General features: G+C 68.4%; 212 protein-coding genes and 2 pseudogenes (1 of these 214 running past the window's edge). 119 read left to right on the top strand and 95 right to left on the bottom strand.

The features are described from left to right. The 5 genes from HCX50_RS04135 to HCX50_RS04115 form a co-directional block, all read right to left on the bottom strand. Nucleotides 1–159: the start of a type II toxin-antitoxin system HipA family toxin gene (locus tag HCX50_RS04135; protein ID WP_167633120.1), read on the bottom strand. 1,086 nt of this gene lie to the left of the window's left edge; 159 of the gene's 1,245 nt are visible here — the first part of the coding sequence; the start codon lies at nucleotides 157–159; its stop codon lies off the left edge, out of view. Continuing rightward, nucleotides 143–436, bottom strand: coding sequence for a helix-turn-helix domain-containing protein (locus tag HCX50_RS04130; RefSeq protein WP_205828770.1), 294 nt, complete (start codon nucleotides 434–436; stop codon nucleotides 143–145). The genes HCX50_RS04135 and HCX50_RS04130 overlap by 17 nt, the downstream gene beginning before the upstream one ends. Before the next feature lie 117 nt (nucleotides 437–553). Continuing rightward, nucleotides 554–715 (bottom strand): hypothetical protein, encoded by a 162-nt coding sequence (locus HCX50_RS04125; protein ID WP_167633118.1) that lies wholly within the window; start codon nucleotides 713–715, stop codon nucleotides 554–556. Between the two features lie 568 nt (nucleotides 716–1,283). Continuing rightward, nucleotides 1,284–2,786: a restriction endonuclease gene (locus HCX50_RS04120; protein ID WP_167633117.1), complete on the bottom strand. Its 1,503-nt coding sequence runs from the start codon at nucleotides 2,784–2,786 to the stop codon at nucleotides 1,284–1,286. Further along, nucleotides 2,755–3,300, bottom strand: coding sequence for a hypothetical protein (locus tag HCX50_RS04115; protein ID WP_167633116.1), 546 nt, complete (start codon nucleotides 3,298–3,300; stop codon nucleotides 2,755–2,757). Before HCX50_RS04115 ends, HCX50_RS04120 begins: the two co-directional genes overlap by 32 nt. Nucleotides 3,301–3,414: 114 nt before the next feature. On the opposite strand from HCX50_RS04115, the gene HCX50_RS04110 reads away from it, so the two are divergent. Next, nucleotides 3,415–3,768 (top strand): histone-like nucleoid-structuring protein Lsr2, encoded by a 354-nt coding sequence (locus HCX50_RS04110; protein ID WP_167633115.1) that lies wholly within the window; start codon nucleotides 3,415–3,417, stop codon nucleotides 3,766–3,768. A gap of 288 nt (nucleotides 3,769–4,056) precedes the next feature. Here the strand turns inward: HCX50_RS04110 and HCX50_RS04105 are convergent, their stop codons facing one another. The 3 genes from HCX50_RS04105 to HCX50_RS04095 all read right to left on the bottom strand — a co-directional run bounded on the left by HCX50_RS04105 (nucleotide 4,057) and on the right by HCX50_RS04095 (nucleotide 9,343). Next, a complete protein-coding gene (locus HCX50_RS04105; RefSeq protein WP_167633114.1) occupies nucleotides 4,057–7,557 on the bottom strand; it encodes an NACHT domain-containing protein in 3,501 nt (1,166 codons plus the stop codon). Nucleotides 7,558–7,730: 173 nt separating this feature from the next. After that, nucleotides 7,731–8,102: a hypothetical protein gene (locus HCX50_RS04100; protein WP_167633113.1), complete on the bottom strand. Its 372-nt coding sequence runs from the start codon at nucleotides 8,100–8,102 to the stop codon at nucleotides 7,731–7,733. A gap of 1,022 nt (nucleotides 8,103–9,124) precedes the next feature. Next, nucleotides 9,125–9,343, bottom strand: coding sequence for a hypothetical protein (locus HCX50_RS04095; protein ID WP_167633112.1), 219 nt, complete (start codon nucleotides 9,341–9,343; stop codon nucleotides 9,125–9,127). Nucleotides 9,344–9,465: 122 nt separating this feature from the next. On the opposite strand from HCX50_RS04095, the gene HCX50_RS20025 reads away from it, so the two are divergent. The 3 genes from HCX50_RS20025 (at nucleotide 9,466) to HCX50_RS20020 (ending at nucleotide 10,443) form a co-directional block, all read left to right on the top strand. Beyond that, entirely contained in the window at nucleotides 9,466–9,594 is a 129-nt protein-coding gene (locus tag HCX50_RS20025; RefSeq protein ID WP_272953077.1) for a hypothetical protein, read from the top strand. Nucleotides 9,595–9,652: 58 nt separating this feature from the next. Then, nucleotides 9,653–10,159 (top strand): hypothetical protein, encoded by a 507-nt coding sequence (locus tag HCX50_RS04090; protein WP_167633111.1) that lies wholly within the window; start codon nucleotides 9,653–9,655, stop codon nucleotides 10,157–10,159. Nucleotides 10,160–10,314: 155 nt separating this feature from the next. Beyond that, nucleotides 10,315–10,443, top strand: coding sequence for a hypothetical protein (locus HCX50_RS20020; RefSeq protein ID WP_272953076.1), 129 nt, complete (start codon nucleotides 10,315–10,317; stop codon nucleotides 10,441–10,443). Nucleotides 10,444–10,988: 545 nt separating this feature from the next. Here the strand turns inward: HCX50_RS20020 and HCX50_RS19840 are convergent. Together HCX50_RS19840 and HCX50_RS19835 are read right to left on the bottom strand one after the other, a co-directional pair. Next, on the bottom strand, nucleotides 10,989–11,486 hold the full coding sequence (locus HCX50_RS19840; protein WP_237682343.1) for a hypothetical protein: 498 nt from the start codon (nucleotides 11,484–11,486) through the stop codon (nucleotides 10,989–10,991). A 95-nt stretch (nucleotides 11,487–11,581) separates the two neighbouring features. Beyond that, nucleotides 11,582–11,818 (bottom strand): annotated as a pseudogene (locus HCX50_RS19835) (hypothetical protein); the annotation flags it as partial. Between the two features lie 117 nt (nucleotides 11,819–11,935). Between HCX50_RS19835 and HCX50_RS04080 the strand changes: the two are divergent. The 17 genes from HCX50_RS04080 (at nucleotide 11,936) to HCX50_RS20260 (ending at nucleotide 30,309) form a co-directional block, all read left to right on the top strand. Beyond that, on the top strand, nucleotides 11,936–12,556 hold the full coding sequence (locus tag HCX50_RS04080; protein WP_167633110.1) for a hypothetical protein: 621 nt from the start codon (nucleotides 11,936–11,938) through the stop codon (nucleotides 12,554–12,556). Nucleotides 12,557–12,610: 54 nt separating this feature from the next. Then, nucleotides 12,611–14,281, top strand: coding sequence for a restriction endonuclease (locus tag HCX50_RS04075; protein ID WP_167633109.1), 1,671 nt, complete (start codon nucleotides 12,611–12,613; stop codon nucleotides 14,279–14,281). Nucleotides 14,282–14,339: 58 nt separating this feature from the next. Beyond that, nucleotides 14,340–14,687: a hypothetical protein gene (locus HCX50_RS04070; RefSeq protein ID WP_167633108.1), complete on the top strand. Its 348-nt coding sequence runs from the start codon at nucleotides 14,340–14,342 to the stop codon at nucleotides 14,685–14,687. 32 nt (nucleotides 14,688–14,719) lie between these two features. Then, nucleotides 14,720–15,685: a hypothetical protein gene (locus HCX50_RS04065; protein ID WP_167633107.1), complete on the top strand. Its 966-nt coding sequence runs from the start codon at nucleotides 14,720–14,722 to the stop codon at nucleotides 15,683–15,685. 1,516 nt (nucleotides 15,686–17,201) lie between these two features. Next, nucleotides 17,202–17,468, top strand: a complete 267-nt coding sequence (locus HCX50_RS04060) for a hypothetical protein (protein ID WP_205828769.1) — start codon at nucleotides 17,202–17,204, stop codon at nucleotides 17,466–17,468. A 239-nt stretch (nucleotides 17,469–17,707) separates the two neighbouring features. Further along, nucleotides 17,708–18,148, top strand: a complete 441-nt coding sequence (locus tag HCX50_RS04055; protein ID WP_167633106.1) for an SHOCT domain-containing protein — start codon at nucleotides 17,708–17,710, stop codon at nucleotides 18,146–18,148. Nucleotides 18,149–18,412: 264 nt separating this feature from the next. After that, complete coding sequence (locus HCX50_RS04050; RefSeq protein ID WP_167633105.1) at nucleotides 18,413–19,054, top strand: hypothetical protein; 642 nt, start codon at nucleotides 18,413–18,415, stop codon at nucleotides 19,052–19,054. A gap of 99 nt (nucleotides 19,055–19,153) precedes the next feature. Then, the gene (locus HCX50_RS04045) at nucleotides 19,154–19,726 is read left to right on the top strand and encodes a hypothetical protein (protein WP_167633104.1); all 573 of its coding nucleotides are present in this window, start codon (nucleotides 19,154–19,156) and stop codon (nucleotides 19,724–19,726) included. After that, entirely contained in the window at nucleotides 19,723–20,370 is a 648-nt protein-coding gene (locus tag HCX50_RS04040) for a hypothetical protein (RefSeq protein WP_167633103.1), read from the top strand. The genes HCX50_RS04045 and HCX50_RS04040 overlap by 4 nt, the downstream gene beginning before the upstream one ends. Further along, entirely contained in the window at nucleotides 20,367–20,987 is a 621-nt protein-coding gene (locus tag HCX50_RS04035) for a hypothetical protein (protein ID WP_167633102.1), read from the top strand. Before HCX50_RS04040 ends, HCX50_RS04035 begins: the two co-directional genes overlap by 4 nt. Nucleotides 20,988–21,052: 65 nt before the next feature. Beyond that, nucleotides 21,053–22,081 carry a hypothetical protein gene (locus HCX50_RS04030; protein WP_167633101.1) on the top strand — a complete coding sequence of 343 codons (1,029 nt, stop codon included), beginning with the start codon at nucleotides 21,053–21,055 and terminating at the stop codon, nucleotides 22,079–22,081. Then, entirely contained in the window at nucleotides 22,078–22,767 is a 690-nt protein-coding gene (locus HCX50_RS04025) for a hypothetical protein (protein WP_167633100.1), read from the top strand. Before HCX50_RS04030 ends, HCX50_RS04025 begins: the two co-directional genes overlap by 4 nt. 28 nt (nucleotides 22,768–22,795) lie before the next feature. Beyond that, nucleotides 22,796–23,362 carry a signal peptidase I gene (locus HCX50_RS04020; RefSeq protein ID WP_167633099.1) on the top strand — a complete coding sequence of 189 codons (567 nt, stop codon included), beginning with the start codon at nucleotides 22,796–22,798 and terminating at the stop codon, nucleotides 23,360–23,362. A 23-nt stretch (nucleotides 23,363–23,385) separates the two neighbouring features. Further along, nucleotides 23,386–24,708, top strand: coding sequence for a hypothetical protein (locus tag HCX50_RS04015; protein WP_167633098.1), 1,323 nt, complete (start codon nucleotides 23,386–23,388; stop codon nucleotides 24,706–24,708). Between the two features lie 176 nt (nucleotides 24,709–24,884). Further along, nucleotides 24,885–27,452 (top strand): LuxR C-terminal-related transcriptional regulator, encoded by a 2,568-nt coding sequence (locus tag HCX50_RS20150; protein WP_167633097.1) that lies wholly within the window; start codon nucleotides 24,885–24,887, stop codon nucleotides 27,450–27,452. A gap of 1,892 nt (nucleotides 27,453–29,344) precedes the next feature. Then, nucleotides 29,345–29,587, top strand: a complete 243-nt coding sequence (locus HCX50_RS04005; protein WP_167632977.1) for a hypothetical protein — start codon at nucleotides 29,345–29,347, stop codon at nucleotides 29,585–29,587. Further along, complete coding sequence (locus HCX50_RS20260) at nucleotides 29,548–30,309, top strand: ThiF family adenylyltransferase (protein WP_167633096.1); 762 nt, start codon at nucleotides 29,548–29,550, stop codon at nucleotides 30,307–30,309. Before HCX50_RS04005 ends, HCX50_RS20260 begins: the two co-directional genes overlap by 40 nt. A 336-nt stretch (nucleotides 30,310–30,645) precedes the next feature. On the opposite strand, the pseudogene HCX50_RS20255 reads toward HCX50_RS20260, so the two are convergent. Together HCX50_RS20255 and HCX50_RS03990 are read right to left on the bottom strand one after the other, a co-directional pair. Then, a pseudogene (locus HCX50_RS20255) lies at nucleotides 30,646–30,758 on the bottom strand (UBP-type zinc finger domain-containing protein); the annotation flags it as partial. Nucleotides 30,759–30,831: 73 nt separating this feature from the next. Further along, nucleotides 30,832–31,680 carry a ribokinase gene (locus HCX50_RS03990; protein ID WP_167633095.1) on the bottom strand — a complete coding sequence of 283 codons (849 nt, stop codon included), beginning with the start codon at nucleotides 31,678–31,680 and terminating at the stop codon, nucleotides 30,832–30,834. Nucleotides 31,681–31,792: 112 nt separating this feature from the next. Here HCX50_RS03990 and HCX50_RS03985 point away from each other — a divergent pair, with 112 nt between their 5' ends. After that, on the top strand, nucleotides 31,793–32,725 hold the full coding sequence (locus HCX50_RS03985) for a nucleoside hydrolase (protein WP_167633094.1): 933 nt from the start codon (nucleotides 31,793–31,795) through the stop codon (nucleotides 32,723–32,725). Between the two features lie 3 nt (nucleotides 32,726–32,728). Here HCX50_RS03985 and HCX50_RS03980 read toward each other — a convergent pair whose 3' ends face one another. Beyond that, nucleotides 32,729–33,745 (bottom strand): LacI family DNA-binding transcriptional regulator, encoded by a 1,017-nt coding sequence (locus HCX50_RS03980; protein WP_167633093.1) that lies wholly within the window; start codon nucleotides 33,743–33,745, stop codon nucleotides 32,729–32,731. Nucleotides 33,746–33,850: 105 nt separating this feature from the next. Here HCX50_RS03980 and uriT point away from each other — a divergent pair, with 105 nt between their 5' ends. The 4 genes from uriT to HCX50_RS03960 all read left to right on the top strand — a co-directional run bounded on the left by uriT (nucleotide 33,851) and on the right by HCX50_RS03960 (nucleotide 44,976). After that, nucleotides 33,851–35,266, top strand: coding sequence for a uridine transporter UriT (gene uriT, locus HCX50_RS03975; RefSeq protein ID WP_167633092.1), 1,416 nt, complete (start codon nucleotides 33,851–33,853; stop codon nucleotides 35,264–35,266). Nucleotides 35,267–35,435: 169 nt separating this feature from the next. After that, nucleotides 35,436–42,224: a DUF7927 domain-containing protein gene (locus HCX50_RS03970; RefSeq protein WP_167633091.1), complete on the top strand. Its 6,789-nt coding sequence runs from the start codon at nucleotides 35,436–35,438 to the stop codon at nucleotides 42,222–42,224. 175 nt (nucleotides 42,225–42,399) lie between these two features. Continuing rightward, nucleotides 42,400–43,944, top strand: coding sequence for an FGGY family carbohydrate kinase (locus HCX50_RS20015; RefSeq protein WP_167633090.1), 1,545 nt, complete (start codon nucleotides 42,400–42,402; stop codon nucleotides 43,942–43,944). A gap of 21 nt (nucleotides 43,945–43,965) precedes the next feature. Continuing rightward, on the top strand, nucleotides 43,966–44,976 hold the full coding sequence (locus tag HCX50_RS03960) for an NAD(P)-dependent oxidoreductase (protein ID WP_167633089.1): 1,011 nt from the start codon (nucleotides 43,966–43,968) through the stop codon (nucleotides 44,974–44,976). A 93-nt stretch (nucleotides 44,977–45,069) separates the two neighbouring features. Here HCX50_RS03960 and HCX50_RS03955 read toward each other — a convergent pair whose 3' ends face one another. Continuing rightward, complete coding sequence (locus HCX50_RS03955; RefSeq protein ID WP_167381513.1) at nucleotides 45,070–45,981, bottom strand: sugar-binding transcriptional regulator; 912 nt, start codon at nucleotides 45,979–45,981, stop codon at nucleotides 45,070–45,072. 146 nt (nucleotides 45,982–46,127) lie between these two features. Here HCX50_RS03955 and HCX50_RS03950 point away from each other — a divergent pair, with 146 nt between their 5' ends. Genes HCX50_RS03950 through HCX50_RS03940 form a run of 3 tightly spaced genes read left to right on the top strand, consistent with a single transcriptional unit; the run spans nucleotide 46,128 to nucleotide 49,613 of the window. Continuing rightward, on the top strand, nucleotides 46,128–47,423 hold the full coding sequence (locus tag HCX50_RS03950) for an MFS transporter (RefSeq protein WP_091028198.1): 1,296 nt from the start codon (nucleotides 46,128–46,130) through the stop codon (nucleotides 47,421–47,423). 27 nt (nucleotides 47,424–47,450) lie between these two features. After that, nucleotides 47,451–48,077 carry a class II aldolase/adducin family protein gene (locus HCX50_RS03945; RefSeq protein WP_091028200.1) on the top strand — a complete coding sequence of 209 codons (627 nt, stop codon included), beginning with the start codon at nucleotides 47,451–47,453 and terminating at the stop codon, nucleotides 48,075–48,077. Between the two features lie 12 nt (nucleotides 48,078–48,089). Further along, on the top strand, nucleotides 48,090–49,613 hold the full coding sequence (locus HCX50_RS03940) for an aldehyde dehydrogenase family protein (protein ID WP_167633088.1): 1,524 nt from the start codon (nucleotides 48,090–48,092) through the stop codon (nucleotides 49,611–49,613). 9 nt (nucleotides 49,614–49,622) lie between these two features. Here HCX50_RS03940 and HCX50_RS03935 read toward each other — a convergent pair whose 3' ends face one another. Next, entirely contained in the window at nucleotides 49,623–50,822 is a 1,200-nt protein-coding gene (locus HCX50_RS03935; protein WP_205828768.1) for an MFS transporter, read from the bottom strand. Nucleotides 50,823–50,912: 90 nt separating this feature from the next. Here HCX50_RS03935 and HCX50_RS03930 point away from each other — a divergent pair, with 90 nt between their 5' ends. After that, nucleotides 50,913–51,356 (top strand): winged helix-turn-helix transcriptional regulator, encoded by a 444-nt coding sequence (locus HCX50_RS03930; protein WP_167633086.1) that lies wholly within the window; start codon nucleotides 50,913–50,915, stop codon nucleotides 51,354–51,356. A gap of 124 nt (nucleotides 51,357–51,480) precedes the next feature. Continuing rightward, nucleotides 51,481–52,119, top strand: coding sequence for a hypothetical protein (locus HCX50_RS03925; RefSeq protein WP_167633085.1), 639 nt, complete (start codon nucleotides 51,481–51,483; stop codon nucleotides 52,117–52,119). Nucleotides 52,120–52,142: 23 nt separating this feature from the next. Here HCX50_RS03925 and HCX50_RS03920 read toward each other — a convergent pair whose 3' ends face one another. The 5 genes from HCX50_RS03920 to HCX50_RS03900 form a co-directional block, all read right to left on the bottom strand. Continuing rightward, a complete protein-coding gene (locus tag HCX50_RS03920; protein ID WP_167633084.1) occupies nucleotides 52,143–52,445 on the bottom strand; it encodes a hypothetical protein in 303 nt (100 codons plus the stop codon). After that, entirely contained in the window at nucleotides 52,442–52,708 is a 267-nt protein-coding gene (locus HCX50_RS03915) for a hypothetical protein (protein ID WP_167633083.1), read from the bottom strand. Before HCX50_RS03915 ends, HCX50_RS03920 begins: the two co-directional genes overlap by 4 nt. Before the next feature lie 285 nt (nucleotides 52,709–52,993). After that, a complete protein-coding gene (locus tag HCX50_RS03910; protein ID WP_091028228.1) occupies nucleotides 52,994–53,797 on the bottom strand; it encodes an SDR family oxidoreductase in 804 nt (267 codons plus the stop codon). After that, nucleotides 53,794–54,291, bottom strand: coding sequence for a MarR family winged helix-turn-helix transcriptional regulator (locus HCX50_RS03905; protein ID WP_167633082.1), 498 nt, complete (start codon nucleotides 54,289–54,291; stop codon nucleotides 53,794–53,796). The genes HCX50_RS03910 and HCX50_RS03905 overlap by 4 nt, the downstream gene beginning before the upstream one ends. 109 nt (nucleotides 54,292–54,400) lie before the next feature. Then, nucleotides 54,401–55,552, bottom strand: coding sequence for a calcium:proton antiporter (locus HCX50_RS03900; protein WP_167633081.1), 1,152 nt, complete (start codon nucleotides 55,550–55,552; stop codon nucleotides 54,401–54,403). A gap of 195 nt (nucleotides 55,553–55,747) precedes the next feature. Here HCX50_RS03900 and HCX50_RS20010 point away from each other — a divergent pair, with 195 nt between their 5' ends. After that, nucleotides 55,748–55,882 (top strand): hypothetical protein, encoded by a 135-nt coding sequence (locus HCX50_RS20010; protein WP_258131296.1) that lies wholly within the window; start codon nucleotides 55,748–55,750, stop codon nucleotides 55,880–55,882. 63 nt (nucleotides 55,883–55,945) lie between these two features. Here HCX50_RS20010 and HCX50_RS03895 read toward each other — a convergent pair whose 3' ends face one another. From HCX50_RS03895 to HCX50_RS03885, 3 genes are all read right to left on the bottom strand, one after another. Next, on the bottom strand, nucleotides 55,946–56,932 hold the full coding sequence (locus tag HCX50_RS03895) for a Clp protease N-terminal domain-containing protein (RefSeq protein WP_167633080.1): 987 nt from the start codon (nucleotides 56,930–56,932) through the stop codon (nucleotides 55,946–55,948). Next, complete coding sequence (locus HCX50_RS03890) at nucleotides 56,929–57,174, bottom strand: hypothetical protein (protein WP_091028239.1); 246 nt, start codon at nucleotides 57,172–57,174, stop codon at nucleotides 56,929–56,931. The genes HCX50_RS03895 and HCX50_RS03890 overlap by 4 nt, the downstream gene beginning before the upstream one ends. Before the next feature lie 72 nt (nucleotides 57,175–57,246). Next, complete coding sequence (locus tag HCX50_RS03885) at nucleotides 57,247–58,431, bottom strand: alcohol dehydrogenase catalytic domain-containing protein (RefSeq protein ID WP_167633079.1); 1,185 nt, start codon at nucleotides 58,429–58,431, stop codon at nucleotides 57,247–57,249. A gap of 147 nt (nucleotides 58,432–58,578) precedes the next feature. Between HCX50_RS03885 and HCX50_RS03880 the strand changes: the two genes are divergently transcribed. Next, nucleotides 58,579–59,061: an SRPBCC family protein gene (locus HCX50_RS03880; protein ID WP_167633078.1), complete on the top strand. Its 483-nt coding sequence runs from the start codon at nucleotides 58,579–58,581 to the stop codon at nucleotides 59,059–59,061. Here the strand turns inward: HCX50_RS03880 and HCX50_RS03875 are convergent. The 3 genes from HCX50_RS03875 to HCX50_RS03865 are packed head-to-tail and all read right to left on the bottom strand — an operon-like array spanning nucleotide 59,039 to nucleotide 62,749. Beyond that, on the bottom strand, nucleotides 59,039–60,046 hold the full coding sequence (locus HCX50_RS03875; RefSeq protein WP_167633077.1) for a hypothetical protein: 1,008 nt from the start codon (nucleotides 60,044–60,046) through the stop codon (nucleotides 59,039–59,041). The genes HCX50_RS03880 and HCX50_RS03875 overlap by 23 nt on opposite strands. A 7-nt stretch (nucleotides 60,047–60,053) precedes the next feature. Continuing rightward, nucleotides 60,054–61,892, bottom strand: a complete 1,839-nt coding sequence (locus HCX50_RS03870; protein ID WP_091028255.1) for a substrate-binding and vWA domain-containing protein — start codon at nucleotides 61,890–61,892, stop codon at nucleotides 60,054–60,056. Between the two features lie 32 nt (nucleotides 61,893–61,924). Further along, the gene (locus HCX50_RS03865) at nucleotides 61,925–62,749 is read right to left on the bottom strand and encodes a shikimate 5-dehydrogenase (RefSeq protein WP_337748980.1); all 825 of its coding nucleotides are present in this window, start codon (nucleotides 62,747–62,749) and stop codon (nucleotides 61,925–61,927) included. A gap of 569 nt (nucleotides 62,750–63,318) precedes the next feature. Between HCX50_RS03865 and HCX50_RS03860 the strand changes: the two genes are divergently transcribed. Next, complete coding sequence (locus tag HCX50_RS03860) at nucleotides 63,319–63,525, top strand: cold-shock protein (protein ID WP_028501254.1); 207 nt, start codon at nucleotides 63,319–63,321, stop codon at nucleotides 63,523–63,525. 136 nt (nucleotides 63,526–63,661) lie between these two features. Here the strand turns inward: HCX50_RS03860 and HCX50_RS03855 are convergent, their stop codons facing one another. Further along, a complete protein-coding gene (locus tag HCX50_RS03855) occupies nucleotides 63,662–64,327 on the bottom strand; it encodes an HAD hydrolase-like protein (RefSeq protein WP_167633076.1) in 666 nt (221 codons plus the stop codon). Between the two features lie 143 nt (nucleotides 64,328–64,470). On the opposite strand from HCX50_RS03855, the gene HCX50_RS03850 reads away from it, so the two are divergent. Further along, entirely contained in the window at nucleotides 64,471–64,782 is a 312-nt protein-coding gene (locus HCX50_RS03850; protein ID WP_091028261.1) for a response regulator, read from the top strand. A 27-nt stretch (nucleotides 64,783–64,809) separates the two neighbouring features. Here the strand turns inward: HCX50_RS03850 and nucS are convergent, their stop codons facing one another. Further along, on the bottom strand, nucleotides 64,810–65,505 hold the full coding sequence (gene nucS, locus HCX50_RS03845) for an endonuclease NucS (RefSeq protein WP_029264137.1): 696 nt from the start codon (nucleotides 65,503–65,505) through the stop codon (nucleotides 64,810–64,812). A 56-nt stretch (nucleotides 65,506–65,561) separates the two neighbouring features. Beyond that, nucleotides 65,562–66,455, bottom strand: a complete 894-nt coding sequence (locus HCX50_RS03840; RefSeq protein ID WP_167633075.1) for a GAP family protein — start codon at nucleotides 66,453–66,455, stop codon at nucleotides 65,562–65,564. A 116-nt stretch (nucleotides 66,456–66,571) separates the two neighbouring features. Here HCX50_RS03840 and HCX50_RS03835 point away from each other — a divergent pair, with 116 nt between their 5' ends. Both HCX50_RS03835 and HCX50_RS03830 read left to right on the top strand, forming a co-directional pair. Then, nucleotides 66,572–67,768: a sensor histidine kinase gene (locus tag HCX50_RS03835; protein ID WP_091028265.1), complete on the top strand. Its 1,197-nt coding sequence runs from the start codon at nucleotides 66,572–66,574 to the stop codon at nucleotides 67,766–67,768. Next, the gene (locus tag HCX50_RS03830; protein ID WP_091028268.1) at nucleotides 67,765–68,412 is read left to right on the top strand and encodes a response regulator; all 648 of its coding nucleotides are present in this window, start codon (nucleotides 67,765–67,767) and stop codon (nucleotides 68,410–68,412) included. Before HCX50_RS03835 ends, HCX50_RS03830 begins: the two co-directional genes overlap by 4 nt. Nucleotides 68,413–68,416: 4 nt before the next feature. Here the strand turns inward: HCX50_RS03830 and HCX50_RS03825 are convergent, their stop codons facing one another. After that, the gene (locus tag HCX50_RS03825; protein ID WP_167633074.1) at nucleotides 68,417–69,655 is read right to left on the bottom strand and encodes an MFS transporter; all 1,239 of its coding nucleotides are present in this window, start codon (nucleotides 69,653–69,655) and stop codon (nucleotides 68,417–68,419) included. A gap of 60 nt (nucleotides 69,656–69,715) precedes the next feature. Between HCX50_RS03825 and HCX50_RS03820 the strand changes: the two genes are divergently transcribed. Beyond that, on the top strand, nucleotides 69,716–70,774 hold the full coding sequence (locus tag HCX50_RS03820) for a LacI family DNA-binding transcriptional regulator (protein WP_091028274.1): 1,059 nt from the start codon (nucleotides 69,716–69,718) through the stop codon (nucleotides 70,772–70,774). 33 nt (nucleotides 70,775–70,807) lie between these two features. Here HCX50_RS03820 and HCX50_RS03815 read toward each other — a convergent pair whose 3' ends face one another. Then, nucleotides 70,808–72,307 carry a hypothetical protein gene (locus HCX50_RS03815; protein WP_091028278.1) on the bottom strand — a complete coding sequence of 500 codons (1,500 nt, stop codon included), beginning with the start codon at nucleotides 72,305–72,307 and terminating at the stop codon, nucleotides 70,808–70,810. Between the two features lie 121 nt (nucleotides 72,308–72,428). Here HCX50_RS03815 and HCX50_RS03810 point away from each other — a divergent pair, with 121 nt between their 5' ends. The 6 genes from HCX50_RS03810 to mnhG are packed head-to-tail and all read left to right on the top strand — an operon-like array spanning nucleotide 72,429 to nucleotide 78,786. Next, nucleotides 72,429–75,395, top strand: coding sequence for a Na+/H+ antiporter subunit A (locus tag HCX50_RS03810; protein WP_167633073.1), 2,967 nt, complete (start codon nucleotides 72,429–72,431; stop codon nucleotides 75,393–75,395). Continuing rightward, the gene (locus HCX50_RS03805) at nucleotides 75,395–75,994 is read left to right on the top strand and encodes a Na(+)/H(+) antiporter subunit C (protein ID WP_091028284.1); all 600 of its coding nucleotides are present in this window, start codon (nucleotides 75,395–75,397) and stop codon (nucleotides 75,992–75,994) included. The genes HCX50_RS03810 and HCX50_RS03805 overlap by 1 nt, the downstream gene beginning before the upstream one ends. Beyond that, the gene (locus HCX50_RS03800; RefSeq protein ID WP_029264128.1) at nucleotides 75,991–77,544 is read left to right on the top strand and encodes a Na+/H+ antiporter subunit D; all 1,554 of its coding nucleotides are present in this window, start codon (nucleotides 75,991–75,993) and stop codon (nucleotides 77,542–77,544) included. Before HCX50_RS03805 ends, HCX50_RS03800 begins: the two co-directional genes overlap by 4 nt. Then, nucleotides 77,541–78,134, top strand: coding sequence for a Na+/H+ antiporter subunit E (locus HCX50_RS03795; protein WP_167633072.1), 594 nt, complete (start codon nucleotides 77,541–77,543; stop codon nucleotides 78,132–78,134). The genes HCX50_RS03800 and HCX50_RS03795 overlap by 4 nt, the downstream gene beginning before the upstream one ends. After that, entirely contained in the window at nucleotides 78,131–78,400 is a 270-nt protein-coding gene (locus tag HCX50_RS03790; RefSeq protein WP_091028295.1) for a monovalent cation/H+ antiporter complex subunit F, read from the top strand. Before HCX50_RS03795 ends, HCX50_RS03790 begins: the two co-directional genes overlap by 4 nt. Beyond that, nucleotides 78,397–78,786, top strand: a complete 390-nt coding sequence (gene mnhG, locus HCX50_RS03785) for a monovalent cation/H(+) antiporter subunit G (RefSeq protein WP_091028298.1) — start codon at nucleotides 78,397–78,399, stop codon at nucleotides 78,784–78,786. Before HCX50_RS03790 ends, mnhG begins: the two co-directional genes overlap by 4 nt. A 17-nt stretch (nucleotides 78,787–78,803) precedes the next feature. Here mnhG and HCX50_RS03780 read toward each other — a convergent pair whose 3' ends face one another. Together HCX50_RS03780 and HCX50_RS03775 are read right to left on the bottom strand one after the other, a co-directional pair. Further along, nucleotides 78,804–79,565: an alpha/beta fold hydrolase gene (locus HCX50_RS03780; protein ID WP_167633071.1), complete on the bottom strand. Its 762-nt coding sequence runs from the start codon at nucleotides 79,563–79,565 to the stop codon at nucleotides 78,804–78,806. A 58-nt stretch (nucleotides 79,566–79,623) separates the two neighbouring features. Next, entirely contained in the window at nucleotides 79,624–82,290 is a 2,667-nt protein-coding gene (locus HCX50_RS03775; RefSeq protein ID WP_443189879.1) for a penicillin acylase family protein, read from the bottom strand. Nucleotides 82,291–82,581: 291 nt separating this feature from the next. On the opposite strand from HCX50_RS03775, the gene HCX50_RS03770 reads away from it, so the two are divergent. Continuing rightward, the gene (locus HCX50_RS03770; RefSeq protein ID WP_308162094.1) at nucleotides 82,582–83,250 is read left to right on the top strand and encodes a GntR family transcriptional regulator; all 669 of its coding nucleotides are present in this window, start codon (nucleotides 82,582–82,584) and stop codon (nucleotides 83,248–83,250) included. Nucleotides 83,251–83,305: 55 nt separating this feature from the next. Here the strand turns inward: HCX50_RS03770 and argG are convergent, their stop codons facing one another. From argG to HCX50_RS03750, 4 genes are read right to left on the bottom strand one after another with little or no spacing between them, the layout of a single operon-like run. Beyond that, entirely contained in the window at nucleotides 83,306–84,751 is a 1,446-nt protein-coding gene (argG, locus tag HCX50_RS03765; protein ID WP_091028311.1) for an argininosuccinate synthase, read from the bottom strand. Nucleotides 84,752–84,794: 43 nt separating this feature from the next. Then, complete coding sequence (locus tag HCX50_RS03760) at nucleotides 84,795–85,211, bottom strand: PIN domain-containing protein (protein WP_167633069.1); 417 nt, start codon at nucleotides 85,209–85,211, stop codon at nucleotides 84,795–84,797. Beyond that, nucleotides 85,195–85,428, bottom strand: coding sequence for an AbrB/MazE/SpoVT family DNA-binding domain-containing protein (locus tag HCX50_RS03755; RefSeq protein WP_237682326.1), 234 nt, complete (start codon nucleotides 85,426–85,428; stop codon nucleotides 85,195–85,197). The genes HCX50_RS03760 and HCX50_RS03755 overlap by 17 nt, the downstream gene beginning before the upstream one ends. A 47-nt stretch (nucleotides 85,429–85,475) precedes the next feature. Further along, nucleotides 85,476–86,741, bottom strand: a complete 1,266-nt coding sequence (locus HCX50_RS03750) for an MFS transporter (protein ID WP_167633068.1) — start codon at nucleotides 86,739–86,741, stop codon at nucleotides 85,476–85,478. A 117-nt stretch (nucleotides 86,742–86,858) separates the two neighbouring features. Between HCX50_RS03750 and HCX50_RS03745 the strand changes: the two genes are divergently transcribed. After that, on the top strand, nucleotides 86,859–87,563 hold the full coding sequence (locus tag HCX50_RS03745) for a ZIP family metal transporter (RefSeq protein ID WP_167633067.1): 705 nt from the start codon (nucleotides 86,859–86,861) through the stop codon (nucleotides 87,561–87,563). Nucleotides 87,564–87,597: 34 nt separating this feature from the next. Here HCX50_RS03745 and HCX50_RS03740 read toward each other — a convergent pair whose 3' ends face one another. Continuing rightward, nucleotides 87,598–88,005 (bottom strand): pyridoxamine 5'-phosphate oxidase family protein, encoded by a 408-nt coding sequence (locus HCX50_RS03740; RefSeq protein ID WP_091028322.1) that lies wholly within the window; start codon nucleotides 88,003–88,005, stop codon nucleotides 87,598–87,600. A gap of 201 nt (nucleotides 88,006–88,206) precedes the next feature. Here HCX50_RS03740 and HCX50_RS03735 point away from each other — a divergent pair, with 201 nt between their 5' ends. Together HCX50_RS03735 and HCX50_RS03730 are read left to right on the top strand one after the other, a co-directional pair. Then, nucleotides 88,207–89,178 carry an alpha/beta hydrolase gene (locus tag HCX50_RS03735; RefSeq protein WP_167633066.1) on the top strand — a complete coding sequence of 324 codons (972 nt, stop codon included), beginning with the start codon at nucleotides 88,207–88,209 and terminating at the stop codon, nucleotides 89,176–89,178. Between the two features lie 69 nt (nucleotides 89,179–89,247). Further along, nucleotides 89,248–90,243, top strand: a complete 996-nt coding sequence (locus HCX50_RS03730; protein ID WP_237682325.1) for a hypothetical protein — start codon at nucleotides 89,248–89,250, stop codon at nucleotides 90,241–90,243. A 10-nt stretch (nucleotides 90,244–90,253) separates the two neighbouring features. Here the strand turns inward: HCX50_RS03730 and cls are convergent, their stop codons facing one another. The 9 genes from cls to HCX50_RS03685 form a co-directional block, all read right to left on the bottom strand. Continuing rightward, nucleotides 90,254–91,714 carry a cardiolipin synthase gene (cls, locus tag HCX50_RS03725; protein WP_167633064.1) on the bottom strand — a complete coding sequence of 487 codons (1,461 nt, stop codon included), beginning with the start codon at nucleotides 91,712–91,714 and terminating at the stop codon, nucleotides 90,254–90,256. 111 nt (nucleotides 91,715–91,825) lie between these two features. Beyond that, complete coding sequence (locus tag HCX50_RS03720) at nucleotides 91,826–92,935, bottom strand: hypothetical protein (RefSeq protein WP_237682324.1); 1,110 nt, start codon at nucleotides 92,933–92,935, stop codon at nucleotides 91,826–91,828. Further along, nucleotides 92,932–93,720 (bottom strand): hypothetical protein, encoded by a 789-nt coding sequence (locus HCX50_RS03715; protein WP_167633062.1) that lies wholly within the window; start codon nucleotides 93,718–93,720, stop codon nucleotides 92,932–92,934. Before HCX50_RS03715 ends, HCX50_RS03720 begins: the two co-directional genes overlap by 4 nt. Nucleotides 93,721–93,862: 142 nt before the next feature. Continuing rightward, on the bottom strand, nucleotides 93,863–96,400 hold the full coding sequence (locus HCX50_RS03710) for an RICIN domain-containing protein (RefSeq protein WP_237682323.1): 2,538 nt from the start codon (nucleotides 96,398–96,400) through the stop codon (nucleotides 93,863–93,865). 246 nt (nucleotides 96,401–96,646) lie between these two features. Then, on the bottom strand, nucleotides 96,647–97,696 hold the full coding sequence (locus HCX50_RS03705) for a VWA domain-containing protein (RefSeq protein ID WP_167633060.1): 1,050 nt from the start codon (nucleotides 97,694–97,696) through the stop codon (nucleotides 96,647–96,649). Continuing rightward, on the bottom strand, nucleotides 97,693–98,679 hold the full coding sequence (locus HCX50_RS03700; RefSeq protein WP_337748979.1) for a VWA domain-containing protein: 987 nt from the start codon (nucleotides 98,677–98,679) through the stop codon (nucleotides 97,693–97,695). Before HCX50_RS03700 ends, HCX50_RS03705 begins: the two co-directional genes overlap by 4 nt. Beyond that, nucleotides 98,670–99,158, bottom strand: a complete 489-nt coding sequence (locus HCX50_RS03695) for a hypothetical protein (protein ID WP_167633059.1) — start codon at nucleotides 99,156–99,158, stop codon at nucleotides 98,670–98,672. The genes HCX50_RS03700 and HCX50_RS03695 overlap by 10 nt, the downstream gene beginning before the upstream one ends. Next, nucleotides 99,145–100,032 carry a DUF58 domain-containing protein gene (locus HCX50_RS03690; RefSeq protein WP_167633058.1) on the bottom strand — a complete coding sequence of 296 codons (888 nt, stop codon included), beginning with the start codon at nucleotides 100,030–100,032 and terminating at the stop codon, nucleotides 99,145–99,147. Before HCX50_RS03690 ends, HCX50_RS03695 begins: the two co-directional genes overlap by 14 nt. A gap of 8 nt (nucleotides 100,033–100,040) precedes the next feature. After that, a complete protein-coding gene (locus tag HCX50_RS03685) occupies nucleotides 100,041–101,141 on the bottom strand; it encodes an AAA family ATPase (RefSeq protein ID WP_374956818.1) in 1,101 nt (366 codons plus the stop codon). A 295-nt stretch (nucleotides 101,142–101,436) separates the two neighbouring features. Here HCX50_RS03685 and HCX50_RS03680 point away from each other — a divergent pair, with 295 nt between their 5' ends. Continuing rightward, nucleotides 101,437–102,861 carry an NAD(P)/FAD-dependent oxidoreductase gene (locus tag HCX50_RS03680; protein ID WP_337748978.1) on the top strand — a complete coding sequence of 475 codons (1,425 nt, stop codon included), beginning with the start codon at nucleotides 101,437–101,439 and terminating at the stop codon, nucleotides 102,859–102,861. A 128-nt stretch (nucleotides 102,862–102,989) separates the two neighbouring features. On the opposite strand, the gene HCX50_RS03675 is transcribed toward HCX50_RS03680, so the two are convergent. After that, nucleotides 102,990–103,727, bottom strand: a complete 738-nt coding sequence (locus HCX50_RS03675) for a Pr6Pr family membrane protein (protein WP_167633057.1) — start codon at nucleotides 103,725–103,727, stop codon at nucleotides 102,990–102,992. Nucleotides 103,728–103,833: 106 nt separating this feature from the next. Between HCX50_RS03675 and HCX50_RS03670 the strand changes: the two genes are divergently transcribed. Both HCX50_RS03670 and HCX50_RS03665 read left to right on the top strand, forming a co-directional pair. Then, a complete protein-coding gene (locus tag HCX50_RS03670) occupies nucleotides 103,834–105,993 on the top strand; it encodes an adenylate/guanylate cyclase domain-containing protein (RefSeq protein ID WP_167633056.1) in 2,160 nt (719 codons plus the stop codon). A 2-nt stretch (nucleotides 105,994–105,995) separates the two neighbouring features. Next, nucleotides 105,996–107,420 carry a mechanosensitive ion channel domain-containing protein gene (locus HCX50_RS03665; protein ID WP_167633055.1) on the top strand — a complete coding sequence of 475 codons (1,425 nt, stop codon included), beginning with the start codon at nucleotides 105,996–105,998 and terminating at the stop codon, nucleotides 107,418–107,420. Between the two features lie 60 nt (nucleotides 107,421–107,480). Here the strand turns inward: HCX50_RS03665 and HCX50_RS03660 are convergent, their stop codons facing one another. The 3 genes from HCX50_RS03660 to HCX50_RS03650 form a co-directional block, all read right to left on the bottom strand. Further along, entirely contained in the window at nucleotides 107,481–108,467 is a 987-nt protein-coding gene (locus HCX50_RS03660; protein ID WP_167633054.1) for an Abi family protein, read from the bottom strand. A 169-nt stretch (nucleotides 108,468–108,636) separates the two neighbouring features. Next, the gene (locus HCX50_RS03655) at nucleotides 108,637–109,569 is read right to left on the bottom strand and encodes a DMT family transporter (protein WP_167633053.1); all 933 of its coding nucleotides are present in this window, start codon (nucleotides 109,567–109,569) and stop codon (nucleotides 108,637–108,639) included. 98 nt (nucleotides 109,570–109,667) lie between these two features. Then, nucleotides 109,668–111,563, bottom strand: coding sequence for a heavy metal translocating P-type ATPase (locus tag HCX50_RS03650; RefSeq protein ID WP_167633052.1), 1,896 nt, complete (start codon nucleotides 111,561–111,563; stop codon nucleotides 109,668–109,670). A gap of 177 nt (nucleotides 111,564–111,740) precedes the next feature. Here HCX50_RS03650 and HCX50_RS03645 point away from each other — a divergent pair, with 177 nt between their 5' ends. From HCX50_RS03645 to HCX50_RS03595, 11 genes are all read left to right on the top strand, one after another. After that, entirely contained in the window at nucleotides 111,741–113,027 is a 1,287-nt protein-coding gene (locus tag HCX50_RS03645) for an adenylosuccinate synthase (protein ID WP_167633051.1), read from the top strand. Between the two features lie 11 nt (nucleotides 113,028–113,038). After that, on the top strand, nucleotides 113,039–114,148 hold the full coding sequence (locus HCX50_RS03640; RefSeq protein ID WP_167633050.1) for a lactonase family protein: 1,110 nt from the start codon (nucleotides 113,039–113,041) through the stop codon (nucleotides 114,146–114,148). Nucleotides 114,149–114,217: 69 nt separating this feature from the next. Then, complete coding sequence (locus tag HCX50_RS03635) at nucleotides 114,218–115,609, top strand: MFS transporter (RefSeq protein ID WP_167633049.1); 1,392 nt, start codon at nucleotides 114,218–114,220, stop codon at nucleotides 115,607–115,609. Further along, complete coding sequence (locus HCX50_RS03630) at nucleotides 115,606–116,652, top strand: alcohol dehydrogenase catalytic domain-containing protein (protein ID WP_205828766.1); 1,047 nt, start codon at nucleotides 115,606–115,608, stop codon at nucleotides 116,650–116,652. Before HCX50_RS03635 ends, HCX50_RS03630 begins: the two co-directional genes overlap by 4 nt. 73 nt (nucleotides 116,653–116,725) lie before the next feature. After that, nucleotides 116,726–117,307 carry a biotin transporter BioY gene (locus tag HCX50_RS03625; protein ID WP_091033407.1) on the top strand — a complete coding sequence of 194 codons (582 nt, stop codon included), beginning with the start codon at nucleotides 116,726–116,728 and terminating at the stop codon, nucleotides 117,305–117,307. A gap of 334 nt (nucleotides 117,308–117,641) precedes the next feature. Further along, entirely contained in the window at nucleotides 117,642–119,078 is a 1,437-nt protein-coding gene (locus HCX50_RS03620; protein ID WP_167633048.1) for a dihydrolipoyl dehydrogenase family protein, read from the top strand. A 140-nt stretch (nucleotides 119,079–119,218) separates the two neighbouring features. Continuing rightward, complete coding sequence (locus HCX50_RS03615; protein ID WP_091033401.1) at nucleotides 119,219–119,521, top strand: DUF427 domain-containing protein; 303 nt, start codon at nucleotides 119,219–119,221, stop codon at nucleotides 119,519–119,521. Between the two features lie 43 nt (nucleotides 119,522–119,564). Beyond that, complete coding sequence (locus tag HCX50_RS03610) at nucleotides 119,565–120,437, top strand: ABC transporter ATP-binding protein (protein WP_167633047.1); 873 nt, start codon at nucleotides 119,565–119,567, stop codon at nucleotides 120,435–120,437. Next, nucleotides 120,434–121,114, top strand: coding sequence for an ABC transporter permease (locus tag HCX50_RS03605; RefSeq protein ID WP_091033396.1), 681 nt, complete (start codon nucleotides 120,434–120,436; stop codon nucleotides 121,112–121,114). Before HCX50_RS03610 ends, HCX50_RS03605 begins: the two co-directional genes overlap by 4 nt. Next, entirely contained in the window at nucleotides 121,111–121,836 is a 726-nt protein-coding gene (locus tag HCX50_RS03600) for an ABC transporter permease (RefSeq protein WP_091033441.1), read from the top strand. The genes HCX50_RS03605 and HCX50_RS03600 overlap by 4 nt, the downstream gene beginning before the upstream one ends. 48 nt (nucleotides 121,837–121,884) lie before the next feature. After that, nucleotides 121,885–122,799 (top strand): ABC transporter substrate-binding protein, encoded by a 915-nt coding sequence (locus tag HCX50_RS03595; protein WP_091033393.1) that lies wholly within the window; start codon nucleotides 121,885–121,887, stop codon nucleotides 122,797–122,799. A gap of 68 nt (nucleotides 122,800–122,867) precedes the next feature. Here HCX50_RS03595 and HCX50_RS03590 read toward each other — a convergent pair whose 3' ends face one another. Further along, nucleotides 122,868–124,118 carry an AI-2E family transporter gene (locus HCX50_RS03590; protein WP_167633046.1) on the bottom strand — a complete coding sequence of 417 codons (1,251 nt, stop codon included), beginning with the start codon at nucleotides 124,116–124,118 and terminating at the stop codon, nucleotides 122,868–122,870. Between the two features lie 62 nt (nucleotides 124,119–124,180). Here HCX50_RS03590 and HCX50_RS03585 point away from each other — a divergent pair, with 62 nt between their 5' ends. Next, on the top strand, nucleotides 124,181–124,480 hold the full coding sequence (locus HCX50_RS03585; RefSeq protein ID WP_091033387.1) for a chorismate mutase: 300 nt from the start codon (nucleotides 124,181–124,183) through the stop codon (nucleotides 124,478–124,480). A 160-nt stretch (nucleotides 124,481–124,640) separates the two neighbouring features. Further along, complete coding sequence (locus HCX50_RS03580) at nucleotides 124,641–125,840, top strand: ROK family protein (RefSeq protein WP_167633045.1); 1,200 nt, start codon at nucleotides 124,641–124,643, stop codon at nucleotides 125,838–125,840. A gap of 86 nt (nucleotides 125,841–125,926) precedes the next feature. Here HCX50_RS03580 and HCX50_RS03575 read toward each other — a convergent pair whose 3' ends face one another. The 4 genes from HCX50_RS03575 to HCX50_RS03560 form a co-directional block, all read right to left on the bottom strand. Continuing rightward, nucleotides 125,927–126,691 carry a hypothetical protein gene (locus HCX50_RS03575; protein WP_167633044.1) on the bottom strand — a complete coding sequence of 255 codons (765 nt, stop codon included), beginning with the start codon at nucleotides 126,689–126,691 and terminating at the stop codon, nucleotides 125,927–125,929. 66 nt (nucleotides 126,692–126,757) lie between these two features. Further along, nucleotides 126,758–127,678: a carbohydrate ABC transporter permease gene (locus tag HCX50_RS03570; protein ID WP_205828765.1), complete on the bottom strand. Its 921-nt coding sequence runs from the start codon at nucleotides 127,676–127,678 to the stop codon at nucleotides 126,758–126,760. A 2-nt stretch (nucleotides 127,679–127,680) separates the two neighbouring features. Beyond that, nucleotides 127,681–128,655, bottom strand: a complete 975-nt coding sequence (locus tag HCX50_RS03565; protein ID WP_205828764.1) for a carbohydrate ABC transporter permease — start codon at nucleotides 128,653–128,655, stop codon at nucleotides 127,681–127,683. 30 nt (nucleotides 128,656–128,685) lie between these two features. After that, the gene (locus HCX50_RS03560) at nucleotides 128,686–129,930 is read right to left on the bottom strand and encodes an extracellular solute-binding protein (RefSeq protein WP_167633043.1); all 1,245 of its coding nucleotides are present in this window, start codon (nucleotides 129,928–129,930) and stop codon (nucleotides 128,686–128,688) included. A gap of 329 nt (nucleotides 129,931–130,259) precedes the next feature. Here HCX50_RS03560 and HCX50_RS03555 point away from each other — a divergent pair, with 329 nt between their 5' ends. Genes HCX50_RS03555 through HCX50_RS03525 form a run of 7 tightly spaced genes read left to right on the top strand, consistent with a single transcriptional unit; the run spans nucleotide 130,260 to nucleotide 135,426 of the window. After that, complete coding sequence (locus HCX50_RS03555) at nucleotides 130,260–131,156, top strand: SIS domain-containing protein (protein WP_167633042.1); 897 nt, start codon at nucleotides 130,260–130,262, stop codon at nucleotides 131,154–131,156. 24 nt (nucleotides 131,157–131,180) lie between these two features. After that, nucleotides 131,181–132,173 (top strand): ROK family protein, encoded by a 993-nt coding sequence (locus HCX50_RS03550; protein ID WP_237682322.1) that lies wholly within the window; start codon nucleotides 131,181–131,183, stop codon nucleotides 132,171–132,173. Then, nucleotides 132,170–133,114 carry a hexose kinase gene (locus HCX50_RS03545; protein ID WP_167633041.1) on the top strand — a complete coding sequence of 315 codons (945 nt, stop codon included), beginning with the start codon at nucleotides 132,170–132,172 and terminating at the stop codon, nucleotides 133,112–133,114. The genes HCX50_RS03550 and HCX50_RS03545 overlap by 4 nt, the downstream gene beginning before the upstream one ends. Next, complete coding sequence (locus HCX50_RS03540) at nucleotides 133,111–134,034, top strand: class II fructose-bisphosphate aldolase (protein WP_337748977.1); 924 nt, start codon at nucleotides 133,111–133,113, stop codon at nucleotides 134,032–134,034. Before HCX50_RS03545 ends, HCX50_RS03540 begins: the two co-directional genes overlap by 4 nt. Beyond that, nucleotides 134,031–134,807: a DeoR/GlpR family DNA-binding transcription regulator gene (locus HCX50_RS03535; protein WP_091033372.1), complete on the top strand. Its 777-nt coding sequence runs from the start codon at nucleotides 134,031–134,033 to the stop codon at nucleotides 134,805–134,807. Before HCX50_RS03540 ends, HCX50_RS03535 begins: the two co-directional genes overlap by 4 nt. Before the next feature lie 38 nt (nucleotides 134,808–134,845). Next, nucleotides 134,846–135,082, top strand: coding sequence for a hypothetical protein (locus HCX50_RS03530; protein WP_091033369.1), 237 nt, complete (start codon nucleotides 134,846–134,848; stop codon nucleotides 135,080–135,082). Next, nucleotides 135,079–135,426: a type II toxin-antitoxin system PemK/MazF family toxin gene (locus tag HCX50_RS03525; RefSeq protein ID WP_091033366.1), complete on the top strand. Its 348-nt coding sequence runs from the start codon at nucleotides 135,079–135,081 to the stop codon at nucleotides 135,424–135,426. The genes HCX50_RS03530 and HCX50_RS03525 overlap by 4 nt, the downstream gene beginning before the upstream one ends. A gap of 260 nt (nucleotides 135,427–135,686) precedes the next feature. On the opposite strand, the gene HCX50_RS03520 is transcribed toward HCX50_RS03525, so the two are convergent. The 4 genes from HCX50_RS03520 to HCX50_RS03505 form a co-directional block, all read right to left on the bottom strand. Next, nucleotides 135,687–138,137, bottom strand: coding sequence for a CHAT domain-containing protein (locus tag HCX50_RS03520; RefSeq protein ID WP_167633040.1), 2,451 nt, complete (start codon nucleotides 138,135–138,137; stop codon nucleotides 135,687–135,689). A 107-nt stretch (nucleotides 138,138–138,244) separates the two neighbouring features. Then, nucleotides 138,245–139,810 carry a S8 family peptidase gene (locus HCX50_RS03515; protein ID WP_167633039.1) on the bottom strand — a complete coding sequence of 522 codons (1,566 nt, stop codon included), beginning with the start codon at nucleotides 139,808–139,810 and terminating at the stop codon, nucleotides 138,245–138,247. A gap of 56 nt (nucleotides 139,811–139,866) precedes the next feature. Continuing rightward, nucleotides 139,867–140,322 (bottom strand): hypothetical protein, encoded by a 456-nt coding sequence (locus HCX50_RS03510; RefSeq protein ID WP_167633038.1) that lies wholly within the window; start codon nucleotides 140,320–140,322, stop codon nucleotides 139,867–139,869. Continuing rightward, a complete protein-coding gene (locus HCX50_RS03505) occupies nucleotides 140,319–140,999 on the bottom strand; it encodes an RNA polymerase sigma factor (protein WP_237682321.1) in 681 nt (226 codons plus the stop codon). The genes HCX50_RS03510 and HCX50_RS03505 overlap by 4 nt, the downstream gene beginning before the upstream one ends. 69 nt (nucleotides 141,000–141,068) lie before the next feature. Here HCX50_RS03505 and HCX50_RS03500 point away from each other — a divergent pair, with 69 nt between their 5' ends. After that, nucleotides 141,069–141,287, top strand: coding sequence for an SCO4848 family membrane protein (locus HCX50_RS03500; protein ID WP_029263211.1), 219 nt, complete (start codon nucleotides 141,069–141,071; stop codon nucleotides 141,285–141,287). Between the two features lie 24 nt (nucleotides 141,288–141,311). Here the strand turns inward: HCX50_RS03500 and HCX50_RS03495 are convergent, their stop codons facing one another. Beyond that, nucleotides 141,312–142,682 (bottom strand): MFS transporter, encoded by a 1,371-nt coding sequence (locus HCX50_RS03495; protein WP_167633037.1) that lies wholly within the window; start codon nucleotides 142,680–142,682, stop codon nucleotides 141,312–141,314. A gap of 74 nt (nucleotides 142,683–142,756) precedes the next feature. Between HCX50_RS03495 and HCX50_RS03490 the strand changes: the two genes are divergently transcribed. Beyond that, a complete protein-coding gene (locus HCX50_RS03490; RefSeq protein WP_167633036.1) occupies nucleotides 142,757–143,347 on the top strand; it encodes a winged helix-turn-helix domain-containing protein in 591 nt (196 codons plus the stop codon). 12 nt (nucleotides 143,348–143,359) lie between these two features. On the opposite strand, the gene HCX50_RS03485 is transcribed toward HCX50_RS03490, so the two are convergent. The 7 genes from HCX50_RS03485 to HCX50_RS03455 all read right to left on the bottom strand — a co-directional run bounded on the left by HCX50_RS03485 (nucleotide 143,360) and on the right by HCX50_RS03455 (nucleotide 149,926). Then, the gene (locus HCX50_RS03485) at nucleotides 143,360–144,469 is read right to left on the bottom strand and encodes an FUSC family protein (RefSeq protein WP_167633035.1); all 1,110 of its coding nucleotides are present in this window, start codon (nucleotides 144,467–144,469) and stop codon (nucleotides 143,360–143,362) included. 210 nt (nucleotides 144,470–144,679) lie between these two features. Next, nucleotides 144,680–145,366, bottom strand: coding sequence for a hypothetical protein (locus HCX50_RS03480; RefSeq protein ID WP_091027707.1), 687 nt, complete (start codon nucleotides 145,364–145,366; stop codon nucleotides 144,680–144,682). Next, nucleotides 145,366–146,280: an ABC transporter ATP-binding protein gene (locus HCX50_RS03475; protein WP_167633034.1), complete on the bottom strand. Its 915-nt coding sequence runs from the start codon at nucleotides 146,278–146,280 to the stop codon at nucleotides 145,366–145,368. Before HCX50_RS03475 ends, HCX50_RS03480 begins: the two co-directional genes overlap by 1 nt. Beyond that, on the bottom strand, nucleotides 146,277–146,666 hold the full coding sequence (locus tag HCX50_RS03470; protein WP_091027698.1) for a GntR family transcriptional regulator: 390 nt from the start codon (nucleotides 146,664–146,666) through the stop codon (nucleotides 146,277–146,279). Before HCX50_RS03470 ends, HCX50_RS03475 begins: the two co-directional genes overlap by 4 nt. A gap of 98 nt (nucleotides 146,667–146,764) precedes the next feature. Beyond that, complete coding sequence (locus HCX50_RS03465; protein ID WP_237682320.1) at nucleotides 146,765–147,301, bottom strand: GbsR/MarR family transcriptional regulator; 537 nt, start codon at nucleotides 147,299–147,301, stop codon at nucleotides 146,765–146,767. 10 nt (nucleotides 147,302–147,311) lie between these two features. Further along, complete coding sequence (locus HCX50_RS03460; RefSeq protein WP_167633033.1) at nucleotides 147,312–148,934, bottom strand: ABC transporter permease; 1,623 nt, start codon at nucleotides 148,932–148,934, stop codon at nucleotides 147,312–147,314. Further along, nucleotides 148,934–149,926 (bottom strand): ABC transporter ATP-binding protein, encoded by a 993-nt coding sequence (locus HCX50_RS03455; protein WP_167633032.1) that lies wholly within the window; start codon nucleotides 149,924–149,926, stop codon nucleotides 148,934–148,936. The genes HCX50_RS03460 and HCX50_RS03455 overlap by 1 nt, the downstream gene beginning before the upstream one ends. A 90-nt stretch (nucleotides 149,927–150,016) precedes the next feature. Between HCX50_RS03455 and HCX50_RS03450 the strand changes: the two genes are divergently transcribed. The 6 genes from HCX50_RS03450 (at nucleotide 150,017) to HCX50_RS03425 (ending at nucleotide 157,498) form a co-directional block, all read left to right on the top strand. Continuing rightward, complete coding sequence (locus HCX50_RS03450; protein WP_337748976.1) at nucleotides 150,017–151,231, top strand: class I SAM-dependent methyltransferase; 1,215 nt, start codon at nucleotides 150,017–150,019, stop codon at nucleotides 151,229–151,231. 338 nt (nucleotides 151,232–151,569) lie between these two features. Then, complete coding sequence (locus HCX50_RS03445) at nucleotides 151,570–152,871, top strand: betaine/proline/choline family ABC transporter ATP-binding protein (protein WP_167633031.1); 1,302 nt, start codon at nucleotides 151,570–151,572, stop codon at nucleotides 152,869–152,871. Further along, nucleotides 152,871–153,872: an ABC transporter permease gene (locus tag HCX50_RS03440; RefSeq protein WP_167633030.1), complete on the top strand. Its 1,002-nt coding sequence runs from the start codon at nucleotides 152,871–152,873 to the stop codon at nucleotides 153,870–153,872. The genes HCX50_RS03445 and HCX50_RS03440 overlap by 1 nt, the downstream gene beginning before the upstream one ends. Nucleotides 153,873–153,924: 52 nt before the next feature. Continuing rightward, the gene (locus tag HCX50_RS03435; RefSeq protein ID WP_167633029.1) at nucleotides 153,925–154,833 is read left to right on the top strand and encodes a glycine betaine ABC transporter substrate-binding protein; all 909 of its coding nucleotides are present in this window, start codon (nucleotides 153,925–153,927) and stop codon (nucleotides 154,831–154,833) included. Nucleotides 154,834–154,974: 141 nt separating this feature from the next. Beyond that, entirely contained in the window at nucleotides 154,975–155,952 is a 978-nt protein-coding gene (gene bsh, locus HCX50_RS03430; RefSeq protein WP_167633028.1) for a choloylglycine hydrolase, read from the top strand. A gap of 70 nt (nucleotides 155,953–156,022) precedes the next feature. Next, the gene (locus HCX50_RS03425) at nucleotides 156,023–157,498 is read left to right on the top strand and encodes a lipase maturation factor family protein (protein ID WP_167633027.1); all 1,476 of its coding nucleotides are present in this window, start codon (nucleotides 156,023–156,025) and stop codon (nucleotides 157,496–157,498) included. A gap of 177 nt (nucleotides 157,499–157,675) precedes the next feature. Here HCX50_RS03425 and HCX50_RS03420 read toward each other — a convergent pair whose 3' ends face one another. From HCX50_RS03420 to HCX50_RS03410, 3 genes are read right to left on the bottom strand one after another with little or no spacing between them, the layout of a single operon-like run. Then, nucleotides 157,676–158,077, bottom strand: a complete 402-nt coding sequence (locus HCX50_RS03420; protein ID WP_167633026.1) for a rhodanese-like domain-containing protein — start codon at nucleotides 158,075–158,077, stop codon at nucleotides 157,676–157,678. After that, nucleotides 158,074–158,688 (bottom strand): bifunctional 4-hydroxy-2-oxoglutarate aldolase/2-dehydro-3-deoxy-phosphogluconate aldolase, encoded by a 615-nt coding sequence (locus HCX50_RS03415; protein WP_167633025.1) that lies wholly within the window; start codon nucleotides 158,686–158,688, stop codon nucleotides 158,074–158,076. Before HCX50_RS03415 ends, HCX50_RS03420 begins: the two co-directional genes overlap by 4 nt. A 32-nt stretch (nucleotides 158,689–158,720) precedes the next feature. Next, complete coding sequence (locus HCX50_RS03410) at nucleotides 158,721–159,437, bottom strand: helix-turn-helix transcriptional regulator (protein WP_091027679.1); 717 nt, start codon at nucleotides 159,435–159,437, stop codon at nucleotides 158,721–158,723. Nucleotides 159,438–159,594: 157 nt separating this feature from the next. Here HCX50_RS03410 and HCX50_RS03405 point away from each other — a divergent pair, with 157 nt between their 5' ends. The 5 genes from HCX50_RS03405 to HCX50_RS03385 all read left to right on the top strand — a co-directional run bounded on the left by HCX50_RS03405 (nucleotide 159,595) and on the right by HCX50_RS03385 (nucleotide 164,820). After that, nucleotides 159,595–160,953 (top strand): MFS transporter, encoded by a 1,359-nt coding sequence (locus HCX50_RS03405; protein ID WP_167633024.1) that lies wholly within the window; start codon nucleotides 159,595–159,597, stop codon nucleotides 160,951–160,953. Then, nucleotides 160,950–162,209 carry an alanine racemase gene (locus HCX50_RS03400; protein ID WP_237682319.1) on the top strand — a complete coding sequence of 420 codons (1,260 nt, stop codon included), beginning with the start codon at nucleotides 160,950–160,952 and terminating at the stop codon, nucleotides 162,207–162,209. The genes HCX50_RS03405 and HCX50_RS03400 overlap by 4 nt, the downstream gene beginning before the upstream one ends. Nucleotides 162,210–162,220: 11 nt before the next feature. Continuing rightward, nucleotides 162,221–163,807, top strand: a complete 1,587-nt coding sequence (locus HCX50_RS03395; RefSeq protein WP_167633023.1) for an N-acyl-D-amino-acid deacylase family protein — start codon at nucleotides 162,221–162,223, stop codon at nucleotides 163,805–163,807. A 23-nt stretch (nucleotides 163,808–163,830) separates the two neighbouring features. After that, the gene (locus tag HCX50_RS03390; protein WP_091027668.1) at nucleotides 163,831–164,214 is read left to right on the top strand and encodes a RidA family protein; all 384 of its coding nucleotides are present in this window, start codon (nucleotides 163,831–163,833) and stop codon (nucleotides 164,212–164,214) included. Between the two features lie 420 nt (nucleotides 164,215–164,634). After that, nucleotides 164,635–164,820, top strand: coding sequence for a hypothetical protein (locus HCX50_RS03385; RefSeq protein WP_167633022.1), 186 nt, complete (start codon nucleotides 164,635–164,637; stop codon nucleotides 164,818–164,820). Nucleotides 164,821–165,019: 199 nt separating this feature from the next. Here HCX50_RS03385 and HCX50_RS03380 read toward each other — a convergent pair whose 3' ends face one another. The 7 genes from HCX50_RS03380 to HCX50_RS03350 form a co-directional block, all read right to left on the bottom strand. Beyond that, nucleotides 165,020–165,787, bottom strand: a complete 768-nt coding sequence (locus tag HCX50_RS03380; protein WP_167633021.1) for an ABC transporter permease — start codon at nucleotides 165,785–165,787, stop codon at nucleotides 165,020–165,022. Continuing rightward, entirely contained in the window at nucleotides 165,784–166,563 is a 780-nt protein-coding gene (locus HCX50_RS03375) for an ABC transporter ATP-binding protein (RefSeq protein WP_167633020.1), read from the bottom strand. The genes HCX50_RS03380 and HCX50_RS03375 overlap by 4 nt, the downstream gene beginning before the upstream one ends. Continuing rightward, nucleotides 166,560–166,928 (bottom strand): DUF1048 domain-containing protein, encoded by a 369-nt coding sequence (locus HCX50_RS03370; RefSeq protein ID WP_029263196.1) that lies wholly within the window; start codon nucleotides 166,926–166,928, stop codon nucleotides 166,560–166,562. Before HCX50_RS03370 ends, HCX50_RS03375 begins: the two co-directional genes overlap by 4 nt. Nucleotides 166,929–166,930: 2 nt before the next feature. Then, nucleotides 166,931–167,275, bottom strand: a complete 345-nt coding sequence (locus HCX50_RS03365) for a PadR family transcriptional regulator (RefSeq protein WP_167633019.1) — start codon at nucleotides 167,273–167,275, stop codon at nucleotides 166,931–166,933. A 176-nt stretch (nucleotides 167,276–167,451) separates the two neighbouring features. Continuing rightward, the gene (locus HCX50_RS03360) at nucleotides 167,452–168,225 is read right to left on the bottom strand and encodes a LysM peptidoglycan-binding domain-containing protein (RefSeq protein ID WP_167633018.1); all 774 of its coding nucleotides are present in this window, start codon (nucleotides 168,223–168,225) and stop codon (nucleotides 167,452–167,454) included. Between the two features lie 49 nt (nucleotides 168,226–168,274). Continuing rightward, nucleotides 168,275–168,913, bottom strand: coding sequence for a response regulator (locus tag HCX50_RS03355; protein WP_029263193.1), 639 nt, complete (start codon nucleotides 168,911–168,913; stop codon nucleotides 168,275–168,277). After that, the gene (locus HCX50_RS03350; RefSeq protein WP_091027642.1) at nucleotides 168,901–170,118 is read right to left on the bottom strand and encodes a sensor histidine kinase; all 1,218 of its coding nucleotides are present in this window, start codon (nucleotides 170,116–170,118) and stop codon (nucleotides 168,901–168,903) included. Before HCX50_RS03350 ends, HCX50_RS03355 begins: the two co-directional genes overlap by 13 nt. A gap of 123 nt (nucleotides 170,119–170,241) precedes the next feature. Here HCX50_RS03350 and HCX50_RS03345 point away from each other — a divergent pair, with 123 nt between their 5' ends. Both HCX50_RS03345 and HCX50_RS03340 read left to right on the top strand, forming a co-directional pair. After that, the gene (locus HCX50_RS03345; protein WP_167633017.1) at nucleotides 170,242–171,009 is read left to right on the top strand and encodes an ABC transporter ATP-binding protein; all 768 of its coding nucleotides are present in this window, start codon (nucleotides 170,242–170,244) and stop codon (nucleotides 171,007–171,009) included. Then, the gene (locus tag HCX50_RS03340) at nucleotides 171,009–173,546 is read left to right on the top strand and encodes an ABC transporter permease (protein WP_167633016.1); all 2,538 of its coding nucleotides are present in this window, start codon (nucleotides 171,009–171,011) and stop codon (nucleotides 173,544–173,546) included. The genes HCX50_RS03345 and HCX50_RS03340 overlap by 1 nt, the downstream gene beginning before the upstream one ends. Before the next feature lie 66 nt (nucleotides 173,547–173,612). Here the strand turns inward: HCX50_RS03340 and HCX50_RS03335 are convergent, their stop codons facing one another. Together HCX50_RS03335 and HCX50_RS03330 are read right to left on the bottom strand one after the other, a co-directional pair. Further along, a complete protein-coding gene (locus HCX50_RS03335; protein WP_091027633.1) occupies nucleotides 173,613–176,594 on the bottom strand; it encodes a beta-N-acetylglucosaminidase domain-containing protein in 2,982 nt (993 codons plus the stop codon). 99 nt (nucleotides 176,595–176,693) lie between these two features. After that, entirely contained in the window at nucleotides 176,694–177,479 is a 786-nt protein-coding gene (locus HCX50_RS03330; protein WP_167633015.1) for a UTRA domain-containing protein, read from the bottom strand. Nucleotides 177,480–177,666: 187 nt separating this feature from the next. Between HCX50_RS03330 and HCX50_RS03325 the strand changes: the two genes are divergently transcribed. From HCX50_RS03325 to HCX50_RS03300, 6 genes are read left to right on the top strand one after another with little or no spacing between them, the layout of a single operon-like run. Next, entirely contained in the window at nucleotides 177,667–178,944 is a 1,278-nt protein-coding gene (locus HCX50_RS03325) for an ABC transporter substrate-binding protein (protein WP_167633014.1), read from the top strand. Continuing rightward, nucleotides 178,941–179,867, top strand: coding sequence for a carbohydrate ABC transporter permease (locus tag HCX50_RS03320; protein ID WP_237682318.1), 927 nt, complete (start codon nucleotides 178,941–178,943; stop codon nucleotides 179,865–179,867). The genes HCX50_RS03325 and HCX50_RS03320 overlap by 4 nt, the downstream gene beginning before the upstream one ends. After that, nucleotides 179,867–180,772 carry a carbohydrate ABC transporter permease gene (locus tag HCX50_RS03315; protein ID WP_167633013.1) on the top strand — a complete coding sequence of 302 codons (906 nt, stop codon included), beginning with the start codon at nucleotides 179,867–179,869 and terminating at the stop codon, nucleotides 180,770–180,772. Before HCX50_RS03320 ends, HCX50_RS03315 begins: the two co-directional genes overlap by 1 nt. After that, complete coding sequence (locus HCX50_RS03310; RefSeq protein ID WP_167633012.1) at nucleotides 180,769–181,716, top strand: BadF/BadG/BcrA/BcrD ATPase family protein; 948 nt, start codon at nucleotides 180,769–180,771, stop codon at nucleotides 181,714–181,716. Before HCX50_RS03315 ends, HCX50_RS03310 begins: the two co-directional genes overlap by 4 nt. Then, nucleotides 181,710–182,975 (top strand): hypothetical protein, encoded by a 1,266-nt coding sequence (locus HCX50_RS03305; protein ID WP_167633011.1) that lies wholly within the window; start codon nucleotides 181,710–181,712, stop codon nucleotides 182,973–182,975. Before HCX50_RS03310 ends, HCX50_RS03305 begins: the two co-directional genes overlap by 7 nt. A 22-nt stretch (nucleotides 182,976–182,997) precedes the next feature. Next, nucleotides 182,998–183,747, top strand: coding sequence for a sugar isomerase domain-containing protein (locus tag HCX50_RS03300; RefSeq protein ID WP_205828762.1), 750 nt, complete (start codon nucleotides 182,998–183,000; stop codon nucleotides 183,745–183,747). Between the two features lie 16 nt (nucleotides 183,748–183,763). On the opposite strand, the gene HCX50_RS03295 is transcribed toward HCX50_RS03300, so the two are convergent. From HCX50_RS03295 to HCX50_RS03280, 4 genes are all read right to left on the bottom strand, one after another. Beyond that, entirely contained in the window at nucleotides 183,764–185,098 is a 1,335-nt protein-coding gene (locus HCX50_RS03295; RefSeq protein ID WP_167633009.1) for a threonine/serine ThrE exporter family protein, read from the bottom strand. A gap of 1 nt (nucleotide 185,099) precedes the next feature. Then, nucleotides 185,100–186,455 carry an anaerobic C4-dicarboxylate transporter family protein gene (locus HCX50_RS03290; RefSeq protein ID WP_167633008.1) on the bottom strand — a complete coding sequence of 452 codons (1,356 nt, stop codon included), beginning with the start codon at nucleotides 186,453–186,455 and terminating at the stop codon, nucleotides 185,100–185,102. Next, nucleotides 186,452–187,192 carry a peptidase E gene (locus HCX50_RS03285; protein ID WP_167633007.1) on the bottom strand — a complete coding sequence of 247 codons (741 nt, stop codon included), beginning with the start codon at nucleotides 187,190–187,192 and terminating at the stop codon, nucleotides 186,452–186,454. Before HCX50_RS03285 ends, HCX50_RS03290 begins: the two co-directional genes overlap by 4 nt. A 104-nt stretch (nucleotides 187,193–187,296) precedes the next feature. Further along, entirely contained in the window at nucleotides 187,297–188,034 is a 738-nt protein-coding gene (locus HCX50_RS03280; RefSeq protein WP_167633006.1) for a GDSL-type esterase/lipase family protein, read from the bottom strand. Nucleotides 188,035–188,207: 173 nt separating this feature from the next. Between HCX50_RS03280 and wecB the strand changes: the two genes are divergently transcribed. From wecB to HCX50_RS03255, 5 genes are all read left to right on the top strand, one after another. Further along, complete coding sequence (wecB, locus tag HCX50_RS03275; protein WP_167633005.1) at nucleotides 188,208–189,359, top strand: non-hydrolyzing UDP-N-acetylglucosamine 2-epimerase; 1,152 nt, start codon at nucleotides 188,208–188,210, stop codon at nucleotides 189,357–189,359. Between the two features lie 36 nt (nucleotides 189,360–189,395). Next, nucleotides 189,396–190,742 (top strand): glycosyltransferase, encoded by a 1,347-nt coding sequence (locus HCX50_RS03270; RefSeq protein ID WP_091027580.1) that lies wholly within the window; start codon nucleotides 189,396–189,398, stop codon nucleotides 190,740–190,742. Then, complete coding sequence (locus tag HCX50_RS03265) at nucleotides 190,742–191,272, top strand: hypothetical protein (RefSeq protein WP_167633004.1); 531 nt, start codon at nucleotides 190,742–190,744, stop codon at nucleotides 191,270–191,272. The genes HCX50_RS03270 and HCX50_RS03265 overlap by 1 nt, the downstream gene beginning before the upstream one ends. Nucleotides 191,273–191,432: 160 nt before the next feature. Beyond that, nucleotides 191,433–192,563: an MFS transporter gene (locus tag HCX50_RS03260; RefSeq protein ID WP_091027576.1), complete on the top strand. Its 1,131-nt coding sequence runs from the start codon at nucleotides 191,433–191,435 to the stop codon at nucleotides 192,561–192,563. A 37-nt stretch (nucleotides 192,564–192,600) separates the two neighbouring features. Continuing rightward, nucleotides 192,601–193,128: a cytochrome C5 gene (locus HCX50_RS03255; protein ID WP_091027574.1), complete on the top strand. Its 528-nt coding sequence runs from the start codon at nucleotides 192,601–192,603 to the stop codon at nucleotides 193,126–193,128. Between the two features lie 96 nt (nucleotides 193,129–193,224). Here HCX50_RS03255 and HCX50_RS03250 read toward each other — a convergent pair whose 3' ends face one another. Further along, nucleotides 193,225–194,229, bottom strand: coding sequence for a magnesium and cobalt transport protein CorA (locus tag HCX50_RS03250; RefSeq protein ID WP_029263176.1), 1,005 nt, complete (start codon nucleotides 194,227–194,229; stop codon nucleotides 193,225–193,227). Between the two features lie 415 nt (nucleotides 194,230–194,644). Beyond that, nucleotides 194,645–195,439 (bottom strand): SDR family NAD(P)-dependent oxidoreductase, encoded by a 795-nt coding sequence (locus HCX50_RS03245; RefSeq protein WP_167633003.1) that lies wholly within the window; start codon nucleotides 195,437–195,439, stop codon nucleotides 194,645–194,647. A gap of 432 nt (nucleotides 195,440–195,871) precedes the next feature. Here HCX50_RS03245 and HCX50_RS03240 point away from each other — a divergent pair, with 432 nt between their 5' ends. Beyond that, nucleotides 195,872–196,186, top strand: a complete 315-nt coding sequence (locus tag HCX50_RS03240) for a hypothetical protein (protein ID WP_167633002.1) — start codon at nucleotides 195,872–195,874, stop codon at nucleotides 196,184–196,186. A 27-nt stretch (nucleotides 196,187–196,213) separates the two neighbouring features. Here HCX50_RS03240 and HCX50_RS03235 read toward each other — a convergent pair whose 3' ends face one another. From HCX50_RS03235 to HCX50_RS03210, 6 genes are read right to left on the bottom strand one after another with little or no spacing between them, the layout of a single operon-like run. Then, entirely contained in the window at nucleotides 196,214–197,014 is an 801-nt protein-coding gene (locus tag HCX50_RS03235; protein ID WP_167633001.1) for an amidohydrolase family protein, read from the bottom strand. Further along, nucleotides 197,011–197,760: an amidohydrolase family protein gene (locus tag HCX50_RS03230; RefSeq protein ID WP_091027560.1), complete on the bottom strand. Its 750-nt coding sequence runs from the start codon at nucleotides 197,758–197,760 to the stop codon at nucleotides 197,011–197,013. Before HCX50_RS03230 ends, HCX50_RS03235 begins: the two co-directional genes overlap by 4 nt. Next, nucleotides 197,757–198,974 (bottom strand): aminotransferase class III-fold pyridoxal phosphate-dependent enzyme, encoded by a 1,218-nt coding sequence (locus tag HCX50_RS03225; protein WP_167633000.1) that lies wholly within the window; start codon nucleotides 198,972–198,974, stop codon nucleotides 197,757–197,759. Before HCX50_RS03225 ends, HCX50_RS03230 begins: the two co-directional genes overlap by 4 nt. A 38-nt stretch (nucleotides 198,975–199,012) precedes the next feature. Beyond that, entirely contained in the window at nucleotides 199,013–200,038 is a 1,026-nt protein-coding gene (locus tag HCX50_RS03220) for a Gfo/Idh/MocA family protein (RefSeq protein WP_167632999.1), read from the bottom strand. Beyond that, entirely contained in the window at nucleotides 200,035–201,048 is a 1,014-nt protein-coding gene (locus HCX50_RS03215; RefSeq protein ID WP_167632998.1) for a Gfo/Idh/MocA family protein, read from the bottom strand. Before HCX50_RS03215 ends, HCX50_RS03220 begins: the two co-directional genes overlap by 4 nt. Next, nucleotides 201,045–202,232, bottom strand: coding sequence for an ROK family transcriptional regulator (locus HCX50_RS03210; RefSeq protein ID WP_167632997.1), 1,188 nt, complete (start codon nucleotides 202,230–202,232; stop codon nucleotides 201,045–201,047). The genes HCX50_RS03215 and HCX50_RS03210 overlap by 4 nt, the downstream gene beginning before the upstream one ends. Nucleotides 202,233–202,421: 189 nt before the next feature. Here HCX50_RS03210 and HCX50_RS03205 point away from each other — a divergent pair, with 189 nt between their 5' ends. The 15 genes from HCX50_RS03205 (at nucleotide 202,422) to HCX50_RS03135 (ending at nucleotide 217,756) form a co-directional block, all read left to right on the top strand. Further along, a complete protein-coding gene (locus tag HCX50_RS03205) occupies nucleotides 202,422–203,663 on the top strand; it encodes an ABC transporter substrate-binding protein (RefSeq protein ID WP_167632996.1) in 1,242 nt (413 codons plus the stop codon). 75 nt (nucleotides 203,664–203,738) lie between these two features. Continuing rightward, a complete protein-coding gene (locus HCX50_RS03200; protein ID WP_029263160.1) occupies nucleotides 203,739–204,644 on the top strand; it encodes a carbohydrate ABC transporter permease in 906 nt (301 codons plus the stop codon). Further along, nucleotides 204,641–205,558, top strand: a complete 918-nt coding sequence (locus HCX50_RS03195) for a carbohydrate ABC transporter permease (protein ID WP_029263159.1) — start codon at nucleotides 204,641–204,643, stop codon at nucleotides 205,556–205,558. Before HCX50_RS03200 ends, HCX50_RS03195 begins: the two co-directional genes overlap by 4 nt. A 19-nt stretch (nucleotides 205,559–205,577) precedes the next feature. Beyond that, the gene (locus tag HCX50_RS03190) at nucleotides 205,578–206,612 is read left to right on the top strand and encodes an NAD-dependent epimerase/dehydratase family protein (protein WP_167632995.1); all 1,035 of its coding nucleotides are present in this window, start codon (nucleotides 205,578–205,580) and stop codon (nucleotides 206,610–206,612) included. Further along, a complete protein-coding gene (locus HCX50_RS03185; RefSeq protein ID WP_167632994.1) occupies nucleotides 206,612–207,673 on the top strand; it encodes a dihydrodipicolinate synthase family protein in 1,062 nt (353 codons plus the stop codon). Before HCX50_RS03190 ends, HCX50_RS03185 begins: the two co-directional genes overlap by 1 nt. Continuing rightward, complete coding sequence (locus tag HCX50_RS03180) at nucleotides 207,670–208,695, top strand: hydroxyacid dehydrogenase (protein WP_167632993.1); 1,026 nt, start codon at nucleotides 207,670–207,672, stop codon at nucleotides 208,693–208,695. The genes HCX50_RS03185 and HCX50_RS03180 overlap by 4 nt, the downstream gene beginning before the upstream one ends. A gap of 13 nt (nucleotides 208,696–208,708) precedes the next feature. Next, the gene (locus tag HCX50_RS03175; RefSeq protein ID WP_205828761.1) at nucleotides 208,709–209,647 is read left to right on the top strand and encodes a GNAT family N-acetyltransferase; all 939 of its coding nucleotides are present in this window, start codon (nucleotides 208,709–208,711) and stop codon (nucleotides 209,645–209,647) included. Between the two features lie 109 nt (nucleotides 209,648–209,756). Beyond that, entirely contained in the window at nucleotides 209,757–211,910 is a 2,154-nt protein-coding gene (locus tag HCX50_RS03170) for a peptidase C14 (RefSeq protein ID WP_237682317.1), read from the top strand. Nucleotides 211,911–212,155: 245 nt separating this feature from the next. After that, nucleotides 212,156–213,148 (top strand): TIGR03557 family F420-dependent LLM class oxidoreductase, encoded by a 993-nt coding sequence (locus HCX50_RS03165; protein ID WP_167632992.1) that lies wholly within the window; start codon nucleotides 212,156–212,158, stop codon nucleotides 213,146–213,148. After that, the gene (cofE, locus tag HCX50_RS03160) at nucleotides 213,145–213,945 is read left to right on the top strand and encodes a coenzyme F420-0:L-glutamate ligase (RefSeq protein WP_167632991.1); all 801 of its coding nucleotides are present in this window, start codon (nucleotides 213,145–213,147) and stop codon (nucleotides 213,943–213,945) included. Before HCX50_RS03165 ends, cofE begins: the two co-directional genes overlap by 4 nt. Continuing rightward, nucleotides 213,942–214,955, top strand: a complete 1,014-nt coding sequence (fgd, locus tag HCX50_RS03155) for a glucose-6-phosphate dehydrogenase (coenzyme-F420) (RefSeq protein ID WP_167632990.1) — start codon at nucleotides 213,942–213,944, stop codon at nucleotides 214,953–214,955. The genes cofE and fgd overlap by 4 nt, the downstream gene beginning before the upstream one ends. 10 nt (nucleotides 214,956–214,965) lie before the next feature. Continuing rightward, a complete protein-coding gene (cofC, locus tag HCX50_RS03150; RefSeq protein ID WP_167632989.1) occupies nucleotides 214,966–215,637 on the top strand; it encodes a 2-phospho-L-lactate guanylyltransferase in 672 nt (223 codons plus the stop codon). Further along, nucleotides 215,634–216,632, top strand: a complete 999-nt coding sequence (gene cofD / locus HCX50_RS03145; RefSeq protein ID WP_167632988.1) for a 2-phospho-L-lactate transferase — start codon at nucleotides 215,634–215,636, stop codon at nucleotides 216,630–216,632. The genes cofC and cofD overlap by 4 nt, the downstream gene beginning before the upstream one ends. Before the next feature lie 185 nt (nucleotides 216,633–216,817). Then, entirely contained in the window at nucleotides 216,818–217,285 is a 468-nt protein-coding gene (locus HCX50_RS03140) for a hypothetical protein (protein WP_167632987.1), read from the top strand. A 111-nt stretch (nucleotides 217,286–217,396) separates the two neighbouring features. Continuing rightward, the gene (locus HCX50_RS03135; RefSeq protein WP_167632986.1) at nucleotides 217,397–217,756 is read left to right on the top strand and encodes a hypothetical protein; all 360 of its coding nucleotides are present in this window, start codon (nucleotides 217,397–217,399) and stop codon (nucleotides 217,754–217,756) included. A gap of 5 nt (nucleotides 217,757–217,761) precedes the next feature. Here HCX50_RS03135 and HCX50_RS03130 read toward each other — a convergent pair whose 3' ends face one another. The 3 genes from HCX50_RS03130 to HCX50_RS03120 are packed head-to-tail and all read right to left on the bottom strand — an operon-like array spanning nucleotide 217,762 to nucleotide 220,621. Next, nucleotides 217,762–218,577 carry an ABC transporter ATP-binding protein gene (locus HCX50_RS03130; RefSeq protein WP_167632985.1) on the bottom strand — a complete coding sequence of 272 codons (816 nt, stop codon included), beginning with the start codon at nucleotides 218,575–218,577 and terminating at the stop codon, nucleotides 217,762–217,764. Then, entirely contained in the window at nucleotides 218,574–219,644 is a 1,071-nt protein-coding gene (locus HCX50_RS03125) for a putative F420-0 ABC transporter permease subunit (protein ID WP_443189878.1), read from the bottom strand. Before HCX50_RS03125 ends, HCX50_RS03130 begins: the two co-directional genes overlap by 4 nt. Continuing rightward, nucleotides 219,641–220,621, bottom strand: a complete 981-nt coding sequence (locus HCX50_RS03120) for a putative F420-0 ABC transporter substrate-binding protein (protein WP_167632984.1) — start codon at nucleotides 220,619–220,621, stop codon at nucleotides 219,641–219,643. The genes HCX50_RS03125 and HCX50_RS03120 overlap by 4 nt, the downstream gene beginning before the upstream one ends. A 230-nt stretch (nucleotides 220,622–220,851) precedes the next feature. Between HCX50_RS03120 and HCX50_RS03115 the strand changes: the two genes are divergently transcribed. Genes HCX50_RS03115 through HCX50_RS03090 form a run of 6 tightly spaced genes read left to right on the top strand, consistent with a single transcriptional unit; the run spans nucleotide 220,852 to nucleotide 226,739 of the window. Next, entirely contained in the window at nucleotides 220,852–221,832 is a 981-nt protein-coding gene (locus HCX50_RS03115; protein ID WP_167632983.1) for an alpha/beta hydrolase, read from the top strand. After that, complete coding sequence (locus HCX50_RS03110; RefSeq protein WP_167632982.1) at nucleotides 221,829–223,235, top strand: dihydroorotase; 1,407 nt, start codon at nucleotides 221,829–221,831, stop codon at nucleotides 223,233–223,235. Before HCX50_RS03115 ends, HCX50_RS03110 begins: the two co-directional genes overlap by 4 nt. A 1-nt stretch (nucleotide 223,236) precedes the next feature. Continuing rightward, nucleotides 223,237–224,211 (top strand): LLM class flavin-dependent oxidoreductase, encoded by a 975-nt coding sequence (locus tag HCX50_RS03105; protein WP_167632981.1) that lies wholly within the window; start codon nucleotides 223,237–223,239, stop codon nucleotides 224,209–224,211. Between the two features lie 40 nt (nucleotides 224,212–224,251). Continuing rightward, nucleotides 224,252–225,079, top strand: coding sequence for an ABC transporter ATP-binding protein (locus tag HCX50_RS03100; protein WP_167632980.1), 828 nt, complete (start codon nucleotides 224,252–224,254; stop codon nucleotides 225,077–225,079). Continuing rightward, nucleotides 225,076–225,909, top strand: coding sequence for an ABC transporter permease (locus tag HCX50_RS03095; RefSeq protein ID WP_167632979.1), 834 nt, complete (start codon nucleotides 225,076–225,078; stop codon nucleotides 225,907–225,909). The genes HCX50_RS03100 and HCX50_RS03095 overlap by 4 nt, the downstream gene beginning before the upstream one ends. Beyond that, nucleotides 225,906–226,739, top strand: coding sequence for an ABC transporter permease (locus HCX50_RS03090; protein ID WP_167632978.1), 834 nt, complete (start codon nucleotides 225,906–225,908; stop codon nucleotides 226,737–226,739). Before HCX50_RS03095 ends, HCX50_RS03090 begins: the two co-directional genes overlap by 4 nt. Nucleotides 226,740–226,892: the final 153 nt, after the last annotated feature.

The following is a 226,892-nucleotide window of genomic DNA, read 5'->3' as shown; positions in this document are numbered from 1 at the left end:
GGTTGGTGACAGGGAGACGGCGTTGTCCCGCTCTTGGTAAAGCCGCCCGTAGTCGAACGAGAACTGGCCGGGAGTGTTCTCGCGTAGTCGCCCTGCGGGAACAGGCGCGGTCTCGCCTGGGAGCCATGCCCAGATGTAGATGTCAGAAGTCGAGGCCATCGCTGTTGTCTCTCCGAGAGCGGTCGACCCGCGCGGGCAGCAGAGCAAGGCGTTCCTCGCCGCGACGTCGGAGGGCGATGAGCTCGCTGGGGTCGTCGACGCCGAACAGTGGCACACCGACGATGGTCGCGATATTAAACACCGTGCCGATGCTTGTGGTGGCGCTGCCACGCTCAATGGAGTGCAGCGTCATTCGAGAGATGCCCGCCGTGCCCGCGAGTTCATCAGCGGTCATTCCGCGCGCCATACGCGCCAGACGGATCTGCTGGCCGAGCACGGCAAGCGCGTCTTCGGCCGCCCGCGATGGTCCTACTCGAATCCTGCCCATGTCCAATAGTTTAGACCTAAATGGCGTTTATGCATAAAGTATTGGACATCCCGACTTCGGTGGGACTCACTGGGGAGGGTGGCGGAACAGGATGGCCAGCACCTTGCGTGCGTTCTTGCCGCGCTGGCCGGTGCCTAGCGTGCCTACCCACGCGATGGGGATCGTGACGAGGGTGAGTACGAGCAGCGGTCCGGCGACGGAGCTGAACAACGAGGCGATGTCGTGCATCGCGTCTCCCAACTAGTGCGAAGCCCAGGACGAGGCACTGATGGACGACGATACCGCTGACGGAAGTTCGTGCACGGCTTCTGAGAGTGTCCGAGGGCGGATCCCCTGTGCGCCGGCCTGGGGGCGCGCGGTGTCCGTCTCGTTCGTTCTCGCCGTCTCGCGTCCAATGCACCTGGCGCTCTTCGCGGTGCCGACCCGGGAACCCGCCCGTCATCGGCGTCCTGCTGTTCGCAGGCATTGCGCCCGCCTCCACCGCGGCATCTCACCGTTGCGGATCGTTCCCGGCCTCTCGCCGTTCACGTCCTTCGACGCGGACTCTTTCCGCGCTTCATGCGCCCCCGCCTATTGCAGGAGGGGGTTCTCGCCCACCGGGGGCGGAAACTCACGACGTCACTATAGCACGCACCTACCCATGTGGAGCGTTCACACTTGCACGATGATCCGAAATAAGTTCGATTGCGCGTGCTTGTACTGCGCATCAAGGCCGGCACTCGGTCGCGCCCACATCGGCGAACGCCTTTGTCACCACGGGTCGGCGCGAGGGCGGGTCACTCGTGCTTGGCGGCTTTCAAGCCTCTCGCAAGAGCGCAGTCAATGTGCCGGTGTAGAGGCGGCTGCGGCAGGACGCGAGAAGCAGCAGGGCATCTAGTGGCGGCCACTCGCACTCGATGTCCCGTGGCGGTGTTGCAGAGCCGTCGGCGTCGTACATGATGCGAGGCACCGGGCGCACCGTACCACCAGCTCGCCTGAACGTCTCCCGTCGTGTTCCCACGCTGGTCGCGTCCGGCGTGATCCGTAGCGCGCCAGCGTCTGACCGCACGTCGGTGAAAACGTCGGTGAGATCGGCGGCCACGCACAGGTCGAGGAGGACGGTGAGGACGTAACTCGTTTGCGCCCGCGTCAGCGTCGTCGTCTCCAACCACCCGCCGAGGAGTCGCTCCACCACGGTAAGCGGGGTCTCGTCCATCGATCCCAACCCCAACCCTGCACGCTCGGGGTCGCTCCTTTCCATCAGCCACTGCGCGACCGAGCGCAGATACGCTGCAGCTCGCTGCGGGTCTGACCGATGCAGCACCACGGTGATAGGTATAAGGGAGAAGGCGAACTGGTCAGATACGGGACGTGCCGTACCGGGGTGAGATGTTGCGAGAGTAATGACAGCGTCGGTGAGGCGCGCGCGTTCGTCTTCGTCATCGTGAACGAGTGCGGCCAACGCCAGGATCTCGGTGGTCCGCACGGCCGTGACCGCGTACGTGACGAGAGATGCAGGGTGGAGGTCCACCCGCGCGAGGTCCGCGGGGTCTGCAAGGAGGGGTTCCACGGCGTCAAGGAGCAGCATGCTCACTGCGCAGAACAGCCGTCGTGCTGACTCCGCGGTAGATCCTGTGCGCAGCAATACTCCCCGGAACATGTGGATGGCGGTCATGGCCGCGAGGTCGAGTCGTTGGTGTTCACGGAACGCGTTGATGAGGACTGCGGCTTCAATGCCCGCGGTGTCTCCGTCGATCCACCGTCGCGAGAACCGTTCCAGTTGCGGCTCATCCACGGTGTCTGCGCGCACAGTGACAAGCATGCCCTGCAAGGCGTGTTCGTCGTCCAACGACAACAGGGCGAGGTCGGGTCTCGAGGTCAACCACCCGGTGAGGTCGTGCCTGTCCCAGAACTCGATACGCGCGAGTCCGCGTTTCTCGGCGGTCTTCGCGAACTGCTGAGCGTCGCTCGGTGCCGCGCCTTTCAACCTTCCCGTGGTGAGCAGGACGGCGACGCGAGGCATCTGGTCGTCGAAGTTCGGGTGGCCGAGCGTGTTGTACTCGGCCTCCTCGAGCTGCGGGCGCACTGCTCGCCATTCGTGCTGCCCCAGGTCCCCGGCCTTTGACTGGATGGCGTACTGGTGAACGATGCCGGTGTCCGGGTCCGCGCGCTTCGCGATGATATCTTTTCCGAATTCGAACGACCCGTGGATGAAGTGGATGTCGTGGAACCCTCGCGCGGCGAGAAGCGCGATGATGACCGGATCGAACTCTCTTTCCGTGACGGTGTCAAGGAAGTCGCCGATTGCGGCGTCGAGCATCCTGCTCCTCCTTCTTGAGCGCGAAGATCGCGTCGATGCGCTCCTGCTGTTCCGGTGTGGGCGGGTTGTCGCTCAACTGCTGCAGGAACTCCTTGGACGCGATGATCTGCATGTTGTGGTTGCCGTCCTCATCGAATTCGATGTCCACTTTCGCAAGACCCGCGATGTACTGTTCCACCGGGTTGGTGGGGTCGATGGTGACGACGTTGCCGGCGGCGGTCGCGTTGTCGGAGATCATCCGGATCATGTCTTTGCTCTGCTGCCTGCCGAGGTTGTTACCGACCTCGTCGGCAATCGCGAGAATCGTGGTGACATCGAACGCGAGGGTGGCGTCCAGGGACATCTCCAGCTCATGCCGATGCGCGAACTGGCGAAAGTCGAGCGACTCGGCATCGTCCTCATCAAAGTCCGGGAACTCCTCAATCGTCTCCCGCGTGAACGACGTCAGGATCGGGTGCTGGGCCTCGGCGAGAGTGCGCACCGTGCCACTGAACCATTCGGCGCCGGCGCGCACGTACTCAGTCGGCCGAGCGGGGAACGCGGAGGCGGCATCCTCGGGAATTGAGGTCATGACAATGACCGTAGTGGCAAACCAGCAGGGGTGGCGTCGGGTCGATACCCTTTCACAATGGCCAAGAAGACCGTCACCACTTATGTGTACACCGACGACCTCACGGGGGCAGAACTCGAAGAAGGGGATGTCCGCACCGTCGAGTTCTCATACGGGAGCCGGAGTTACAGCATCGACCTCAGCGAAGAAAACGCGACGGCACTCGACACGGCACTTCAGCCCTATATCGCCGCGGGGCGAGCGATCCGAAAGACACCGAGAAAGCGAAGTGCGGTGCCCTCATCCGAGATCCGTGAATGGGGATGGTCCCTGCCCACGGCCGAACGCACACGGCTGTTCCCGTCCGAGCGCGGGGCACTCCGCAAGGACGCCATTGAGGCGTACAACGCGCTACATGGGACGAACTACTGATGGGTGAGCCAGCGCTGGATAACCTCGTCAGCCTGTCTGCCGATTCGCGAGACCGTCTCGCTCGTATCGTCGTTATCGACCATCCCAGCGGCACCGACGTGTACGGAACGGATTCATTCGGCGAGCCTGTGAGCTCTCGATTCTCGTCGCCGGGATCGCTGCCGTGGGATGCGGTATTGAGAGCCGCTCTCCAACCGGCGGGCATCAGCGTGGGTGTCGCTGTGGTCGAAGATGCGGAGCCGGGGACCGGATTCCGCAGGCTACGGTTCACTGCGCGCGCCGTCTGAGTCACTGGTCTCGGCGCACGAGGAGCTCTTCCCGCGCCGCCGCAGCCGGATTAGGGGCGCTCTGGTGGCAGGCAACGCTGGCACAGGTGTCGGCACGCGCATCGTTCGTTCTCGCACAACTCCGACACATCCATCCGGTGGGCTCCTGCGCCGCGACCTCCTCGAGCACCGATGGCAGGTCCTCCGCATCCTCGTCTATGAGCTGACGCAGGGCTGCGAGTCGCACCTTCGCATCGTCGTCGTGCAGGAGTGCAAGGTGAGTGTCGTGGCCGGCGTTCGGCGCCTGCGCTGCGACTTCGCGCAGGATGGGGTTCTTGTCAGCCAGCCACTCCTGTGTGAGCTCTCCGTCGGTGACGATGGTGAGGGCTATCGCGGCGAGCCGTTGGTGTCGGGGAGCGCGCCCCAGCCGCGTGATGGCCAATTGAAGACGGTCCCCGGCGATGTCTTTTGGACCTAGTGAGAGCATGTACGCGGCGAAGTGTGCCTGGTCGAGCGTGCGTCCGAGCGTTCTGTCGAAGATGCTGGCGGCGCGGTCTGGGTCATCGATACCCGCCCAGTCTGGTTCGACGTGTTCGTCGATCTCCTGACGGAGCGCGAGATAGGGATCAAGGGACCCCCACGTGTTCACGCGGTCGATCACGACAGATGCCTGACTGGCGAGTACCCCGCAGTCCATGTGCAGGGACATCGCGGTGTACCGGAACAGGTCGAGGAGGTAATCCTGGTCTGTCCTCAGAAGCGAGGTGTTAGAGAGCACGTCTGAGCGTGTGACGTTCAGCACGGTGCCGAGTTCTGCGGTGTCGATCTGTTGCCGTGTCGTCAGAGAAGTTGGCTCCCAGGCGCGGAAGATGCCGAGGAAGTCCGTGAAGGTGCTCTCGTTGAAATCGAGGTTGAGGCCGCTGAAATCGAGGCGGCTGAGCCGACGGGCGGTCAGCTCGTCGATGCTGCGTGCTTCCGTGGCGTACCCGAGGTCGTTGAGGACGTCCCGTAGGCGGTTCCGGAGGCCTGTCATGATGCCTTCTTCGCGCGCCCGCTCTGCGATTTCTACAGCTGCGGAAGGATCGGCTCTTAGGAGGGCTCGCGCGGCACGGACTTGTGGGTCGATGAGGCCTGAACGCAGCCGGGTCATCCAACTCAGCTTCTGCTTCGCCTCCCCATCAAGCTTCGGTAGCACTTTGGTGCGCAGCAGGTCCCTATAGTCACTGAGACTCGCGGTGAGTGCACCCTCGTAGTGCAGGACCAATCGGGCGTCGGAGCGGATGATGCGCTGATGCTCGATGGGAAGTGCGTCCATGGATCTCAGGAGCGTCTCGATGAGGTCGGTAGGCACGCGCAGCCGCGCGAGGACGTTCCAGTGCCGCCATCCGTCGCTGGTGGCGGTGCAGATGTGGCGGGTCAGTGTCGTGCAGACGAGACGCAGTTGCGAGTCGGTGAGGGGCGCATTGTCCAGTGACGCACGCGCCATCGCTGCGGCGAGGGCGTAGTTGTCGGGGTGGCGTTCGAGTTCGCTCTCGCAAATACCGAGGACGGTTGTGGAGAGTGAGCACGCCAAGGTGAGGGGTTCGAGTTGTGTGGCGTGAGTACGCTGACGCACCCAGTCGGCGAGAGTGTCGGGCTGGTCGATGGCGAACATCGCCGCGCCAACCTCAGCCAGGAGCGAGATGCGGGGAGTGACCCGGTCGGTGTCGTGGTCGAACACGAAGACCCCGGCCTCGTCAAAGGCGCGGATTGCTTCCGCGGCGTTCACGCGGCTGGGCCCTGGTTTATCTCCCCAATGCTCGGCAAGGTCTGCGGCGACGGCGGTGATGAGTTCATCTGTCGAGACAGCGCCTTGACTGTCGAGGATGGTGTCGGCTTCTTTCGTGAATGCTCGTGTCCCGCGTTGTAGTGTTTCCTCTCTGTCGTGGCGGCCACCGCCTCGGGTCGAGAGTTCGTGGCGGAGCACGAAGTCTTTGACCATCGCGACAAGGATCCGGCCGCGGGTGGAAGGCAGGTCGGAGACGGACTCGCGGCGGGCGGCGAGGAGGGCGAGAAATGTCGGAAGGAGCGGAGTCTCCTCGAGAACACGATCCTTATGCAGTGCACGCGCCACCCACGCTTCGCGCTGCATCACCCACGCTTCGGCGGCGTCGGCGTCCACTCCCTGTTCGGTTGCGGCCAGTGTGAGAACGCTGCGGACTGTTTCGGTGATGTTCTTGGGGGGAAGGAGCTCCAGGTCATGCCAGCCGAGGGTGGCTGCCTGGGCGTAGGCCACGTGCCGTGTGGCGAGCAGGATCGCAGTGCCCTCAGGAAGCGCCGCCACCATCTTCCGCAACGCGCCGACCACCGCGTGACGTCTGTCGTACGTCTCGTCGAGGGAATCAAGGAGTAAAGCGATGGGCCGGTCTTTGGTGAGACGCTCATGGATCTCGTCAACGATCTCAGCCTGATGAGGATGAGGAACGTTCTTCGTGGCGGCCCTGACGATCTGCGTCAGTATGCCGTCTGAAGGATGGTCGGGATTGATGCCGCGCAGGGATGCGACGACGGGAAACGGCATCGTGGCGTCGCTCGCGAGCTGGGCGGCGACTTGTCTGATGACGGTGGACTTGCCACCCCCGGGGAGACCGGTGAGGATGACGCGGCGGCGGCGGAGAAAGGCCCACAAGAGGTCGCCAGTGGCGCGGGAATCCTCAGGATCGACACCGACCTGTATTGCCTCTCCCGTGTCAGCCAGCTTGAGTGGGGGAAGGGTGGCGCCGAGGGCGGACAGGTCGACATGGGTGCCGTCGTAAGTGACCTGGCTGAGGTAGACGGTTCGTGCGCGTTGTCTGCGGAGGATGGCGGCGGCGGGCGCTGTGTCATCGGCATGCAGCGGGATGGATGCGGCCCGCAGGACCTCCAACCAACCCGCGAGGTCGTACCCGGTGCGTAATCGTGCGGCGCGTCCGGCGGCATCCAGGAGAACGTCCCACGCCCGAGCAGCGTGCGCCGGTGAATGGTCGGCGACGAGGTGTTGCAGTTGACTGATGGCCCGAGCGGAATCCGAGTGAGTCGGTTCTTCGACGCGCAACTCCCAGATCGCTGCACTGGCCCAGACGCTCTTTCGTTGCTCGTCGGTGAGCTCGGTGAGCTGCGCATCGAGAAGGGCGGCTACGCGCTGCTCGCCGTCAGTGAGGGCGGCGGGCGTGCCTGTCCGTGACTTGTCCAGTAGGCGGGCCAGGACCTTCATCGGGCCGTTGATCTCGGCCGCGACGATCACGAGTCGGTGGATGCTGGGGTCGATTCCTTGTCGCGCGGCAACCACCCACTGTGCGACAGCGCTGCTGAACGCTCGGCCAGCGCGAAGCGTGCGCTTGGCTTGGAGCAAGGCGATCTGGCTGCCGGCAAACTCCACGCGGACATCGTCGACGGGGTCGTCTGTCTCCGTCGCGACGGCGGTCACCATGGTGTGCGCCGCGCTCATGCTTGCCAGGGGCAGCGGTGTCCCGGTCACACAGTGGGCGACGACGTATGCCACCACTCCGCGTTTGTACTCGGTGCCTGCATCATCGGAAGCCCCTCCGATGCTCCCTGCTGACGCTGACATGGATGAAAGCCTAGGGCGTGTATCCGACGGAGAATCGTTTCCGTGACGCTAACGAGTCGGATGACGCGAGAGGTGCTTCCGGGTCACGCTCAGCCGACGGGGCGGTTTCAGATCTGAGTCCAGTCCAGGTCGGTGTGGTGCTGCGTGCGGTTGGTGGTGCACACGAACTGTGCGGCGTTATCTCTCCACTGCAGTGTCATCATCGATTTCCTCGCGGGAGGGCAGTACATGCAGTCCGCGACCGGTCGCGTCCACAGGACCCTGCCGTTCTCATCGCGCACGAGCAACCCAAGTAGCCATCCGCCGACGCGAACCACGGAATGCCCGCTGAAACGTGCAGTGGCGATGTGAACAGCGACAAACCCTGCAATGCCGGCGACGGCAGCGCTGATGAGGGCGGTGACGATCCAGTTCGGGCCGGCGATGTCTGTCGCGGCCGCGAGAACGATGAGGGATCTGTTGGAGATCAGATCCCTCATCGCCTGGAGTGCGTCTTACGGGAGCTGGCGCTTGATGTCGCGGTTCGCCTTCTGGACGGCCGCGTTGACGTCGCGCTCCATCTGGCGCTGCGCGGAACGGATCTGCGATTCGGCCTTGCGGCGAGCGGAGTTCATCTGGGAACGGATGGATGCTGCGGAGGGGACTCGAGGAGTCATAGGAACAGTTCTCTTTCTCGTGATTGATGTTGAGGGTCGTGTGAGAGAGGCCGCTGCTGCGGCCCCTCTCACACAATTGCTAGCCCTTGCCGAGCGTGCGACCGGCGCTTGACTTCGCCGGCTTGCTGGACGACTTCTTGGCGAGTGTCCTGCCAGCCCGACTGAGCGCCGTCTTCGACGGCTTTCCGTGTGCCATGGCTAGTGCTTCGTCGGATCGACGAGGGTGTAGGACATGCCTGCGCGCGGGGTCGGGGGAAGAGGGTTCCCCCGGGTGGAGGTCCTCTCCGTGCCCGTGTGGCCGCCACGCGGACCGATCAGTTCATACTGTCCGGAACGAGGGGTCCGGTCCCCAGAGTGAAGACGTGATGTCATCACACTCTCCTTTGAACGGAGGACTGGGGCGCCGAACGGAACATCTGGATCCGTTCGGCTGTTCTAGCGTTAAGCTGTTCCAAGTCATCCCACCAAGTTTGACTCTTCGAAGCTCGACACCTCGGCCCCGCCCGACGGTTGTCGAGCTTCGTCCATTTCCGGTCTCAAGACTACATATAGGGACGGACATTCGGGGTGACCACAAGGGCTAGTAGTTACATCCGTGTAGTTATCCACAGCCCGAGGCCGCATGGGCACACGTTGTCCACAGTTTCATCCACAGGTCTCTTCGATTAGACGACCAAGCGGCAGTAACGCACATCGTACGTAGGTGCGATTCATCCACAGACGACACACCTTTTGCAGAGAAATACGTCGAGTTCCTGTGGAATCAACGACCGGCGTGTCGCGAGAGGGGCCGCGCGCCTGCTCGACGCGTGAATCGAAGTTCTGGCCGGGATAGTTGACTCAGGTCAGCGCGTGCGCCGAGGCCGTGAAATGCGTGGGCGAGGGATCCGGGAGCGAGTGGTTGGGCGACGCAGCATCTCGAGCGTCTCGTCGTCCAACATCAGGGTGGGTCTGGCGGGGCTGCTGAGGTCTTTCAGGCGGTCGCCGATGACTTCGATGTCTCGTCCGATGCGAATGAGTGGATCGACGGGGAGGCCGAGACGCTTCTCGACGTCGATGTCCATCTCCGAGACGTCGACGTGCTCCAAATGCTCCGACGGACATCCCTGACCTCTGGGGTCGGTATGCCGGAATATGGGATGAATGGAGTGCGACACTGCACGAGCTGGAGCCTGTGGACGTCCCGATGACGCGCGCCGAGCTCGGCGCGGTGCTCCGGAAACTCAACCTCATCGCCGTCGAACTTGCCCGCCAGTCCGGATACGACCGCGGAGTGACCGCAGACGGGCGCCACTTCGCGACATGGACAGTGTGAAGGAGACTGTTGCTTGCGCACCGCGCTCCATGTCCGTCGTAGCGAATATCCTGATGTCGTGAGCAAGAAGACGGAGCAGGCGCCTGGGGCAAACGATGACGCGCAGCGTGCCCGATTCGCGCGTATCAGACTGTTGAACGAAGAACTCGACAAGCTCACCACAGACGCCGCTGACCGCACGGCGAGCGTTACGAACAAGGCCTCCTTCCTTGCAGTGTCGGCGGGCGTCCTTGTCGCCGCGTCCACCGTTCAGCTCTGGACCGAGGGGGCGTGGTTCGGAGTCGTCGCGCTTATCCTCGCTGGCGTCGCACTGGCGAGCGCGTCGGTCGCGGTCCGCCCCGGGAAGCGTGTGGGGATTCAGGCCCGCCGCCTCGTCGACCGCTATGTGGACAGCGCCATGAGTTCACTGCAGGTCGAGGAACGAATCGTCGAAGACAAGGCCTCCGCCATCGACCTGCGAGAGACTGACCTGCGCGCACGCGCCACATGGGTGTGGATCGGATTCGCAGCCCTCGCTCTCGCGTCAGCCTCGCTCACCGTTGTGTTCACTATCGAAGTTCTGTGATGGGAAAAGAAGAATGAGTAGACCTGGGTTTGATGACAGCGTGGCCGGAGCTGACACGCCTGTTTTGTCCGTTGGCGATAGCACCCTGGGCTCGTTGACCGCGTCTGGCGGCAGCGCCCTCAGCACGGTACTCGGAACTCTGCATGAAAGTGGTCATGGGACGCCCTGAGTACGAAGATTCGGCGACCGGTGGCACGACGGACGAGGTGGATCCCGTTCACACGGATGTTAGCGGTCTGCTGCAGCTCGGTGCCGAGCCGTCCGACGACATCATCACGACGTAGCTGCGGGATTCAGACCGTTCTCTTCTGAGGACTGCGTGAGGTTGCAGGCGCGTCTACGACCATGACGAATCGTCCCGGCCGCACGGTGCCCGCCCGTGGAAGGGCGACGGTGTTGCGTTCCGTCGTGACGGTCCTCGCGACAGAGCCATGACTCGGAGATTGCCTTCAACTGCTCCATGCCCACGCGTCGTGTCGGGCCTCGAGCAAGACATCGGCGAGTTCGCCCGCTCGGAGCTGTTCGATAGCGCTCGGTTCCTCACCGCCCTCGCCATTGTCGGGCCGCGTGTTCAGCCACTGCGCCCATGTCCACCGCCCCTTCGTTCCTGTGCTCAGAACGCGAAGGACCGCGCCAAGGCCGTCCACTAGCTTGCCGTCCCACACCTGAAACGCCGGATAGAGGAGAGTGCCCTCCTCAGTCTCGAGCTCGAGCAAATCGAGGGTCGAGGCTGCCGCAGCGACTTGCGCCGACGTCCATCCCAGGGCTCTGGCAAGAGATGCGGGTGTGTAGCACGGGCCGACGATCTGGGCCCACGGGTTCGTCTCCGTCACCGCTCTGCTGCCTCGCGGATGTCGCGGAGGCTGGGTGTCTCCAGCCGGAGGGTTTTCATGTCCAGGAATCCGAGGTTGCCCTGTTGCATGTCCGAGCCGAGGCTCGCCACCCGTCGACCGTCGTCCGTCTGCCCGCCACCTGCGGCATGCATGTGCCCGTGCATGAGCAACTCGGGGTAGATGGTGTTCCAGACCTTCGCGACGCGTCGTCGAGAGAGCAACGAGTCAGCGAGGGCGTCGTCGGGGAAGCCCATCGGATTTGTGCGCAGTACTTCTTGGACCGCTCTCACGGGCGTTTCTGCGGGTCCCTCGTGCGTGAGCATCAGGTCCGCATCTCCTCCAGCAAGAGCCGCCGCGACATGCTCGTCAGTGATGTCCTCGTCGGGCCACCAGGTGACGCCTTCACGCCTCCAGTACTTGTCGACGGATGTCGCGCCCCCGAGGGAGAGGACAGTGCGGCCGCCGATTCGCAGTCGAGCTGGACGCGGGAGCAACCAGTGATCTTGGAGACCTGCACGGCGGCGCCCGGATAAGCCCCCTGGAGTCTCATGATGTCGCCCCACGGTTCGTGATTCCCGAGAGTGACGTAGATCTTCGTGATGCTTGTGTCAACGAACGCTTCATCGGGGGCCACAGGATCCATCCACCAGTCGCCGAGCTGCAGGACGGTCGTGACGTCCGGTGCAAGTGTGGGCAGTGCGCGAGCAAGTGTGCGGACCCACGCCTGATTCCCATGCCAGTCGCCACAGACGGCGACCCGTTCATCAGGCAGTACGATTCGTCGCTCGTACGACAGGGCGGTGAGTGGTGGGCGCGGGATAGGCATAAGGCCCTTTGTACCAGGCCTTATCTGCGTATTCCAGTGGTTGGCGACACTCTCGCCGCGAGACAATGACTCATACCAAGGAAGCAGACGCCTCCAGCGACAACGAAGGGCCGACCGATGACCACTGCGCGGGACACTCATCAGACCCTCGGTCGCCTCGTTCAGGCCGTGGCAGCCGCGGTCGATGATCAGCCGCGCTGTGTGGAGGCGGTGGCGTTGCTGGTCGCACTCGCTAAGCAGTTCGGCATTGAGCTTCAGCCCCGTGCGGTCTCACTAGTCGGCCAGGACCGACGCAGGCCAGATCGCATCGTGGTCACGGGACGCATGGCTCAAGACTTCGTAGCATCGCACGGTGGCTCTAGAGGCGGAGCCGAGGTGGTAGCGGCGTCGCCGGACGGTAGTGAGTTCCAGCGAGCGGGCCACCTCATCGCTGTGTACTCCGACGCCGACCCGGGCTTCCTGCTGGATCCGTCGTTCGGGCAGTTCGTCCGTGCCGGCCTTCCGGACACCGTGGTGGTCGACGCGTTTGAACCTGGGGAGCCGGACTGGCGCGTCGACATCGGCGACAGCGCGACGGTCTTGTACCTCATGGACCCCACCAACAGTGGATGGCAGGACGCTTTCCGCTCGGTCGCAGCACGGTCTGACGTAGCGGCGGCCGAGATTGCGAGTCATCTCCGCGCTGGGGGCCAGCCACACACGCATGGCGTCGTTCTCGCGCCGAGGTCACCGAGGTAGGGAACGGTGCGGGGCGGACGTCTCGGGTAGCGCGACGCCTGCCAGACTTTGTTCATGACGGTGAACTGGGAGCGCGAATCCGGGGAGAAGATCGAAGAGTTTGTTGCGGCATACCTGCTGTTGAAGGCGGGCGCCGGGAATCAGATTCGACCCGCGCAAGGAGACCAGGGAGTCGACGTCGTGATACCGACAGCGACGGGGCTTCAGGTGTTCCAGGTCAAGCGGTTCTCATCGAACCTGGGACCGTCGGAGAAAAGACAGATCCGTGAGTCATGGGAGAGGTTCGTCACCGACTTCGTTCCGCACAACAAGGTCAGTTCCTGGTCGCTGGTGATGCCTCTGGAACCGACTCCACCGAACGTTACCTGGCTGAAGGAGCTCACCGCTGACGCCGGCTTCGACACCCGCTGGATCGGTCGGGCAATACTGGACGGATGGGCCTCTGACGCGCCGCGTCTTACCGATTTTTATTTCGGTGACGGTGGAATGAGGTGGCATGAGCTCATGGCGCAAGCGCTATCCGCCGGCCGTTCCGTCACCAGCGAAGAGGGTGACCCGTTGCTCGGCGCGGTCCAGGAACGCATGCGCGTCCTCAGCGCATCATTAGATGAGGTGGACCCCTTCTATCGGTACGAGATCGAGGTGCGTTCGGGATCACTCGACGATCTTTCGCCGCACGAATCGCTGCGCAGCGGATCGCGTCCAGGTCTTGTGGAGTCGGTGATCGAATCCCTCGATGAGCGTCACTACCTCGTTACCCACGTGTTCGCTCGATCTCCCGTGTCCACTCAACTGCGGCCCGTGCGGGGCACGTTCCGATTCACAGCCAGCACGCCAGAAGACCAACAAGCACTGGAGCGGTTCTTCTTGTACGGCGCTCCACTCCTTGATGCGAACGCGGTCGTCGAGGCGAGTGAGGGGCCTCCGGGCACCGTGCTGGAAGAGGGTGGCGCGGCCTCGGCCTGGACGGTGACGCCGGCAGGCGGCGACGATATCCCGGACCTGGAGGTCCGACTCGTCAAGGACGAGACCGTCGTGATGGCGGTGCCGGTCGTCGCAGCTACACGGTCCGGGAGCCCCGCGGGTCCGGGGGAATGGTTTCGAGCGGAGCTGAGCGGAGCGGCGGCGTTCGAGTTCTTCCTCGGCGCCCCTGGCCGTCCAGATCGAATTCTGCTTTCCACTAACCTCGGTGCGGGCGCGTCTCCGTCAAGCATCATCAGAGGCATTGAATTGGTCGCGGACTTGCCCGGAGCGAGCGTCGAACTGGCGATCCGGGACGGTCTCGCCATCTCTCCCCGGTTCGAGTTCGGCCCCTCCGACATCACGACCGCCGCCCGCGGCTATGCGCCGTTCCTACAGGCACTGCTCGTGGTCCAGCAACACAGCTACGACCAGATCGTCGTTCCCGAGTTTGCACGAATGACGGAGGAAGAGGGGAAAGAACTGGTGCGCGTTCAGGCGCTGCTGCAAGGCTCCACCGTGTCAGGACGCTTCGCTGAGTTCGTTATCGACGATGCTGAGTTCTTCGCGGACTGGGACGATACGGCGCGGGCCCTGATCCAGGAACGGCCTCTTGTCGTGCGCATCGGTGGCTTGGAATGGCGAACGGTGATGGTGGAGCGGACCGAGTTCGAGTCCGTTCGTGTCGTGCGGTCGGATGGCAAGATGCTCGTCCGCCCGGGGGCCTCGGATCGCATGCAGGCTGTTGCCGTGCGAGTGAGCTGAGGTGCATTCCCCGCGCATAGAGGGCGTGACAACTTCCCACCTCAACGTCAGGACCACCGTGACCGAAGCAGCCCCTTCCGCCCAGCCCCAGACGGCCACCCCCGACAGTTTCACCATCGGGGACATCCTCGTCTCCTCCGGTGGATGGGAGCAGACGAGTATTCGGTTCTACCAGGTCGTCGCCGTCATGCCGAAAACCGTCGCCATCCGAGCAATCAGCTCTCGCGTCACTGAGACGGTGGGATGGGCACACCAGATGAACATGCCCATCAAGGACTCATTCATCGGCGGCCCGATGCGGCGCAAGGTGCAGCACACTGGCGTCAAACCGTGTGTGCTTCCGACCTCGTTCGAGGTCGCCGTGCCCTGGGACGGCGAAGCCAAGATGTCTACTCACTACGCCTGACGCAGGGCCCACACACGTGGGAGACTTCGCGCATGACGAGTCTCTCCGTACCCGTAGTTGCATTGGATCTCGAGGAGATCGACCCCGTAGAGGTGGGAGTCGACATCCACACTGGACAAGCGCCCGAGCTCATCAACTTCGGCCGGGCAATCCTGGCGGCGATGGCAGGCGAGCCCGAAGCGGTTCGTCTCGTAATCGCAGGCAACTTCGTCGAGTCCGTGCGGCGTCGGCTGCCCGAGGGCACGTACCGAGACAGCTTCGACGAGATTCGTGGTGCCGGCGAGGTCGCGGTGAAGACCATGGTCGTCGCCGACGAGATCCACGTAGTCGTCCCCGCCTGGCTGTTGCAGGCTTCCCAGGACGAGCGTGCTGATCTACGCGCTCGGAGAACTGTGGTGCATGAAGCGCAGCACGTCGCGATGCAACAGCATGGTGAGGACGATGGAGGCTTCGCCGACGAACCGTGGGCGCGTCGATGCCTTCTGACTGTTGCTCATCAGGTCATCGCCGAGTATCGCGCCGAGCTTGGCGTTCCAGCGCCGCTACGCGAGGGCATTGAGCCGACGCTTAGCGCGGACACACCACTTGCTCTGCGTGAGGACCTCGTGCTCATCGACGACGCGTACCAGCAGAGCCTCGACGTGCAATACCTGGCCCACAACGTCGTCCAACAGTCGCAGCACTTCTGGAAGGCGCTCGCCTACATCGCTGCGGCAAGACGAGTACTTAGCGTGGACGAGCCGCTGAGAGCAGAGTTCGGTCACGGCGATCTATGGGAACAGATGGGTGCCGAGCACTGGGAGCGCTTCGAGGACATCCTTCGAACCGTTCCTTCCGCACACACGCGTGTGCCCTCCCTCGAACTGAGACGGGTGACCGACGAGATGGCGGGGGTACTGACAAGTTGGCTGGAGAGTCTCGGCTTCGTGTTCAAGGACATCAACGGCGGTAACAATAGCGTTTTCCACATCGTCTCCAGGCACCTATTGCGCCAGTAGGAACGGTTCGCTTCGTGCGTGGTCAACATCGACTACCCAGGCCGCGCATGGAGGTCATATGACCGAACCGCAACTGCCCGACGGCTATGAGCATGGCACCACCCGTGCCTAACCCCCGCTGCCGTCCCGCGTGTGACAAGTGCCGGCCGCGAACAGCGCGGCGGCTGCGGCACGCCGAGCCGCGAGGCTAGCCGCCGGCATGCCCGATTCCGTACACGGAACCCCGAGCGGTTATACGTATTGGAACTGTCGCTGCAAGCGTTGCAACAAGGTCGCGAAGGCATTCTCGAAGACCCGCACCCGGAAGCCTCGCCCTAAGCCGGACCCGTCGTTGATGCCGAACGAGGTTCATGGCACGAGTCGCGGATACACGTACTGGGGGTGCCGGTGTGATCCATGCCGAGCGGCGGCGAGGCGTCCCCGGGCGTTTCTCGCAGGCGGAAGCGTGCCCGTTCCGGGCGCGTGCAGGCAAGTTCAGATCCGCGGAAACTCAACGGTTTCCGGGGTGTCGTGGAAAACGGAGGTGCTTAGCGTGGAAAGCGCTGTAAACCCCCTTCTGCGAGCCCTACTCCCGACTGGGATCGCGGATTTCGTGAACCCCCCCCACAGCGGGCCCTGTTCGTTTTTACAGGCCAATCTGTTCGTAAATAGGAAGAGCCGGTCAGAAATATCCTCTGACCGGCTTTTCCTTTGCCAGGCTGCCGTCGCTCAGCCGGATCGCTCGATCAAGACCGCGGCGCTCGCCGTCCTTCATCTCCGCCTAGTCGCACCGCGCCTTCATGCAGGACGGGCATCATCGCTGTCCTCGGCGCTGTCCTGTGCGTTCAGCTGGCCAGCCGTCATGCAAGAGATGTGGCGGGCCAGACGGAGCGCATCGCCCTCGAGTGCTCCAGCAAGCCGTGGATTGCCGCAGCCAATCGAGCTGGAGCGCAATGCGCCCGGGCCGACAAACCCGGGCGCACGCGGTGCAGGATGCACACAGCAGCAAAGTGAAACCGGAGTGGTGGTGTGCTGCTGTTCCGCCTGGCGGAATTACCAGGAGGTCAAAGGCGGCAAGTGATGCCGCATCGAGGCGAAGTCGCGCCGATTCAGAGTCGTCAAGCGCCGAGCACGGCATACGGTTGCGGCGCTGCGGAGCGTACTACCGGGAGAGCAGTGACCCGCTGTCCCTCAGTCTGTGGGGGCGCGCTGAGGTCGAGCGGGCCTCGCGCAGCCGTTTCAGGGGAAAACGAGCGGTTAGTACCACTGGACGAGCAGCGGGTACGTGCGATTTCACTTTCGGTGCGTATTGCTTGGACGACGCCATCATCAGGCTGTGTGGCTATCGGCACTGGGTGGCGCGCCAGTCGTGACTTGTGCGTGGGAGCAGCGCTCGCGTCGCGCAATCGTCGCAAGCTCGCACGTACTGAGGTCCAGGTGACTCGTAGGGCTGCGAACTCCACCCCACCACCGTCTGGTCGACGAGCATACTGATGGCAGCGTCAGGCGCTCGGCGCGCCCCCGATTGGAGTCGATAATGGCGAACGAAACATCTCCTCCGCGCGACCCTGAGAGTGCTGCGACGGCGAGCGGCAAGAAGCGTGCCTCAGCGAAGACCATTCTCGCGCTGGTGCTACTCGCGCTCGCACTGGTCTTCGCGTTCTCGAACCTCGCGCCGGGCCCGGTGAACTTTCTCGCTTGGACGATCACGATGCCGACGTGGATCTGGTTCCTCGTCGTCCTCGTCGTCGGAGTCGTCATCGGTTCGCTGTTCCCCTGGTTCCGACCTCGCCGGCGCCGCTGACTTTGCGGCGCTGTGCCGTTGTGCTCATCCTCTCCATAGTTTTGGGAGGCACCGGGGAGCAGGACGGGCCGTGCGCAACTCGAGGACAGCGCGCGTAGATCGACGCCGTGCGTGCGCAGCCGCGACGGGTCGCCCCGCAGCTGTTGGCGCGCGCCCCGGAGATGCCAGGCCGAGTGCCCTGATGACCGAGATCTCGCCGTTACTTTGAGCTGTCCGCATCACCCGAAGAAAGGCGCGACATGCGAATCCTCGAGTCCATCACCCCCATCGTGTACGAGTATCAGGGATTCTGGGGATCCTTTGGGGACTTTATCTGGTGGTTCCTCAGCCTGTTCATCTTCGTCAGCTACCTGATGGTGCTGTTTGGGATCATCGGCGACCTGTTCCGGGACACCGAGATGCGTGGCGGGATGAAAGCGCTCTGGATCATCTTCCTGATGCTGTTCCCGATTGTCACGGCAATCGTCTATCTGCTTGCTCGGGGACGCGGGATGGGCGAGCGACTCAACGCACAATCCAAGCGCATCCAGGACGCGCAGGCGGAGTACCTTACGTCTCTCGTGGGCCGTGGGGCGGCAGCCAGCACTGCTGACGAGATCAGTAAGGCGAAGGAGCTCCTCGACGCCGGCGCGATCACACTTGCCGAGTTCGAAGAGCTGAAGGTGAAGGCTCTTCACTGACGCCGGCACGAAGTACGAGGGCCCGATCCTGCGGAGGATCGGGCCCTCGCATGCTTATGCACCACTTGGCGCAAGGTCCGAGGCGGCACGTGTGATCGACAGCGACGCAGACGCGTACCCCAACCGGGGCTGCGCGTAGATGGCGAGGAGCGCCACGTACTCCGCACGGCAGCACGTGAGTGGGTGCGGGCCGCGAACGAAAGTGGGTTATGGCACCAGATCCGAAGGTGTCCAAGTAAAGCCTAGAACGAATCGAGTCGCATCGTGTCCACAAACATTGAAGAGATCCCCGCCCAGAAAAAGTCGGGCCGGAAGCGCCTGTACATCACTGGCGGCAGCATCCTCGCCGCAGCCGCACTGCTGACCGCAGCAGCGTTCACCGACGTCGCCAACATCAACCTCGGCGCCGGCAGCGGCGTGGGCGTGGGCGAAATCTCGGCCTTCGCTCTGAAGGTCGCCGACGTTGACGAGGACGGCAACGTCATCACGCCTGTCGGCGACGAGGGCTGGGTGTCCGCCGCCAGCGCTGAAGGCATTTCCTACAACCTCCCCGGCGCGGACATCCTCGGGCCGAACGAGAGCGCCAGCGTCGAAATCCCGGTCCGCAACGAAAGCGAAACCCTCGGTGCGCAGCTCTCCGTCAACATCAAGGAGATCGGTGAGCCCTCGCCGGTCGCCGCTGCTCTGCTGTTCACGGCATCGTTCACCGACGCGAACGGCACCGAGGTGCTGTTCGAGCGGGTCAACATCGACGAGGCCAACGCCGCACTGGCTGAGGTCATCGACGCCGGCGTGGACGGCACGTTCACCGTGACCGTCGGCCTCCCGAACCTCGTTGAGTCGCACCTTCAGGGCCAGTCCACCGACCTGCGGTTCGTCATCGACGCAGTGTCCGTGAACGCGTAACACGCGAGCCGACACCGTCAGCAGGTCCCGCGGATGCCGAGCCACAGATCGTCATCCGCGGGACATCCCGCACCCACACCAGCAGAAGGAGCACAAGCCGTGAGCATCCTCAAGGCCGACCTGCGGCCGGTACTCGCTGCCGCCGGGGCGCTTGCCCTCGCAGTCGCGATGGTCACCGCAGCGCTCCTCACGACCGTTGAGCATCGTGTCGTCCTTGACGGCTCGAACAATCGATTCGATCTGGTCGCCGCTGCCTCGGCCGAACCCGACTGGGTGCCACTGGCCTCGGATTGGCGTGACGCCGCTACCGAACCCATCGTTCTCGACCTGGAAGGTGCGGACACGCTGCAACGCGGGGAGTACATCGACTTCGCTGTCGCGGTGAAGAACGACGGTCCGCTGGACGGCGACCTCACGCTGCGGATCAACGACGCAGACGCGACCACCGATGCAGAGCCGACGTTCTTCCAGCAGCTTCACTTCACGGTGGGGGACCGCCAACAGATCCTCCTCGATGGTCCTATCGACACGTTCTCGCACACATGGTCGGAGTTTGGGCAGGGAGAGGTCCGTATCCTCACCGTCCGCGTCACACTCCCCGCCGACCTCCCAGCCGAGTGGGACTCCCAGAGCACTCGGATCCGGATCCAGTTCGAAGGAACGAACCTGTGACCCCCGCCAAGGACCGCCCCCGCACCGGCCGCCTCCGTGCGATCCTCGCCACAGGCAGCCTGCTGTTGCTGGCCGTGGGAGCAACCGCCGCGTCCTTCACCGACGTCGCATGGGTCAGCGTCTCAGGAGATGACCGACCGGCCGACGATGGCATCGGATACGACAGTGTGCCCGCGATCTGGCTATCCGACGCCGGAAACGACGACGTACTCGGCCCGCAGCCGAGCGGAAGAAATCACTGGACGACCGTAGTCTCCGATGTTCCGATCAGTGCGGACCGAGACAACTCCTTCGTGGGTCGAATCGCCGTCGCGCCGCGCGCCAGCGCTCCCTACGCGTTGGCTATCACCCCGACCATCTCTGCGGTTGCTGCGCCAGGAAGCGCCGATGTAACGCCGTGGCTTCGTTTCACTGTCGTGTTTCCCGATGGCCGGGTCGTCGACAACATGTCGGCGGCGCAGTTCAACGCCTACACGTATCGCAGCTTCAACGTATGTCACGCAGTCGGCTCACACCCGGGGTGTGGTCAAGACTTCACGTTTGCCGTCACCGTCGACCCGCTCACCCCGTACACCTATCAAGACTCGAAGGTCAGCATCACGCTGAACTTCGAAGGCTCGACGACACAGATTGAAGGACGATGAGAGCCACGACCACTCTGGGCGCATCGAGCGTCCGCATCCTCGCAGTCGCGGCCATCGCGCTCGCTCTCGCGGGTGGAGCTAGCTCCGCTGCCGCAGCGGTCTCTGCCCCCACCGATATCTCCATCGCCGTTCCCGCGCCCGGCCACGACGCCGCCTGGGCGATGCCCTTCTCCAACGGCTCGGCCTACAGCACTGAAGTCTGGTTCCAGGTTCGGCAGGAAGCCGAGGAACCGCTCCCGCTCATCGTGGAGATATTCGACGACAGCGGGCGCACCGTGCTCGGCCCGGTCGCTTTGGCTGATCTCGACGACACTCCCCGCACCATCGGCCACGTGCCCGCCAACACCGACGTTGTGTACACAGGCCGCGTGTCGATGCCGCGCGACGTTGGCAACGACGCGCAAGGACGCTCACAGTCCTTGACCGTCGCGCTGACAGTGATGAACCCCGACGACATGGATGACGGTGAGCTCGCAGCAACCGGGCTCAACTTTGCGTGGTTGTTGCTCGCAGCCGCCGTCGGCGCCCTGGCCATCGGAGTCCTCCTCGCCGGACGGCGCAAACGCTCTCAGACCGAAGAACCAGAAGACGAACCATGGAAGGGAGGGGCCCACTGATGACTACGCGTCGTCGTGCGTCAAAACGCGCACTCACCCTCATCGCCGGAGTCACGACTCTACTGATGTCCGCGGTCATTGCCACCTCAACTGCTGCTGCATACCGCGCGATGCCCGCGACTGCCGACCTCGAAAACGATGTGGATGTCTCCTGGCAGATTCCGACATCGCGCGTCGCGGGCAAGACGATTGTCGACGCCGCCTATGACGACACCTCGGGCCGGACCTACATGATCGCCAGCGAAGGTGGCGACTACCAAGCAGGCGGCATCTACGTGGCAGCCTCGCCCGGGGCCACTCCGCAACAGCAGGCACTTCCGGGAATCACTGCCACCTATCGAGTCCACCACCTTGCGATGGAGACCCGTCAGCGGAAGCTTGTTGCGGTCATTCGCGCCGGCAGCCAGTTTGACGTTACATGGCTTCTATCCTTCGTCGTCGGCCCCACCGGCGCTCTAACGCTCAGTGTCGAAGAGCCCTTGATCATGACTGCCGACGCCCGGGTGCTGGCACTCGACGTGATGAACTCGTACATCGCGATTTTGATTCTTCGCGAAAATTCTTCGGTGGGCGTCGAGTGGCGGCACATCTCGTACTCGGGGGTGAAGTCCAAGTACCTGTGCTTCCTCCCCGCTTCGGACATTACCGATATCTCGTTCCTTGGCTACCAAGCAGGCTATGGGCAGCGGCTCATGGTCGGCACCAAGGGTGGGACATACTCCTGCCCGGAGTCGCCAGATTTCTGGGTTGGTCCTGCGGATCAAATCGAAGGGACCGCGACAGAGCACGCTTTTAGGGTCCGGGACCACTACGTCGAGCGGCTCTCCGGCGAAGATCTTCAGGTCAGTGGATACCAATATGTCATCCAGGGACCTGCGCCGGTGATCGCCGTCGACAGGAAGACTGGCGTGGCGTTCAGCTCGTACGTGGGCAGGGCATACGTCAGAGAGCTGAGAGAACCGGCGACGGAAGCCAACACGAACCTCGCAGGCAGGGAGTTCGCTATGCGCGGGAACGTCAGCGATCTGTTGACGTCGTACGGTGCGGCGCTCGTGCTCTTCAAGGACGGATCTGTCGGATGGATGCTGTCGTGACCGCTCCCGGCGGGCGGGCCGCAAACCGCCTGGCAAAGAAGCGACAGAAGCAGCATCTCACGGCGGTCATCGCCGCCTTAGGGGCGTTGACGCTCACCGCTGCTGTCATGGTCACCGCGTCGTTCACGACGGCCGCCCAAACGGACGAAGCGAACGTGAACCTGAGTAGCGTGGCGGTCCCGAACTTCGGTGTTGGGGTGGTCGACCGTGATGGTGTCGTGGCTGCCGCGACCGAGGACAGCCCGCTTCCCCTGCGCTTCGAGCATGGTTCCGAGCTCATCCCCGGGGGAACCGCGACCGCGACACTCACCGTGTTCAACAACTCCGAACGCCTCGCCAACAGCACGGATCTACACATCGCGCCCATCGGAGACGGCTCCGTCACCATCGATGGGCAGACGCGCCCCAACATCACTCAGTTCCTTCGATTCACCATCAAGGACGCTGCAGGCACCGTGCTTCTTCGTGCGGCGCCCATCGCGCAGGCAGGGATCGTGCTTCCGGAGCTCGCCCCGCGCGGCGACGAGGAGCTTGAGCCCGGGGACACCTTCGAAGGCGGAGCCGACGAAAGCGTTACGACTTTGACGATTGAGATCCAATACGCCAACTATCCCGAAACAGCTGACTACGTCACCGGGCGTTCAGCAATCGGAATCTCCCTGCACAGCACCAGCGCTGCCCCCTGATCCGTCCCGCGACCCGAAGCGAGCCACCATGTTGCACACCATCTACAGCCGAACCCGATCCATACTCCTCACTATCGGCGCCATCATCGGCGCTGCCTGCATCGTCGTTGTTCTGGCGGGCGTTCTCTTCAAGGTGAGTCCGCTCATCGTGGTCTCCGGATCGATGGAACCTCAGATCGCTACAGGATCACTACTGCTCACCGTGGAACGCCCCGTGGGCGAGGTCGCTGTGGGCGACATCGTGACCGTGGAGCGCACGGATGGTCACGGTCTCGTCACCCACCGTGTCGAGACCGTGGAAACCATCGACGGCGTCATCACTCTCACGCTCAAGGGCGACGCGAACACGCTCGCTGATCCCGTCGCATACACACCGGCGACGGTCGGTGCATACCTCGCCTCCATCCCCGGTCTGGGTCATGCGGCAGCGTTCCTGCAGACCGGGGCGGGAATGCTCATCGGTGGGGCAATCCTGCTCGCGATCATCGCGCTCGCGATCCTCGACCCCGCCAAGCTCAAAGGCCGCGACGAAGCGATTGACGATGGCGCGTCTTCCGCCGACAGTCGCACTGCGGAGCATGAACCCGTCTCGTGAGCCTTCGACTCGAGGCAGAAGGCATGAGTGAGCTGGACGATTTGCGCGCACGAGTAGACGCGCTTGAACAGACGAACCAGACCGCTCGCCACGCGCGTGGACACACGGGCCGCAGCGTCATCGCCGGCATCCTCATTGTGCTCGCGCTTGTCACGGCCCCTCTCGCCGCTGTCGGAGCATGGGCACGTGTGCAACTCGTCGACACCGACAGCTTCGTGGCGACGTTCGCACCCCTGTCGGAGCATCCGGCAGTGCAGCGGTTCATCACGGAGGAAGTGAGCGCCGCTATCCATGAGCGCGTGGACTTCGCTGCTGTCCTGGCCCCAGCATTCGACAGGCTCCGTTCACTCGAGCCATCGCCGCGCTCGGCTGTAGCGCTCTCTATGCTCGAGCGCTCGGCGGGCGCCGGTCTCGCGTCCCTGGTAGATACAGCCGTCGAAGATCTCGTTGCCTCCGACCAGTTCAGCACCATCTGGGAACACTCGCTCCGCTTCGGTCATACGCGCGGGATCGCCGTACTCGACGATGACACCGAGTCCGTGTTGCAGATAGCCGACGATGGACTCCTCTCGGTCGACCTCGGGCTCATTGCAGATCGCGTGAGAACGAATCTCTTGGAGCGGGGCATAGGCGTCGCGGAACTCATCCCGTCCATCGACAGATCCATACCCGTGGCACACGTCGAGTCGCTGGTTGAGGCGCGAACGATATATCGGGTGGTCTTGGTCGCCGGTTTGTGGTTGCCGTTCGTCGTCATCGGGATGCTCGTAGGTGGCCTTCTCGTCGCCGTGCGAAGGCCCCGCGCGATGCTGGCAGCGGGTACCGCCTTCGCCGCGACGTTCGCACTCCTCTCCGTCGGCATAGCCGTCGCAGGGACCGCCTTCGCCAGTTCTCTGGGCGCCAACCCGACGACCGTGAATGCAGCGCAGGTCGCGTACGCGCAGCTCACAGGGTCCCTGCTCGGGGCCTCAGGCGCACTGATACTGCTCGGAGCTTCGCTCGCCATGACCGCCTGGTTCACCGGGCCGTCACTCTTAGCGGTGCGAGTGCGCAACACCGTTGAGCGCGGATTCACCTCGCTTCGGGAAAGAGGCGACGCCCGCGGAATCTCCACCGGGCGGTTCGGACAGATCGTGGACCGGTATCGCGTCGCAGCCCTCGCCGTAGCGCTGTTCTGCGGCGTCGTCGTGATGTTCACCGCACGGCCACTAACCGCCGGCACCGTCGTCGCCGTCGGCTTCGGCCTGCTGGTGTTCATGGTGATCCTGGGGGTCGTGCGTCGACCAGCCGCTGCGTCCGACAACCGGTACCGCATGGAGCCCGCGGAGAACGCAACGACGACATAGCCAGTCCACGGAGGAATCGTCGATCCACACGGTGGCCCTGGTTACCTCGGCCCCGCGGGTCACGCAGAACGCAGTATCCACGAAGAGGGGGAATATTGTCTCGCACCTTGCGCCCGGCGCTGTCGGCACCGGATCATGAGTCCAACTACTACGCTCTGGGCGGGAAGGTGGCAACGGTGTCGGCACGGCTGAATCAAGTGCAACGCATTGTCCGCCTCGTCACCGAAGGCAGTTCCGTTGAGATCGTCGGGACGCGCTGGTCCGGGCGCACAGAGTTGTTGCGGCGGGCACACCAGGCGCTTTCCAGTATCGGCCTTACCGTGATCACCGTTCGGGGCATCGGCAATGGCCTGCCGCTCGAGGCCATCCGGGTTGCACTACCGGTGGCGCCGGGGCCGCCGCGCGCGGAGACGATGAGCGCCAGCGGTCTCATCAATCGGTTCGTTGCGTTGGCGGGCGAGGGGCCGTCGGTCGTGATTCTGGACGACGGTGACCTTCTCGACGACGCATCATGGGCAGTGCTGGAAACGGTGCACAAGCGGGCAGGTACCCCGATGGTGGCAGTGACGCTGCAACGCGCGGGTGTCGCGCCGGCGGATCATCTCCTGATTAAGATCGCTCACCCCGTGGTGAAGATCGCGCTGCACGAGCTGACGCTTGAAGATGTGCAGCGGCTTCTCGAGGATCGGTTGGCTGGCCCAGTGGCGCCGTCCGCGAGCGGCCGTATCCACACCAAATCTGGCGGTATTCCAGGGTTCGCCCTCGCAATTGCCGATGCGGCTGTGAGCTCGGGACAACTTCGCGTCCATGGTGCCGTCTGGCGGGATGAGCCCGACCTCTGGTCGGAGGACTTGAACGGCGCCTACGAGGCCCTGTTGTTCAGCTACCCGAACGACATTCGCGAGGCACTCGAAGTGCTCGCACTTGTGGGAGCGGTACCCGTGCCTCAGGCAGCTGAGTTGGTCGGGCAACCCATGGTCGAGCTCGTCGAAGGGCATGGTCTCGCCAAACTGTTCGCGGCAGGAGACCGCCACATGATCACGGTGAATCCGCCGGGGATCGGCGACTACTTTCGCAATCTTCCCCTTTCGTCGCATCGCCTCCGTCTGCTCAGCCACATCGAAGACACGCTCGGCCGCAGCGTGCAGACGCCTGTTCCGGCGATTCCGACGCAACGCACCCTTATGTCCACAATCGGGCAACCCGAGCTGCCGCTTGTCGCGCGCATGTTTTCCGAAGCGTACGCAGTGGATCTGGCGCTCGCCTGGCATGACTGGGAGATGAATCCGACGGTCGCAGCTGCTGCTCGCGTGCTCGGCTTGCAACTGACGGGGACCACATTTGACGACCAGCTGTGGCAGGTGGTCGAGCATACCGAGGTTCGCGACGCGAGTCCCGAAGCGGAACTGGAGTTCCGCTTTCTGCACGCGCGATGGTTGACCGTCAACGAACGTCCGTTCTCGGAAGTCGCCGCGGTGATGACACCGCGTCCGGATTTCCCGCACCGCAAGGCGTTGAGCGGCTTACTCACAGCCCTCGAGATGGAGCGGACAGGGATCCCGGACGACTACGCCGCGAAGCTTGAAGACTCCGTCGACGCAGCGGGACTCGATGGCGAAGTTGCGCGAGTGGTCCTTGCCGCGCTGCACGTTTTCGCCGGTCACGGTGACGAGGCCATACCGCTGCTGGAGGGGGTGTCGTCCCCGTTCATCCAGCGGTTCGCGGACATGATGCACGGCTTGGCGCTGTTCTCCTCTGGCAAGCCCGCCGAGGCCGTCGAATGGGCTTCGGCACACGTCGCCGTCGCGGTCAACGACGGAGACCGACCGGCCCTGGCGGCGCATAGCTATGTCGCAGCGCTCTCCCTGTTGTCGCTGGGGCGATTCGATGACGCATCTGAGGCCGGAAACATCGTGACGAGTGCCGGTGTGAGCGCGGCGCGTCTGCTGTTCGCGCCGGATCGAGCGTTGATGCTCACACTCGCCATGGCTGCCACGCGCACGGGGCGGACGCTGGCCGCCGAAGCATTCCTCGAGCGCGGTGAGCGCTATCTCGGACGCAGCGATGCTCTCCCTCTCGGCACTCCCGGAATGATTGAAGCAGCGACCATCGCCGCGGAGGGTGAGCTCGCGTCGGCTGCACGGCACTACTTCGCTATCGCTGACGACCTGGACGGCCGCGGCTTTGTGCTGGCATCCGACGGTGCTCGCCTGCTGGGGATTCTCACCGACTTCGACGCTGCCACGGCAACGGAGTTCCGACCCGCTGCGAACCGGATGGGTGGGGCACTGTTCACTGGTTACCTGGATGCTCGGGAAGCGAGCCAGCAGGAGGATCCCGTTGCTCTACGCGCTGCGGCGCGGTTGCTCCGCGAGCAGAACGCGACCGACGAAGCCCTCAAGCACCTCACATACACGGCGACGTTGTATCGCGACCAGGGAAAGTTGGATGAGGCATCCGACGTCCGTTCGGAGATTCGGGCGCTCATGAGTCTGGAGGGAGCCGTGACTGTGCGGGGGGCGAGCCGTGCGGAGTCCAGTTGGGGCCTCACCGCGCGGGAGAGAGAGATCATCGACGATGTCTCCGCCGGCCGGTCCAACATCGACATCGCTGCCCGTCACGGGATCAGCGTGCGCACTATCGAAACCCACATGCGGAACATTCGCCGTAAGACCGGTGCCGTGAACAGGGACGAGATCGCGTCCTTCGGCGCGGCCGGAGATGTCGAACGCGCACGTCGATAGCATCCCTCACGCACTTAGTTCACTGGGTCGCGGTCATGGGCAAGCGTCACGCGTAGAACGCTCGAACCCGCTGATCGCGTTGTGCCGCGTCCGTAGGCTGACACAGCCAGGAATCGGGAAATTGCTGGCATCGGGGTGGCGTTCAGGTTCGGGGGGACGCCACCCCGTTCCCGCCTGTTCTCGACCTGTGCGCGGCTACCCTCACGGCGACCATCAGAGTCCCTGCCGCACGAGACTCAGGGGTGACGAGGCGTCCCAGCAGGTCGACCGGTCGACGGCACACGTTCGTATCCGGCGTTCTCGATGAGATGAGTGATCGCGGCGTTCCGCGCACGGTGAAGGACCGTGTCCTGGCAGTGATCCTCTGGCGCAAGGGATGCGAAACGCAGGCGAGTGGGCCAGATGCTGCCGACGAACTGGGCTGTCGGGTGCACGGAGCCACCGACCACATGCAGGCGGGAGTCCACAGATAGGTAGACCTCCACGACGGGGTCCTGTGGCCGCCGTGCCGACCGCACATGGACGCCGGTCGGTGTAGACGCTCCGCGCGAGAAAGTTGCCGCATCCCCACCCAGACCTGCCTGCAGAATCACAGTCCGGATCGCAGCCACGCGCGACGACTGCGGCGCTCCGAGCGGGTGAGTGCGGAGGTCTCGCGCCTGCCACTGGTCGTCGCTCGGTTCGACGTATCCGAAGCGATGGTCGTAGTGGTTCAGGCCTGCCGCACGTGAGCTCTGAGGGAGCGACTCGGGGAACGAATACACCCGGCCGCACCCGGTGACCACGAGCTCACGGGCAGTCGACTCGAGGGACCGCTGGCTCGGAGCGTGAAGCAATTGCGGTGGCCTGTTCATGTGGGCCTCTGGGATTAGTCGGCGCGGTGGCACGGGAGATGGAGTCGCAACGACGGGGAGGAGAAGGGGGTGCCAGTCGATCAACTGGCACCCGGTGCGGGTCGCATTGGGGATACGATTCCGCGAGTGGGCCCAACCCAAGCGAGGTGGGGACCTCGCTAAATAAAGGCTACTTTTGGCAGTCGCGCCGCTAGATCAGCGCGGCGAATCTCAGGGGTGCAGTCCGGTGAACTACGTGCCCTTTCGAGTGCACTACGCGGCCCCTCACGTGGCATGGCCTCCATCCGGGTGGAGCACGGGCGTGCGCGGTTCTCATCTTCTGACCCACGCGCTCCCCCGGGTTCGGCGACCGAGCGCCGGAATGAGTGACGGCCGTGACAGTGACGGCAGAGGGGGTGCCGTCCACGCGGATCCGTGTGGGGTTCGACTGCTCACGCTGACGCCGGCGCGTAGGTTGCGCGCACCTGCGCGTAGATCGACGTTCATGACGCAGGTGGGGTGTTCGAGGCGACCTAACTTGAGGGAATGTCAGATTCTCCTCTCGATGACCGCGCGCGCGGGACGAGCCGCGGTAGCAGGCCGGCCAGCGCTGACATATCTGCAGACCGTCAGGCCGGCGCCGTCTCTCACACGCGACGCACCCGTACCCGCTCGATGGCCGAGGAGGCTCGAGAGCACCTGAGGGTGACCGGTGCGGTCGAGTCTGTGGGGGGAACGCATAGCGCCCTGCTCATCCTCATTTCCAACCGCGGCAACCGAGACGTTGTGATTTCGAGAGCGGAGGCACTCTCATTCCCCTACGTGTTCTTAGATCAACAGGGCTTCGATCACGGCGACTGGTCGATCGGCGCTGTCGACCTGGTGAAGGCATTCGCTTCATGCCCCGCTTTCACCCCGAACATGCGCGCGGTACCTGCTGGCACGGACGGGTACAGGGGTCTCGTGGACCTGCGTGCCGGAGCTGTTCCTCAAGTGATGTTCGTTGTAGCTCCTGCGGTCCGCCGGCCGTGCGGGAGCGCCACGGTTGAGGTACGACTCATGGCGCCCGAGGAAGCTTCCGCATTCATGGTGCGGCTGCACCATCCCGACGGTTCATTCGGTGATTTCCGTGTCGCTCCTCCATGGGGACAGGTGAGCCCACCGGTGATCCAGATCGCGATGCGTGACCCGCTAGTCGTCGGTGTCGCCGCTGAAATGCCGGCGGCAGTGATTCCCGCGAGTACGCCGTACGGGCGATTCAGTTGGCCCTTCCAGCGGTCTCTGGGCGTGGTGCAGTTTTGATCTCCGAATCTCACGAGGGCGCTGAAAAGGCCCGTCGCAGCGATGACCGGGACAGGGCGGCTGAGCCCACTGCGCTGTTGCTTCGCAATGCGCATGTGACCATCCTCGGCGTCGGAGGCGTTGGGGGCGTCCTCGCCGCCCGACTTGCCGCTCGCGGAGTACGGAGCCTGCACCTCATCGACGGTGGTCGGGTAACCGCCTCGGACATGGGTGACCGTGACATCTTCGAGGCGAGTGACCTCGGAAAGATGAAGACGCACGTCATGCTCGACCGGCTCCGACCTCTGAACTCGTGGTGCGACATCTCAGTACTCACGGGTGACATCGATTGCGTATTCCAGATATCTGATGTGCTGCGAGCGACCGATCTCTTCGTGACGACGGCTCCGATGGACGATCTCATGCCCTACTGGATCGCCGCGGAATCGTCGTACACCGGGACGCCATGGATTGACTGCACCGTCGATGGCCCTCTCATCACCTGCGTCACCTACGAGCCCGGGCCACACAGCTGCCGTTCGTGCCTGACGGATTCCATTCGCGAGCGAGTCGAATCGCCCCGTAGCCGTGCTGCGCCATCGTGGCCCGCGACTCAGCTCGCGGGAACTCTCGCGTCTTACGAAGTGTCCCAGGCGCTCGGTCGGGCGTCAGTCCACCGAGGCGAGCCGTCGCTTCGGCACCTCACCCTCGACTACGCCGCCGCGGGGGGCCTGCACGCGTAGGCGACGCGCACGTGGTCCGATTCGCCCCGCAGATACACCCTGTCGGTGTCGTGCGAACAGGATCCACCCCGCAGAACCGATGACGTTCGCTTCGCTCGAGGCTCCCGTTCCGTACCTTCATTAGTGACGGAGTGCTTCTCGCGCTCCGGGTGGGCCTCTTCCTGCCATCGGCTCCGGTGCGCGTGTGCCTGGAGCCACCCCTGGGGGTGCCGGTGGGGGTCGGCGCCCCCAGGTGGCGCGACAGATGGCTGACCACGCTCAGACACTCGAGGCGAGCCGAGCCCTCAGCCCCGGCCGCCGCCGAGGATGTCCATCCAGTCAGCGGGGAGCCGTTCGCCCGCATGCAGCGCACCGGCGCAGGTGAACCACCACGAGTCGGTCGCGTTGCACTCGACACACCCGGTGCCGCTGGGCGGCACGGTCACGTTGATCTCGGCAGCTGTCGTTATGTTGCCATCATGGCGGCCATACCGCTGTGGCGACAGGCCTCCGTGGGGCCTCGAACGGTGATCCGCGCGCTCCTCACCGCGCAGTCAGATACCGGCTCAGGTGCTCGAACGGCGGCTGGGACGACAGGTGCGACACCGCCGCGGATCCCACCGCACAAGCGGCGGCCAGTGCATCGGCCGGTGCATGCCCGGCGCGCAGGGCGAGCACGAGGGCCGCGCAGAAGGCGTCACCGGCACCGACGGTGTTGACGGCCTCGGCGGGGACGCCGTCGGCTCGGGCGATCTCCTCGCCACGGCGATACAGCGCAGCGCCGGCCGCGCCGTAGGTGACCGCGACGAGCTCCGCCTCTGCCAGCTCGGGCATGAGCTCGCGCTCGGTCTCGTTCACGATGAACAGGTCGACCCGGCGCAGCAGAGCCTCGGGCAACGGCTGGGCGGGCGCGGCGTTGAGCGCGATGAATCCCTCCGCCGAGGCGACGACCTCTTCGACCACCGCGAGTGAGATCTCCAGCTGCATGAGCACGGCCTCGTCTGAGCCGAAGGTCACGCCGTCCAGCGAGACGTGGTCGTTGGCACCGGGGCAGACCGCGATCTGGTTCTCGGCATCAGCATCGACGACGATGAGCGCGGTGCCGGTGGCGTCATCCACGGTGCGCAGGTCGCTGACATCGACGCCGGCCCGCTTCATCTCCTGCCGGGTCCAGGAGCCGTCGGCATCGTCACCGACGGCGCCGACCATCCGGACGTTTCCGCCCAACTTCGCGGCGGCGACAGCCTGGTTCGCGCCCTTGCCACCCAGGTCGCGGGAGAGCCGCCCGCCCGCCACGGTCTCCCCGGCAGTGGGGAGTCGTTCGACGAACGCGGTGACGTCGACGTTCGCGCTGCCGACGACGACGACGGACGGAAGAGCAGGAGAGGTCATGGCAGCAGCTTTCGGATCGAGCGGAGGCATCGGAACGCGGAGATCGCGGTCGACTTGACGTTCATGATAGAAAGTGTAAACGTTTACGCACGCACATCTGCAAAGGAGCACCATGACAATTCCCGTCCTTCTCGACTGCGATCCCGGCCACGACGACGTCTTCGCCATCTGGCTCGCGGCCGGAAACGACGCCATCGACCTGCGCGGTGTGACGACGGTGGGCGGCAACGGCTACCTCGAGCACACCACCCGGAATGCGCGGATCGCACTCACCGTCGCCGGCGTGACGGACGTGCCGGTCGCCGCCGGTGCCGACAAGCCCCTCGTCCGTGAACTCACCCCCGGCGCGTGGATCCACGGCGAGAACGCGCTCGGCGGACCGGTCCTCCCCGAGCCGACCGTGCCCCTCGACCCGCGCCACGCCGTGCAGTTCCTCGCCGACACCCTCGCCGCCTCGCCGGAGCCGATCACCGTGATCCCCACCGGCCCGCTCACCAACATCGCGCTCCTCCTGCAGCAGCATCCGGAGGTCGTCCCTCAGATCAAGGAGATCATCTGGATGGGCGGCTCGACCGGCCGCGGCAATGTCGGCGCGTATCCGGAGTTCAACGCCTGGGCAGATCCCGAGGCCGCGGCCGTGGTGTTCGCATCCGGCGTTCCGCTCACCATGGTCGGGCTCAACATCTCCCACCAGGCGCTGATCACCGAAGACGTCATCCAGCGCATCGGCGCGGTCGGCAACGAGACCTCGGCATTCGGGGTGGAGCTGCTGCGCTTCTTCTGCAGCACCTACGAGAAGGCCGAGGGGATGCCGGAAGGACCGCTGCACGATCCCATCACCGTCGCCATCGCGATCGATCGGGCCGTCGCCACGATCCAGCGCTGCCACGTCGACATCGAGACGACCGGCGAGTTCACCGCCGGTGCGACCTGCGTCGACCTGCACGACATGCTGGGCAAGGAGCCGAACACCGACGTCGCGATCACCCTCGACGTGCCGAAGTTCTGGGATCTGGTGACGGATGCTGTCGCCGCGCTGGCCTGACGCTCAGCGCGGCGCGACGGGGGTCGTCGACTCGGCCACGCGCAGACTCGGTGCCAGACGGCTGAGGATGTACGGGGCGTCGGGATCCTCCATCCGCCGCACCAGCGCCTCCGTCGCCTCGCGGGCCAGCTCGTCGAACGGCTGCACCACGGTCGTCAGCCGCGGCTCGCAGACATCCGCGAGCATCGTGCCGTCGAACCCGGTGACCTGCACGTCGGACGGGACACTCCGCCCCGCACGTTTCAGCGCCGCGATCGCGCCGGCCGCGACGAGGTCGTCTCCGGCGATGATCGCATCGGGAAGCGGACCGCGGGCCAGCAGCGCTTCCGCGGCGCTCTCGCCGAACGACAGCAGGTATTCGCCGAAGATGTTCTCCTCCTGCGGCAGAGCCCGGGTGCGCACCGTCGCCTCGAAGGCGGCCCGCCTCTCACGACCGACCGAGGTGATGTCGTTGCCCGAGACGAGGACGACCCGCTTCGCGCCGCGGGAGGTCACGTGCTCGACGGCGAGGTCGATCCCGGCGTCGTTGTCGACCCCGACGAAGTCGGCCGGAAGATCGAGCACGCGCCGGTCGAGCTGCACGAGCGGAACTCTCAGCGCGGTGTCGGCGACCGCCTCGAACGAGAGCTCGGCGTCGGACGGCACCACGAAGATGCCCTCCACGCGCCGTTCGACCAGCATGCGCAGACGATCGCGTTCCCGGTCGACGTCTCCGTGCGAATCCGCGATGACGAGGTCGAACCCGCGGCGCTGCAGATGGTCCTCGAGGCGGTGTATGAGCTCACCGTAGAAGGGGTTGCTGATGACGGGGACGATCACGCCGATGGTGGCGCCTGTGCCGGCGCGCAGACCGCGTCCGATGAGGTTGACCCGGTAGCCCAGCTGCTCGGCCACCTGCGCGACATGCTCGGCCGTGCGTCCCGACACGCGGTCCTTGCCGTTGAGGGCCCGCGAGACCGTCGCGATGGACACGCCGGCGGCGGCCGCGACCTCGTGCAGCGTGACGGACGCCTTCTTCATCACGACCCTCATCCCCGGTGCCGACGGCACCACGACTCAAAGATATGGCGTGCGTAAAGGATTACGCACGCGAACACCCGACGACTCGACACGAAGAAGTGAGCAATGAACAACCAGACCGATGCGGTTCGTACCCGCTCCAGCGTGGTTTCGCTGATGATCGCACTCCTCGCGGCATGCCTCGCGTTCCAACTCAACGCCAGCATGCTGAGCCCGGCCCTGGTCACGATGGAGCGTGAGCTCGACGCGACCGCCACCGAGATCGCGTCGACCCAGACCGTCTTCTTCACGGCTGCCGCGCTGTTCACTCTCTTCCTCCCCCGTCTCGGCGACCTGATCGGTCGCCGACGGGTTCTCGTCGGGATGCTCGTCGTGATGGCGGTCGGCTGCGTCGTCGCGGCGCTCGCCACCAACGTCCCGATGCTCTTCATCGGCCGTCTCATTCAGGGAGTCTCGGGCCCGGTCGTTCCGCTGTGCCTGATCATGCTGCGCGCGGCCGTCGCGGATCCGAAGGTCTACGGCACCCTGCTCGGCGTCGTGACCGCGGTCAACGGAGGGATCGCCGGGGGCGACGCGCTGCTCGGCGGGTATCTGGCGACCAACCACGGCTTCGCCTCGATCTTCTGGACCATGGGCGGTGTCGCCGTCGGTGCTGCTCTCGTCGTGCGCTTCCTCGCGCCCGAGACGATGGCCGAAGACCGTCCGCGGATGGACTGGTGGGGGTCGCTGCTGCTGGTCGTCTCCGTCGGTTCGATGCTCGTCGCTCTGAACGAGCTCGGGAAGCTCGCCGATGCGGACCTGATCCTCGTGCTCGTCCTCGCCGTGGTCGCCGTCGTCTCGTTCGTCTCCTTCTGGAAGCTCGAGGCCACGATCGAGCACCCGCTCGTCTCGATCCCTCAGTTGAAGCAGCGCGCCACCTGGGCGTTGAGCGCCACCTCACTCCTCACCCTCTCCGGGATCTTCGCGATCATGAACGGCGTCGTGCCGGCTCTCGCGCAGGACTCCTCGATGAACCTCGGGATGAGTGCCGAGGAGGTGTCGCTGTGGATCCTCATGCCGTATGCCCTCGCCGGCCTGCTGATGGGTCCGCTCAGCGGCAGACTCGCCGCCACCGTCGGCTACCGGACGATGCTGCGGATCGGCCTCGGCGGCACCATCGTGGTGCTCGGGCTCCTGGTCGCCAACGTCGAGACCGCCTCACGCCTCGTTCTGCTGCTGCTCTCCGTCGCCGTCGGCATCACCTACGCCGGGATCGGGAACATCATGCTCAACGGCCTGGGCGTCGTGCTCTCGCCGAAGGAGCGCCCGGGGTCGCTTCCCGGGCTGAACACCGGCGCCATCAACCTCGGCGCCGGGCTGAGCTTCGTCGTCATCTACGCCGCTCAGACGTCGTTCGCCTCGGAGTCGGCGGGAGCGGGAACCGGATACGTCGCCGCATTGGTCACCGGAGCCGTCGTGCTGGTCGGTGCGCTGATCTTCTCGATGTTCATCCCGAAGCCGGTGCATGCCGAACTGAGGTGACGCGTCGGATGCCGCGGCAGCCACTTCAGTCCAGGCGATATTCTCCGGATCAGGTGCGAAAAAAGTGTGGGCGTGGTTGAATATGCGCAGCCTCTCGGGGGAGGGAGCGGGTCCATAGGGGCGCGCCCCGCGAGTCCGCACGGACCTCGCCCGACACGAAGAGGTTCTGATGACCGACAAGTCCCGCAACAGGCGCGCCCGGCAGAACCCGCACTCTCTGAGGAGCCGCTTCACGGCCGCGGCCGTCGCCCTCACCGTCGGTGTGCTCGGGGCGCTGAGTCCCCTGGCCGCTGCGCCAGCGCAGGCCGAGTCGAATGCACCGAACACGGTGCTCATCGGCGAGAACACCTTCTATGTGTACGCCGCCGCCGGCGACGTCGTCACAGCAGAGTTCATCGCCAATGATCTCAATCCGACGCAGGGACAGACCTTCACCCTGACCGACCCCTCGGGCGCCGTGCGCTGGACCTGCGACCTTCCGCCGGCCACTGCCCCGGAAACCGTCTGCACCGTGCCGGCCGGCATGACCGGTCCCGGCGGGGTATGGCTCCTCGAGACGGACGGAATCGGGGCGGAGACGCCGAACTGGCCGGCGGGGTCGGGAAACGACACGCGATGGGACATCACCGTGCTCTCCGGCGGCGCACCGATCGAAGGTCGAGTGTGGTCGAAGCAGTACCGCGCGTACAGCTCATTCACTCCGGGATCGGGCACCGCCTTCCCCAACTCCGACCTCGGTTTCTGGGTCGTGTCGGAGAACGGCTCGCAGTACACCGTGGAGATGCCCGTGTTCAACGGTGGTGGCTGGAGCTTCAGCAGCGATGCCTTCGGGAACGTCGTCGACCCGGCGCTCTGCACCCCGGCCTACCGATCGCTCGCGCAGACGAGTAACTCGCCCGAGCATCAGGGTCCTGGCCCGGAGTGCGGGCCCGGCTACAACCTCTTCTTCGAACCCCCGGCAGCCGACCTTCCCGGGTTCGCTTCGTCGGCCGATGGGAACGAGTTCGTCAATCCCGATTACGTCACTCCGAGCTTCGATGACACCACGTACACGCGTACCAACGCTCTTTCGCACGCCGGAGCGCTCTCGTATGACCTGAGTAATTTCACGGGCAACTACGTCGTGCGGGTCGATGTCGACGGAAACGGCTCGTACACGGATCCTCTGGATGTCGCTCTCCCCCAGTCGGGAACGGACGGCACCGTGAGCGCTCCGTGGAACGGTCGGGACTCCGCCGGCACGCTCGTCGACGTCTGCACGACGGTGAACTTCGAGGTGGCGATCGAGAAGACCGACGAGATCCACTTCGTGCTCGGCGACGTGGAGACTCTGCCCGGCGGCATCCGCATCACGCAGATCGTCGGGTCGAGCGCCGGAAACGACACCATCTATTGGGACGACACCGAGGTTCCGTTGTCGGGTGTGGGCCCTAAATCCACGACGAGCACTCCGGTCGTCAATCTCGCCGGTCTCAGCAGCGCCGGCTTCATCCACGGGTGGGCATCCACCGGCACGAACCAGTGGGGCAACTTCGCGGCCATCGACAACTGGGCCTACGGCGACATCGACGTCAGCGCGCAGGCGTCTTCGCCCGGGAACTGCCTGACGCTGACGAAGACATCCGACGCCACCATCGACACCCGTCCGGGTGACGATGTGGAGTACACCATCACCGCGACCAACACCGGTGAGGAGCCGTACACCGCGGCGAACCCGGCGGTCGTCACCGATGACCTCACCGCCGTCCTCGACGACGCCACCTACAACGGTGACGCCACCGCGACGATGCCGGGCACTATCGCCTACGCGGCTCCCGATCTGACCTGGACCGGCCCGCTCGCGGTGGGCCAGAGCGTGGAGCTCAGCTACACGGCGACGGTCGAGGCGGGGGGAGACGGCATCGCCCGGAACGTGGTGTTCAGCGGCACGCCGGATACCCCGACCCCGGCGTGCAACCCCCCGAACGGCGACGGGGTCGACCCCACCACCGGGATCGCCTGTGCCGAGGCGGAGTTCCTGCTGCCGAAGCTGTCGGTCACCAAGGCTGCCGACACGACCGAGCTCCCTGCGGACGGCGGCGTGGTCGAATACACGATCACGGCCACGAACACCGGACCCGGTGCCTACACGGCCGCCGAGCCCGCCCGCGTGACCGACGACCTCAGCGCCGTTCTCGACGACGCGACCTTCGGAGGGATCACCTCGCCGACCGACGGCTCCGCCGAGCTGGTCGGGGACGAACTCACCTGGGTCGGCCCCCTCGCCTCCGGCGAGAGCGTCACCATCACGTACACGGCGACGTACGACTCCGCCGCGGGCGACAACGTCCTGTACAACATCGTCTGCATCCCGACGGACGAGGCGGCCGCAGGGCAGGACGACTGCGCGAGCGTGCGCATCCCGGCGGCAGAACTCGTGATCGACAAGACGGTGGATCCCGAGTCGGGCACCGCGGTCGACGCGGGTCAGGTCGTGACCTACACCCTCTCGTTCGCGAGTGTGGGCGAGGCAGCGGCGGCAGTGGACAAGGTCGACGACCTGTCCGACGTGCTCGACGACGCGGAGTTGGTCGCGGGCTCGATCACGACCTCGAACCCGGGGCTGACGGCAGAACTCCAGGGCACCGACCTGATCGTCGCGGGCTCCGTCGCGGTCGGCGAGACGTATACCGTGACGTATTCCGTGACCGTGGGTGCGTTCGCAGACCAGGAGAACCATGTTCTGGCGAACGTGGTGCAGAACCCAGACGGGTCGTGTGATGTCGAAGGATGTCCGGAGACGGAGAACCCGATCCGTCATTTCGTCGTCGAGAAGGACGCGGATGTGACGACGGGCGTGCAGACCGATGATGTCGTGACGTACACGGTCACCGTGACGAACGACGGTGAGGGTGCCTATACGGCGACCGAACCGGCCGGTTTCACGGACGACCTGACCGATGTGATCGACGATGCGTCCTACAACGGTGATGCGGCCGCGGTGGCGTCGGACGGATCGACGGTGCCGGCTCCGACGGTGGCCGGTGCGGTTCTCGCCTGGTCCGGACCGCTTGCGGCCGGCGAGTCGGTGTCGATCACCTATTCGGTGACGGTGACGAACGCCGGCGACGCCGATCTGGTGAACACGGCGACGCCCGTGTGCGCACCGGGCGTCATCTGCGATCCGGTCACACCGCCGGTGGACATCGACCTGCCACGGATCACTCCGGAGAAGTCGTCCGATCCCGCCTCGGGGACGGGGGTCGTCGCGGGTGACGTGATCACGTACTCGCTGACGTTCACGAACAGCGGCCAGGCCGCCGGTGACATCGCATCGACCGATGATGTGTCGGAGGTGCTCGACGACGCGGAGGTCACGACCGACCCGACGGCGGATGTCGCGGGCATCACGGCGACGTTCGACGCGGGCGCGGGCGAGATCCGCATCGAGGGGGCGCTCCCCGCCGGTGCGACGGTGACCGTGACCTATCAGGTGACCGTGTTGGCGGACGGTGAGCGCGGCGACAACATCCTCACCAACGTCGTCACCCCGGATGTGCCGCCATACGTATGCGATGACAGCGACCCGGACTGCGACCCGTTCGTGCCGCCGAGCACGGAACACCCGGTCGGGCAGCTCGCGGTGGACAAGACGGTGGACCCGGAGTCGGGCACTTCGGTGGACGCGGGGCAGGTGGTGACCTACACCCTGTCGTTCGAGAGTGTCGGTGCCGCGGCATCGGCGGTGGACAAGGTCGACGACCTGTCCGATGTCCTGGACGACGCGGAGTTGGTGGCGGGGTCGATCACGACGTCGAATGCGGCGCTGACCGCAGAGCTCCAGGGCACGGATCTGGTGGTCACCGGGTCCGTTCCCGCCGGAGCGACGTACACGGTCACCTATTCCGTGACCGTGAGTGCGTTCGCCGACCAGGAGAACCACGTTCTGGCGAACATCGTGCAGAACCCGGATGGATCGTGTGGTGTCGAGGACTGCCCCGAGACGACGAACCCGATCCGTCATTTCGTCGTCGAGAAGGCCGCGGATGCGACCACGGGCGTGCAGACGGGCGATGTGGTGACGTACACCGTCACCGTGACGAACGACGGTGAGGGTGCCTATACGGCGACCGAGCCGGCCGGGTTCACGGACGATCTCACCGACGTGATCGACGATGCGTCCTACAACGATGATGCGGCCGCAGTGGCGTCGGACGGATCGACGGTGCCGGCTCCGACGGTGGCCGGTGCGGTTCTCGCCTGGTCCGGACCGCTTGCGGCCGGCGAGTCGGTGTCGATCACCTATTCGGTGACGGTGACGAACGCCGGCGACGCCGATCTGGTGAACACGGCGACGCCCGTGTGCGCACCGGGCGTCATCTGCGATCCGGTCACACCGCCGGTGGACATCGACCTGCCACGGATCACTCCGGAGAAGTCGTCCGATCCCGCCTCGGGGACGGGGGTCGTCGCGGGTGACGTCATCACTTACACGCTGACGTTCACGAACAGCGGCCAGGCCGCGGGCGCTGTGGACTCGACCGATGACCTCTCCGCGGTGCTCGACGACGCGGAGGTCACGACGGACCCGACCGCGGACGTCGTGGGCATCACGGCCACGTTCGACGCGGGCGCGGGCGAGATCCGCATCGAGGGGTCGCTCCCCGCCGGTGCGACGGTGACCGTGACCTATCAGGTGACCGTGTTGGCGGACGGTGAGCGCGGCGACAACATCCTCACCAACGTCGTCACCCCGGATGTGCCGCCCTACGTGTGTGGTGACAGCGACCCGGACTGCGACCCGTTCGTGCCGCCGAGCACCGAGCACCCCGTCGGCCAGCTCGCGGTGGGCAAGACGGTGGACCCGGCATCCGGCACGGCTGTGGAGGTCGGGCAGGTCGTGACCTACACGCTCACGTTCGAGAGTGTCGGTGCCGCGGCATCGACGGTGGACAAGGTCGACGACCTGTCCGACGTGCTCGATGACGCTGCGCTGGTCGCCGGTTCGATCACGACGTCGAACGTCGCGCTGACCGCGGTACTGCAGGGAACCGATCTGGTGCTCACCGGATCCGTGCCCGCCGGCGCGACGTACACGGTCACGTATTCGGTGACCGTGAGCGCATTCGCCGATCAGGAGAACCATGTTCTGGCGAACGTGGTGCAGAACCCGGACGGATCGTGCGGCATCGAGGACTGTCCGGACACCTCGAACCCGATCCGCCACTTCTCGGTCGAGAAGGCTGCGGATGCGACGGCGGGCGTGCAGACCGGTGATGTGGTGACGTACACGGTCACCGTGACGAATGACGGGGAGAGCGCGTACACGTCGTTCGTACCCGCGGGTTTCACGGATGACCTCACCGATGTGATCGACGACGCCTCCTACAACGGCGACGCTGCAGCGGTGGCGTCGGATGGATCGCTGGTGCCGGCTCCGACTCTGGAGAGTCCCGTTCTCGCGTGGTCGGGTCCGATCGCCGTCGGCGAGTCCGTATCGATCACCTATTCGGTGACGGTGACGAATGCCGGTGACGATGACCTGGTCAACACCGCGACACCGGTGTGCGCGCCGGGTGTCGTCTGCGATCCGGTGACACCGTCGGTGGACATCGAGCTGCCGCGGATCACTCCCGAGAAGTCGTCGGACCCGGTTTCGGGGACGACCGTCGTGGCCGGCCAGATCGTCACCTACACGCTGACGTTCACCAACAGCGGCCAGGGCGCCGGCGATGTGGCGTCGACCGACGATGTGTCGGCGGTGCTCGACGATGCCGAGGTCACGACAGAGCCGACGGCGGATGTCGCCGGCATCACGGCGGCCTTCGATGCGGACGCGTCGGAGATCCGCATCGAGGGTTCCCTCCCCGCGGGCGCCGTCGTCACGGTGACGTATCAGGTGACGGTGCTGCCCGACGGAGACCGCGGCGACAACATCCTCACCAACGTCCTCACCCCGGACGCCCCGCCCTACGTGTGCGACGACAGCGACCCCGACTGCGACCCGTTCGTGCCGCCCCGCACCGAGCACTTCATCGGCGAGCTGCGCGACTGGAAGACGGTCGACCCGGCTTCCGGAGGCACGGTCGTGCCCGGTCAGGTCGTGACCTACACGCTGCACTTCGAGAGCGTTGGCACCGGGTCGATCACGGTCGACCGCGAGGACGATCTCACGGCCGTGATCGATGATGCGACCGTCACGTCGGATCCGGTGAGCTCCGATGAGTTGCTCGCCGTCTCCGGGATCGTCGACGGGCGCTTCGGGATCACCGGAGCGCTCGAACCCGGAGATGCCGTGACCGTCACCTACCAGGCCACGGTCAACGCGGACGGTGAACGTGGCGACGATCGCCTGTCGAACTACCTCCTCGACCCGGACGCAGCCCCGCCGACCGAGTGCGTCATCGCCGAGGGCGAGGAGTACCCGGACTGCACGGTCGATCACGTCAGCAGCGTGGTGGTCGTGAAGTCGGCCGACCCCGCCTCGGGAACCGAGGTGGAGGAAGGGCAGCAGGTGGAGTACACCGTGACGTTCCGCAACGTCTCGACCGACCCGGATGCGGCGGGTGCAGACGTGGACTACACCGATCACCTGGATGACGTCCTCGACGATGCGACACTGACCCGCGGACCCCAGGGGTCGACGGAGGCGCTGGCCACGGCGGTCGAGGGGCAGACCATCCGCATCACGGGCTCGGTCGCATCCGGAGGCACGGCCACCGTGACATACGTGGTCACGGTGCAGCCGTGGGCGGACCAGGGGAATCACAGCCTCGGCAACGTGATCGCGGTGACCGGTGAGGAACCGATCTGCGTCGACGGGAACGGCCTGTGCACCACGCACCCGCTGGGTGAACCGGATCCACTCGCGGTGACCGGTGGCCAGGTCGCCGGCGCCGTCGTCGCGGCCGGTGTCGTTCTGCTCGTCGCCGGCGGGCTCCTGGTGGCGATCCGCCGCCGACGTCAGTCGATCGAGTAGCGTCGCGCTCGTCCTACCCGGGTGCCCGCCTTCCGGCCGGCACCCGGGTTCGCGCGCGTGCTCTGGGCCGAGGCGCCGTGTCCGTGGCCCTGCCGACCCCCGCCGTTGCGCTCTGCGGACACCGAGCTATACTGAACAATAGATCACCAGCCCGCACTATTGTTCGGAGTTCAGTGTGCAGAGCCGCACTCGCATCATCCTCGGCGTCGACGCCGGCACCACATCGGTGAAGACCGTCGCCTTCGACCTCGACGGTCGCATCGCGAGTGTCTCCCGCTCGAGCGTGCGCGTGCAGCGTGCTGAGGACGGGCGCGCCGAAGCCGACATGAACCACATCTGGGATGCCGCGGCCACCACGATCGCGGCGGTGGTCGATGACATCGGCGACGCGGAGATCATGGCGATCGGCGTGACGGGTCAGGGTGACGGCGCCTGGCTGGTCGATGCCGACGGTCGGCCCGTCGGTCCCGCAGCCCTCTGGCTCGACGGGCGCGCTCACGAACGCCTCGATGAGTGGCTGGATGACGGACGCGCGGCGGCCGTGCACCAGGCCACCGGCTCTCCCCTCTTCTCCGGAGCGCTGCCGATCCTCGTCGACGAGCTGATGGCGGCGGATCCGACCCTGCGGGAGCGGGTCACGACGCAGCTGAACTGCAAAGACTGGCTGCGCTTCAAGCTCACCGGCCGCCGTGCGACCGATCCCAGCGAGGCCTCGCGCACCTACCTCGACACCGCGACGGGGGCGTACGCCGAAGAGCTGTTCCCCGTGCTCGGGCAGGAGCACGTGCGCGAATACCTGCCGGAGGTGCTCGATCCGCAGCAGATCGCCGGCCGGCTCGAGCCGAGAGTCGCGGCAGCACTGGGTCTCCCGGAAGGATTGCCCGTCGTCGTCGGAGTCGTCGACACCGCGGCTGCCGGCATCGGACTCGGCGTGCTCGACGACGGCCGCGGCTACGCCATCCTCGGCACGACGAGCCTCGTCGGCATCAATCACGCCTCGCGTGCCGACGTGCGCAGCGAATCGAGCATCGTGCTCGCCACCGGTCGAGGGAGCCAGGTTCTGGAGTCCATGGCCCCGATGACCGGTACCCCCAACCTCGACTGGGTGCGCGCCACGCTCGGCCTCGCGGACGAGGACTGGGTCGTCGTCGAGAAGCAGGCCGTCGCGGTCGCACCAGGCAGCGGGGGCGTGATCTACCTCCCGTACGGCGCCCCGAGCGGCGAACGGGCTCCGTTCTTCGCCCCCGACGCCTCGGCATCCTGGCTCGGGATGAGCGTCACCACGACGGCGGGCCAGCTGCTGCGGAGCGTCTACGAGGGCTTGGCCTTCAGCCTGCGCGAGTCCACCGACGCACTGGGGCTCGACGGCCCGCTGCTCGTCTGCGGAGGAGGCTCCGACTCAGACCTCCTGTGCACGATCCTGGCCGACGTCCTGGCACGCGACATCGTGCGTCAAGACGAACCGGAGGTGGGCGCCCGCGGGGTCGCCACGCTCGCGATGGCAGCGATCGGACTCGCGGACGACCTGCACGACGCGTCGCGCCGACTGACGCCGTCGACGACGACCTTCTCGCCGGACGCCGCCCGCACCGCGCTGTACGACGACGCGTATGCGCTCTTCCTCGCGACGCGCGATGCCCTGCGCCCGCACTGGGGCGGACTCCGCCGCCTGCGCGACAGCGCCGAGCAGCATCCCGCCCCCGAATCCCCGGCTCACTGACCACCACCTGAAAGAAGACACATGACTGAAACGTCCCGCCCGAAGGTGCTCATCACCGCTCCGTTCGATGCCGGCATCGCCGATTCCCTCGCCGACGCGTTCGACGTCACTCTGGTCGACCCGACCATGGACGGCGGATCCCTCGCCGACCGCGGCGTCGACGACGCGCTCGCTGCGGCGGATGTCGTGATCGCCGAGCTCGACGTGGTCGACGAGAGCGCGCTCGCGAAGGCGCCCGACCTCAAGGCCGTCGTCTCTTGCCGCGCCAAACCGGCGAACGTCGACCTCGACGCCTGCACGGTTCGGGGTATCCCGGTGTTCACGACCCCGGGTCGCAACGCCGAGGTCACGGCCGACCTGAGCTTCGCCCTGCTGCTGGCCACCGTGCGCAAGGTGAGCCAATCGGAGCGCTGGCTGCGGGCCGGCAACTGGACCGAGGACGACGTGTTCGAGCCCTACGAGGTCTTCCGCTCGATCGGGCTCGGCGGCCGCACGCTCGGCATCCTCGGCGGCGGGGCGATCGGCCGCCGGATGGTCACCCGTGCCCGCGGATTCGGTATGACCGTCAAGGTGTACGACCCGTTCCTCGCCCCCGATGCGTTCGGAGACGAGGCCAGCGTCGTGCCCCTCGACGAGGTGCTCTCGACCTCCGACATCGTCACCGTGCACGTGCCCCTGATGCCCGAGACCGAGGGACTTCTCGGTGAGCGCGAGCTCGCCCTCCTCCGCCCGGACGCCTATCTGATCAACGCCGGCCGTGCGGCGATCATCGACGAGCAGGCGCTGATGGCCGTCCTGCGCGACGGCCGGATCGCCGGTGCCGGCTTCGACGTCTACTACCAGGAGCCGCTCCCGCAGGACCACGAGCTCTTCACCTTCGACAACGTCACGCTGACGCCGCACATCGCGGGCGCCTCGGATGACGTCATCGTCGAGCACTCGCGCATCGCTGCGGCGGCGCTGCGGGGGTGGCTGAGCGGGCAGCGCGTTCCCGGAACCGCGAACGAGAAGGCGCTCGCCGCGGTCGTCTGAGCGTCTAAGCGTCTGAGCGTCTGAGCGTCTGAGCGTCTGAGCGTCTGGGCGCGGGGAGCGGACCGTGCGTCGCACGGTCCGCTCCTCAGCGCCTCAGTCGAGCAGCGCCGTGACGGTGTTCGAGTCGGTCACGAGCATGTTCACCATGCCGCTCGAGAGGGCGGTGCGCACGGCGTCGAGCTTCGCCGCGCCCGCCGCGATCGCGAGGCGGTGCGGGATGGCGCGCAGCTGATCCAGGTCGAGTCCGACGACGCGGGAGTCGAGCTCGCCGCGGACCGGTGCTCCGTTCGCATCGAAGAAGCGCCCGCCGATGTCGCCGATCGCTCCGGCTTCGAGAAGCGCGGCTCGTTCGCGCTCGCTCAGCGATCCGAAGAGCAGTCCGCGGCTGTCGTGGGTGCTGCCGATTCCCGCGATCAGGGTGCTGGCCTCTGCCGCTCGTGCGAGCACCTCGCGCACCCCGGGGTCGGCGTAGGCACTCTCCGCGGCCTGCGGCGTCGCGGCGACGAGAGGTGCGGGGAGGTGGAAGGCCGATCCGTCGGTGCGGCGTGCCAGCGCGAGGGTGAGCTCGTGCGGGTTGGCACCGTTCGCGAGACCACTGCTCGATCCGGTGAGGGGCACGAAGCGGGCGCCGAGCGGTCGGGCGGGGAAGGCGTCGACCACGGCGGCGACCGCCGTGGAGAGGCCCATGGCGACCGTGGTGTCCTTGTCGATGACACTCGCGAGCGCCTCCGCGCCGACCGTCGCCATCGCGCGGGAGGCCTTCGCCGGATCGTCCACACTCGGGGCGATCCAGGCCTGGCGCAGTCCGTAGCGGCTGAGCAGCGCCTGCTCCTCGGCGGCGAACAGCGACTCCTCCACGTGCACGATGATCTCGACCATGCCGCTGTCGCGGGCCTCGGCGAGCAGTCTCGTCACGCGGACGCGGGACAGGCCGAGTGCGTCGGCGATCTCCTGGTGCGTGAGCCCCAGTTCGTAGTACATGCGCGCCACGCGACCCATCAGCATGCTGAACATCCTCCCACGCCGACTCCTCCGGTCCTGCTTGACAATTCCGCGACACGTGCCCAAGATGTCCATGGGCATTCGTTCACGATGCTGAACAAATGTACACCACATCCCGAAATCTCTACGCGCTCAACGAGGAGACACCCATGGTCACCCCCGCATCACCTCCCGCCGAGGGCCGCTTCGCGCGCCTCCTCAGCTCTCAGGGCATCTCGCGGCCCATCGCCTGGGGCTTCGTCGCCCTGACGATCTTCATGATCGGCGACGGCATCGAGGCCGGCTTCCTCTCGCCGTACCTCGACGAGCGCGGCTTCGACGGCAGCCAGATCGCCCTGCTCTGGTCGGTCTACGGCATCGTCGTCGCCGTGGCCGCCTGGCTGAGCGGCGCGCTGGCCGAAGCCTGGGGGCCCAAGCGCGTCATGATGCTCGGCTTCGGCATCTGGGTCGTCTTCGAGGTGCTCTTCCTCGTGTTCGGCGTCATGGCCGGCAACTTCGAGATCATGCTCCTCGCCTTCGGAATCCGCGGGCTCGGATACCCGATGTTCGCCTACGGGTTCCTGGTCTGGGTCACGATCGACACCGATGAGCACGTGATGGGCCGCGCCGTCGGCTGGTACTGGTTCTTCTCCACGCTCGGACTCGGCGTCCTGAGCTCGTACTTCGCCGGAGCCGTCATCCCGATCATCGGCGAGCTGGCCACGCTGTGGATGGCGCTGGCCTTCGTCGTCGTCGGCGGAGTGATGGTGCTCGTACTGCTGCGCAACCCCGTGACCAAGAAGGTCACCGTGGCCAGCAGCGTCAAGGGCGTCGTCAGCTCCCTCACCATCGTCGCGACCAACCCGAAGGTGGGCGTCGGCGGCGTGGTCCGCATCATCAACACGCTCTCCTTCTATGCGTTCGTCGTGTTCCTCACGACCTACATGGTCCGCGACGTCGGCTTCGACCTCGCCCAGTGGCAGATCATCTGGGGCACGATGCTCGCCGCGAACGTGGCCGCGAACCTGCTCTCCGGCTACCTCGCCGACTGGATCGGGCGCGTCAACGTGGTCGCCTGGGCCGGTGGCATCGGATGCTTCGTCACGGTTCTCGCGCTGTTCTACGTCCCCACCCTCATCGGGCCGAACTTCTGGATCACGATCTCGATCGCCTTCGTCTACGGTCTCGCGCTGGGCATGTTCGTGCCGTTGTCGGCGATCGTCCCGCTGCTCGCCCCGAAGAACAAGGCCGCCGCGGTCGCCATCCTGAACCTCGGCGCCGGCCTCAGCCAGTTCATCGGGCCGGTCATCGCCGGCCTCGCCGCACCCGTCGGCGTCGAGGGCACGGTCTGGATCATCGCCTCGCTCTACCTCGTCGGTTTCGGCCTGACGTTCCTGCTGAAGACGCCCAAGGATGCGGACGACGCGGTCTCGGCGAGCCCCGCCCCGACCGCCGTCACCGCCTGAATCCCCCACCCTGACAAGGAGTCACCCATGACCACGCGTGTGGAATCACTCATCGAAGAACTCTCGGCCGTCGGCGTCGACATCGTCGCCCGCGGGCTTGCCCTCGCCTCCGGAGGCAACATCTCGGCGCGCATCGATGAGGACACCTTCGTGGTCACGGGCTCCGGCACCTGGCTCGACAGGCTCACGCCCGAGGACTTCTCGGTCATGAGCCTGTCGGGCGAGGTCGTCAGCGGCTCGCCGAGCCCGTCGAGCGAGTGGAAGCTGCACCAGCGCAGCTACGAGACACGAGCCGACGTCAACGCCGTGGTGCACGTGCACCCGCAGCACGCCGTGCTCCTCAACGCCCTCGGTCACGATGTGCGTCTGATCACCCTCGACCACGCGTACTACGTGCGCTCGGTCGGGACCACTCCGTACTACCCGAACGGATCGGACGAACTCGCCGACTCCGCCGCCGAGCAGGCCGCGCATCACGACTGCATCATCATGGGCCACCACGGCTGCTCCGCCCTCGGCGACTCCGTGAGCATGGCCTTCCGCCGCGCACTCAACCTCGAGGAGGCGGCCACCGCGACCTACCGCGCGCTGCTCCTCGGCGACACCGAGTCCGCCTTCCCCGCCGAGGCGCTCGCCGCCCTGCACCACGCCTGAACAGGAGCCGCGATGACGACCGTCCCCACGCACATCAGCATCGATCCCGATATCAGCGAGGCGACGAAGCGCTTCCTCGCCCAGCCTCCCCGCCTGCTCATCGACGGGGAGCTCGTCGAGGCGCACTCCGGACGCACCATCGACATCGTCGACCCGGGCACCGGTGCCGTCATCGCTCGCTCGGCCGCCGCCGACGCCGTGGACGCCGACCGTGCGGTGCAGGCTGCGCGTCGCGCCTTCGCCCCGGACGCCCCCTGGCGGAAGATGAGCGCGCTCGATCGCGGACGGATCATCCTGCGTCTCGCCCGGCTGCTCGAGGAGCGGGCCGACGAGTTCGTGGAGCTCGAGGTGCTCGACGGCGGCAAGCTCAAGAGTGCCGCGGCGAGCGTCGACCTGCCGCTCGCGATCAACCACTTCGAGTACTTCGGCGGCTGGCCGTCGAAGATCGAGGGCAACACGATCCCCGTGTCCGTGACGGACGCGATGGTGCGCACCGAGCGGGTCCCGGTCGGGGTCGTTGCCCAGATCGTGCCCTGGAACTACCCGCTGCTCATGGGCGTGTGGAAGATCGCTCCCGCGCTCGCCGCCGGCTGCACCATCGTCATGAAGCCCGCCGAGAACACCCCGCTCTCCCTGCTGCGTCTCGGCCAGCTCGCCCTCGAAGCCGGTATGCCCAAGGGCGTCCTCAACATCCTCACCGGATACGGCGCCGAGGCCGGCGAGGCGCTGGTCGACCACCCCGACGTCGACAAGGTCGCCTTCACCGGATCGACGGCTGTGGGCACGCGCATCGCCCAGCGTGCCGCGCCGATGGTGAAGCGGGTCACGCTGGAGCTCGGCGGCAAGAGCCCCAACATCATCTTCGACGACAGCCCGGTCGAAGAGGCGGCGGCCGCCGCGGCCAGCGCGATCTTCTTCAACGCCGGTCAGGCCTGCGCCGCGGGCTCGCGGCTGTACGTGCAGAAGCGCTCGTACGACGACGTGGTCGGTCGGCTCGCCGACATCGCCTCGTCGATGACGGTCGGCCACGGCTTCGATCCGTCGGCGCAGATCGGACCGGTCATCTCCACCCGCCAGCACGAGCGCGTGCTCGGCTACATCGACGGCGCTCAGGAGCAGGGGGCGACGGTCGCCGCGGGAGGATCCGCCTTCCCCGACGCCGCGATCCCCGGGGGCTACTACATCCGTCCCACCGTGCTGACCGACGTGGATGACACCTTCACCGCCGTGCGTGAAGAGATCTTCGGCCCCGTCGTGGTGGCGCAGCCCTTCGACGACATCGACGAGATCGCGCGCCGGGCGAACGACTCGCCCTACGGCCTCGCGGCGGGCATCTGGACGCGGGACATCGGCAAGGCGAATCGGCTCGCAGCGCTCCTGCAGGCGGGAACCGTCTACATCAACATGTACGGTGCGACCGATGCGGCCGCCCCCTTCGGCGGATTCAAGATGTCGGGCTACGGCAGGGACATGGGCCATGCCAACCTGGAGTCGTACCTGGAGACGCGCACGGTCTGGACCAACCTGGCCCACTGATGTCGCCGGTCACTCCCGGTGCGTGACCGAGCCCGAGTGGCGTGCCGAGTCCGGCTCGCCACTCCGGGGCTTCCCGACGAAGGGAAGTCCGAGTCCCCACGCGACGAGAGCCGCGGCGGCGAACACCGCGCCCAGGATCGAGGATCCGGCCCATCCCCACGCGCTGAAGGAGACGGTCGTCGTGACGGCGCCGACGGCAGACCCCAGCGAGTAGAAGACCATGTACCCGCCGATGGTCGTGGAGACCCGATCCGGATGCTGCGCGGTCAGGATGTGCTGGTTGCTGACGTGCACGGCCTGAACGGCGAAGTCGAGCACGACGATGCCGACGACCAGCAGCGTCAGTGACCACGGGAGCTGTGCGATCAGCACCCAGGAGGCGACGAGTGCGACGAGCGCCAGACCGGTCACGCGATTCGCCTTACCGCCGTCAGCCCAGTGGCCCGCGCGAACGGCGCCCAGAGCACCCGTCAGGCCGGCCAGGCCGAAGAGTCCGATCTGGGTCTCCGTGAGGTGCCAGGGCGCCTCCGACAGGGGCAGCGCCATCCCGCTCCAGAGCGTTCCGAACGAGGCGAAGAGGAAGAAGGCGATCACGCCCCGGCTGAGGAAGGCGGGTTCGGTGAGCAGCCGACCGATGCCGCCGACGAGGACGCTGTGGTGGCGGGATGGCGGGCGCACATCGACGGGCAGCAGTCGAAGTGCTGCGGCCCCCAGCAGGAGGGAGAGCGCCGCGAGCAGGACGTAGATGCTGCGCCACCCCCAGAGATCGGCCATCATGCCGGCGATCAGCCGCGAGCCGAGGATGCCGACCACCACGCCCGACGTCACGAAGCCCAGGTTCCGTCCGCGCTCGCCGGGTTCGGACACTGCTGCGGCGTACGCCACCGTCGTCTGCACGACCACCGCGAACAGGCCGGCGAACGCCAATCCGGCGAACGCCACCCACGCGGCCGGAGAGAGTGCGACCGCGAGCATCCCGATGCCCACCAGGCCGAGATGGAGAGGAATCAGGCGTCGCCTGTCGAAGCGGTCGCCCAGCGGCACGAGCAGGACGAGGCCGATGAGGTAACCCAGCTGCCCCGCCGACACCAGCCAGCCGAGCGCATCGGTCGGCACCTGAAGGCTCTTCCCGATCTCGCCGAGCACGGGCTGCGCGGCATAGACCGTCGCGACCGCGACGGCGCAGATGGCGGCCAGCAGTGTCTTCATCCGGAGATTCACATAGTTCCTTTGGTTGCAAATTGCTACCAAAGTGACGGTAGGGCATAATGGTTGCAGATTGCAACTCTTGGAGATCTCATGAGCGATGCCCCCGATCGTCCGCAGTGGACCGATCCGACTTGTCCCGTCGCGCGCACCGTCGACCTCGTCGGCGACCGCTGGAGCATGCTGATCATCCGCGACGCGATGGACGGCGCCCGCACGTTCACCGACTTCCAGAAGCGCACGGGCATCGCCCGCAACATGCTCGCCGACAGGCTCCGCCGCCTCGCCGCGTACGGGCTCATCGAGCAGGTCGATGCTCCCCCGGCCAAGCGCAAGCACTACGAGCTCACCCCGGCCGGCGAAGAGTTCTTCCCGGTGATCCTCGCCCTGCGGGGCTGGGGAGAGAATCATGCCTTCGCTGCCGGGGAAGCTCATTCGACTCTCGTCGATGCTGCGGGTGAGCGGGTGGTCGCATCCGCGCCCCTCGGCGCCGACGGTGCGCCGCTGACCAGTGGGAACACCCGCGTCGTGAGGTGAGTGCGTCCTGACTTCGCGAGGGAGTCAGCCCGGTGGGCCCTCGGTCCGGGCTTTAGGGCGATACTCTGCGGTTTCTGACAGGGTGGAACGTAGGCCCTGCCCCTGGACGATGAAGCGGTGAACGATGAGTGGACCTGATTCCCCGGTGATCGGGGTCGAAGATGCACCGTCGCGGTGGTCGCCGTGGTGGCTGGCATCCGGAGCGCTGTTCATCGCCTCGGCACTGCTGGCCGCGTTCCGCAGCCTTCCCGGCTCGGGCGACGTGAATGCTCTCGTCGGGGTCTCGACCGCGGCAACACTGGCCTTCAGTCTCGCGCTCGTCGCCGCCGGCATCGGAGCTGTGCGCCACGACCACACCCTCCGCCTGCCGAGGGTCGCGATCATCTCGCTCTTCCTCCTCGCGGTCTGGCTTCCTGTGGCTCTACCGGTGCTGACCGCTTCATTCGGCATCACCTCGGCGGCACCGCTTTATCTGAACGCCCTCGTCAAGTTGGGGTTGAGCGGTGCGATCGTCGCCGGCGTCCTCCGCAGTGTGCTGCCGAGCCCCTGGAGGCTCATCCCTGCGATCGCGCTCGCCGTCGTCGTCCTCGGGTCACTGCTCGAGGTCGCCTTCATGTCCGGCAGTGTGACCGACCAAGGCGCGATGATCCTCGTCTCGAACGTGCTGACCCTGGTGCGCATCCTCGCCACCGGAGCGCTGGGCGCCGTGGCGCTCCGTGCCGCCAGGTCGCGGGCCGGTTCTGTGGTCGTGTTCGGGGGATGACCGGAGTCCCCACGGCCTTCCCCTCAGGCGACGGTGAGGTACCCGCTAGAGGAGTCGTCCTCGACGAGGGCGTAGGACAGTACGCCGTCTGCGTGCGTACGCGCTCGTCGCCATACTCGCTCATGCGCGTCGTCGGCGTAGTCGAGCACGATCCACTCGGGCGTCTCGGGATCACGTCGTCCGACGATGTAGGAGACGCTGCCGAGGCCGGTCGAGCCGAGATGGGCGATGAACTGGTCGGCTCCCGGGTTCTTCGGCGGCGTACGGCACAGGTCCGTCGAGCGGATATGCAGGGTCAGGTCGGCCTGCCCCGGCCGGACCTTCACGCGGCACCCCCGGCACGGGCGCCCAGCTCGGCGAGATCGCGGAGATCGTGTGCGTCGAGGTAGGCGCGGATCACATCGTGCACGAGACGGATCTGCGACTCGTTCCCCATGGCGGCCTGCATGGCGCCCATCGTGGGCGTCGGCTTTCCGTTCACGCGTTCGAGCGCCTCCCAGACGATGTCTTCGCGTGAGCCACGGCCCATCGAGTGCGGCATCGAGCTGAACACCGGGCTCGGTTTCCAGCCGGTTCGGGTCTCTTCCATCAGCGTTTCCTCTCGTCTCGCCGGACGCTGTCGAATGCGGGTGCACTCGGTCTCGTGCGCGGGCACGCCGAATAGCCCTGGGGTGAAGTGCCCCCGATGGACGGCGCGCGGTCCTGCGGCCAGGGGCCTTCCCGAAGACCGTCGGATGTCGACGCAGGAAGGACGATCTGGCCGTCCGGTTCCCTCTGACCGTATCACGTTATTTTGAGTCATTCAAAATAACAGAGACACTGAAATGCGAAAGGCCCGATCCGCTGCGGATCGGGCCCGGTCATCCCCTGCGCGTCAGCCGCGCGGAGTGTCGTTCCAAGACCAGATGTCGTCGCCGCGCAGTACCGCATCGGCGCCGCCGTCGCAGTAGATGGTCTGGCCGGCCATGTGGGTGTTGGCAGGGCTCGTCAACCACACCAGTAGCTCGGCGATAGAGGATGCCGGCTGGTGGTAGTTGAGCGGCATCGGCACCGCGGCGTCGACCTGCGCCAGGCCCTCCGGGTTTCCGAGCAGTCCTGCCGTCATCGGCGTGGTGACCGTGCCGGGAGCAACCGCATTGAGGGGGATGCCGGCGCCGGCCCAGGCCGCGGACACCGACTCGCGCCGGACCCAGCGCGAGAGAGCACGCTTGCTCGACGAGTAGTTCAGGAATCCGGCCTCCGGGGTGGTCGCGAGCTGGTCGCCGATCGACAGTGCCAGCGTCTCGTCGCCGCTCAGCGCGGCGTCGACGAGTTCGGCCGACACCGGCTGCAGGGAGGCCATGGACGAGACCACGGCGGCGCGGGGCTGGTCCGCCAGGCTCAACGTCGGTTGAAGCGCTTCCAGGAACTCGGTCACGCCGAAGTAGTTGATGGCCATCGTCTTCGAGACCGGCGCGGCGATGCCGGCACACGCGATCACCGCGTCGATCATGCCGCCGGCGGCCGTGATGGCCGCATCCGCCGCCGCCCTGCGGCCATCGGGGGTCGACAGGTCGCCTTCGACCTCGGTGCCGGCGAGGTCGACGCCGATCACGGTGTGGCCCTGCTTGCGCAGCAGCTCGGTGGTGGCTGCACCGATGCCGGAGGCGGCGCCGGTGACGATGTACGTGCGTGTCATGTTTCCTCCTGGGGGATGGCGACGTCGGTGGAGACGTCGTGAGACGGCTGCATGCTCGTGCGGGACAGGGCGACGACGAAGCGCGAGAGCTGCGACTGGAACTGCTCGACCTCACGCGGATCCCAGCCGGCCAGTGCGTCGTCGACCATGCGATGCCCGGCGGCGACGAGGCGTGCGTAGGCCTGCGTTCCGGCATCGGTCAGTCGCACCTCGACCGTGCGTCCGGAGCGTACCCGGTCGACGATGCCCTGCAGCTCCAGGCGGGAGACCAGTTTCGACGCGGTCGGGCGCGATATCGATCCATGCTCGGCGAGCTGCCCGAAACCCATCGCCCCGCCGTTGAGGCCGATCAGATAGACGGCGCGGATGCCGGTGGGGTCGAGCGCGACGCCGACGCCTTCCGCCACCGAGGCCTGGAGGCCGCTCTCGGTCCACTCGGAGACGACCCGGACGAGCGCGACATGGATGCCTGCGACACCGTCTGCGACCGTCATGCCGTCAGTCTACGCCTTTAGTTGCCTGAGGCAACTGTTTCTCGCGTCACGGTTCGCCGCCACGGAGCGTGAACATCGCGATCCCCCATGCCCGCAGGCATCCGAACCGTCAGCTGAACAGGACGATCACGTAGACCGCGAACGTCACCAGGTGCGCTGCTCCGTGCATGGCCGTGACCCGCTTCGCCGCGAACGTCGTGACGGAGAGCAGCAGCGTGACCCCGAGCATGAGCAGGTTCGCCGGAGACTCCGCCAGGACGACCGTCTGACCGGTGAGCATCCCGATGATCAGGACTGCAGGAATCGTCAGGCCGACGGTGGAGACCAGCGCTCCGAGGCCGAGGTTGTTCACGCGCTGGGCTTCGCCACCGAGAGCGGCGCGCACCGCGGTGATCGACTCCGGCAGGAACACGATTCCCGCGATGACCACGCCGGCGAGGGCGACCGGAGCGCCGAGGCGGCCCAGTCCGTCGTCGAGCAGCGCCGCCATGTCGTGCGACAGGAGCACGATGGGGATGACGGTGACCACCAGCAGCGCGAGGCGGACGAGGACCTCCGTGCGGTGCTCGGCCAGCACCTGCCGGATCCCGCCGGTGTCCTCCGACTTGTCCTGATGCTGCGCGGTCTGCCGCAGTCGCGGGTCGACCTCGGTGAAGTCGCTCGCCTGTGCGCCCATCTGCCGGTAGAGGAAGAACGCGTAGAGCACGAGGGTGAGCACGATGATGGGGATCTCCTGCCCCGTCGTGTACGAACCGTCCGTCCCGATGAGCGCAGGGAGTCCGAACGCGAGGGCGACCAGCACCACCAGCATCGACAGGTAGGCCGAGGTGCCGGTGCGGTTGTGGGCCATGCCGCGGTGGCGGAGCCCGCCGAGGAGGAGCGCCAGACCGATGACGAGGTTCATGATGATCATCGCGACGGCCATCACCGAGTCGCGGGCGATGGTCGCATGCTCGCCCGGTCCGAGCATGACGGCCGAGATCAGGATGACCTCGATCAGCACGATCGAGAGCGTCAGGACGAGGGAGCCGTAGGGGTCGCCGAGTCGATGTGCGAGGGCCTCGGCCTGCTTCACCACGCCGAATGCGCAGACGAGGATCACCGCGATGATCGCCGCAAGGGCGATCACGAGGACCGGACCGGGCACGGGCGGCGCCAGCACCGGGTGGAGGAGGAGGAGAGCCGCGAAAGCGCCCCATCCGAGTGCGACGCGGACGATGTCCGTCGGTCCGATCAACTGCTTAAGCTCCGTGCGTGACATCGCCGGACTCCTTCGAGGTGGGGCCGTCCCCGACTGATGACCACGACCGGGTCGTCCCGTTCGCAGCGTTGTGTCAACGCATTTCTCGCCGTCATAGCCTAGCAAAAATTTCCCGGTCAGGGGGAAATTTGACTTCCCTGGAAGGCTGGCTATGGTCGGAGGTTACGCCAGCCACCGAAGGGGAAGCGAGTAACCATGTCCGGAAAGTCCATCCAGGGTCGCGACAGCAAGAAGACGCCGCAGCTATCGCTCAAGGAGAAGCGCGCTGCGAAGCGGGAGAAGAACGCACCAGCCGAGTTCATCAAGCCGCGTAAGGGCGCCAAGGGCTGATCGGATTCGACCACGGCGGATGCATCCTCGTGTGGGCGGTGATGCATCCGCCGACTCCGTCCCTCACCGGAAGACGCGGGTGATGCCGCTCTCGATCTGGGTGAGCTGGATGTAGACGAGGAGCCGGAGGATCGGCCCCAGCAGTGCGCGGCGGACGCGACGGAGGGCCCGGCGGCGGCGCGGGACGGTCTCCCATGTGAGCGTCACCCGAAGTTGCATTCCGCCTGCGGCATGTTCGAGCGCGAAGGCCACCACTCGCGGGACCCCGTTGTCGGAGTCCGGATACGTGAAGCGCCAGGTGACGAACGCCCGGTCCTCGGACCGATCGAGGTGGACCAGCTGTCGCCGGACGGGATCCTTGACGGGAATCGGCTTGCCGTCACGAGCGGTGGTCCTCGTCCTCGCCTCCCAGGGGCCCGTGGGTGCTGCGGGCGCGTCGACCTCGTCGACCACATGGTCCCACTCGGGGATACGGGTCGCCGACGACAGCAGTTCCCACACGTCGTCGACTGACGCGGGCACGAAGACCGCACGCGTGCCGGAGAAGGTGTTCTCGGTGAATGTCGGGCGCCGCGAGAGGCCGAATCGCCGCGCGTCGTCGAGGCGGGTCCGCAGCGCATCCGGGTCGAGGTCGAGTCGTCGCAGGATCGCCTCGATGAGACCGCTCGGCTCGTCCACGAGCGCACGCAGCACCGCTGCGGAGTCACCCCGGCGACCTCCACTCGACGCCTCTTTCCACACCGCGATCGCCCGTTCGGTCCATTCGTAGCCCGAGGTCTCGTGGAACACGATGCGACCGGTGCTGTCCGTGTCGGAGGCGATGCCCACGAGGTCGAGCTGAGCCGCGTGCTGGGCAGTCACGGCCGCACGCGCCGCGTTCAGGCCCGCGCCCATGCTTCGCAGGATCTGCCCACCGGTGTCGGGGTCGATCGTCAGGGCGAGCAGGAGGTGATCGATGTCGGCATCACGCACGCCGAAGCGGGAGGCTTCCTCCATCGCGGCCAGTGACAGCGCGTGCATGGTGGCGGCGGCGTCGATCAACCGGCTCATGAGTTCCTCCGGGGGACGACGATGGTCGGATCGATCCGCTTCGAGTGCTTCTTGTGCACAGCCTGCCTGGTCACGCCCAGTGCATCGGCGATGGCCTGCCAGCTCATGCCGGAGCGCAATCCGGCTTCGACCTGGCGCAGTTCGAGGGCGTCGGCGAGGGTGCGCAGGGAGGCGACCGCCCGCAGTCCCGCACGGGGGTCTGTCGTGTCCGCGGCGATCTGTGCGACATCGAGGGATTCCATGTCTGTCAACCTACGTTGCTCGCGGTCGCCGTGTCAACCTGGGTTGCTTCGCCGGGATCGCTGCGGGACCCCTCAGACGGTCGACGGATGCAGCACGACCTTGATGCAGCCGTCCTCCTTCTTCTGGAACGTGCGATAGAGGTCGGGCGCATCGTCGAGCGGTGCGTGATGGGTGGTCAGGTCCATGACGCCCAGCGGATCGGCGGCATCCTCCACGAGGGGCAGCAGGTCGTCGACCCAGTTCTTCACGTTGCACTGCCCCATGCGCAGGGTGATCTGCTTGTCGAAGAGGGTCTTCATGGGCATGATGTCGGCGTCCCCCGCGTACACACCGCTCAGCGACACGGTTCCGCCCCGGCGCACGACATCGATCGAGGCGTAGACGGCGGCGAGCCGGTCGACCCCGGCCTTGTCGAACACCTGGCGCGCGGCCGGGTCGGGAAGCAGCCCGACCGCCTTCTGCAGGAACTCGACTCCCGAGTTGCCGTGCGCCTCGAGTCCCACGGCATCCACCACCGAATCGGCGCCGCGCCCCTCGGTCAGATCCCGCAGCTCCTCGACGACGGTGTCGGTCAGGTCGAACGTCTCGATGCCGTGGCGCTCGGCCATCGCCCGCCGCTCCGGCACCGGATCGACCGCGAGCACTCGATACCCGCGATGCCGTCCGATGCGCGAGACGAACTGCCCGACCGGTCCGAGGCCCATCACGGCGAGCGTCCCGCCCTCCGGAACCTGCGCGTACTCGACGCCCTGCCAGGCCGTGGGGAGGATGTCGCTGAGGAAGAGGTAGCGCTCGTCGGGCAGGTCCGGCGCCACCGGGATGTGGTTGTAGTCGGCGAGTGGCACCCGCAGATACTCGGCCTGTCCGCCCGGAACCTGGCCGTAGAGCTTCGTGTACCCGAACAGCGCCGCCCCGCTGCCGTACTCCCGCACCTGCGTGGTCTCGCACTGGGACTGCAGTCCGCGCCGGCAGAGGAAGCACTCGCCGCACGAGATGTTGAACGGGATCACCACGCGGTCGCCGACCGACAGCTTCGTGACGCCCGCACCGACCTCGACGACGACTCCCATCGGCTCATGGCCCAGGATGTCTCCGCGATCGAGGAACGGCCCGAGCAACTCGTACAGGTGCAGATCCGATCCGCAGATCGCGGAGGAGGTGACACGGATGATGGCGTCCGTGGGTTCTTGGATGACCGGATCGGCGACCTCCTCGACGGTCACGTTGCGCTTGCCCTGCCAGGTGAGTGCCTTCATGGTGTCCTCCGATCATCGGTCCGTGTCGGCCCACGTTCGTCGAGGGATGCGGCACAGCCAACCGGGTTGACAGACGTGCAGCCGCCCGTGTCAAGCGTCTTCTGCGGTCGTCTCCGGGCGTGCAGGATGATCGCGGACGGAGGAATCATGGCGACGAACACTCGTGACCTGACCTGCACCACGGAAGATGTGTTCCGCGTGCTTGCGAACGGCTGGCTGTATCCCGGATGGGTGGTCGGAGCCTCGCGCATGCGCGATGTCGACGCCTCCTGGCCCGAGGTCGGCGCGCAGCTGCATCATTCCTTCGGTGTGTGGCCGGCGCTGCTCGACGACAGGACCGAGGTGCAGGAGTGGGATGCGCCGCACCGGATGGTGCTCACCGCGCGCGGCTGGCCGATGGGCGAGGCCAAGGTCACGCTGCGCGCGCGCACGACGGCGTCGGGCTGTCAGGTGCGCATCGACGAGGAGCCCGTGAAGGGGCCGGCCACCCTCATCCCCCGGTTCCTCACCACGCCGATGCTGCGCTGGCGCAACGCCGAGACGCTGCACCGGCTCGCCTATCTCGCCGAGGGTCGAGCGGGAGGCGACGACAGGAACGCGGGCGGGATCACTCCCCCGAGTTCTTCTTGAACTGCCGCTCCCAGTCGCGCAGCTCGGAGCGCCCGATGAGCGAGTCGAGCGACACCTGGAACAGCAGTCCCTTGCGGGCATTGACCTGCTTGATGTTGTCGACGATCTGCGTCGTCACCGCCGCCAATGCCTCGCGCACCTCGGCGATCCGTTCCTCCGGAGCATCCCACAGGTCAGGCCGGGTGAGCAGGTCGAGCAGATAGTCAGGCTCCAGCGCGGCGACGAGACGGGCGAGTTTGTCGGAGTACTCCGCCTCGGCCAGAGCGACCTGACCGGTCTCCGCCTTGGCGTCGAGTCGCACGAAGAGCTGCTCGACGTGCGAGGCGAGCGCGTCGATGCCCGCGGCCGTCTCCGCGGCCACCGGGCTGTTCGACAGGTTCGCGTAGTCGACCCGCAACTCGCGCAGCCGGTTCACCCGCAGGCGGATGCCGGGAGGAACCGGATCCGCCGCGGTCTTCGGCGTGCGTCGGCGACGGGCGAGCAGTCCGATCGCCGTGCCGCCGGCCGCGAGCAGGACGGCGCCGCTGATCACGACGGGCAGCAACCAGTCCGCTCCTCCACCGGTGCCGCTCGCACCCGGAGAGGAGGGGGTCTCTTCGACGATCTGCTGCACGGTCTCGACGAGCGCGGTCTGGGTGTCGCCCGCCGCTGCCTCGTTCTCGTTGGCGATCCGCAGCGCCTCTGTGCTTTCGATGGCTGTCGACGCGGCTTGGAGGTCGTCCCCGATGGCGAGCACCACGGTCTTCTGCGGGGCCTCCTTGGTGATCCGGTTGAGCAGTTCGAGGTCGAATGCCGCGCCGAGATCGGCATCCGTCGGCAGCACCACGACCGCGATCGAGCCGTCAGCGGGAAGGACATCGGTGAGCGCGGCGGTCAGAGAGTCCCCGCCCTTCACCTCGGGGGCCACGTAGACGTTCCCCGATTGCAGAGCGCCGGCGACAGTGTCGGTGACCCCGCTCAGGTCGGATGCCGCGACGATGATCATGCCCACCTCAGAAGTTGTTGATCACGGAGGCGAAGACGAGGTCGATGCGCTCGGCGTCCGACGCGTCGAACATCTGGCCCCCGGTGGCATCGGCGATCCGCTGCAGCACCGAGGTGTCAGCCGCCGCGCTGTAGGCGATCGGGAAGATCCGCACCGGGGCGTCGGTGCCGCCCTCCTTCGTGCTCTTGCCGATCTTCGCGATCAGCGAGTCGAGTGAAGTCGTCGAGTCCGTGTCCTCACCGTCCGAGAGCACCACGATCGCGTTGATCCGTCCGGGCTCTGCCCGCTCGCTCATGGCCTCGTACGCGGTGAGCACCGCGTCGTACAGCGGTGTGCCGTTGCGCTCGGCGTAACGGAGGTCGTCGAGGGAGGAGTCGAGCTTCTCGCCGTCGGCCCCCAGAGGCGTGACCCCGCGAAGCACCTGGATGCTCTCGCCCTCGTCGGAGGAGACGCCGGTGGTGAACGCCCAGACGCCGACCTCGTCGGTGGAGCGGAAATGGTCGAGCGTCGACTGTGCGCCCTGGATCGCCCCGTCGAGCCGGGAGCGTCCGTCGCCGATCGGCTCGTCCATCGAGCCGGAGATGTCGATGAGCTCGAGCACGGATGAGGGCTTGCGAACCTGCGTCCACTGGTCGATCGCGGTGGAGATCACGTCGACCTCGGGCTTCGGCAGCGTCACGGTGGGCTGTGCGGGATCGACACCGAAGTTCGCGGTGAACAGGTCGCCCAGCGGGACCGATTCGTCGAGCGGACGGAAACCGTACTCGGGAAGGATCGTCTGCGCGGCCTCGGTCTGCAGGAACGCGGCGAAGGCCTCACCCGCCGTGCGCTGCTCCGGCGTCACCCAGTCGGCACCGAGCACGGTGACGGGGTTGTCCGACCACATCGAACCGCCCTCCGGGTACACGGCGACCAGCTTGGTCTTCGGCGGGACCAGGGTCTCTCCCGGCTGCACGGTGTGCGAGTCGGGGTTGCCCTTGTTGTAGTTGAGCAGCGAGGTCTCCTCGAGTGCGACCGCCGACACGTAGGCCGAGCCGTTGGCGCCGTTCTGCGTCTCGTCGTACAGCGTCGACAGCACGTTGCCCGTGGTGTCGCCGTAGTGGATCACGCACTCCTCGAACACGCGGGAGAAGTCGGCTGCGGCATCCACATCCGCCGAGGTCAGCCCCTCCGCCTTGCCCGACGCCTCGTACGACTGCATCAGGATGGTCGACAGCCCGGTGGTCGAGGTGTTCGGGTTCGTCTTCGAGATCTTGAAGGCGCCCCAGATGTCCTTGCCCACGCTCCCCCAGCCGTCGGGGTCCTGGCACAGGCCCTCGAGGTCGGTGATGCTGATCGGCTTGTCCGGCCAGCCGAGCGCCTTGGCCATCGGCTCGGGCATGCCGAACACGACGGGGGTGCGGGTGAAGGATGCGGGTGTGCCGACGAGGTTCTGCGAGGCGGCCGCCGCGACACGGTCGGTCCAGACGGTGGATGCGGGCGACCACAGGGTGGGCCACAGTGCACGGTCGTCGCTCGGCCAGTCCTCGCCGGATGTCAGGTAGCGGGCGGCGTTGCCGGATGAGACGTTCGTCGGACGCACGGTGGCGCAGGTGTCGAGCTTGTCGTGCTCCGGAGAGTCCTTGAACGCGGTCGCCAGCTCGTCGAGCATGTTGACCTTCTCCGACGAGGTCGCCACGGTGATGTGCGTGCAGCCGTCGTCGGGAAAACCCTGGCTGTCGTCGGGGGTGGGCTCTTCTCCCCCACCGGTGCAGGCCGCCAGCACCAGCGCGACGATCGCCGCCGTCGCCAGGGCGGCAGGTGTTCGCCGGATGGTGGTCCTTCGTGCGGTGCGAGGGGCGCTCATGCGCCAAGGGTACCGATGTATCGGGCTCCCGATCACGCGGTTCCGGTGCGCATGAACTCCTCAGCCGCCTGCACCTGCTCCACACTCGGGCGGATGCCGGTGTAGAGCACGAACTGCTCGAGAGCCTGCAGAGTCGCGACCTCGGCCCCGGTGATCAGGGTCTTGCCTGCCGCGCGGCCTGCGATGATCAGGGGTGTCTCCGCGGGCAGCGCGACGACGTCGAAGACGACGGATGCCGCCCCGATCGCCGCCTCCGAGAACGCGAGCGTGTGCTCCTCTGCGCCACCGGCCATCCCGATCGGAGTGACATTGACGAGGATGTCCGCCGTCGCATCGCCGACTTCCGCCGCCCAGGCGAAGTCGTACAGGTCGGCGAGTGCGCGCCCGTTCGACTCGTTCCGCGCGACGATCGTGACGTCGGTGAAGCCGGCGTCGCGGAAGGCGGCTGCGGTGGCCTTGGCCATGCCGCCGGAGCCGCGAAGCAGTACGGAGGCTGCGGGATCCAGCTCGTTGCGCGTGATCAGCTGCGCGATCGCGGAGTAGTCGGTGTTGTACGCCGTGAGCACGCCCGCGTCGTTCACGATCGTGTTGACCGAATCGATCGCCGTCGCCGAGGGGTCCATCCGATCGACCAGCGCGATCACGTCCTCCTTGTACGGCATGGAGATCGCGCAGCCGCGGATGCCGAGTCCGCGCACGCCGGCGATGGCCTGCGCGAGGTTGGTCGGAGCGAAGGCCTTGTAGATCCAGTTGAGTCCGAGCGCCTCGTAGAGGTGGTTGTGGAAGCGCGTCCCGTTGTTGCTCGGCCGCGCCGACAGCGAGATGCAGAGCGTCATGTCCTTGTTGAGCAGCGTCACCGCATCAGGCTACCTCCGCGTCCTTTCGGGCACCGGGAGCAGTGCCCGACGTGGGTCGATCTCACCCGGAGGAGGTCCGTGACGGGACCGTGCGCACTCCCCTATGGTGAAGGTGCGTGCACAAGGGGATTGATCGTCTCCGTCTCTCCCCAGGAGACGGACGGCCCACCCCAGGGGCAAGACGATCCGTGCATGCGATTGGGCCCCCTCGAGTAGTTCAGTCCCCAATGGACTGCTCGAGGGGGTCGCTATCGGGTCCTGCACACCGATTTTCGGATTTGTCCCCCAAAAGGGGGACACGCGCTCCGAAAAGGAGTTAGGCTGTTCTTGACGCACCCTCCGGTCGTCTTCGGCCCTCATCGCTCCCCCCGCGGTGAGGGCCACACCATTTTCTGGGCGTCATCCGCTCGCGCGCCCCCGGGAACCCGCCGCATGACGGCCATGTGCCGCTCGTGCAACATTTGGATTACCTTCTTGCCGCGGCTATTCCCCTCGGGGTCTCCTCCACTAGCGTTAGCGGTGTCGGGGCATCCCTGCGTCGGCTTCTTCATCAGCAGAACAGGCAGTACATGAGCACCCAGGGCACGGTTAAGTGGTTCAACTCGGAGAAGGGCTTCGGCTTCATCTCCCCCGACGACGGAGGCGCTGACGTCTTCGCACATTACTCCGCCATCGAATCGTCCGGCTACCGGTCTCTCGAAGAGAACCAGCGAGTCGAGTTCGACGTGGCACAGGGCCCGAAGGGCCTGCAGGCAGAGAACATCCGCCCCGTCTGAGACGGGCGATACACAGGACTCCCCGACCGGAGCGCCATGACGGCGTCATCCGGCGGGGAGTTCTGTGCTTCTGGCGGTGTGCTCCGGTGCGCCGACACGGCGACCGCCGGATGCGCGCGGGTCGCCGGTGCCGGCGTCAGTCGATCAGGAGAGCGCGCAGTTCGGCCACGCTCGTCACGCGGAACTCCGCGTCGTCGCCCTCGTGCGCGTCGCTGAACCCCCACCCGACGAAGATCACGGGGACGCCGTTGGCCTTGCCGCCCTCGACATCGTGGTGCCGGTCGCCGATGAGTACCGGTCGTGACGTGTCGGCGCCGAGCTCGCGCAGCCGGCGCAGAGCCTCGGCGACGATGTCGGTCTTGGACGCGAGGGTCGCTTCATCGGGTGTCGCGCCGACGGTCGTCTGGAACGAGGTGCGGAGGCCGAAGTGGTCGACGAGTGCGTCGACCTGGTGCTCCGGCTTCGAGCTGGCCGTCGCCTGCGGGATGCCCGCCGCCGCCAGTTCGTGGATGAGGTCGGTGACGCCGGGGTACGTCGCCACATCGGTGGTGTAGCCGTCGGCCTTGCCGAGCGTGCGATAGAAGGTGACCGCCTCGCGGGACTCCTCGGGCGTCATCCCCGCCTGGTCCTGGAACGACTGGAACATGGGCGGCCCGATCCAGTGCACCAGTTCCTCACGCGTCGGCGCCGGATGGCCGAAATGGGTGAGGGCGACGTTCAGCCGGCGGAGGATGCCGACGGACGCATCGATGATCGTGCCGTCGACGTCCCACAGCACGCACGAATAGGGGGAGTGGGGCATGCCTCCAGCCTATGGGCCCGGCGGCGAGGGCCATTCCTCCTGCACAGCTGTGCTCCGAAAAAGCTTGCTCACACCTTATGTGAGGGCGAAATATCCTCATGTAAGGTCGCGACAAGAGCGGAGTTGCAGGTCAGAATGGGGGCATGTACGTGTCGGTAGAAGTCATCACGATGCTGGCGACAGCAGCGGCGACTCTGGTCGCGATCGTCAGCGGGTTCGGCTGGATGATCGCTCGGATGGACGCACGCTTCGAAGCGCAGGATGTGAAGCTCGAACTGCGGTTCGATCGCATCGACCGCCGCTTCGAACGGGTCGATGAACGGTTCAAGCGGATCAATGAACGGTTCGACCGGGTCGATCAGCGGCTCCGTCTCGTCGAGCTCGAGATGACCGAGGTGAAGATCGCGGTCGCGCGACTCGAGGGTCCGGCTCCGCGGCTGATGGCGGCTCGCTGATCCGTGCGGGGATCAGACGGCAGAGGCTCAGAACAGCCGGGGGATGCCCGACTCGATGCCCTTCATGTCGTCGTAGTCGAGCACCAGGCAGCGGATGCCGCGGTCCTCGGCGAGCACACGGGCCTGGGGCTTGATCTCCTGTGCCGCGAATACTCCCTGCACGGGGGAGAGGTGCGGGTCGCGGCCGAGCAGTTCGAGGTAACGGGTCAGCTGCTCGACGCCGTCGATGTCGCCGCGGCGCTTGATCTCCACCGCGATCGCGGCGCCGTCGGCATCCCGCACCAGCAGGTCGACCGGGCCGATGGCCGTCGGGTACTCGCGGCGCACCAGGGTGGCGCCCTCGGAGATGCGCTCCACCTGCTCGGCGAGCAGCCGCTGCAGGTCGGCCTCGACGCCGTCCTTCTGGAGTCCCGGATCGAGGCCCAGCTCGTGGGAGGTGTCGTGGATGATCTCGTAGATCTGCACGCGCAGTGCATCGCCCGTCTTCTTGTGGGTGACGCGCCACACCTCGACGACGCCGGCGCTCGCCTCCTCCTCGCCCGGTTCCTCGCTCGACAGCGAGCAGGGCGGGCTCATCCAGTTCAGCGGCTTGTAACTTCCGCCGTCGGAGTGCACGAGCAGACTCCCGTCTCCCTTGTGCACGAGCAGACGCGTGGCGAGCGGGAGATGGGCATTGAGCCGACCGGTGTAGTCGACCGAGCAGCGGGCGATGACGAGACGCACCCGTCGAGCCTACTTCGTCGGAGTCCTGTTGTTCGCCGCCTCGGGGTGCGTGGCGATCAGTTGCCGAGGAACCCGCCGAGCGCCTCGAAGATTCCGAGCTCGGTGGCCGCGGAGCGGGCGATGAGGAACCCGATGATGCCGATGATCCAGGCGGTGTTCTCCGCGCCCGTGCGCTCCATCCAGGCGGCGAAGCGTTCGAGCGGGCGCTGAACGAGGGGAGCGGCGACGATGCGCAGGACGAGCAGGACGATCGCCGGCAGGATCATCAGGGCGCAGTATCCCGCGAGTGACAGCACACGCAGCGGGGTGTCGACCGCGGCATCCGCAAGCATCGTCATCGCGACGATGTACGGCAGCATCGTGGCGACCTCCACCACCCCGGCGGCGATCGCGACGGCCATGACGGCGGCGCCACGGGTACGCGGATCGAGCAGGCGCTCACGCCAGCGTGTGATGCGGCCGGGGCGAGGAGCCGCCGTCGCTTCGGCCTGGTCTGCGGCAGGGGAGGGCGGAGGTGGTGTCAGCGTCGCCGGAGCAGGGGTGTCGCGCCCGGGCATCCCTGTCCATGGAGAGACCTGGGGCGCAGCCGCGACGGACGGAGTCCCCGCCCCCACGGGAGTTTCCTTCGACTGCTTGTCGCCGGTCGGCATCACGAACGCGGTGATGAGGAGTGCGGCTCCGACGAGGAGTCGGACGACCAGGCCGGTCGGTGAGGCGAGGAAGTCCGAGGCCACGTCGACGAGGTTCACCAGCCCCCACAGGAAGAGGAGGCCGACGACGAGGTAGAACGCCGCGATCGTCACGAGGTAGAGGAGGATGCGTCCGGCACGCACGCGCCCGGGGTGCAGCAGGAGGAAGACCGGGATGAGGAGTGTGCCGACGCTGAGCCCGTCGATCAGCGCCAGCAGCGCGAGGGAGAGGGGGAGCGGGAGCCCGCCGAAGAGTTCCATGGCTCCACTGTCGCCCGAGCGGGCGAGGCGGGGGATCGGGCGAAAGTATCGTTCGCCGCGGGCCCCTCATCCCTTCGACGGATGCGACCGCACCCCCGCCGTGGTTGCATGAGGTCATGCACGAGCAGGTCGACGACGGTATCGGCGCCTGGTATCGCCGGCACCGCGGGTGGGCTGACCCGGCCGGGATGGCGCTCCTCGCCGTCGTGATGGCCGCGCTCGGATTCCGCGGTGTCTGGGGCTCGTTCTCCCTCCTGTCGGGATCGGTGTCGCCGTGGTGGGCGCTCGCCTTCGCTCTTCCGGCGTGTGCGCTCGCGCTCGTCAAGCGACGTCTGCCGATGACCGTGCTCGGACTCGTGACGATCCTCTTCGTCGCCGACCTCCTCACGGTCGGCGGCATCGGGACGCTCTTCGTGCTGCTCGACGTGCTGTGGACGACGGTGTTCCTCTCGGGCCCGCGTCGCCGGCGCGCTCTTCTGGTGCTCCTCAGCGCCGCGACGGTCATCCTCTTCGTCGTCGCCTGGCTCTTCACCGACATGCCCTTCGCGGTCGCCGTCCTCATCGGGGTGCAGTTCGGTGCGATCTTCGGCACGGACTACTGGTGGGCGGTCGCGGTCTCACAGGCGCAGGAGCTGGCCGAGCTGCACCGTCAGCGCGCGGAGGACGCGGCGGCCGTCGCCGAACGGGACCGCGCCGAAGCCGTGCAGCGCGAGCGCGAGGCGATGGCGCGCGAGCTGCACGACGTGGTGGCCGGGCACGTGATGGCGATGGCGATCCGAGCCGAAGCCGCCCTCTCCACGGCACCCGACCAGACGAAGGACCGAGAAGCGCTGCAGGCCGTGCGCGATGCGGGCCTGGACGCCCATGGCGCCCTGCGGTCGATGATCTCGGTGCTCCGTCGCGGCGACGGCGCCCTCGTCCCCACCCCGCGCTGGGCCGATCTCGACGGCATCGTGCGAGAGGCCGAGCGCGCGGGGCTCGTGGTCCGTTTCGACGCCGCGGACGAGCCCGAGCTCGGAGCCGCCGCAGAGCAGGCCGTCGTCCGCATCGTGCGGGAAGCCCTGACGAACTGCATCCGGCACGCGGGCGGCGCCGAGGTCGACATCGAGATCGTGGAGCGGAACGCCGAGGTGCAGGTGAGGGTCCGGTCCCGCGGAGGTGTGGCCAGCGCGGCAGCCGCGCACGGAGGCGAAGGGTGGGGTCTGCAGATGCTGCGGGAGCGCGTGGGAGCGCTCGGCGGATTCTTCTCGGCGGGCCCCGTCCCGGACGGGTGGTCCGTCGAGGGCCGGCTTCCGCTCGAGGTGCGCGTATGAGCGCGCCAACCGTACTGCTCGCCGACGACCACGGCGCCATCAGAGCGGGATTGCGGATCATGCTCGAGGCGCACGGGATCACCGTGGTCGGCGAGGCGGCGGACGGCGACGTCGCCGTGCGCAACGCGGCGGCCCTGCGACCCGACGTGGTGCTCATGGATCTGCGGATGCCCGGCAGGGACGGCGTCTCCGCCACACGGGAGATCGTCGAACGAGGACTCGGCGACGTGCTCGTGCTGACCAGCTTCGATGAGGATGAGCTCGTCCTCGGGGCGATACGCGCGGGTGCCGTCGGCTTCCTCCTCAAGACGGTCGATGCCCCCGCGCTCGTTCAGGCGGTGCGCTCCGTCGCTGCCGGAGAGGGTGCGTTGGACCCTCGGGTGACGCGACGCGCGCTCGCCGCCGTGGCCCAGGGCGTGGCGGCACCGCCACCGGCATCGAGTGCGACGGAGCAGCCCGACCTGACCGTCCGCGAACGGGAGGTCCTCGACGGCATCCTGCAGGGCTGGTCGAATGCGCAGCTCGCGGCGCGCCTGCGCATCTCGGTGCCCACGGTCAAGACGCACGTGTCGAACGTGCTGACCAAGCTCGGTGCGCGCAGCCGCTCGCACGCGGCCGCGATCGTGCGCGGCCGCGAGGACTGAGCGCTCAGCGCTGCTCCGCGCTCGCCGCCGGGGTCTTCTCGTCGTCGCGCAGCGGGCGGGCCGCGCCCGAGAACAGTCCGGACATGACGACCAGGGCCACCAGGATGAACAGGGTGTTCAGCAGGCCGATGTGTTCGCTGATGACGCCGAGCACGGGCGGGCCGCCGAGGAACGAGATGTAGCCGATCGTGGCGGCCGCGCTCACGCGAGCCGCCGCCTTGGCCGGGTCGTCTGCGGCGGCGGACATGCCGAGAGGGAAGCCGAGGGAGGCCCCGATGCCCCAGAGCGCCGCGCCGACGAGCACGAGCGGGAAGGTGGGCGCGAGGATGAACAGCAGGATCCCCGATGCCGCGGCGACCGCGAGGATCCGCAGCACCAGGACGCGTCCGAATCGGTCGACGAGGGGGCCGCCGAACAGGCGCACCGTCGTCATCCCGATGGAGAACACGGCGAGCGACACGGCTCCCGTGCCCTCGGCGAAACCATGACCCTGTTCGGTGCCGAGCGCGATCCAGTCGTTGGCGCCGCCCTCGGCGAACGACATGCCGAGCATGACGACGCCGATCAGGTAGGTGCGGGGTTCGCGCCAGGCCTCGAGCGCGGTGTGCATGCGCGCACGGAACGGCGGCTTGACGTGATCCTCCGGGTCGAGCGCGGCCTCACGCACCGGCACCTGGAAGAAGCAGACCACCGCGATCACGGCGATCAGCACGCCCATGGTCACCGCATGTGTCGCGACGTCGATCGCGAGGTGGGCGGCGAGGGCGCCGATGCCGGCGCCGATGACGGTTCCGAAGCTGAAGAAGGCGTGGAAGACGGGGAGGATCGTGCGGCCCATCTGCTGCTCGATCGCGGTGGCCTCGACGTTCATCATCACGTCGACGCAGCCGTTGCCGAATCCGAACAGCGCCATGCCGATGAGGACGACGGTCACCGAGCCGAACACGGTGGCGCCGAGGCCCACGAGTGCGATGCCCAGCGCGAACATGAGCATCGCCGCCAGCATGCCGCGGCGGGCGCCGGTGCGCGCCATCACCGCGGGACTCGTCGAGATGCCGATGATCGAGGCGACACCCATGCCGAGCAGCAGCATCCCGACCTGCGCGTTGTCGAGCTCGAGCGCCTGCTTGATCCCCGGCACGCGCGACGCCCAGGTCGCGATCGAGAGGCCGCTCGCCAGGAAGATGGCGAAGATCGCGGCGCGCCAGCGGACGAACTGCGAACGGGTCAGGGCTGCTTCCATGCCGGACAGCCTATCGAATCGATTCGACCCGGGGGAACGGAAGCGAGCTATCCTCGAAGCATGAGCAGTCAGGAGACGCCGCGTCGGCCCACGATCGCCGACGTCGCACGCGAGGCGGGTGTGGCGACGTCCACCGCCTCGGTCGTCTTCAGCGGCAAGGCGAAGGTGGCACCCGCGACCCGCGAGCGCGTACTCGCCGCCGCCGCCGAACTCGGCTACGCCGGACCGGACCCCCGCGCCGCCTCCCTGCGACGCGGTCGCAGCGGCATCGTCGCCGTCGTGCTCGAAGGACACCTGCGTGCGGCCTTCCTCGACCCCGTGACGACGGCCATGATGGACGGCCTCACCGACGGACTCGCCGAACTCAGCGCCGGCATACTGCTGATGCGCGACGAGCCGGGGGAGGGCACGGCGATCGCCGATGCACCCGTCGATGCCGTCGTGCTGATCGGATGCTCCGGACGCACCCGGGCATCCCTCGAGGTGGTCGTCGGCCGCGGCCTCCCGGTCGTCGTGATCGAAGGGGACGCCGGAGAGGCCATCCCGCGGGTCACACTCGACAACGCGGCAGCCTCCGCCGACATCGCGAAGCACGTGCGCGACCTCGGCCACCGCGATGTCGCGCTGGTCACCCTGCCGCTCGACAGCGACCGCGAGTGCGCAGCGGTCACCCCGGAGCGCCTCGCCAACGCGACGGTCGACGTCACGGTCCACCGGTTGGCGGGCACCCGTGAGGTGTTCCCCGACGCCCCCGCGATCTCGGCATCCGGCAGCCTCATCGACGAAGGCGTGCGGGTCGGCCGGATGCTGCTCGCGGACCCCGCCACCCGGCCGACCGCAGTGCTCGCACAGAGCGACCTGCTGGCCGTCGGCGTCATCCGGGCGGCCGAAGAGCTGGGACTCCGCGTCCCGGAGGACCTCTCCGTCGCGGGCTTCGACGGCATCGCGCTGGACGGCCTCGGCGACCTCACCCTCACCACGAGCGTGCAGCCGGCCGTCGAGAAGGGCCGTGCCGCGGGAGAGCAGGTCGCGCGCATGCTGCGAGGCGAGCCGGGGATCACGCAGCATCTCACCTGCCGTTTCCGCGCCGGCACCACGACCGGCCCGGCCGCACGCTGAGATCCGTCCCCCGACGCGGCTCCGGGGCCGCGGTCAGCTGCGCTGCGGGCCGAGCGGAAGCGCCGTGTCACCGAGATCGAGGATGCGGTAGCGGCCGCAGTCGATCACCTCGTCGGGGATGGCCGGCGCGGGCAGGTTCCACGGGATCGACTGGGCATCCTCCACGAGGAACGTGACCTCGCCGACTCCGAAATCGTCACGGTTCACCAACCAGGCATAGCCGCGCAGTTCGTGATCGACCTGCACGAGCTGCGCCGGGTCGTCGAGGTGCAGCTTCGGCAGGCGCACGGTCCAGAACTGACCGGCTCCGGTGCGGCCGGAGGCACCGACCCAGTCGGTGACGCAGGTGAGGTCGGGGTCGCTGGCCTCGGCGGCCGCAGCGAGTCGAGGGATGCTCAGGATGCCGCCGACCGCGAGCAGCGCCGCGGCGACCAGCGCGATGAGCGACCGTGCGCGGAGCGGCATCCACCCCGCGCGCGGCAGGGCGACCAGGGCGAGAACGGGCGCGAACGCGACGGGCTGCAGGTAACGGGCCGCGTGGGTGCCGAGGGCGATGGCGCCGATCACGACGAGAACGGGCGTGAGCCAGGAAATGGCGGCGACGAAGCGCGAGCCCTCACTCGCGGCTCGTGTCGTGCGGACCACCGCGAGCACGAGGAGTGCCAGCACGATCAGGCAGCCGAACACCCCGCCGGGGGTCGAGAGGCGGTCTGCCACGAGCCCGCCGTAGTACCCGAGCGACTCGGCCCATCGCGCCGGCTGCACGTAGCCGGCGCCCGTGTTGGCGATCCATGCCCGAAAGGGAATGCGTCCGAGGGTGCCGAGTGCCGTGCCGCCCAGGAGCACACCGAGCAGTAGCGCCAGCCGGAAGCGCTGCCGCGATCGGATGGTCAGAATCGCGAGCAGCACCGCGATCGGAACCGTCGCCCACGCCGCATACAGCGGATTCGACAGCGTCGACACGGCCGCGGTGGCGCCGAGCGCGACCGGAAGACCGAGGCTCATCGATTCGCGGTCGAGCGCGCGTCGCACCAGCCCGACCGAGAGCACGACCGCGACCACGGTGGCCGAGTAGTAGGTCGTCGTGAGCTGCAGGGAGGCGAGCTCGAGGGCATCGCGCGATGCAGAGAGCTCGGTCACGGCGATGGTGCAGAACACCGCGAGCCCGAGGAGCGCCCACGCGACGGGTGCTCCGCCGTCCTTCCGGCGACCCGCGACGAGCCGAAGCGCACCGTAGAAGGCGAGCATGTTGATCACGGCATTCACCGCGAGCAGGCCGTTCACGTCGAGCGGTACGAGCAGGTCGAGCCCCGAGAACACGGCGGATTCGGGAAGGAAGAGCACGCTCGACATCGCCCAATCCAGCGGTTCACCGGAAAGGAGCGACCGCGCGAACATCCCCACGATCAGGGAATCTCCGTCGCGGAACAGCAACTCCGATCGCGCCGATGATGCGACCTGTGCGGCGGTGATGACTGCGAGCGACAGGGCGCCGAACCACCCGGCCAGCTCCCGCACCCAGACCCGCCGCATGCGACCACTCTTGCACGATCGTGCAACCCGCGGACCGGACGGCCTTTTCGCCCGGGTAAACTAATGGCGACACCCCCCCCGCCTGGCCTCAAGGCCGACGACCCCCGAGGGAGCCGCGTATATGCTGACGCTCCTCGCCGTGTTCCTGCTCGGGTCGCTGTTGATGCCCGTTCTGGTGCGATGGCTCGGAGCTCAGGCCTTCGCCATCGCCGCACTCGTCCCCGCAGCGGCCTTCGTGCACGCGCTCGTCCTGACGCCGCAGGTGCTCGACGGCCCCGTTCCGTTCGAGTCGGTCGAGTGGATTCCGCAGCTCGGGCTGAACCTCTCCATGAACATGGACGTGCTCGGCTGGGTGCTCACGCTGATCGTCACGGGTGTCGGCGCCCTCGTGCTCCTCTACTGCCGGTGGTACTTCTACGAGGACTCGGCCGGGGTCGGGCAGTTCGCGGGTGTCCTCCTCGGCTTCGCCGGCGCGATGTACGGCCTCGTGCTGACCGACGACCTCGTCATGCTCGTCATGTTCTGGGAGGTGACGAGCATCCTCTCGTACCTCCTCATCGGCCACTATCGCCGCCGTGCCGCCAGCCGACGTGCGGCACTGCAGGCGCTGCTCGTGACCACTCTCGGTGGACTCGTGATGTTCGTGGGCGTCGTGGTCCTCGTCGTCGACACCGGCACGTCGAGCATCCGGGAGATCCTCGAGATCGCCCCGACGGGCCCCGCGGTGGATGCCGCGATCGTGATGCTCCTGATCGGCGCGATCAGCAAGTCGGCCCTGTTCCCGTTCCACTTCTGGCTTCCCGGAGCGATGGCGGCGCCCACCCCGGTCAGCGCGTACCTGCACGCGGCCGCGATGGTCAAAGCCGGCATCTACTTGATCGCCCGGTTCGCGCCGATCTTCGCTTTCAGCGCGCCCTGGCGCCCGATCGTCATCACCCTCGGCATCCTCACGATGCTGATCGGCGGCATCCAGGCGCTGCGGGAGACCGACCTCAAGCGCATCCTCGCCTTCGGCACGGTCAGCCAGCTCGGATTCTTCGCGATCGTCGTCGGCTACGGCACGCAGGCGGCGGCGCTGGCAGGGCTCGCGCTCGTGATCGGCCACGCCCTGTTCAAGTCGGCCTTGTTCCTGATCGTCGGCGTCATCGACCGCCAGCTGTCGACCCGTGACATCACCGAGCTCTCCGGCGTCGGGCGGCAGGCTCCGGTCATGGCGACGGCGGCATTCATCTCGGTGGCATCGATGGCGGGCATCGCGCCGACCATCGGTTTCGTCGCCAAGGAGTCCACGCTCACGGCTCTGCTCGATGACGCCCTGGGTGGCTCTCCGTGGGGGCTGGTGGCGCTCATCGGCGTCGTCCTCGGTTCTATGCTCACCGCGGCATATGGAGCACGATTCCTCTGGGGAGCTTTCTGGAAGAAGCGCGACGAGCAGGGCCAGCTGCCCGACACCGCCTGGCCCGATCCGCCTGTCGGCTTCCTGTCGGCGCCGATTATCCTCGCCGGCGTCACTCTCGCTGCGGGGATCGGGGCCCCCGCGCTCGACGTGGCGCTGCAGGGCTACGCCGTCACCGCGACACCCGGGCTCGATCACGCGGGCGAAGCCGTCGAAGGTCCAGGGCACCTCGCGCTGTGGCACGGCCTCGAGCCCGCGCTGGGCATCTCGATCGTGTCCATCCTGCTCGGCATCGGCCTCTTCCTGCTCACCCGCAGGACCGGCTGGGACCGCAAGCCCCGCCTCCTGCGCTTCACCGCTGCCGATGTTTACTTCCTGGTGATGCGCGGTATCGACCGGCTCTCCGTGCTCAGCACCACTCTCACGCAGCGCGGCTCGCTGCCGGTCTACGTCGGCACCATCTTCGTGGTCTTCGTCGCCGCCGAGGTCACGGCGCTCATCGCCAGCGACATCGATCGGTACAACCTCTCCGCCTGGCACACGCCCGCGCAGATCGTCGTCGCCCCGATCATGGCGATCGCCGGGGTGTTCGCGGTCCGCGCCCAGAAGCGCTACACCGGCGTCGTCCTGGTCTCGGTCACCGGCCTCGGCATGGTCGTGCTGTTCGCGACGAGCGGCGCTCCCGACCTGGCACTGACGCAGATCCTCGTCGAGACCGTCACCATGGTCACGTTCGCGCTGGTGCTCCGCCGCCTCCCCGCCCGGATGGGGGAGCACAACGCCTCCGTGGGGCGTGTCCCCCGGGCGCTGCTGGCGATCGGCGTCGGCGTCACGATGGCCTTCGTGGCGGTGGTCGCCACCCAATCCCGCATCGCCGATCCGATCTCGGAGGCGTTCCCGCAGCTCGCGTACGAGATCGGTCACGGCAAGAACGTCGTCAACGTGGCCCTGGTCGACCTGCGTGGCTGGGACACGATGGGCGAGCTGTCGGTGCTCGTGCTCGCCGCGACCGGCGTGGCCTCGCTGGTGTTCGTCACGCACCGAGCCGACCTGCTCGCCGCCACCAAGAACCTGCCGAAGGCGACGCGGAGGGCCGCGCGCAGCCGTCCGCTCGTCGAGACGACCGAGGGCATCCGGTTCCAGAACTCCGACAACGAGAGCAGCCCGCGGGCGTGGCTCGTCGGCGGTCAGAAGATGAAACCCGAGAACAGGTCGATCCTGCTCGAGGTGATCGTCCGCATCCTCTTCCACACGATCATCGTGGTGTCGATCTTCCTGCTGTTCGCCGGGCACAACCTGCCGGGCGGCGGCTTCGCCGGCGGGCTCGTCGCCGGCATGGCGCTGGTCATGCGCTACATCGCCGGTGGTCGCTGGGAGCTCGGCGCTGCTGCTCCGACGGATGCCGGCCGGCTGCTCGGCACCGGCCTCATCCTCGCCGTCGGCACGGCCGTCGTCCCGCTCTTCTTCGGGCTCGCGCCTCTGACGAGCACGTTCTGGGAATGGGAGATCCCCGGTATCGGTCACATGGAGTTCGTCACCTCGACCATCTTCGACGTGGGTGTCTACCTCGTCGTGATCGGGCTCGTGCTCGACGTGCTGCGCAGCCTCGGCGCCGAGGTCGACAGGCAGGCGGCGCTGCGCTCGACCCCCGGTCCTGAAGGCTTCCTCTCGCGCGGACGGGGGAGCAGCTGATGGATGTCTCGCTCACCCTCATCGTCATCATGGCCATCCTCTTCGCGTGCGGCGTGTACGCGATGCTGGAGCGCAGCCTCACCCGCGTGCTGATCGGCTTCCTGCTGCTCGGCAACGCCACGAACCTGCTGCTGCTGACCGTGATGGGCGTTCCGGGCAATGCGCCGTTCTTCGGCACCGAGGGCGAGATGAGCGACCCGCTCCCGCAGGCGCTCACCCTGACCGCCATCGTGATCACCTTCGCGGTCTCGGCCTTCCTCCTCGCCCTGATCTATCGTTCCTGGCAGCTGGGCCAGGCCGACACCGTCGAGGACGACGAGGCCGACATCGCGCTCCGCGAGCGCACCGACGCCGACGAAGACCTCATGGACGACGAGTCCGAGACGGACGAGGACGAGGCGACCACCGACTTCGTCGGCGTGCAGACCGCACCGATCACGGTGCTGCACATGCGCGACCACCCCTCCATCCACGACGACGCCCCGTTCGATGCGCCGACCGGGTGGGGAGACGAACCCTCGTCGCGCTCAACCGAGGGCGACGACGCGCGCCCCGATGAACCCGACGACCACGACGAGAACGAGGAGGGCCGGCCATGACCGCTCTCGTCCCGCTCCTCGTCGGGCTCCCGCTCCTCGGCGCCGCCATCACCCTCGTGTTCGGCAGGAACGCGCGGCTCCAGGTCGTCGTGACCGTGGCCACACTCGCCGCGGTCTCGGTGATCGCCGCCGTGCTCCTGGTCGTGGTGGATTCCGGCGACCCGCTCGCCGTCTCGGTCGGCGGCTGGCCTGTGCCCTTCGGCATCGTGCTCTACGTGGACCGGCTCGCCGCACTCCTCGTGCTCATCTCGAGCATCGTGCTCCTCGCCGTCCTCCTCTTCTCCATCGGTCAGGGCGCCGCCGACGGCACCGACGAGACCCCGATCTCGATCTTCAACCCCTCGTACCTGATCCTCGCGGCCGGTATCTTCAACGCCTTCATCGCCGGCGACCTGTTCAACCTCTACGTCGGCTTCGAGATCCTGCTCGTCGCCTCTTACGTGCTGATCACCCTCGGGAGCACCGAGTCCCGCATCCGTACCGGCGCCGTCTACATCGTCGTCTCGCTGGTCTCGTCGATCCTGTTCCTCGCGTCGATCGCCATGATCTACGGCGCACTCGGCACGGTCAACATGGCTCAGATCGCCGAGCGCATGTCGGAGCTTCCACAGGAGACGCAGCTGGTGCTGCACCTGATGCTGGTGGTCGCCTTCGGCATCAAGGCCGCCATCTTCCCGGTGTCCTTCTGGCTGCCCGACTCGTACCCGACCGCTCCCGCCCCCGTCACGGCGGTGTTCGCGGGCCTGCTGACCAAGGTCGGCGTCTACGCCCTGATCCGCACCGAGACCCAGCTCTTCGCCTCGAACAGCATCGACACGGTGCTGCTGATCATCGCGCTCGCGACCATGATCGTCGGTGTGCTCGGTGCCGTGGCGCAGGCGGAACTCAAACGAATCCTGTCGTTCACACTGGTCAGCCACGTCGGTTACATGATCTTCGGGCTCGCGATAGCGACACCCGCCGCGATCGGGGCGACCGTGTACTACATCGTCCACCACATCGTCGTGCAGACGACCCTGTTCCTCGCCGTCGGTCTCGTGGAACGTCGAGCCGGCAGCACGTCGATCCTGCGGGTCAAGGGGCTGCTCAAGGTCGCGCCGGTGATCGCCGTGCTCTACTTCGTGCCCGCGATCAACCTGGGCGGACTCCCCCCGTTCTCCGGGTTCATCGGCAAGTTCGCGCTCTTCGAGGCGGCAGCATCCGTCGGCACACCGATCATGATCGTGCTGATCTTCGGCGGCATCGTCACCTCCCTGCTCACCCTGTACGCACTCATGCGCGCCTGGAACCTCGCGTTCTGGCGCGAGGAGGAGGACTCCACCGAGACCGAGGGTCGCATCTCGTACCTCGGCAACGCCCCGGCCGCCGACGAGCAGCAGGAGCGACGTCGCATCCCGAAGATCATGACGATCGCCACGGCCGGCATGGTCGCCGTCACCGTCTCGCTCACGATCTTCGCCGGACCCCTGTACGCGCTCTGCGACCGCATCGGCGCCGCTCTGCTGCAGCCCGTCAGCCTCGTCCAACTGGAAGAGGAGGTGGGCGGATGAGACGTCAGACCAAGCGCCACCTCTGGCGCGACATCCGGGTCCAGCTGCCGTTCCTCGCCTGGCTCGTCGTGCTGTGGATGCTGCTGTGGGCGCAGTTCACCGTGCTGTCGTTCCTCTCCGGACTCGTCGTCGCGATCTTCGTGACCCGCGTGTTCCGGCTGCCGACCGTCGAGCTCTCCGGCCGGATCAACCTCGGCTATGCCGCCCTGTTCGTGGTGCAGTTCCTGTTCGCAGTGCTCAGCGGAGCCATCTCGGTGACCCTGCAGGTGTTCGACTTCCGCCGCCAGCCGGGCACAGCGATCATCGCGGTGCCGCTGCGTTACGCCGACGATCTGGTCATGACCCACGTCGCCGTCGTGTCGTCGCTGGTCCCCGGCTCGCTGGTGGTCGAGACCGACCGCGACCGGCGCATCCTCTACCTGCACGTGATCGGCGTGAGGAACCGCGCCGACGTCGAGAAGCAGCGCGCCGGAGTGCTCCGCTGGGAGCGACGGGTCGTCCGGGCGCTGGGCGACCCCGCCCAGTACCGCGCGCTCAAGGCCGACCAGCGCGCCGGCCTGACCGGAGCGACGAAGGGCGGTGCCCGATGAACATCCTGCTGATGCTGATCATGGTGGTCTTCGGTATCGCCGCGATCCTCACGCTGATCCGAATCGTCCGAGGTCCGTCGATCCTCGACCGCGCCGTCGCCTCCGATGTGCTCCTGACCGAGGTCATGTGCGTGCTCGGGGCGGAGATGGCCATCAACGGTCACACCCGCAACATCCCCGTGCTCCTCATCATCGCCGCGATCGGGGTGTTCGGCTCGATCTCCGTCGCCCGGTTCGTCGCGAGAAGGGACAACACGACCTCATGAACATCCTCGGTCTCGTGATCCCCGACCCCGTCATCGACGTGGCTGTGCTCGTGCTGATCCTGCTCGGGGCGCTGCTGTGCCTGTCGGCGGCGGTCGGGCTGCTGCGCTTCCGCGACGTGCCGTCCCGGCTGCACGCGGCGACCAAGCCGCAGGTGCTCGGACTGCTGCTGATCTGCATCGCGATCGCCCTGTCGCAGCGGTCGATCGGCGGCATCCTGCTGGGGTTCGTGCTCGTCGCGCCCGTCGTGCTCATGCAGTTCGCGACGGCTCCGCTGTCTGCGCACATGGTCGGGCGACAGGCCTACCGCAACGGCACCATCGAGCAGCGCGGCCTCGTCGTGGACGAGCTCGCCGAGTCGAAGCAGACCCCGCCCGCCGCCGGCTGAGCCCGTGAGACCGAGCCTTAGAGGCGGGCGGCGAACTCGTGGATCAGGCGGGCTGCGGGCTCGGAGTCGCTGATGAGGGTGCCGTGTCCGTGGTCGGGGATGACCTCGAGCGCGGCGCCGGGGATCGCGTCGAGGATCTCCCGGCACCAGCTCATCGGCGCGAGCGGGTCGTCTTCACCGCGCAGCACCAGCACCGGGCACTCGATGCGCACGAAGGCGTCCTCGGGCTCGTGCACGACGGTGGCACGGATCTTGCGGATCAGGTGCGGGCCTCCGCGCAGGTACTCCCGCGCGCCGCGCCAGATCACCAGCGGCCGTTCGCCGACGAGATCGGTCAGGAGGTAGCGGGCCTGCGCCGCGATGTTGCGCGCCGCCTTGTTCACCGTGGGCCCGGCCAGCACGACACCCTCCACGAGGGATGGATGCCGCGCGGCGAGCTCCGCCGCGATCTGGCTGCCCATCGAGTGCCCGATCGCGACCACCGGGCCCGAGTCCACGTGCTGCAGGTAGGCGGCGACGAGGTCGGCGTGACGCTCCATGGTGAGCGTGCGCGTCGGCTCTGGTGCCTCGCCGAAGCCGGGCAGGTCCAGCGCGATCACTCGGCCCTCGAGCCGCTGCACGACGTCGAGGTAGACGCTGCGACCCATGCCGATGCCGTGCAGCAGGAGGTAGGTGTGCGGGCCTTCGCCGAACGTCTCGGCGATGAGCGTGGCGCCGCCGTGCTCGAACTCGAGGAGCGTGACGGTCGTGCCCTTCGGGGCGAGGTAACTGGATGGCACCTACCCACGGTATCGGAGCAACCTGCGCCGTCCCTTCAGGACGGCGCAGCCCCGCGGATCAGCCGGTCGGCGACAGGATCAGTGTGTCGATGGTCGACGCTCCGACGGCCTTCCCCGAGTACGCCCAGGGCTGCTGGAGCCCGACGGCCCAATCGGCCGTCTGGTCGGTGTAGTGCTCATGGAAGGCGTGACCCGAAGCGCCGGTGAGGTGGTTCCAGGTCGAGGCGTCGAAGTCGGAGAGATCGATCACCATGCGCATCGACGGCACCGTGGTGGTGGCGTACGAGACGCCGAGTTCCCACCCGGTCGCGTTCACCACGGAGGCCCCGCCGCTCACCGGGTACGGCCCGCGGTTGAAGAGGGCCTCGACCGGCGCGATCCCCGAGGTGCCGAGGGTGTCGCTGGTGAGGGTGATCGCGTGCAGGTCGCCCCAGTTCCAGCGCGTCGGGACGTCTCCCTGCAGGGTGACGAGCTCGTCGTAGGCCTCTTCGGCGGACAACGCCAGCATGGCCTCCATCCCGTCGACATCGATCTCCGGGTTGTTCCAGAGCGGATCGGAGGGGTCCTCGAGCATGTCGGCGACGACCGTGAACAAGCGTCCCTGCCCGTCGATGGGCAGGGGCTGCTCGCGCTCGCCGAAGATGTTCTGCACGAGGTTCGACCAGAGCACGTTCGCGTAGGCCGCGGCGGGCGAGGAGGCCGCGTTCTGGCCGTCCCACGGGAGCAGGAGGTCAACGGCTGCCTGGACGTCCGCTCGACTCACGTCGACGTCGGCCATGGCGGTCGCCAGCTGCGTGCCGATCCACATCTCGTCGTCCATCTGGATGTCACGCATGTCCTGGGCGGTCAGCGGAGCGGCGGCCGCGCGTCGTTCGATCAGGTGGGCGATGCGCGCCGCGCGATACCCGTAGTCCCAGTCGCGGGAGAGGAAGTACGCGTAGTCGTCGGTGACGATCGCGTTGTTCGCGGTGACGATGTACCCCGAACTCGGGTTGTACGAGACCGGCAGTTCGTCGAACGGGATGTAGCCCGTCCAGTCGTAGCTGCTGTCCCATCCCGGCTGCGGCATCCATCCGTCGTCGGCACCGCGGATCGGGAGGCGCCCCGGGGTCTGGTAGCCGATGTTGCCCTCGGTGTCGGCGTAGATGAGGTTCTGTGCCGGCACATCGAAGAGGGATGCGGCGTAGCGGAAGTCGTCGAAGTTCTGCGCGGTGGAGAGGGCGAAGATCGCGGTCGCGGTCGTGCCGGGGTCGAGCGCGGTCCAGCGCAGGCTCACGGCGTACTCGGCGTCGTCCTGACCGGCGGGCGGGGCAGCGGGCGCCTCCGTGCCTTCGGCCAGCGCCGGCTCCGGGTCATCGGCGATCGCGGTGAAGTCGTCGGTGAGCCCCGAGATGATGGGTCCGTGCACGGTGGAGCGGATCGTCAGCTCGATGTCGTCGCCGCCGGCGACCTTGATCGTCTCGGTGCTCTGCTCGAGCGGGACCAGCGCCCCGTCGCGCCAGTACTCGTCGCCGACGACCCGCTCGACGTAGAGGTCGGTGACGTCGGTGGTGAGGTTGGTGAACCCCCAGGCGACGTGCTGGTTGTGGCCGATCACGATGCCGGGAAGCCCGGAGAACGAGAAGCCGCCCACGTCGAACGGGCAGGCGTCGTTCACGGTCGAGCACTTCAGCTGCACCTGGTACCAGACCGATGGCAGTGAGGCGCCGAGGTGCGGGTCGTTCGCGAGCAGCGGCATCCCCGTCTCGGTGAGGTCGCCGGAGACCACCCAGGAGTTCGATCCGATGCCCTCGCCGACGTCGCCGACGAGCTCGCTCGCCGCCTCGATCACGTTCGAGGTCTCCTCCCACTCGATCGTGGTGGTCGCCTGCTGGATCTCGTCGTCCGATTCGGAGGGCGTGTATGCGGCGGGTTCGGCACCGGTGTCGAGTGCGGGCACCGTCGAGATCTTCGGAACGATCACCGGATTCTCGTCGAACGGGTAGCCGGGGTAGAGCTTCGCGAGCATCTCGCCGGTGTCGACCGACTCGCCCGCGTCGTCGTCCGTACCGGCATCCAGCTCGGCGGCCAGGAGGGAACGCTCGGTCTCATCCTCGATGTTGCCGCGCAGATCCCAGGCCATGGCCTTGAGCCAGGCGACCGAATCCGCGGGCTCCCACGGCTCCGGAGCGTAGTCCGGGTTCTGGATTCCGAGAACGGCATATTCGAGCGAGAGCTCTGCGCCCGACCGGGTGGCGAGGTAGGCGTTGACCCCGTCGGCATAGGCCTCGTAGTAGCCGCGGGTGGTGTCGTCCATCGCCTCGACCTCGGCTTCGGCGACGGTGCGCCAGCCGAGTGTGCGCAGGAACGCATCGGTGGCCGCCTGGGATTCTCCGAACATCTCGGCGACCCGCCCCGCGGTGACGTGTCGGCGGAAGTCCATCTCGAAGAACCGGTCCTGCGCGTGCACGAAGCCTTCGGCGTAGAACAGGTCGTCGGTCGAGTCGGCGGTGATCGTCGGGATCCCGCGCTCGTCGCGCTGCACCGTGACCTCGGCCTTCAAGCCGTCGAGTTCGACGGTGCCCGCGGTCTGCGGGAACGAACGCTGGATCGTCCACGTCACGAAGAACGCGGCGGCCACGGCGATCACGACGATCGCGGCCACCACGAGGAAGGAGATGCGTCCGATCCGGGCACCCAGTGACGGGCGGGTGGATACGGCGGACTCCTGCGAATCGGTCATCATCGTCGAGAACTCTTTCGGGTAGACAGGTGGAACTCAGTCCCACCGAGCCCCAGTGCGCGTTTCAGGGTCGCGCATTCGCATCATATCCGTCCGAGTGCTCATGGATCATCTATTCAGGCGCATGTGTTATGTTACCCGTTGCGCTACGCGCGAATCAGGGGCGATGCGGAGGCTCGGCACGAGAGTGCCGTCGGCCGCCGATGTCGGCCGCATCGAGTGGTGGGGGAGCCACAGTGGTCGAAGGAGGGTGTGATTTTGGTGGGCATGGATGGAGCGCTGGAACGGCGTTCAGTGAGTGAAGACGTCTATCAGCGACTGCGGGACGCGATCGTCAGTGGCGAGCTGCGACCGGGCGAACCGATCCGCGACTACGAGCTGGCGGCGGATCTCGGGACGTCGAAGACGCCCGTGCGGCATGCGCTGGCGCGACTCGCCGAGGGAGGACTCGTCGAGATGCAGCGCAACCGCTACACGCGGGTGGCTCCCCTCGACCTCGACCGCATCCGAGACGCGCTCGCACTCTTCGGCGACATCTGGATCGGCTCGGTGCGCCATGCGATGCCGCTGATCCAGGCTGACGACGTCACGTATCTCGTCGATCTCACCGAGGACATGTCCGCCGCGGTCGTGGAGCAGGATGTCGTCGAGTTCGGTGGAGCGCTGCGTACCATCGCGAACGGGTTCGCCCGCATCGAGGGCAACTCCACGCGGGTGACCGTCATCGAGTTCCTCGGGCCGCAGATCCGCCGCTTCTCGCAGCACGCGCGGGGTTCGTTCGACTGGGTGGCGGTCGAGAAATCCACCGTCGCTGTCCGCGAGGCCATCCGGCAGCGCGACGCGGCCGAGACCCGCGCGGCGATCGTGACGCTCTTCGACGAGGTGCTGCCGAGCATCATCGACCGCGCCGAGGAGCTCGACGGCGCCGATGAACGGCGCAGCGTCCGCGACTCACCCGCCTAGCGGGTGCACCTCTCCGACGTCGGCAGCACAGGCTCCCGACGTCGGCAGAACAGCGTCAGTCGGTGCCGGAGTCGAAGGCCGCGCCCTCGGACGCGGTGTCGACCGCATCCGCCAGGTTCTCGTCGGCTTCGGAGATGGAGCCGTGGACCGACTCGGTGATCTCGGCGGACTCGCCGGCGGTCACCCGGCCGACCAGCTCGCCGGTCGCACCGCCCACGAGGCCCAGGCCCGCGTACTGCTCGAGGCGGGCCCGCGAGTCGGCGATGTCGAGGTTGCGCATCGTGAGCTGACCGATACGGTCGACCGGCCCGAAGGCGGCGTCGCCGACGCGCTCCATCGACAGCTTCTCGGGGCCGTAAGACAGGTTCGGCGAGACCGTGTCGAGGATGGTCCAGTCGTCGCCACGGCGCAGACGGATCGTGACGGTGCCCGAGATCGTGAGGCCGACCCAGCGCTGGATCGACTCGCGCAGCATGAGCGACTGCGGCTCGAGCCAGCGGCCCTCGTACATCAGGCGGCCGAGGCGGCGACCCTGCTCGTGGTAGGTGGCGAGGGTGTCCTCGTTCAGGATGCCGTTGACGAGGCGCTCGTAGGCGATGAACAGCAGCGACATGGCGGGAGCCTCGTAGATGCCGCGCGACTTCGCCTCGATGATGCGGTTCTCGATCTGGTCGCTCATGCCGAGGCCGTGGCGTCCGCCGATCGTGTTCGCCTCCATGACGAGGGCGACCGGGTCGCTGTACTCGACGCCGTTGATCGCGACGGGGCGGCCCGCCTCGAACGTGACTGTGACGTCTTCGGTCTCGATCGCGACCGACGGGTCCCAGAACTTCACGCCCATGATCGGGTCGACGGTCTCGAGCGAGACGTCGAGGTGCTCGAGGGTCTTCGCCTCGTGCGTCGCGCCCCAGATGTTCGCGTCGGTCGAGTAGGCCTTCTCGGCCGAGTCGCGGTACGGGAAGTCGCGGGCGACGAGCCAGTCGCTCATCTCCTTGCGGCCGCCGAGCTCGGTGACGAAGTCGGCGTCGAGCCACGGCTTGTAGATGCGCAGGCGCGGGTTGGCGAGCAGACCGTAGCGGTAGAACCGCTCGATGTCGTTGCCCTTGTAGGTGGAGCCGTCGCCCCAGATGTCGACGCCGTCCTCCTTCATGGCGCGCACCAGCAGCGTTCCGGTGACCGCGCGCCCGAGGGGCGTGGTGTTGAAGTAGGTCTTGCCGCCGGAGCGGATGTGGAAGGCGCCGCAGGAGAGGGCGACCAGGCCCTCTTCGACCAGGGCGGTCTTGCAATCGATCAGCCGCGAGGCCTCGGCGCCGTACTCCAGCGCACGGCCCGGGATCGAGGCGATGTCGTCTTCGTCGTACTGGCCGAGGTCGCCGGTGTACGTGAAGGGCACGGCGCCCTTCTCGCGCATCCACGCGACGGCGACGGAGGTGTCGAGTCCTCCGGAGAAGGCGATGCCGACGCGCTCGCCGACGGGCAGGGACTGGAGGACCTTGGACATGCTTTCCAGTCTATCCGCGTGCGGCGTGTCGCCCCGTGCCGCGTCAGACGACGGCGACAGCCACGCCGAGGGCTGCGTATGTAACCATGGCGCGGCGGTCGCAACTGAGGAGCGTCACGCCGGCTGTGCGAGCGCAGAGCGCGACCAATCCGTCGTACACCGCTCCACCGGAGACCCCGGCATCGGCGAGAACGTCGACGGCGGTCCGCGCAGTCTCTTCTGGGAGGGAGACCGACCGGGGGAACGCAGTCCGGATCGCGCGAGCCGCGGCGGGCGGAGTCAGACGATTCGGGCCGGGGAGGCGCGTGAGAACGGAGTAGGTCTCAGTCGAAGCGTGGCCCGCGAGTCCGAGGACTGCGCCGGCGCAGGCGGTCTGGACAGCGAGGTGCGCGGTGTTGTCTTCGACGAGGAGAGCGACCGCCGCGCTCGTGTCGAGAAGAAGGTCAGCGCTGGTCGGCAAGGCGCAGCTCGCGGATGTCTTCGGGCGTGAGAGTGGTGCCAGACGACGCGATGACGAGGCGCCCATCCTTCTCGATGAGGTTGTCCGGCGCCTCGATCTCGATTCGGATGCCATTGCCGTCGAGGATCAGGTCGACCGGGCCCGGGATCAGCCCCACGCGCTCACGGAGCGGTGCAGGGATCACGATTCTTCCTGCCTTATCCATGGTTGCCTTCATGCCATCAGAATACCATTTGGTCGGCACGAGGGGGTCGGGCCGACCGACTACTCCGGCGGGGCGACATCCTCATGGCGTGCCGTGCGCAGCGGGGAGAACAGAACGATCAGCGCGGCGACCGTGAACACCACCACGGCCACCGCGATCGTCACGCGGTAGCCGAAAGCGGTGGCGAGGCCGCCCGCGAGCAGTGCGCCGACGAGGAAGGTGACGCGGTTGACCGTGCGGATCGACGCGTTCAGCCGCCCTTGCATGTGGTCGGGGGCTGCGGCCTGGCGGTAGCCCATCTCGTTGGGATCCTCCAGACCCATACCCAACCCGAACAGGAGCTGCCCGACTCCGAGGGGGATGGCGATGATGGCGAGAGAGGCGATGTCCGAGAGCGGGAGGACGACGATCGCGGTCCAGGCGACCGCCGACAGGATGCGTCCGGTGAGCACGGCGCCGCCGACGCCGAATCGTCTTCCCGCCGCCGGGGCGAGGAGAGCGCCGGCGAATCCGCCGACGCCGCCCATCGCGAGGACGATGCCGAACATCAGCGGACTCAGTCCGAGTTCTCTCAGCGCATAGGGGGCGAATGCGGTCAGCGCGATGCTGTTGCCGAGGAACCAGACGTTGATCGATGCGGCCATCGGGGCGAGCGTGCGGTGGGAGTACGTCCAGCGCAGGCCCTCCATGATGTCGTGTCCGAGGTGGCGGCCATCGGTCCGGCGCTGCGCCTTCGCCTCCTCGACACGGATCCGACTCAACAGCACCGCGCTCACGACGTACGCGACGGCGTCGATCAGGATCGCGAACGGAGCGCCCAGCCAGCCGACGAGGGCACCGCCGACGGCGGGGCCCGTGGTCTGGGCGACCGTGCCTGCCTGGCCGAGGCGCGCATTCGCGGCCACGAGCTGATGCCGGGGCACGAGGCGGGGGAGCATCGGCTGCGCGGCCGAGTCCGCGATGAGGGTGAGCGCGCCGTAGAGCAGGAACAGGGCGCCGAACGACCAGACGGTCAGAGTCCCCGTGAGCCACAGCACGGGCACGAGCGCCAGCGTCAGCGCACGGCCGATGCTCGCGAAGACCATCGCCGGCTTGCGCCGCCATCTGTCCATCAGTGCGCCGACCACCAGGCCGAAGAGCAGGTAGGGCACGACGTTGGCCGCGTTGAGCAGGCCGATCTCGAACGGAGTGGCGTCCAGCGTCGTCACGATCAGGACCTGGAACGCGATCGCGGTCACCGCCCCGGTGAACGCGCCGAGGGTCGAGGACGACCAGAAGAGGGCGAACGCGGGGACGCGCAGCACCTCTTTGGGTCTGTCGCTCATCCCGCCTCGCTCCGTCGCCGCCCGCTGCTGTCATCCTATTCACCGCCTTCTCCCCTGGTGGGTCGAGCCAGGGAGACGCAGCAGGAGGTGGGAGAGTAGGCCCCACGGAGGTGCGGCATGGGCGAAGCAGTCCTGTGGGGTGTGGTGGCGGCAGCGCCACTGTTCATCGGCGCGGTGCTGGCCCTGCTCCGGAAATGGCCCCCGCGGTGGCTCGGCATCGTCCTCGGATTCGGCGCCGGTGCCCTCATGGCCTCGATCGCTTTCGAGCTCTGGGAAGAAGGGCTCGACCTCGCCGGTCCCGTCCCGCTGGTGGTCGGCGTCGCGGCCGGCGCCATCAGCTACTACATCGCCGATCGCATCCTCGATGCCCGTGCCGCGAAGACCAAGTCGCAGGCGGGTGGAGGCCAGCTCGCGGTCGGTGCCCTGCTCGACGGGATTCCCGAGCAGCTCGTGCTCGGCATCGGCCTGGCATCGGGAGAGCCGGTGAGCATCGCGCTCGTGGTGGCCATCCTCGTGTCGAACCTGCCCGAGTCGATCGGGTCGGCCGCCGACCTGCTCGAGGGGGGCATGGCGAAGTCGCGGGTGCTGCTGCTCTGGGCGGGGGTGGCCGTGATCTGTGCGGCGGCGACCGTCGCGGGGTTCGCGCTGGCCAGCGTGACGGGCGACGCCTTCCGATCCGCATCGAGCGGCTTCGCGGCCGGAGCGCTGCTGGTGATGCTCGTCGACTCGATGGTCCCCGAGGCGCAGTCCAAGGCGAAGGAATCGACGGGGCTCGCGACCGTGCTGGGCTTCGCGCTCGCCGCGGGGCTGGCGTTGGCGTGAGAGCGCGCGCCACGGCAGACCCCGCCGCCGCGTCTCAGATCTTCGGGTGTGCCGGCTCTCGGCGCACGCTGCGACCGGAGATGCTGTCGATGTGCAGGACAAGAGGGAGACTGCGATCCTCACCCGCCCAGGGGTGCACTCGAGCGGTGATGTCGGCCGCCACTTCTTCGGCCGCTCGGGAGAGGCTGCCGTGCAGCAGGACGCTCCACGCCGTGCTCCCGATCGGATCGTGATAGTCCACCTCGAACGAGACGTCGACCGGATCGCGCGTCAGATCGGCCAGCAGGCCGTCGGGTGACGTTCGCAGAACCAACTCGTGCCCGGAGACCGCGAAGTTCACCGGGTGGATCTGCACCCGCCCGTCATGGACGAAGCCGATGCGTCCGATCGTGGTGGTGCTCAACAGGTCGTAGGACTGCTGTTCATCGAGTTCTCGGATCATGCGCATTCCTTCCCTCTGGCGCCAGGCTATCCGGGGCGGCACGACCCTTCAAGGGAGTCCGCCACCGGCGGAACCGCGCCCCCGCCACCCGGCGGACGGGAGGCGTCGGATCCGCCCCGACCGGCGGGTTACCCTCGGATGCGGCGTGCACGAGGCTGGCGGGACGCCGCCGCGATGGCGGCCGAGGACAAAGGAGTTCTGATGACTGACACGACCCTGGCACGCCCGCCCTTCGACCCCGAGCTCGAAGCGGCTCTCGCCCTCGTGGGCGACCAGATGCCGTCCACGCTCACGCCGGAGATGATCCCGTTCCTGCGCCAGTCGCCGGTCGGTGGCGAGGACGAGATCTTCGCCGCGCTCGCCGAGCGCGGCTTCACGTACCGCGACGTGTCGATCCCCGGCCACGAGGGGGACGCGATCGTCGTCTCCGTGATCGAGAAAGAAGGCAGGACCGGCACCGGTCCCGGCTTCTTCCACACCCACGGCGGCGGGATGATCATCGGCAACCGCTGGCTCGGGGTCGTCGGCTTCCTCGACTGGGCCGAGCGGTTCAACGGCGTGATCATCACGGTCGAGTACCGGCTCGCCCCCGAGTTCCCCGATCCGTACCCGGTGGAGGACTGCTACGCCGCGCTGCTGTGGGCGGCCGAGAACGCGGGGGAGCTCGGCATCGACCTGTCACGCCTCATGATCGGCGGCGGGAGCGCGGGCGGCGGTCTGGCTGCCGGCACCGCTCTGCTGGCCCGTGACCGGCAAGGCCCTGAGCTGATCGGGCAGCTGCTCATCTACCCGATGCTCGATGACCGCGACGAGTCGGTCTCGACCCACCAGATCGACGGCATCGGCATCTGGGACCGCGGGTCGAACGTCACGGGATGGACGGCCCTCCTGGGCGACCGCAAGGGCACCGACGACGTCTCGATCTACGCCGCCCCGGCCAGGGCCACCGACCTCAGCGGTCTGCCGCCCGCGTTCATCGACTGCGGGAGCGCCGAGGTGTTCCGCGACGAGGATGTCGCCTACGCCACGAAGCTCTGGGAAGCCGGGGTCCAGGCCGAGCTGCACGTCTGGGCCGGCGGCTTCCACGGCTTCGACATGTTCGCCCCGCACACCGCCGTCGCGCAGGCCATGCTCGCCGCTCGCGACAACTGGGTGAACCGCCTGCTCTCCTGAGTCCGATCCCACCCTGCGGGGCCGCACCGACCCCGTAGGGTGGAATCCCCGTGCGCGATGGAGCCCGACATGCAAGATCTGCTGGGGCGGCTCACCGCCCTCGACCCGGATGCCAGTGAGACGCTCAAGGTCGTCACGTACTTCGACGCCCTCGTCGCCCGATCGGTCGGCGTGGAGAGCATGCTGCGCGGGGCCGCTGTGCTCAGCGGCGCGACAGTCGGCCAGCGCGACGGACGGCAGATCGTGCGGGTGCGGGCCGATGGTGTGCGCATCGACCCGATCGAGCCCTCGCATGCCTGGCCGGTGCGCGAGAGCGGGCCGGGAGCGATCGCGTGGATCGAACGCGAGGGTGCCGCGCACACCAACGACGCCATGATCCTGGAACGTCTCGCCCTCGCCCTCGGCATCATCCGCGCACGCCGCTCGGTCGGTCCGGAGAGCGCGGTCGAACTCGCGATCAGCTCCTACGCGGGGTCGGACGAGCGGGCTGCCGCGCTGCCTCGGCTCCGGCTCGGCGCGAGCACGCTGCGCCTGGTCGCCTCACCGCCCGATCCCGCGCCCCTGCCGCAGCATCCGTCTGCCGTGGTCGCCACCCGTCACGGCCTGACCCGCGCAACGATCCTGGATGCCGAGACGGATGCCGTGAGCGCCTGGCCCGACTGCGAAGGGCTGCGCCTCGGTCTGGGAACCGCGGGACCGGGAGAGCACCTTCCGCGGTCGTGGGCTTCCGCGCTGGTGGCGGTACGGCTGACCAGTCCCGCCGAGCCGATCGTCGATGTCGCCGACCTCGGAGCCCTGCTGCTCGTCGCGGACGCCGCGGAGCAGGGGCCCCTCCATCCGGATGCCGCCGCGCTCGCCGCCCTCGACGACCGCAGTCGCGAGCTGCTCGACGCCGTCGCCGAGGAGCAGAGCGTGCGCGCCGCAGCCCTGCGCCTGGGTCGTCATCACTCCAGCGTGCAGGAGCGGATGACGGCTCTCGTCGAGACCCTGGGCTACGACCCGCGCACCTCCCGCGGGCATGCTCGGTACGTGCTCGCCCGGATGCTGCTGACGCTCGGTTCCTGAGCGGGTCGTCTCAGTTCAGCGCCGACGTCAGCCGGAACACTCCGTCGAGGAACGTCGACTTCGCAGGCTCGCGCAGCCACTCGTCCAGCGTCAGCTCCCGCCCCGCGGTGCGGTACTTCTGCTCGACGTCGCGCATCTGCGCCACGAACGACTCGCCGCGAACCAGCAGCGACATCTCCGAGTTCAGACTGAACGAGCGGATGTCCATGTTGCTCGAGCCGATCACGGCGACGTCGTCGTCGATCGAGAAGTGCTTCGCGTGCAGGATGTACGGCGCCGGATACAGGAAGATGCGCACGCCCGCGCGCAGCAGTGTCTCGTAGTAGGAGCGCTGTGCGTGGTAGACCATGCCCTGGTCGCCGAGTTCGGAGACGAACAGCTGCACGTCGAGCCCGCGCTGGCAGGCCGTGGTGATTGCGTAGATCATGGCCTCGTCGGGCACGAAGTACGGGCTGGTGAGGATGACTTTCTCGGTGGCGCCGTGGATCAGGGAGAGGAACATCCGCAGATTGTTCTCGGTGCCGTACGCCGGACCGCTGGGCACCATCTGGCAGTGGAGGTCGGCGCCCGCGGGCGTCGGCACGGCGGATGCCGGGACTCGTTCGACGGCCGACAGATCCTCTCCGGTCTCGATCAGCCAGTCGGACAGGAACACGGCGTCGACCTGGGCGACGACCGGACCCTCGACCCGCGCGATCAGCTCCTGCCACATCAGCCCGCGCTTGATGTTCTTCTCCGCGTTGTAGTCGCGCGAGATGAGGTTCTGCGAGCCGACGAACCCGACCCTCCCGTCCACGACGACGAGTTTGCGGTGGTTGCGCAGGTCGGGCCGCTGGTACTGGCCCTTGAACGGCCGCACCGGCAGCATCCACGACCAGGTCACACCGATCCGGTCGAGCTCGGCGAACGTCTCCTCGGACTTCGGGATCTTGCGGGAGGCGATGTAGTCCGCCAGCAGGCGCACGGAGACACCGCGGGCGACCGCCCTCTCCATCGCGAGGAAGAACCCCTGGGTCGTGGCGTCTCGTGCGGCGATGTAGAACTCGACGTGCACGTACCGCTCGGCCGTGTCGATCGCGGCGGCCATGGCGTCGATCGATCCCTGGTAGTCGTCGATCAGCTCGGCCGACGAATCGCCGACCACCGGGAGTCCCGTGAGCGCGTGGTTCTGCTGAGCCACGCGTTGGAGCCACCGCGGCGCCTGTGCGTCGGGATGGTCGACGGCCGCCGCGGCGATCATCGCGGTGATGCGCTGCTGCTCGTCGCGACGCTTCTTCGGCAGCCGAAAGTTGCCGATCAGCAGGTACAGGCCCATGCCGACGAAAGGCACGAGGAACACGAGCAGCAGCCACGCCATCGCAGCCGTGGGCTTGCGGTCGCGGGGGATGTAGATCAGTGCGATCACATTGATGGCGAGGGCCGCGAGGGCCAGGATCGTCCAAATCAGGTTCGCGGAGACGAGCGCGTCCATGCGTCCTCCTTCGAGGGGATGCCTGAGTGTGGCACGCGCCGCGGCGCCGTCGGGACGCGGCTCATCCTGCGCGGGTGGGGCATGCGCCGACGTCACGCATGCTCCGGACGGTCACTCGAAGCCGGGGTACTCCTGCAGTTTCGTCTCGAACTCGGCACGGTCGTCTTCGCCGAGCACACCGCTGGCGATCACGACGAGCTGCAGACCCTCGAGCGGTTCTCCGGAGCGGGCGGCCTGCGCTTCGCGCGCGGCGAGGAATCCGCCGTCCTGGTCGTTCGACAGGTCGTAGATGTTGGCGTAGAACCGCATCGGATCGGGGTAGTTCTCGGTGTAGTACTCCCACGTGTGCTGCGTGCGGGGATCGTCGCTGCCGTAGAGCTTCGCGATCATCGACGGGTCGATCCCCGACCCGGTCGGGTCGTTGAAGGAGTAGAGGTTCCACAGCCCGTGCTGCACGACCACGTCGTCGATCGCGGCCATCACCTCTTGCTTGCGCGCGTAGCCCTGCACAGGCTGCTCGGTCGCCCACGCCGCGGAGGTGTACTCGACGAGCATCGATTCGCCGCCGTAGCCGTTGCGTTCGGGGCGCAGATCCTCGTCACCGACGGCAACCCACGTGTATCCGAATTCCTGGGTGAGCCTCGTCCGGATGTCGGCGAAGAGCTCCTCGGACTGTGCGCGCACCTCTTCCAGAGACTGCTGCCCGAGCGTCTCCTGCGGATCGGTGCCCTTGATGCCGGGGTACGCCTCCGCGTGCTTCTGATCTGCGGTCTTGGCGCCCTCGTAGCTGCCGGCGGCCGACGTCTGCAGGGCGCTCATGCCGCCGACGGTCGCGACGTTGAACAGGACCGTCACGATCAGCGCGATCGCCCCCAGCTTGCGTGCCCGCGGCGAGAACAGGGCGGCGACGACCGTGCCGACCACCACGAGCTGCGCGGTGAGCATCGTGACGCCGTAGAGCACGTCCGTGCCGCCGGCGACCAGCGTGCCGAGCAGGGTCAGCGCGAACAGGACGGCGATGGCGAGGGCGATCCATCCGAGGGCGTTCGCGGGTTGCTTCGGCTCCGCGGGCGTCAGGGGCGCGGGCGGGGCGACGGCGGATTCGCGAGTGGGAGCCGAGGCCTGGCGTCGCGCACCGTGATAACCGCCGGGCGGGGGGACGGGAGGTGCCCCTTCGGCCCCGGCGAGGTAGCGGGCCCGCTGCTGCTCGTGATCGCTCACCACGGCTTGTCCGTTCCCGTGCCGCCGGGCTCGTCGCCCTGCTGCTGATCCCGCTCCTGCGTGCCCTGTTCGAGCTTGCCCTCGAGTTCGTCGAGTTTGCCCTCGGAAGGCTGCTCTTCTTCACCGGGCTGCTGCTCGGGTTCCTGTGGCTCCTGCTGTTGCTCCTGCTGCTTCTGCTTGAGCCGATCCTCGGTGCCGTCGAGGGTGTCGGACATGTCGCGCTGCGGGTCGGAGGATTGCTGCTGCGCCTCTTCGCTGTGGCATTCCTCCGGCGTTTCGACCGTGATGGTCAGCGCCTCGCCGTAGAACTCGGCGGCGGCGGCACCGTCGCCGTCGGCACGCGCGGCGTCGCCCATCCGCTCGACGACGAGCGCGAGGTTGATCCGCACCCCGCACACCTCCAGTCCGGTGGCGAGGTCGAGTGCCTCTTCGAGCTCGGCCCTGGCCTCGGGCAGCTGCTCGGCCGCGCCGAGGGCGGTGCCGATGTTGAACGGCGCCTTGTACTGTTCGAACCAGTTGAGGAAGTCCTGTCCGCGCGCCGAGGCTTCGGAGCCTGCGAAGTCGTCGACCACGTAGGCGGTGATCGCCTGGTGAGCGAACGCGTACATGCTCAGCAGCTTGCCCACGAAGAGCAGCGCCGCGAGGGTGAGCGGGATGGTTCCGATCGCGACCCACCGGCGGATGCTGCGCCGGCGACGGTTCGAGCGGAGCAATGCTGCCGCCGCCTCGTTCGCGAGGGGTGTGCGGTGCGCTTCGGTGACGGGGCGTGTCGAAGCGTGCGTCACGCTCCACCTCCTCGCCACTCGCGCCCCGTTCTGCGGCAGACGAGCGGTCCTCGAATCGGCACGGGAAGCGCTGAACATCCTATCCAGGGAACAACAGAGCCGACCTCAGGTATCCCCGAGGTCGGCTCTCTGTCCGTGCGCCCTAGCCTGCGGTGGGCAGGGTGAACTGCGAGAACGTCGACGGTGTGGCGGTGCAGTCGTTCTGGATGTAGTTCGCACCGTCTGCGGTGTTGCCGCCGAGCAACGTGAGGCACTGGCCGGAGTGGCTGGCGACGAGCTGGCTGTAACCGTTGCCCAGGTCCTTCAGGCTCCACAGGAGGTGCGCCTGGTCGGAGCAGTCCCACTGCAGCACCTGCGCGTGTCCCGACAAAACCTTGGCGCTCAACGACACGGCGAGGCACGCTCCTGTCGCCACGTTCTTGAGCTGGACCTTGCCGTACGGCTTCGGCACGATGGTCCACTGCTGGGATGCGGCTTTCGTGACGGGCTGCTGGACTGCGGGGGAGGCGGAGCCGGAGACTCCGAGGGCCTTGCCGCTGTCCTTCGCGACCAGCGCGACGGTGCCGGCGGGGCGCAGGAGGAACTTGAGGTTGTCCGCGCCGGTGGTCGCGCCGCAGTCGGTCTGGACGTAGTTCGCGCCGTCTGCGGTGCCGCCACTGAGCGTGAGGCACTTGCCGGAGTGGCCGGCGACGAGCTGACCGTAGCCGTTGCCGACGTCCTTGAGGCTCCAGAGGAAGTTGGCACTGTCGGCACAGGCCCACTGCAGCACCTGCGCGTTTCCCGACAAGACCTTGCTCAAGGACACCGCGAGGCAGGCCCCGGTGGCCACGTTCTTCAGTTGGAACTTGCCGTCCGGTTTCGGAACGGTGGTCCACTGCTGTGATGCCGCTCCCGTGACGGGCTGCTGCACCGTGGGGGATGCGGTGCCGGAGACTCCGACGGCCTTGCCGCTGAACTTCGAGACCAGCGCGATGGTGCCGGTCGGCGGCGCGACGGTGGCGGCGCCGCTCGTGGCGGTGTTCCCGGAGGCGTCCTTCGCGACGACCGTGTACTGCGGCAGCGGACCGGTCGGGGCCGCCGTGTCGGTGAGCACGACGTCCGGACGCTTCCACCAGGTCGCATCCGCCGTCGTGGTCGCAACGGGCGTCGAGGTGCCCGACCGGTAGAGCTCATAGGTCAGCGTGAGATCGTCACGATCCCAGTTGGCGGGAATGGTGACGGTGACGCGCTTCGCATCGTCGGTGGTTCGTGTTGCGGAGCCGACCCAGTCGTCGCCGGAGAGGCGCGGCTTGTCCTTCGCTCCGCCGGGAGGCGTGGTCGAGAAGCGGACGATGCCCTCGAACTGTCCGTTGTTGACGGAACGGAACTCGCCGCCGATGGAGATCATGTTCCCGGTTCCGGTGATCGACAGGCCCGCCTGACCCAGTCCCGAGGTCACGCCGACGGCCCAGTCCGGCGACCACGCGTAGGCCGAGGGAGCGGGCGTGCCCGCCCAGTCCTTGTACTTGGGAGCCGCAGGCTGGTGTCCGAGTGTTCCGCGCGCGTCGGCCGTGAAGGCTTCGGAGTAGCGGTGCGTGGTCTTCGGCTGCTCCGGGTGCAGGCCGACAGTCCCGCAGGCGTGGGTGTGGCTCGTGGTGTAGACCACCTTGCCCGTGGAGTAGACGCCGTAGTGGTCCCCGAGGCAGTCGGCGACCCAGCGGATCTTGCCGGTGCCGGCCTCGGCGGCGAACGCGCCTTCCAGGTTGACCGTCTCGCCCACCTCGAAAGCCCAGGCGGTGCCGTAGACGCCGGTCGCGTCGGTGGCGAGACCGAAGATCCCGGCTTGCCCCGCGGAAGTCGCGGTCGCTCCGTTCTTGATCGTCTGGGGGGCTTGCCAGTTCGTGTCCACGACGCCGCTGCCCTTCCAGACCGCGCCGAGACCCCGCATCGCGGTGTTGCCGCTGATCTGCGAGAAGCGTCCGCCGATGATGGTGTCTTTCCCGGCCGGGTCCATGACCATGGCGTCGACCTGCTGGTCGGTCGTGGGTGCCCAGGGCAGGAGGGCGCCGTTCGAGGCTTCGAAGGCGGCGAGGTTCTTGCGTGCGGTGCCGTTGCCCTGCGTGAAGAGCCCGCCGGCGTAGACGCTCGATCCGGAAGTCGCCAGTGAATAGACGCCCGATCCGCCGATCGAGGGCACGAAGCCCGGCACCAGCTCGCCGGTCGCGGCGTCGAGCGCGGCGATGTTCCACCGGTCTTTGCCGTTGACGGCGTTGAAGGAGCCGCCGATGTAGATGCGGCTGCCGTCGGGCGATGCCGCGACGGCCTTGATCACGCCGTTGACCGTGGGTGCGAACGGCAGCAGTGCGCCGGTGTCGATGTCGTAGGCGAGCACGTTCGAACGCGCCGTGAGTGCCGCGCCCGGTGCGGCCTTCGGTTCGCGCGCGTTGTCGAACTTGCCGACGGCGTAGACCGTGGACCCGATCGTCGTCTGCGCCCAGACGTAGCCGTTGTCGATCTGGACGGTCGGAATCGGATCTGACGTGACGACGTTGTCGTCACGTTGCAGCAGTGGTGGCGGTGAGGTCTCTGCCGCCATCGCCGCTCCGCCACCGGATGAGACCAGGCCGGCGGCGACCAGGGCCCCGACGGCGGCGCCGATGGCCGCTTTCCGGGCGCGCTTCAGCGCAAGGATGTTCCCCATGTGTTGTTCCCCAGTGATTTGATGTCGACCTTCAGGCCGACATGACATCGCCGCGCGTTCCCACCGAGTCGGCTTCCCCACGAGCCTGCGACACGGTCGATCCGCGACGACGAACCTATGCCCGGACAGGTAGCCCGTGGCAGGTAAAACGATACGGACCGGAGGACGGGAGCGCCACGGATCCCGCACCTTCATACCGGATCGCGCACGGCCCCGGTGGTCGAGTCGAGCGTGAGGCGATCGGTGCTACTGCCCGGAGCCGCCGGGATGCCGCTGCCGCGTCGGGCGCAGCTGCCGGAGCTTCGCGATGAGCATCGTCGCGCGCGTGAGCTCGATGCCCAGGATGAGGAGGATGATCAGCGCCGCGACCCAGTACAGCTCCATCACGTTGCCGACTTCTCCCGACTCGGCGTAGTTGGTCGTGGTGGCCGGCGCCTCCGGCAGCACGGGGTCGGCCTCTGCGGTCCGATGCTCGTACTCCACGCCGAGCTGGTCGGCGATGGCCTCCAGGTTCGTCTCGTCGATCACCGAGAGCGCATCTGCCCCCTCGTACTGGATGTACTCGGCGCCGCCCTCGGCGAGCCCGCCCGTGGTGATGCGCATCGGCCCGCCCTCCGCCGTGCCGTAGCCGAACACGGCCCCTGCGTCGGTGTACTTCTCGCTCGAGCTGAACGACTCGGGCTCGCTGTCGACCGTCTGCTCGCCGTCGCCGAAGTAGAACACCATCCGCGAGCGGTCGGGTGACGACTCCGCGGCCGAGGTGAGGGTCTCGGTCAGCAGTGGCGCCGCGATGCCGATCGAGCTGCCTCGCGACTGACTCGTCACCTCGGGGCGCAGCACCTCCAGCGATCCCATGAGCGCCGTGGTGTCGGTGGTCAGCGGCATCCGCAGTTCGGCCGCTGCATCCGAGGTGATGAGGGCGAAGCGCGCTCCCGGGTACTCCTCGACGAGCGCACGCACGTCGTCACGGATGCCGTCGAGCCGCGGCTCGTCGTCGCCCCAGTCCTCGGCGACGATGCTCGCGGTCGTGTCGACGACGAGCACGATGTCGGTATCGGTCGCGAGCGTCTGCGTCGCGCCTCCCGGGATGCCGGGGCGCAGCAGCAGCGCGGCGCACGCGAGCACCAGCACCAGGCGCATCGCCCACAGTGCGCGGTGTCCGGCGACCGTGCGCGTATCGGCAGGGGCCCCGCCGGCGGACCGGGGAGGTCGCACCAGGACCCAGATCGCGAGTGCGGCGATCGGGGCGATCAGCAGCAGGATCAGCAGCGGGTTCAGCACGGGCTGGAAGATCACAGTCGCACCCTCCACAGCACCACGACGAAGCCGAGGAGACAGACCGAGAGCACCGCGATCCAGAGATTCGGTGCGTCGGTCCAGACCACCTGCGCCTCGCCGCGCAGCTCGGTCGCCTCCTGCTCCTGCACCTGCTCGACGATGTCGGAGACCGTCGTCGTGTCGCGCAGGCCGAACGCGGCCCCGCCGGTGGCCTCAGCCGCGGCGGTGAGCTCCGCGCTGACGTCGGCATCCTTGCCCTGCACCGGGTTCAGGGCGAACACCCGCACCTCCTTCGAGGCCGCATACGCCGCCGCCTCGTCGAGCGTGACGATGGAGGCACCGTTGACCTCATTGTCGGTCGCGAAGATCACCGACCGCGAACGATCGTCGCCCGGACGGTCGAACCCCATCGTGCAGGCGGCGAGGCCGTCTCCGATCAGGGAGGCGCCGTCGCCGTTGAGGGTGCCGACCCAGTGTTCGGGGATCTGGTCGACGTAGTCGAAGCTCCGGGTCATGCTCTCCAGGTGCTCGCGGATGAAGTCGTAGTCGTCGGTCAGCGGGAAGATCTGCACCGGGGAGCTGTTGAAGATCGTCAGCCCGATCCGCTCGCCCTCGAAGTCGTCGAGCAGCTCTTCGAAGACCGTCAGCACCTCGACGTCGACCTCGGACATCGAGCCGGAGACGTCGAGGCACAGCATGATGTCGCGGCTCGTGTTGACCGGCTGGATGGTCTGGGCCGACATCGGTCGAGCGGCCACGACGCCCGCCACGATAGCCGTCACCGCGCCCAGAGCCAGGATGCCCGACAGCGCGAGAGCCCGCCGCGCCAGCGCTCGACGGAACGTCGGCAGTGCGCGCAGGCGCTCGGCGCGAGCGACGCGCGCCGTGTCGCCGCCGCGACCGCCTCCGCTCCGCCGCAGCCCGAGGATCAGGCCGACCGTGACGGCGACCATGACGACGGCGACCGCGGCGACCAGCATCCACACGTTCGCTAGTGCCACGCCCGCACCACCGTTCGTGCGGCCTCGGCGCCCGCGATCGGATCGATGGCCGGCCCCGGACGGAAGATGCTGGGGTAGTAGTGCCTGCCCATGGCGTCGATCAGGGCAGGATGCACGCCCCGCGCCACGAGGTCGTCGAGCGCGAGCACCGGGGCCTCGAGGCCGCTGTACTCGTTCACGAAGGTGCGGACGACGCGGCTCAGCTCGAGGTTCGCTTGCCGGGCACTGAGTCGGCTCTCGCGGTACTCGTTCTCGATCTGCTGGATGCGACCCATGTACTCGGTGCGCAGCTGCGACAGCACGTCGATGATCAGCGGCGGATGCCCGGCGGCCTCATCCACGGGGAGCGTGCGCCGCGGCCGCGTGAGCACGATGAGCAGCCAGGCGCCGAGCACCAGGAGAACGAGGATGCCGATCGCGAGCAGCATCCATCCCCAGCCGTACTGCGCCGGCGGGTAGAGCTCTTCAGAGCCGGGCATTCGACCTCCGGTTCAGCAACTGCAGCAGCTGCGCGACGGCGTCGTCCTGCCCGTCGAGGGAGGAGTGGCTGATCTCGAGGCGGGTGAGGAGCTCGTCTCGGTGCGCCGCGTCGGCGTCGTGCTGCGCGGTCAGCTCCTGCACGATGGCACGGTCGCCCTGCACGAAGTCCGGCACCTGCCAGCGGCTGTCCGCATCGCTGCGGATGCGTCCGGTGGCGTGGTCCAGCACCGGGTCGGCGTCGCGCAGGGTGAGCCAGAGCACGTCGTGCTGCACGCGCAGGCGGCGCAGCATCCGCTCGGTCTCACTCGTCACGGGGGCCTCGTCGGTGATGACGACCACGATCATCCGGCGCGAGATCGTGCGGGTCACGAACGAGAGCAGGGCGTCGCGGTCGCTGGGCGCCGAGCTGTCGTCGATCGCCCGGTCGATCGTGCGCAGGGCGTGTTCGAGCGCGCCCTCACTGCGGCCGGGCGCGAGACGCCGCACCTTCGCCGCGTCGCCGTAGACGGTGCTGAAGTCGTCGCCGTGGCGCAGCGTGAGCACGCCGAGCGCCCCCGTCGCGAGGATCGCCAGCTCCTTCTTCGATCGCTCGTCGGCGGCGAGGGCCGACATCGAGCGGCCCGTGTCGACCACGAACAGCACCGTGTGCATGCGGGTCGCGCGGGAGCGTTTGACGAGCGGGGTGCCCAGCCGCGCGGTCGCCCGCCAGTCGATGTCGCGTACCTGATCGCCGTACTCGTACTTACGCAGGTCTTCGAAGTCGAGGCTGCGCCCGTGCAGGAGCGACGCGTAGGCGCCGTCGAGCGCGTGCAGCGACTTGCGTGTCGAGTGGATGAAGAGCTTGCTCTTCACCTGCGTGATCAGGCTGGCCATCGGAGGGGTCAGGGCGTGGGGACCGACGCGAAGATCTGGTCGATGATCTCTTCGCTGCGGACGCCCTCGGCATCCGCCTCGAAGGTCAGCAGCACGCGGTGGCGGAGCACCAGGTGACGCAGCTCGCGGATGTCTTCGGGCAGCACGTGGGAGCGGCCCTTCAGCAGGGCCAGCGCCCTGGACGCCTGCAGGAAGGCGATGCTCGCACGCGGGCTCGCGCCGTACTTGATGAAGCGGGCGCGCTCCTCGCCGATGTACGGCGCCGGGTTCCGGGTGACGTAGGCGATCGACACGATGTAGTTGCGGATCGCGGGGTCGACGTAGATGCGGCTCGCGACGTCTTGCAGCAGGCGCACGTCGTCGAGGCTCACGGCGCTGGTCACGTGCCGGTCCGGGTCGAGCACGCCCGAGTCGATGCGGCTGAGAACCTCGAGCTCTTCTGCCGGGCTCGGGTATTCGACGATCTCCTTGAGCAGGAAGCGGTCCATCTGCGCCTCGGGCAGTTCATACGTGCCCTCCTGCTCGATGGGGTTCTGCGTCGCGATCACGAGGAACGGCTTCGGCAGGTGGTGGATCTCGCCGCCGATCGTGGTCTGGTGCTCCTGCATCGCCTCGAGCATCGCGCTCTGCGTCTTGGCGCTGGAGCGGTTGATCTCGTCCAGCAGCACGAAGTTCGCGTGCACCGGACCGAGCACGGTGCGGAAAGAGCCCGTCGCCGCGTCGTAGATCTGGTTGCCGGTGATGTCGCTCGGCAGCAGGTCGGGGGTGCACTGGATGCGCTTGAACTGCGCCTTCACGGTGTCGGCGAGGGTGCTGGCAGCCGTGGTCTTGGCGAGCCCGGGCACGCTCTCGAGCAGGATGTGGCCGCCGGCGATGAGCGAGACGAGCAGGCTCGTGCGCAGCCGCTCCTGGCCGACCATCTTGGCCGAGTAGGAGGTGGAGATGATGCGCAGGACCTCGGTGGCCCTGGCCATCTCGGCATCCGTCGGAGCGCCGTTCGCCGGTGCCGCGGCCGGTGCCGACGCGGGTGCCGGGTCGGGTGTGCGCGCGGGTGCGGGCGGGGGCGGAGGCGCGGCCGGATACGGGGATGCGGCGTTCAGGTCATGCATGCTCTCTCCTCCTGAGGAGCGCGGCGCGTCCCCCCGCGGACCAGCGTAATAGCTGCGCCTGTGGGGCGGGATTCTCCCCGTCGCGCGGAGCTCTCATCGCGAACGCTCCGCCCCACGTCGAGATCTCCGCCCCGGGCGTGCCCCCACCCGCCGGCACCCGCGACCGACACTGATACCGTCGAAGGGCAGCCGCTTTCCGGGCAGGTCGAGCTTTTCGCTCCCACCGGGACAGACCTGTTCCTCGCTCGGATGCGGCCGCTGACCGATACATGACTGAAGAGTATGAGGACGATACGTGACGAGCAGAGAACGAGTAGCGATCATCGGCGCCGGCCCCTCGGGTATGGCGCAACTGCGGGCCTTCGAGTCCGCGGGCCGCGCGGGGGCGGACATCCCCGAGCTGGTCTGCTTCGAGAAGCAGGCCGACTGGGGCGGACAGTGGAACTTCACCTGGCGCACGGGACTCGACGAGTTCGGCGAGCCGGTGCACTCCAGCATGTACCGCAACCTGTGGTCGAACGGCCCGAAGGAAGCGCTGGAGTTCGCGGATTACAGCTTCGACGAGCACTTCGGCCGTCCCATCTCCTCCTACCCGCCGCGTCCGGTGCTGTGGAACTACATCGCCGGCCGCCTGGAGAAGAGCGACGTGCGCGACCTGATCCGCTTCCAGACCGTGGTGCGCTGGATCGAGTTCGACAGCGAGCGCGAGATCTTCACGCTCACCAGCGAGAATCTGCCCACCGGCGAGTCGACCGTGGAGGAGTTCGACCGCGTCATCGTCGCCAGCGGGCACTTCTCCTTCCCGAACATGCCGGACTTCGCCGGTATCGAGACCTTCCCCGGCTACATCAGCCACGCCCATGACTTCCGTGGCGCCGAGGCGTTCGCCGACAAGGACGTGCTCGTGATCGGCGCGAGCTACTCGGCGGAGGACATCGGCAGCCAGGCGTTCAAGATGGGCGCGCGCTCGGTGACGGCGAGCTTCCGCTCGGCGCCGATGGGCTACGACTGGCCCGACGGCATCGAGGAGCGCCCGGTCGTCGAGCGGTTCGAGGGCGACGTCGTGTTCTTCGCCGACGGCACCTCGAAGCGTGTGGATGCCGTGATCATGTGCACCGGGTACCTGCACAAGTACCCGTTCCTCCCCGACGACCTGGCTCTGTCGTCGCCGAACAACGTCTACCCCGACGGCCTCTACCGCGGCGTGGTCTGGCAGGGCAATCCGCGCCTCACCTACCTCGGCGCGCAGGACCAGTGGTTCACGTTCAACATGTTCGACGTGCAGGCCTGGTTCGTGCGCGACCTGATCCTCGGCCGCATCGTGCTGCCGGATGAGGCCGAGCGCGCCGCATCCATCGCCGAGTGGCGCGCGCGATTCGGGCAGATCGACTCGGCGGCTGCGGAGATCCGCTTCCAAGCCGACTACATCCGCGACCTGCTGGAGCTCACCGACTACCCGGAGTTCGACATCGACCGGGTCGTCGAGATCTTCCTCGCGTGGAAGCACGACAAGCAGGACGACATCATGGGCTACCGCGACCGCGTCTACGAGTCGGTCATGACCGGCACGCTCGCGGTCGTGCACCACACGCCGTGGCTCGAAGAGCTCGACGACTCCCTCGAGCGGTACCTCGATGTGGATCCGGATGCCGTCGAGCCGGCGCGCCTCATCGCGGGGCAGCCGCGCGACGACGACCGCGAGGCTCTCGCCACCGTCTGACCGTCCGCTCGCCCCTCCCGTGCATGCGGGGTGTGGGGTGGGATTCTCCCCGTAGGGCGGAGGTTTCCGGACGAAACCTCCGCCCTACGGCGAGATCTCCGCCTCACGCGCGGCGTCAGAGCGCGACGTCAGAGCGCGAGGTCGGCGGGCGGCACGGTGGCGTCGGCCGTCGAGTCCGACACGGTCGCGCGACGACGGCCGACCCAGACCACGAGGGCGGCGGCGCCGATGATGATCGCGGCGATCAGGAGCACGTAGAGAGAAACCCCGACGAAGCCGCCGCTCAGTCGGGGGTCGAGGAACGGGTACGGGTACCAGTACGGTGTCCCCGACGCCGGTGCGATCACCAGGTTCGCGCGGATCAGGGTGTAGACCACCCAGACGATCGGGAAGATCGCGGCGATGCCGACGGCGCCCCATCCGAGAGCCCGACGCCGCGGCGCGAAGAGGACGTCGGCCAGCATGATGATCGGGATGACGACGTGCAGCACTTCGTTGGACCATCCGACGGTGGAACCCTGCGGCAGCTCGATGCCGCGCAGCAGCAGGTTGTAGACGACTCCCGTGACGATCATGTAGGTGCTCGCGCACATCAGCAGGACCGCCAGCCAGCGGGGCTCGGCCGTCATCGTGCTCCGCTGCCTCAGGGCCCAGATCCCACCGCACGCGAGCGCGACCGCGGCCAGCACGTTCGACTCGATCGTGAAGAAGCTGAAGAAGTTCGCGATGACGGTGGGCAGGTGCGCGCCCCACTCGGTCGTCGCCGCTCCCGCGATCTCGAGGGAGCGGATGAGCTGCGCCACGATCGCGGCGACAGCCAGAACGGCTGCGGCGATGCGCAGGTAGGGCCACCAGGTCGTCGTCATGTTCGCCTCCGGTCGCAACTGTAGTGGCAGGTTTCCATAGACCGCGGGACCGATATATCGATATCGTCGGACCGATCACGCAGGTGCGCGCATGGCGGAGGGGCAGATGAGCGACAGCGGTAACGGCACGGTCGATGCGGGTGTGGTGAAGAAGGGGCGGTTCCGGCGAGCCGGCCTCAGCATCCAGTCGAAACTCCTCATCATGCTGCTGGCGGTGAGCCTCGTGTCATCCGTGATCGTGGGAGCCATCGGCTTCATCAACGGGCGCCAATCCCTGCACGACTCGGCGGTGGATCAGCTCATCACGATCCGCTCGATGCGGGCGGCCGAGGTCACGACGTTCATGGAGAGCGTTCGTCGCGATGCCTCCCTGCACTCGCGGAACCTCAGCGCGCAGAACATGTCGACGGCGGTCAATGCGGGCTTCGCCGACCTCGCCGACGTGGAGCTCGACGAGAGCCGGCGCGACGCGGTGGAGTCCTATTACCAGGACGTCTTCATCCCCGAGCTCGAGGGGCGGTCGGGCGAAGAGTACGGCGATACGGCATTCATCCCGGAGACCAGTGCCGGGCAGTACGTGCAGTCGGAGTACGTCACGGGTAACCAGGACTTCGACGCCGACTACGACGCGCAGCTCGATCTCACCGACAGCGGCGACGGCACGAGCTACTCGGCTGCGACCGGAAGGTACGGCGACTACTTCACGCGCCTGGTGCAAGAGGCCGGCTACGAGGACGCCCTGCTGCTCAACCTCGACGGCGATGTCACCTACTCCGCCTACAAGGGGGTCGAGCTCGGTACAAACCTGCTGACCGGTCCCTACCGCGAATCCGTCCTGTCGAAGGCATACTCCGAGGCGATCGCGACCAACTCCGTCAACACCGTCGTCCTCACGGACTTCGATCGCTGGATCCCCTCCCTCAACGTCCCCGCGATGTGGGTCGTCTCTCCGGTCGGCAACGACAGTGGCATCACCGGGGCGATGGCGTTCCAGATCTCCATCGACACGATCAACGACGTGATGACGGGCAAGGAGCAGTGGAAGGCGCAGGGCCTCGGCAACACCGGCGAGGTCTACCTCGTCGGACGCGACGACCTGATGCGCAGCACCGCTCGGCGGCTCGTCGAAGACCCCGAGGACTACGTCAAGCGCCTCATCAGCGGAGGGATGGCGCCCACGATCGTCGACCGCATCGGCGCCATCAAGGGCACGGTCCTGCTGCAGCCGGTCGACACCAAGGCCGTGCAGGAGGCACAGGCCGGCCGCAGCGGCACGGTCGTCGGGCGGGACTTCATCGGCGGTGAGAGTGTCACCGCGTACGCTCCGCTCGAGATCGAAGGTCTCGACTGGGTGGTGATCGCGCGGATCGACACCGCGGAGGCCTTCGAACCGGTGAACGTCTTCACCCGCAACGTCCTGTTGTCGCTGCTCGGCATCATGCTCGGCGTCTCGCTGCTCTCGCTGCTGCTCGCGCAGGTGTTCACCCGCCCGATCCACCGGCTCGTCGGCGCCGTGCATCGTGTCGCCGAGGGCGACCTCGACGTGCAGGTGCCGCAGAGCTCGCGCGACGAGTTCGGCGACCTCGGCAACGCCTTCAACGACATGGCCTCGAGTCTGCGCATCAAACAGGAACTGATCGAGGAGCAGCAGAAGGAGAACGAGAAGCTGCTGCACACGTTGATGCCGGCGAGCGTTGCGACCAAGTACAAGCAGGGTGACGAGGCGATCACCGAGGCGCACGAGAACGTGTCTGTCGTGTTCGCCGAGCTGGTCGGGTTCGATGACCTCACGCGCGACATGAGCGCAGAGGAGGAGATCGGCCTCCTCAACACGCTGATGCGCGGGTTCGACGAGGCAGCCGAGAAGGCGGGCGTCGAGAAGGTGCGCACGCTGCGCGGCGGCTACCTCGCGTCGTCGGGGCTGATCGTGCCCCGGGTCGACAACATCCGCCGCACCGTCGACTTCGCCCGCAACCTGCTCGGGGTGATCGAGCGCTTCAACGCGCAGAACGGCACCCAGATCTCGTTGCGTGCCGGTGTCGACACCGGCACCGTGACCAGCGGTCTCGTCGCGCGCACCAGCCTCGCCTACGACCTGTGGGGTGACGCCGTGAACCTCGCCTACCGGGTGCGCTCGGTCAGCGGCGAACCCGGCATCTACGTGAGCCAGACCGTGCGCGACCGCACCCAGGAGCTGGTCACCTACGTCGAAGCGGGGACGGTGGAGACGCAGGGCAGGACCGAGACCGTGTGGAAGGTGGTCTGATCATGGGCGACGTGTTCACGGGCGGGTGGGGCTGGTGGGTACTCACGCTCGCCGTCGGTGTGCCCGTGCTGCTGGTCGTCCTCACCGAGTTGATCGGCGCGCTGACCCGCCGGGGGAACCCGGTCGCGAAGCCGCTGCGGATGCTGCGCAACTGGGTCATCCCGGTCGGTGCGCTGTTCGCCCTGCTGATCTTCGCGATCCAGTCGCCGGCGGATCAGGTGTGGACGCGCGTGGTGGCGACGGTGTTCGGGTTCCTCGTGATCCTGCTCGTGCTGTCGGCGTTCAACGTGGCCCTGTTCGCCAACGCGAAGCCGGGTTCGTGGCGCGAGCGCATCCCGTCGATCTTCGTGGAGATCGGCCGACTCGTCCTGGTCGGCGTCGGACTCGCGCTGCTGTTCTCGTGGGTGTGGGATGCCGACGTGGGCGGGCTGTTCACCGCCCTCGGCGTCGGGTCGATCGTGATCGGTCTCGCCCTGCAGAACGCGGTGGGCGGTGTGATCTCGGGTCTGCTGCTGCTGTTCGAGCAGCCGTTCAAGATCGGCGATTGGCTGGATGCCGCGGGGGTTCGGGGCCGGGTCGTCGAGGTGAACTGGCGCGCGGTGCACATCGACACGGGCTCCGGCATCCAGATCGTGCCGAACTCCTCGCTCTCGGGGGCGTCGTTCACGAACCTGAGCGAGCCGGAGGGGCCGTACTCGGCCGAGGCCGCCGTGACCTTCTCGACCGACGACCCGCCACATGAGGTGATGGCGCTGCTCGTCGAGGTGGCGGACTCGTTGCCGATGCGGCTGCAGCGGCAACGGGCGACGGTCGACTACTCGGGAGCCGGCGCCTACTCCGTGTCGATCCCCGTCGCGGGGCCGGCCGATGCGTCTCGAGCGCTGTCGATGTACCTCTCCTGGCTCTGGTACGCCGCGCGACGCCGCAGTTTCGCGCTCGACGGCGACTCGACCGATCCGCTCGCCGAGCCGCAGCGCCTGGTCGAGGCGATGCAGGAGATCGCGCCGACCCTGCACCTGCGCGACGACGACATCGAGGCGATCCTCTCGGATGCCCGGCTGGAGCGCTACGGCGTCGGCGAGATCGTGCTGCCCAGCGGCATCGTGCCGGACGAGGTGCGCGTGGTGCTGTCGGGCCGTGCGGTGCTCGCCCTCGAGGTCGATGACGGCCGTGTGGATTTCGCCGCCGCGGAGAAGGGCGATCTCATCGGGCAGACCGCCCTCACCCGCGAGCGCACGCAGGCCGTGACGGTGGCGGGAGAGATCCTGACCGTGGTCGTGCTGCCGCTCACCACGATCGATGCGCTGATCCGCACGCGGCCGCGCCTGGCTGCCGAGATCGGGGAGTCGCTCGAGCTCAAGCGGACTCTAGCGGCCTCGCGGCTCGCCGAGCTCGGCATCGCGCGCGGAGTCATCACCGGGCGCTGAGCGCATCACAGCGCATGCAGTCGCGCACATTGCCTGCCCGACGGGATGACCCGCCTGGGCTCACCCTTGCCAGAGCTCGAGGGCGCCCCAGTCGCCAGGTGCACCGAGTGACTCGATCGTGAGCGACTCGGAGGCTGGGAAGTCGCGAAACAGAGCCGCGACTCGCGTGGTCCAGCCGGTATCCGGGTCTATCGCTGGGAGTAGATACGCGATCACTGCCAGTGCGTTGTACGTGCCATAGACCTGTTTGGGGTGCTCGGAATTGCGTAGATGGTCGAGCGCAGGGATCTGGCCAGTCTTTGGCCGCGACGGCGCGTTCTGGAGCTTCCGGTTGAACAACCGTGCGTGGTGAGCCGCAACATTCCGCATGTAGTTGAGGCTGGCGAGCCAACTCGCCATCAGCCTTTTCGTTGGGACGCCAAAAGCGAGAGCGACCTCTTCAGCGTCCACCTGATTCATCCCCCGATAGAGAACCGAGAGGTGGCCGAGTTCGAGGATCTCGGTGAGTGCCCAGACGGGCATTCTGTCGTCGTACTTCTGTCGGAAGTGTTCGACGAACTTCTCGTCCGAGCTAGCTTGCCGAGAACGGACCCGTTGCAGCCACTGCACATGCGTACTCGAGTTCGGGTCGCGGATGTCAGTGCCGTCCGTGATGAAAGCCGCAGTGAACCGGGTCGGATCTTCGTAGGCGAAGGCGGATGCTCTTCCCAAAACGTAGCCGAGGCGCATCCGGACAGCCACCTCGATGCGCTCGATTCCGTCAAGAACGAGGAGCCGGAGTTGTCGGTCGAAGTCGATGAGCTCCTCGGCATGGGATAGCCGCGTGCCCGGACGGTAGCGGCTGAGGACGCGTACGCGTGTGCGATCCTCGTCATCGACATACTCCTCGGACATCCGGAACGGATAGAGGTAGCCGGTGAGGCGGTAATAGCCGATCGCTGCCAAGATCTTCGCAGCGCGATTCCCATCCGGTATCTGGAGGCCGTGCTCGGTGAGACGCTCGACCTGCTGTTCCACGGACAACCAGTTTTTCGCGTACTCGACCATGACTCTCCCCCAGAAAGAAAATCAGCCCGCGCCTTTCGGCAACGGGCTGATCATGATGTCTTCATCATAGTGCAACGACGACCGCCCTGCTAGCAAAGGCGATGCTCACGTCGGGCGTTCTGCACGGGCCAGGCCACCGCGACGTTCCCCATCCCGCTGTTCGCCAGCATCACACCCGCCGGCGCCACCGCAGCCGGGTGATGAGCACGCCGAGCAGGCACAGCGCGCCGCCGAGGAACATCAGCGGCGTGGGCACCTCGCCGAGGATCGCCCACGACATCAGGATGGCGATCGCCGGCACCACATAGGTGGTCGCGGAGGTCTGCCCCGCGGTGCTGCGCTGCAGCACGTAGGCCCAGGTCGTGAAGGCGATCGCGGTCGGGAAGATGCCGAGGTAGACGACCCACAGCGTCGCATCCAGGGGTGCGGTCTGCAGGGCGTCGACGAGCTTCCCGACCCACGGGAGCAGTGCGACGGTGCCGGCGATGGCACCGAGCCAGGTCAGCGTGGTCGGGTCGACGCCCGAGGTGAGCAGGCGCTTCTGCACGAGCGTGCATCCGGCGTACATGACCGCGGCGAGGAGGGCGAGCAGTAGCCCCGTGATGTCTGGTCCCGCGCTGGTGGAGGAGTTCATGCCGATCAGGACGACACCGAGGAACGCGATCGGTGCCCCGATCACGAGCGGCTTCGGGAAGCCCTCCCGCAGGAACAGGCCGCTGAAGACCACGACCATGAGGGGTGCGAGGTTGACGACCATCGCGGCGGTGCCGGCGTCGAGGGTGAGCTCTGCGCTGTTCAGGGCGAGGTTGTAGACGCAGAACCAGCCGACGCCCCACACCGCGATGAGCAGCCAGTAGCGGCGCTCGGGAAGACGGATGCCGTGCCGCAGCGCGATGAGGGTCAGCACGACTGTGCCCACCGCCATCCGCAGCAGGGCCAGTGCGCCCGGGTCGTAGTGCGGCCCTGCTCCGCGGATGCCGATGAAGGCGGAGGCCCAGAGCACCACCGTGACCAGCGCGGCGATGAGCACGAGCGGCCCCTGTGCCTTCGGTGCCCCGGCGTCGGTGCGGATCCCGGGGTCGCCGGATGTGGCTCGTGACATCCTCCGATCCTCGCAGTGGCCTCCGACATCGGTCGACCACCCGAAGTGCCAACTGCCATCGGATTTCAGACGACTCGCCGACGCGCCGGACTGCCGACTCAGGAACTGCGGGTTGCCACCGTCTCATCGGCATCCAACAGCGAGGGAAGTGCGGCCGACGGCCCGCTGAGCGCGCGCAGCGCATAGAGGATCGTCGCGAGGTCGACCAGCTCCTGGACCAGCGCACCGACGACCGCCGGAATGATGCCGGTCATCGCGACGAGCATGAGCCCCACGCTCAGGGCGATCCCGATCCAGATCGCGGTGAGGGCGACACGCAGCGTGTGCCGACCGATGGACACGGCATCGACCACCTTGGCCAACGAGTCGACGAGGATGACGACATCGGCGGCGTCTCCGGCGGCGGTGGCGCCCTTGGCTCCCATCGCGATGCCGACGTCGGAGGCGGCGAGCACCGGGGCGTCGTTGACCCCGTCGCCGACCATCATCACCGGACGCGGCTCGATCTCGGCAGCGAGGCGGACCTTCTCGGGCGGCAGCAGCTCGGCATGAACCTCGTCGATGCCCACCTGTCGAGCGACGGACTCCGCCGTGGGGCGCACGTCGCCCGTCAGCACGGCCAGGCGGGAGACGCCGTGCGTGCGCAACCAGGTGACGACGGCGGCCGCTTCCGGACGGGGGTGATCGGCGAGGACCAGCGCGCCGGCGAAGCGTCGGTCGACCGCGACGTACGCGGCGGCTTCGCTGGTGTCGAGCACGGCCCGGACCGTGTCGGGGGCGAGGGAGGCGACGTACGCGGGCTTCCCCACGACGACCTCCTTCCCGGCGATCCGGGCGACCACCCCGTTCGTCGCCTCCTCGCGCGCCTCCTCGGCGCTGTGGAGGGCGAGACCGCGCTGTAGGGCGGCACGGCGGATGCCATCGGCGAGAACGTGCGAGGAGTACTGTTCGGCGGACGCGGCGAGTTGCAGGATCTCGTCCTGCTCGAAGCCGGGGGCCGGACGGATGTCGATGAGCTCGGGGCGGCCCCGCGTGAGGGTGCCGGTCTTGTCGAAGGCAGCCGAGCGGATACGGGCGATCTGCTCGATCACGGCGCCCCCCTTCATGATCACTCCCGCTTTCGCTGCGCGAGAGAGACCGCCGAGGAAGGCGACGGGTGCGGCGATCAGCAGCGGGCATGGCGTCGCCAGCACGAGCACCTCGGCGAAGCGGGTGGAGTCGCCGGACAGCGCCCACGCGGCGCCGGCCAGCACGAGCGAGACGGCGGTGAACGGGATCGCGAACCGATCGGCCAGGCGCACGACCGGTGCGTGTGAGTCCTCGGCGGCGTGGACGAGCGCGACGATCTGCTGGTACTGGCTGTCGGCTCCTACACGCGCAGCGCGCATCCGCACCGCGCGTGTTCCGTTGATCGAGCCCGACAGCACCTCCGCGCCCGCCTCACGGGTGACCGGCATGCTCTCGCCCGTGAGCGAGGACTCGTCGAAGGTTCCCTCATCCGAGAGCAGCACGCCATCGACCGGCACGATCTCCGACGGGCGTACCAGGATGAGGTCGCCCACCACCACGTCGTCGACGGGGATGTCCCTGGCCTCCTCCGAATCCGCCGACTGCGACGGGTGCAGCACGTGAGCCGCACGCGGGGAGCGGTCCAGCAGGGCGGACAGATCCCGTCTGGCACGACGACCTGCGAAGTCCTCGAGCGCTTCTCCGCCCGAGAGCATCAGCACGATGATGAGCGACGCGATGTACTCTCCGACGGCGAGCGTGGCAGCCATCGCCACGACGGCCAGGATGTCGAGGCCGACCTGACCCCGCAGCACGTCGCGCACCATCCCGATCAGGGTCCAGACGATGACCGCGGCCACGTAGGCCGTGGCGATCCAGCGTCCGATCCCCTGTGCACCGAGGGAGTGCAGGATCAGCACCACGGCGAAGACGACGACGGTGATCGTGATCACCGGGTAGCGCCACAGAAGGCGGACGATTCGCATGCCTCAGCTTCGCGCACTCCGTCGCCTAATGCACCGGTGCGGCCGAACCGTTCGTGCCTGCTTCCGGACGGGCGCCCGGCCGGAAGGGCGTCGGGGAACCCTTCGATAGGATGGGACCGCCCGAAGAGGGCCAGCTCATCAGCCGGTGCGAACCCGGCGAAAGCCAGGGGGATACCCATGCCAGGAATCGTTATCGTCGGCGTGCAGTGGGGCGACGAAGGAAAGGGCAAGGCCACCGATCTTCTCGGTGAGCGCACCGACTGGGTGGTGAAGTTCAACGGCGGCAACAACGCCGGGCACACCGTCGTCGTCGGCGACGAGAAGTACGCCCTGCACCTGCTGCCCTCCGGCATCCTCTCTCCGGGTGTGACGCCCGTGATCGGCAACGGCGTGGTCGTCGACCTCGAGGTGCTGTTCTTCGAGCTCGAGGCGCTCTCCGCGCGTGGCATCGACGTGTCGCGGCTCAAGGTCAGCGCCAACGCGCACATCATCACGCAGTACCACCGCACGCTCGACAAGGTCACCGAGCGCTTCCTCGGCAAGCGCATGATCGGCACGACCGGTCGCGGCATCGGTCCGGCCTACGCCGACAAGATCAACCGCGTCGGCATCCGCGTGCAGGACCTGTTCGACGAGAACATCCTGCGCCAGAAGGTCGAGGGCGCACTCGACCAGAAGAACCACCTGCTGGTGAAGATCTTCAACCGTCGCGCGATCACCGCCGACGAGGTCGTCGAAGACCTGCTCTCCTACGCCGAGCGGCTGCGGCCGATGGTCGCCGACACCGGTTACCTGATCGCCCAGGCGCTCGACCGCGGCGAGGTCGTCGTGTTCGAGGGCGGCCAGGCCACCATGCTCGACATCGACCACGGCACCTACCCGTTCGTCACCTCCTCTTCGGCCACGGCCGGCGGGGCTGCGACCGGCGCAGGAGTCGGCCCCGGTGCGCTCGACCGCATCGTCGGCATCGTCAAGGCGTACACGACCCGCGTCGGCTCGGGCCCGTTCCCGACCGAGCTGTTCGACGAGCAGGGCGAGTGGCTGCGCAAGCAGGGCTTCGAGTTCGGCACCACGACCGGCCGTCCGCGCCGCGTGGGCTGGTACGACGCGCCCATCACCCGCTACGCGACCCGCATCAACGGCATCACCGACCTGGTGCTCACCAAGCTCGACATCCTCACCGGTCTCGAGCAGATCCCGGTGTGCGTGGCCTACGACGTCGACGGTGAGCGGTTCGACGAGGTGCCGGTCAACCAGACCGACTTCCACCACGCGAAGCCGATCCTGGAGTACTTCCCCGGCTGGAGCGAAGACATCTCGGTCGCGCGCACCTTCGACGACCTGCCGAAGAACGCGCAGGACTACGTGCTCGCGCTCGAGAAGATGAGCAACACCCGCATCTCGGTGATCGGGGTCGGCCCCGAGCGCGACCAGGTCGTCGTCCGCCACGGCCTGCTCGACTGACCCGGCGCTCCATGACGCGATTCTGGCTCGGCGGCTACGGCCCCGGCATGGATGGGCAGGCCGAGGGCATCGGCCTGCTCGCGGGGGATGAGGGCCGTGAGGCCAGCACGCTCGCCTACCGCGGTGCCGTCGTGGAGACGCCCTCGCCGTCGTGGCTGGCGCAGCATCCGTCCCTCGACGTCGTCTACGCGTCGCTCGAGGGCGACTCCGCCGTGCAGGCCTTCTCGCGCACCGGCGAATCGGCGCTCACTCCGCTGGGTCCGCCCGCGGTGGTCGGCGACACCGTCTGCCACGTGGCGGTCGCCCCGAACGGCTCGGCGCTGGTCGCCAGCTGCTACGGTGACGGCCGCGTGGTGCGGTTCGACCTCGATCCGGAGGGGCGCATCCTGCCCGCGAAGCCGGATGCCGCCGCAGCTCTCCGCGCGGCCCTGTTCGGTGACGACGTCGACCCGGATGCTCCGGCCGCGACCCCTCCCGGCGACGGCGTCGCGGCGGTCGACCCGTATGCGGTCGGCGGCGACCGCGTCTCGCGCGCCCACGCCGCCGTGTTCCTTCCCGAAGGCCGCATCGCCACGACCGACCTCGGATTCGACCTCGTGCGGTTCTGGCGGCAGAGCGGCACCGGTCTTACCCTCGATCACGAGGTCGTGCTGCCCCTCGGAACCGGACCGCGGCACATGGTCGTGCACCCCAGTGGACACCTGCACGTCGTGACGGAGTACTCGTGCGAGGTGTTCACGCTCGCTCGCGCGGCGAACGGCACCTGGAGTGTCGTGTCGGTGACCATGGCGAGCCCGATCGCCGAGGTGGGCACGGACTTCCCGGCCGAGCTCGCCCGCACTCGTGACGGGCACTTCCTCTACACGGCCCTGCGCGGAAGCAACACCATCGCGGCGTTGCGGGTGCGCGGCGGGGGCGAGGCTCTGGAGTCCGTGGCCCTCGCCGATGCGGGAGTGGACTGGCCGCGGCACCACCTGATCCACGAGGGCAAGATGCTTGTCGCCGGACAGCGCTCCGACACGATCACGCTGCTCGACCTCGACGAGCGCACGGGCGCGCCCCTCGGCATCCGTCATGAGGCACAGGTCCCGACGCCGACGCACTTCCTGCCCGTGCGCTGAAGCCCCGCAGTCGCACTCGCGAAGCCCGCGCTTGACCTCGACCTCACTTGAGGTTCTAGCGTCGTCTCCATGACCACAGAGACCGGGCAGACGCCCGCGCCGGCCGCACCCGCACCGCGCATCCTGAACAGCGAGTACGTCTGGATCACCATCGGTGCGTGCGCGCTCGTGTTCCTCGGGGCGTTCGAGTCGCTCGCCGTGACCACGGTCATGCCGACGGTGAGCGCCGATCTCGGCGGCGAGCGGCTGTATGCGCTCGCATTCGCCGGACCCCTCGCCACCGGGGTCATCGGCATGGTGATCGCGGGGAACTGGGCCGATCGTCGTGGCCCGGTGGCGCCGCTCTACACGGCCGTCGCGATGTTCGTGTTCGGGCTGCTCGTCGCGGGGCTCGCGCCGAGCATGGAGGTCCTCGTGGCGGGCAGGTTCGCGCAGGGGCTCGGCAGCGGAGGGCTCATGGTCGCGCTCTACGTCGTGGTCGCCCGTGTCTACCCGCAGGCGCTGCACCCGGCGATCTTCGCCGGGTTCGCGGCCGCCTGGGTCATCCCCTCGCTCATCGGTCCGACGGTTGCGGGAGCGGTGACCGAGCTCTGGAGCTGGCACTGGGTCTTCCTCGGTGTCGTCATCCTCGTGCTCGTGGCGCTGCTCATGGTCATCCCCGCCCTGCGCGGGCTCGCGAACGACGGCGATGCGTCGACGCCCTGGGCGTTCGGGAGGCTCGGCTGGTCGGTGCTGGCCGCCGTCGCCGTGCTCGCGCTGAACCTGGTCGGCGACATCCCCGGGGTCGGGCCGGTGCTGGCGCTCATGGCCGTGGTGGTTGCCCTCATCGCGGTGCGCCCACTGGTCCCGCGCGGCACCCTTCGCGCCCGGCGAGGGCTGCCCTCGGTCATCCTCGTCCGCGGGGTGGCGGCCGCCGGGTTCTTCGGCGCACAGGTCTACGTGCCCTATCTGCTGACCGATCGCTATGAGCTCTCGCCGACGCTCGCGGGACTCTCTCTCACCGGCGGCGCGCTCGCCTGGTCTCTCGCCGCGACCGTCCAGGGGCGGATGGGTGTGCGGCTCTCGAGCGTCACGGCCGTGCGGCTGGGGACGATCCTCGTACTGGCCGGCATCCTGCTGACGGTTGCGACCGCGGGCTTCCGCTGGGACGCCCTGATGGTCGCGGTCGCCTGGGTCATCGCGGGGATGGGGATGGGGTTGATGAGTCCGCGCACCAGCGCCCTCACGCTCGCGATGTCGACGCCGGAGAATCAGGGCTTCAACAGCGGCGCGATGACCGTCGCCGACTCGTTCGGCAGTGCCATGGCTCTGGCCATCACCGGAACGTTGTTCACCGCGCTCGCTGCCGCGGATCCGTTCCTCGGGGTGTTCGTGCTGGCGGCGGTCGTCGCCTTCGCGGCGGCGGTCCTCGCGCCGCGGATCCGTGTCGGATCCGTCGATGAAGAGGGGGCGGCCGCATGAGCGTGGATGCGGGGATCACCGAAGAGCAGGAGAGGGAGACCATGCGAGCGATCGTGCAGCGTGAGTTCGGAGCATCCGAGGTGCTGAGGATCGAGGAGGTGCCGCTGCCTGTGCCCGCAGAGGGAGAGGTGCGCGTGCGCGTCGCCGCGGCAGGTGTGCACGCCGTCGACCTCGACATCCGGCGTGATGCGGTGCCGCCGTCGATGCCGCGGCCGACGCTGCCCATGACGCCCGGGCGCGAGATCGCGGGCGTCATCGATGCCGTCGGGGCGGGTGTCGATGCGGGTCTCGGGGGAGAGCGCGTCGTCGCCCACGTCGGCTTCCGCAGCGGCGGGTACGCCGAGTTCGCCCTCGCAGCGGCTTCGGCGCTCCATCCGATCCCCGAGGGTGTGACGTTCTCGGAGGCGGTCGCGACCATCGGCACGGGCCGGACGGCCCAGCTCGTCTGGGACGCCGCGCCGATTCGCTCCACCGACATCGTCGTCATCCCCGGAGCATCGGGCGGTCTCGGCAGTCAACTCGTCCAACTCGCGTTGTCCGAAGGCGCCACGGTCGTCGCGCTCCACGGAGGCCCGGCCAAGCGCGACGTGGTCGAGCGCCTCGGTCTCGGGGGGAAGCGCGCGCGGGGCAGGCTCGTGCCGCTCGATGCGAACGACGGCTCGTGGCCGGAGCGGATGATCGAGATCCTCGACGGAGAGCGGCCGTCGGTGCTGCTCGACGGGGTCGGCGGAGCAGTGGGCCGAGCGGGCCTCGAGAGTCTCGGACGCGGTGCACGCGTCGTGATCATCGGATGGTCGAGCGGAGAGGTCCTCCGCCTCGATTCGGACGACATCGTCCGGGGGTCTCTCACCGTCACCGTTCCTCTCGGGCGTGCGCTCTCCGATCTGCGCGCGCTCGAGGCGCGAGCGCTCGCCGCCCTGGCCGCGGGGCGCACCTCTCCGCCCGTCGACGAGTATCGCCTCGAGGATGCAGCGGCCGCACATGACGCCATCGGGCATCGTCGCCAGCAGGGGAAGGTCGTGCTGGTTCCCGCCGCCGGGTGATTTGCGCGGAGCGGGGCGCGTCCGTACTCTGATGAACGGTGTTCAGGTGAACACCGTTCAGGAAGGATGAACGATGACCGAATCCCCTCGTGACACCAGTGCGACCCTCGGCCGGGTGGCCGTGTTCGCCGCCCTCATCATCGTGCTCGGCACGGTCGTCGTGCCGCTGCCGGGCGGGGTGCCGATCACGGGGCAGACGCTCGGTGTCATGCTCGCCGGTCTCGTGCTCGGCCCGCGCGTCGCTCCCTGGTCGATCGCGGTCGTGCTGGCGCTCGCCGCGGTGGGGCTCCCGGTACTGGCCGGAGGCCGCGGTGGCCTCGGTGTCTTCGTCGGACCGACCGTGGGTTACATGATCGGCTGGATCGTCGGCGTCGTCGTGATCGGTCTCCTCCTGCGGACCGGGCGCTTCACCTGGTGGCGGAGCGCACTGTCCGCCCTCGTCGGGGGCGTTCTCGTCGTCTACGCGTTCGGCATCCCGGTGCAGGCGCTCGTGACCGGCGTTCCCCTCGACCTCACCGCGCTGTCGAGCCTGGCCTTCCTCCCCGGAGACCTGATCAAGGTGACCGCGGCCACCCTCGTCGTCGTCGCCCTGCGTCGCGCCTACCCGCGTGCCTTCGCCGACACCCGTCCGGGCCGGGAGCCCGTCCCCGCCTGACTCGCACGCCGCAGCAGCATCCGCACTCGTCCGGCATCCGCTCCCGCCCGGCATCCGCTCCCGCCCGGCATCCGCTCCCGCCCGGCATCCGCTCCCGCGCCGGTCCATCCGTCGGACCGATGCACGGATGTCGGACGACACGCCGGGTATCCGTCCGACATCCGTGAATCGGTCCGACAAGTGAACCCGGCGGCGCCCGTCGGGTCCGGCAGCCCGGTCCTCGGACTCGCACGCCACGCCGTCGGGAACAAGTCACCCGTGACTCGGCGTTGCTCTTCAGCGAGACTGGGCGACGGAACCGGACGACGGAACCGGACGACGAGAGGTGCGACGCATGACTGCTGCGGAGAAGACCGACGAATACGACCTGATCGTCCTGGGCGGAGGTCCTGTCGGCGAGAACGTCGCCGACCGCGCCGTGCAGGGTGGGCTCACCGCGATCATCGTGGAGAGCGAGCTCGTCGGAGGTGAGTGCTCGTACTGGGCGTGCATGCCGTCGAAGGCGCTGCTGCGTTCGGCGCAGGCCCTCCGCGCGGCGCAGCACGTGGCCGGCGCCTCTCAGGCCGTGACCGGCAAGCTCGACGTGCGGGCCGTCTTCGACCGCCGCGACTCGTTCACCAGCAACTGGTCGGATGATGGGCAGGTGAAGTGGCTCGATTCGGCCGGCATCGACCTGGCCCGCGGCCACGGCAGGCTCACGGGCGAGCGCGAGGTGACGGTGACGGATGCCGATGGCACCGAGCGCGTGCTGCGGGCCCGGCACGCGGTCGCGATCAGCACCGGATCGGATGCCGTCATCCCGCCCATCGACGGGCTCCGCGAGGCCTCCCCGTGGACGAGCCGCGAGGCGACCAGCGCCGAGGAGCTGCCGGAGAGCCTGGCCGTGATCGGCGGAGGCGTGGTGGCCGTCGAGATGGCGACCGCGTACGCCGCGCTCGGCTCGACCGTGACCGTGATCGCCCGCAGCGGACTGCTCGGCGGGATGGAGCCATTCGCGGGCGAGCGGGTGGCCGCGGGGCTGAAGGAACTCGGCGTCGACGTGCGCACCGGAACCGGCACCACGTCGGTCCGCCGTGGTGACACGGGCGTCACCATCACCCTCGACGGGGGCGAGGAGATCACCGCCACCGAGGTGCTCGCCGCGACCGGTCGCTCAGCGCGAAGCGGAGACATCGGGCTCGACGTCGTCGGCCTCGAGCCCGGTGGCTGGATCGCGACGGACGACACCCTGCGGGTCCCCGGCTCCGACTGGCTGTACGCGGTCGGCGACGTGAACGGTCGCGTGCTGCTCACGCATCAGGGCAAGTATCAGGCGCGCGCCGCCGGCGACGTGATCGTCGCGCGCGCGAAGGGTGACGACGTCGACGATGCACCGTGGGGCCGCCATGTCGCCACCGCGGATCAGGCCGCCGTCCCGCAGGTCACGTTCTCGATCCCCGAGGTCGCCTCGGTCGGACTCACCGAGGCCGCTGCGCGCGAGGCGGGGAAAGAGGTGAAAGTCGTCGACTACGACCTGGGCTGGGTCGCCGGCGCGAGCCTCTACGAAGACGGCTTCGAGGGCCAGGCGCGCCTCGTGATCGACACCGAGCGCGACGTCGTGCTGGGCGCGACGTTCGTCGGTCCCGAGGTGGCGGAGCTCGTGCACGCCGCGACCGTGGCCATCGTGGGCGAGGTGCCGATCGCCCGCCTCTGGCACGCGGTGCCGTCATACCCGACCGTGAGCGAGATCTGGCTGCGCCTGCTGGAGGAGTACGGCCGCGATTCCGCCTGATCCGCACGGCGGCAATCCGTTCGAGGAAGCACACCGAACAGCATCCGGATTGTTTCTCACATTGACGGCCCGTGCGCAACCGCCGGGCCGATGTCGCCACCGTCTTATACGCTCGAACCCACATCCGAGGAGGCAGGACCATGAAGGCTGTACTCGCAGGAACCGTCATCGCCGAGGCCGACGAGAGCGAACTCGTCCGCATCGAGGGGAACTGGTACTTCCCACCCGCATCCGTCGCTTCCGGCGCGCTCGTCGAGAGCCCCACGGCGTACACCTGTCCGTGGAAGGGCGCCGCGCAGTACTTCTCGGTGCAGACCGAGGGTGAGCTCCACACCGACTACGCCTGGTCGTATCCGAACCCCTACCCCTCGGCGTTCGACCGCGTGGGCAAGGACTTCTCGGGATACGTGGCCTTCGACCCCCGCGTCGAGGTCGGCCCGTAGCCCCGCCCGCCCTCGCATCGATCGACCTACTGGAGACCAGCCCATGATCGAGTTCCGCAACGTCACGAAGCGGTTCCCCGACGGCACCCTCGCCGTCGACGACTTCAGCCTGGTGCTGCCCTCGCGCAAGACCACCGTGTTCGTCGGCTCGTCCGGCTGCGGCAAGACCACGCTGCTGCGCATGATCAACCGCATGGTCGAGCCCACCTCCGGCGATGTCGAGATCGACGGCGAGAGCGTGCTCGGCGGCGACCCGGTGGCCCTGCGCCGACGCATCGGCTACGTCATGCAGAACTCCGGGCTCATGCCGCACTTCACGGTCATCGACAACGTGGCCACCGTCCTGCGGCTCACCGGGGTGAAGAGGGCCGCTGCCCACCAGCGGGCGCGCGAGCTGCTCGACACGGTCGGGCTCGACCAGGCGCTGGCCGAGCGCTACCCGAGCCAGCTCTCGGGCGGTCAGCAGCAGCGCGTCGGCGTGGCCCGCGGGCTCGCCGCCGACCCGAACATCCTGCTCATGGACGAGCCCTTCGGTGCGGTCGACCCCATCGTGCGGGCCGACCTGCAGCAGGAGACCCTGCGGCTGCAGCGCGAACTCGACAAGACGGTCGTGTTCGTCACGCACGACATCGACGAGGCCTTCCTGCTCGGCGACCAGGTCGTCATCCTCGACAAGGGCGCGCGCATCGTGCAGGTGGGCAGCCCGAGCGAGATCATCGAGAACCCGGTAGACGACTTCGTGGCGGCCTTCATCGGCGCCGACCGCGGCAAGCGGGCGCTGCACCTCAAGCAGACGCCCCGCGGCACCGTGGTGGTCGACGCCGACGGCCGCACGCAGGGCTCGATCATCGACGTTCCGGATGCCGTGACCGACGCGCTGCTGAGCGAGGAGAGCGTGACGAAGGGCGCCCCGTGAACTGGGTCGTCGACAATCTCGGCCTCATCCTCGAGCTCGCCGTGATCCACCTGCAGCAGAGCGTGATCGCGATCGTGCTCGGATTCGTCCTGTCGCTGCCGTTGGGCTGGCTCGCCTGGCGCTACCAGCTGGTGAAGGGACCGGTGATCGTCCTGACCGGGCTGCTGTACACGATCCCGTCGCTCGCGCTGCTGATCCTCCTTCCGTCCGTCGCGGGGTACTCCGCCAGGAGTCCGGTGAACCTGGTGATCGGACTCACGATCTACGCCATCGCGATCCTGGTGCGCGCCGTCTCGGACGGCCTGGACTCGGTCGACCCCGCGATTCGGCAGTCGGCCACCGCGATGGGCTACGGCGGATTCCGTCGGTTCTGGACGGTCGACTTCCCGCTGGCGGGTCCCGTCGTGCTCGCCGGTCTGCGAGTGGCGGCGGTCAGCACCATCTCCCTCGCCACGGTCGGCATCCTGGTCGGGGTGCAGAACCTCGGCTACCTGTTCACCGACGGTCTGCAGCGCCGTATCCTCCCCGAGGTGTTCTCCGGCGTCGTGGCGGTCGTGGTGATCGCGCTCGTCATCGACCTGCTGCTCCTGTTGCTCGGCCGCGCGCTGATGCCGTGGACGCGCGCGGCGAAGACACCGTCCTCCCGGCAGCCGCTCACCCTGAGGACCGCCGCATGAACGTCTTCGCGGATGCGTTCGCCTGGCTCTTCTCCCCCGACCGGTGGGAGGGCCCGTATGCGCTGCCGATCCTGTTCGGTCAGCACATGTACTTCACGCTGATCTCGGTGCTGATCGCCGCCGTCATCGCGCTGCCGCTCGGCTGGCTCATCGGACACACGGGCCGGGGCCGCGAGGTCGCCGTCGCCGTCTCGGGCGCCGCCCGCGCGATTCCCTCGTTCGGTCTCATGGTGCTGTTGGTGCTGCTGCTCGGTGTGCTCCGCGTTCCCGAAGCCGCCATCATCACCTTCGTGCTCCTCGCCATCCCCTCCCTCCTCGCGGGCGCGTATACGGGCCTCGAGGCCATCGACCGTCGGGTGCTCGACTCCGCGAGGGCGATGGGCATGACCGAATGGCAGGTGTTCTGGAAGGTCGAGGTTCCGCTCGGCCTGCCCCTGCTGGTCGGCGGCATTCGAGCGGCGCTCCTCCAGGTGATCGCCACGGTCACGATCGCCGCCTACATCAACCTCGGCGGCCTCGGCCAACCGATCATCCAGGGCATCCCGCTGCGCAAGTTCGACCAGGTGCTCGCCGGAGCGATCCTCGTGGCCGTGCTCGCCCTGGTCATCGACCTGCTCCTCGCCATCGTCCAGCGCGCCGCGGTCCCGGCCGGCGTGCGCGCCACGCCGGGGAAGCGTCGATCGCGCGCAGCCCTGAAGGCCGCGGCCCCGGCCGCCGCCTGACACCGACCCACAGCATCCATCCGTTTGTCCCAGAGAAGAGGAAGTCCCATGTTCACAGCACGCAAGTCACGACTCGCCCTCGCCGGTGGCGTATCGCTCGTCGCGGCGCTCGTCCTCGCCGGCTGCACCAGCAGCAACCCGCTCGACGCGCCCACCGACGACGCGGGCTCGGGTGACAAGACCATCGTCATCGGCTCGCAGGCGTACTACTCCAACGAGATCATCGCCGAGATCTACTCGCAGGCGCTCGAGGCCGCAGGCTTCGACGTCGACGAGCAGTTCAGCATCGGCCAGCGCGATGCGTACATGCCCGATGTCGAGTCCGGGGCGATCGACGTCTTCCCGGAGTACACCGGCAGCCTGCTGGAGTACATCTCGGACGACGAGGTCGACGTCACCGCGCCGGACGAGGTCTACGAGGCGCTGAAGGAGGCCCTGCCCGAAGGCCTGACCGCCCTCGACTTCGCCGAGGCCTCCGATCAGGACACCTACACGGTGCTGAAGAGCTTCGCGGAGGAGAACGGTGTCACCTCCATCGGTGACCTCGCCAAGGTCACGTCGGAGGTGACGATCGGCGCGGCTCCCGAGTTCGAGGAGCGTCCGTACGGCCCCGCAGCGGCGAAGGAGACCTACGGAGTCGACCTGAAGTTCTCGGCGACCGGCCCGACCACTCTCGAGTCGCTGCTCGCCGGCAAGATCCAGGTCGCCGACATCTACACCGCCGACCCGGCATTCCAGACCGAAGACATCGTCGCCCTGGAAGACCCGGAGAACCTGATCATCTCGTCGAACGTGGTGCCGATCGTCTCGAGCGACGTCGCCGACGAGGTCTCCGACGTGCTCAACGCGATCAGTGCCAAGCTGACTGCCGAAGAGCTCGTCGCCCTGAACGTGCAGAGCACGGTCGACCAGAAGTCGGCATCCGACATCGCCAAGCAGTGGCTGGCGGACAACGACCTCTGAGTCGTCACCTCGACAGAAGCGCCCGGCCCCTCAGGGGGCCGGGCGCTTCGTCGTCTCGGGAGTGTGGGTCAGACCCGGGCGTCCTGCTTCGGCACCAGGACCTGTTTGATGATGATGAGGATGGATGCCGTGACCGGCACGGCCACGAGCGCGCCGAGCAGTCCCAGCAGGGTGCCGCCCGCGAGGGCGCCGATCACGACGAGCGAGCCCGGGACGGAGACGGCCCGGTTCATCACGCGCGGGGTGATCACGTAGGCCTCGATCTGCATGTAGACGAGATAGATCGCGGCGAAGACGAGTGCGGCGATCGGGTTACTGAAGAGGGCCAGGCAGGTGCCGAGGATCCAGAACAGCACCGAGCCCACCAGCGGGATGAGGGTGACGCAGAATGCGATCGCCGCCATCAACGGGGGGAACGGCAGCCCGAGGAAGAAGTAGAGCAGGAACGCCAGCGTCGCGTTGCAGAACGCGAGCACCACCATGCCCATCACGTATCCGCCCACCGAGTCGGTGATCTGGTCGGTGATGTCTCCGGCGCGAGCACGATCGCGGGCCGGGGCGAGACGCAGCAGCCCCTGCTTCATCGCGGGGAGCGACGCGAGGAAGTACAGCGTCAGCACCAGGACGATGATGGCGCCGGAGATGCCGGTGGCGATCGAGGCGCCGACCGCGAGTGCCCCGCCGCCGATCGTCGCCAGGTTGCCGAAGTCGGAGAGGAAGGCCTGCACCTCGGCGACGAGGTCCTGGAACTGATCGCCGAACTGGGCTTCGAGAGTCGCGTAGAGGTCGCTGCGGGTGAACTCCCGGATCATGTCGGGCACGGAGCGGACGAAGCTCGAGATCTGATCGATCACGACCGGGAGGATCATCCACAGCACGAGGGCCACCACGACGATGAGGCTGAGGATCACGACGACGACCGACAGCACCCGCGAGACACCCCGACGCTCCAGGAATCGCACGGCGGGGTCGAGGCCGAGCGCGCCGAACAGCGCCAGGGCGACGTAGATGAGCACGGTCGACAGGCTGGTGAGAGCGAGGCCGATCACGATGGCGCCGAGGCCGCCGAGGGTCACCAGGAAGCCGAAGACGAAGGGGCGATCGATCCGCGTCCAGAAGGAGCGGCTCGGGGTCATCGGCTCGATCACGACCGCACGGGTAGGGGCGGCCTCGGCGGAGGGGACTTCGGATGCCGGTGCGGGGCGGCGGCGGCCGGGCGCGGAAGCCGTGGTGTCGTCCTTGACCGCGTCATCGTCGACAGCGGCACTCGGCACGGCACCGTCGAGGGGCGCGGAGGCAGGCGACTCTTCGTTGCTCATGTGCTCACGATAGCGGTGCGGCAGGTCGAAATCCGGGTGTTCCGCGGCTCTAGAGTAGGGGCATGACCGCCGCCGAGGACCCGAAGGCCGAACTGCTCCGACTTCGCGCCACCATCGACAACATCGACGCCGCACTGATCTTCATGCTGGCCGAGCGCTTCCGCGCGACCCAGCAGGTCGGGCATCTGAAGGCCGATCACGAGATGCCGGCGTCCGACCCGAATCGGGAGGAGCAGCAGGTCGCACGCCTGCGAGCTCTGGCCGAGGAGGCCCATCTCGATCCGGAGTTCGCGCAGAAGTGGTTCAACTTCGTGGTGGCCGAGGTGATCCGCCACCACACCGAAGCGGCCGAGAGCCGCTGAAGGAGGTGCCGGACGGGCGACGGTGTGTGCAGCACTCGCCCGTCCGGAGTTTTGAAGTTCATTGACCAACTAAGTTCAATGAATAAACTTAGGGAGAGACTACGGATCGCGCCACGATCTGTCAACAGCTCGCGACCGACGAGCTCGGAAACGGGAACACATGCTCAACGCGGATGACAGCCTCGACACCCAGGCGTCGGTGCGGCGTGCGAACCTGCGCCGGGCGCTGCAGCTCGTCTTCCGGAATCCGGGCACCCAGACGCGGGCAGGCATCGCGAGGTCGACCGGGCTGACCGCGGCCACCGCGTCGTCCCTGGTCGCCGAGCTCATCGAGGATCGGCTGATCGTCGAGGGGGAGCAGGCCGCGAGCACCGGCGGCAAACGCGCGACCACCCTCAGCGTCGATGCGAGCCACCACCTGATCCTTGTCCTGGTGATCCAGCCGCTCCACGCGCACATCGCCCTCGTCGCGCTCGACGGCACCGAGCTCGAGACACGGCGGGTGACGTACAGCGTGGAGGAGCGCGATCGGTCGCTCGACGAGGCGCTGACCGCTGTCGCCGGGGAGTTCGGAGCGAGACTCCTCGCCGCGGGAGTGCAGTTGCCGGGCACGACCGACGGCCGCTCGGTGCTGGAGAGCGTGCAGTTGAAGTGGGAGGGAGTGCCCCTCGCCGAGCGGTTCGAGCGCATCCTCGACGCACCCGTGCTGCTCATCAACGACGTCGACGCCGAGGCGATCGCCGAAGCGGGGATGGAGGAGTCACCCTCCGGGTACCGGCTCTTCATCCACCTCGGCGGCGGCGTGGGTGCGGCGGTGACGCTGGACGGCGAGCTCGCGCCCGGCCCGCGGGACCGCGCGGGAGAGATCGGCCACGTGCAGGTGGTGTTCGGCGAGGCGGCCCGCCTCTGCCGCTGCGGTCAACGCGGCTGCCTGGAGTCCGCGGCTGCTCTGGGCGCGATGCTCGGGGACGACTTCTCCGATGCCATGGATGCCCCCGAGATCCGGGCGCTCGCGGTGAAGGCCGACGAGGAGCACCTCGACGAGGGCGCCCGTGCGCTCGCCAGGGCGGTCAAACTCATCGGCGCGCTTCTCGACCCGACCGAGGTCGTGATCGGCGGGCCGGCGACCGAGCTCGGACCGCGCTTCCTCGATCGGGTGCGCCGCGAGACCGAGTATCCCGCCCGCGGGACGACGCAGGTGCCGGTCCGCTACGCCGACCCCCGGGTATCGCTCGCCGCCGGTGCCGCGCAGGCCGCCCTGACCTCGGCCCTCGGTGTGCGCTGGAATCCGCTGCAGCTGCGCGCAGCATCCACCTCTGCAGCATCCACTCCCCGCCCTGACCGTCAGCACACAGCCTGAAGGGGTTCTCCCGTTCTGAAGGACCGATTCGAGCATCCGGTCCTTCATTCCACGAGATCTCCTTCAAAACAGGTGGCAGACAAGACTCAGCCGCCGAACTCGCCGATCAGGATCAGCGGGCTGTGATTGGTGTTGCAGGTGTCGCTGATCGGATCGATCAGGCTCGTGTCCTTCAGCAGTGAGCCGGGAGTGCGGCCGTCGCCGCGCACCCAGGAGAGCAGGGCGCTGAACGGGTCGGACATGGTCGTCTCCGAGGCGCCCGTGAGCGTCTCGAGGTCGACGGTCGCCGCGTCGACCCGCCGCGTCCACTCCGCCTCGTCGAACGCCTGGTACTCGGTGAGGCCGATGTCGGCGTTCGAGAACGCGCTGTAGATGTCGGAGAAGGCATCGCACTCGGAGGTGATCGCCTCGTCCCGGACGAACTCCGCGGTGGAGAAGTGCGGAGTCGCGGTCCAGGCGACGTCGTTGGTGACCCACACGTTGAGGGTCGGTCCCGTCTCTTCGGTGATCGGCCACACCAGCTCGGTCGTGCCGTCGCAGGTGCCGTTGAGTGTCGCCTGTCCGAGCGTCATCGGGTCACCCAACTCGACGCGGAACGGGCCGCCGCCGTCGCACGTGAAGTCGATCGTCACCGAGCGCATGCCCTCACGAAGCGGGAAGTCGACGCCGGGGAACGGCTCGGTCGGCCCAGTCCCGGAGATCTCGGGGCCGTCCACGCTCACGGAGACCATCGTCTCGCCCGTCGCCGTCGGCGTGGGGTCGGCCTCGGGCTGGGCTGCGGTGCAGCCACTCAGCACCAGCACGAGGATGGCGAACACGGATGCGCCGAGCGCAGGGCGTGGATGGGGCATGGGACTCCTTCGTCGCGTCTCAGAGATTTCTATCACTGAACGCGCGTGCCCTTCGTCGACCGCGGCCTACTTGACGCTGCCCGCGGTCAGACCGCCGACCAGGCGCTTCTCGATGAGCATGAACAGGATGACCACCGGCAGGATCGCGACGATCGAGACGCCGAACACGTACTGCCAGCTGGTCTCGTACTGCCCGACGAACTTGGTGAGTGCGACCGACAGCGGCTGGTTCTTGTCGGTCGACAGGATCACGAGGGAGGCCGCGAACTCGTTCCAGCAGGCGACGAACGTGAACACGATCGCGGTGACGATCCCCGGCCACACGAGCGGCAGGTTGATCTTGAACAACACGGTGAATCGCCCGGCGCCGTCGATCTGCGCGGCCTCGTCGACCTCCTTGGGGATGCCGGCGAAGAAGGAGTGCATGATCCACACGGCGAACGACAGGTTGAACGCCGCGTTGATGAAGATCATCGCCGTCCAGGTGTCGCCGAGCCCGAGCACGGTGAACTGGCGGAACAGGCCCGAGGTGAGCACCGCCGGCTGCAGCATCTGCGTGATGATCACGAGGAACAGGAATACCATGCGGCCGGGGAACTTGAACCGGGCCGTGTAGTACGCCGCGGGCAGTGACACCAGCAGGACGAGCAGCGTCGCGAACACGGCGATCACGATCGTCGAGATCAGGTTGTAGGGCAGTGGCGTCTCGGGGGTCGACCACATCGTGATGTAGTTCTCCCAGTGCCACTCCGTCGGCAGGTACGTGGGATCCACCGACCGGATCTGCGGCTTCGTCTTCACGGAGCCGAAGAACATGATCAGGTACGGCAGCACGAAGATCGCGAGCACCAGGAATCCGGCGGCCATGCGCAGGATCACGCGGGGCAGCGTCACCTGGTCCTCGGTGTAGCGGCGCTTGCGCCCCGGGATGCGCGGGGCGGCGCCGTCGCCGGCGGTGGTCACGAGGGCGGTCTCGGTCACGGTCATGATCAGACCTCCTTCATGGGCTTGACGATCTTCACGTAGGCCGCGACGATCACGATGACGATGAGGAATGCGACCACCGAGAGGGCGCTCGCGACATCGACCTTCTTCTGCAGCTCGATGTACTTGAAGATGAGGGTCATGATCGTGTCGGCGTCGTAGCCCGGTATCGATCCGGTCATCACCTTCAGGATCGGCAGCGAGTTGAAGACGTTGATGATGTTGATGAGCACCGCGACGGCCAGGGCGCTGCGCAGCTGCGGCAGGACGATCGACCAGTAGGTGCGGGCCGGGCTCGCGCCGTCCATCTTGGCTGCCTCGATCGCGTCGGCCGGCACAGCTTGGAGTCCGGCGAGGATCGTATACGTGGTGAACGGGAGCGACACGAAGATCGCGATCACGATCGACCAGGTGAAGGCCGTCGCGGGGTTCTTGGTCCAGCCGTATCCGACCGCGTCATCCGAGAGCCCGATGTCGTAGAGGAACTTGTTGAAGATGCCGAAGTACGGCTCGAGGCTGTAGTAGAACACCATCGTCGTCATGACGACGGATGCCGCCCACGGCACGATGACGGCCATGCGCACGAGCTGGCGTCCCGGGAACGCCTTGTTGAGGATCTGCGCGAGGCCGAGCGAGATGACGACGGTGAACAGCACGACCGACACGACCCACACGATCGTGCGGAAGAAGATCGGCCAGAACTCGGTGAACGTGAAGACCGTGACGAAGTTGTCGAAGCCCACCGATCCCTTGTCGAGGCCCGACAGCGAGATGTCCCGTGTCGAGTTGAAGAACATCACCCCGGCGGGGAAGAACACCACGCCGATGATGAGGAGGAGTGCGGGTGCGATCCAGGGCAGAGCCTGGAGCAGGTCCTTTCCGCCCGGCCTGCCGCGCACGGCATCCGGGGTCTTCCGGGGGCGGGGGCGGCCGGTGGTGGCCGCCCCCGCGAGGTTCGAGGACTCTGTCTTCTGGCTCATTCGGGTACCCGAACCTCTCCGTCAGCGGGCTCAGCCCGCGTCGACCTGCGCCTGGATCTCGGTCAGCACATCCTGTGCCGGCTTCGACTGCAGCTGGCCGAACAGCGACTTGAACGCACCGTCGGCGGCGGACCACTTCGGGTTCGTCGACGGGTAGAACTGGGCGTCGGGCAGCACGTCGAGGAACGGCTTGAGGGCCTCTTCGCCTGCGAGCTGCTCGGCACCGGACTTGGTGACGGGCAGGAAGCCTTCGGCCTGCACCCACGGCACGTATACGTCGGCCGAGTAGTAGTAGTCGAAGAACTTGGTGATCGCCTCCTGCTTGTCGCCGTCGTTCTCGAAGGCCATCAGCTGGTCCATGACGCCGAGCGTGAACGGCGAGCCGTCCTTGGTCGGGATCGGGACGATGGAGTAGTCCAGGTCGGGGTTGCCGTCGGCGATCTGGCCGACCGTCGGCGGGAGGCCGACCTGCATGCCGATCTTGCCCTGGATGAAGATGTCCATCAGGGGCGAGCGCTGCGTCGAACCGGGGTCGGCCTGGGTCGCACCGGCGTCGATCATCTTCTTGATCTGCTCGGCACCGACGAGGTTCTCCGGGGTGTCGATCGTGATCTCGGACTCATCGCCGAACGATCCGCCGCCGCCCCACAGCCACACGGCCGCCTCGGCCTGAGCCTCTTCGGATCCGAGCGGCATGCCGTAGCCGGCGACGCCGCCGCCGAGAGCCGAGACCTTGGTCGCGGCATCCAGGAGCGAGTCCCAGTCGGTCGGCGCCTCGACGCCGGCCTGGTCGAGCAGCGCGTTGTTGACGAACAGGGCGCGGGCCGACGCGATCATCGGCAGCGCGTACGCGGTGCCGTCGATCTCGGCGTTCTTCAGGAACGACTCCTGGAAATCGGAGAAGGTCTCCTTGGAGACGACGTCTTCCGTCGGGTAGAGCAGTTCGTCGCCGACGAAGCCCGCGAAGGGTCCGCCGTTGTAGATGTCGGGAGCCTCGCCCGCCTGGATCTTGGTGGAGACGACCTTCTCGAGGTTGTCCCACGACTGCACCTCGAGCTTGACCTTGATGTCGGGGTTGGCCTTCTCGAACCCGTCGATCACGGTCTCCCAGTTCGCCTTGGTGGCGTCGGAGTAGCTGGGGACGAGGAGGTCGAGGGTCGCTGAGCCCTCTTCGCCTCCGCCGTCTCCGGACGATCCGCCGAACCCGCACGAAGCGAGCGAGAGCGTGGCGACGGCCGCAATGGCGGCGGCGCCGAACCGCAGTGACTTCTTCATGTGTATTGCATTCCTCACTGTGAGTGTCCGTCCCTCGGCGGCAGGCCGCTTCGGGAAGGGGGTGTGGTGCACAGTCGCAAGCACATCTCACGCGACAGTGCGTGGTGATCGCTTCGCCGGGTGGCATCCGCGATCGTTCAAGCCGGGGCTCGGGGGTTCTCGGCGACGATCGGAATCGACGACGAGGCGGTGGAACTTGTCCGATTATTTGTCAGGGGAACAAACAAATCAAGGGTATGCGGGGGTTGCTCTTCTTTGACGCCATACTATGATTGATTTCGGCTTCAAACGATCACAAGTACGCAACATCTCGCCAGAAAGGCACCCCGATGACTGAGTCGCTTCCCGGCGCGCACATGCGCGAAGAACTCCATTCCCAGCCGCAGATGTGGGCACGAGCTGCCGACCTCACGGCCGAGCAGGGCATGCTCCCCGCCACGGGTGCGCGGGTCGCGGTCGTCGGCTGTGGCACATCGTGGTTCATGGCGCAGTCGTATGCCGCGCTCCGCGAGACCGCAGGCCACGGCGAGACCGACGCGTTCGCGGCCTCCGAGGCCTTCATCGACCGCGGATACGACGCCGTCGTCGCGTTGACCCGGTCCGGCACGACCAGCGAGGTGCTCGAGCTCGTCGAGCGCGTCAAGGGGCGCATCCACACCATCGGGGTCATCGGCGACCCGACCTCGCCGCTCGCGTCGCTCGTCGACGAGGCGGTACTGCTGCCGTTCGCCGACGAGCAGTCCGTGGTGCAGACCCGTTTCGCGACGACAGCCCTCGCCCTGTTCCGTGCCTCGCTCGGCGAAGACCTGACCGCGGCCATCGCCGATGCCGAGGCCGTGCTGGCGGAGCCCGGCGATGACGAGCTGCGCGACGCCGAGCAGTACACGTTCCTCGGACGCGGTTGGACGATCGGTCTCGCCCACGAAGCCGCCCTCAAACTGCGGGAGTCTTCGCAGTCGTGGACCGAGGCCTATCCGTCGATGGACTACCGCCACGGCCCGATCGCCATCGCGGCTCCCGGAAGGGTCACGTGGCAGTTCGGCGAAGCGCCGGAGGGACTCGCCGGCGAGGTGGCGGCGACCGGTGCCCGTTTCGAGCAGCGGGCGATCGACCCGCTCGCCGACCTCGTCCGGCTGCATCGCACGGCCCTCGACCGCGCGGTGAAGCGCGGACTGGACCCGGATCAGCCGCGCAACCTCACGCGATCCGTCATCCTGGATGCATGACCCCACTCACGGCCGGAGCCGATGATGATCGACCCTGACGCGGCGGCGGCCGTTCCCGACGTCGAGCGTGACGCGGCGGGAGAGAAGCTCTCCGACGTGCGCGCGCTCGGCGTCGGCGCGCCGGTGCTGGCGTTCGACGTGGGCGGAACCGACATCAAGTCGGCGCTGTTCGACGCCGATGGGACCGCGCTCGGGCTCCGTCGCACGCCCACGCCGATCGCCGACGGCGACCGCACGCAGGTGCTGCTCGAGCGTCTCGAAGTACTGGCGGCCGAGCTCCGCGCGGCGCATCCCGACGTCGTGCCGCAGGCGGCCGGACTCGTGGTGCCGGGGATCGTGGATGCCGACGCCGGGGTCGGCGTCTTCGCGAGCAATCTCGGTTGGCACGACTCACCGCTGCGCGACCTCGCCTCCGACCGGCTGGGCCTGCCCGTGGCGTTCGATCACGATGTCCGCGCGGCGAGCTGGGCGGAGCGCCGCCTCGGTGGCGCCCGCGACTACGCCGATGCCGTCGTGCTGGTGATCGGCACGGGCATCGCGGGCGCCCTGCTCGTGGGCGGTGTGCCGTACACCGCGGGCGGCTACGCGGGCGAGATCGGGCACTCGCCCATCGCCGACGGGCCGATCTGCCCCTGCGGCGCACGCGGCTGCCTGGAGGCCGTGGCCTCGGCGGGGGCCATCGCGCGGCGCTACCGGGAGGCGACCGGCGTCGCACCCGACGGGGCCAAAGACGTGATCGCCCGCGCGGCCGCCGGTGACGAGGTCGCCGCAGAGATCTGGAACTCGGCGCTCGACGCCCTCACGATGTCGCTCGCGCAGCTCACCGCGGTCGTCGCGCCGCAGGCCGTGGTCATCGGCGGCGGTCTGTCCCGTGCCGGCGGTGCGCTCTTCGACGAACTGCGAAGGCGCCTCGCGGACCGGCTCAGCTTCCACCGCATCCCCGCGCTCGTCCCCGCCGAACTCTCCGGCAACGCCGGTCTGCTCGGCGCCGCCCTGCGTGCAAGGGAGCTCACGTGATCCTCACCGTCACCCCCAACCCCGCACTCGACCTCACCTGGCACATCGATCGGCTCGTCGAGAGCGGCACGCACCGGGCGGATGCCGGAGTCGCGCGCGCCGGCGGCAAGGGGCTCAACGTCGCCCGCGTGGCATACGCCGAAGGCGCGGAGGTGCTCGCGGTCACCACGGCAGGCGGTCGCGTCGGCGAGGAGTTCGCCGCCGAACTCGGCGCCAGCGCAGTGCCGCATGCCCTCGTGCCGGTGGCCGCCGAGACCCGTCGCAGCATCGCCGTGGTCGACGAGTCCGCCGGCGACACCACGATCATCAACGAGCGCGGAGCCAACCCGGCCGACAGCGAGTGGGCCGACCTCCTCGCCGAGGTCGTCGAACGGCTGCCGACCGCGAGCGTTCTCGTCGTCTCCGGCAGTGTGCCGCCGGGCGCCCCGGACTCGCTGATTCCGATGTTCATCGCGGTGGGGAAGGACGCGGGGATCCCGGTCATCGCCGACACCTCGGGCCCCGCTCTCCTGCGCGCGGCGGATGCCGGAGCCGACGTGCTGAAGCCCAATGCGGCCGAACTCATCGAAGCCACCGGCATCACCGATCCGGTCGAGGCTGCCCGTTCGCTGATCGCGCGCGGCGCCGAGCTCGTGCTGCTCTCGCTGGGCGCCGACGGCATGCTCGCCGTCACCGCCTCCGACCTGGTGCACGCGCGCCTCGATGAGCCGCTTGCGGGCAACCCCACCGGTGCCGGAGATGCCGGTGTGGCCGCGTGCGCCGTGCTGTACGCGGAGGGCGAGCGCGATCCCGAGCAGATCCTCCGACGGGCCACGGCCTGGTCCGCCGCCGCGGTGCTGGCCCCGCTCGCCGGCGACATCTCCCCGCGCTGGCGGGCACTCGAACAGCAGTTGCGCGTCTCGCGTCCCGACCCTGAATCGTTCCGGAAGGACCCTTCGTGACCCTCGTCTCCGCCCGCGACCTCGTCTCCGCCGCATCCGCTGCCGGCACGGGGATCGGCGCGTTCAACGTGATCCACCTCGAGACCGCCGAAGGACTCGTGCGTGCCGCCGCTCTCGCCGAGCTGCCCGTGATCCTGCAGATCTCGCAGAACTGCGCCGACTATCACGGCGGGCTCGAGCCGATCGCACTGGCCACACTCGCGGTCGCGCGACGCGCGCAGACGCCGGTCGCCGTGCACCTCGATCACGCCGAACGACCCGAGCTGGTCGACGAGGCCATCGCACTGGGCTTCGGGTCGGTCATGTTCGACGGCGGCGCGCTGCCCTATGACGACAACGTGGCGCTCACGGCATCCGTCGCCGCTCGGGCGCACGCGGCCGGGGTCTACGTCGAGGGCGAGCTGGGTGAGGTGGGGGGCAAGGACGGCGCTCACGCGCCGGGTGTGCGCACCGACCCCGATGAGGCGCGGGCCTTCGTCGCGGCGACCGGAGTCGATGCGCTCGCGGTGGCGGTGGGTTCCTCCCACGCGATGACCGACCGCACGGCGTCGCTCGACCTCGACCTGATCGCCAGGCTCCATGCGGCGCTGCCGGTTCCGCTCGTGCTGCACGGATCCTCGGGAGTGGCGGATGCGGTGATCGCGGATGCCGTGCGCGCCGGGATGACCAAGATCAACGTCTCCACGCACCTCAACGGCTTCTTCACCCGTGCGGTGCGGGAGAAGCTCGACGCGGATGAGCGGCTGGTCGACTCGCGCAAGTACCTCGCACCTGCGCGCGACGCGCTCGCCGTCGAGGCTGCCCGCATGCTCCGCCTGTTCGCGTCGCCGTCGCAGATTCGCGCTCAGGTCGCAGAGAATCCGGGGAACTCTGCGACCTCGACGGGAATCGACGACACCGTGCAGGGCGCTCGGCGATGAAGCGGGCAGCGCGGCTGAACGCGATCCTCGACCTGCTGGCCGCGAGCGGCGAGGTCACCGTCGAGGATCTCGTGGAGCAGTTCGGAGCCTCGTCGGCCACGACCCGCCGCGACCTCGACACGCTCGCCGAGCAGCGGCTGCTCACCCGTACGCACGGTGGTGCGGTGGCACAGGCCGTCGCCTACGAGCTGCCGATCCGCTACAAGAGCCACCTGCGCACGCAGGAGAAGGACAGCATCGCGCAGACCGCGGCGGGCCTCGTCGCCCCCGGCATGGTGGTCGGGCTGTCCGGCGGCACCACGACCACGGCGATCGCGGCTGCACTCGCCGCCCGAGACGACCTGTCCGGCAACGGCGGCATCACCGTCGTCACGAATGCCGTGAACATCGCTGCACAGCTCGCCACGCGGCCCGACATCAAGGTCGTCGTCACCGGGGGCGTCATCCACTCGCGCAGCTACGAGCTCGTCGGTCCGTTCGTCGAACAGCTGCTGCGCGGGGTGCGCCTCGACATCGCCTTCATCGGCGTGAACGGGATGGATGCCGCCGCGGGTGCCACCACGCAGGACGAACGCGAGGCCGCCGTCAACCGCATGATGGCAGAACGCGCCCGGCGCGCGGTCGTGGTCACCGACGGCAGCAAACTCGGCGTCGAGGCCTTCTCGACGGTCGGCGGTGTCGAGCTCTTCCCGACCGTGATCACGGATGCGGGAGCGGATGCCGAGGCGCTCGCCGCGCTGCGCGCCGCCGGCTATGCGGTGCTCGTCGCCTGAACCGGGACGTCCCGCGGAGAGCGCGGTATACTCAAAGTATGACCACCACCATCAAGGTGAACGACGATCTCCGCGATCGCCTGAAAGAGCAGGCTGCACGCGATGGACTCACGCTGGGTGCGCATCTCGCTCACCTCGCCGACGCCGAAGACCGTCGTTGGAGGCTGCAGTCGCTGAAGCGCGCGATCGAACGGACTGCTCCGTCCGAGAAGGCATCGCATGCCGCAGAAGCCGCCGAATGGGAGCGGGCTGACCTGAGCGACGCGACCGCGTGAGCTCCTCCTCGGAGCTCGCGCCGGGACGAGTCGCATGGGCGGCGCTCGAGCCCGTGCGCGGCAGGGAGCAGGGTGGGCACCGACCTGTTCTGATCGTGGCCTCGGCCGGGTACCTGGATGCGGTGACGACGCTGGCCATCGTGCTGCCGATCACGACGACCGACCGGGGGTGGCCGAATCATGTCATGGTGGACGGGCCGAGCGGACTCGATCGGCCATCGTGGATCATGACCGAGCAACCTCGCACACTCTCGCGCGACCGCCTTACGGGAACGGCAGGCGAGGTCACGGAAGAGTGCCTCGAATCGGTACGCGCGTGGCTCGGCGACTTCCTCGATCTGTAGGAACATCCCCTGACCCCGGACACCCCAAGGGCCCCGACGTCCCCAGATCGTCGAGGCCCTATGAGGGCGCCGCGGCCGCATGCCGCGACACCCCCGAGCAGATGGTGTCCGTGTCGTACTCACGCTCCCCAGCGCGCTTGATATCCCCAGATCCGACTGCGCCTCCCTCGCGCCTCAACCCTTCGAGGCCCTTCGCATGGCACCTTCCGAAGAACAGGAGCGTGCGGCACCGGTTCTGATACACCGAATGGAGAAAAAGATCAGAATCCGTCTCCGTGGCACTGGAACGGGGCGCTGAGACCGGTGTCGACGGTGGCTCGGGCGAGGGCGGCTGAGGGCGTCGCGCCCTCGGACAGGCCCACGTGCACGGCGCTCAGCAGCTCGGCCGCCACCTCGTCGGGGACGGCGACCGGGGCGGCGATCACGCAGTCCGCGCCCGCGTGCAGCCACACCCGCGTCATCCCGAGTGCCTCCTCGCCCCAGCGCACCGAGGAACGCCCGAGTTCGCAGGCAGAGAGGATCACGGTCGCGGGGACGCGCGGAATCAGGTCGACGTCGTAGCCGAAGAGGATGCCGTCGGCGAGCTCGAAACCCGAGAACAGGGGGTTGTCCACCGCATGTCTGCCGTGCGCGGCGATGTGCAGCACGTCGCTGTCCGCCGCGAGTTCGGTGGCTGCCGCCACCGTGGCCTCGCCGCTCTCGAGGATCCGTGTCGCCACACCCCCGCCGTTCCAGGTGGCCGCCGCCCGCCGCACCTCCTCGCCGGCACGGGGGACGCGCGGTCCCGCGGCGAATCCGATCGTCGACGGGCGTCCGCCGACGGAGGCCGTGCCGCCCAGCAGCCGCGACACCGACGTCGCGAGCGTGAACGGGATGCCGGTCATGCCGGGCAGCATCGCCCACGGCACTCCGCCGAGAGCTCCCGGCACGGTGATCGCCAGACGGTGCGCCGACGGTGCCGCCACGAGCAGCGGCGCGACCAGTTCGGCATCCAGCAGCGACAACCGCGACGAGAGTGCGCGCGCGGTCACGGCGCCCATCAGACCGCCGCGGGTCATCGCGGCCATGTCGAGGTCGGCGCGCAGACCGTCGAGCGCGGATCGCACACGGGACCACGACAGGTCGACGATCGTGGCCCCCGAACGCGTCACCACGATCCCGTGCAGCGCGGAGCCGGTGAAGACGTACGACAGGACGGCGGTGTCGGGATCGAGCAACGCCGTTGCCTCGGCGAGCCCGAGCCGCTCACGGGTGCCGCCCGACCCCGTCGCGGCCCACTGCCGCTCGCGCACCCGGTCGCGCAGCACGCGCACGCGAGCGTCCGTCGTCCAGTCGGCGCCCGCGAGCTCGGCGCGCAGCATCCGCAGTTCCGCCAGATCGACGGCCAGCGAATCGTCGCGCGGAGGCCGCACCGGAGCAACCTGCTGGCTGAGGTGGCGGGCGCGCTCCGACCACTCGAACATCGTCGCGGGATCGTGCAGGCGCGCGGCGGCGGCGAGGCCGGCGTACATCAGGTCGGCGCCGTGCATGGCGACCGAGGCCTGCAGGTCGAGGGCGCCGAACGACTGCTGCCAGGCGGTGAGCAGTTCGAGGCCGTCGGCGGCGGCGCGCAGCGCATCGCGGTCGCGACCTCGTGCGGCAGCGCGCGCGACCCTGACCTCGTGGGCGCGGAGCCGGAGCGGCGTCGGGGCGCTGTCGTCGAGCCGCGGCAGGCGACCGGCGCCATCGCGTCGTGCGCTCAGACGGAGCCCGGTCGCCTCGGTCCGGAATCCCGCGTGGTCGAGGGCTCTGGCGGTTCGGGCGAAGGCGGCTGCATCGATGGGGCGCTCCGGCTTCGCCCGCTGCCGTGCTTCGAGCCGCACCGCTTCGGCTCGCGCCGCCCATCCGTGGTTCGTGAGCGCGGTGAAGCGCCGTGCCGCCGTGCGGGCGGTGCGCTCGGCGGCATCCGGATCATGGCGCAGCAGCGAGCGCGCGAGGTGGAATTCGGCTTCACCCCTGGCCTGCGGCATCCGCTGCGCGCCGAACTCCGCGGCGACCCGACCCAGCAGGGTCTCGGCCTCGGTGGTGAGGCCGGCGTCGCGAAGAACCTCGGCGCGGTCGAGGTCGCTGATCGCGGCGGCCAGATCGCTGATCGCGGCGAGCGTCGGACGGGAGCGGGTCATCAGGGTGAGCGCGCTGACGAGGTCGCCGCCCAGCAGCGCCGCGTACCCGAGGTTGTGCCGCGCCTCGGCGAGCGGCTCCTGGTCGTCGTTCGCCTCGTACACGGCCACCGCGCGCCGCAGGTCTTCCATGCACGTGTCGAGCTCGCGTTGCTGCATGCGCACGACCGAGCGGTTCATCAGGCAGTTCGCGAGCTCGGTGGTCTCGTCGCCGATCGCGGTGAACGTGTCGATGGCGCGGCTGAGCTCGACCTCGGCCGCCGCCAGCGTGCCGGCGTGCATGAGCAGCACGCCGAGCTGGCCGCTGAGCACGGCGACCGTCTCGGCGCGCAGTCCGGAGCGGCGGAGGGCGTCGCGGCACAGCTGCTCGGCCGCCGTCGGCTGCCCGGTCTGAGCGAGGACGTAGGCGGTCGTGCCGTCGATGCGGGCGCGCAGATCGGGATCGTCGGTGCGGGCGGATGCCGTGTCGAGCGCGCGCCGCGCCTGCGTGAACCGCCTCGCGTTCGCCGCCTCGACTCCGCGCCGATGCAGCTCGTTGGCGGACAGGGGCATCCGTCCAGAATGCCCTGCCCCGCGGCTGTGCGGAAGAGCGGGGGTGCAGGCCGAACACCCAAGACGGACCGCCCGTATCGGTGCGGGCGGTCCGGCTCGGGGGTGGGTCAGGTCGGGTCGACCGGTGTCGGCAGGGACTTCAGCACAGCGGCGACGGCCTTCCTGGCGGCAGCCGGGGCCGCACCGCCGACCGGCACGGTGCCGAGCTGCGCAGCGATGCGTCCGGCGACATACGGTGCCGCGAACGACGTGCCGCTCCAGATCGCGAACCCGCCTCGATAGTCGTCGGGGTCGATCGTCTCGCGGCGGAGGCCGTCGACGTCTGCGCGTGTGGCCGCCTGCGAGCCGCCGACGAAGGCGGGCGAGGTGCTCACCACGGCAGCGCCCGGGGCGTAGGTCTGCACCCAGGGACCGACGTTCGAGAAGAGGGCGACGGACTGCGCCGAGGGGTTGAGCGCCCCGACCGACACGAGAGGCGCACCCTTGTCGACGGGGATGCCGTTGTGCGAGTCGGGCCACGGCCACAGCGATGCCGGGAACGAGGGCCGATCGATCGCGTCGTTGCCCGCCGAGCACACGACTACACAGCCGAGCTCCCGCGCCTTCGCCAGCAGCTGGTGCAGCGTGAGGCTGAACATCTTGTCGACCGGCGTCTCGTGGTAGTAGCTGAGCGACAGGTTCAGCACGTCGATCGGGAAGCCCGTCGTCGGGTCCTCGCGGTGGCGGATCAGCAGCGTGACGACCTGTGCGACCGTGTCGAGCAAGGTGCTCTCGTCGACCACGCCCAGTGCGCCCGCCACGCGGATCGAGAGGATGTCGGCATCCGGTGCCGCCTGCCGGACGAGCCCCGCGATGAAGGTGCCGTGGCCGGCGACCGCGTCGATCGCGCCGTCGAGCTGTCCGTACAGGTCGGGGTAGCGTTCCGGGTCGGCGTCGTCTGTCAGCCCCACAGGGACCCCGTCGAGGTCGACATGCCGGGTGGCGATGTCGTCGGGAAGCCAGGCGTGCTCGCCGCATCCCGTGTCGAGCACCGCGACGACGGGGCGCCGCCCGCGTTTCGGCGCCGGCCCGCGCACGGGAGCAGGGCCGAGCCAGGTCACCGGCTGCCGCGCGCCCCGCCCGGGCTCGAGGTAGTCGTCGCTGCCCGCGGCGCCCTCGCCGCGCACCGGGTTGGTCCGCGTGAACGGGTTGGTGCGGGTGAACGGGTTCGTGCGCGTGAACGGGTTGAGCCCGACCGGGTCGATGGACAGCACGTGGTCGAGGCTCGTCCGCGGCATCGGCGAGTGTGACATGCGGCGCGCGCGCTGGAGCACCCGCCACGCGTCGGGCGAGAACGGGGCCTCGCCGCCCACCGGGTCGTCGGGGGTCGTCAACAGCAGGCGCTGGAATCCGGCGACGCCGGGGACCAGCTCGCCGTCGCCGATCTCGCGCGCTCCGCGTTCCTCCTCGAGCTGCCATCCGAAGATGTCCGCCGCATCGCGCAGCGTCCGCACCTCCTGGTCATAGGCTTCCTCGTCGCCGAGGGCTCGCGTGACCAGCAGTCGCTCCGGCAGGTACGCCGTCGGAAAGGCGCGGATGCCGTCCACGGGCTCTGTGCTCGGGTCGAGCGCCGTTCCCCGGCGGATCGATCCTTCCGCGCGGTCCTGCCAGGTCCATCCCTTGGGCTGCTCCATCGTCATCCTCTCGGTGCGGGTCGCCCCGCGGCTTCATCGACGGGCGGTGCCCGCGATCACAGCTCGAACTGCGGGGTCGCCAGCGTGCGCGTCTCGTCCCCGATCGCGGTCGTCAGGCGCACGCGCGTGAGACCGGGCGGCACCTCGTCGAACGCGAAGCGTCCTGTCTCCTCCGGCGCGGCCGAGATCGTCTTCTCGCCCTGTGTCAGGAAGACCTCTGCGGCACCGGTGTCGACCCAGCCGTCGACGCGGCGGCGGCCGGATGCGGTGCGCGTCACGTGCAGCAGGATGCTGGTGCTGCCGTCGCTGAACTGCAGGGTGAGTGCATCCGCCTCACCCCGCACGGCGCCGAGCTGCCCCTCGACGAGGGTGAGCAGCGCGTACTCGCGGTTCAGCCCGTCGGCGGCGACGGCGGCGACCATGCGATCGATCAGTCCTGCGGGCACGGGGTCGACGTCGCTCCAGAGCGTGCGGAGCCGGGCGAACATCTCGGCATCCTCCTGAGCGCTCATGCGAGACCCCCTGCCTGGGCGGTCGGTGGTGCGTCCAGCAGTGCGCGCAACTTGGCCAGACACCTATTGCGCGTCGGCCCGATGCTCCCGATGGGCATCGCGAGGTCGGTCGCGATGCGCGCGTAGTCGGGCCGGTCCTCGAAGGCGATCACGCGCAGCAGCTTCTGGCAGCGCTCGTTGAGGCGGCGTACGGCCGTCCACAGTCGACGGTTCTCGTCGCCGATCGTCGCGTGCTCTTCGGCCGAGGCCTGCTCGGGAAGGAGCGTATCGAGGTCGTCGGTGTCGGTCGTGTCGACCTTGCCGTGGGCCTTGGCGACCTTCCAGGCCTCGCGACGGGCGGTCGTGGTGAGCCAGGCCGACACGGCGCGGGGGTCGCTGATCGAGCCGTGCCCGCGCACGAGCTGCAGCCAGGTGGTCTGCACCACATCTTCCGCGAGCGTGCGTTCGAGCCCGTACGCGCGCACCACATGCCAGAGCACGGGGGTCATCAGTCGTACGAGCTCGTCCATCGCGCGGCCATCGCCCTCGCGCCATGCGCCGAACAGATCCGCGGCGCGCTCCCAGCGTGCGCGCCCGTCATCCGAAGCAGGATCGAGAGCGGCGCCGGGTGCGCCGTCGATCATGAAGCCCATTGTGATCACATCTACCAGGAGCACGGCAAGAGGATTCTGATACATGACTTCATCCAAGAATTCCGCGCGTGCTGCGCGGTCGGATGCCGCGGTGGATCTCGATAGCGTTGAGGGGTGATCGCCCTCTCCGTCGTGCTCTTCCTCAACGCCGCCTTCAACGCCGTCGTCTGGCCCCAGTTCTACAAGCGCGTCGCCCACGATCCGCGTGCGCGCGACGAGAACGGCAAGGCCACCGCGTTCCTCAAGGTGCACGCCGTCCTCATCGCGATCGCCCTGGTGCTCGCACTGGTCTCGGTGCTCGCCGGCGTCGCGGCGCTGACCGGCGCGCTCTAGCACCGCACCTCTTCCGGAGGCAGGTCAGGCCGACTCGAACTCCTTCGCGTGCGCGGCCCACCGCGACTCGACCGGGAGTGCGCGCAGCGCCCGGTTGGTGACGGCCAGAGCCACGGATGCCAGGCACAGCGCGGCGCAGAGCAGCAGCGTCCATTCCCGCCCGACCCACGCGAGACCGAATCCGGCGATCAGCGGCGCGAGGGGCATCGCCCCCATGCCGAGCACACCGGCGGCGCTGTTGGCGCGGCCGAGCAGGTGCGTCGGTGTCGCGACCATGAAGTAGCCCATCATCCCGGCGTTGAGCGCGGGCACCAGGAGCACGGAGGCGCCGAGGACGACGGCGATCGCCCAGGGCGTCGTGACCATCGTGAGCGCGATGACCCCGACGGCCGCGACCGAGAGCCCGGCGATCGTCAGGATCCCGGCCTTGATGCGGGGGACGAGCAGAGGGGCGCACACGGCGCCGACGAGCATCACCGCACCGATCCCTGCGCTCAGCGTGCCGATGAGGAGTTCGGAGTGCCCGTCCTGCTGGAGCGAGTAGATGACGGTGGTGATCGCGGCGTTGAACCCCAGGTTCACGACCGTGGTGATGAGCAGGACTCCGCCGAGGTCGGGGCGGGAGAGCAGCCAGCCGAATGCCTCCCGCAGCTCGGCCCAGGCGTTCGGCTTCGCGGGTGCGGGTGAGGTGCCGAAACCCAGATCATCCGTCGCGGCGACGGCGCGTTCAGCCACGACACGCCGCGGGTCGTCCGGGTCGTCTCCGTTTTCGCCGGCCGCTCCGGTGTCGACCACCCCGGCGCGCCGCGCCTGGCGCCCCAGCATCCACGCGGTCAGTGCGGCGATCGCGTGGCAGAGGGTCATGACGACGCCGACCGCCCAGCCGCCGATGCCCAGCAGCAGGCCCCCGAGCGGGCCGCCCGCGAGCTGGAGCGCGGCATCCCGGCCCTGGTTCGCGGCCTGCGCGCGACCCATCGCGTCGTCGGGGACGATCTCCTTGATCGCGCTCTCGCCGGCGACGTCGAAGAGTCCGCTGCGGGCGGCGAGGAGGATGTCGATCACCAGCAGCGAACCGAAGGTCATCGCGTCGCCGAGGGCGAGCAGGGTGAAGGCCCCCGCCAGCACGATGCCGATGAGCGATCCGAGCAGCATCAGGGCGATGCGGCGGTGGCGGTCGGCGAGGACTCCGCCGGCGAGGGTCATGAGCAGGCGGGCGATCATTCCGGCCGCGCCGATGATGCCGGCCTGGGCCGGGTCGTTCGTCACGATGAGCGCGAGCAGCGGGATCGCGAAACCGAAGAGCGCGGCCGCGAGGCCCTTGCTCGTGTCGCTCAGCAACCAGGTGAGGTAGCGGGGGTTGCGCCACAGGCGATGCGGGTCGGTGAGGGTGGTCATGCGTCGAGAGTAATTGCGCAAGAACAATTGCGCAAGTTTTATTGCGCAACTTTGGGTGCGGGTAGGATCGGGACATGGCAGCCGACACCAGCGAGAGCAACGGCGACGATCCCGTCTGGATGACCTCGGCCATGCTCAAGGCCTACTCCCACCCGCTGCGTCGGCAGATGATCCGCCTGTTCTCACGCCGCGACTTCCTGCGAGCCGCCGACATCGCCGCCGAGCTCGGAGTGCCGGCCAACAGTGCGAGCTTCCACCTGCGCGCGCTCGCCGATGCCGGTCTCATCGAAGAGGCGCCCGAGCAGGCCCGCGACCGGCGCGACCGTGTCTGGACCGGGCACAAGGGTCCCCTCAACGTGGGCGGCCCCGACAGCCCCGTCGCCGACGAGGAGCTCGGGACCGCGGTGATCGCCGCGCTGGTGGAAGATCATCAGGATCTGATGCGCCGAGTGACCGCCTGGACCCCCGAGTATGTCGCCGGACGCACGACCGAGGTGCACGCCGCGTTCACCCAGCGCACGATCCGGTTGACCGAGTCCGAGTTCGACGACGCGATGGTGAAGATCAACGATGTGCTGAGTGCCGCCGACGATGCGCACGACAGCGCCGACCCCGACGGCCGCTACTGGCAGGTCGACGTGATCGCCGCCGACGACACCATCTGACGCGGTCCGGAATCAGTCTTCGGTCGACGAGCCCGTTCCGCTGAGGATCAGGATGCGGCGCAGGTGCATCGCGGTGAGCACCCCGGGCCCCATCGAACGGCGCACGTCGACGGTGCGGCTGTCGACCGTCTCGAGGAGCAGTCGCGTGGCCCGTGCGGCCTCGCCGCGGATGCGATGGTCTTCCGGCGTCGAGGCGTCGCCGCGCGCGATCACCTCGGCCACGGCGTGACACGCGGCCGACAGCGGCTCGGGAAGTGCGGGGTCGAGCGCGATGCCGGCCGGTCGGTCCCAGATGGTGTCGGCGATCGCGTCGGAGATGTCGCGGATGAGGTGCGCGATCCGGTCGAGAGTGGCGAGCTCCTCCTGGCTCTGCTCCACGCGCGGTCGGTGCCCCTTCGCTCGCGGATTTCCGCGTCGGCTCTCGTCGGCCTCCACGAGTGCCAACCGCAGCTCGCCTGTCGTGTCGGCGAGCGAGGCCGCGTCGTCGGCCCACTGCTCGTGCTCCGGCGGCCACGACTCGGAGACCGCTGACCCGATGTCGTCGAGATGTCGGGCCAGCTGTTCCCGGAACGCCTCTAGCCGCGCCGCCGCCACCCCGGTGAGGGGTGCCGGGGCGATCAGGACGTTGACCACGAGCCCGATGACGACCCCGACCGCCGTCTGCGTGAGGTAGCCGAGCGAGTAGTCGTCGGCGTTCTGTCCGCCGATGATCAGCACGAACAGCGCGGCCATCGGGACGTACTCGCGCCCGACGCCGAACCACCCCGTTCCGGACACCAGCACCCCCACGCCCACGACGAGCGGGATGGTCCACCACGTCGGCCCCACCGTGAGCACCACCACGGTGGCGAGGCCGATGCCGGTGGCGAGCCCGAGCAGTGTCTGGAAGCTCGACTTCGCCGAACCCATCAGCGTGGGGTACATGCTCACCAGCGCTCCGAGCGGGGCGTAGTAGGGGTACTCATCGGTGACGCCCGGCATGTGCGGGGCGATCATCCAGGCGAGTCCGACCGCGAGCATCGTCTTCGCGACGAGCAGCAGGCGGGCGGGGAGGACGGCCTCGTGGAGCGCGCGGGCGATGCCTGCGCGGCGTGCGCGGAATCGGGGCTGGCTCTGCGTCACGGCATCCTCTCTCTCGGCTGGTGCGGCGGGTGCGGCTGGTGGGGCGGGTGCGGCTGGTGCGGTGCCCGATTCCGCGAGCGTATGCGCCCGGTGCGCGGCCGACGAGCGGGTTGCTTCCTCGGCCGGGTACCGGTAGCGCGCAGACGCGACGACGCCGGCCACCCCAGGGAGGGTGACCGGCGTCGAGAGGTGCGGCGGGCGGAGGTGCGCTTACGGGATGGTCCTCCGGAAGGCGAGGAACGAGACGCCCGTGAGCACCGCGGTGACGAGGAGGCCCCAGAGCGCGAGACCGAGCGCGCCGAGGTCCATGATCCCCGCGCCGACGTGCGGCCAGAGGTCGAGCCGCGTCACCAGGAACACCAGGCCCAGCAGCACCAGGGAGAGCGCGATGCCGACGATGATGAGCACCAGCTGTCCCCAGCTCTTGTAGATCGTCGCGCCGGTGAAGCCGAGCACGAAGAAGAAGAGCGCGAGGGTGAAGTAGACGACGAAGGCGCCGCCCGGACCCGCATCCCACAGCCACGGCAGGTAGAACACGTAGCCGTTGACGCCGTAGCCGTTGGTGGCCACCTCGATGCCGCCTCCGATGAGGAACAGCACGCCCATGATTGCGCTGCCGAGTATCGCGGTGAGCAGCGTGCCGAAGAAGAACTCCCTGCGGGTGATGCTCATCGCCTGCGAGAACGGGAAGGTGAGCGTCATCGCCGACATCCCGATGGCGAAGAAGTACCAGAGCGGAGCCTGACCGCCGCCGCCGTACTTCGGGGTGTCGACCGGGATCATCGCGTAGATGAGGACCGAGATCACCACCGCTGCGGCGAGGATGATCAGCGGGTACCAGACGAAGGTGCCCTTGTTGATCAGCTGCAGCCGGATGACGTTGACTGTGCGTCGCATCAGCGGGCCTCCTCTTTCGTCACGGAGTCTCTGGCGGAGTGGGTGTCGGTCTTCTGGGTGAGACGGACGATCAGCTGCTGGAGCGACACCGGTGCGAGATCGAGACCGAATGCCGTCACCTCGGCCCGCTCATCGGCCGAGAGCGTGCCGAGTACGGTGACGGACGACACGCGCCCGAGTGCCTCGCGGTGCAGCACCTCGCGGCCCTGGACCCAGGCGTCGACCTTCGCGGCGTCGCCCACGATGGTCACGGCACGATCGCGGACGGCATCCGTGTCTTCGTTCAGGAGGATCTGGCCGTTGTCGATCACGATGACCTTCTCGATGAGGTTCGAGACCTCGTCGATCAGGTGCGACGACAGGATGATCGTGCGCGGGTGCTCGGCGTAATCCTCGACCAGGCGGTCGTAGAAGATCTGCCGGGCGACCGCGTCGAGCCCGAGGTACGGCTCGTCGAAGAAGGTGATCTCGGCGCGCGAGGCGAGTCCGATGATCACTCCCACTGCGGAGAGCTGACCGCGGGAGAGTTTCTTGATCGTCTGCTTCATCGGCAGCTGGAACTCTTCGATGAGTTCGTCGGCGAACGCCTGGTCCCAGTGCGGGAAGAACAGGCTCGCGGCCTTGAAGGCGTGCTTCGGGTACGCGTCGTCCGGGTACTTCTGGCTCTCGCGGACGAAGCAGATCCGGCTCAGGACGTGCGCGTTCTCGTACGGGTGCTCGCCGAACACCTTGACGGTGCCGGAGGACTCGAAGTTCTGCGCCGTGAGGATCGACATGAGTGTGGTCTTGCCGGCGCCGTTGCGACCGAGGAGGCCGTAGATCGCGCCTCCCTCGATGGCGAGCGACACGTTGTCGAGCGCTCGCTTCTCCTTGTAGCGCTTGCTGAGGTTCTGCACCTCGATGACAGCGGTCATGCGGGGGTCTTCCCTTCTGCGTCGGTGGTGAGTGCGGCGCGCTGTCGGAGCAGTGCCGCGAGGTCTTCGGCGCCGAGCCCCAGCGTGCGGGCCTCGGCGAGGAGTGGATCGATGTAGCGGTCGGCGAACAGCGCGCGGCGCTCGCCGAGAAGGACTTCCCTGGCGCCGCCGGCGACGAACATGCCGATGCCTCGGCGCTTGTAGAGCACTCCCTTGTCGGTGAGCATCGCGACTCCCTTCGCTGCGGTTGCGGGGTTGATCCGGTAGAACGCGGCGAGCTCGTTCGTCGAAGGAGCCTGTGCCTCCTCAGCGAGTGAGCCGTCGACGATCGAGTCCTCGATCTGCTCGGCGATCTGGAGGAAGAGCGGCTTGCCTTCTTCGATCACGAGTCCTCCGGTGGGTTAGTGGGTTACTTACTCGACTAAGTAACCATGGAACCTATCCGGTGTCAACCCCCTCCGCGGGGTGGGGCGGCGCGCGCGGGTCAGTCGCGGCGGTGGTCGCGCCAGTCCTCGACGATCTGCAGCATCCGCACGGAGAGGAAGCGGAAGAACTCGGCGAGCTCCACGGCCCGGTCGTGGGCACCCTGATCCTCGTCGTGCTCGGCGGCGATGTCGTCGATGTACTCCGAGAGGCGGGCGTACACGGGCATGTTCCCGACGATGGAGCGGTAGAACGGGTCATGCACGAACTCGTAGCGGTCGCGCCGGTCGCCGGGGCGAGAACGCCGTTGGATGAAGTGCAGCTGCTGCAGGTACCGCACCGCACCCGACACGGCGGCGGCCGAGACGCCCAGGCGTTCCCCCAACTGCGCAGCCGTGTATCCGCCGTCGGGAGCCGCGACCAGCGCCATCATCACGCGGGCCGGCATCCGTGGCATTCCGGCAGCGGTCATCATGGCGGCCGCCTGCTCGGCGGGTTCGATCCCGCGGTGGGAGTCGGAGGCGGATGCTGCGCCGACGGCATCGCCTGCGCTCGCGGCATCCACGTCCGGCGCGTTCTCGGTGCTGTCGTCGGGCATCGGGTTCCTCCTAGGCGCCGGGGGCCAGCTCGCGTCGTCGCATCAGCGTCAGGGTGGCCGCGCCGCCCGCAGCCAGGGCGAGCACCAGCCACCAGAGCCCGCGCACATCCACGCCGCTGCCGTCCACGACGGGGGTAACCGCGAACGGCGAGATGTTCGCGGTCCATTCCGGCAGTCCGAACAGCGGCCCGAACATCCCGAGCATTGCCGCCAGCAGCACGAGGCTCCACGCGAGCGCGGTCGTCGCCCGCGGAGCCAGCACGAACACCAGGGCGGCGAGCACGGCGAACACCGCCGCCGCGACCGCCTGGCCGAGACCGGCCACCGCGACGATGCGGTAGAGCGAGTCGTCGCCCCCGTTCGCCCAGACGCCGATCCAGGCCGCGAGCACAGCGGCGGCGATCACGATCAGCACCGCGACGACGCCGACGATCATGTAGTCGGCGAGCCAGCGCACGCGCCCGATCGGTGTGGCGAGCACGGCCTCGGCGGTGCCGCGGGCCTCCTCCTGCCGCGCGCGCACCACGGTCTGCACGGCGCAGCAGGCGGCGAGGATGCCGAGCAGCGTGAAGAACACGGTCACCACGACCTCGTCGAGGCCGCCGGTCGCGCCGCCGATCTTCTCGAGGATCTCGGAGACGGCCGGGTTCTCGCCCGAGATCTGATCGACCAGGCCGCTCAGTGTCGTGGCCAGGATGCCGGTGATCGCGCCGCCGACCGCCCATCCGATGATCGAGCCCGCGGTGAGCCGCCACACGAGCGCGTGCGGGGATGCCAGTGCGGCTCGGGCCGACGCCCGGCCGCGGCGCTCCGCCACGAAGCTCGCATCGATGTCGCGTACCGACTGCAGCGCCACGGATGCGCCGGCGAGCACGAGCCCGAAGACCAAGCCCAGGAGCATCGGCCAGGCGAGATCGGCGTCGTACGGGCGGGTCTGCTCGGCCCAGCCGAACGGCGACAGCCACACGGGCCAGGCACTCGTCATGCTCGACAGGTCGTCGCTCGGGGTTCCGGCGGCGCTGCCGATGCCCCGCACCAGGAAGGTGCCGACGAGCACCCAGACCGTCAGGGAGTTCGCCCCGCGCGAGGTGCGCATGAGCTGTGCCGCGAGGAGTCCGATGCCGAGGAACGCGACCCCGCAGCTCGCGGCGGCCGCCCCCGCGAGCCACGATCCGGCCGCCGGGAGACTGGTCGCGATCAGGGCGAGAGAGGTGAGCAGCGCGAGGACGACGTTGGCCAACAGTCCGTGCACGATGGTGGCGAGGGTCGGCAGCCGGCGCCCGGCCGGGGTCGCCCACACGAGCTCGGCGCGACCGGCCTCCTCATCGCCGCGGGTGTGACGCACGGCGAGGAACGTACTCATGAGTGCGGCGAGGAACGCGAGCCACGGCAGGATCTCGAACGCCAGGAAAGCGCCCTCGGAGGTGCCGGAGGGCAGTCCGCGGAACATCAGGATCACCGGGTTGGCGAGTGCGGCGGCGAGGATGTTCTGCCGGTCGGCGAGCGTTGCATACGACTGACTGACCCCGGCGTATCCCGCGAACGCCATCAGCGCGGTGCTGAGGATCCACAGCGGCAGTTGCACGCGGTCGCGCCGCAGTCGCTGTTGGAGCAGCACGGCGAAGCGGCTCATCACGCACGCTCCTTCTGCATCCGGCGTTCGCGGCGGCTGCCGGTGGGCTGGTCGCTCGGACCGCCGTCTTCCGCCGCCTCGAGCGTCGCCAGGTCATCGCCGTAGTGGCGGAGGAACAACTCCTCCAAGGAGGGCGGTGCGACGCGCAGATCGCTGATGCCGAGCGCGGCGAGAGCCGGGAGCACGGTGGCCGTACGGTCGCTGTCCAGCGCGAGACGGATGCGGTCGCCCTGCTGCTCGGGGTCGTGCACGTCGGGGATGCGGGCGACCTGTTCCAGGGTGGCTCCGGAGGGGGTGAACGACACGTCGCTGCGGGTGAGATGGCGCAGCTCGGCCAGCGTCCCGGTCTCGACGATGCGCCCGGCGCGGATGATCGACACCCGGTCGCACAGCTGCTCCACCTCGCTCATGATGTGGCTCGACAGCAGCACGGTCGCCCCGTTCGCGTGGGCGCGGGCGACCTCGCGCTGGAAGATCACCGCCATCAGCGGATCGAGGCCGCTCGTCGGCTCGTCGAGGATGTAGAGGTCGGCCGGGACCGCGAAGGCCGCGATCAGGGCGACCTTCTGCCGGTTGCCCTTGGAGTACGCACGGCCCTTCTTGCGCGGGTCGAACTGGAACGCCTCCATGAGCCGCTTCTTCTCGTGCTGATACGCGGCATCCTTCGTCTGTGCGCCACGCAGGCGGGCGAGCAGGTCGACGGCCTCTCCCCCCGACAGGTTCGGCCACACACTGACGTCACCGGGCACGTACGCGATGCGCCGATGCAGGTCGACCGTGCGGTTCCAGGGGTCCTCGCCGAACACGGTGGCCGCGCCCCCGGTGCGTCGTGCGAGGCCGAGGAGGATGCGGATCGTGGTCGACTTGCCCGCGCCGTTCGGTCCGAGGAAGCCGTGCACCTGACCGTGCTCGACGGTGAGGTCGAGGCCGTCGAGTGCGTGCACGTGGCTGTAGTGCTTGGTGAGGTTCCGGGTGTCGATGACGGTGGTCATGCGCGGGAGCGTACGCCCGATTCACAAACTTGTGAATCGAGCGAAAACAACGCATGCGAAATCCTTACGACGCCCGCGTACAGTGGGCTGGTGCCGGAGTTCCCCTACAGTCGCCTGCGCCGGTGGCCCGACGTCGAGGCGGACAACCTCCAGGCGTACGACGCCACCGATCGGCTGCTCGTCGAGCGGGCGCTCTCCCTCGACATCCCGGGCTCCGAGACCGCCGTGATCGGTGACGAATACGGCGCGATCACGCTGGCTCTGACGGATGCCGGGCGGCACGGCATCCGCGTGCATCAAGACCTCGCGACCGGCCGCCGTGCCCTGCAGCGCAACGCCGAGGAGCTCGGGCTCGCCGGCCTCGTGGCGCACGAGCTCGATGCCGAGCTGCTCTCCGGCGCTCGGCTCGTGCTGCTGCAGCTGCCGAAGTCGCTGGCGGAGCTCGAGGAGATCGCGGATGCCGTGGCCCGCTGGGCGGCATCCGATGCGGTGCTCGTCGCCGGCGGCCGCGTGAAGCACATGACGCTCGCGCAGAACGAGGTGCTCGGGCGCAGTTTCGCGCACGTGCAGCCCCAGCGTGCCGAGCGGAAGTCCCGCCTGATCGTGGCATCCGACCCGCGTCCGGTGCCCGCCGAGCCGCCGTTCCCGGTGACCGCGCAGCACGACGGGCTCACTCTGGTCGCGCACGGCGGGGCGTTCGCGGGCGCCCGCCTCGACATCGGCACCCGGGTGCTGCTCGAAGTGCTCGGCGTCGGCGGTTCACAACTCCTCAAGAATGGGCTGATTCGGGTCGAAAACGGCGCGAACGGGTCGGAGAACGGTGGTTCTTCCGGAGTTGTGAACAGCGACCGCCCGAGCCGCGTGCTCGATCTCGGCTGCGGCACCGGTGCGCTCGCCGTGTCCTATGCACTCGCCCACCCCGAGGCGCAGGTCATCGCGACCGATCGGTCGGCTGCGGCAGTGGCCTCGGCCCGGGCGACGGCGGCCGCGAACGGGGTCGCCGAGCGCGTGACGGTCATGCACGACGATGCGGCCTCGGAGATCGCGGACGCGAGCGTCGACATCGTGCTCCTGAACCCGCCTTTCCACCTCGGAACGAGTGTGCACACGGGCGCCGCGACCCGTCTGTTCGAGGCCGCCGCGCGTGTGCTCCGACCCGGCGGAGAACTCTTCACCGTGTACAACTCATCGCTCGGTTATCGGGCCGAACTCGCCCGTCTGATCGGCCACACGGAACAGCTGTCGCGCACCCCGAAGTTCACCGTGACCCGCAGCATCCGCACCCCCGAAGAGCGCCGATCCTGACCCTGAACCGGTCTCGGACCGGAATATTGAACACCCGTGCAATTCCCCGGTCAGCCGCCGAAACTCGTGCCGTTCACCGACCCAGGATTTGCCCCTGATCGGCCATTTCGTTACGTTGGAATGCGGGCCTGACGGTCCGAAGACCAGTCCGCGGTCACGTCCTTCTTTCGATGAGCTGTGCTGCGAAGAGGCGTGGGCGTACGGTCGATGCTCTATCGCGGCGGATCCGAAATCCGCCGTCTGTGCCGCCACAGCGATCATGTCGAACGGCCTCGAGAGCCTCACCCGGGCGTAACCGAAGCAGGCTCAGCCACCCGAAGGCGAGCCGCGGGGGAAACGTGTCCGAAATCGCTCTCGAAGCGCGCAATCTATACAAGGTTTTCGGTAAGAATCCGAGCACCGCCGTCCGCCGCCTGAAGGCCGGAGAGAGTCGCACGGCCGTCGCCGATGCGGGTACCGCGGCGGTCATCGACGCCAGCTTCGCCGTGAACCGCGGTGAGATCTTCGTCATCATGGGCCTGTCCGGATCGGGCAAGTCCACCATCATCCGCATGCTCAACGGCTTGCACGACGTCACGTCGGGCACCGTCACGGTGAACGGCGACCCCATCACCGGCATCCCCGCCTCGAGGCTCCGCGAGATCCGTCGCGACCGCATCTCGATGGTCTTCCAGCACTTCGCTCTGCTGCCGCACCGCACGGTCGCCGCGAACGTCGCCTACCCGCTCGAGCTCAAGGGCACCCCGAAGGCCGAACGCCTGGCCAAGGCCGAGGAGATCCTCTCGCTGGTCGGACTCGAAGGTCAGGGCGAGAAGCTCCCCTCCGAGCTCTCCGGTGGAATGCAGCAGCGCGTCGGCATCGCCCGTGCGCTCGCCGCCGACAGCGACATCCTGCTGATGGACGAGGCGTTCAGCGCGCTTGACCCGCTCATCCGTCGCGAGATGCAGGAGCAGCTGCTCGAGCTGCAGCAGAAGCTCCAGAAGACGATCGTGTTCATCACGCACGACCTCAACGAGGCCATGTTCCTCGGCGACCGGATCGCCGTGATGCGCGACGGCCGCATCGTGCAGATCGGCACGCCCGAGGACATCCTGATGGACCCGGCCAACGACTACGTCGAGCAGTTCGTGCAGGATGTCGACCGCGCCCGCGTGCTCACCGCCGCGAACGTGATGGAGCGCCCGCGCCCCGTCGTGCCGCACACCGCCGGCCCGCGCACCGCGCTCCGCCAGATGCGCGACGCGTACATGTCGGCGACCTATGTGGTCGGCCGTGACCGGCAGCTCGTGGGCGTCGTGACCGACCGCGACGCGGTCAAGCTCGTGCGCAACGGCGCCACCACCCTCGACTCCATCATCAAGCCCGTGCCGCAGAGCGTGCGTGAGGACGAGGTGCTGATGAACCTGTTCGTGCCCGCCGTCGAGTCTCCGCTGCCGCTGGCCGTGACGGATGCCGAGGGGCGTCTGGCCGGTGTGATCCCGCGCGTGACGCTGCTCGCCGCCCTGGGCCCCGGCCCCGGTGCGACTGAGGAGATCACCCTGCCGATGATGCCGATGCCGCAGGCCGAGATCGATGCGGTGCTCGATGACGGGTGGACCGCCGACCCGGTCGATGCCCCGACCACGGAGGAGGTGCGCTGATGGATGGCTTCCGCATCCCCGTAGGGACCTGGATCGAATCCGGCGTCGACTGGATCAAGGACAACCTCGACGGTCTGCTCGACGTGATCTCGTTCGTGATGAGCTTCCTCGTCGACGGACTCACGAGCATCCTGCTCACCCCGAGCTTCGCGGTCATCATCGTGATCGCTGCGCTCATCGCCTGGATCGTGCGCTCGTGGCAGCTCGCCATCGGGACCATCGTCTCGTTCGGTCTGATCGTCGGGATGGACCTCTGGGTTCCGGCTATGCAGACGCTTGCGCTCGTGCTCGTCGCCGCGATCATCGCGGTGCTGATCGCCGTGCCGCTGGGCATCTGGTCGGCGCGCAACTCGACCGTGCGGGCCGTGCTCAAGCCGGTGCTCGACTTCATGCAGACGATGCCGGCGTTCGTGTACCTGATCCCGGCGATCGTGTTCTTCGGTATCGGCGTGGTCCCCGGACTCGTCGCCACCGTGATCTTCGCGCTGCCTCCGGGCGTGCGACTGACCGAGCTCGGCATCCGCGGCGTCGACTCCGAGACCGTCGAGGCCGGACACGCGTTCGGCGCCAAGCCCGGTCAGATCCTGCGCGGCATCCAGCTCCCGCTCGCGATGCCGACCATCATGGCCGGCGTCAACCAGGTCATCATGCTCGCTCTGTCGATGGCGGTCATCGCCGGAATGGCGGGTGCCGACGGCCTCGGGAAGATGGTCGTCGAGGCGATCTCGACGATCAACATCCCCAAGGGTGTCGAGGCCGGTCTCGGCGTCGTGTTGATCGCCGTCTTCCTCGATCGCGTCACCGCCGCACTGGGTGCCCCGGGCGAGAACCGCTCGTCGCTGCTCGGCATGATCGAGCGGCGCCGCAAGCCGCACGGCGGCGGTGGCGGAGCAGCATCCGCCCCCGCAGCAGAGGTCATCGAGCAGCAGGATGCCGCGAGCGAGGCGGAGCGCGTCAAGGCGTCGCCGCGACGGGCGCCCATCGGCGGCGGAGTCCACTGAGTTTTCACCCCTACGGAACAACACCCATACGGAACTGAGAGAGAGAAATCACATGAAGAAGAAGATCCTCGCGATCACCGCCCTCGGCGCCGCAGCGGCGCTCACCCTCGCCGGCTGCAGCAGCGATGGCGCCGGCGGCACGGGCGGCGGCGACAGCAACGCCGACGACAAGGGCACCATCACCCTGGGCTTCCTGCCCTCGTGGACCGACGGCCTGAGCACCGCGTACCTGCTGCAGGACCAGCTCGAGAAGATCGGCTACACGGTCGAGATGAAGACGCTCACCGAGGCGGGCCCGCTGTACACCGGTCTCGCGCAGGGCGACGTCGACATGTACCCGTCGGCCTGGCCCGAGCTCACGCACGCCGAGTACATGGAGAAGTACGGCGACGACATCGAAGACCTGGGCAAGTACTACGAGAACGCCAAGCTCACCCTCGCGGTGCCGGAGTACTCCGAGCTCACCTCGATCGAGGACCTCAAGGGCAAGGCGGCCGACTTCGACGGCAAGATCTACGGGATCGAGCCGGGCGCCGGCCTCACCGCCCAGACCCAGAAGATGATGCCCGAGTACGGACTCGACAGCGAGTACGAGCTCGTCACCTCGTCGACCGCGGCCATGCTCACCGAGCTGAAGACCGCGACCGACAAGCAGGAGGACATCGTCGTCACGCTGTGGCGTCCGTTCTGGGCCAACGACGCCTTCCCCGTGAAGGACCTCGAAGACCCCAAGGGCGCGATGGGCAAGGCCGAGGGCCTGCACTTCCTGGGCACCAAGGGCTTCGCCGAGGAGTTCCCCGAGGCGGCTGAGCTGATCGAGCAGATCAAGCTCGACGACGAGCAGTACGGTGCGCTCGAAGACCTCGTGGTCAACGAGTACGGCGAGGGCAAGGAAGCGGATGCCGTCGACGAGTGGCTCGAGGAGTACGGCGACCAGTTCGACTGGGTCGCCACCAGCTGAGTCGAGTCGCAGCCACGAAGGAGGGTCTCCCCGAGGGGGAGGCCCTCCTTCGTTCGTCGCTGCACCCCTTTTGCTCCGCCGTCGAAAGTGCGACCATGACCACTCGCGGACCCGACAGGGCCAGGAATGGAGAGGGAACCGATGTGCACAGGACTGAGTTTCACCACCGCTGACCACTACTTCGGAAGGAATCTCGATCTGGAGTTCTCGTACAACGAGACGGTCACCGTCACACCGCGGAACTTCCCGTTCCCCTTCCACCGTCTGCCGTCGCTGCCGACTCATCACGCGATCATCGGGATCGCGACCATCGCCGACGGCTATCCCCTTTACTACGACGCGGTCAACGAGCACGGTCTGGGTATGGCCGGGCTGAACTTCCCGGAGAACGCACACTACCCCGCACCCGGATCGGGGGGCACCGAGGTCACGCCCTTCGAGTTCATCCCGTGGGTCCTCGGACAGTTCGAAACCGTCGCCCAGGTGAAGGACGCCCTCCGCTCGGTGAGCCTCGTCGACATCAACTTCAGCGCGGAGTTCCCGCTTTCCCCGCTGCACTGGATCATCGCCGACAAGACGGCGTCGATCACGGTGGAAAGCGTGCGCGGCGGCCTCACGGTTTACGACAACCCGTGGGGTGTGCTCACGAACAATCCCACGTTCGACGTCCAGAGCTTCCGACTCAACGACTACCGGCACCTGTCGCACCGGCAGCCGGAGAATACCTTCGCGCCCGACGTGCCGCTCGACCTCTACAGTCGGGGGATGGGCGGACTCGGCCTGCCTGGCGACCTCTCGTCGTCGTCGCGATTCGTGAAAGCCGTGTTCACGCGTATGAACTCCGTGTGCGGAACCTCCGAGTCGGAGTCGCTCAGCCAGTTCTTCCAGATTCTCGGCTCGGTCGCGCAGCAGAGGGGGTGCGTCCGGGTCGGCGACGAGGAAAAGTACGAGATCACCATCTACTCCTCGTGTTGCAACGCCGATAAGGGCATCTACTACTACACGACCTATGAGAACAGTCAGATCACGGGCGTGGACATGCACCGGGAAGATCTCGACGGCGCGGAACTCGTGGCATATCCCCTCGTCGCGGGGCAGCAGATCGCAATGCAGAACTGACCCCCGCCACGCGTCGATCCGCCTGCGCAACCCCCTCACCGGCTGGTGGGCCTCGGCGTAGCCTGTGGCCGTGGACGGGTTCGCGGCGGTCGACTTCGGGTTCGCGCGCGAGGTGCTGCAGCGCGGCATCGCGGCGCTGTACCTGGTCGCGTTCCTGTCGAGTCTGAACCAATTCCGGCCGCTGCTCGGCGAGCACGGGCTGCTCCCGGCGCCGGCCCTCCTCGAGTGGGTCGGCCAGAAGGCGGAGCGGCGGCGGATGCTGCATCCGACCCTGTTCTCGCGTATCCGCTACTCCGATCGCCGGCTGGTCGCGCTGTGCGTGGTGGGGATCGTGGTCGCGGCCGTACTCGTCGTGGGCATTCCGCAGTGGGGTCCGCCGTGGGTGCCGATGCTCTGCTTCCTTGCACTGTGGCTCGGCTACATGTCGATCGTCAGCATCGGGCAGACCTTCTACTCGTTCGGCTGGGAGATGCTGCTGCTGGAGGCCGGGTTCCTCGCGGCTTTCCTCGGCTCGAACGATCAGCCGCCGCCCACGGTCGTGATCGTGCTGTTCTGGTGGCTGGTGTTCCGGCTGGAGTTCGGTGCCGGGATGATCAAGATCCGCGGTGGCCGCGAGTGGCGTGATCTGACGGCCCTCATGTACCACCACGAGACACAGCCGATGCCGGGTCCGCTCAGTCGGCAGGCGCATCTGCTGCCGCGCTGGTTCCATCGCGGCGAGGTGGTGGGCAACCACTTCGCGCAGCTCGTGGTGCCGTTCTTCCTGTTCGCGCCACTGCTGTCGCTGTGGGTGGAGGGTCCGGTGCCGCAGATCGTCGGCGCAGTCGCGGCATCCATCGTGATCCTGACGCAGGCCTGGCTGGTGCTGACGGGCAACTTCGCGTGGCTGAATTGGGCGACGATGGTCATCGCGGTCTCGGCGATCGGGTTGCCGGGGGTGGGGGCGGCGGACGTCACGCCACCCAGCGACGCACCGTGGATCCTCTCCGGCATCCCCCTGTACTGGGTCGTGATCACCTCGGCCGTCGGGCTGCTCTACGTCGTGGTGAGCGTGCCGGCGATGCGCAACCTGTTCGCGCGGCGGCAACTCATGAACGCGAGCTTCAACCGCTGGCAACTCGCCAACGCCTACGGCGCCTTCGGCACGGTCACCAAGGAACGCATCGAGATCGTCGTCGAGGGGTCAGCCGATGAAGAGGGCGTCGAGTGGCGGGAGTACGAGTTCCGGGGCAAGCCCGGAGACGTGCGACGGATGCCGCGGCAGTTCGCTCCGTACCATCTGCGCCTCGACTGGCTGATGTGGTTCCTGCCGCTCGGGCACTCGTTCGACGACTGGTTCACGGCGTTCCTGGTGCGGCTGCTCGAAGCGGATGCTCCGACACTCGCTCTGATCCGCGTCGACCCGTTCGACGGCGAGCCGCCGCGGTGGGTCCGGGCCGTGTCGTATCGCTACCGCTTCGCCACCCGCGCCGAGAAGCGCGCAGATGGTGTGGTGTGGGTGCGGAGTCGTCGCCGCGTGGTGCTCGGTCCCTTCGGGCTGCGGTGAGGCGGTGCCACCCCTACCCGCTTCGTGCAGCATCCGTCCCGCATCACCCAACGCGAAGGAGATCTCGCGTTCTGAAGGAGCCATCCAGCGCAGGGCCCCTTCAAAGCGGGAGTTCTCCTTCAGAACACGCGGCCGTCGTCTCAGGCGTCGCTCGCACGGAGGAGGCGGATGCCAGTCTCAGCTCTCGGCGGTCACCAGCGGATCGGGCTCCTGGCGCGAGAGCGCCCCTTCGACCTCGAACCCGTTGCGAACCCAGTACTCGAACCCGCCGAGCATCTCGCGCACGTCGAGGCCGGCGGCGAGCAGCACGCGCGCGGTGGCCGTGGCCCCGTTGCATCCGGGGCCCCAGCCGTAGACGACGAGCGTGCGATCGCGGGGAAGCGACTCGATCCCCGACGCGATCTCCGACTGGGGAAGATGCACCGCACCGGCGATGTGGCCGTGTTGCCAGGACTCCAGCCGTCGCGTGTCGACCAGCAGCACCTCACCGGCGGCCACGGCATCGTGCGCGGCGACCGCGTCGATCTCATACGCCAGGCGTGCGTCGACGTACGCGAGCCGCGCGTCGAGATCGGTCATGCGCGAGGGGCAGAGCCGAGCAGGGCGGCGAGCTGCGGCAGCTGCGCAGGGTCTTCGAGCGCCGAGCCGACGGCGACGACGTGGGCGCCCGCGTCGAGGTACTCACCCGCGTTGCTCGCGTTCATGCCGCCCGTCGTCACGAAGCGTGCCTGCGGGAACGGGCCGTTCATCGCCGTGAGCCACTGCGGACCGAGCACCGAGGCGGGGAACGCCTTGAGCCAGGTGAGTCCTGCGGCGAGGGCGGACTGCACCTCGCTCGCCGTGGCGACGCCAGGAAGGCTGATCAGCCCTGCCTCGTGCGAAGCACGCACGACGTCGAGGTCGAGACCGGGACTGACCGTGAACGAGGCGCCGGCAGAGACCGCCTGGGCGACATGCTCGGCCGACACCACGGTGCCGGCGCCGACGACCTTGCCGCGCTCGCGTCCGGCGGCGGCGACCACGCGCAGCGCCTCGACGTCATCAGCGGTCTGGATGGGGAGTTCGACGACATCGATCCCGAGGTCCCACGCGGTGGTCGACACGGCGAGGCTCCGCTCCGCCCCCATGCCGCGGAGGATCGCCATCAGGCGCGTGCCACCGAAGAGCTCGTCGAATCCGGAGTTGTCCATCGTCATCCCTGTTCCCGTCATCCCTGTATGGGTCATCGTGTTCTGGCCTCGTCGAGGTAGGAGTACGCGGTCACGCGCGAGATGCCGAGCCGCTTCGCGATCGCCTCCACGGACTTGCGCATCTGCGTGGCGCCGCGCTGGTCCAGCCGCTCCAGCACCGTGATCTTGTCGTCGCGGGTCATGCTCTCGAGCGGTCGGCCGATCTCGCGGATGGCCTCGGTGATCATCGAGTCCATCACCGACACGAGGTCGGCGCCGAAGTACTCTTTCGGGGCGTCCGCGGGCTCCGATGAGGGCAGCAGTGCGTCGAGCGTCTGGCGGGCGAGCAGCAGCGGGCTGAGGTCGACGTTCACGCACAGCGACGCGATGATGTCACCCGCGCGATTGTGGAAGTAGACCGAGGAGCAGCGGAGTTCCCGCCCGTCACTCGTGTAACCGGTGTAGCCGAAGGCGTCGTGGTTCCCGCGCCGGTCCTTCAGCACGTCCAGGCCGAGCGAGGTCGACGGGCCGCCGACGGCGCGTCCGGTCACGTGCCCGTTCTCGATGGCCATGATCGTATGACCGAGGTCGACGTCGGTGCCGTCGAGGTTGTGGAGCACGACCTCGACGGTCGGTCCGGCCGCGGTGGCGAGGGCGCGCAGGACCGGCCGATAGAGGCGGAGGACCTCCTCGGCGCTCTCGTAGGTCTCCCGTGCGAGGTCGTCGGCGAGGGCCGCGACCGCGTTCTCTGCTGTCGTCGATGTCGGCATTCTGTGACTCCAATCCGGAGCAAGGATACAGGCGTACAAAAAATACGAGAGATAGACAGATTGTCTATTTCGCTGCTAGTTTATCCACGCCCCAGACGATCCGTCGAGGCCGACCGCAACGGATGCGGTCGCGCATCAACCGAGCAAGGAGCCCCGGATGGCCACTGCCGCCTCATCTGGACTGACCCCGAAGCAGCGCAAGACGATCGCCGGTGGGGCGATCGGAACGCTCATCGAGTATTACGACTTCTATCTGTACGGTCTTGCCGCGGCAGCCGTCTTCCCCGCGGTGTTCTTCTCGTCGAACGACCCTGTCATCGCACAGCTGGCGTCCTTCGCGACCTTTGCCGTCGGGTTCTTCCTCCGCCCCGTGGGAGGGATCATCTGGGGCATCGTCGGTGACCGCAAGGGCCGCAAGGTCGTGCTGATGAGCACGGTCATCGGCATGGGGCTCGCGACCACGGGCATCGGCCTCATCCCCTCCGACCAGATGATCGGGATCGCCGCACCGCTGCTTCTGCTGTTCTTCCGGCTCTGCCAGGGCTTCTTCGTCGGCGGCGAGATGGGCGGTGCGGCCACGATGGTCGTCGAAGCGGCGCCGACCGGCAAGCGGGGACTCTACGGTGCCTTCCTCATCAGCGGTGCGGGCGTCGCGAACGTGGTGTCGGGTGGTCTGATGGCGGGCCTCGGCCTCACTCCCGAATCGTGGTTCCTGCAGTGGGGCTGGCGCATCCCGTTCGTCTTCTCGATCGTGCTCGCGATCGCCGCCGTGCTGCTGCGTCGTCAGCTCGAAGAATCCGAGGCCTTCACCGAGACGCAGACGCTGCTCCTCGCCACGACGGGCAAGAAGGCCAACCCGCTCGTCGAGGTGTTCCGGCACCCGAAGAACGCGATCATGGGCATCCTCATCGGCCTGCCGCAGTCGATCGCCGGCTACGTCGTGCTCACGTACGGCCTCGCCTACATGCTGGCGGATAAGAACATCCCCGCGTGGATCGGTTTCGCCGGCACCATGATCGTGGGTCTGCTGCAGATCGTCGTCGCGCCGCTGTGGGGAGCGATCTCCGACCGCATCGGTCGGCGCACTGTCTACATCATCGGCTGCCTCGGCTTCGCAGCCATGGTCTACCCGGCGTTCATGCTGTTCGACACGGGGAACATGTGGTTGATCTGGCTCGGACAGATCCTCGGATTCGTCGTGTTCGGCGTGGCCATGCAGGCGACGCTCTCGACGATGCTGGTCGAGATGTTCGACCCGGAGGCGCGCACCACCGGTGTCAACATCGGGTACCAGTTCTCCAACACCCTCGGTGGCGGCCTCGCTCCGCTCATCTGCACCGCGTTGGTCGCTGCTGCAGGCGGCGCGTCCTGGCCCGTCGTCGTCTACGCCGCGGTGATCGCCGTTGTCGGTGTCATCGCCACGCTGGTGGCGTCGATCCAGCCCGATGTCGAAGGTGCAGGGAGACTGCATGAACTGCCGTCGACGGCGTCGATCAAGACGGGAGCCTCGCGATGACGCAGATGGATGCCGAGCTCCTCACGGTTCGCGACAAGGGTCTGCCCGTGCGCGCAGCGGGTCTGACCGCGGAGGAATTCCTCGCCTCGGAACCACGGCTCGACGAGTTCTGGACACCGCTGATCGTGCTCGACGACGCCGCGATGACGGCGAACGTCGCCACCATGGCGCAGTGGTGCGCGGAGCGGGGGCTCGCCCTCATGCCCCACGGCAAGACCACCATGGCGCCCGCGCTGTGGAAGCGGCAGACGGATGCCGGTGCGCTCGGCATCACGTTCGCGACCATGGGGCAGGTGCGCACCGCCCGCGATCTGGGCGTCGACTCGGTGATGCTCGCGAACGCCGCCGTCGATCGGCCCGCGCTCGCCTGGCTGGCGCAGGAGCTGGCGGATCCGGATTTCCGGTTCGTGAGCTGGGCCGACTCGATCGCGACGGTCGAGGCGATGGAGGCGGCTCTGCTCTCCACCGGCACACCGCGTCCGGTCGACGTCTGCGTTGAGCTCGGCGGCGCGGGTGGTCGCACCGGTGCGCGGTCGATCGACGAAGCGATGCGCGTGGCTGAGCGCATCGCTGCATCCTCCGTGCTGCGCCTCGCCGGGGTGGGCGGATACGAGGGAAGTCTCGCGCACGATCGCTCCGCCGCGGCTCTCGTGGCCGTCCGCGCGTACCTGGAGTCGCAGCTCGAGCTGCACGCCGCGATCGCACCGCTCTACGACGACGGCGAGCTCTATGTGACTGCCGGTGGCAGCGCGTACTTCGACGTCGTCGCCGATGTCTGGGGCGCGGCCGCGCGAGATGACCGCACGCACTTCACCCTCCGCTCGGGCGCCTACATCGTGCACGACGACGGGTTCTATCGCAGCATCTCGCCGTTCGACGAGGGGGCCGCGCAGCCCGAGGGCTCCCCGCGGTTCGTGAACGCGATGCACGGACTCGCGCGGGTCGTGTCGGCGCCGGAGCCCGGTCTGGCTCTCGTCGACGCCGGCAAGCGGGATCTGCCCTACGACGAGGGGCTGCCGATCCCCCGATCCTGGTCCGCCGGTGTCGCCGGCCCCTGGCAGCCGCTGCCGGGCGAGGTCTCGGCGATGAACGATCAGCACTCGTACGTGCGGTCGGAGCAGGCTCTCGCGATCGGCTCGGTCGTCCGTCTCGGGCTGTCGCACCCCTGCACCGCCTTCGACAAGTGGCGTGTGCTGCCGGTCGTCGAATCCGCCGATTCCGGCGTGGTCACGGGCCTCGTCCGCACCTACTTCTGAGGAGAGCAGCGATGAACCGGGTAGTGCTCCGCGGTGGCTCCGTCGTCGACGCGACGGGGCTCGTGCATGCCGACGTCGCGATCGAGGAGGGGCTCGTCGCAGAAGTCGGCGACATCGAGGCCCGTCCCGGTGACGAGGTCGTCGACGCCTCCGACCGCCTGATGCTTCCCGGTTTCATCGACGCGCACTCCCACGCCGACGGCCTGCTGAGTGACCCCGAGGTGACGCTGTCACTACTGCGCCAGGGCATCACCACCGTGATCGCCGGACAGGACGGTGTGTCGTACGCGCCGGGCAGTGGCGAGTACGCCACCGAGTACTTCGCCGCGATCAACGGGACGCACCCGACCTACCGGGGCGGGGGTGTGGACGCGTACCTGGCCTCCGTGGATGGAACGTCGCCGGTGAACGCCGGCTATCTCGTGCCGGCGGGCACCGTGCGCTTCGAGGTGTGCGGTCGCAGGGGTGGCTCAGCATCCGACGAGGAGCGCCGGCGCATGCAGGAGCTGGTCGCGCAGGGGATGGCCGACGGTGCCCTCGGCCTGTCGACCGGGCTGGACTACACGCCCGGCATCTTCCAGGACGCCGCCGAGATCGCCGCCCTCTGCGAGCCGGTCGCGCGGGCCGGAGGCGTGTACGTGACGCACATGCGCGGAGGGTACGAGTCGAACACCGCCGCCGGCACGGGGGAGATCGCCGAGATCGCCCGTCTGGCCGCCGAGCAGGCGGGATCGCCGCTGCCCGTGCACATCTCGCACTTCCATGCCGACGCCGACATCGTGCTCGATCAGCTCGCCGCGCTGGATGCCGCCGGAGTGGATGCGACCTTCGACGCGTACCCCTATACCCGCGGGTGCACGCTGTTGGGCATGCCGCTGCTCCCGCCCGAGGTATCGGCGCTGCCCGTGGCGGAGGCGGTCGCCGTGATCGCGGACCCGTCGCGCCGCGCCGAGCTTCGCGAGCTCTGCACGCTGCGGGCTGTGCGCAGTGCCAGCCTCGGCCCGGAGTGGGCGGACATGATCACGCTCGCTCACCTTGCCGCCCCCGATCTCGCCTGGGCGCACGGGCTCACTCTTCGCGAGGCATCCGCGCGCGCGGGCGTCGCCCCGATCGACTTCGCGCTCGACGCGCTCGCCGCCTCCCGGCTGGAGTGCAGCGCCGTCATGGCCGTGCGCAGCCCCCGTTCCGGCGCGGAGCTCGCCCGCATCTTCCGCCACCCCGCGCACATGGGCGGCTCCGACGGCATCTTCATCGGCGCCCACCCCCATCCGCGTGCCGCCGGCTCGTTCTCGCTGTTCCTCCGCGAATACGTGCGCGAGCGGGCGACCTGGACCTGGTCGGATGCGGTGCACCACCTGTCGACGCTGCCGGCCCGGCGTTTCGGCCTCGGACGCCGCGGCGCCGTCGAGGCGGGCGCGGTGGCCGACCTCGTGCTCGTGGACGCGGCGACGGTCGCCGACACCGCCACCTACGAGAGCCCACGCGGGCGCGGAGTGGGCATCGACGACGTGTTCGTCGCCGGCATCCGCGTTCTCGCCGACGGTGACCTGACCGGCGCCCTGCCGGGTCGGGGCCTCCGCCGCTCACCACAGACCTGAATCGTCAACGAAAGGAAAGAAAGATGCCGAAGACCGGATTCTACGCAGACGGGGCGCCCACGCCCGCCGGACCCTACAGCCACGGGGTGGTCGCGAACGGATTCCTGTACACCGCGGGTTTCGGCCCGCAGGACGCGGCGAACGACCACGCCGTTCCCGAGAGCGTCGGCGAACAGACCCGCCAGGTGCTCCGGAACATCCAGAAGGTGCTCGCCGTGCACGGGCTGACCACGGACGACGTCGTGAAGTCGACCGTGCACCTGCAGGACCTCGCCGACTTCGCCGAGTTCAACGAGGCGTACGAGGAGTTCTTCACCGCGCCGTACCCCGTGCGCACGACCGTGGGCTCGCAGCTCGCGAACATCCTCGTCGAGATCGACGTCGTCGCGGCGCTGCCTCAGGCCTGACGCCCGCGTCGTCGTCGCGGGGTGCGACCCGCGTCGCCCCGCGTGACGTGAAGGAGATCTCACGCTTCACAGGAGCCTTTCCGCACACAGCTCCTTCAGATCGTGAGATCTCCTTCGCAACGCGCGGCGCGCCACCCGCGAAAGCCAGGCCGGGGCGCCGTTTGACAACCAGATCCATAGCTCCTACAAGGGCTACATGCCCGATCCGCGAGCGTTTGTCCGACACATGATGACTGACTTCTCATGACCGAGACGAGCCAGTGGGGGCCGATCCAGCGCATGCCGCGGCGACGTTACGTCGCCGCGGGGCTCTGGGCGTTGGCTCAGATCGTAGTTGCCTGCGGGGGCATCCTTCTCGTCTATCTCACTGCGATGCGAATGGATGGATGCGCATCTTCCTGCAGGGACGATGTCGCCAACATGGCGATCGACGGTCTGAGAGTGGCGCTCATCGTCATCCTCGTCGTACACCTCGCCCTGCTCGTCATCGCACTCGTCAAGAGGAGATCGCCGCACGTGATCGGTGGTGTGGCGATCGGTCTGAGCCTCGTGGCCATCACCGTCGCTTATGTGCTCATCGTTGCCGCGTACCCGGCGCCCGCCTGACGCGAAGGAGATCTCGCGCTTCGAAGGAGCCTTTCCGCAATTAGCTCCTTCAGAGCGTGAGATCTCCTTCACAACGCGCGGCTCACAACGCGCGGCTCACAACGCGCGGCTCGCATCACCGAACCGCCGCCGAGCGCGGCGAAACGCCCCGGCCGGGTCGAGTGACCCGGTCGGAGCGTCCCGTCTCGCTGGGCGAAGATCAGCTGACCTTCTTCCGGTAGGCGATGATCGCGAACACGTAGGCGACCACGAGGATGCCGACGCACCAGGCGAGGGCGACCCAGATGTCGCTGCCGACGGGCTGTTCGGCGAACAGCGCCTGGATGGTGTTGACGATCGAGGTGACCGGCTGGTTCTCGGCGAACCACTGCACCGGAGCCGGCATGGTGTCGGTCGGCACGAAGGCCGAGCTGATGAACGGCAGGAAGATCAGCGGGTACGAGAACGCGGTCGCCCCGTCGATCGTCTTCGCGCTGAGCCCCGCGATGATCGCGAGCCACGTGAGGGCCAGGGTGAACAGCAGCAGGATGCCGATGACTCCGAGCCAGGCGAGCGGGCTCGCCCCGGTGCGGAAGCCCATCAGGAATCCGACGCCGAAGATGATCGCCAGGGTGATGGCGTTCGCCGTGAGGGAGGTGAGCACATGGGCCCACAGCACGCTCGATCGGGCGATCGGCATGGAGTGGAACCGCTCGAAGATGCCGCTCTGCAGATCGTTGAAGAGTCGGAACGCCGTGTACGCGATGCCGGATGCGACCGCGATCAGCAGGATGCCGGGGAGCAGGTAGTTCACGTAGTTCTCGGCGCCCGTGCTCTGCTGCAGGGCTCCGCCGAAGACGTAGACGAACAGGAGCATCAGCGCGATCGGGGTGACCGCCGTGGTGATGATCGTGTCGGGGCTGCGGAAGATGTGCCGCATGGAGCGGCCGGTGAGTGTCGCCGTATCGGCGGCGAAGTGCGTGCTCATGCTGCGTCCTCCTTCTTTTCCGAGGCCTGGGGGCCGATGAGGGTGAGGAAGATCTCCTCGAGGGTGGGCTGCTTCTCGACGTACTCGACCTTGGCGGCCGGCAGCAGGCGCTTGAGGCCGGCCAGCGTGTCGTTGGCGATGATGCGGCCCTCGTGCAGGATCGCGATGCGGTCGGCCAGCTGCTCCGCCTCGTCGAGGTACTGCGTGGTGAGCAGCACCGTGGTGCCGGTGTTCGCGAGTTCCTTGACCACGTCCCACACCTCGATGCGGGCTTCGGGGTCGAGGCCGGTGGTCGGCTCGTCGAGGTAGATGACCTCGGGGTGACCGACCAGGCTCATCGCGATGTCGAGCCGGCGACGCATGCCGCCGGAGTAGGTGCCGGCCTTGCGGGCTCCGGCATCCGTCAGGCGGAACTTCGCCAGTAGGTCGTCGGCGATGTTCCCGGCGTCGGGCAGGTGCCGCAGCTTCGCGACCAGCACCAGGTTCTCGCGTCCGGTGAGGATCTCGTCGACCGCGGCGAACTGCCCGGTGAGGCTGATCACTTCGCGGACGCCGACCGGGTTCGCGGCGACATCGATGCCCTGCACGGTAGCCGTGCCGGCATCCGCCTTCAGCAGGGTGGAGAGGATGCGCACCACCGTGGTCTTGCCGGCGCCGTTCGAGCCGAGGAGGGCGAAGATGCTGCCCTTCTCGACCTCGAAGTCGACGCCGCGCAGCACGTGCAGATCTTTGTAGGACTTCTCGATGCCGCGCACCGAGATGGCTGCATTCGTCATGACTCCTCCTTCTTCTTCGCGTCGTCGAACGCCTTGATGAGGCGGGCGCGCTCCTTGTCGATCCACTGGCGTCCGCCGTACGCGGCGGCGTAGTTCTCGGCGAACTCGACCGGGTCGTCGCCGACGATGGCGCTGACGGGGGTGCCGTCGAGTGCGGCGCGCTCCCACAGGTCGGCGATGTCGAGGAACATCTTCACGATGGTGTCGCCGTCGGTGACTCCGCCGTAGTACATGTTGTAGCGCTGCTGCGCCTTCGCGACCTCGCGGTACGGCTCGGGGAGGGCGTTGATGCGGGCCTGCGCCTGCTTGTAGAGCTTCTTCTCTTCGAGGGATCCGGTGATCGCTTCGATCCACTTGGCGGCCATGGTCAGTTCTCCTTGTTGTCGGTGTTGCGCTTTTCCAGCTGTTCGATGTGCGTCTTGAGGAAGCCCCAGGTGGTCCAGAACTCCTCGAGCTCCTGCCGGCCCTGGGCGTTCAGGGTGTACACCTTGCGGGGCGGACCCTTCTCGCTCGGGACCTTCTCGACGTCGACGAGGTTCTTCTGCTCGATGCGCACGAGGAGTGCGTAGATCGTGCCCTCGGCGATGTCGGTGAATCCGTGGTCGCGGATGCGTGTGGTGATCTCGTACCCGTATGCCGGCTGCTCGGCGAGGAGAGCCAGAACGATGCCCTCCAGAGTGCCCTTGAGCATCTCGGTCATCTGCTTGCCCATCAGGTCCTCCTTTCGTTTCGGTTGGTACTCAGTGTTGCTGGGTACCGGTACAAAGTAACACTGAGTACCGGTACTTAGCAACACCGAATACCGAACTTTTTCGAAGGAGATCTGCGAGGGGTTTCCGGGCGCGCGGGAACGACCGCCGACGGACCGGCGGCGAAAAGAGCCTGCTGCTACGGGAACATGCGGCGGAGCAGCGGCAGGTCCTCGTCGCTCAGCGCCTGCGTGATCACGGCCGCCGTCTCCGGGGGCATGTCCTTCTCCAGGCGCTGCCACAGGAACCGCGCGGCACCCAGGTCGGCGGTGGCAACGGCGGTCGAGAACGCCGCCACACCGTCGTAGTACGGGATGGTCGACGACCCGGGTTCGGCGTTGTACGGCGAGTAGATGTCGACGAACGGAAGCGTCGGATCCGGGCGCAGGTAGAGGACGTCTCCGGGTGCGATCGGCTCAAAGCCGCGCACGTGGTTGAGCATCCCGACGGTGACGTAGTCGACGCAGAAGCGCTCGCCGATCGCGATCAGGCTGTCGCCGGGCTGCACTTCGTAGGAGAAGATCTCTCCGTCGGCATCGAGGGTGACCGGGCCGCTCGCCAGCTCCGACTCACCCATGTCGACGAGTTCGCCCAGGAGCTTGGCATGCATCGTTTCGCCGTCGGTGCTCCCGACGTTGATGAACGCGTTGGTGGTGCAGTCGCCGGGACCACCGGCGGGAACGCTGATGCCGTCGCCGAGAGAGACGAGGTTCTCCCGGGCCGGATCCTCGGCGATCACGGCGCGACTCGTGGGGGCCGTGGAGGGCTCGGCGGCGGCGAAGCGCTCCGACGCCCAGGAGGCGACACCGAACACTGCGGGGGCGGCGCTGACCACGGCAGGGGCCGCGGCGGCGAACAGCCCGGCGACGGCCACGACGACGACGGCGGTGGTGATCTTGGTGGAGCGTTTCATCCCCGTCAGCATGGCATCGAAGCGCGCCTGAGCGCCAGAGCGGATGCCGTCAGGTGCGGAGGTACGCGAGCACGGCTAGCACGCGCCGGTGTCCGCTGTCGCTGGACGCGAGCCCGAGCTTGCCGAAGATGTTGCCGATGTGCTTGCTCACCGCGGTCTCGGTCACGAAGAGTCGCCCGGCGATGGTGCCGTTGTCGAGCCCCTCGGCCATGAGCCCGAGTACCTCGCGCTCGCGTGGGGTGAGCGTCTGCACCGGATCGTCGGCGCGACGGCGGCTCATCAGCTGCGAGATCACCTCGGGGTCCATCACCGTGCCCCCGGCAGCCACGCGGTTCAGAGCGTCGATGAACGAGGCGACCTTGCCCACGCGCTCCTTGAGCAGGTAGCCGAGGCCGTCGGCTCCGGCCGCGAGGAGTTCACCGGCGTAGCGGTCCTCGACGTAGGCCGACAGCACCAGCACGGGAAAGCCGGGTCGGCGCGCACGAGCCTCGGCGGCGGCCTTCAACCCCTCGCTCGTGAAGGTGGGCGGCATCCGCACGTCGACCACCGCGGCATCCGCCTCGTCGAGTCGCTCCAGGAACCCTTCGGCGTTGTCGACCGCGGCCACCACGTCGAAGCCCTCGCTGCGCAGTAGCAGTGCCAGGCCCTCGCGAAGGAGGGTGTCGTCTTCGGCGATCACGATCCGCATGGCAGCTCCGCTCTCAGGATGGTGGGACCGCCGACGGGGCTCGACAGCTCCAGCGTGCCCTCGAAAGCCTCGATGCGACGACGGATGCCGGCGATGCCGCCGCCCGGACGCTCCACGGCTCCGCCCCCACCGTCGTCCTCGACCGTGATGAGCAACGCCTCGTCTTCGCGGGCGACCTCGACGGATGCCCGCGTCGCCGCGCTGTACTTGCTGACGTTGGTGAGCGCCTCGGCCACGACGAAGTAGCTGGCCGACTCGACGGCCGCCGGCACACGTCCGACGTCGGACGCCTCGATCGTGCAGGGCACGACGCTGCGCCCGGCGAGTGACGCGAGGGCGCCTTCCAATCCGAGCTCGTCGAGGATCGGCGGGTAGATGTCGTGCACCGTACGGCGGAGTCCGGCGAGCGCATCGGTCGCGGCATCCTGCGCTCGCCGCAGCGGTTCGAGCACGTCGCCCCCGGTCTCCTGCGCCCGCTCGGCGATCCCGAGCATCATCACGACGTTCACCAGGCGGTTCTGGGCCCCGTCGTGCAGGTCGCGCTCGATGCGGCGCAGCTCTGCAGCATGCGCGTCGAGGGCGGCGGCCCGGCTGAGCGTGAGGGCGTTGACCCGGGCGGCGAGGCGCGACTTCTCGGGAGTCGCGAGCAACTTCGCGGAGACGAACGACACCAGCCGCGCGACGGCCGGGATCAGGAAGACCGCGAGGAGTGCGTACGCCAGCGCGACCAGCGGCATGGTCGCCGCGAGCTCCCACGACGTGACCGGATACACGGAGCTGACGGGGTCGTCGGCGGGCGCGAACTGCCAGTAGTAGGTGATCGCGAGCGAGTTGACCGCCGCGACCGGGAGCGAGATCGTCAGCAGCGAGAGGAACAGCACGGGGATCCCCTGCACCGCCAGCCACAGCAGGTCGCGGCCGGTGGCGCGCGAGAACGCGAAGCGCAGACGATCGTCGATCGTCGAGGCGGGCGGCAGCACGTGGCCGATCGGTGGCAGCTCCTCGCCCCGGTAGGCGCCGACGCGGCGGCGGTTCACATCCGTCCACCCGTGCAGTCCCCGGACCGCCTCGGGCATCAGGAGCACGCCGCCGGTGATGATCATGAGGGGGAGCAGCGCGAGTCCGATGCTGAGGAACACCACGGAGGCGATCGAGACGCCGGCCTCGACGGCCAGGTATCCCCAGGCGCGCAGCCAGCGTCGCATCCGTCCGTCCTTCACTCTCACAGTCTGCCGGAGCGGCCTGCCGCGCACGGTATAGCCAGCACCACCATCGATGCGGCAGCGGGCGGGATGGGATGCCGGATCGGCCGTCCCTAGCGTCGAATCATGACCTCCACACCACTCGCCCCCGTCGTCGATGCGGGCCCCGCCGAAGCGCTGCGCCTGCAGTCCGTCGTGAAGACCTACGGTTCCGGCGCCAGCCGCGTCACCGCCCTCCGCGGCGTGAACCTCGCCATCGCGAAGGGCACCTTCACCGCGATCATGGGCCCCTCCGGCTCGGGCAAGAGCACGCTGCTGCACAGTGCCGCGGGACTCGACCGGCCCAGCAGCGGCACCGTCCACCTCGGGGGAACCGAGATCTCGAGCCTGAAGGCGCGTCAGCTCACCGCCTTCCGGCGCGACCACGTGGGCTTCGTGTTCCAGGCGTACAACCTGCTGCCGGCCCTGAACGTCGAAGACAACATCACCCTCCCGCTGCGGCTCGGCGGTCGGAGTCTCGAGGCGCGGTGGCTCGATTTCCTGCTCGACGCGGTGGGACTCGCGGAGTTCCGTCACCGCCGCCCCTCCGAGCTCTCCGGTGGCCAGCAGCAGCGGGTGGCGATCGCGCGCGCCCTCATCACCCGGCCGCACGTGGTGTTCGGCGACGAGCCCACGGGCGCGCTCGACTCCCGGTCGGGCAAGCAGGTGCTCGACCTGCTCGCGCACACGGCGCGGGAACTGAACCAGACCGTCGTGGTGGTGACGCATGACCCCGTGGTGGCATCGCACGCCGATCGCGTGATCTTCCTCGCTGACGGCGCCTTCGCGGGCTACCTCGACGGCGCCGACCCTGCGCAGATCAACGACCGCATGAGCGCATTGGGGGAATGGTGATGTCGGCTCCGCTGGGTTTGGGCCGGCTCGTCCGGGCGGATCTTCGCCACCACCGCCGGAGCTTCGTCGGAGTCGCGGTCGCCGTGTTCGTCGCGAGCGCGCTGGTGACGGGTCTCGGCGTGCTCGTCGAATCCGGCGACCGCGGCGGGCTCGCCCCCGAACGCTATGCCGCCGTCGACGTCGTCGTGGGGGCGCCGCAGCAGGTGGATGTGCCGGAGGACCTCCCCGTTCCGTTGCGGGAGCGCGCGTCGCTGCCCGCCGACGCGGCGCGTGACATCGCCGCGCTGCCGGGGGTCGACCGCGTCGTGGCCGACGTGACCGTTCCGCTCGTGCTGCAGGGCGCAGGTACGGATGCGGATGCCGATGCCGCCGCGCCCGCCGTCGTCGAGGCGCACCCGTGGGAGGCCACGGCGCTGACCGGTTTCGAACTGCGCGAGGGGCGGGAGCCCGCGGCGGCCGATGAGGTCGTGGTCACCGCCGGCAGCGGCCAGGTCGTCGGCGGCACGGTCGTCCTGGCCCACGGCGGCATCCCCTCGGAGTACCGCGTCGTCGGTGAGGTCGCCGCTCCTGCGGCACCCGAGCGGAGCGCGCACGTGTTCCTCACGGAGCAGCGCATCGGCCAACTCGACTCGCACGACGGCGCCGCGCAGGCACTGGGCATCTTCGTCGCGGGGGATGACCCCGAGCAGACGGCCACCGCGATCCGCGAGGCCTTCCCCGGCCTGGTCGCCCGCACGGGAGACGCCCGCGGCGACGTCGAGTTCCTCGACTCGGGGGCGGCGCGTTCGATGCTCGTCGCCATCGGCAGCGCCTTCGTCGGCACGTGCATCCTCGTGGCGATGTTCATCGTGGCGGGCACGCTGTCGCTGTCGGTGCAGTCGCGCCGCCGTGACTACGCGCTGCTGCGCGCGGTGGGCGCGAGCCCGTCGCATGTGCATTCGCTCGTGGCCCGCGAGGTGCTGTGGGTATCGGCCGTCGCCGCGCTGTTGGGCATCGCGCCCGGATACCTGCTGTCGACCGTGCTGCAGTCGGCGTTCGTCACGGGAGGCGTCATCCCCGGCGACTTCGCCCTCGCCTTCAGCCCGCTTCCCGCGGTCGGCGCGGTGCTGCTCGTGCTCGCGTCCGCCTGGGGTGCCGCGCGCATCGCGGCCTCGAGGGTTGCGAAGCTCGACCCGGTCGAGGCGCTGCGCGAGTCGGCGACCGGTGCACCGGCGATCGGTCTGCCGCGCATCATCATCGGCATCGTGCTGGCGGCCGCCGGCATCTCGGTGTCGACGGTGCCGCTCGTCCTGCGCGGACAGATCGCTGCGGGTGCCGCGGCCGGCGCGGCGATGCTCCTCATCATCGCGCTTGCCGTGCTCGGGCCGTGGCTCGTGTCGCTGAGCGTGCGTCTGATCGGCAGCGTGCTGCGGCGGCTGTCGTCCGCGGGCTTCCTGGCTTCGGCGAATGCGACGGCGAACAGTCGGCGTCTGGCCTCGGCCATCCTCCCGATCGCGCTCGGCATCGGCCTGGGACTCGTGCAGATCGGAGCTCCGTCGATCATCGCCGCCGAGGCCGCGACGCAGGCCACCGCCGGAGTCATCGCCGACCTGCGGGTGACGGCGCCGAACGGGCTCTCCCCGGAGGCCGTGGAGGCGATCCGCGAGACCCCGGGTGTGACCGAGGCCTCGGGCGTCGCGCTCAGCGCCGCAGTGGTCGACTCCTACGATTTCGAAGGGAAGCTCCAACGCGAGGAGCACGTGCTCCAGGGCATCGATCCGCAGCGAACGGCGCAGAGTCTCGACCTGCGCGTGCGCGAGGGGTCGCTCACCGACCTCGACGGCGCCACGACGGTGGCCGTGAGCACGGATGCGGCGCAGAGCCTCGGGCTCGACATCGGCAGCACGGTCACCGGCCACCTCGGCGACGGTTCGCCGTGGGAGGCCAAGGTCGTCGCGGTGTACGAGCGCGGTCTCGGATTCGGCGACCTCACCATGGCCGCGGATGACGTGAGGGCGCACACCACGGCCGGTCTCGATGCGTTCGCGCTCGCGACGGTCGATGCGGGGGCGGCCGACGAGGTGCGCGCCGCCCTGACCGAGCGCGGTTTCGTCGTGAGCGACGGCTCCGGCCAGGAGGCGGCGGGTGCGGGTGCGCAGTCGCAGCAGGGCTGGGTGAACCTCATCGCGCTGCTCGTGATCCTCGGCTACATCGCGATCGCCGTGATCAACACGCTCGTGATGGCGACCGGGGAGCGCTCGCGGGAGTTCGCCCTGATGCAGCTGATCGGCTCGTCCCGCCGGCAGGTGCGCTCGATGATGCGGATCGAAGCCGTGCTGGTGGCCGTGATCGGCATGGTGTTCGGTGTCGTGGTCGCGATCCCTCCGCTCATCGGGGTGAGCATGGGCATCTCGGGTCAGCCGATTCCCGCGCTGCCGGTGCTCGGGTCGCTGGCGATCATCGGTGCGATGGGAGCTCTCGCGCTCGTGGCGCTGTGGGCGGGAACCACCGCCGCCATGCGCACCCGTCCGATCGACGAGATCGGGTCGCGGCAGTAGCGCGGCGCGAGAGGACGCAGACGGCGGGGAGTATGCCATTCGGCACGCTCCCCGCCGCCGTCGCGATCAGAGGATGAACAGGGCGCCCTGCCACCCCTGCCCGACGCGGTTCCCCGGGGTGAACATGTTCCCCGTGAAGACGCCGGTGTTGACGAACTCCAGCAGCGTGCCCGCGGAGTCGGTCGTCAGCAGATCCGCCTGCGAGTCGCCGTTCAGATCAGTTACGACCGGCAGTCGAGACGCGCTCCAGTCGGACCCGACCTGCACGCGGGGTGCGAACGTCGGGATTCCTCCCGAGCATCCGGTGTTCCGATAGGCGAACAGCTTCCCGTCACCGAGCACCGCCAGCAGGTCGGCCCGTCCGTCGCCGTTCAGTTCGACGGCTTCCAGCTTCAGCGTGCCTCCCCACCCCGTCCCGACGAGCCCGGTGGTGGAGAACATCGACCCGGTGAACGAGCCGTTGTTGTCGAATGCGCGAAGCGCGCCGGCCCCGTCGATGGTGAGGATGTCGGAGTCGCGGTCGCCGCACAGATCGCCGACGATCGGCAGCTGCGACGACGACCACCCCTGTCCGACCTTCACTCCGGGATCCGTGAACGCGGGCACGTTGTTGGTACACCCGGTGTTGCGGTACGCCATCAGGTCTCCGTTGGCCAGCACGCCCAGGAGATCCGCGCGTCCGTCGGCATTCAGATCGGTCGCCTTGAGGCTCAGGTTGCCCTGCCAGTTCTGCCCGATCTGCACGGGTGCGGCGTACAGGCTCCCGAACGACCCGGAGTTGGCGCGGTATCTCAGCGCGCCCGTCGATTCGACCTGAACGATGTCGAGCTGCCGGTCACCGCAGAATTCGCCGACGATGGGCAGGCGGGCGGCCGAGTACCCGGAACCCACCGTGTACGACTCGGTTCCGAAGTACGTGGCGCCGTCCTGGTTGGACTGCCCGCTCGTGGTCGAGACGTTCGGGTAGGCCTTGAGGGTCCCGTCCGCCATGACGCCGAGGAGGTCTGAGCGTCCGGTGCCGGCGAGGTCGCCGAGTTCTGTTCCCCGCGCCAGCGCGAACGACAGGAACGGGTCGAGAACGCCGACGCCCACTCGGGCCTCATTCGCGCTGATCTGCGCGACGAGCGCAACCAGCTGAGTGCGCTTTTGATTCATCGTCGTGGTGTCGCCCGCGCTCTCGGCGACCAGAGCCGCTACGGCCAGTTCGCCGGCCTGGCCGTAGAGGCTCGCCTTGTCGAGCCAGCGGACGCCCTCCGCCTTCAGGAACGGATTGGCCCCGGGTTCGCGGAGCGTCGTGACGCTGTTCTTGAGTGCCGTGAAGGCGGCGGTGAGCTCGGTTCCGGCGGCGGCGACGCCGCTGTTCGCGTGCCACGCGTTGCGGAAGGCGGCGATCTTCGCGCCGATCCCGGGTGATTCCACCGAACTCAGCGACGAGGCGTAGTTGTTCTCCGCGAATGCGCGCAGCGCCGCCGTGCGAGTGCCGCCGAGCGCGGCCACCGAGGCCTCCCAGGAGGACGCGGCATCGTATGCGTCCGGGTTCCAGGCGAAGTCCGCCGCGGTGAACAGGGCGAGCTGCGAGAACTCGGCCTCGTTCATCGCGTTGAAGTAGATGCCCTCGCTTGCGCCCGCGAGCGTCTTGTCCCGGCCTTCGAGCGGTCCGAGCAGCAGCCGGTCGGCATCGAACCGGTCGGCGTAGTCGTTGACCGGATAGTTGTCCCAGATCGCGATCGGTCGTCCACCGAAGGCGCTCTTCGCGGCCGTGAGGTCGCCGAGCGGAATCGTCGGCGAGATGACTTCTCGTCCGCTCCAGAACATCGTCGCCTTGGGCGTCACCTGCTGGGCGAGGCGGGTGCGGTACTGGCTCGTCTGAGTGCCGAAGTACTCGGTGGGAACGACCATCAGCGGCCGCGCACCCGTCTTGGTGTCGAGCCAGGCCTGCACCTCGTTGACGACTCCGGCCTGCAGCGATGCCAGCGCCTGATCCGAGGTTCCGAGGCTGCTCGTCCCGCTTCCGTAGGTCGCCTTGTCGGTCGCGCAGCTGAAGTCGTCGGGGATGTCATCCCACGCGACGGTGAATCGGCGCACGCCCACGTCCCACAGCTGCTCGAAGCGATCGATGAGCAGATCCGTCTGGCCGGGGGTCGAGAAGCACATGCCGAGGGCCGGAGCCATGGGAGCCTGCGGCGAGACGCGGTAGATGTACTCGACGTGACGGGCGGCGCTCAGCGTGACGATCTGCTGGATCTCCGCGAGGTCGGTGCCGGAGTACTTCGTCGACCAGAGGTTGCCGGTGTGCAGATCCTGCGCGGGGCCGTAGAAGTACGTGTCCATCTTGTTCCGGGCGAGGAACTCGATGTGGGACTTCTCCTGATCGAGCGACCAGTGGTCCGGGTCGCTGTAGAAAGACTGCATCCCTGCGCGCACCTTGAAGGCGGGGGCGTCGCGCACCGTGAGCTTCCAGACCTTGCTTCCGTTGGTGCCCGCCGTCAGCACCTGTCGAAGGCTCTGCGCCGCGTAGTAGGTGCCGGCCTTGTCTACACCGGAGAGCACGACGCGCATGCGACCCTGCGCATCGGTTCCGGCAGCGAGGACGTATCCGTCGGCGGCGAGACCTGCGGGACCGGTGGCGCCGAGGGCTGTTAGCGCGGCGGCGCTCGCTGCATTCTCGGAGGGCCCGCCCACGTACACGGTCGCGCCGGATCCGGGATCGGTGCTCGACACGGTCGAAGCCGTGCCGGTGGCGGTCAGCAGCGACTTGGTCAGGGCCACTGCTGCAGGATCGGCACCGCTGGGGGCGACGAGGGTGACGCTCGACGGCAGGGTCATCTGCTGTCCGGATGAGGTCAGCTGCTGCGGCTTGGGCCAGATGACGGGCCCGGTGGCGGTGGTCGCGGTGGCGACGTCGGAGGGCGCGGCGGCGACGGCCGGAGCGGTGTCGAGTGCGGAGGCGGCGATCGGAGTCGCGAGCCCCGCGACGAGTGTTGCGGACGTGATCAGCCCGAGGGCCGTTCTGCGCCGCGCGCGGGAGAGACGTGGAGAGGACTTCATGGGAGAGCGCCCTTCTGGCAGGGCCGCACGGATTGCGGCGCGTACGCCAGATACTGGTCTAGAGCAGTTTGGCTGTCAAGGGTGCTCTTCGATTCCGCGTCATCCGTCGGCGGCGCGCCCTACGTGCATCTCGATCACGTAGCGGTCCCCGCGATAGAGCGATCGACCGAACTCGACCGTCTTGCCCATGTTGTCGTGCGCCTTGCGCTCGATCGCGAAACAGGGCTCGCCGGCCTGGGTCTCCAGGCGCACCGCATCCTCAGGGGAGAGCCGGTCGATGGCCACGGTCTGCTCGGCGTTCTCCGGGCGCACGCCGTAGGAGCGATCGAGTACCTCGTAGAGGGAATCCGTCTCGGACATCTTCTCGATCAGATCGGGAAAACGCGAGGCTGGCAGGTTCGTCGTCTCGTATGCCATGGCCGTGCCGTCGGCGGTCCTGACGCGCTCGATGCGCACGACCGGGTCGCCTTCGGCGATGTCGAGCGCGGCCGCGACGGCCTCGGTAGCGGCTTCGAGGCGGGCGGAGAAGTCCCGCGCGCCGGGCTCCATCCCGCGGAATCGCATGTCCTCCGTGAAGGATCGGAAGATCTCCGAATGGGTCAGTCGCGGGTGCTGCACGAAGGCGCCGCGACCGGGCTCCCGGCGGACCAGGCCCGCCGATTCCAAGCTGTCGATCGCCCCGCGGACCGTCATCCTCGCGACCCCGAACTGCTCGGCGAGAACCCGCTCGGACGGCAGCAGGGTGTCTGGCCGGGAGGAGGCGGCGAAGGCCGCGAGCGCCTTGCGGATCTGCTCACCCTTGCCCGGTTCGCCGGTGAGGTCTCCCACCTGCACGGCCAGCAGGCCAATCTCCTCGCCGCCGTCGGAATGCTTCGACCGTGCCACCGTGGAAAGCTCCTTCTCATGCGCTTGCGCGCGTAGTGAGTCATCTTAGGCCGGTGGGGTGGGAGATTGGTCTATACCGGACCGTTGACAAACGGTATAGACCAGTATTACGGTGGCCCCACCTACACATGCACCGCCTCATCACTGACCGAATCCGATTCGGAACAGTCCCACCAAGAGGAGCACGATGTCGAAGTTCAGAAAGGCCACGCTGGCGGCAGGAGCACTGACCGTCAGCACACTCGTCCTCGCCGCATGCGCACCGAGCGCCGGTCCCGCCGGCGCGGAGGGCGACGACTCCACGATCACGGTATGGGGATGGAGGCAGGAGGACGCCAAGACGTACGACAAGATCTTCGCCGCCTTCGAGAAGGAGCACCCCGGCGTGACCGTCGAGTACGTGCCCTACCTCAACACCGAGTACGACACCATCCTCTCGACCGGGCTCAAGGATGCGAGCGGCCCGGATGTCGCCCAGCTGCGCTCCTACGGACTGCTGCAGCCGCTCGTGGAGTCCGGTGACCTGGTCGCCCTCGATGACGAGGTCTCCGAGCTCGCCGACTTCTCGCCGTCGGTCCTGGACGGCGCCCGCGGCGTCTCGGACGGCGCGGTTTACGGTGTTCCCTTCGCGATCCAGACGCTGCACGTCATCTACAACAAGGCTGTCTTCGACGAGCTCGGGCTCGAGGAGCCGACGACCTGGGACGAGATGATCAGCGCGTTCGACGAGATCAAGGCCTCGGGCGTCACCCCGCTCGCCAACACGGTGACCGACACCTGGATGCTGCCCATCGAGCAGGAGATCTTCGGCGCCGGCACCTATGGCGGCACCCCCTACCTCGAGAAGATGCTCGACGGCGAAGCATCTTTCACCGATACGCCGTGGGTGGACTCGGTCGATGCGTGGACCAGCACTCGCGACTACTGGGGGGACGCCTACCAGGGCACCAGCTATGAAGACGCACAGGCGCTCTTCGCCTCCGGCAAGGCCGCTGCATTCCCCGGAGGCATCTGGGAGCTGGCGAACTTCCGCAAAGCCAACCCCGACCTCGAACTCGGCATCTTCAACGCGCCGGCTCCCGACGGCTCGGGTGTGCCGGTGCCCGGATACGTCGATGGCTCCTTCGGCGTCTCGGACGCCAGCGACAACAAAGAGGCCGCGCTCGAGCTCGTGCAGTGGATGGCGACCGCCGACTTCGGCCAGGCGTTCACCGATGAACTCGCGCAGATCTCGCCCGTCCCCGGTGTGACGCCGTCCGATCCGCTGCTCGCGGAAGCGGTGGAGGCGTACGCCGCCGAACCGAGCCCGTACATCACCTATGCCTACTTCTCCGGTGGCACCCCCGGTGCCTGGGACCTCGCCTCCTCCTCGTTCTCGAGCCTGATTCTCGACGAGATCGATGCGGGCGGCGCGGCGGACAAGATCCAGCAGGGTGTCGATCAGTGGTTCAAGCCCCGCTCATGATGCGGACACGAGCGCGGGGCCGCTACTCGCCCGAGCATGTCTCGTTCGGGTGGATCGCGTTGTTCAGCGGCCCCGTGCTCGTGTTGTACACCGTGCTGGTGATCGTCCCGATCTTCACCGCGTTCGTCTACGGCCTCTTCACCTGGAAGGGCACCACGCCGGACGCCTTCGTCGGATTCGGGAACTACGTCGAGCTGTTCACCCGCTATCCGGTGAACGAGCAGCTCGGCTCCGCGCTCTGGCACAACGTGCTCTTCTTCATCGGCACGATGGCGGTGCAGAACACGATCGGGCTGGGGCTGGCGGTACTGCTGCATCGGACGAAGCGCGGCAAGCGGCTGTTCCAGACGCTGTACTCCACGCCCTATCTGCTCAGCCCGCTCATCGTCGGCTACCTGTGGGCGATGCTCCTCAGCCCCACGTTCGGGCCGATCAACGAGGCGCTCCGGGCCATCGGTCTCGACGCCTTCGCACTTCCGTGGCTCGGTCAGCCGAACACCGCGCTGCCCGTGCTCATCCTGATCAACGCCTGGCAGTGGATCGGCGGGCCGCTGCTGATCTTCGGAGCAGCGTTGGGCGGCATCCCGGCCGAACTCGAAGAGGCGGCCCAGTTGGACGGGGCCTCCCACTGGCGTCTCTTCTGGGCGGTGCGATTCCCGCTGATCATGCCGGCTGTCGGTGTCATCACGGTGCTCACCTTCATCGGATGCTTCAACATCTTCGATCTCGTCTACGCCCTCGGCGGCTCGAACGGCGGACCGTCCGGGTCGATGGACGTGCTCGGCCTCCTGTACTACCGACTCGCGTTCGACGGCGGGACCAACGCCATCGGAGACTCCTCGGCCATGGCCGTGCTCATGTTCATCCTCGTGTTCGGTGTGGCGATCGCCCTCGAACGACTCCTTCGGCGCCGGGAGGCCTGATGACTTCCACACTCGCACGCCCGCACACGCCGAAAGCCCCGCCCCCCGAGTCGGCAGCCTCCTCGTCGCCGCGCCGTCGCACTCGGGCCGGGCTCGGCACCCGCATCGGGGTGCAGGCGGTGCTGTGGATCTACGCGGCGATCGCGTTCGGACCAATCCTGCTCGTGCTCCTCGGATCGCTGCGACCCACCAACGAGATCCTGCAGAATCCCATCGCGCTGCCGACGAGCTTCGATCTGTCGAACTACGTGCGGGCATGGGAATCCGCGTCGCTGGGCACCTATTTCCTCAACTCCGTATTCATCACCATCTGCTCGGTCGCGCTGTGCGTGACCGTCTCGGTCGCTGCGGCCTTCGTCATCACGCGCCGGGTCTTCCGCGGACGGGCCTTCCTGGCCGCCTTCTTCATCGCCGGTCTGATGGTCCCCGCGAAACTGGGCCTGCTGCCGATTTATTACATGTTCCAGGCGGGCGGCCTCGTCGACACCCATCTCGGGCTCATCCTGCTCTACGCCGCCAGCGGCATCCCGTTCACGATGTTCGTACTGATGGGGTTCATGCGCGGGCTTCCGGTCGAGCTGGAAGAGGCGGCTCGTCTGGATGGAGCGAACGACGGGCGCATCTTCTGGTCGGTCATCCTGCCTTTGGTCAGACCCGCGCTGGCGGTCGTGACGATCTTCCAGTTCGCGCCGACCTGGAACGACTTCTTCTACCCGCTGGTGCTCCTGCGCGACACCGACAAGTACACGATCCCCGTCGGTCTCACCCAGTTCTTCGGGGAGTACTCCGCCGACCGCGGCACGCTGTTCGCCGGTCTGATCATCGCGCTGCTTCCGCTCGCTCTGGTCTTCGCGTTCGCCTCGAAGCAGATCATGTCAGGCCTGACCGCGGGAATCAGCAAGTGAGCGCGGTCGCCGCGATCGACGGCGGCAAGTCCGGCCTCCGGATGCGCATCGTCGGTCCGGCCGGCGCATCGGAGGGACGCGGATCGGGGTTCGTGTACTCGGGCGAGGGTGAAGACCATGCCTCGATCGTCGCCTCGGTGCAGGAAGCGCGGGCCGACGCCGATGCGGCGCAGACCCTCGACCATGTCGTCCTCGGCCTCACGGGTGTTCCCGGCGAGCCTGCGGAGCGTGCAGCCCTGGCCGCCGCCCTCGAGCGCGAACTCGCAGCGCCCGTGCTGCTGCTCGACGATGCCATCCTCGCGCACGCCGGCGCGATCGCCGGACCGGGGACCATCGTGTGCGCGGGGACGGGAAGCATCGTCCTCAGCATCGACGAGCATGGAGCGGCGAAGTCCGCCGACGGATGGGGTCCGACGCTGGGGGATCGCGGCAGTGCCTACGCGGTCGGTCTCGCCGGGCTGAGGGCGGCGGCGGCGGCGATCGACGGCGCCCACATCCGCACCACCCTCTCCGCGGAACTCCGCGGCAGGCTGGGGGGAGACGTCTCGATCGCCGCCCTGCAGCGGTTCTACCGGGACGGTTCGACCTCGACCCCGTCCGTGGCATCGTTCGCCGTCGACGTCGCGCGGGCGGCTGAGGCCGGCGATGCGGTGGCGGGCTCGATCCTGAACGGTGCGGCCGTCGATCTCGCCGAGACGATCGCGGCGACGGCGGCGCACGCTCCGGGGTTCCCGATCAGCTACTCGGGCCGGATGCTCGCCGCCAACACGTACCTCCGCGCGACGCTCGACCGTGAACTGCAGGCCAGGGGGCTCACTCTCTCGGATCCCCTGAGCGACGCGCTCGCCGGCGGGATCCACATCGCGCAGGAGCGGGCTCGCGGTGAACGCGCGGGTCTTTATGAGAAGGCGATCCGCGCCTGGGAAGAGGGGTCGCTGTGCTGATGATCGGACACGGGGAGGCCAGACTGAGCGTCGTCCTGGGCGAGCCTCTCGGAGGCTACATCGACCGGACGGAGGGCGTTCTCGGCTCGATCGAACCGCTCGAGGTGCACGCCATCAGCGTCGGCGGAGACTCCTCACGGCTGGTGCTCCTCATCGTCGACCTCATCTGCGTCAACACCGACCTCGTGGCGCGGATCCGTGCGGCCGCCGACGACCTCGGCGTCTCGCGGGTGTGGGTCTCCGCGACACATGCGCACTCCACTCCCGAGGCCGGATGCTACCCCGGTGGGGCGGCGACTCCGGAGGCGCTGGCCGAACGGGTCGTCGTGTCGGCACTCGTCGCGATCCGGAGCGCGATCGCCGCCGAGGAGCCGGGCCGGGTGCGAGCCGTGCGGAGCATCGCCTCCGGTGTCGGCGGGCGCCGCAACGTGCCACCGGACGAGACCCCTCAGGTGCCGATCGATGTCCTTCTCTTCGAGGCGAGCGGTCCCGCGGGCCAGGCGACTCGCCTGCGCGGGATGCTCGTGGTCTCGCCCGTGCATCCCACCGTCCTCCCTCCGGACAACAGACTCACGAGCGCTGATCTCACCGGCGGAATCCGGCGGGCGCTGGCATCCGAGGCCGAGTGGGTGGTCGCTGCGACCGGCGCTGCCGGCGACATCAGCACGCGGACGACGCGGCAGGCGCGGGACACGGCCGAGATCGACCGCATCGCGTCACGGGTCGCCGACGCCGTGCGCTCCACGCTCCGCGCGGGCGCCGACGACGAGCATCCAGAAGGGGACGCATCGCTGGCGGCCCCGCTGGCGGTGACGCTCGACCTCCCGGCGAGACCCCCGCTGCCCGACACGGCCGACCACGCCGCGGAAGCACCGCAGGACCCGTTCTCGGCGCGCCGGCAAGCCGTGCTCGAGCAGGGCATCGCGCTCGCCGAGGAGAGCCGGACCAGGTTGTCGACCACTCAGCACAGCGTCACGATCGAGATCGGCGTCATCGATGCCGTGCGCCTGGTCGCGGTCCCCGCCGAGCTGTATCTCGGGCTGGCCGAGCAGATCCGCGCGGGGTACCCGGCGCACCCGACCGTCGTTCTCGGGTACACGAACGGCTACCTCGGCTACGTTCCGGATCGCGAAGCTCCGCTGAGCTATGAGACCGTCGTCAGCCCGGTGGCCGCGGGAAGCGGCGAGGCGATCGTCGAGGCCGCCCTCGGTCTGCTCGCCGAGGCCGATGCCGATGCGAACACCACCGTCGCCACATGAACGCTCTCCTGAAAGGGGCATGATGACCGAACTCGCCTATCCCAGGATGGCGCTCGACCACATCGGTCGGGTACTGGAGACGCAGCAGGAGGCGATCGCGCAGGCGACCGTTCTGCTCACCGACGCCATCGGCCGCGGTGGCATCGTCCAGGCGTTCGGAACGGGGCACTCCCGCGCCGTCACGCTCGAGCTCGCCGGTCGCGCCGGGGGTCTGGCCGCCGTGGGGATGATGGCGGTCAAGGACCTCGTGCTGTTCGGCGACGTCGCGGCCGCCGACATCCTCGATCCCAAGTACGAACGCACCCCCGGTCTCGCGGCACGGATCTACGAGCTGGCGGCACCGCAGCCCGAGGACGCGTTCGTCATCGTGTCGAACTCGGGCATCAACGCCGCGATCGTCGAGATGGCGGCACTCGCGCGCTCGAACGGGCATCCGATCGTGGCGATCACCTCCCGCATCCACAACGCCAGCGTCGCCACGAGGGACGACTCGGGTCGCAACCTCGCCGATCAGGCGGATGTCGTCATCGACAACTGCGCTCCTGCGGGCGATGCCACGATCGATCTCGGCGACGGAGTGCGCATCGGTGCGGTGTCGAACCTCACCGGCATCCTCATCGCGCAGATGCTGGCCGAAGGGATCACCCGCGAGCTGAAGCGGAGTACCGGTGCCGCACCGGTCTTCATCTCGGCAAACCTGCCCGAGGGGGACGCGCACAACGCTGCGCTGTACACCGCCTACGGTTCCCGGGTGCGGCCGATCGAGCCCTGACGGAGAGGGTTTTCGGTCAGCGGGGCTCCGCTCGGGAGGAACGCCGCAACGGGGCAGTGACCCGCGACCAGAAGCTCGGCTCCCTCTCCGCTTCCGGAGCAGCGGGCAGCGCCACGGCGAACTGCACGAACTCCTCGGCCCCGTGATGAACGACGCGGTACAGCGCGGTGCCGATCAGCACGCCGAGGGCGATCGACATGATCGAGGTGAGTGCCGCCGTGAAGTCCGCGAGCCCGTTGTCGGTCGCGAACGCCTCGGTGAGGCCCACGAGCCCTGCAGCCCCCGGCACGAGCAGCCAGAACGCCGGCAGGAAGGTGAGCTGCGACGGAGCCCCGTGGCGCAGCCCGGCGATCCAGAACACCACGGGGGTGACGGCGACGGCTCCCACGAAGCCGCCGATCGTGGGGTCGATGAACTCGGTCCCCGCCCACTGCCCGACATACGCGACCACGAGTGCCAGGAGCACCCAGCCGAAGGTCGAGGCGGGCGCGGAGAAGTGCAGATAGTTGCCGATGGCGAACACGAGGACGCCGAGGAAGCCGACCCACCACGGAAGGAAAGCGGATGCGGGGAGCGGCTCGTATGACCGGGACTCCACCCCGACGACCGCGCCGGCGGCGAGGATGCCGAAGGCCAGGAGCGCGAGCTGCACGAACCCGTAGACGAGACGAGCGGCCCCCGAGATCATCTGCCCCGCGGCGAGTTCGACGGTCGCCGTGGTGAGCACGCCTCCGGGCAGGAAGGTCACCAGCGGCGCGATCAGCAGACGGATGGGGTCGCCGATCTCGATCACCTCGGCGAGGAGGAAGACCGCGCCCGCGCACACGAACGCCGCCGCGATCGGCAGGATCAGTTGCAACGTCGGCGACCGCACGAGCTTGAGCAGTCCGATCCCGAAGCCGAGGATGAACGCGACGATCACGCCTTGCCAGGTCGGGGCCAACAGCAGCGCCAGACCGGCGGTGAGTACTCCGTGTCCGAGCGTGCGGGTGAACCAGCCGAGTCGCGGCCGCATCGCCCCGATCTCGTTCAGCCGGCGGATGCCGTCGAGCGGCGGGACGTCGCCGGTCCGTGCCTCGCCGATCAGGTCGTACAGCGCGGCGATCTGATCGAACCGGAACGAGGCGTTGGTCGCCGAGCGGATGGCGACCCGGGACTCATCCGACTCCCCGGTCTCGACGAGGATGATCGTCGGCAGCACGACGAAATCCGTGTCGTCGCCACCGTAGGCCCGGGCGACGGCGGTGAGCGTGTCGCGGATGCGGTCGACGGACTCCGCCGACGCGTTCATCCCCTGCGCGAGCCCGAGCAGGAACTGGCGAAGCGCCGAACGGTCGACGGTGTCGATCATGTCAGCTGATCAGGAACGACAGGCCCACCCCGACGACGATGGCGACGCCCACGTAGATGAGGTTCGGCAGCTGGAACGAGTGGTCGAAGACGTACTTGCCCATCTTCGTCGTGCCGGTCTGGTCGAAGGCGACGGTGGCGACCTGGCTGCCGTTGGCGGGCAGGGTGTAGATGCCCATGGTCGACGGCCAAAGTCCCACCAGCAGCGGCGCCGGCAGCCCGATCGTGATGCCGATCGGGACGATCGCGTTGGTTGCACTCGACTGGCTGGTGGTGAGCATCGCGACCGCGAACAGCGCCATCGCGAACAGCAGCGCCCCGAGGAATGCCGACGATCCGGAGACGACGGATCCGAGCCCGTCGACGATGAGCGTCTGGTTCGCCGCGACGAAGGTGTTGGCGAGCCACGCGATACCGAAGAGGGCGATCGCACCGACGATACCGGCGGGGAACGTGGGCTGCTTCGGGACGTCGGCGGCCTTGACCTTGCAGAACACGAAGATCAGGGCGGCGATGATGCCCATCGTGACCTCGATGATGACCGTGACGCTGAGGCGCACCGGGTCGCCGGCGTCGTCGGTGCCGATCACGGGGCGCAGTCCTTCGAACAGGCCGAAGAACACGATCACCCCGACGCCGATGAGAAAGAGCGTGGCCGAGAGCACGGCGGTCTTCGGCAGCTTGTTCTCGTGCGCGTCGGTCTGCGGCGGCTTGATCTGCCCCTCCTTCAGACGGCGCTGGAACTCCGGGTCGTCCTCCAGGTCCTTGCCGTGCCGCATCATGACGAGCGCCGCGACGAAGAGTCCGGCGATCGATGCCGGCCACATGATCAGCAGCAGCTGGCCGAGGTCGACGCCCTGCGGCGCGAGCAGCACGACCATCGAGGCGGTCGCGGCCGAGACGGGCGAGCAGAGGATGCCGACCTGCGAGGCGACGGCCGAGACCGACAGGGCGCGCTCGGGGCGGATCTTCTGCTGGTACGAGACGTCGTAGATCACGGGCAGCAGCGGGTAGAAGATGTTTCCCGTACCCGCACCGACCGTGAAGAGGAACGACATGGCTGGGGCCAGGAACACGACGGATTTCGGCTTGCGTCTGATCACCTTCGCCGCGACCGAGACCATCCAGTCGATGCCGCCGGCCGCCTGCATGGTCGACGCCGCGGTGATGACCGTGATGACGATGAAGACCGCGTCGACCGGGGCGTTGCCCGGCGCCTCGCCGAACACGAAGATGAGCACGGCCACGCCGACCAGGCCCCAGACGCCGAGGCCGATCCCGCTCGTGCGGGTGCCCATGTAGATCGCGCCGATGACGACGATCAGCTGCGCGATGAGGATCCACACGTTGTCGTTCATGACGACGGCCCCTTCACGATCGGGGCGTTCCCGGTGAGTACCTTCGTCGACAGCTGCGTCTCGACGATCTTGCCGTCGATCGCCTCGACCCGGAGCGCCAGGGCGTCTTCGACGGGGCTGATCGCGGTGACGAACTCGGAGTTCTCGAAGTGCAGCGACTGCAGGTTGCCCACCGCGTATCCGGTCGAGAGCTCGCCGCTCAGCAGCGAGGCGTGGAAGAGCGGACGCCGCTGATCCTCGGCGTCGTAGTGCGGGCAGAAGCTGCCGTGCAGGAAACCGAGCCCCTCGGGCAGCACCTGCAGGGTCGGGCCGTAGCTGTCGGTCGTGCCGCCCTCGAACCAGCAGATGCCGCCGGCGCTGCCTCCGGTGAACACGACGTTCGAGTCGGGGTCCTCCCACATCTCGCGCATGATCTCGTCGAGACCCTGCCGCTTCCACACGTCGAGCATGTTCGCGGTGTTGCCGCCGCCGACGTGGATCACGTCGAAGCCCTTCACGAAGCCCGCGAGGTCGTCCACCGCCCGATGGAACAGCGGCAGATGGTGCGGCGCGCACCGGTCCGAGTCGTACGTGGAATAGAAGCTCAGGATGTACGCGGCGTCATCGCCGGTCGCCGTCCCGACGAAGAGGACCCGGGGTCGCTCCTTGCCGGTCAGCTCGAGGATGTAGTCGTGCGTCGGATCGTTCCGACGCTCCATCATGGCCTTGCCGGCCCCGGTTGCGACGACGTGCGACATGCCCCACCTCACTGTCGAGTGCGAATGCGCTCAACATAGTGGTGCGCCGAGGGCAGCGTCCAGAGTGCTTTCACCCCGGAAGGGCGACCCGTCGGCCGGGCTGTTCAGCCGTTGACGCGCGCGGTGGCGACGAGGCCTTCGAGGAGGGCGTGCGTGCGCGCCCGAGGCCCGTCGGGGCGCAGGCCGAGCACGTTCGCGAGCTCGAGGGCCAGGGCGGCGTGGCCGGTGGCGCTCGGGTGGAACGGGTCGTTCATGAGTCCCCAGGGGACTCCGCCGGCGCCGAGCTCGGCGAAGCGCGCGAACTGGTCGACGAGGATCACGTCTTCGCTCGCGGCGACCTCGCGCACGGCCTGGGCGAACTCGCCGATCCGCGCGCGCTCCGGGGCATTGCGGGTGTCGATCGCCGGCGGGGTCTGCAGCACGGGGATCGCCCCGAGCGCGCGCACCCGCGCCACGAAGTCCCGCAGCGATGCGGCGTAGTCCGCCGCCGAGATCACCTCGCGGGGGCCGCCGTCCGAGGCGTCGTTGGTGCCGATCATGAGGGTGACCACATCCGGCCGCCAGGACGCGACGCGGCGGTCCCAGTCATCGAGCAGGTCGACGATGCGGTTGCCGCTGATCGCCGTGTTCAGCACGATGTCGCGCACGCGCTCCAGCTCGCCGCGGATCAGCTCGTGCAGGTGCTCCGGATAGCTGCGCCCGCCCTGTGTGTGCACCAGGCCGTGCGTGATCGAGTCGCCCGTGATGATCCAGTTCAGCGGAGCCGGATCGGCCAGTGCGGCGGCGAGGCGACCGAGGTCGGAGGCGGCGGATGTGGGGGCGGAGGATGCGGCGTTCGACACGGCTCGAGCCTATCGGCGCAGCAGCTCCCGTCGACGAATGCCGGAACGTCGATATACGTGCCCGGATCCACGCGCTCGGCGGACGCGGCGACACGTACTGTCGGTCCGGACCCACCGGAAATCACTCATCACGTCGGCCACGGGAAGCCTCCCGGGGGCCGATCGAGGTACCCATGAACAAGTGCTCGACACCGACCGCACCCGCCCACCTGCCGAAGTCCTCGGTGATGATCGTGTTCGGAACCCGTCCCGAGATCGTCAAGCTCGCCCCGCTGGTCCGCAGCCTCGGCGATGCCGCTTACGTCGTCCACACCGGTCAGCACTACGACCGTGACATGTCGGCCGTGTTCCTGAAATCGTGCGGAATCACGCGGGTGCACCGCCAGCTTCGTGTGGGCGGGCTCCCGCGGGCCGCGCAGATCGGCCGCGGGGCCGAGCAGATCGCGCAGGCGATCGACGAGGTCGAGCCGAGCTACGTCGTCGTGCAGGGAGACACGAATGCCACGATCGCGGCCGCGCTCGCCGCGAACGCCTCGGGTGTGCGGCTCGGGCACGTCGAAGCGGGGCTGCGCGCCAACGATCGCCGGATGCCCGAAGAGCACAACCGGATCATGGTCGACCACATCGCCGACGACCTGTTCGCGGCGACCCAGGCGAACCGCGCCAACCTGCTCGCGGAGGGCATCGACGAGGAGCGCATCCATGTGACCGGGAATCCCGTGGTCGAAGCCGTCCGCACGCAGCGCGCCGCCGCCGGCTCCGACGTCGACGAGCTGGAGCGTATCGATGTCGAGCCTGCGGAATACGTGCTCGCGACCCTGCACCGGCAGGAGAACGTCGATTCTGCGGACAACCTCTTCGCGACGCTGCACGCACTCAACGACATCGCCGCATCGGGGTGGCCGGTCGTCTTCCCCGTGCACCCTCGGACGCGGGCGATGCTGAGGGCACTCGACGCGGAGCACCTGCTCGACGCGCTGATCGCCGAAGAGCCGTACACCTACGAGCGATTCCTCGCGCTCGCTTCGCACGCCGCCGTGCTGGTCTCCGATTCCGGCGGCATCCAGGAGGAGGCGACGGTGCTCGGGCGCCCGGTCCTCGTGGTCCGGGACTCGACCGAACGTCCCGAGGCGCTCGGTTCCTTCACCCGTCTGGTCACCCCGCAGACCCTCGCGACAGAGACCTCCGCCCTGCTCTCGACGGTGACCCGCACTCTCGCCGACCTCGATGCCCTGCCGTCGCCGTTCGGCGACGGCCATGCCACCGAGCGCATCGCCGAGCACATCCGATCCGCCGTCGCCGCCGCCCGCGACGAGAGCGCATGATGCGTCCTCGGCTGTCCGCCGCTGTTCGAGGTCGCGATGCTCGTCGCCGCTAGCGCCATATCGTTCATCGTCACGCTGACGTTCCTCGTCTACGTCTTCATGATCATCGTTCCCTTCGTGCGCCGCACGCCGGACCCCGATGGCCGCGTGGATGCCTTCGCATGGCACATCTTCGTGCCGTGCCGGGATGAGGAGGTCGTCATCTCGCGAACCATCCGGATGCTCCGCTCCACGGTGCCGGAGGCACACGTCTGGGTGATCGACGACGACAGCGACGACCGCACCGCGTCGATCGTCCAGTCGGCCGCCGAGGCGGACGCCTTCGTGCATCTCGTCCAGCGCCGGCGCCCCGAGGCGAGGACCGGCAAAGGGGATGCGCTCAATGCCGCGTACTTCGAACTGAACGCGTTCCTTCCCGCCGACACCGACCGTTCGCGCGTCGTCGTGTGCGTCGTCGATGCCGATGGCGAGGTGGCCGAGAACATCCTCCGCAAGGCCGCCTCACCCCACGCGTTCGGAGATCCCGAAGTCGGGGCGGCGCAGGTCACGGTCTACATGAAGAACCGCGATGACCGGCAACCCGTCCCGGGAGCGGGATGGGCCCGGAACACGTTCGGGCGATTCCTCATCCGGATGCAGGACCTCGAGTTCCGCGGGCCGATCGCCGCGATCCAGTCCCTCCGCGGATGGACCGAGACCGTGGGCCTCGGCGGCAACGGCCAGTTCACGCGCCTCTCGGTTCTGGATGACATCGCCGCGAGGTCCGACAGGCCGTGGCACGGTTCGCTTCTGGAGGACTACGAGCTGGGCATCCACGTGCTGCTGGCCGGGCATAAGAACCGACACCTGCACGACACCTACGTCGCCCAGGAGGCGCTGCACGATTTCCGACGGTTCACGGTCCAACGCACGCGCTGGGCGCAGGGGAACATGCAGTGCATCCGCTACATCCCCGAGATCGTCCGATCGCCGATGCTCACGAACGCCGGCATTCTCGAGATCTGCTACTACCTGCTCCTGCCGGTCTTCCAGGTGGTGGCCAGCCTCGCCGCTGTGACCCTGGTCGTCGGAGCGATCGTGGGGGTGGCCTCCGGGGCATTCGCCCTCCCCTGGAGCCTCCTGCCCGTCCTCGCCATCCTCTTCCTTCTCTTCGGCATCGGCCCCTTCTTCATCTGGGGGCCGCTCTACCGTCGGTACAGCGAGCCCGATGCCGGATTCTGGACGGGCATCCTCTGGGGATTCGGGATGTGGGTGTACGACTACTACGTCTATCTGACGGGTGCCCGCGCGCTCTACCGGATCGTCCGAGGGCGGAACGGGTGGGCGAAGACCCGCCGCAACGGGGAGATCGATGTGGCCGGTCCGATCGCGAAGGACGCCTGATGCAGCCCACGGCTTCCCCGCCTCTCACCGTTCGCGTCAGGACTGCTCGCCGCTCTTCGCTCTCGATGAAGGTGCGGCTGTTCGCGGGGGTGGGGTTGATCGCCACCGCTGTCGTGCTCGTCTTCCTGGCGCCGCAGGTCGTCTTTCTGGAAACGGAAGTCGCTCGCCTCTGGCTGCCCACGATCACCCCTGGCGCATTCACCGCGGCGGTCGAGTCCCCGGTGGCTTTCCTCGCTGCGCCGCTGTGGGGGCTGGGGGGTGTGATCCTGGCTGCGACACGCGTCAGCGGGCTGCGGGTGTGCATGTCGGTGGTCCTCTCCACGGTGCTGATCCTGGTGACGAATCAGGTGCGGCTCGGCGCCATCGGGTGGGGAGCGGTGACGGCGGGATCCTCTGAGGGTTACGAGGTCGCCCTGCGTCTGGGCGGGTCCGTGCTGAGCATCGTCGGGTTCAGCGCCGCCTACCTGGTCTTCGTGATCGTGATCGCCGACCTGCCCCTGTTCGGCCGGAGGCGGACGCCGACCGGCTGATCCTCGTCGGATACGCTGGGCGGGTGAGCCCTGAGTCGGATAGACGCTAGATCGCGGGTGTGAGCACACGTCGTGTGCTCCCCGCATCCTCGTCGACCTCACTCACCCGCCGCTCGGTGCGTTTTCGCAGCGCCCGCGGCTCTGCGCGTCTGGATGCTCCATGCCGTTCCTCATCCCCGTCCTCGCTCTGGCGATCTTCGCCCAGGGCACCAGCGAGTTCATGCTCGCCGGTCTTCTCCTCCCCCTGTCCGCCGATCTCGGTGTCGACCCATCGACCGCCGCCCTGCTGACCTCCGCGTTCGCGGTGGGCATGGTGGTGGGTGCGCCGCTGATGGCCGTGTTCGCCAGCCGCTGGCGTCCGCGGCAGACCCTCGTGCTGCTCCTCGTGATCTTCATCGCCGCGCACGTGGTCGGTGCGCTCGCGCCGTCGTTCTCCCTGCTGCTGGTCACGCGGGTGCTCGCCGCGCTGGCGAACGCCGGATTCCTGGCGATCGCTCTGGCCACCGTGCGGGGCATCGTCGCACCGGCGCAGACGACCAGGGCCGTCGCGGTCCTGCTCGCGGGCACCACGCTCGCGACGATCGTGGGCGTCCCCGCCGGTGCGATGCTCGCGAACGCCTTCGGATGGCGCTCGACCTTCTGGGCCGTGGTGCTGCTCTGTCTCCCTGCCGTGGTCGCGCTGCTCCTCGACCGCACGCTCGGCGCCGTTCCGCGCTCGCCGCGGATCGACGTGCGCGCGGAGGTCTCCGAGCTGCGTCGTCGTCCGGTGCTCGTCGCCGTGGTGCTCGCCGTGCTAGTGAACGCCGCGACCTTCGGGGTGTTCACGTTCCTCGCCGTCATCGGGGCGGATGCCGGGGTCGGGGCATCCTGGATCCCGGTGCTCCTCGCCGTATTCGGAGTCGGGGCCTTCCTCGGGGTGGCCGCCACCGGTCGGTGGGGTGCCCGCTGGGCGCGCACATGGATCGTGGTCGGTGCCGCGGCCACGACCGTCGTCTGGGTGGTGTTCGGCCTCGCCGCCGCGTCGGTGCCGGCCGTGTTCCTCGGCGGGTTGATTGGCGGGCTGCTGTCGTTCGCTGTCGGCTCGGCGCTGATCGCGCGCATCGTCGGCCAGGCCGAGGGCGCTCCGGTTCTGGGCGGCGCGTATGCCACGGCGGCGTTGAACCTCGGCGCGGTCGGCGGGCCCGTGCTCGCCGGGATCGGGTACTCCGGCGTCGGTGCGCCGGGCGTGCTGTTCATCGCGGCGGGGATCACCGCCGTCGGCGTCGTGCTCACGCCGCTGCTGCGACGATGATCGCCCCGTGACGCGAGGGATGCGAAAGACTGGGGGTATGACTTCGCCTGTGCTCGACTCGCTCCTCGCCCGCATCGTCGAGAGCGGGCTGCTCGAAGACCCGGTCGCCGAGAACGGTCTCGTCTACGGGCGTGCGAGCATCGACGCGGCCGGCACCGTGGTGAACGTGAACGTCGACCCGGAGCTGGACGAGCATGGCGAAGACGTCGATCACGACGCGCTGATCGCGGCGGTGTCGCGGATCCTCTCGGTCGGGGAGACCCGGTGGCGTGCTGTGGTCGACGAGGTCGCCACCGACATCGATGACGCCGTCGACGACGAGCCCGTCATCGAGCAGATCGACCTGCGCGACGATCTCGAGGCGACGTCGGTCGTCGTCTTCGCCGATGCCGCCCTGCTCGCGTTCGTCGCGCCGAAGCAGTTCCCGGAGTCGCGGATCCTCGTGCAGCTCGACGAGGAGCTCGAGGTCGAGGGCGTCGAGGTGCGCGAGATCGACGGCACCGCCACCGTCGATCTCGACACCCTCGACGACCTGCTCGACGAGATCAGCCGCGCCGACGACTGAGTCTTCGCCCTGGTCGGGCGGAGAACTCCGCATCGGGCGGAAGAATGCACCTGGATCCTCCGCCCGGCGGCGAGTTCTCCGCCCGTCGCGGTGGCGCTACAGCCACTTCTTGTAGCGGAAGACCCCGTAGAGCGCGACGGCGAACGCGGCCATCGCACCGATAGCCATCGGATACCCGAAGGCCCAGTGCAGCTCGGGCATCACGTCGAAGTTCATGCCGTACACCGTGCCGACGAGCGTCGGCGCGAAGATGATCGCCGCCCAGGAGGAGATCTTCTTGATCTCGTCGTTCTGCGCCAGCCCGGCCTCGGTCTGACGGCGGGCGACGAGCGCGGAGTGCACGGTCAGCGCGTTCTCGAGGATCGCCCGGAACGAGTCGACCCGCTCGTTCACGCGGATCGTGTGGTCGAGCACATCGCGCAGCGACCGCTGCAACTCTTCGTCGATGCGGTACTTCTCCGACCCGCGACGCAGCCACTCCAGCATCCCGCTCAGGGGGTGCACGGCCCGCTGGAAGTTGATGACCTCGCGGGAGAGCTCGTAGATGCGCCGGGAGAGCGCGCTGTCGTCGTCGCCGTCGCCGAAGAGCTCGTCCTCGATCTCGTCGATGTCGTTCAGGAGACCTGCCACGATCGGCTCGTACCCGTCGACGACCTCATCGAGGATCGCGTACAGCACCGCCTCGGGGCCCATCGCGAGCAGCTCGGGGTTGGCTTCCATGCGCATCCGCACGGCAGCGAGGTTCGGGGACTCGGCGTGACGGATCGTCACCACGAAGTCGGGGCCGACGAAGAGGTGCAGTTCGCCGAACTCGATCGACTCCTCCTTGTCGCGGTAGCGGGCAGGCCGCAGCACCGCGAACAGGGTGTCGCCGTAGCGCTCCACCTTCGAGCGCTGGTGACCCGAGAGCGCATCCTCGACCGCGAGGGGGTGCAGGTCGAACTCCCGCGCGACGGAGGCGACCTCTTCCGGGCTGGGTCGATAGAGGCCGATCCAGGCGATGCCGCCGGCGGCATCCAGCATCCGGTAGGTCTCGTCCAGGTTCTTCGGGGTCTCCACGCGACGTCCGTGGACGTACACGCCGTTGTCGATGAGCGCCATGATGCGGCTCCGTTCTCGCAGGTGCACGGCAGCAGAGAGCTCCGTGCGCGGATTCGTCAGGGGGCGGATGACGCCGCCGACGGCTGCGGGAAGGACGTGCGAGAGCGGACCCGAAGGTCAACGCATGAACGCAGGGAGTCGCGACGCAGCGAGGGCGGCGTCGTAACTATCACCGGACATCGCCATCACCGCCTTTCGGGACTCTGCGGGTCGAACGACCCAACGGGTCAGCATACCCCCGTCGCCTGGGAAGAGCCGCCTGCCGCGAGTGCGGGGGCGGAGCACCTGTCGGACGGGTGCACGCGTGCAGGCCCGACGAGCGGCGTGTCTCCCGACATCCGTCCGTTCTCCCGACGTCCGTACTGCGGAGCTGGGAGGAGGTGCGAACCGGACGGGTGTGCGCCGCCGCATCTCCTCAGGGGACGATCGAGTCGATGTAGCCGCCGTCGACCCGAACAGCCGCGCCGGTCGTCGCGGAGGCGAGTGGGGAGGCCAGGTAGGCGACCATGTTCGCGATCTCCTCGGGTTCGATGAGGCGCTGCAGCAGCGACTGCGGGCGATGCAGCCGCATGAACTCGCGCTGCGCCTCGTCCCACGGCAGCTTCGGGTCGACGAGCTCGTACACGAAGTCCTCGACGCCGCCCGTGTGGGTCGGACCTGCGAGAACCGAGTTGACGGTCACCCCCGTGCCCGCGGCCTCCTTCGCGAACCCGCGCGACACCGCGAGAAGGGCCGTCTTCGACATGCCGTAGTGGATCATCTCGGCGGGGATCACCACGGCCGAGTCGCTGGCGATGTCGAGCACCCGACCCCAGCCGCGAGCGGTCATGCCGGGGAGCGTGGCGCGGATGAGGCGCACGGCTGCCAGCACGTTCACGTCGAAGTAGCGGCGCCATTCGTCGTCGGTGATGTCGAGTGCGGGCGTCGCGCCGAAGATCCCCAGGTTGTTGACGAGGATGTCGACGTCGCCGGTCGCGGCCAGCACCGCATCCGCTCCGGCCTGATCGGTGACATCGCCCGCGGCGGCGACGAGATCGCGTTCGGGGTTCTCGGCCTGCATCTCGGCGATGACGGAGGCGACCGTGTCGGGCTTGCGGCCGTTGACCGCCACGCGGGCGCCCGCGTCGGCCAGCGCCGCGGCGATCGCCCGCCCGATGCCCTGCGTGGAGCCGGTGACGAGTGCGGTCCTGCCCGCGAGATCGATGCGCATGGTGTTCCCTCCGTGACGGATGCTGCCTGCTGATGCAACGGTAGTCGCGTCGATCCCATGCCCGTGGGGTCGGAATGATCCGGCGAGATTGTGGACGAAGGTAACACGTTAGCTGGTCGAATGTCATATAGAGTGGACTCATCGTTGTTCGAGAACGGCACTGGGGAGTGGCCGGCTCGGATGAGACGCGGATCTCGATCCACTCGAGACCACCGCGACTGACCGCGGCGAAAGCCGCCTGTTCTCGGTGCGCCTCCCCCTCCCGCACCGGGCTGCGCCCCCCGACGTGGGCCTGTGAGGGTCCACGTCGGGGGGACGTGCGAACGCGGGGGCCCCGCCCCCGCGTTCGCCTCGTTTCGTTGAGCGCCGAGGGAGCAACGTGTAACATTTCACCGGACGGGGATGGGTGCGGTAACGGATTGCGGGGGCTTCATGGACGACGATGCGGATCGGACAGAGCAGCTGCGGGTCCGACTGCGATGGCTCGCCGGATGCTCCGCGGTCGCGATCATGCTGATCGCCGGGTGGTTCGCGTACGGTGCCATCGTTCGGTCGCCCGGGACGATGACGGTCGCAGCGGGCGGCTTCGCGGCCGTCGTGACCGGATGGAGCAGCCTGCACGCTTCCCTCACGACACGACTCGACCTGATCGCCGCGCAGGCGGACTTCGTCATCGACGCACCCGGCCTGTTCTCCGGGTCGCGCGACGACAGTCGTCCCGACATCAAGAGCTTCCCCATCGGCTGACCACCGCGCACCGGGTGGCGCGCGGCGTCAGCTGAGCAGGGCGGCGGCGTTGCCGGACGTGATCGCCCGCAGGGCGTGGTCGGGGAGCGCGGAGGCTACGAGTTGCAGCGCCGTGGCCTCCGGGGTCTGCACGGGGAAACCGCTGCCGAACACCCAGCGCTCCGGGTCGACTCCGAGACCGTCGGCGACAGCGGTGGGGCCGTTCACGTGCCAGAGGTCGAGCCGCAGCCACTCGGGCGCGGCGTCGCCGAGATGCCGCTTCAGCTCGATCCAATCCGCGCGGTTGAGGCCGCTCAGCAGCAGCGGAGCAGCCGGACTCTCGCGCACGAGGTCGGCGATCCGGTGCACCTCGAGGTCGACGGCGGGGGAGAGCGGATGCCGAACCCTGGCGTCGTCGAGCCGGGCGATCAGCTGCACGGGGAGCTCACGGTCGGCGCACGCGTCGAGCACCGGTCGCACGGCGGAGGCCTCGTACCGATGGAAGCCCGGGGCGACGCGCACGCCGCGGGCGCCGGCGGCCACGACATCGTCGAGCTCCTCGCGCCAGGTCGGGTCGCGCGGATCGATCGTCGCGAACACGCGGAAGAGCGGGTCATCGGCACACGCGGCGAGCACGGCCTCGTTGCCGGTGCGCGTGTCGAAGCTGAACAGGGACGCCAGGTGCGAGACCCAGACCGAGCGCAGGCCGAGGCGTTCGGCGTGAGTGCGCAGAGCATCGGCATCCGCGGCGGCGGAGAGCCGGTACGGCCACTGTCCGAAGAAGCACGTGGTGTCGGTCGCACCGAGGTCGGCGAACGCGCGGAGCATCCGTCGCGCCTGGACGGTCATGACGCGACCTCCGCAAGCCAGCGGGCGACCGTGCCGCCGAACACCCGCTCCTCGGCATCGGGGTCGAGCCCTGCGCCGAGCACCTTGCCGACGTTGGCCGCGAGGTCGATGTGGGGCAGGTCGGATCCGAACACCACCCGGTCGGGGCCGAGGCGCTCCACGGCGAGTGCCACTTCTCCGGCGCCGATGATCGTGCCCGAGGTGTCGACGGCCACGTTCGGCACGGAGCCGACCGCGTTCACGGCCGACTCAGGCTGGCCGCCGAGGTGCGCCATCAGGAAGCGCACGTCGGGATGACGGCGGGCTGCGGCGGCGATGTGGTCGGCCGTCGACTCGTAGGGGAACTGCCCGACGGTTTTGCGCCAGGCATGCGCGAGCACGATCAGCCGGTGCTCGGCGGCGTACTCGAGGATCGGATCGCTCAGTGGATCGTCGGCAAGAGTCGCGATCCAGAGCTTGATGCCGATCATCCCGCGGTCCTCGACGTTGCGGCGCAGATCGTCGAGACTGTCGCGGCCGAAGCGCGGATTGACGTAGCAGTAGCCGCGCAGGCGGTCGGGGTATCGGCGCAGCTCGCCGGCCAGCACGTCGTTCATCTCCCGCACTTCATCGAGGCTCGGGTGGGCCTGGAAGCTTCCGAGGTTGCTGCACAGGAACAGCTCGATGCCCAGGCGGTCACCGGCCTCGAAGACCGCGGGGTCGAACCGTCCCTCGTCGAGGTGCGTGTGTGCGTCGATGCCGGTCATGCCGTCGCCTCACGCACGGCGACCGCGGCGCGTTGCAGCGTCTCGTCGATGTCTGCGTCGGTGTGCGCGGCGTTGACGTAGACGACCCGATAGAAGCAGAGTCCGTGGCGGAACGCCGCCCGCAGGAAGGCCTGGATCTCGGCATCGGCGCCGACGAATTGCGGGCACGCCGGGTGTCCCACGAGCCGGATGCCGGAGCCGGTCTCGGCGAACACCGCGTTCAGGCCGTTCTGCAGTCGGGTGCCGGAGGCGAGCAGCCGCGCGATCACGTCACGGTCGCGGATGGCGGTCATCGTCGCGGTGGCTGCCGCGAGCGACAGCGTCTCGCCGCCGTAGGTCGAAGTGACGACCGCCTCGCCGCGGTCGAGCACGCCGAGCACCTTCCGGCGTCCGCAGTAGACGGCGAGGGGCATCCCGTTCGCGATGCCCTTGCCGAAGACCGACAGGTCGGGGAGGACTCCGGTCGCCTCCGCCATGCCGCCGATCGCCACTCGGAAGCCGGTGACCATCTCGTCGTAGGCCAGCAGGGCGCCGTGTCGGTCGGCGAGGTCGCGCAGGTAGCGGTAGAAGCCGGCCGCCTCGGGAATGGCCGGGTAGTCGGCAGCGACGACGATGACCGCGATCTCCGAACCGCGGGTCAGGAACAGCCGGTCGAGGGTCGCGCGGTCTTCCCAGTCGACCGCGTGGTGCAGGGCGGCGAGGGCTGCCGGAACGCCGGGCACGGCATCCGTCGTCGCCCCGGGCAGCACGCGGGCGCCCGCCGCGAGCGAGTTGAGCCAGCCGTTGTAGCCGATCTGCACGACCCGGTCGCGACCGGTGTGCGCACGAGCGATGCGGATCACGGCCGCCAGCGCCTCGCCGCCGGTCTTCAGGAAGCGCGCGGCCTCGGCACCGGGCACGAGGGAGCAGAACAGCTCGGCCGTGGTCGTCTCGAGCGGATGCGGGTGGCCGAACAGGATGCCGTCGTCGAGCTGGGCGCGGATCGCGGTGTCGACGGTCGGATCCGCATAGCCCAGGGTCACGGGTCCGAGCGCGCAGCGGTAGTCGATGAACTCACGGCCCCGGTCGTCCCACACCCGGCATCCGTGCCCGCGGACGATGACCTCGGGCTCCTCCGGCAGCAGCGTCGGCGCCTTGGAGTTGGTGCTCGACCCGACCGGCATCACGGCCAGCGCGCGCTGTCGCCATCCGGTGGTGCTGTGCGCGGTGTGCATGCTGGCCTCTCTGCCGTGCGAATCCTGCGGTGCGGTGTCTAGCCGAGGGTGATGACCTCGCCGGCGCGGGCTGCGGAGAGCTGGGCGGCCTTGGCGATCTCGACCGTGCGGATGCCGACGCCGGCATCGGGCTGCGGCTGCCGGCCCTCGCGCACGGCGCGGACGAACTCCTCGAGGAGTAGGGCGTCGAGGTCGGCGCCGACGGGACTCCAGGTCTCGCCGCGTGCATCGTGCCCGGCCACGCCCTTCGCGAAGGGGCTGACCGTCACGGTGCCGCGCTCGGCCACCACCTGCAGCGTGAGCCCGCCCCAGGTGGCTGAGCTCATCGGCCAGCTCCAGGAGCAGTCGATCGTGGCGACGACGCCGCTCGGGTACTGGATCGTGACGAGTCCGCCGGTCTCGACAGCGAGCTCGCGCTCCGCGTGCAGGATGCTGTTCGACACCGCGCGGACCGACTGCGCCCGCTCGCCCAGCAGCTCGTCGAGCAGGTCGGCGCAGTGCACGACGTGGTCGACGAGGGCGCCGCCGCCCGCCAGCTCGGGGTCGGTGAACCAGGCGCGATCCTGCGGGAGCTTGCCGTTGTTGATGCCGGTGACGCCGAGGACCTTGCCGAGGCGGCCGCTGCGCAGCTCGGCGATCGCGTCGCGCACGCTCGGCGCGAAACGCACCGGGTACGCGACCATCAGGATCACTCCGGCCTGCTCGCACGCCTCGCGCATCGCGATCGCGTCGTCGACGGTCGTGGCCAGCGGCTTCTCGCACAGCACGTGCACCCCGGCGGCGGCCGCGCGCTCGACGAGCGCGCGGTGCCGGGAGTTCTCGGCGGCGATCACGACGGCATCCGGCTTCCAGGCGAAGGCCTCGTCGTAGGTCTCGACGTAGGCGACACCGAGCTCGGCGGCCAGTGCGGCACCGCGGGGGGCGTCGTCCGGAGCCGTGGCGCCGTCGGGGTCGGCGGCGATCAGCTCGACGCCCGGCATCTCCTTCAGTGCGTGCACGTAGCTCAGGGCGTGCGTGTGCGCGAACGACAGCACGGCGATCCGCAGCGGGGTGGGGGCGGTCATCGGACGGCCTCCTCGGCCTCGGTGCGGTCGGGGGTGGGGAGCGCGACGGCGGCGCCGGCGGCGATCGAGGCGTAGGCGGCCTCGGCGACCGCGACGGCCTCGATGCCATCGGCCGGGCTCACCCTGGCATCGCGGCCTTCGCGCAGCGCGGCCACGAAGTCGGCGATCTCGGCGTAGTACGGGCTCTCTTCGGGCGACATCGGCGGCAGGTAGTCGGTGGCTCCGGCATCCAGCACGGCATCCGTGCGCAGCGACGCGTCCTCGGCGCTGTCGTAGCGCAGCCGGCCCTCGGAGCCTGCGACCTCGACGCTCGTGCGGAACGGCATCCCCGGGGCGACCCAGCTGGCGTGCAGGTGGCTGATCACGCCGCTGCGGTGCGTCAGCACGACGTGCGCGGTGACGGGTGCGGGAACCCGGTCGTCGACGGTCGGCGGGTTCTGCACCGCGAAGACCGTGGCGACGGGGCCGGCGAACCAGACCGCCTGGTCGATGTCGTGGATCATCAGGTCGCGGATGACCCCGCCGCCGGTGCTCTCCGAGAAGAACCAGGGCGACTGCGGCGCAGAGCCGGCGCGGCTGAAGCGCTGCACCGCGAGGGTGCCGATGCGCCCGGCGTCGATGCCGGCCTTGATCTGCGCGTACTCGCCCATGTATCGGACGACGTGGGCGGGGAAGAGTCGCACGCCCGCCTCCTCGGCCGCGCGGGCGACGGTGGTGGCGGCCTCGGCGGTCGCGGCCAGCGGCTTCTCGCAGATGACGTCGCGCCCGCGCTCGATGGCCCGCAGGGCGAAGTCGGCGTGGGTGCTGCTGGGGGTCACGATGTCGACGATGTCGACCAGCCCGATGAGTGTGTCGACGTCGGAGACGAGCTCGAAGCCGTACTCCTCGGCGATCTCCTCGGCACCGGCCAGAGAGGTGACGTACCCCTCGGCACCCAGCGCCCGCCAGGCGTCGGCGTGCACGCGCGAGATGCCGCCGGCTCCGATGAGTCCGACCTTCAACGTGCTCACTGCTTCTCCTCGATGCTCTCGACGGCGGTGGTGTCGTCCGCCCCGACCGGCTCGACCGGCAGGGGGGTGATGGGCGGGGCCGGCATGTCGTCGATGCCGTAGATCTCGGCGGCGTGCCGCTGGAACGCGTGCACGACCGCACCGTGCGCCGCGGCCTCGGCGCCCAGGCGGGCCTCGGCGAGCGGCACCTGGAACGGCAGGCCGAGGTGTCCGGGGAGCGCTGCCCGCAGCGGGTCGAGCAGCTGCTCGTGTGCGGCGGAGAGTCCGCCGCCGATCACGATCATCGCGGGGTCGACCGTCATCGTCAGGGTCGCGATCCCGTGGGCGAGTTCGTCGATGAAGCCGTCGAGCTCCTGCTGCGCTGCGGCGTCTCCGCCGCGTGCCCTCGCGAAGACCTCGGCGGCGGTCGGCGCGGTGCGCCACGAGATCTGCCCGGTCTCGGTGTTCAGCCCGCGGAAGGCGAGGCGGCCGATGTCACCGGCGGCGTTGTGGATGCCGCGCCGCGGGCGGCCGCCGAGGATGAGGCCCATCGCGATGCGGTTGCCGACCGAGAGGTAGATGACATCGTCGACGAGCTGTGCGACACCCAGGTGGTGCTCCGCCACGGCCGCCAGGCGCACGCCGTTGTCGACCGCGACGGGGCAGCCGAACGCCTGCCGCAGCTGCGATCCGATGTCGATGCCCGACCACTCGGGGATGACGACCGAGGTGGTCACGCGCCCCGTGTCATCGACGATGCCGGGGAGGGAGACGCCGACCGCGCGCAGCTTCGACGCGGGGATCCCGGCGTCGGACAGGGTGCGGCGCACGTCGTCGATGACGGCGGTGAGTTTGGAGGCGCCGTCGGGCTGCTCGGCGACGCCGGGGTAGCTGCGCTGCACGATCACGACTCCCGCGAGGTCGGCCAGCACGACGCGCACGCTGGCGACGCCGATGTCGACGCCGACCACAGTGCCGGCGGCCGCGTGGAACGAGTAGCGGCGGGCGGGTCGACCGGCCCCGCCGCCGTTCTGCGCCGGGGCGTCGACGATCAGTCCGGAGTCGGCAAGGACGGTCACGGCGTTCTCGACCGACGTGCGCGAGATCTCGAGCGAACGGGAGAGGTCGTTGACGGTCGCGGGGCCCGCGTCACGCAGCTGCAGAGCCGATCGAGCGACGATCGAACGCGGACTGTTCACGGCCATGTGCTGCCCCCTCTTCTTCTCCGTCGTCGGGTGCGATCAAATTAGCACACCGAATTCTCAGATCAAGCTTTGTTGTTCTCGAACGGGAAACACGCCTGAAACAACCGTCTGGGAACTTGTACTTGACGAATTATCCCATCCCAGTGTCATAATGAACCGTACTCAGCACGGTTCAAGCAAAGGAGCACCATGCGCGTCAGCAAGTTCATCGGCGTCGCCGCGGGAGTCGCGGCCGCCACCCTGTTGGCCGGATGTTCGGCCGGCGGAGGCAACACCGCAGAGGGTGAGCAGGACATCACGGTCTGGCTCTACCCGGTCATCGCCGACGAGGCGGTGCACAAGGACTTCTGGGACTCGACGATCGCCGACTTCGAGAAGAAGAACGAGAACATCAACGTCAAGTACGAGATCTTCCCGTGGGCCAACCGCGACGAGGCCCTCCAGACGGCGATCGCCGCCGGCAAGGGTCCCGACGTCGTCTACCTCATCCCCGACCAGCTCGCGGCGTACCAGAAGTCGATCGCGCCGCTCAACGACCTGCTGAGCGAAGAGCGTCAGGGCGACCTGCTGCCGAACGTGAAGAAGTCGGTCACGCTCGACGGCGACATCCTCGGGGCTCCGCTGCTCACCAGCGCCCAGCCCCTCCTGTGCAACGCGGCTGCGTTCGAGGCCGCCGGCGTCACCGAATACCCCGAGACGTGGGACGACATCGCCGAGATGGCCCCGAAGTTCACGGAGAAGGGCATGTATGCCCTCAACTACCCGGCATCCGCCGAGAACACCCTGAACCTCACCTACTACCCGCTGCTGTGGCAGGCCGGTGGAGAGGTCTACACGAAGGACGGCGACATCGGGTTCGACAGCAAGGAAGGCGAGAAGGCGCTCACCTTCCTCACCGACCTGGCCGATGCCGGAGCGCTCGACCCCGAGGCCCTCACCACCAACGTCCCGCTCGAGCAGACGGCTGTCGCTCAGGGCAAGGTCGCCTGCACGTGGAACAACGCGGTCCCCGAGGTCCTGCCCTTCTGGGGCGAGGAGAACGTCAAGGTCCTCGCACCGCTGACCGAGAAGGAGACCGTCGCCTACGGCACGGTCGGCTCGCTCTCGGTGCTCAAGGGCTCCAAGGCGCAGGATGCCGCGGCGAAGTTCGCGGAGTACGCGACCGGCGCCGACGTCATCGAGCCGTACCTGAAGGCCGCCGGCTTCTTCTCGGCGCTCAGCACCACCGAGCCGCTGTACGCGGATGACCCGCTGCTCGGCGAGGTCGAGAAGTACGTGCCCAACACCACGGTCGGCGAGCTCAACGCCTCGTCGCGTGCGCTGATGGGTGTGCTCGCTCCCGAGATCCAGGCGGCATTGCTCGGGGACAAGTCCCCGGAGGATGCTCTGAAGGATGCCGCGACCGCTGCGGCACCGCTCATCAAGAAGTAAGCAGCACCGGGGGCGTGCGGAGCCCGAACTCCGCACGCCCCCGTTCCCTTCACTCCCCCACGTGAGGAATCACTGATGACGACGGCAACCACGGCCAAGAGGCCCGCAGGGCGGGTCGCACGGGTGCTCGCACGGCGAGAGGCACGCATCGCGTTCCTGTTCGTGCTCCCCGCGTTCCTCCTCTTCATCGCCTTCCGCTTCGGCCCCAGCATCGTCGGCGTCGCCCTGAGCTTCTTCGACTACGACATCACCGGCGAGATCTCGTGGCGCGGGCTCGACCACTTCCAGCGCATGATCGCCGACCCGCTGTTCTGGCGGGCGATGGGCACCACACTGATCTACACCGTGTTCGCGGTGCCGATCGCACTCGTGCTCTCGACCGTGATGGCGCTCGGCGTGCGCCGCGCCTTCCGGGGCGCACGCTTCTTCCGCTCGATCTTCTTCCTCCCCGTCATCACCTCGCTGGTGCTGGCCGGCTCGATCTTCGTCTGGATCTTCTCCGCCAACGGCCCCTGGTCGGCGCTGATGACCCCGCTGGGTCTCGGCGGCTCCTGGCTGGGCAGCACCGTGCTCGTCATCCCGGCCATCGTCGTAGTCGGCGTCTGGTCGCGATTCGGCTACGGGATGATGATCCTCATCGCCGCGCTGCAGGACGTGCCGCGCGAGCTCGAAGAGGCCGCGCTGGTCGACGGCGCCAACGCCTGGCAGCGGTTCCGGTACATCATCATGCCGGTGCTGCGCCCGACCTTCTTCTTCCTCGCGGTGATCGAGACGACCGCCGCGTTCCAGGTCTTCGACGTCATCTACGTGATGACCCAGGGCGGGCCGGCCAACGCCAGCTACTCGCTCGTCTACATGCTCTACGACCAGGGCTTCCGCTACTTCGATTACGGCTACGCGGCCGCCATCGGCGTGGCCCTGTTCATCATGACCCTCGTCGTCGCGCTCATCCAGCGCCTGGTGATCGGAAAGCAGAAATGACCGCTCTGTTGCAGCCTCCGACACAGCCGCCGACGCAGTCGCCGGTCATGCCGCCGAAGATGTCGACCAAGCAGCGCCGCGCCTACCGCGCGCTCCAGCCGACCGGGTGGGGGATCGTCGGGCGATGGATCTGGCTGAGCCTGGCCGGCATCCTCAGCTTCTTCCCCTTCTACGCGATGGTCGTGCTGAGCCTGAAGCCCGGCATGGTCGTCGAGCTCCCCGGCTCGCTGCTGCCCTTCCAGGACATCTCGTTCGAGGCCTACGAGCAGGTGCTCGCCGGGCAGAACATCCTCGGCTGGCTCGGCAACACGCTCATCTACTCGCTCGTCTCGGTCGTCGCCGTGCTGTTCCTCTCGGCACTCGCCGGCTACGCCTTCGCCAAGAAGCGCTTCCGCGGCAAGGAGGTGATGTTCTGGTCGTTCCTCGCGATGGTGATGGTCCCGTTCCACGTCACCCTCATCCCGACGTTCATCCTGATGGCGAACCTCGGCGGCGTCGACACGTACTGGGGCCTGATCCTGCCGTCGCTCGCGAACGCGCAGGCCGTGTTCCTGATGCGACAGTTCATCTCGGGCCTCCCGGACGAGCTGTTCGAGGCCGCCCGCATCGACGGTGCGGGTGAGTTCCGCATCTTCCTGCGGATCGTGCTGCCGCTGTGCAAGCCGATCCTGGCGACGCTCGGCATCTTCGTCTTCCTGTGGCACTGGAACGATTTCCTGTGGCCGCTCATCATCGCGAAGTCCAACGCGATGTTCACACTCACCGTCGGCATCTCGTCGCTGCAGCAGCAGAACGTCCCGCTGAGCACCATGCTCGCCGGATCCGTCGTGGCACTGCTGCCCATCTTCCTCGCGTACCTCATCGCTCAGCGTTACGTGCAGGAGGGCGTGGCCGGTACGGGCATCAAGGGCTGAGAAGAAGGGAAAGCACCACATGACTCAGCACAGTTTCACTTCAGAGGCCGATCTCGAGGAGGCACTCGCCACACCGAGCGCCGGCTTGATCGACGACCTCGCACGCGGGGCGGGCGACCTCGTGATCCTCGGGGCGGGCGGCAAGATGGGCCCGACCCTGGCGATGCTCGCGCGCCGCGGGATGGATGCCGCCGGCCGCCAGGACGACGCCGTGTACGCGGTCTCGCGCTTCGGCGATGCCGCGATCCGCGAGCGCCTCGAGGCCGCGGGCGTGAAGGTCGTCCCGTTCGACCTGATCGAGAACGACGACTTCTCCTCCCTGCCGGATGCTCCCAACGTGGTGTTCATGGTCGGCGCGAAGTTCGGTGCCGCCACCAACGCGTCTTGGGCATGGGAGGTCAACGCCGCCCTGCCCGACCGCGTCGCCCGCCGCTACCGCGACAGCGCCATCTCGGTGCTCTCGACCGGCAACGTCTACCCCTTCCTGCCCGCCTCCTCGGGCGGAGCAGCCGAAGAGGTGCAGCCGGCACCCATCGGCGAGTATGCGCAGTCGTGCCTCGGTCGCGAGCGCGTGTTCGAGTTCGGGGCGCAGGAGCGCGGCACCAAGGTCGCGATCATCCGCCTCAACTACGCGGTCGACCTGCGCTACGGCGTGCTCGCCGACATCGGCAGCGCCGTGCACGCGGGGCAGCCCGTCTCGGTCGCCACCGCCAACGTCAACGTGATCTGGCAGGGCTACGCGAACGAAGTCGTGCTGCGCAGCCTCGTGCACGCCTCCACCGCCCCGTTCACGATCAACCTCACCGGGCCCGAGCTGCTGAGCGTCGACTCGATCGCCCGCCGCTTCGGCAGCCTGTTCGACCGCGAGGTCGAGATCGTCGACGAACCGCAGCCCACCGCGCTGCTCAGCGACGCCCGCCGGTGCATGGCGTTGTTCGGCTACCCGGCTGTCTCGGCCGAGACCCTGATCGGGCTGCAGGCCGACTGGATCGAGAAGGGCCTCCCGATGATCGCCAAGCCGACCAAGTGGGCAGTCCGCGACGGGAAGTTCTGATGACCGTTCCCACCCTGCGACCGGAAGCCGCGGCCACCCTCGCCCGCGGTGCCGTGATCCCGGCGCATCCGCTCGCCCTCACCGCCGAGCGGCGCATCGACGAGCGTCGCCAGCGCGCGCTCACCCGCTACTACCTCGACGCGGGTGCCGGGGGCGTCGCCGTCGGGGTGCACACGACCCAGTTCGAGATCCGCGATCCCGAGCACGCCCTGTTCGAACCCGTGCTCGCGCTCGCCGCGGAGGAGTTGGATGCGCGGGCGAGTGCCGACGTGGTGCGCATCGCCGGCGTCGCCGGTGGCACCGCCCAGGCTGTCGCCGAGGCCGAGCTCGCCCGCGGGCTGGGCTACGACGCCGTGCTGGTGAGCCCTCGCGTGGCCGGCGCCGACGAGCGTGCCCTGCTCGAACGCGCCCGCGCCGTGGGCGAGGTGCTGCCGGTGGTCGGCTTCTACCTGCAGACCGCGATCGGCGGCCCCGTGCTCGACCGCGAGTTCTGGCGCGAGTTCGCCTCGATCCCGGCCGTCGTCGCCGTCAAGGCTGCGCCCTTCGACCGATACCGCACGCTGGAGCTGGTGCGCGGCGTCGCCGCCTCGGGCCGCGCCGATGAGATCGCGCTCTACACCGGCAACGACGACGCGATCGTGGCCGACCTGCTCTCCGAGTTCCACGTGGAGTCGCCGTCGGGCCCGCGCACGCTGCGCTTCGTCGGCGGACTGCTCGGCCAATGGGCGGTCGGCACGCGGGCCGCGGTCGCGCTGCTCGAACGCGCGCAGCGCGCGATGGCCGGAGACGAGAAGGCGTACCGCGACCTGGGGCTCGTCGCCTCCGACATGGTCGACGTCAACCAGGCCGTGTTCGACCCGGGCAACGACTTCCACGGAGTGATCGCCGGCGTGCACGAGATGCTCCGCCAGCAGGGTCTGCTCGACGGCACCTGGTGCCTCGACCCCGCAGAGGAGCTGTCGCCCGGCCAGGCGGAGGAGATCGAGCGGGTGCGCCACGCGTACCCCGACCTGAACGACGACGCCTTCATCGCCGAGAACCTCGAGGCCTGGCTGCGATGAGCGCGGCGGCGAGCGTGGGAACGGTGGCGCCGACCGTGGTCGCGGTCGTCTCCGAGGAGCTCTTCGCGGAGTTCTTCTCGGGTGAGGATGCGGAGCGGCTGCAGGCGGTCGCCGCCGGTCTGGGCGGGTCGTTCGTCCGGGTGGATCGGCTGTCCGATGCGGAGCTCGCCGAGGCGCGCATTGTGATCACGAGCTGGGGCGTCGGTCCCTTCGATGCGGCGGTGCTCGCCTCGCTGCCGAAGCTCGAACTCATCGCGCACACCGGCGCCACGATCAAGCCCTTCGCGACGGATGCGCTCTTCGACCGCGGCGTCGTCGTGACCCAGGCGGGTGCGGGCATGGCACGGCCGGTCGCCGAGGTGTCGTTGACGTTCACGCTCGCGCTGCTGCACCGGGTGCCCGAGATGCACAACGCCCTGCGCGCCGACGATGGCTGGTACGACGCGGATGCCGTGGGCGTGCAGCGCGAGATCCTCGGCACTCCCATCGCCGTGATCGGTGCCTCGCGCACCGGACGGGCGTATCTCGAACTGATCCGTGCGCTCGGGGCCGAGCCGCTGCTGGTCGACCCGACTCTCGATGCGGCCGCCGCCGCGGCGCTCGGGGCCGAGTTGGTCACCCTCGACGAGGCGCTGCGGCGCGCGCAGATCGTCGCCGTGCACGCGCCGACTCTGCCCGAGACGCATCACCTGATCGGCCGCCGCGAGCTCGCACTCCTGCGCGACGGCGCGGGACTCGTGAACACGGCACGCTCGTGGCTGGTCGACGAGTCCGCGCTGATCGACGAAGTGCGGAGCGGTCGACTGAGCGCCGCGATCGACGTGTTCGACGAGGAGCCGTTCGCCGCGGACAGTCCGTTCCGCTCGTTGCCCGGCGTGCTGGTCACCCCGCACCGGGCGGCCGGCACGAGCCAGGGACGCCGGCGCCAGGGGCGGATCGTCGTCGACGAGGTCGAAGCCTTCGCGGAGGGGCGCACCCTCACTCACACCATCTCCCGCGACCAGCTGTCTTCGATGGCATGACCGGGCCGGCGGGATGCGCGGCCGCCGCGCGGGCATCGTGAGCGCGGCGACGATCCGTGCCGCCCGCGCCACGGACCAGCAGGCGCTCGCCGCGCTGTGGGCGACGGCGTTCACGCCCCCGCTCGCTCCCGACCAGTGGCTCGTCGACGACGAACGGCTCGCGCACACGCGGGTGGCCGAAGATGACGAGGGCCTCTGCGGGTCGATCTACGGACTGCCCAAGCGGCTCCGGGAATCCGACGGCGGGATCGCCGCGGTGCACGCCATCGGCAGTGTCGCGGTCGCCGAGCGGGCGAGGGGGCAGGGGCTCGCACGCCGGCTGGTCGCCGCGACTCTGCAGGCAGCGGGCGACGCCGACTGGGCGCTGCTGTTCACCGGCACCCCCGAGGTGTACCGCTCCAGCGGGTTCGAGACGTTCTCGATGGCGCGGACCGTGGCCGGGCTCTGGCGCGCTGCGACGCCCGCCAGAGCCGAGGGTCGCGTGGTGCGCGAGTCCGTCGGGCTCGGGAGCCTCCGCCCGGTGCACGAGGTCTACGAACGCTCACGGTCCGATCTGGTCCTCGCCCCGGTGCGCGGTGATCGGGACTGGGCGATGGCCGAGGTACGGCTGCGAGGCGCCACTCTGTACCGCCGGATCGAGGGATCGAGCGTGGTCGGCTACGCGGTCGCCGAGCGTCGCGGCGCGGTCGGCATGCTCCTGGAGAGCGCCGTGCTTCCGGATGCCGACGGTGTGCGTGATGACCTGCTCTCGGCCGTCGCGGTGGACTGGGCATCCGCCGGGGTGACGTCGTGCGAGCTCGCCGTGCCCGCCCTCCCGGAAGAGGACCGCGCGCTGCGTGCATTCGCGCCCGAGGCCGTGCGGCAGGACGACCGCACCGGGATGATCCGCCCGCTGCGGCGCGCGGCGCGACTGCACGGCATCCGCCACTTCACGGCGGGCGACTACTTCTGAGCACCGGCTCGGAGAACGGCACTGGGGACTGGGGATCGATCGGATGATGCGGCTCGGCCGGACGGCCGGACGCCTGACCGCGGTGATGACGCCGCACGGAAGGATGAGCATGACCCCGCAGGAGATGACCCAGACCGAAACCGCCGCGCTGCGCAGTCGGCGCATGCTGCTCGCCGGATTCGGCGCTGCCGCGATCGGTGGAGTGGCCGCCGTCGGCATGCCCACGGCCGCGCAGGCCGCAGGGCCCGTGGCGCCCCAGAGCTCGTCGGGCTCGGCGAATGTCGCCAACGGCGGCACCGCGACCGAGCTCGCGAAGCGCAAGGGCAAAGACGGCGACCTCGTGCGCACGACCGGGTACGCGGCGGCCGGTGACGGCGGCGACGGGCTGTACCGCTTCGTGAAGAAGGATGCTCCGTCGGCGAACGGTGGCACCGTGCTCGCCGGTCCGAAGGGCGGTGCGTGGCTGCTCCTGCACGACGGCGTCGTCGACTTCCGGATGTTCGGCGTGATGAACGCGAAGGTGAATGCCGACGACGCGCTCGACGCGATGGTGAACGATGCGAGCATCCACCGCATCGAGGCGCACAGCGACCTGAACTTCGTGCGCCGCCACAAGTTCTCGCGGTCGAACATCGCGTTCGACTTCGGCGGGCACCTCATGACGACGGTCGGCATCGAGAACGCCGGCAAGGACGACCCCTTCGCCGCGGTCATGTTCTTCCGCGGCGAGGTGACGGATGCCGTGCACGAGGCGCGGCTGAACGAGGTGGTCCCCGACCTCGGCGACGTCTTCCCGGTCGCCGACTCCTCGTTCTTCGCGGTCGGCGACTGGTACGCCGCCGAGGTGAACGCGCTGGCCGGGCGCTGGGAACGTGAGCTGCAGCGGCTCGTGCAGGTCACGCAGATCGTCGACGGCACGCACATCCGCATCAACTACAAGAACGGCTGGCCGCTCGGCAAGGACCGCACGATGACCTGGCGCCGGGTGGTGCCGGTGCAGGACGTGACCGTGTCGAACCTGAAGTTCCTCGGTACCGGCAAGGACGAGTACACGGGCTCGCACCCGCTCGCCTTCGAATACGCGGTGCGCTGCGACGTCGACCACATCGACGGCACCGGAACCTTCTGGCCTCTCATCCAGCGCCGCTGGAACACGTACTACTCGACCGTGAGCTGCACGCTCAAGAACCCCACCTCGGTCACCTGGGGCGGTGCCGGCTACCTGACGCAGCAGATCTACTGCCTGTACGGATATGTCGCCAACTGCCACACCGCCAACTCGCGGCACCTGAACGACTTCACCGCGAGCGCCTACTGCCTCGTCGAGAACTGCCACGGCGACGGTGATGACCAGGGTCCGTTCGTCACGCACGGCCAGTACGAGCACGACCTCACCTACACCGGCAACTCCGGGCTGATGACGTTCGCGAACTCGGGTGCGGCCTGGGGCTCGGCGGCCAAGCGCATCACGGTGCGCAAGCACGTGTGCTCGTGGTTCGTCGCCCGCGTGCGCATCACCGACCTCACGCTGGAAGACGTGCAGGTGATCGGCAAGCCCTCGCTCGCCGGCTCCGGCATGCTGTGGATCAATGCCGACGGCGCCCAGCTGCGGGGGTGCACGGCATCCGACACTCTCGTGATCACGCAGGCGTCCGACAACTCCGGGCGCCCGACGGTGATCGCCGACTCGCACTTCACGTTCGTCGCTCCCGGCGAGCTCACCAACGCCACCGTGAAGACCCCGGTCACGTTCGTCGACACGGTGCTCGACCGCGTGGGCGGCATGAAGATCGCGGGCTCGGGTGCGGTCACGTTCCGCGGCTCGACCCTGAACGCGGCGGATGACGCGGCACCGATCGTCTCGTCGTCGGCGCAGCTGCGGTTCGAGGGGTCGACGCTGCGCAACGCCCGCATCGAGGCGGCGCGGGGTGAGCGCCAGGTCGTCGAGGTCGCCGGTTCGGATGTGTCGATCAAGGGCGGCACCGGTGTCTCGCGGACCGGCGACGGCGAGCTGCACCTGACACTGTCCGACAGCAGCTTCCGCGCCGAGGGATCATCCACCCACGTCGCGGTCACGAAGGGGGCGACGCACTACCGCGCGGTCGGCAACCGCTTCGAGGGCGGCGCGCTGGAGCTGGCGGATGCCGCATTCGGCGGCTCGTCGACCCTGCTGCACACCGGCAACGTGGAGTCGGGCGTGACCCGCACGGCCTTCCCCGCCGGGGGCGACCGCGTCGTCGACACCGCCAACCTCGTGGTCTGACCCCCGTCCCGGTCCCGTCCCCGCCTGCATCCCGTCCCCGCCCCCTGTCGCCGAGTGCACGGGCTACTCGCGAGTGCACGGCTTCTCGACGCGAAGAAGCCGTGCGCTCGGCAGGATGCCGTGCACTCGGCGGACAACGGGGCGGCGAGAACGGGGGCTCGGCGAGATCGGATGCGTGGGTCTTGACTTTTGGATCCAGTATCCATTCAATGGGAACAACGGCAGAAGAAGGGCGAGGAGGCGACATGCACATCGGGTACGCCGCGATGCTCGAGCAGGTCGAGCCGACCGCCGTGATCGCGAACTGCGCCCTCGCCGAGGCGCACGGCTTCCGCGGGATCATGGCCACCGACCACTTCCAACCCTGGCTCCCGCGCCACCGCAATGCCGCCCATGTGTGGACGATGCTCGGCGCGATCGGCGCGCACACCACCGGAGACCTCGGTCCCGGCGTCACGACCCCCGGCTTCCGCACGCACCCCGCCGTCGTCGCGCAGGCCGCGGCGACGCTCGCCATGCTGTATCCGGCACGCACCTGGCTCGGCGTCGGGTCGGGGGAAGCCCTGAACGAGCACATCGTCGGCGACTACTGGCCCGAGCCCGCCGAGCGCATCGACCGCATGTTCGAGGCCGTCGACCTGATCCGCAAGCTCTTCACCGCCTCGCTCGCGGGCCGCGACACCCGTCACCGCGGCGAGCACTTCCGCATGGAGTCGACCCGGCTCTGGACGATGCCGCCCACCGCCCCGCCGGTCTACGTCGCCACTGCCGGCCCCGCCACCGCCCGCCGCGCCGGCCGCAACGCCGACGGACTGATCACGACCTCCGCCGAGGTGGAGCGCCTCGCGCCGCTGCTCGCCCGGTTCGCCGAAGGAGCGCGCGAGGCGGGCCACGACCCCGAGGCTCTCCCGAAGGTGCTGCAGCTGCGCCTCTCCTGGGCGCCGACCGACGAGCAGGCCCTCGCGAACGCACTCACCGAATGGCCGGTCGCCGGACTCCGGATGCGCCGCGGCGACGTGCGCTCGCCCTATGACTTCGAGCAGCTGGTGCGCGGAGTGACGGCCGAAGACATGCGGGCCTCGATGCTCATCTCCGCCGACCCCGACGTGCACCGCGCGCAGATCCAGCGCTATGCCGACCTCGGCTTCACGCGCATCTACCTGCACAACGTCGGTCCGGACCAGCGGGAGTTCCTCGAGGCCTTCGGCCGCGATGTGCTGCCGCAGGTGCACGCATGAGCGCCCCCGCGATCAGCGTCTTCGCCCTCACCGGTATGGGCGAGGTGCAACCGGGCGACGACCTCGTGGCCCTGATCCTCGCGACCGGCGTCGAGCTCGCGCACGGCGACATCCTCGTGGTCACCTCGAAGATCGTCTCCAAGGCGGAGGGCCGCTACGTGCAGGCCGCCGACCGCGAAGAGGCGATCACCGCCGAGACCGTGCGCCTCGTCGCCTCCCGCACGTTCGACGGGCACACCATGCGCATCGTCGAGAACCGCCTGGGCATGGTCGCCGCGGCCGCCGGCGTCGACGCCAGCAACACCCCCGACGGCTGGGTGCTGCTGCTACCCGAAGACCCCGATCGGTCGGCGCGAGCGCTCGCCGCGGGGCTGCGTGCGGCCACCGGCGCCGAGGTCGGCGTGATCCTCAGCGACACCCTCGGTCGCCCCTGGCGCGAAGGGCAGACCGACGTCGCGATCGGCGGCGGCGGTGTGCGCATGATCGCCGATCTCCGCGGCACGACCGACCAGGCGGGCAAGGTGCTCAGCGTCACGACCCCGTGCGTCGCCGACGAGCTCGCCGCGGCATCCGATCTCGTCAAGGGCAAGGCCAGCGGAAACCCGGTGGCCGTGGTGCGCGGCCGCGCCGACCTCGTCGGACCCCTCGACCTGCCCGGCGCTTCGAGCATCGTGCGCCCCTCGGAGCGCGACCTGTTCTGGTTGGGCACCGCCGAAGCACTCGACCAGGGCTACCGCGACGGCTACGCCGCCGCCCTGGCAGACCTCACAGCACACGAACAGAAGGATGCGACATGACACTGACCCTCGGATACAAGGCCAGCGCGGAGCAGTTCGACCCGCGGGAGCTCGTCGAGATCTCGGTCGCGGCCGAGGCGCACGGCATGCAGTCCGTGTTCGCGAGCGACCACTTCCAGCCCTGGCGGCACACCGGCGGGCACGCCCCGTTCTCGCTCACCTGGATGGCGGCGGTCGGCGAGCGCACGTCGAGCATCCGCATCGGCACCTCGGTGCTGACCCCGACGTTCCGCTACAACCCGGCGGTTCTCGCGCAGGCCTTCGCGAGCCTGGGCTGCCTGTATCAGGACCGCATCATCCTCGGCGTCGGCTCGGGGGAGGCGCTGAACGAGATTGCGACCGGATTCCGGGGTGCGGGCGAGCAGGAGTGGCCCGAGTTCAAGGAGCGCTATGCGCGGCTCCGCGAGTCGGTGCGCCTGATGCGGGCGCTGTGGTCGGGCGACCGGGTGAACTTCGATGGCGAGTACTACTCGACGCACGACGCCTCGATCTACGACCGCCCAGAGGGCGGGATCCCGATCTACATCGCCGCGGGCGGACCGATGGTCGCGCGCTACGCCGGCCGCGCGGGCGACGGCTTCATCTGTACCTCGGGCAAGGGGCAGGAGCTCTACGTCGACCAGCTGCTCCCCGCGGTGAAGGAGGGGCTGGAGCAGTCCGAGCGTTCGTTCGACACGTACGACCGGATGATCGAGATCAAGCTCTCCTACGAGGAGACGCGGGAGGCGGCACTGGAGAACACCCGCTTCTGGTCGCCGCTGTCGCTCTCGAAGGAGCAGAAGCACGACATCACCGACCCGGTCGAGATGGAGAAGGCCGCCGACGCGCTGCCGCTGGAGACCATCGCGAAGCGCTGGATCGTCGGGAACGACCCGGATGCTGTGGCCGCCGACATCCAGCAGTACATCGACTGGGGGTTCAACCACCTCGTCTTCCACGCGCCCGGACACGACCAGCGTCGCTTCCTGCAGCTCTTCGAGCGCGACATCGCGCCCCGGCTGCGCGGCTGAGGTCTCCGACATGATCCGCGGTTCGGGAATCGGGGTGCCGCTGCCGGGCGCCCCCGCACGGGAATGGGTCGTGGTGATCCCGGTGAAGCGTGCCGAGATCGGCAAGTCACGGCTGCGGATACCCGGCGTGGATCGCGAGCCCCTCGCCCGCGCGATCGCGCTCGACACGGTCGAGGCCGCGGCCGCGTGCGAGCGGGTCGCCCAGGTCATCGTGGTGACGAGAGACGAGGTCACGGCGACCGCGCTGCGGCTGCTGCCCCGGGTGCGTCTGGTGCGCGACCGCAGCGAGGGGCTCACGGCGGCGATCGAGCAGGGGGTGCGTGCGGCACCGGGTGACCGGCCGCGGGCGGTGCTGCTCGGCGACCTCCCCGCACTGCGTCCGGACGAGCTCGCCAGGGCGCTCGCGTTCGCCTCGTCGCACCCGCGGGCGTTCGTGCCGGATGCGGAGGGAACCGGCACCGTGCTCGCCACCGCACGTGCGGGTTTCGACCTGCGCACCTGCTTCGGCGGGGACTCGGCGGCCGCCCATCGTGCGGCCGGGTTCGCCGAGGTGGGTCTTCCCGTGCTGAGCGGACTGCGTCGTGACCTCGACCGCGCCGAGCATCTCCGCGACGCGCGTCGTGCCGGTCTGGGTCCCCGCACCTCCGCACTCGTCGACCGGCCCCTGGTCCTCGCCTCATGACGGCATCCGGTGCTCCGCGCATCATCGTCCTCGCGGGCGGCGTCGGCGGGTCGAAGTTCGTCGTCGGGGTGCGTGAAGCCGCGCGGCGGCGGTGGCCGGATGCCGCGGGCGGCACCCGTGCCGAGATCACGGTGATCGCCAACACCGGCGATGACCTGTGGCTGAGCGGCCTGCGACTGCAGCCCGACGTCGACTCGATGATCTACGCACTCGCCGGAGTCAACGACACCGAGCGTGGATGGGGCAGGACGGGGGAGTCGGAGCGCGTCGCCGCGGAACTGCACGCGTGGGGTGCCGGGTGGCCATGGTTCACGCTCGGCGACCTCGATCTCGGCGCCCACATCGCCCGGACGGGGTGGCTGCGCGAGGGCGCTTCGGTCACGGAGGCCATCGCACGGCTCGCGTCGCGCTGGCCGCTCGGGGTTCGGCTGCTGCCCATGACGGATGCCGAGGTCGACACACATGTGATGACCGCTCAGGGCCGGATGCACTTCCAGGAGTGGTGGACCCGGCACCGGGCATCGCTTCCAGCGCAGAGTTTCGACTGGCCGGGCATCGAGCACTCCGCGCCGGCGCCGGGCGTGCTCGCAGCAATCGCCGTGGCCGACGTCATCCTGTTCGCCCCGTCGAATCCGGTGGTCTCGATCGGCCCGATCCTCACCGTGCCCGGCATCACCGACGCGGTCCGTGCGGCATCCGGAACCGTGGTCGGGGTGTCGCCGATCATCGCGGGTGCTCCGGTCCGCGGCATGGCAGACGCGTGCCTGGCCGCTGTCGGGATCCCCGCCACGGCCGACGCGGTCGGGCGGCACTACGGCTCACGTGCGACGGGCGGCGTGCTCGACGCCTGGGTCATCGCCGAGGAGGATGCGGCGCTCGCCCCGGGCCTCGAAGCCGATGGACTCCGTGCGTCGGTGCGTCCGTTGTGGATGCGCGACCTCGACACCTCGGCGCGTCTCGCCGCGAATGCACTCGACGTCGTGCTCTCCGCCTGATCCGCTCGCCAGAGCCCGGCCCGGCCGCAAGAACCGCTCTGATAGGCCAAAGGTCGTAGACCGTCGCGCGAAGACTGGACGAAGGTTTTCGGCCTTTCGGCGTAATGACCGGACCCCCCTCACCGTCTCTCCTCGTGAGGGAATGTTCGGCCGAAAGGGGGCCGGATTGCAGGAGGGGTGAAGCAATGATGAATGATCGACGTCGCGTGGAGCGGCTGTTCGAAGAGCTGGAGGCCGAGTCCGGCACCAGCGTGGAGTGTCTCGCCGACCGCGTGTCGGCGCTGACCGGCATGGATGTCGAGATCGACGTCCTCGCCGACGAGGAATGGATGGCGGTCGCGCCCTTCGTGCTGGCCGAGGGAGATCGCGTGCGGATTCCCGTGCGCGGTTCCGACCCTCGATGGTTTCGACTGCACGTCGTGACGCACGAGCTCGCGCATGTGCTGTGCGGGCACGCGCGATGCGAGACGCTGCCGATGGCATTCGACCAACTCATGGCTCCGGCGCGATCCTGCGCGCTCGCCGGAGTCGGGGGTGGGGCGTCGGGTGCTGCGCAGTCCGACGTCTTCGTGGTGGAGTACGAAGCCGAAGCTGAAGAGCTCTCGCTGCGCCTGAGCGCGTTCGTCCGCGCGCCGAGTCTGGCCCACGCCTAGTGCCGCTCAACTGACCGCCGTCCGACGGTTCTGGGGAGGCCGCCGTCGCGTCGGATCCCCCGAATAGACTGACGCTCCCGGCGCGCAGCGGCTCCGGGGGGAGGGGACGCCATGGGGAAGCGCAAGACGCCGGAGCAGCTCGCGGATGAGGAACGCCGTTATCGGCTGGCTCGGGGCGCGCACACCCCGGAGGAGTTCGCGCAGCTCGTCGACGACCCGAATCAGGGGATCCGTGCGGCGGCGGCTCACAATCCGGATGCCGACGCGCAGGCCCTCGCCCGCTTCGCCACGGATCGGTTCTGGGGTGTGCGGATCGAGGTCGCCCATCACCCGAACGCCACTCGTGAGATCGTGCTCGGCCTGCTCGAGGCCGACCAGCGCAAGCGCGGCGTCGTGCATCATGCCGCCCGTGAGCGCCTGATCTCCGAGGGCCTCGTGTTCGATGAAGAAGGTCTGCCCGTCGTCGACTGAGGCTCTCAGCGACCCGGGGTCGGAGCCATCGCGGCGTCGAAGACGATCAGCGGTCGGTCACTGCCCGACCGGGTGAGCACCTCTGCGTCGACGCGCCACACACGGGCGATGAGCTCGCGCGTCAGCACGTCGCGCGGGGAGCCGGCCGCCTGCACGTGCCCGTCGGCGACCACCACGACCCGGTCGGCGAAGGCCGCCGCGTGGTTGAGGTCGTGCAGCGCGGCGAGCACGGTCATCCCCTCGTGGGCGAGGGAGCGCAGCAGCACGAGCGCGTCGAGCTGCGCGCGGATGTCGAGGTGGTTCGTCGGTTCGTCGCACAGCAGCAGCGATGGACGCTGAGCCAGCGCCCTCGCGAGGTTCACGCGCTGGCGCTCGCCGCCGGACAGGGTCGCGGCGTCACGGTCGGCAAACTCGAGCGCACCGGCGCGCATCATGGCCGCATCCGTGGCGGCGGCATCCGCCTCCTCGCCCTCGAACGACAGCCACCCGCGGTGCGGCAGCAGCCCGAGGCCGACGATGTCACGGCCGGTCATGCCCTCGGCCGCCGACCACTCCTGCTCCACCAGCGCCACCCGCTGCGCACGTTCGCGTCGCCGCATCGCAGAGAGGGAAGCGCCGTCGAGCGCGAGGGCCTCGACCTCGCCGCGCAGCGTGCCCGCGATCAGGCGCAGCAGGGTGCTCTTGCCCGAACCGTTGGGGCCGAGCAGCGCGGTCACCTCGCCGCCGGGAGCGGTGATGTGCATGCCGTCGACGATCAGCCGGTCGCCGTGACGGAACCGGGTGCGGCGGGCGTCGAGGCCGCTCGCCCGCACGCCGATCATGCGCGGCTCTTCCGCATGCGCAGCATCAGCAGCGCGAACACGGGCCCGCCGATCAGGGCGGTGACGATGCCGACCGGCAACTCGCGGGGCTCGAACACCGTGCGGGCGATGGTGTCGGCCCAGATGAGGAACACCGCCCCGGCGAGGAACGACACCGGCAGCAGCGCGCGATGCCGAGCGCCGACGACCGCGCGGACGGCGTGCGGCAGGATCAGTCCGACGAAGCCGATCGAGCCGCTGACGGCGACGAGGGCTCCGGTCAGCAGAGCCGTGCACACGAACAGCAGCACCCGCAGGCGCGTCACGGGGATGCCGAGCGCCTGGGCGGCGGTGTCGCCCAACACAAGACTGTCGAGTGGACGGGCTGATGCCAGCAGCGGGACCGCGCACACGACCACGGCGACCCCGGCCAGGGCGGCATCCGCCCAGTCGGCGCCGCCGAGCGAGCCGAGCAGCCAAGCGAGGATCTCGCGGTAGCTGTCGTTCGTGGCACTCCAGAAGATCACCAGACTGGTCAGCGCCGCGAGCACAGCCGATACGGCGAGACCCGCGAGCACCACGGCGGTCGCTCCCGCGGAACCGGCCGCGCGCGCCAACCCGAGCGTCAGCGCCAGGGCCAGCAGCGCGCCGGCGAAGGCCGCGAACGGCAGCGCGACCGCGGCCCCCAGGACGATCACGATCACGGCACCCGTCGACGCTCCGGACGAGAGCCCGAGCAGGTACGGGTCGGCGAGCGGATTGCGGGTGAGCGCCTGCATCACCGCGCCGCACAGGGCCAGGCCGCCTCCGACCGCGGCAGCTGTGAGCACCCGAGGCACGCGGCCCTCCCAGATGATCGCGTCGCGGATCGGGGTGAGCCCGCTGGCGGCTCCGGTCAGGTGCGACCAGACGCTCGCCACGAGCTCTGCGGGCGTGATGGCGGCGGGCCCGATCGCGACCGCCGCGACCACGGAGCCGGCCAGCGCGAGCAGCAGGACCGCGATCGCCGAGACCGTGCGTCGTCGTGGGCGAGGGGCGGATGCCGCTGCGAGGGGGATCGCCGCCCGCAGGGGAACCGTGACGCTCACTGCTCTCCGAGCTGCGTCACGATCGACTCCACGGCGTCGACGTTGCGGATGCCGGCCTCGGTCGCGGGGAAGTCGACGATCACGAACCGCTCGTTCCGCACGGCGTCGAGCTGCGCGGTGACCGGGTTCGACGTGAGCAGCGCGATCTTGGAGGCCGCCGTGTTCCAGGCCGCATCCACCAGCACGATCACGTCGGGGTCGGCCTCGGCGATCAGCTCCCACGAGCTCGACGTCCAGGTGTCGTGCACGTCGGCGAACACGTTGTCGAGCCCGGCCGTCGACATGATCATCTGCGGTGCCCCGATGCCCGCGCCGACGAACGGCTGGTCGGTGCCGGACGAGTACCAGACGGCGGTGAGGCCGCGGTCGTCGGGGGTGATCGCGTCGAGCGCCGCCTGCTGCTCCTCGACCAGTGCCGCCGCGGCCTCCTCTTCGCCGAGCAGCTCCCCGGCCTCGGTGAAGCCGTCGAAGACCGTGTCGAAGGTGAGGGGATCGGGCATGTACCCCTCGGCCTTGCACGCGGCGGGCGCGACGTAGGTGGTGATGCCGAGCTTCTGCAGGTCGTCGCGCTCGCCGGCTCCGTCGACCGAGAAGTTCGACTCCCACCCCGCGAACACCAGGTCGGGCTCGAGTTCGAGCACCGCCTCCTTCGACGGCACCTTGTCCGAGACGACCGGGATGTCTTCGGCCTCCGCGGCGAGGTCTTCGGGCACGGGGCCGTCCGAGAAGGCGGAGCCGATGATCCGGTCGCCCGCTCCGAGCGCCAGAGCGAGTTCGAGCGTCGACGACTTGACGGTGAGGATCCGCTGCGGTGAGGCATCGACCGACACCTCGGTGCCGCAGTTGTCGAGTACGACGGGGTTCGGGTCGGCGGCAGCGGCCGAAGTCGCGGGCGCACCGGCGCATCCGCTCAATCCGGCGGCGAGGAGGAGGGCGAAGACGGGGGCGGCGCTGAGAGCGCGGGCGGTGGCAGGCATGGTTCTCCGGGAGACGAGGACGGGAAGGGGCGCAAGAGAGAGCACGTTCGCAGTCCAGGTCGGGACCACCGGCATCGACCAATCGGGTCGACGTGATGCGGTCATGCTACCGCGGATACTGGATCCAAATCAATACTGGATTCTGGATCCAAAATGGGTCAAGATGGGACCGCCCCACCGCAGCGGCACAGATCGCCGACCGCGATGCCGCGTTCAGCCGAGAGGAACCCATGCAGACCACACCCGTCTCGTACTTCAGCGAGGGTCAGCGCATCTCCGCCGTGTGGCGCACGCCCGACCACGACGGACCGTACCGCGCGATCGTGCAGGGGCCGGGCTGGCTCGGACTCAAGGACGCCAAGCTCTACGTCCGGTATCACGAGGCCCTCGTCGAGGCCGGCTTCGCCGTGCTCGTGATCGACTACCGCGGCTTCGGCGACTCCGAGGGCGACCGCGGCTACCTCTCGCCGGCCTGGCAGCTGCAGGACCTGGTGAACGCCGTGACCTACCTCACCACCCGCGATGACGTGATCGCCGACGCGATCGGCGTCTTCGGCACGGGCGGCACCGGCGGCGGCAACGCCGTGCTCCTCGCTGACGCCGACCCGCGCATCAAGGCCGCCGTCAGCCAGGTGCCCGTCGCCGACGGCGAGGACTGGCTGCACCGCATGCGCAGCGAGTACGAGTGGCTCGACTTCCAGAACTCCCTCGCCGAAGACCGCCGTCTGCGCGTCACCACGGGGGAGGGGCGCATCGTGCATCCCCGCGAGGAGATCATGATCCCCACCGCCGAGCGCCGCGCCACCAAGATCAAGGCCGACGTCGACGACCGTATCCCCACCGCCGTCCCGCTCGCGTGCGCCGAGGGCATCATCGCGTACCGGCCCATCGAGGCGGCCGCCCGCCTGACCACGCCGCTGCTCGTGATCGGCGTCGAGGGCGATGCGACCACCCCGACCGACCACGCCGAGGCGCTGTACGAGGCCGCGCGCGGCCCGAAGCAGCTGATCATGCAGCGGCACACCACCCACTACGCCGCGTACGACGCGTACTGGGAGCAGACCACCCCGGTGATCGTCGGCTGGTTCGACCAGTACGTGCGCCCGGCGCACCTGATCCACCGGTCTTCGCCGTCGCCCGCGATCGGCGAGTCCGTCACCACCGACTCCGTCCAGGCAGAGTCCGTTAGTAAAGAGGAGGTCGCGCGATGAGCGTGGATCTGAAGATCACCGGCGGCACCGTCGTCACCCCCGCAGGACCGGTCGTCGCCGACCTGCTCGTCGCCGACGGCAAGATCGCCGGCATCGTGGCGGCCGGCACCGAGATCGCGGCCGATCGCACGGTCGACGCCACGGGCAAGCTCGTGCTCCCCGGCATGGTCGACGTGCACGTGCACACCCGCGAACCCGGCTACGAGCACAAGGACGACATCTACACGACGAGCCTGCAGGCCGCGGCCGGTGGCGTCACGACGATGTTCGGGATGCCGAACCTCAAGCCCCCGACCACCGACGTCGCGACCCTGACCGACGTGTTCGACCGGTACGAGGAATCGTCGATCGTCGACTGGAACCACAACCCCGCGCCGACCAAGTTCGACGAGATCGCCGGCATGAGCGAGATGGGCATCCGCGCCTACAAGATCTACATGGTCGTCGACACGGGCCGCGACTACCCGCACCCCTCCGGCACCGGCATCCACAACCACGGGCACCTGCTCGAGATCATGGATCACATCGCCCAGACCGGCAAGCGCTTCATCGTGCACCCGCACGACCAGGCCCTCATGGACTACATCGAGGGTGCCTACCTCGCCCGCGGCGAGAACACCCCGGAGGGCTACGCCTCGGCCTACGCCGCCCGCGAGGGAGTGATCTGGGACACCGCGATCGACGTCGTGCTGCGTCTCGCCGAAGCATCCGGATGCCCGGTGCACATCGCCCACATCCAGACCCGCCGCTCGATCGAGGCCGTGCGCCGCGCCAAGCAGAACGGCATCGACGTGACCTGCGAGGTCAACCACTGGGCCCCGTTCCTGTCGACCTGGAACGACGTCGAGACGCTCGGCCCCTACGCGCTCAGCTACTGGGTGCCCGACGACAACCGTGCCGCTGTGTGGGAGGGCATGCGCGACGGGACGATCGACATCGCCGCCAGCGACCACGCCCCGCACACGCGCGAGGAGAAGGAGGTCGGCTGGACGCAGATGTGGAGTTCGCACACCGGCACTCCCGGCATCCAGTACTACTACGAGCTCATGCTCGACGCCGTGAACAAAGGCGAGCTCGACCTGCAGCGCGCGATCGACATGGTCGCCCACATCCCCGCCGCAAAGTTCGGCCTCGAAGGCGTCAAGGGCTCGCTCACGATCGGGGCGGATGCCGACATCGTCATCGCCGACCTCGCCGAGGAGTGGACCATCACGAACGACGGCGTCCTGTCGAAGATCGGCTGGACCCCGTACGACGGGCGCACCATCAGCGCCCGCATCCAGCGCACCCTCGTGCGCGGTGTCGACGTCTACGTCGGCGACGAGGTCGTCGGCGATCGCACATTCGGAAAGCTCGCCGCATCGGCGGAAGACAGGGCGGCATTCGCCGCGGAAGGGAACTGACATGAAATTCGGACTGCTGCTGCCGCACTTCGGCGAGGAGGCGAGCAAGGAGAAGCTCCTGGAGGGGTCCAAGCTCGCCGAGAGCTTCGGATTCGACTCGGTCTGGGTGCGCGATCACCTGGTGTTCGAGCCGCACGGCGAGATGGAGAAGCCGAACCGCACGTTCTACGACGCGCTCACGACCCTCACCGCCATCGGTGCCGTCACCGACAAGATCGAGCTCGGCACCGGATCGCTCATCCCGTTCCGGCATCCGCTGGTCACGGCCCTCATGGCCGGCACGATGACGCAGCTGCTCGGCCCGCGCCTGATCCTCGGCTTCGGAGCCGGCACGTTCGACCACGAGTTCGACGCGATCGGTTGGGGCGACCTCGACCGCGTGGAGATGGTGCGCTCGAACGCCGAGATCCTGCGTCGCGTGTTCACCGAGAACGACGTCACCTACGACGACGGCATCTTCAAGTTCGACAACGTCACGATCGAGCCGAAGCCCGTGGGTGGACGCATCCCGTTCTGGTACTGCGGCGCGACCCCGCGCTCGGCCCGTCTCGCGGCGGAGTTCGCCGACGGATGGATGCCGGGACGCACGGGCCTGCTCACGATGGAGAAGCGCATCCAGACCATGCGCGAGATGACCGACGAGAACGGCCGGCCGATGCCGACCATCGCCGTGATCCCGCCGACCTCGATCGAGGACACCCGCGAAGAGGCCCTGAAGCACGTGAACATCCCGGGCCTTCTCGCCTGGGCGAACAAGGCCAAGTTCGCGGTGAAGCCGCCGTCCGGCAGCTTCGAGACCGTCGAAGACCTCGAGGGCCAGCTGATCGTGGGCGACCCCGATCAGGCGGTCGAGCAGATCCGGCGGTTCGAGGAGGTCGGCACCGAGCACCTGGTGTTCGACTTCCGCTTCAAGTTCGATCGGTTCTTCGAGCAGATCGAACTCCTCGGCACCGAGGTGCTTCCGAAGCTGCGATAAGCCGCGCACCGACGCGCGGCGATGAGACGAGAGGTCGACGATGACTGACGTGAACGACACCGCACGGGACTCGGCGGATCCGCTGATCTCGGTCACCGGGCTCTCGGTGAGCTACGACGTCGCGCGGACGGGTAAGAAGCTGATCGCCATCGAGAACGTCGACCTCGACGTGTTCGAAGGCGAGTTCATCACGGTGCTCGGCCCGTCGGGGTGCGGAAAGACGACGTTCATGAACGTCATCGCCGGCCTTGTCGCGCCGAGCACCGGATCGGTCCTCGTCGACGGCAAGGAGGTGCACGGCCCCGGACCCGACCGGGCCGTGGTCTTCCAGGACTACGCACTGCTGCCCTGGCGCACCGTGTTCGACAACGTCAAGTTCGGGCTCGAGATGCAGAAGGGGCTGCGCACCGCCGACTGGCGTGCGAAGGTGCAGGAAGCCATCGACATGGTCGGGCTCAAGGGGTTCGAGTCGTCGTACCCTCGCGAGCTCTCCGGCGGCATGCAGCAGCGCGTCGGGCTCGCCCGTGCGTTCGTCGCGGAGCCGCGCATCCTGCTGATGGACGAGCCGCTCGGCGCCGTCGACGCCCTCACCCGCGAGGTGATGCGCGACGAGATCGAGAAGCTGATCGAGGCGACGGGCAAGACCGTCCTCTTCATCACGCACTCGATCGAGGAGGCCATCCTCCTCGGCGACCGCATCGTCGTCTTCAAGAGCCACCCCGGCGCGATCAAAGAGATCATCACGACCGGCATCCCGCGCCCGCGGTCGGAGCGGTCGGTGCAGCATGATCCGCGCTTCCTCGAACTCCGCGACCACCTCTGGGAGGCGCTGGAGGGTGAGGCCACGGCGGCAGCGGTGTCGAAATGACCGCGCTCCTCGCGACCGGGCCCAACCTCGGTCGGGGTGGTGTCGCCGCCTGGCTCGCGGGCCTGAGCGCCCGGGGCAAAGCCGCGGTCATCGCGATCGAGGTCGTCATCCTCCTCGTGCTGTGGCAGCTGGTGGTCGGGGTCTTCGGGTGGATCAGCCCGGTCTTCCTCCCTCCGCCGCTCGCCATCGCGCAGGGCTTCGGCGAGATCGTGGCGAACGGCGCGCTCGCCGCCAACGCCGGCATCTCCGTGCAGGCGTGGTTGACCGGCTTCGCGCTCGCGGTGGTCGTCGGCATCCCGGTCGGGCTTCTCATGGGTGCCTCGCTCCCGGTCGACCGGGTGATCGGCCCGATCGCCTGGACGATCTACGCGACGCCGTCGATCGCCTATCAGCCGCTCGCGAAGGCGTGGTTCGGCTTCGGCATCGGTCCGGTGATCTTCCTCGTGACGATCAGCGCGATCTTCCCGATCCTGTTGAACGTCGCGGCGGGCATGCGCACCACGAACCCCTCGATCATCCGCGCCGCCCGCGTCTACGGCGCCGGACGGATGCGGCTGTACCGCTCGGTGTACCTGCCGTCGACGGTGCCGTTCCTGTTCGCGGGTCTGCGGCAGGCTGTCGTGCTCGCCACGATCGGCATGGTCGTGGCCGAGCTCGCCGGTTCGTCCAGCGGCATGGGCGCGCTCATCATCCGCGCCTCGAACACCTATCAGACCGACCAGGCGTTCGCCGCGATCGCGGTGGTCGTGCTGTGGAGCGTGGGCATGACCCAGGTGGTCACGGCCATCGAGCGCGGGGTCGCGCCGTGGACGAGGAAGGGCAAGCGATGAGTGTCGTCTCGGCAACCGGAACCGTCCGCATCGTGCGGCCGCGGCGCGTGGTGCGCTCGGGCGAGGGCAAGTGGACGCTGCTCCTGATCGGAGTGATCGCCGCCGTGCTGCTCCTGTGGGAGGCGGCCGTCAGCTGGTTCCACTGGATCCCCGAGGCGTTCCTGCCTGCACCGACCGCGGTGGCCGTCGCGTTCGGGCGGCTCATGGTCGACCCGGAGTTCTGGAGCGCCTTCGCGTTCAGCGTCACCAACCTGCTGATCGGGCTCGCGATCGCGATCGTCGTCGGTGTGGTCGTCGGTCTCGCGGTCGGCTGGTCGCCGGTGCTGCGCTTTATGGTCGCGCCGTTCCTGTGGGTGCTGTACTCCACGCCCAAGGTCGCGCTCGCCCCGCTGTTCATCCTCGGGCTCGGCCTCGGCAGCGAGTCGAAGATCGCGCTCGTGATCCTGCTCGCGGTGTTCCCGATCCTGCTGAACACGATGGAGGGTGCCGTCACCGTGAACCCCTCGCTCGTCAACGCGGCCCGGGTCTACGGCGCCAAGGGGATCGGGCTCGGGTGGAAGGTGATCTTCCCCGCCACGCTGCCGTACAGCCTCTCCGGCATCCAGCGCGGTGCGGCTCTCGGCTTCACGGGTGAGGTGCTCGGCGAGTTCCTCGGCGGCACCGGCGGTCTGGGGCATCTGCTCGAGTTCGCCGCGTATCAGTTCCGCATGGACGAGGCCATCGCGATGGTCGTGGTGATGGTCATCATCGCGAACCTCACGCTGCTGCTGATCTCGATCCTCCGGCGCCGGCTCGCGCCCTGGTACGACGAGCGCAAGATCGTCGGCTGACCCCGCGCCGACTCCCGACTCCCGGCCCCCGTCTCATGCGCGACGGGGGCCGGGTCCTTGTGCCCCCACCTGAGGGGTCAAGACACGCAGCAGGCGCACCCGCGCACGCGGCGTGTTCTGACTCCTCGCGCGTGGGTGCGGGTGGGGTGGGGT

Source organism: Microbacterium sp. B19(2022) (assembly GCF_012030385.1).
In the GTDB taxonomy this organism is placed as follows: Bacteria; Actinomycetota; Actinomycetes; order Actinomycetales; family Microbacteriaceae; genus Microbacterium; species Microbacterium oxydans_B.
This window is presented reverse-complemented; position numbering and strand designations above follow the sequence as displayed.

Coding starts and splice junctions, on each gene's coding strand:
- HCX50_RS03800 (WP_029264128.1), top strand. CDS start 75,991: ATGACCGCTCTCGTCCCGCTCCTCGTCGGGCTCCCGCTCCTCGGCGCC.
- HCX50_RS03365 (WP_167633019.1), bottom strand. CDS start 167,275: ATGGGCAAGCAGATGACCGAGATGCTCAAGGGCACTCTGGAGGGCATC.
- HCX50_RS03320 (WP_237682318.1), top strand. CDS start 178,941: ATGATGCGGACACGAGCGCGGGGCCGCTACTCGCCCGAGCATGTCTCG.
- HCX50_RS03090 (WP_167632978.1), top strand. CDS start 225,906: ATGAGTGTCGTCTCGGCAACCGGAACCGTCCGCATCGTGCGGCCGCGG.
- HCX50_RS03895 (WP_167633080.1), bottom strand. CDS start 56,932: ATGAGCCGGTTGATCGACGCCGCCGCCACCATGCACGCGCTGTCACTG.
- HCX50_RS03745 (WP_167633067.1), top strand. CDS start 86,859: ATGGGCGAAGCAGTCCTGTGGGGTGTGGTGGCGGCAGCGCCACTGTTC.
- HCX50_RS03670 (WP_167633056.1), top strand. CDS start 103,834: ATGAGCGACAGCGGTAACGGCACGGTCGATGCGGGTGTGGTGAAGAAG.
- HCX50_RS03265 (WP_167633004.1), top strand. CDS start 190,742: ATGCAGCCCACGGCTTCCCCGCCTCTCACCGTTCGCGTCAGGACTGCT.
- HCX50_RS03350 (WP_091027642.1), bottom strand. CDS start 170,118: ATGCGACGCTGGCTGCGCGCCTGGGGATACCTGGCCGTCGAGGCCGGC.
- HCX50_RS04080 (WP_167633110.1), top strand. CDS start 11,936: ATGACCACTGCGCGGGACACTCATCAGACCCTCGGTCGCCTCGTTCAG.
- HCX50_RS03520 (WP_167633040.1), bottom strand. CDS start 138,137: ATGCCCCTGTCCGCCAACGAGCTGCATCGGCGCGGAGTCGAGGCGGCG.
- HCX50_RS04030 (WP_167633101.1), top strand. CDS start 21,053: ATGTCCGCGGTCATTGCCACCTCAACTGCTGCTGCATACCGCGCGATG.
- HCX50_RS03590 (WP_167633046.1), bottom strand. CDS start 124,118: ATGAGCAACGAAGAGTCGCCTGCCTCCGCGCCCCTCGACGGTGCCGTG.
- HCX50_RS03535 (WP_091033372.1), top strand. CDS start 134,031: ATGAAGCGGGCAGCGCGGCTGAACGCGATCCTCGACCTGCTGGCCGCG.
- HCX50_RS03200 (WP_029263160.1), top strand. CDS start 203,739: ATGACGACGGCAACCACGGCCAAGAGGCCCGCAGGGCGGGTCGCACGG.
- HCX50_RS03675 (WP_167633057.1), bottom strand. CDS start 103,727: ATGACGACGACCTGGTGGCCCTACCTGCGCATCGCCGCAGCCGTTCTG.
- HCX50_RS03130 (WP_167632985.1), bottom strand. CDS start 218,577: ATGATCGGCGTGCGGGCGAGCGGCCTCGACGCCCGCCGCACCCGGTTC.
- HCX50_RS03415 (WP_167633025.1), bottom strand. CDS start 158,688: ATGGACAACTCCGGATTCGACGAGCTCTTCGGTGGCACGCGCCTGATG.
- HCX50_RS03355 (WP_029263193.1), bottom strand. CDS start 168,913: ATGCGGATCGTGATCGCCGAAGACGACACCCTCCTTCGCGAGGGCCTG.
- HCX50_RS03835 (WP_091028265.1), top strand. CDS start 66,572: ATGCACGAGCAGGTCGACGACGGTATCGGCGCCTGGTATCGCCGGCAC.
- HCX50_RS03460 (WP_167633033.1), bottom strand. CDS start 148,934: ATGAGCCGCTTCGCCGTGCTGCTCCAACAGCGACTGCGGCGCGACCGC.
- HCX50_RS03930 (WP_167633086.1), top strand. CDS start 50,913: ATGAGCGATGCCCCCGATCGTCCGCAGTGGACCGATCCGACTTGTCCC.
- HCX50_RS03860 (WP_028501254.1), top strand. CDS start 63,319: ATGAGCACCCAGGGCACGGTTAAGTGGTTCAACTCGGAGAAGGGCTTC.
- HCX50_RS03935 (WP_205828768.1), bottom strand. CDS start 50,822: ATGAAGACACTGCTGGCCGCCATCTGCGCCGTCGCGGTCGCGACGGTC.
- HCX50_RS03925 (WP_167633085.1), top strand. CDS start 51,481: ATGAGTGGACCTGATTCCCCGGTGATCGGGGTCGAAGATGCACCGTCG.
- HCX50_RS20020 (WP_272953076.1), top strand. CDS start 10,315: ATGGGACGCCCTGAGTACGAAGATTCGGCGACCGGTGGCACGACGGAC.
- HCX50_RS03840 (WP_167633075.1), bottom strand. CDS start 66,455: ATGGAACTCTTCGGCGGGCTCCCGCTCCCCCTCTCCCTCGCGCTGCTG.
- HCX50_RS03135 (WP_167632986.1), top strand. CDS start 217,397: ATGGGGAAGCGCAAGACGCCGGAGCAGCTCGCGGATGAGGAACGCCGT.
- HCX50_RS03890 (WP_091028239.1), bottom strand. CDS start 57,174: ATGGAATCCCTCGATGTCGCACAGATCGCCGCGGACACGACAGACCCC.
- HCX50_RS03790 (WP_091028295.1), top strand. CDS start 78,131: ATGAACATCCTGCTGATGCTGATCATGGTGGTCTTCGGTATCGCCGCG.
- HCX50_RS03570 (WP_205828765.1), bottom strand. CDS start 127,678: ATGACCGTGACCGAGACCGCCCTCGTGACCACCGCCGGCGACGGCGCC.
- HCX50_RS03585 (WP_091033387.1), top strand. CDS start 124,181: ATGACCGCCGCCGAGGACCCGAAGGCCGAACTGCTCCGACTTCGCGCC.
- HCX50_RS03245 (WP_167633003.1), bottom strand. CDS start 195,439: ATGCGCATCGATCTCGCGGGCAGGACCGCACTCGTCACCGGCTCCACG.
- HCX50_RS03915 (WP_167633083.1), bottom strand. CDS start 52,708: ATGGAAGAGACCCGAACCGGCTGGAAACCGAGCCCGGTGTTCAGCTCG.
- HCX50_RS03565 (WP_205828764.1), bottom strand. CDS start 128,655: ATGAGCCAGAAGACAGAGTCCTCGAACCTCGCGGGGGCGGCCACCACC.
- HCX50_RS20025 (WP_272953077.1), top strand. CDS start 9,466: ATGACGCGCGCCGAGCTCGGCGCGGTGCTCCGGAAACTCAACCTCATC.
- HCX50_RS03420 (WP_167633026.1), bottom strand. CDS start 158,077: ATGACCGATCTCGACGCGCGGCTCGCGTACGTCGACGCACGCCTGGCG.
- HCX50_RS03730 (WP_237682325.1), top strand. CDS start 89,248: ATGCAAGATCTGCTGGGGCGGCTCACCGCCCTCGACCCGGATGCCAGT.
- HCX50_RS20010 (WP_258131296.1), top strand. CDS start 55,748: ATGTCCGGAAAGTCCATCCAGGGTCGCGACAGCAAGAAGACGCCGCAG.
- HCX50_RS03260 (WP_091027576.1), top strand. CDS start 191,433: ATGCCGTTCCTCATCCCCGTCCTCGCTCTGGCGATCTTCGCCCAGGGC.
- fgd (WP_167632990.1), top strand. CDS start 213,942: ATGACACTGACCCTCGGATACAAGGCCAGCGCGGAGCAGTTCGACCCG.
- HCX50_RS03755 (WP_237682326.1), bottom strand. CDS start 85,428: ATGAAGGCAACCATGGATAAGGCAGGAAGAATCGTGATCCCTGCACCG.
- HCX50_RS03560 (WP_167633043.1), bottom strand. CDS start 129,930: ATGAAGAAGTCACTGCGGTTCGGCGCCGCCGCCATTGCGGCCGTCGCC.
- HCX50_RS03495 (WP_167633037.1), bottom strand. CDS start 142,682: ATGACCACCCTCACCGACCCGCATCGCCTGTGGCGCAACCCCCGCTAC.
- HCX50_RS03945 (WP_091028200.1), top strand. CDS start 47,451: ATGACCACGCGTGTGGAATCACTCATCGAAGAACTCTCGGCCGTCGGC.
- HCX50_RS03655 (WP_167633053.1), bottom strand. CDS start 109,569: ATGTCACGAGCCACATCCGGCGACCCCGGGATCCGCACCGACGCCGGG.
- HCX50_RS03360 (WP_167633018.1), bottom strand. CDS start 168,225: ATGAAACGCTCCACCAAGATCACCACCGCCGTCGTCGTCGTGGCCGTC.
- HCX50_RS03795 (WP_167633072.1), top strand. CDS start 77,541: ATGAGACGTCAGACCAAGCGCCACCTCTGGCGCGACATCCGGGTCCAG.
- HCX50_RS03950 (WP_091028198.1), top strand. CDS start 46,128: ATGGTCACCCCCGCATCACCTCCCGCCGAGGGCCGCTTCGCGCGCCTC.
- HCX50_RS03645 (WP_167633051.1), top strand. CDS start 111,741: ATGCCAGGAATCGTTATCGTCGGCGTGCAGTGGGGCGACGAAGGAAAG.
- HCX50_RS04005 (WP_167632977.1), top strand. CDS start 29,345: ATGGCGCCCGAGGAAGCTTCCGCATTCATGGTGCGGCTGCACCATCCC.
- HCX50_RS03830 (WP_091028268.1), top strand. CDS start 67,765: ATGAGCGCGCCAACCGTACTGCTCGCCGACGACCACGGCGCCATCAGA.
- HCX50_RS03960 (WP_167633089.1), top strand. CDS start 43,966: ATGACTGAAACGTCCCGCCCGAAGGTGCTCATCACCGCTCCGTTCGAT.
- HCX50_RS03255 (WP_091027574.1), top strand. CDS start 192,601: ATGACTTCGCCTGTGCTCGACTCGCTCCTCGCCCGCATCGTCGAGAGC.
- mnhG (WP_091028298.1), top strand. CDS start 78,397: ATGAACATCCTCGGTCTCGTGATCCCCGACCCCGTCATCGACGTGGCT.
- HCX50_RS03600 (WP_091033441.1), top strand. CDS start 121,111: ATGAACGTCTTCGCGGATGCGTTCGCCTGGCTCTTCTCCCCCGACCGG.
- HCX50_RS03220 (WP_167632999.1), bottom strand. CDS start 200,038: ATGACCGCCCCCACCCCGCTGCGGATCGCCGTGCTGTCGTTCGCGCAC.
- HCX50_RS03625 (WP_091033407.1), top strand. CDS start 116,726: ATGACCGAATCCCCTCGTGACACCAGTGCGACCCTCGGCCGGGTGGCC.
- HCX50_RS04110 (WP_167633115.1), top strand. CDS start 3,415: ATGGCCAAGAAGACCGTCACCACTTATGTGTACACCGACGACCTCACG.
- HCX50_RS03270 (WP_091027580.1), top strand. CDS start 189,396: ATGCTCGTCGCCGCTAGCGCCATATCGTTCATCGTCACGCTGACGTTC.
- HCX50_RS04020 (WP_167633099.1), top strand. CDS start 22,796: ATGTTGCACACCATCTACAGCCGAACCCGATCCATACTCCTCACTATC.
- HCX50_RS04075 (WP_167633109.1), top strand. CDS start 12,611: ATGACGGTGAACTGGGAGCGCGAATCCGGGGAGAAGATCGAAGAGTTT.
- HCX50_RS03335 (WP_091027633.1), bottom strand. CDS start 176,594: ATGAAGTCCTCTCCACGTCTCTCCCGCGCGCGGCGCAGAACGGCCCTC.
- HCX50_RS03815 (WP_091028278.1), bottom strand. CDS start 72,307: ATGCGGCGGGTCTGGGTGCGGGAGCTGGCCGGGTGGTTCGGCGCCCTG.
- HCX50_RS03440 (WP_167633030.1), top strand. CDS start 152,871: ATGGATGGCTTCCGCATCCCCGTAGGGACCTGGATCGAATCCGGCGTC.
- HCX50_RS03775 (WP_443189879.1), bottom strand. CDS start 82,290: ATGATGACCGATTCGCAGGAGTCCGCCGTATCCACCCGCCCGTCACTG.
- HCX50_RS04055 (WP_167633106.1), top strand. CDS start 17,708: ATGCGAATCCTCGAGTCCATCACCCCCATCGTGTACGAGTATCAGGGA.
- HCX50_RS04095 (WP_167633112.1), bottom strand. CDS start 9,343: ATGGACATCGACGTCGAGAAGCGTCTCGGCCTCCCCGTCGATCCACTC.
- cls (WP_167633064.1), bottom strand. CDS start 91,714: ATGGACGCGCTCGTCTCCGCGAACCTGATTTGGACGATCCTGGCCCTC.
- HCX50_RS03105 (WP_167632981.1), top strand. CDS start 223,237: ATGAAATTCGGACTGCTGCTGCCGCACTTCGGCGAGGAGGCGAGCAAG.
- argG (WP_091028311.1), bottom strand. CDS start 84,751: ATGTCCAAGGTCCTCCAGTCCCTGCCCGTCGGCGAGCGCGTCGGCATC.
- HCX50_RS03230 (WP_091027560.1), bottom strand. CDS start 197,760: ATGACCGGCATCGACGCACACACGCACCTCGACGAGGGACGGTTCGAC.
- HCX50_RS03955 (WP_167381513.1), bottom strand. CDS start 45,981: ATGCTGATGGGTCGCGTGGCGCGCATGTACTACGAACTGGGGCTCACG.
- HCX50_RS03235 (WP_167633001.1), bottom strand. CDS start 197,014: ATGACCGTCCAGGCGCGACGGATGCTCCGCGCGTTCGCCGACCTCGGT.
- uriT (WP_167633092.1), top strand. CDS start 33,851: ATGAACAACCAGACCGATGCGGTTCGTACCCGCTCCAGCGTGGTTTCG.
- HCX50_RS03120 (WP_167632984.1), bottom strand. CDS start 220,621: ATGCCTGCCACCGCCCGCGCTCTCAGCGCCGCCCCCGTCTTCGCCCTC.
- HCX50_RS03295 (WP_167633009.1), bottom strand. CDS start 185,098: ATGATCGACACCGTCGACCGTTCGGCGCTTCGCCAGTTCCTGCTCGGG.
- HCX50_RS03240 (WP_167633002.1), top strand. CDS start 195,872: ATGGACGACGATGCGGATCGGACAGAGCAGCTGCGGGTCCGACTGCGA.
- HCX50_RS03390 (WP_091027668.1), top strand. CDS start 163,831: ATGCCGAAGACCGGATTCTACGCAGACGGGGCGCCCACGCCCGCCGGA.
- HCX50_RS04060 (WP_205828769.1), top strand. CDS start 17,202: ATGGCGAACGAAACATCTCCTCCGCGCGACCCTGAGAGTGCTGCGACG.
- cofD (WP_167632988.1), top strand. CDS start 215,634: ATGACGGCATCCGGTGCTCCGCGCATCATCGTCCTCGCGGGCGGCGTC.
- HCX50_RS03610 (WP_167633047.1), top strand. CDS start 119,565: ATGATCGAGTTCCGCAACGTCACGAAGCGGTTCCCCGACGGCACCCTC.
- HCX50_RS03735 (WP_167633066.1), top strand. CDS start 88,207: ATGACTGACACGACCCTGGCACGCCCGCCCTTCGACCCCGAGCTCGAA.
- HCX50_RS03710 (WP_237682323.1), bottom strand. CDS start 96,400: ATGGGGAACATCCTTGCGCTGAAGCGCGCCCGGAAAGCGGCCATCGGC.
- HCX50_RS04015 (WP_167633098.1), top strand. CDS start 23,386: ATGAGTGAGCTGGACGATTTGCGCGCACGAGTAGACGCGCTTGAACAG.
- HCX50_RS03640 (WP_167633050.1), top strand. CDS start 113,039: ATGACGCGATTCTGGCTCGGCGGCTACGGCCCCGGCATGGATGGGCAG.
- HCX50_RS03345 (WP_167633017.1), top strand. CDS start 170,242: ATGACCTCCACACCACTCGCCCCCGTCGTCGATGCGGGCCCCGCCGAA.
- HCX50_RS03940 (WP_167633088.1), top strand. CDS start 48,090: ATGACGACCGTCCCCACGCACATCAGCATCGATCCCGATATCAGCGAG.
- HCX50_RS03630 (WP_205828766.1), top strand. CDS start 115,606: ATGAGCGTGGATGCGGGGATCACCGAAGAGCAGGAGAGGGAGACCATG.
- HCX50_RS03575 (WP_167633044.1), bottom strand. CDS start 126,691: ATGCCCCATCCACGCCCTGCGCTCGGCGCATCCGTGTTCGCCATCCTC.
- HCX50_RS03595 (WP_091033393.1), top strand. CDS start 121,885: ATGTTCACAGCACGCAAGTCACGACTCGCCCTCGCCGGTGGCGTATCG.
- HCX50_RS03095 (WP_167632979.1), top strand. CDS start 225,076: ATGACCGCGCTCCTCGCGACCGGGCCCAACCTCGGTCGGGGTGGTGTC.
- HCX50_RS04035 (WP_167633102.1), top strand. CDS start 20,367: ATGAGAGCCACGACCACTCTGGGCGCATCGAGCGTCCGCATCCTCGCA.
- HCX50_RS03510 (WP_167633038.1), bottom strand. CDS start 140,322: ATGAGCGCTCAGGAGGATGCCGAGATGTTCGCCCGGCTCCGCACGCTC.
- HCX50_RS03740 (WP_091028322.1), bottom strand. CDS start 88,005: ATGATCCGAGAACTCGATGAACAGCAGTCCTACGACCTGTTGAGCACC.
- HCX50_RS03385 (WP_167633022.1), top strand. CDS start 164,635: ATGGCGATCGACGGTCTGAGAGTGGCGCTCATCGTCATCCTCGTCGTA.
- HCX50_RS03300 (WP_205828762.1), top strand. CDS start 182,998: ATGACCGAACTCGCCTATCCCAGGATGGCGCTCGACCACATCGGTCGG.
- cofE (WP_167632991.1), top strand. CDS start 213,145: ATGAGCGCCCCCGCGATCAGCGTCTTCGCCCTCACCGGTATGGGCGAG.
- HCX50_RS03980 (WP_167633093.1), bottom strand. CDS start 33,745: ATGAAGAAGGCGTCCGTCACGCTGCACGAGGTCGCGGCCGCCGCCGGC.
- cofC (WP_167632989.1), top strand. CDS start 214,966: ATGATCCGCGGTTCGGGAATCGGGGTGCCGCTGCCGGGCGCCCCCGCA.
- HCX50_RS03900 (WP_167633081.1), bottom strand. CDS start 55,552: ATGTCACGCACGGAGCTTAAGCAGTTGATCGGACCGACGGACATCGTC.
- HCX50_RS03315 (WP_167633013.1), top strand. CDS start 179,867: ATGACTTCCACACTCGCACGCCCGCACACGCCGAAAGCCCCGCCCCCC.
- HCX50_RS03530 (WP_091033369.1), top strand. CDS start 134,846: ATGACCACCACCATCAAGGTGAACGACGATCTCCGCGATCGCCTGAAA.
- HCX50_RS03395 (WP_167633023.1), top strand. CDS start 162,221: ATGAACCGGGTAGTGCTCCGCGGTGGCTCCGTCGTCGACGCGACGGGG.
- HCX50_RS03115 (WP_167632983.1), top strand. CDS start 220,852: ATGCAGACCACACCCGTCTCGTACTTCAGCGAGGGTCAGCGCATCTCC.
- HCX50_RS03820 (WP_091028274.1), top strand. CDS start 69,716: ATGAGCAGTCAGGAGACGCCGCGTCGGCCCACGATCGCCGACGTCGCA.
- HCX50_RS03885 (WP_167633079.1), bottom strand. CDS start 58,431: ATGAAGGCACTCACCTGGCAGGGCAAGCGCAACGTGACCGTCGAGGAG.
- HCX50_RS03690 (WP_167633058.1), bottom strand. CDS start 100,032: ATGGCCAGCCTGATCACGCAGGTGAAGAGCAAGCTCTTCATCCACTCG.
- HCX50_RS03685 (WP_374956818.1), bottom strand. CDS start 101,141: ATGCATGACCTGAACGCCGCATCCCCGTATCCGGCCGCGCCTCCGCCC.
- HCX50_RS03455 (WP_167633032.1), bottom strand. CDS start 149,926: ATGACCACCGTCATCGACACCCGGAACCTCACCAAGCACTACAGCCAC.
- HCX50_RS03405 (WP_167633024.1), top strand. CDS start 159,595: ATGGCCACTGCCGCCTCATCTGGACTGACCCCGAAGCAGCGCAAGACG.
- HCX50_RS04125 (WP_167633118.1), bottom strand. CDS start 715: ATGCACGACATCGCCTCGTTGTTCAGCTCCGTCGCCGGACCGCTGCTC.
- HCX50_RS03855 (WP_167633076.1), bottom strand. CDS start 64,327: ATGCCCCACTCCCCCTATTCGTGCGTGCTGTGGGACGTCGACGGCACG.
- HCX50_RS03825 (WP_167633074.1), bottom strand. CDS start 69,655: ATGGAAGCAGCCCTGACCCGTTCGCAGTTCGTCCGCTGGCGCGCCGCG.
- HCX50_RS03435 (WP_167633029.1), top strand. CDS start 153,925: ATGAAGAAGAAGATCCTCGCGATCACCGCCCTCGGCGCCGCAGCGGCG.
- HCX50_RS03505 (WP_237682321.1), bottom strand. CDS start 140,999: ATGTATCAGAATCCTCTTGCCGTGCTCCTGGTAGATGTGATCACAATG.
- HCX50_RS03290 (WP_167633008.1), bottom strand. CDS start 186,455: ATGAACGACAACGTGTGGATCCTCATCGCGCAGCTGATCGTCGTCATC.
- HCX50_RS03620 (WP_167633048.1), top strand. CDS start 117,642: ATGACTGCTGCGGAGAAGACCGACGAATACGACCTGATCGTCCTGGGC.
- HCX50_RS03990 (WP_167633095.1), bottom strand. CDS start 31,680: ATGACCTCTCCTGCTCTTCCGTCCGTCGTCGTCGTCGGCAGCGCGAAC.
- HCX50_RS03810 (WP_167633073.1), top strand. CDS start 72,429: ATGCTGACGCTCCTCGCCGTGTTCCTGCTCGGGTCGCTGTTGATGCCC.
- HCX50_RS03850 (WP_091028261.1), top strand. CDS start 64,471: ATGTACGTGTCGGTAGAAGTCATCACGATGCTGGCGACAGCAGCGGCG.
- HCX50_RS03650 (WP_167633052.1), bottom strand. CDS start 111,563: ATGCGAATCGTCCGCCTTCTGTGGCGCTACCCGGTGATCACGATCACC.
- HCX50_RS03250 (WP_029263176.1), bottom strand. CDS start 194,229: ATGGCGCTCATCGACAACGGCGTGTACGTCCACGGACGTCGCGTGGAG.
- HCX50_RS03875 (WP_167633077.1), bottom strand. CDS start 60,046: ATGATCATCGTCGCGGCATCCGACCTGAGCGGGGTCACCGACACTGTC.
- HCX50_RS03210 (WP_167632997.1), bottom strand. CDS start 202,232: ATGGCCGTGAACAGTCCGCGTTCGATCGTCGCTCGATCGGCTCTGCAG.
- HCX50_RS03370 (WP_029263196.1), bottom strand. CDS start 166,928: ATGGCCGCCAAGTGGATCGAAGCGATCACCGGATCCCTCGAAGAGAAG.
- HCX50_RS03480 (WP_091027707.1), bottom strand. CDS start 145,366: ATGCGACGCACAGTCAACGTCATCCGGCTGCAGCTGATCAACAAGGGC.
- HCX50_RS03195 (WP_029263159.1), top strand. CDS start 204,641: ATGACCGCTCTGTTGCAGCCTCCGACACAGCCGCCGACGCAGTCGCCG.
- HCX50_RS03515 (WP_167633039.1), bottom strand. CDS start 139,810: ATGGAGCAGCCCAAGGGATGGACCTGGCAGGACCGCGCGGAAGGATCG.
- HCX50_RS03165 (WP_167632992.1), top strand. CDS start 212,156: ATGCACATCGGGTACGCCGCGATGCTCGAGCAGGTCGAGCCGACCGCC.
- HCX50_RS03205 (WP_167632996.1), top strand. CDS start 202,422: ATGCGCGTCAGCAAGTTCATCGGCGTCGCCGCGGGAGTCGCGGCCGCC.
- HCX50_RS03380 (WP_167633021.1), bottom strand. CDS start 165,787: ATGAGCACGCACTTCGCCGCCGATACGGCGACACTCACCGGCCGCTCC.
- HCX50_RS03175 (WP_205828761.1), top strand. CDS start 208,709: ATGCGCGGCCGCCGCGCGGGCATCGTGAGCGCGGCGACGATCCGTGCC.
- HCX50_RS03580 (WP_167633045.1), top strand. CDS start 124,641: ATGCTCAACGCGGATGACAGCCTCGACACCCAGGCGTCGGTGCGGCGT.
- HCX50_RS03910 (WP_091028228.1), bottom strand. CDS start 53,797: ATGACACGCACGTACATCGTCACCGGCGCCGCCTCCGGCATCGGTGCA.
- HCX50_RS03140 (WP_167632987.1), top strand. CDS start 216,818: ATGATGAATGATCGACGTCGCGTGGAGCGGCTGTTCGAAGAGCTGGAG.
- HCX50_RS03465 (WP_237682320.1), bottom strand. CDS start 147,301: ATGCCCGACGACAGCACCGAGAACGCGCCGGACGTGGATGCCGCGAGC.
- HCX50_RS03185 (WP_167632994.1), top strand. CDS start 206,612: ATGACCGTTCCCACCCTGCGACCGGAAGCCGCGGCCACCCTCGCCCGC.
- HCX50_RS03695 (WP_167633059.1), bottom strand. CDS start 99,158: ATGCCCGGCTCTGAAGAGCTCTACCCGCCGGCGCAGTACGGCTGGGGA.
- HCX50_RS03180 (WP_167632993.1), top strand. CDS start 207,670: ATGAGCGCGGCGGCGAGCGTGGGAACGGTGGCGCCGACCGTGGTCGCG.
- HCX50_RS03400 (WP_237682319.1), top strand. CDS start 160,950: ATGACGCAGATGGATGCCGAGCTCCTCACGGTTCGCGACAAGGGTCTG.
- HCX50_RS03870 (WP_091028255.1), bottom strand. CDS start 61,892: ATGAGCGCCCCTCGCACCGCACGAAGGACCACCATCCGGCGAACACCT.
- HCX50_RS03550 (WP_237682322.1), top strand. CDS start 131,181: ATGATCGACCCTGACGCGGCGGCGGCCGTTCCCGACGTCGAGCGTGAC.
- HCX50_RS03880 (WP_167633078.1), top strand. CDS start 58,579: ATGGCGACGAACACTCGTGACCTGACCTGCACCACGGAAGATGTGTTC.
- HCX50_RS03615 (WP_091033401.1), top strand. CDS start 119,219: ATGAAGGCTGTACTCGCAGGAACCGTCATCGCCGAGGCCGACGAGAGC.
- HCX50_RS04100 (WP_167633113.1), bottom strand. CDS start 8,102: ATGAGGGATCTGATCTCCAACAGATCCCTCATCGTTCTCGCGGCCGCG.
- HCX50_RS03100 (WP_167632980.1), top strand. CDS start 224,252: ATGACTGACGTGAACGACACCGCACGGGACTCGGCGGATCCGCTGATC.
- HCX50_RS03375 (WP_167633020.1), bottom strand. CDS start 166,563: ATGACGAATGCAGCCATCTCGGTGCGCGGCATCGAGAAGTCCTACAAA.
- HCX50_RS03750 (WP_167633068.1), bottom strand. CDS start 86,741: ATGAGCGACAGACCCAAAGAGGTGCTGCGCGTCCCCGCGTTCGCCCTC.
- HCX50_RS03110 (WP_167632982.1), top strand. CDS start 221,829: ATGAGCGTGGATCTGAAGATCACCGGCGGCACCGTCGTCACCCCCGCA.
- HCX50_RS03660 (WP_167633054.1), bottom strand. CDS start 108,467: ATGGTCGAGTACGCGAAAAACTGGTTGTCCGTGGAACAGCAGGTCGAG.
- HCX50_RS03490 (WP_167633036.1), top strand. CDS start 142,757: ATGGCAGCCGACACCAGCGAGAGCAACGGCGACGATCCCGTCTGGATG.
- HCX50_RS03475 (WP_167633034.1), bottom strand. CDS start 146,280: ATGACCGCTGTCATCGAGGTGCAGAACCTCAGCAAGCGCTACAAGGAG.
- HCX50_RS03285 (WP_167633007.1), bottom strand. CDS start 187,192: ATGTCGCACGTCGTCGCAACCGGGGCCGGCAAGGCCATGATGGAGCGT.
- wecB (WP_167633005.1), top strand. CDS start 188,208: ATGAACAAGTGCTCGACACCGACCGCACCCGCCCACCTGCCGAAGTCC.
- HCX50_RS03905 (WP_167633082.1), bottom strand. CDS start 54,291: ATGACGGTCGCAGACGGTGTCGCAGGCATCCATGTCGCGCTCGTCCGG.
- HCX50_RS03970 (WP_167633091.1), top strand. CDS start 35,436: ATGACCGACAAGTCCCGCAACAGGCGCGCCCGGCAGAACCCGCACTCT.
- HCX50_RS03340 (WP_167633016.1), top strand. CDS start 171,009: ATGTCGGCTCCGCTGGGTTTGGGCCGGCTCGTCCGGGCGGATCTTCGC.
- HCX50_RS03635 (WP_167633049.1), top strand. CDS start 114,218: ATGACCACAGAGACCGGGCAGACGCCCGCGCCGGCCGCACCCGCACCG.
- HCX50_RS03410 (WP_091027679.1), bottom strand. CDS start 159,437: ATGCCGACATCGACGACAGCAGAGAACGCGGTCGCGGCCCTCGCCGAC.
- HCX50_RS03805 (WP_091028284.1), top strand. CDS start 75,395: ATGGATGTCTCGCTCACCCTCATCGTCATCATGGCCATCCTCTTCGCG.
- HCX50_RS03170 (WP_237682317.1), top strand. CDS start 209,757: ATGACCCCGCAGGAGATGACCCAGACCGAAACCGCCGCGCTGCGCAGT.
- HCX50_RS04120 (WP_167633117.1), bottom strand. CDS start 2,786: ATGCTCGACGCCGCAATCGGCGACTTCCTTGACACCGTCACGGAAAGA.
- HCX50_RS03325 (WP_167633014.1), top strand. CDS start 177,667: ATGTCGAAGTTCAGAAAGGCCACGCTGGCGGCAGGAGCACTGACCGTC.
- HCX50_RS03225 (WP_167633000.1), bottom strand. CDS start 198,974: ATGCACACCGCGCACAGCACCACCGGATGGCGACAGCGCGCGCTGGCC.
- bsh (WP_167633028.1), top strand. CDS start 154,975: ATGTGCACAGGACTGAGTTTCACCACCGCTGACCACTACTTCGGAAGG.
- HCX50_RS03985 (WP_167633094.1), top strand. CDS start 31,793: ATGACAATTCCCGTCCTTCTCGACTGCGATCCCGGCCACGACGACGTC.
- HCX50_RS03665 (WP_167633055.1), top strand. CDS start 105,996: ATGGGCGACGTGTTCACGGGCGGGTGGGGCTGGTGGGTACTCACGCTC.
- HCX50_RS03555 (WP_167633042.1), top strand. CDS start 130,260: ATGACTGAGTCGCTTCCCGGCGCGCACATGCGCGAAGAACTCCATTCC.
- HCX50_RS03190 (WP_167632995.1), top strand. CDS start 205,578: ATGACTCAGCACAGTTTCACTTCAGAGGCCGATCTCGAGGAGGCACTC.
- HCX50_RS04065 (WP_167633107.1), top strand. CDS start 14,720: ATGACGAGTCTCTCCGTACCCGTAGTTGCATTGGATCTCGAGGAGATC.